Source organism: Brevibacillus sp. IT-7CA2 (genome assembly GCF_949767855.1).
GTDB lineage: Bacteria > Bacillota > Bacilli > Brevibacillales > Brevibacillaceae > Brevibacillus.
Genome location: NZ_CATKQT010000051.1, coordinates 57,672 through 288,357, shown reverse-complemented (window position 1 = coordinate 288,357; position 230,686 = coordinate 57,672). Strand labels below are relative to the sequence as shown.

The 230,686-nt window shown below is 48.9% G+C and carries 208 protein-coding genes, 2 pseudogenes and 2 riboswitches (2 of these 212 only partly in view); of the genes and pseudogenes, 154 read left to right on the top strand and 56 right to left on the bottom strand.

Features of this window, described 5'->3' with window-relative positions; genetic code table 11:
• On the bottom strand, positions 1 to 2,137 hold the 5' portion of the coding sequence (locus tag ACM6JA_RS24880) for a DUF3656 domain-containing U32 family peptidase (protein WP_414854536.1). Its footprint begins 356 nt before the window's first position; 2,137 of the gene's 2,493 nt are visible here — the first part of the coding sequence; the start codon lies at positions 2,135 to 2,137; its stop codon lies off the left edge, out of view.
• A 182-nt stretch (positions 2,138 to 2,319) separates the two neighbouring features.
• On the opposite strand from ACM6JA_RS24880, the gene ACM6JA_RS24875 reads away from it, so the two are divergent.
• From ACM6JA_RS24875 to ACM6JA_RS24865, 3 genes are read left to right on the top strand one after another with little or no spacing between them, the layout of a single operon-like run.
• Positions 2,320 to 3,648 carry an ATP-binding protein gene (locus ACM6JA_RS24875; RefSeq protein WP_414854535.1) on the top strand — a complete coding sequence of 443 codons (1,329 nt, stop codon included), beginning with the start codon at positions 2,320 to 2,322 and terminating at the stop codon, positions 3,646 to 3,648.
• Positions 3,608 to 3,781, top strand: a complete 174-nt coding sequence (locus tag ACM6JA_RS24870) for a hypothetical protein (protein ID WP_414854534.1) — start codon at positions 3,608 to 3,610, stop codon at positions 3,779 to 3,781. The genes ACM6JA_RS24875 and ACM6JA_RS24870 overlap by 41 nt, the downstream gene beginning before the upstream one ends.
• A 3-nt stretch (positions 3,782 to 3,784) precedes the next feature.
• On the top strand, positions 3,785 to 5,461 hold the full coding sequence (locus ACM6JA_RS24865) for a peptide ABC transporter substrate-binding protein (protein ID WP_414854533.1): 1,677 nt from the start codon (positions 3,785 to 3,787) through the stop codon (positions 5,459 to 5,461).
• A 35-nt stretch (positions 5,462 to 5,496) separates the two neighbouring features.
• On the opposite strand, the gene ACM6JA_RS24860 is transcribed toward ACM6JA_RS24865, so the two are convergent.
• Positions 5,497 to 6,090 (bottom strand): TetR/AcrR family transcriptional regulator, encoded by a 594-nt coding sequence (locus ACM6JA_RS24860; RefSeq protein ID WP_173618652.1) that lies wholly within the window; start codon positions 6,088 to 6,090, stop codon positions 5,497 to 5,499.
• Between the two features lie 200 nt (positions 6,091 to 6,290).
• Here ACM6JA_RS24860 and ACM6JA_RS24855 point away from each other — a divergent pair, with 200 nt between their 5' ends.
• The 7 genes from ACM6JA_RS24855 (at position 6,291) to ACM6JA_RS24825 (ending at position 14,602) form a co-directional block, all read left to right on the top strand.
• Positions 6,291 to 6,764, top strand: a complete 474-nt coding sequence (locus ACM6JA_RS24855; RefSeq protein WP_414854532.1) for an N-acetyltransferase — start codon at positions 6,291 to 6,293, stop codon at positions 6,762 to 6,764.
• Positions 6,765 to 6,886: 122 nt separating this feature from the next.
• Positions 6,887 to 8,968: a methyl-accepting chemotaxis protein gene (locus ACM6JA_RS24850; RefSeq protein ID WP_414854531.1), complete on the top strand. Its 2,082-nt coding sequence runs from the start codon at positions 6,887 to 6,889 to the stop codon at positions 8,966 to 8,968.
• A gap of 133 nt (positions 8,969 to 9,101) precedes the next feature.
• The gene (locus ACM6JA_RS24845; RefSeq protein WP_017250656.1) at positions 9,102 to 9,833 is read left to right on the top strand and encodes a GTP pyrophosphokinase family protein; all 732 of its coding nucleotides are present in this window, start codon (positions 9,102 to 9,104) and stop codon (positions 9,831 to 9,833) included.
• Positions 9,820 to 11,256, top strand: a complete 1,437-nt coding sequence (gene pepV / locus ACM6JA_RS24840; protein WP_414854530.1) for a dipeptidase PepV — start codon at positions 9,820 to 9,822, stop codon at positions 11,254 to 11,256. Before ACM6JA_RS24845 ends, pepV begins: the two co-directional genes overlap by 14 nt.
• Positions 11,257 to 11,404: 148 nt before the next feature.
• Positions 11,405 to 12,007: a TetR/AcrR family transcriptional regulator gene (locus ACM6JA_RS24835; RefSeq protein ID WP_414854529.1), complete on the top strand. Its 603-nt coding sequence runs from the start codon at positions 11,405 to 11,407 to the stop codon at positions 12,005 to 12,007.
• Between the two features lie 75 nt (positions 12,008 to 12,082).
• Complete coding sequence (locus tag ACM6JA_RS24830) at positions 12,083 to 13,384, top strand: MFS transporter (protein ID WP_414854528.1); 1,302 nt, start codon at positions 12,083 to 12,085, stop codon at positions 13,382 to 13,384.
• Positions 13,385 to 13,525: 141 nt separating this feature from the next.
• Positions 13,526 to 14,602 carry a M42 family metallopeptidase gene (locus ACM6JA_RS24825; protein ID WP_414854527.1) on the top strand — a complete coding sequence of 359 codons (1,077 nt, stop codon included), beginning with the start codon at positions 13,526 to 13,528 and terminating at the stop codon, positions 14,600 to 14,602.
• 58 nt (positions 14,603 to 14,660) lie between these two features.
• On the opposite strand, the gene ACM6JA_RS24820 is transcribed toward ACM6JA_RS24825, so the two are convergent.
• Complete coding sequence (locus tag ACM6JA_RS24820) at positions 14,661 to 15,770, bottom strand: DUF4179 domain-containing protein (protein WP_414854526.1); 1,110 nt, start codon at positions 15,768 to 15,770, stop codon at positions 14,661 to 14,663.
• Positions 15,757 to 16,290: an RNA polymerase sigma factor gene (locus ACM6JA_RS24815; protein ID WP_414854525.1), complete on the bottom strand. Its 534-nt coding sequence runs from the start codon at positions 16,288 to 16,290 to the stop codon at positions 15,757 to 15,759. Before ACM6JA_RS24815 ends, ACM6JA_RS24820 begins: the two co-directional genes overlap by 14 nt.
• Before the next feature lie 319 nt (positions 16,291 to 16,609).
• Here ACM6JA_RS24815 and ACM6JA_RS24810 point away from each other — a divergent pair, with 319 nt between their 5' ends.
• The 4 genes from ACM6JA_RS24810 (at position 16,610) to ACM6JA_RS24795 (ending at position 19,813) form a co-directional block, all read left to right on the top strand.
• Positions 16,610 to 18,100, top strand: a complete 1,491-nt coding sequence (locus ACM6JA_RS24810; RefSeq protein WP_007722878.1) for a DEAD/DEAH box helicase — start codon at positions 16,610 to 16,612, stop codon at positions 18,098 to 18,100.
• A 236-nt stretch (positions 18,101 to 18,336) separates the two neighbouring features.
• Positions 18,337 to 18,771: an Lrp/AsnC family transcriptional regulator gene (locus ACM6JA_RS24805; protein WP_414854524.1), complete on the top strand. Its 435-nt coding sequence runs from the start codon at positions 18,337 to 18,339 to the stop codon at positions 18,769 to 18,771.
• Between the two features lie 5 nt (positions 18,772 to 18,776).
• The gene (locus tag ACM6JA_RS24800; protein ID WP_414854523.1) at positions 18,777 to 19,415 is read left to right on the top strand and encodes a LysE family translocator; all 639 of its coding nucleotides are present in this window, start codon (positions 18,777 to 18,779) and stop codon (positions 19,413 to 19,415) included.
• Between the two features lie 152 nt (positions 19,416 to 19,567).
• The gene (locus tag ACM6JA_RS24795; protein WP_007722886.1) at positions 19,568 to 19,813 is read left to right on the top strand and encodes a hypothetical protein; all 246 of its coding nucleotides are present in this window, start codon (positions 19,568 to 19,570) and stop codon (positions 19,811 to 19,813) included.
• Between the two features lie 77 nt (positions 19,814 to 19,890).
• On the opposite strand, the gene ACM6JA_RS24790 is transcribed toward ACM6JA_RS24795, so the two are convergent.
• Positions 19,891 to 21,303, bottom strand: coding sequence for an RsmB/NOP family class I SAM-dependent RNA methyltransferase (locus tag ACM6JA_RS24790; protein WP_414854522.1), 1,413 nt, complete (start codon positions 21,301 to 21,303; stop codon positions 19,891 to 19,893).
• 85 nt (positions 21,304 to 21,388) lie between these two features.
• On the opposite strand from ACM6JA_RS24790, the gene ACM6JA_RS24785 reads away from it, so the two are divergent.
• The 4 genes from ACM6JA_RS24785 to ACM6JA_RS24770 all read left to right on the top strand — a co-directional run bounded on the left by ACM6JA_RS24785 (position 21,389) and on the right by ACM6JA_RS24770 (position 25,831).
• On the top strand, positions 21,389 to 22,144 hold the full coding sequence (locus ACM6JA_RS24785) for a hypothetical protein (protein ID WP_017250646.1): 756 nt from the start codon (positions 21,389 to 21,391) through the stop codon (positions 22,142 to 22,144).
• A gap of 24 nt (positions 22,145 to 22,168) precedes the next feature.
• Complete coding sequence (locus tag ACM6JA_RS24780; protein WP_414854521.1) at positions 22,169 to 23,113, top strand: methyl-accepting chemotaxis protein; 945 nt, start codon at positions 22,169 to 22,171, stop codon at positions 23,111 to 23,113.
• Positions 23,114 to 23,290: 177 nt separating this feature from the next.
• Positions 23,291 to 23,376, top strand: a riboswitch (cyclic di-GMP riboswitch).
• Between the two features lie 85 nt (positions 23,377 to 23,461).
• Positions 23,462 to 24,919, top strand: coding sequence for an aldehyde dehydrogenase family protein (locus ACM6JA_RS24775; RefSeq protein WP_414854520.1), 1,458 nt, complete (start codon positions 23,462 to 23,464; stop codon positions 24,917 to 24,919).
• A gap of 30 nt (positions 24,920 to 24,949) precedes the next feature.
• Positions 24,950 to 25,831: a methyl-accepting chemotaxis protein gene (locus ACM6JA_RS24770; protein ID WP_414854519.1), complete on the top strand. Its 882-nt coding sequence runs from the start codon at positions 24,950 to 24,952 to the stop codon at positions 25,829 to 25,831.
• A gap of 62 nt (positions 25,832 to 25,893) precedes the next feature.
• On the opposite strand, the gene ACM6JA_RS24765 is transcribed toward ACM6JA_RS24770, so the two are convergent.
• Complete coding sequence (locus tag ACM6JA_RS24765; RefSeq protein WP_414854518.1) at positions 25,894 to 27,567, bottom strand: M14 family metallocarboxypeptidase; 1,674 nt, start codon at positions 27,565 to 27,567, stop codon at positions 25,894 to 25,896.
• A 134-nt stretch (positions 27,568 to 27,701) separates the two neighbouring features.
• Here ACM6JA_RS24765 and ACM6JA_RS24760 point away from each other — a divergent pair, with 134 nt between their 5' ends.
• Complete coding sequence (locus tag ACM6JA_RS24760) at positions 27,702 to 29,120, top strand: hypothetical protein (RefSeq protein ID WP_414854517.1); 1,419 nt, start codon at positions 27,702 to 27,704, stop codon at positions 29,118 to 29,120.
• Between the two features lie 153 nt (positions 29,121 to 29,273).
• The gene (locus tag ACM6JA_RS24755; RefSeq protein ID WP_414854516.1) at positions 29,274 to 31,298 is read left to right on the top strand and encodes a sigma-70 family RNA polymerase sigma factor; all 2,025 of its coding nucleotides are present in this window, start codon (positions 29,274 to 29,276) and stop codon (positions 31,296 to 31,298) included.
• A 784-nt stretch (positions 31,299 to 32,082) separates the two neighbouring features.
• On the opposite strand, the gene ACM6JA_RS24750 is transcribed toward ACM6JA_RS24755, so the two are convergent.
• Both ACM6JA_RS24750 and ACM6JA_RS24745 read right to left on the bottom strand, forming a co-directional pair.
• Complete coding sequence (locus ACM6JA_RS24750; protein WP_414854515.1) at positions 32,083 to 32,763, bottom strand: class I SAM-dependent methyltransferase; 681 nt, start codon at positions 32,761 to 32,763, stop codon at positions 32,083 to 32,085.
• Between the two features lie 89 nt (positions 32,764 to 32,852).
• Positions 32,853 to 33,257 (bottom strand): RrF2 family transcriptional regulator, encoded by a 405-nt coding sequence (locus ACM6JA_RS24745; protein ID WP_173618637.1) that lies wholly within the window; start codon positions 33,255 to 33,257, stop codon positions 32,853 to 32,855.
• A 289-nt stretch (positions 33,258 to 33,546) separates the two neighbouring features.
• On the opposite strand from ACM6JA_RS24745, the gene trxA reads away from it, so the two are divergent.
• The 6 genes from trxA to ACM6JA_RS24715 all read left to right on the top strand — a co-directional run bounded on the left by trxA (position 33,547) and on the right by ACM6JA_RS24715 (position 39,469).
• Positions 33,547 to 33,864 (top strand): thioredoxin, encoded by a 318-nt coding sequence (gene trxA / locus ACM6JA_RS24740; RefSeq protein WP_414854514.1) that lies wholly within the window; start codon positions 33,547 to 33,549, stop codon positions 33,862 to 33,864.
• Positions 33,865 to 34,089: 225 nt separating this feature from the next.
• On the top strand, positions 34,090 to 35,181 hold the full coding sequence (gene hppD / locus ACM6JA_RS24735) for a 4-hydroxyphenylpyruvate dioxygenase (RefSeq protein ID WP_414854513.1): 1,092 nt from the start codon (positions 34,090 to 34,092) through the stop codon (positions 35,179 to 35,181).
• A 170-nt stretch (positions 35,182 to 35,351) separates the two neighbouring features.
• Positions 35,352 to 35,954: an RNA polymerase sigma factor gene (locus ACM6JA_RS24730; RefSeq protein ID WP_414854512.1), complete on the top strand. Its 603-nt coding sequence runs from the start codon at positions 35,352 to 35,354 to the stop codon at positions 35,952 to 35,954.
• Between the two features lie 42 nt (positions 35,955 to 35,996).
• Positions 35,997 to 36,824, top strand: coding sequence for a GNAT family N-acetyltransferase (locus ACM6JA_RS24725; protein WP_414854511.1), 828 nt, complete (start codon positions 35,997 to 35,999; stop codon positions 36,822 to 36,824).
• A 160-nt stretch (positions 36,825 to 36,984) separates the two neighbouring features.
• The gene (locus ACM6JA_RS24720; protein ID WP_414854510.1) at positions 36,985 to 38,712 is read left to right on the top strand and encodes an ECF transporter S component; all 1,728 of its coding nucleotides are present in this window, start codon (positions 36,985 to 36,987) and stop codon (positions 38,710 to 38,712) included.
• A complete protein-coding gene (locus ACM6JA_RS24715; RefSeq protein ID WP_414854509.1) occupies positions 38,687 to 39,469 on the top strand; it encodes a LytR/AlgR family response regulator transcription factor in 783 nt (260 codons plus the stop codon). Before ACM6JA_RS24720 ends, ACM6JA_RS24715 begins: the two co-directional genes overlap by 26 nt.
• Before the next feature lie 59 nt (positions 39,470 to 39,528).
• Here the strand turns inward: ACM6JA_RS24715 and ACM6JA_RS24710 are convergent, their stop codons facing one another.
• Entirely contained in the window at positions 39,529 to 40,014 is a 486-nt protein-coding gene (locus ACM6JA_RS24710; protein WP_007722938.1) for a hypothetical protein, read from the bottom strand.
• Positions 40,015 to 40,270: 256 nt separating this feature from the next.
• Here ACM6JA_RS24710 and ACM6JA_RS24705 point away from each other — a divergent pair, with 256 nt between their 5' ends.
• From ACM6JA_RS24705 to ACM6JA_RS24690, 4 genes are all read left to right on the top strand, one after another.
• A complete protein-coding gene (locus ACM6JA_RS24705) occupies positions 40,271 to 42,361 on the top strand; it encodes a carbon starvation CstA family protein (RefSeq protein ID WP_414854508.1) in 2,091 nt (696 codons plus the stop codon).
• A complete protein-coding gene (locus tag ACM6JA_RS24700) occupies positions 42,358 to 42,570 on the top strand; it encodes a CstA-like transporter-associated (seleno)protein (protein WP_414854507.1) in 213 nt (70 codons plus the stop codon). The genes ACM6JA_RS24705 and ACM6JA_RS24700 overlap by 4 nt, the downstream gene beginning before the upstream one ends.
• Positions 42,571 to 42,853: 283 nt before the next feature.
• A complete protein-coding gene (locus ACM6JA_RS24695) occupies positions 42,854 to 43,678 on the top strand; it encodes an inositol monophosphatase family protein (protein WP_007722944.1) in 825 nt (274 codons plus the stop codon).
• Between the two features lie 167 nt (positions 43,679 to 43,845).
• Positions 43,846 to 44,922, top strand: coding sequence for a glycoside hydrolase family 15 protein (locus ACM6JA_RS24690; RefSeq protein ID WP_414854506.1), 1,077 nt, complete (start codon positions 43,846 to 43,848; stop codon positions 44,920 to 44,922).
• A 98-nt stretch (positions 44,923 to 45,020) separates the two neighbouring features.
• On the opposite strand, the gene ACM6JA_RS24685 is transcribed toward ACM6JA_RS24690, so the two are convergent.
• On the bottom strand, positions 45,021 to 45,947 hold the full coding sequence (locus ACM6JA_RS24685) for a helix-turn-helix transcriptional regulator (RefSeq protein ID WP_414854505.1): 927 nt from the start codon (positions 45,945 to 45,947) through the stop codon (positions 45,021 to 45,023).
• Between the two features lie 46 nt (positions 45,948 to 45,993).
• Between ACM6JA_RS24685 and ACM6JA_RS24680 the strand changes: the two genes are divergently transcribed.
• Entirely contained in the window at positions 45,994 to 46,857 is an 864-nt protein-coding gene (locus ACM6JA_RS24680) for an alpha/beta fold hydrolase (RefSeq protein WP_414854504.1), read from the top strand.
• Here the strand turns inward: ACM6JA_RS24680 and ACM6JA_RS24675 are convergent.
• Positions 46,822 to 47,724: a DMT family transporter gene (locus ACM6JA_RS24675; RefSeq protein ID WP_414854503.1), complete on the bottom strand. Its 903-nt coding sequence runs from the start codon at positions 47,722 to 47,724 to the stop codon at positions 46,822 to 46,824. The two genes, ACM6JA_RS24680 and ACM6JA_RS24675, sit on opposite strands and share 36 nt — an antisense overlap.
• Positions 47,725 to 47,889: 165 nt before the next feature.
• Here ACM6JA_RS24675 and ACM6JA_RS24670 point away from each other — a divergent pair, with 165 nt between their 5' ends.
• The gene (locus tag ACM6JA_RS24670) at positions 47,890 to 49,317 is read left to right on the top strand and encodes a PLP-dependent aminotransferase family protein (RefSeq protein ID WP_414854502.1); all 1,428 of its coding nucleotides are present in this window, start codon (positions 47,890 to 47,892) and stop codon (positions 49,315 to 49,317) included.
• Between the two features lie 29 nt (positions 49,318 to 49,346).
• A complete protein-coding gene (locus ACM6JA_RS24665; RefSeq protein WP_414854501.1) occupies positions 49,347 to 50,126 on the top strand; it encodes a GNAT family N-acetyltransferase in 780 nt (259 codons plus the stop codon).
• Positions 50,127 to 50,147: 21 nt separating this feature from the next.
• Here ACM6JA_RS24665 and ACM6JA_RS24660 read toward each other — a convergent pair whose 3' ends face one another.
• Entirely contained in the window at positions 50,148 to 51,029 is an 882-nt protein-coding gene (locus ACM6JA_RS24660) for a LysR family transcriptional regulator (RefSeq protein WP_414854500.1), read from the bottom strand.
• Between the two features lie 125 nt (positions 51,030 to 51,154).
• Here ACM6JA_RS24660 and ACM6JA_RS24655 point away from each other — a divergent pair, with 125 nt between their 5' ends.
• The gene (locus ACM6JA_RS24655) at positions 51,155 to 51,937 is read left to right on the top strand and encodes a SagB/ThcOx family dehydrogenase (protein WP_414854499.1); all 783 of its coding nucleotides are present in this window, start codon (positions 51,155 to 51,157) and stop codon (positions 51,935 to 51,937) included.
• A 44-nt stretch (positions 51,938 to 51,981) separates the two neighbouring features.
• Here the strand turns inward: ACM6JA_RS24655 and ACM6JA_RS24650 are convergent, their stop codons facing one another.
• On the bottom strand, positions 51,982 to 52,698 hold the full coding sequence (locus ACM6JA_RS24650; protein ID WP_414854498.1) for a GDSL-type esterase/lipase family protein: 717 nt from the start codon (positions 52,696 to 52,698) through the stop codon (positions 51,982 to 51,984).
• A 157-nt stretch (positions 52,699 to 52,855) separates the two neighbouring features.
• Between ACM6JA_RS24650 and ACM6JA_RS24645 the strand changes: the two genes are divergently transcribed.
• Positions 52,856 to 53,407, top strand: coding sequence for a nitroreductase (locus ACM6JA_RS24645; RefSeq protein ID WP_193375266.1), 552 nt, complete (start codon positions 52,856 to 52,858; stop codon positions 53,405 to 53,407).
• A 42-nt stretch (positions 53,408 to 53,449) separates the two neighbouring features.
• Here the strand turns inward: ACM6JA_RS24645 and ACM6JA_RS24640 are convergent, their stop codons facing one another.
• On the bottom strand, positions 53,450 to 53,932 hold the full coding sequence (locus tag ACM6JA_RS24640; protein WP_414854497.1) for a DinB family protein: 483 nt from the start codon (positions 53,930 to 53,932) through the stop codon (positions 53,450 to 53,452).
• Between the two features lie 143 nt (positions 53,933 to 54,075).
• Here ACM6JA_RS24640 and ACM6JA_RS24635 point away from each other — a divergent pair, with 143 nt between their 5' ends.
• Positions 54,076 to 54,999 carry a LysR family transcriptional regulator gene (locus tag ACM6JA_RS24635; RefSeq protein ID WP_414854496.1) on the top strand — a complete coding sequence of 308 codons (924 nt, stop codon included), beginning with the start codon at positions 54,076 to 54,078 and terminating at the stop codon, positions 54,997 to 54,999.
• A 165-nt stretch (positions 55,000 to 55,164) separates the two neighbouring features.
• Positions 55,165 to 55,935 carry an ANT(4')-I family aminoglycoside nucleotidyltransferase gene (locus tag ACM6JA_RS24630; RefSeq protein ID WP_414854495.1) on the top strand — a complete coding sequence of 257 codons (771 nt, stop codon included), beginning with the start codon at positions 55,165 to 55,167 and terminating at the stop codon, positions 55,933 to 55,935.
• An 89-nt stretch (positions 55,936 to 56,024) separates the two neighbouring features.
• Here ACM6JA_RS24630 and ACM6JA_RS24625 read toward each other — a convergent pair whose 3' ends face one another.
• The 5 genes from ACM6JA_RS24625 to ACM6JA_RS24605 all read right to left on the bottom strand — a co-directional run bounded on the left by ACM6JA_RS24625 (position 56,025) and on the right by ACM6JA_RS24605 (position 60,146).
• Positions 56,025 to 56,399, bottom strand: a complete 375-nt coding sequence (locus tag ACM6JA_RS24625; protein WP_414854494.1) for a YybH family protein — start codon at positions 56,397 to 56,399, stop codon at positions 56,025 to 56,027.
• 529 nt (positions 56,400 to 56,928) lie between these two features.
• Positions 56,929 to 57,663 (bottom strand): amino acid ABC transporter ATP-binding protein, encoded by a 735-nt coding sequence (locus tag ACM6JA_RS24620; RefSeq protein WP_414854492.1) that lies wholly within the window; start codon positions 57,661 to 57,663, stop codon positions 56,929 to 56,931.
• Between the two features lie 17 nt (positions 57,664 to 57,680).
• Positions 57,681 to 58,376: an amino acid ABC transporter permease gene (locus ACM6JA_RS24615; protein ID WP_414854491.1), complete on the bottom strand. Its 696-nt coding sequence runs from the start codon at positions 58,374 to 58,376 to the stop codon at positions 57,681 to 57,683.
• A complete protein-coding gene (locus tag ACM6JA_RS24610; RefSeq protein ID WP_414854490.1) occupies positions 58,363 to 59,196 on the bottom strand; it encodes an amino acid ABC transporter substrate-binding protein in 834 nt (277 codons plus the stop codon). Before ACM6JA_RS24610 ends, ACM6JA_RS24615 begins: the two co-directional genes overlap by 14 nt.
• A gap of 122 nt (positions 59,197 to 59,318) precedes the next feature.
• On the bottom strand, positions 59,319 to 60,146 hold the full coding sequence (locus ACM6JA_RS24605) for an amino acid ABC transporter substrate-binding protein (protein WP_173618614.1): 828 nt from the start codon (positions 60,144 to 60,146) through the stop codon (positions 59,319 to 59,321).
• A gap of 817 nt (positions 60,147 to 60,963) precedes the next feature.
• Between ACM6JA_RS24605 and ACM6JA_RS24600 the strand changes: the two genes are divergently transcribed.
• From ACM6JA_RS24600 to abc-f, 4 genes are all read left to right on the top strand, one after another.
• Positions 60,964 to 61,365 carry a hypothetical protein gene (locus ACM6JA_RS24600; RefSeq protein WP_007721540.1) on the top strand — a complete coding sequence of 134 codons (402 nt, stop codon included), beginning with the start codon at positions 60,964 to 60,966 and terminating at the stop codon, positions 61,363 to 61,365.
• Between the two features lie 13 nt (positions 61,366 to 61,378).
• A complete protein-coding gene (locus ACM6JA_RS24595) occupies positions 61,379 to 62,317 on the top strand; it encodes an AEC family transporter (RefSeq protein WP_414854489.1) in 939 nt (312 codons plus the stop codon).
• Between the two features lie 99 nt (positions 62,318 to 62,416).
• On the top strand, positions 62,417 to 63,211 hold the full coding sequence (locus ACM6JA_RS24590) for a stalk domain-containing protein (protein WP_414854488.1): 795 nt from the start codon (positions 62,417 to 62,419) through the stop codon (positions 63,209 to 63,211).
• A 455-nt stretch (positions 63,212 to 63,666) separates the two neighbouring features.
• Positions 63,667 to 65,592: a ribosomal protection-like ABC-F family protein gene (gene abc-f, locus ACM6JA_RS24585; RefSeq protein ID WP_414854487.1), complete on the top strand. Its 1,926-nt coding sequence runs from the start codon at positions 63,667 to 63,669 to the stop codon at positions 65,590 to 65,592.
• A 64-nt stretch (positions 65,593 to 65,656) separates the two neighbouring features.
• Here abc-f and ACM6JA_RS24580 read toward each other — a convergent pair whose 3' ends face one another.
• Entirely contained in the window at positions 65,657 to 66,832 is a 1,176-nt protein-coding gene (locus ACM6JA_RS24580; protein ID WP_414854486.1) for an MFS transporter, read from the bottom strand.
• A gap of 183 nt (positions 66,833 to 67,015) precedes the next feature.
• On the opposite strand from ACM6JA_RS24580, the gene ACM6JA_RS24575 reads away from it, so the two are divergent.
• The 12 genes and pseudogenes from ACM6JA_RS24575 to ACM6JA_RS24520 all read left to right on the top strand — a co-directional run bounded on the left by ACM6JA_RS24575 (position 67,016) and on the right by ACM6JA_RS24520 (position 79,374).
• The gene (locus tag ACM6JA_RS24575) at positions 67,016 to 67,414 is read left to right on the top strand and encodes a hypothetical protein (protein ID WP_414854485.1); all 399 of its coding nucleotides are present in this window, start codon (positions 67,016 to 67,018) and stop codon (positions 67,412 to 67,414) included.
• Positions 67,411 to 67,617, top strand: a complete 207-nt coding sequence (locus tag ACM6JA_RS24570) for a YqgQ family protein (RefSeq protein ID WP_007721527.1) — start codon at positions 67,411 to 67,413, stop codon at positions 67,615 to 67,617. The genes ACM6JA_RS24575 and ACM6JA_RS24570 overlap by 4 nt, the downstream gene beginning before the upstream one ends.
• A gap of 257 nt (positions 67,618 to 67,874) precedes the next feature.
• Positions 67,875 to 68,276: pseudogene (locus ACM6JA_RS24565) on the top strand (DUF4280 domain-containing protein); the annotation flags it as partial.
• An 865-nt stretch (positions 68,277 to 69,141) separates the two neighbouring features.
• Positions 69,142 to 69,537 carry a hypothetical protein gene (locus ACM6JA_RS24560; protein ID WP_414854484.1) on the top strand — a complete coding sequence of 132 codons (396 nt, stop codon included), beginning with the start codon at positions 69,142 to 69,144 and terminating at the stop codon, positions 69,535 to 69,537.
• Between the two features lie 254 nt (positions 69,538 to 69,791).
• Positions 69,792 to 70,379: a DedA family protein gene (locus ACM6JA_RS24555; RefSeq protein ID WP_414854483.1), complete on the top strand. Its 588-nt coding sequence runs from the start codon at positions 69,792 to 69,794 to the stop codon at positions 70,377 to 70,379.
• A gap of 213 nt (positions 70,380 to 70,592) precedes the next feature.
• Positions 70,593 to 72,635, top strand: coding sequence for a methyl-accepting chemotaxis protein (locus tag ACM6JA_RS24550; protein ID WP_414854482.1), 2,043 nt, complete (start codon positions 70,593 to 70,595; stop codon positions 72,633 to 72,635).
• Between the two features lie 166 nt (positions 72,636 to 72,801).
• Positions 72,802 to 74,217: an NAD(P)/FAD-dependent oxidoreductase gene (locus ACM6JA_RS24545; protein WP_414854481.1), complete on the top strand. Its 1,416-nt coding sequence runs from the start codon at positions 72,802 to 72,804 to the stop codon at positions 74,215 to 74,217.
• Positions 74,214 to 75,053, top strand: a complete 840-nt coding sequence (locus tag ACM6JA_RS24540; protein WP_414854480.1) for an NAD(P)/FAD-dependent oxidoreductase — start codon at positions 74,214 to 74,216, stop codon at positions 75,051 to 75,053. The genes ACM6JA_RS24545 and ACM6JA_RS24540 overlap by 4 nt, the downstream gene beginning before the upstream one ends.
• Positions 75,054 to 75,080: 27 nt before the next feature.
• Complete coding sequence (locus tag ACM6JA_RS24535; protein WP_414854479.1) at positions 75,081 to 75,545, top strand: CoxG family protein; 465 nt, start codon at positions 75,081 to 75,083, stop codon at positions 75,543 to 75,545.
• A gap of 19 nt (positions 75,546 to 75,564) precedes the next feature.
• Positions 75,565 to 76,335: a DeoR/GlpR family DNA-binding transcription regulator gene (locus tag ACM6JA_RS24530; RefSeq protein WP_414854478.1), complete on the top strand. Its 771-nt coding sequence runs from the start codon at positions 75,565 to 75,567 to the stop codon at positions 76,333 to 76,335.
• 24 nt (positions 76,336 to 76,359) lie between these two features.
• Positions 76,360 to 77,829 carry an amino acid permease gene (locus ACM6JA_RS24525; protein ID WP_414854477.1) on the top strand — a complete coding sequence of 490 codons (1,470 nt, stop codon included), beginning with the start codon at positions 76,360 to 76,362 and terminating at the stop codon, positions 77,827 to 77,829.
• A 24-nt stretch (positions 77,830 to 77,853) separates the two neighbouring features.
• Positions 77,854 to 79,374, top strand: coding sequence for an FGGY family carbohydrate kinase (locus tag ACM6JA_RS24520; protein WP_414854476.1), 1,521 nt, complete (start codon positions 77,854 to 77,856; stop codon positions 79,372 to 79,374).
• A gap of 63 nt (positions 79,375 to 79,437) precedes the next feature.
• Here ACM6JA_RS24520 and ACM6JA_RS24515 read toward each other — a convergent pair whose 3' ends face one another.
• Together ACM6JA_RS24515 and ACM6JA_RS24510 are read right to left on the bottom strand one after the other, a co-directional pair.
• A complete protein-coding gene (locus tag ACM6JA_RS24515; protein ID WP_414854475.1) occupies positions 79,438 to 79,896 on the bottom strand; it encodes an NUDIX hydrolase in 459 nt (152 codons plus the stop codon).
• 15 nt (positions 79,897 to 79,911) lie between these two features.
• On the bottom strand, positions 79,912 to 80,067 hold the full coding sequence (locus tag ACM6JA_RS24510; protein ID WP_007721505.1) for a hypothetical protein: 156 nt from the start codon (positions 80,065 to 80,067) through the stop codon (positions 79,912 to 79,914).
• Positions 80,068 to 80,196: 129 nt separating this feature from the next.
• Between ACM6JA_RS24510 and tkt the strand changes: the two genes are divergently transcribed.
• The 4 genes from tkt (at position 80,197) to ACM6JA_RS24490 (ending at position 88,968) form a co-directional block, all read left to right on the top strand.
• On the top strand, positions 80,197 to 82,203 hold the full coding sequence (tkt, locus tag ACM6JA_RS24505; RefSeq protein ID WP_414854474.1) for a transketolase: 2,007 nt from the start codon (positions 80,197 to 80,199) through the stop codon (positions 82,201 to 82,203).
• Positions 82,204 to 82,373: 170 nt separating this feature from the next.
• Positions 82,374 to 84,890 carry a PBP1A family penicillin-binding protein gene (locus ACM6JA_RS24500; protein WP_414854473.1) on the top strand — a complete coding sequence of 839 codons (2,517 nt, stop codon included), beginning with the start codon at positions 82,374 to 82,376 and terminating at the stop codon, positions 84,888 to 84,890.
• A 101-nt stretch (positions 84,891 to 84,991) separates the two neighbouring features.
• Entirely contained in the window at positions 84,992 to 85,342 is a 351-nt protein-coding gene (locus ACM6JA_RS24495) for a hypothetical protein (RefSeq protein WP_007721499.1), read from the top strand.
• Between the two features lie 308 nt (positions 85,343 to 85,650).
• The gene (locus ACM6JA_RS24490) at positions 85,651 to 88,968 is read left to right on the top strand and encodes a collagenase (protein WP_414854472.1); all 3,318 of its coding nucleotides are present in this window, start codon (positions 85,651 to 85,653) and stop codon (positions 88,966 to 88,968) included.
• A 145-nt stretch (positions 88,969 to 89,113) separates the two neighbouring features.
• Here the strand turns inward: ACM6JA_RS24490 and ACM6JA_RS24485 are convergent, their stop codons facing one another.
• The gene (locus ACM6JA_RS24485) at positions 89,114 to 90,538 is read right to left on the bottom strand and encodes a L,D-transpeptidase family protein (protein ID WP_414854471.1); all 1,425 of its coding nucleotides are present in this window, start codon (positions 90,536 to 90,538) and stop codon (positions 89,114 to 89,116) included.
• 96 nt (positions 90,539 to 90,634) lie between these two features.
• Between ACM6JA_RS24485 and ACM6JA_RS24480 the strand changes: the two genes are divergently transcribed.
• The 8 genes from ACM6JA_RS24480 to ACM6JA_RS24445 all read left to right on the top strand — a co-directional run bounded on the left by ACM6JA_RS24480 (position 90,635) and on the right by ACM6JA_RS24445 (position 99,060).
• The gene (locus ACM6JA_RS24480; RefSeq protein WP_414854470.1) at positions 90,635 to 91,345 is read left to right on the top strand and encodes an AAA family ATPase; all 711 of its coding nucleotides are present in this window, start codon (positions 90,635 to 90,637) and stop codon (positions 91,343 to 91,345) included.
• A 101-nt stretch (positions 91,346 to 91,446) separates the two neighbouring features.
• On the top strand, positions 91,447 to 91,995 hold the full coding sequence (locus ACM6JA_RS24475; RefSeq protein WP_414854469.1) for an RNA polymerase sigma factor SigX: 549 nt from the start codon (positions 91,447 to 91,449) through the stop codon (positions 91,993 to 91,995).
• Positions 91,992 to 93,170: an anti-sigma factor family protein gene (locus ACM6JA_RS24470; RefSeq protein ID WP_414854468.1), complete on the top strand. Its 1,179-nt coding sequence runs from the start codon at positions 91,992 to 91,994 to the stop codon at positions 93,168 to 93,170. Before ACM6JA_RS24475 ends, ACM6JA_RS24470 begins: the two co-directional genes overlap by 4 nt.
• Positions 93,171 to 93,259: 89 nt before the next feature.
• A complete protein-coding gene (locus ACM6JA_RS24465; protein WP_414854467.1) occupies positions 93,260 to 94,222 on the top strand; it encodes an ABC transporter ATP-binding protein in 963 nt (320 codons plus the stop codon).
• A complete protein-coding gene (locus ACM6JA_RS24460; protein ID WP_414854466.1) occupies positions 94,194 to 95,060 on the top strand; it encodes an ABC transporter permease subunit in 867 nt (288 codons plus the stop codon). The genes ACM6JA_RS24465 and ACM6JA_RS24460 overlap by 29 nt, the downstream gene beginning before the upstream one ends.
• 282 nt (positions 95,061 to 95,342) lie before the next feature.
• The gene (locus ACM6JA_RS24455) at positions 95,343 to 96,650 is read left to right on the top strand and encodes a CitMHS family transporter (RefSeq protein ID WP_007721485.1); all 1,308 of its coding nucleotides are present in this window, start codon (positions 95,343 to 95,345) and stop codon (positions 96,648 to 96,650) included.
• Between the two features lie 78 nt (positions 96,651 to 96,728).
• Positions 96,729 to 98,384, top strand: coding sequence for an ATP-binding protein (locus tag ACM6JA_RS24450; RefSeq protein WP_414854465.1), 1,656 nt, complete (start codon positions 96,729 to 96,731; stop codon positions 98,382 to 98,384).
• Positions 98,362 to 99,060: a DUF977 family protein gene (locus ACM6JA_RS24445; protein ID WP_414854464.1), complete on the top strand. Its 699-nt coding sequence runs from the start codon at positions 98,362 to 98,364 to the stop codon at positions 99,058 to 99,060. Before ACM6JA_RS24450 ends, ACM6JA_RS24445 begins: the two co-directional genes overlap by 23 nt.
• A 348-nt stretch (positions 99,061 to 99,408) precedes the next feature.
• Here ACM6JA_RS24445 and trmB read toward each other — a convergent pair whose 3' ends face one another.
• Positions 99,409 to 100,053, bottom strand: a complete 645-nt coding sequence (trmB, locus tag ACM6JA_RS24440) for a tRNA (guanosine(46)-N7)-methyltransferase TrmB (protein ID WP_414854462.1) — start codon at positions 100,051 to 100,053, stop codon at positions 99,409 to 99,411.
• Between the two features lie 449 nt (positions 100,054 to 100,502).
• On the opposite strand from trmB, the gene ACM6JA_RS24435 reads away from it, so the two are divergent.
• Entirely contained in the window at positions 100,503 to 101,003 is a 501-nt protein-coding gene (locus ACM6JA_RS24435) for a C40 family peptidase (protein WP_414854461.1), read from the top strand.
• A 139-nt stretch (positions 101,004 to 101,142) separates the two neighbouring features.
• On the opposite strand, the gene ACM6JA_RS24430 is transcribed toward ACM6JA_RS24435, so the two are convergent.
• From ACM6JA_RS24430 to ilvD, 3 genes are all read right to left on the bottom strand, one after another.
• Entirely contained in the window at positions 101,143 to 102,399 is a 1,257-nt protein-coding gene (locus ACM6JA_RS24430) for an MFS transporter (RefSeq protein WP_414854460.1), read from the bottom strand.
• 120 nt (positions 102,400 to 102,519) lie between these two features.
• Positions 102,520 to 103,122 carry an ArsR/SmtB family transcription factor gene (locus ACM6JA_RS24425; protein WP_414854459.1) on the bottom strand — a complete coding sequence of 201 codons (603 nt, stop codon included), beginning with the start codon at positions 103,120 to 103,122 and terminating at the stop codon, positions 102,520 to 102,522.
• Positions 103,123 to 103,258: 136 nt separating this feature from the next.
• Complete coding sequence (gene ilvD, locus ACM6JA_RS24420; protein WP_414854458.1) at positions 103,259 to 104,935, bottom strand: dihydroxy-acid dehydratase; 1,677 nt, start codon at positions 104,933 to 104,935, stop codon at positions 103,259 to 103,261.
• Positions 104,936 to 105,156: 221 nt separating this feature from the next.
• Here ilvD and ACM6JA_RS24415 point away from each other — a divergent pair, with 221 nt between their 5' ends.
• Positions 105,157 to 105,645 (top strand): PaaI family thioesterase, encoded by a 489-nt coding sequence (locus tag ACM6JA_RS24415; RefSeq protein WP_414854656.1) that lies wholly within the window; start codon positions 105,157 to 105,159, stop codon positions 105,643 to 105,645.
• A gap of 47 nt (positions 105,646 to 105,692) precedes the next feature.
• Here ACM6JA_RS24415 and ACM6JA_RS24410 read toward each other — a convergent pair whose 3' ends face one another.
• Positions 105,693 to 106,070 carry a hypothetical protein gene (locus ACM6JA_RS24410; protein WP_414854457.1) on the bottom strand — a complete coding sequence of 126 codons (378 nt, stop codon included), beginning with the start codon at positions 106,068 to 106,070 and terminating at the stop codon, positions 105,693 to 105,695.
• A 107-nt stretch (positions 106,071 to 106,177) separates the two neighbouring features.
• On the opposite strand from ACM6JA_RS24410, the gene ACM6JA_RS24405 reads away from it, so the two are divergent.
• The 13 genes from ACM6JA_RS24405 (at position 106,178) to cysC (ending at position 117,673) form a co-directional block, all read left to right on the top strand.
• A complete protein-coding gene (locus ACM6JA_RS24405; protein WP_007721467.1) occupies positions 106,178 to 106,954 on the top strand; it encodes an inositol monophosphatase family protein in 777 nt (258 codons plus the stop codon).
• Positions 106,955 to 107,099: 145 nt separating this feature from the next.
• Complete coding sequence (locus ACM6JA_RS24400; RefSeq protein ID WP_414854456.1) at positions 107,100 to 107,546, top strand: hypothetical protein; 447 nt, start codon at positions 107,100 to 107,102, stop codon at positions 107,544 to 107,546.
• A gap of 11 nt (positions 107,547 to 107,557) precedes the next feature.
• Positions 107,558 to 107,818 (top strand): hypothetical protein, encoded by a 261-nt coding sequence (locus ACM6JA_RS24395; RefSeq protein ID WP_047071752.1) that lies wholly within the window; start codon positions 107,558 to 107,560, stop codon positions 107,816 to 107,818.
• Between the two features lie 10 nt (positions 107,819 to 107,828).
• Positions 107,829 to 109,070, top strand: a complete 1,242-nt coding sequence (locus ACM6JA_RS24390; RefSeq protein WP_414854455.1) for a glutathionylspermidine synthase family protein — start codon at positions 107,829 to 107,831, stop codon at positions 109,068 to 109,070.
• A 21-nt stretch (positions 109,071 to 109,091) separates the two neighbouring features.
• Positions 109,092 to 109,529, top strand: coding sequence for a DUF350 domain-containing protein (locus ACM6JA_RS24385; protein ID WP_007721459.1), 438 nt, complete (start codon positions 109,092 to 109,094; stop codon positions 109,527 to 109,529).
• A 147-nt stretch (positions 109,530 to 109,676) separates the two neighbouring features.
• Positions 109,677 to 110,444, top strand: coding sequence for a potassium channel family protein (locus ACM6JA_RS24380; RefSeq protein ID WP_414854454.1), 768 nt, complete (start codon positions 109,677 to 109,679; stop codon positions 110,442 to 110,444).
• A gap of 422 nt (positions 110,445 to 110,866) precedes the next feature.
• A complete protein-coding gene (locus ACM6JA_RS24375; RefSeq protein WP_414854453.1) occupies positions 110,867 to 111,679 on the top strand; it encodes a sirohydrochlorin chelatase in 813 nt (270 codons plus the stop codon).
• Positions 111,645 to 113,261, top strand: coding sequence for a nitrite/sulfite reductase (locus ACM6JA_RS24370; protein WP_414854452.1), 1,617 nt, complete (start codon positions 111,645 to 111,647; stop codon positions 113,259 to 113,261). The genes ACM6JA_RS24375 and ACM6JA_RS24370 overlap by 35 nt, the downstream gene beginning before the upstream one ends.
• 37 nt (positions 113,262 to 113,298) lie before the next feature.
• Complete coding sequence (locus ACM6JA_RS24365; RefSeq protein ID WP_414854451.1) at positions 113,299 to 113,538, top strand: DUF3906 family protein; 240 nt, start codon at positions 113,299 to 113,301, stop codon at positions 113,536 to 113,538.
• 56 nt (positions 113,539 to 113,594) lie between these two features.
• The gene (gene cobA, locus ACM6JA_RS24360) at positions 113,595 to 115,115 is read left to right on the top strand and encodes a uroporphyrinogen-III C-methyltransferase (protein WP_414854450.1); all 1,521 of its coding nucleotides are present in this window, start codon (positions 113,595 to 113,597) and stop codon (positions 115,113 to 115,115) included.
• 15 nt (positions 115,116 to 115,130) lie between these two features.
• Positions 115,131 to 115,847, top strand: a complete 717-nt coding sequence (locus ACM6JA_RS24355; RefSeq protein ID WP_414854449.1) for a phosphoadenylyl-sulfate reductase — start codon at positions 115,131 to 115,133, stop codon at positions 115,845 to 115,847.
• 41 nt (positions 115,848 to 115,888) lie between these two features.
• Positions 115,889 to 117,028: a sulfate adenylyltransferase gene (sat, locus tag ACM6JA_RS24350; protein ID WP_414854448.1), complete on the top strand. Its 1,140-nt coding sequence runs from the start codon at positions 115,889 to 115,891 to the stop codon at positions 117,026 to 117,028.
• Between the two features lie 39 nt (positions 117,029 to 117,067).
• Positions 117,068 to 117,673, top strand: coding sequence for an adenylyl-sulfate kinase (gene cysC / locus ACM6JA_RS24345; RefSeq protein ID WP_414854447.1), 606 nt, complete (start codon positions 117,068 to 117,070; stop codon positions 117,671 to 117,673).
• Between the two features lie 64 nt (positions 117,674 to 117,737).
• Here cysC and ACM6JA_RS24340 read toward each other — a convergent pair whose 3' ends face one another.
• Complete coding sequence (locus ACM6JA_RS24340) at positions 117,738 to 119,012, bottom strand: hypothetical protein (RefSeq protein ID WP_414854446.1); 1,275 nt, start codon at positions 119,010 to 119,012, stop codon at positions 117,738 to 117,740.
• 169 nt (positions 119,013 to 119,181) lie between these two features.
• Here ACM6JA_RS24340 and ACM6JA_RS24335 point away from each other — a divergent pair, with 169 nt between their 5' ends.
• Positions 119,182 to 122,160 carry a DNA translocase FtsK gene (locus ACM6JA_RS24335; RefSeq protein ID WP_414854445.1) on the top strand — a complete coding sequence of 993 codons (2,979 nt, stop codon included), beginning with the start codon at positions 119,182 to 119,184 and terminating at the stop codon, positions 122,158 to 122,160.
• A gap of 105 nt (positions 122,161 to 122,265) precedes the next feature.
• Positions 122,266 to 122,667 (top strand): hypothetical protein, encoded by a 402-nt coding sequence (locus ACM6JA_RS24330; protein WP_414854444.1) that lies wholly within the window; start codon positions 122,266 to 122,268, stop codon positions 122,665 to 122,667.
• A gap of 56 nt (positions 122,668 to 122,723) precedes the next feature.
• Here the strand turns inward: ACM6JA_RS24330 and ACM6JA_RS24325 are convergent, their stop codons facing one another.
• Positions 122,724 to 124,262 (bottom strand): glycosyl hydrolase family 28-related protein, encoded by a 1,539-nt coding sequence (locus ACM6JA_RS24325; RefSeq protein WP_414854443.1) that lies wholly within the window; start codon positions 124,260 to 124,262, stop codon positions 122,724 to 122,726.
• Between the two features lie 192 nt (positions 124,263 to 124,454).
• On the opposite strand from ACM6JA_RS24325, the gene ACM6JA_RS24320 reads away from it, so the two are divergent.
• The 23 genes from ACM6JA_RS24320 (at position 124,455) to ACM6JA_RS24210 (ending at position 146,075) form a co-directional block, all read left to right on the top strand.
• Positions 124,455 to 125,438 carry an NAD-dependent epimerase gene (locus tag ACM6JA_RS24320; protein WP_414854442.1) on the top strand — a complete coding sequence of 328 codons (984 nt, stop codon included), beginning with the start codon at positions 124,455 to 124,457 and terminating at the stop codon, positions 125,436 to 125,438.
• Positions 125,431 to 126,711, top strand: coding sequence for a nucleotide sugar dehydrogenase (locus tag ACM6JA_RS24315; RefSeq protein WP_414854441.1), 1,281 nt, complete (start codon positions 125,431 to 125,433; stop codon positions 126,709 to 126,711). Before ACM6JA_RS24320 ends, ACM6JA_RS24315 begins: the two co-directional genes overlap by 8 nt.
• A 40-nt stretch (positions 126,712 to 126,751) precedes the next feature.
• Positions 126,752 to 128,647 carry a polysaccharide biosynthesis protein gene (locus tag ACM6JA_RS24310; RefSeq protein WP_414854655.1) on the top strand — a complete coding sequence of 632 codons (1,896 nt, stop codon included), beginning with the start codon at positions 126,752 to 126,754 and terminating at the stop codon, positions 128,645 to 128,647.
• Positions 128,644 to 129,732: an LCP family protein gene (locus tag ACM6JA_RS24305; RefSeq protein WP_414854440.1), complete on the top strand. Its 1,089-nt coding sequence runs from the start codon at positions 128,644 to 128,646 to the stop codon at positions 129,730 to 129,732. The genes ACM6JA_RS24310 and ACM6JA_RS24305 overlap by 4 nt, the downstream gene beginning before the upstream one ends.
• Complete coding sequence (locus ACM6JA_RS24300) at positions 129,725 to 130,477, top strand: YveK family protein (protein WP_414854439.1); 753 nt, start codon at positions 129,725 to 129,727, stop codon at positions 130,475 to 130,477. Before ACM6JA_RS24305 ends, ACM6JA_RS24300 begins: the two co-directional genes overlap by 8 nt.
• Positions 130,452 to 131,147 (top strand): CpsD/CapB family tyrosine-protein kinase, encoded by a 696-nt coding sequence (locus ACM6JA_RS24295; protein ID WP_414854438.1) that lies wholly within the window; start codon positions 130,452 to 130,454, stop codon positions 131,145 to 131,147. Before ACM6JA_RS24300 ends, ACM6JA_RS24295 begins: the two co-directional genes overlap by 26 nt.
• A gap of 23 nt (positions 131,148 to 131,170) precedes the next feature.
• Positions 131,171 to 132,568: a flippase gene (locus ACM6JA_RS24290; protein ID WP_414854437.1), complete on the top strand. Its 1,398-nt coding sequence runs from the start codon at positions 131,171 to 131,173 to the stop codon at positions 132,566 to 132,568.
• A 15-nt stretch (positions 132,569 to 132,583) separates the two neighbouring features.
• Positions 132,584 to 133,411: a CDP-alcohol phosphatidyltransferase family protein gene (locus tag ACM6JA_RS24285; protein WP_414854436.1), complete on the top strand. Its 828-nt coding sequence runs from the start codon at positions 132,584 to 132,586 to the stop codon at positions 133,409 to 133,411.
• Positions 133,356 to 134,072, top strand: a complete 717-nt coding sequence (locus tag ACM6JA_RS24280; RefSeq protein ID WP_414854435.1) for an NTP transferase domain-containing protein — start codon at positions 133,356 to 133,358, stop codon at positions 134,070 to 134,072. Before ACM6JA_RS24285 ends, ACM6JA_RS24280 begins: the two co-directional genes overlap by 56 nt.
• Before the next feature lie 54 nt (positions 134,073 to 134,126).
• Positions 134,127 to 135,275 carry a ligase gene (locus ACM6JA_RS24275; protein ID WP_414854434.1) on the top strand — a complete coding sequence of 383 codons (1,149 nt, stop codon included), beginning with the start codon at positions 134,127 to 134,129 and terminating at the stop codon, positions 135,273 to 135,275.
• Positions 135,235 to 136,473: a glycosyltransferase family 4 protein gene (locus tag ACM6JA_RS24270; protein ID WP_414854654.1), complete on the top strand. Its 1,239-nt coding sequence runs from the start codon at positions 135,235 to 135,237 to the stop codon at positions 136,471 to 136,473. The genes ACM6JA_RS24275 and ACM6JA_RS24270 overlap by 41 nt, the downstream gene beginning before the upstream one ends.
• Positions 136,440 to 137,450 (top strand): polysaccharide deacetylase family protein, encoded by a 1,011-nt coding sequence (locus ACM6JA_RS24265; protein ID WP_414854433.1) that lies wholly within the window; start codon positions 136,440 to 136,442, stop codon positions 137,448 to 137,450. The genes ACM6JA_RS24270 and ACM6JA_RS24265 overlap by 34 nt, the downstream gene beginning before the upstream one ends.
• Positions 137,434 to 138,081 (top strand): sugar transferase, encoded by a 648-nt coding sequence (locus ACM6JA_RS24260; protein WP_414854432.1) that lies wholly within the window; start codon positions 137,434 to 137,436, stop codon positions 138,079 to 138,081. Before ACM6JA_RS24265 ends, ACM6JA_RS24260 begins: the two co-directional genes overlap by 17 nt.
• A complete protein-coding gene (locus tag ACM6JA_RS24255) occupies positions 138,050 to 139,081 on the top strand; it encodes a GNAT family N-acetyltransferase (RefSeq protein ID WP_414854431.1) in 1,032 nt (343 codons plus the stop codon). Before ACM6JA_RS24260 ends, ACM6JA_RS24255 begins: the two co-directional genes overlap by 32 nt.
• Positions 139,078 to 140,250 carry a DegT/DnrJ/EryC1/StrS family aminotransferase gene (locus ACM6JA_RS24250; protein ID WP_414854430.1) on the top strand — a complete coding sequence of 391 codons (1,173 nt, stop codon included), beginning with the start codon at positions 139,078 to 139,080 and terminating at the stop codon, positions 140,248 to 140,250. Before ACM6JA_RS24255 ends, ACM6JA_RS24250 begins: the two co-directional genes overlap by 4 nt.
• Positions 140,243 to 141,514: a diaminopimelate decarboxylase gene (locus tag ACM6JA_RS24245; RefSeq protein ID WP_414854429.1), complete on the top strand. Its 1,272-nt coding sequence runs from the start codon at positions 140,243 to 140,245 to the stop codon at positions 141,512 to 141,514. Before ACM6JA_RS24250 ends, ACM6JA_RS24245 begins: the two co-directional genes overlap by 8 nt.
• The gene (locus tag ACM6JA_RS24240) at positions 141,515 to 142,474 is read left to right on the top strand and encodes an ATP-grasp domain-containing protein (protein WP_414854428.1); all 960 of its coding nucleotides are present in this window, start codon (positions 141,515 to 141,517) and stop codon (positions 142,472 to 142,474) included.
• Positions 142,475 to 142,800: 326 nt separating this feature from the next.
• Positions 142,801 to 143,658: a putative RNA methyltransferase gene (locus tag ACM6JA_RS24235; protein WP_414854427.1), complete on the top strand. Its 858-nt coding sequence runs from the start codon at positions 142,801 to 142,803 to the stop codon at positions 143,656 to 143,658.
• 135 nt (positions 143,659 to 143,793) lie between these two features.
• Entirely contained in the window at positions 143,794 to 144,546 is a 753-nt protein-coding gene (locus ACM6JA_RS24230; RefSeq protein ID WP_414854426.1) for a sigma-70 family RNA polymerase sigma factor, read from the top strand.
• Positions 144,547 to 144,624: 78 nt separating this feature from the next.
• A complete protein-coding gene (locus ACM6JA_RS24225) occupies positions 144,625 to 145,038 on the top strand; it encodes a VOC family protein (RefSeq protein WP_087346386.1) in 414 nt (137 codons plus the stop codon).
• A 68-nt stretch (positions 145,039 to 145,106) separates the two neighbouring features.
• Positions 145,107 to 145,289, top strand: coding sequence for a hypothetical protein (locus tag ACM6JA_RS24220; RefSeq protein ID WP_414854425.1), 183 nt, complete (start codon positions 145,107 to 145,109; stop codon positions 145,287 to 145,289).
• Positions 145,290 to 145,408: 119 nt separating this feature from the next.
• Entirely contained in the window at positions 145,409 to 145,543 is a 135-nt protein-coding gene (locus ACM6JA_RS24215) for a hypothetical protein (RefSeq protein WP_414854424.1), read from the top strand.
• A 145-nt stretch (positions 145,544 to 145,688) separates the two neighbouring features.
• On the top strand, positions 145,689 to 146,075 hold the full coding sequence (locus ACM6JA_RS24210) for a hypothetical protein (protein WP_414854423.1): 387 nt from the start codon (positions 145,689 to 145,691) through the stop codon (positions 146,073 to 146,075).
• A gap of 209 nt (positions 146,076 to 146,284) precedes the next feature.
• Here ACM6JA_RS24210 and ACM6JA_RS24205 read toward each other — a convergent pair whose 3' ends face one another.
• Positions 146,285 to 147,505, bottom strand: coding sequence for a hypothetical protein (locus ACM6JA_RS24205; RefSeq protein ID WP_414854422.1), 1,221 nt, complete (start codon positions 147,503 to 147,505; stop codon positions 146,285 to 146,287).
• Positions 147,506 to 148,254: 749 nt separating this feature from the next.
• Between ACM6JA_RS24205 and dpaL the strand changes: the two genes are divergently transcribed.
• The 9 genes from dpaL (at position 148,255) to ACM6JA_RS24160 (ending at position 159,987) form a co-directional block, all read left to right on the top strand.
• A complete protein-coding gene (dpaL, locus tag ACM6JA_RS24200) occupies positions 148,255 to 149,499 on the top strand; it encodes a diaminopropionate ammonia-lyase (protein WP_414854421.1) in 1,245 nt (414 codons plus the stop codon).
• Entirely contained in the window at positions 149,496 to 150,686 is a 1,191-nt protein-coding gene (locus tag ACM6JA_RS24195) for an ArgE/DapE family deacylase (protein ID WP_414854420.1), read from the top strand. Before dpaL ends, ACM6JA_RS24195 begins: the two co-directional genes overlap by 4 nt.
• A 43-nt stretch (positions 150,687 to 150,729) precedes the next feature.
• Positions 150,730 to 152,511, top strand: a complete 1,782-nt coding sequence (locus ACM6JA_RS24190) for a sigma-54 interaction domain-containing protein (RefSeq protein WP_414854419.1) — start codon at positions 150,730 to 150,732, stop codon at positions 152,509 to 152,511.
• 100 nt (positions 152,512 to 152,611) lie between these two features.
• A complete protein-coding gene (gene lepB, locus ACM6JA_RS24185; protein ID WP_414854418.1) occupies positions 152,612 to 153,169 on the top strand; it encodes a signal peptidase I in 558 nt (185 codons plus the stop codon).
• Between the two features lie 97 nt (positions 153,170 to 153,266).
• Positions 153,267 to 154,763, top strand: coding sequence for a helix-turn-helix domain-containing protein (locus tag ACM6JA_RS24180; protein ID WP_414854417.1), 1,497 nt, complete (start codon positions 153,267 to 153,269; stop codon positions 154,761 to 154,763).
• A 163-nt stretch (positions 154,764 to 154,926) separates the two neighbouring features.
• Entirely contained in the window at positions 154,927 to 156,597 is a 1,671-nt protein-coding gene (hutU, locus tag ACM6JA_RS24175; RefSeq protein WP_414854416.1) for a urocanate hydratase, read from the top strand.
• A gap of 5 nt (positions 156,598 to 156,602) precedes the next feature.
• On the top strand, positions 156,603 to 157,877 hold the full coding sequence (gene hutI / locus ACM6JA_RS24170) for an imidazolonepropionase (protein WP_414854415.1): 1,275 nt from the start codon (positions 156,603 to 156,605) through the stop codon (positions 157,875 to 157,877).
• Between the two features lie 71 nt (positions 157,878 to 157,948).
• Entirely contained in the window at positions 157,949 to 159,289 is a 1,341-nt protein-coding gene (locus ACM6JA_RS24165; protein ID WP_414854414.1) for a YjiH family protein, read from the top strand.
• A 59-nt stretch (positions 159,290 to 159,348) separates the two neighbouring features.
• Positions 159,349 to 159,987, top strand: coding sequence for a pyridoxamine 5'-phosphate oxidase family protein (locus ACM6JA_RS24160; RefSeq protein ID WP_414854413.1), 639 nt, complete (start codon positions 159,349 to 159,351; stop codon positions 159,985 to 159,987).
• A 61-nt stretch (positions 159,988 to 160,048) separates the two neighbouring features.
• Here the strand turns inward: ACM6JA_RS24160 and ACM6JA_RS24155 are convergent, their stop codons facing one another.
• Genes ACM6JA_RS24155 through ACM6JA_RS24145 form a run of 3 tightly spaced genes read right to left on the bottom strand, consistent with a single transcriptional unit; the run spans position 160,049 to position 163,563 of the window.
• Positions 160,049 to 161,482: a DUF4157 domain-containing protein gene (locus tag ACM6JA_RS24155; protein WP_414854412.1), complete on the bottom strand. Its 1,434-nt coding sequence runs from the start codon at positions 161,480 to 161,482 to the stop codon at positions 160,049 to 160,051.
• A gap of 2 nt (positions 161,483 to 161,484) precedes the next feature.
• The gene (locus ACM6JA_RS24150; protein ID WP_414854411.1) at positions 161,485 to 163,158 is read right to left on the bottom strand and encodes an MORN repeat-containing protein; all 1,674 of its coding nucleotides are present in this window, start codon (positions 163,156 to 163,158) and stop codon (positions 161,485 to 161,487) included.
• An 18-nt stretch (positions 163,159 to 163,176) separates the two neighbouring features.
• The gene (locus tag ACM6JA_RS24145) at positions 163,177 to 163,563 is read right to left on the bottom strand and encodes a DUF4280 domain-containing protein (protein ID WP_007721356.1); all 387 of its coding nucleotides are present in this window, start codon (positions 163,561 to 163,563) and stop codon (positions 163,177 to 163,179) included.
• 170 nt (positions 163,564 to 163,733) lie between these two features.
• Between ACM6JA_RS24145 and ACM6JA_RS24140 the strand changes: the two genes are divergently transcribed.
• The 19 genes from ACM6JA_RS24140 (at position 163,734) to ACM6JA_RS24050 (ending at position 190,677) form a co-directional block, all read left to right on the top strand.
• Positions 163,734 to 166,490 carry an adenylate/guanylate cyclase domain-containing protein gene (locus ACM6JA_RS24140; RefSeq protein WP_414854410.1) on the top strand — a complete coding sequence of 919 codons (2,757 nt, stop codon included), beginning with the start codon at positions 163,734 to 163,736 and terminating at the stop codon, positions 166,488 to 166,490.
• Between the two features lie 18 nt (positions 166,491 to 166,508).
• Entirely contained in the window at positions 166,509 to 168,665 is a 2,157-nt protein-coding gene (locus tag ACM6JA_RS24135) for an ATP-binding protein (RefSeq protein ID WP_414854409.1), read from the top strand.
• 113 nt (positions 168,666 to 168,778) lie between these two features.
• Positions 168,779 to 169,351, top strand: a complete 573-nt coding sequence (locus ACM6JA_RS24130; RefSeq protein ID WP_085972481.1) for a DUF4255 domain-containing protein — start codon at positions 168,779 to 168,781, stop codon at positions 169,349 to 169,351.
• Positions 169,351 to 170,157, top strand: coding sequence for a hypothetical protein (locus ACM6JA_RS24125; RefSeq protein ID WP_414854408.1), 807 nt, complete (start codon positions 169,351 to 169,353; stop codon positions 170,155 to 170,157). The genes ACM6JA_RS24130 and ACM6JA_RS24125 overlap by 1 nt, the downstream gene beginning before the upstream one ends.
• 182 nt (positions 170,158 to 170,339) lie before the next feature.
• A complete protein-coding gene (locus ACM6JA_RS24120) occupies positions 170,340 to 172,100 on the top strand; it encodes a phage tail sheath family protein (protein ID WP_414854407.1) in 1,761 nt (586 codons plus the stop codon).
• Between the two features lie 37 nt (positions 172,101 to 172,137).
• Complete coding sequence (locus ACM6JA_RS24115) at positions 172,138 to 172,569, top strand: phage tail protein (protein WP_007721341.1); 432 nt, start codon at positions 172,138 to 172,140, stop codon at positions 172,567 to 172,569.
• 86 nt (positions 172,570 to 172,655) lie between these two features.
• A complete protein-coding gene (locus tag ACM6JA_RS24110) occupies positions 172,656 to 173,033 on the top strand; it encodes a phage tail assembly protein (RefSeq protein WP_414854406.1) in 378 nt (125 codons plus the stop codon).
• Entirely contained in the window at positions 173,030 to 173,221 is a 192-nt protein-coding gene (locus tag ACM6JA_RS24105; protein WP_007721336.1) for a DUF6760 family protein, read from the top strand. The genes ACM6JA_RS24110 and ACM6JA_RS24105 overlap by 4 nt, the downstream gene beginning before the upstream one ends.
• Before the next feature lie 5 nt (positions 173,222 to 173,226).
• Positions 173,227 to 173,691 carry a phage tail protein gene (locus ACM6JA_RS24100; RefSeq protein ID WP_414854405.1) on the top strand — a complete coding sequence of 155 codons (465 nt, stop codon included), beginning with the start codon at positions 173,227 to 173,229 and terminating at the stop codon, positions 173,689 to 173,691.
• Positions 173,692 to 173,724: 33 nt separating this feature from the next.
• On the top strand, positions 173,725 to 177,627 hold the full coding sequence (locus ACM6JA_RS24095; protein WP_414854404.1) for a hypothetical protein: 3,903 nt from the start codon (positions 173,725 to 173,727) through the stop codon (positions 177,625 to 177,627).
• 60 nt (positions 177,628 to 177,687) lie between these two features.
• On the top strand, positions 177,688 to 178,320 hold the full coding sequence (locus ACM6JA_RS24090; protein ID WP_414854403.1) for a CIS tube protein: 633 nt from the start codon (positions 177,688 to 177,690) through the stop codon (positions 178,318 to 178,320).
• 7 nt (positions 178,321 to 178,327) lie between these two features.
• Complete coding sequence (locus ACM6JA_RS24085; protein ID WP_414854402.1) at positions 178,328 to 179,443, top strand: phage late control D family protein; 1,116 nt, start codon at positions 178,328 to 178,330, stop codon at positions 179,441 to 179,443.
• Positions 179,440 to 180,165 carry a phage baseplate assembly protein V gene (locus ACM6JA_RS24080; protein ID WP_414854401.1) on the top strand — a complete coding sequence of 242 codons (726 nt, stop codon included), beginning with the start codon at positions 179,440 to 179,442 and terminating at the stop codon, positions 180,163 to 180,165. The genes ACM6JA_RS24085 and ACM6JA_RS24080 overlap by 4 nt, the downstream gene beginning before the upstream one ends.
• A 16-nt stretch (positions 180,166 to 180,181) precedes the next feature.
• Entirely contained in the window at positions 180,182 to 180,583 is a 402-nt protein-coding gene (locus ACM6JA_RS24075) for a GPW/gp25 family protein (protein WP_414854400.1), read from the top strand.
• Positions 180,584 to 180,631: 48 nt separating this feature from the next.
• Positions 180,632 to 183,682, top strand: a complete 3,051-nt coding sequence (locus ACM6JA_RS24070; RefSeq protein WP_414854399.1) for a putative baseplate assembly protein — start codon at positions 180,632 to 180,634, stop codon at positions 183,680 to 183,682.
• 41 nt (positions 183,683 to 183,723) lie between these two features.
• A complete protein-coding gene (locus ACM6JA_RS24065) occupies positions 183,724 to 185,967 on the top strand; it encodes a putative baseplate assembly protein (RefSeq protein ID WP_414854398.1) in 2,244 nt (747 codons plus the stop codon).
• Between the two features lie 33 nt (positions 185,968 to 186,000).
• Positions 186,001 to 188,100: a phage tail protein gene (locus ACM6JA_RS24060; RefSeq protein WP_414854653.1), complete on the top strand. Its 2,100-nt coding sequence runs from the start codon at positions 186,001 to 186,003 to the stop codon at positions 188,098 to 188,100.
• Positions 188,101 to 188,136: 36 nt separating this feature from the next.
• Complete coding sequence (locus ACM6JA_RS24055) at positions 188,137 to 189,774, top strand: hypothetical protein (RefSeq protein WP_414854397.1); 1,638 nt, start codon at positions 188,137 to 188,139, stop codon at positions 189,772 to 189,774.
• Positions 189,775 to 189,852: 78 nt separating this feature from the next.
• Positions 189,853 to 190,677 (top strand): aldo/keto reductase, encoded by an 825-nt coding sequence (locus tag ACM6JA_RS24050; RefSeq protein ID WP_414854396.1) that lies wholly within the window; start codon positions 189,853 to 189,855, stop codon positions 190,675 to 190,677.
• 111 nt (positions 190,678 to 190,788) lie between these two features.
• On the opposite strand, the gene ACM6JA_RS24045 is transcribed toward ACM6JA_RS24050, so the two are convergent.
• Positions 190,789 to 191,067, bottom strand: a complete 279-nt coding sequence (locus ACM6JA_RS24045; RefSeq protein WP_414854395.1) for a YheC/YheD family protein — start codon at positions 191,065 to 191,067, stop codon at positions 190,789 to 190,791.
• A gap of 178 nt (positions 191,068 to 191,245) precedes the next feature.
• Here ACM6JA_RS24045 and ACM6JA_RS24040 point away from each other — a divergent pair, with 178 nt between their 5' ends.
• Together ACM6JA_RS24040 and ACM6JA_RS24035 are read left to right on the top strand one after the other, a co-directional pair.
• Complete coding sequence (locus ACM6JA_RS24040) at positions 191,246 to 191,989, top strand: class I SAM-dependent methyltransferase (RefSeq protein ID WP_414854394.1); 744 nt, start codon at positions 191,246 to 191,248, stop codon at positions 191,987 to 191,989.
• A 126-nt stretch (positions 191,990 to 192,115) separates the two neighbouring features.
• Positions 192,116 to 192,586 (top strand): SMI1/KNR4 family protein, encoded by a 471-nt coding sequence (locus ACM6JA_RS24035; RefSeq protein ID WP_414854393.1) that lies wholly within the window; start codon positions 192,116 to 192,118, stop codon positions 192,584 to 192,586.
• Between the two features lie 173 nt (positions 192,587 to 192,759).
• Here the strand turns inward: ACM6JA_RS24035 and ACM6JA_RS24030 are convergent, their stop codons facing one another.
• On the bottom strand, positions 192,760 to 193,029 hold the full coding sequence (locus ACM6JA_RS24030; protein WP_414854392.1) for a YheC/YheD family protein: 270 nt from the start codon (positions 193,027 to 193,029) through the stop codon (positions 192,760 to 192,762).
• Between the two features lie 287 nt (positions 193,030 to 193,316).
• On the opposite strand from ACM6JA_RS24030, the gene ACM6JA_RS24025 reads away from it, so the two are divergent.
• The gene (locus ACM6JA_RS24025; protein WP_007721300.1) at positions 193,317 to 194,063 is read left to right on the top strand and encodes an IclR family transcriptional regulator; all 747 of its coding nucleotides are present in this window, start codon (positions 193,317 to 193,319) and stop codon (positions 194,061 to 194,063) included.
• A gap of 71 nt (positions 194,064 to 194,134) precedes the next feature.
• Here ACM6JA_RS24025 and ACM6JA_RS24020 read toward each other — a convergent pair whose 3' ends face one another.
• On the bottom strand, positions 194,135 to 195,100 hold the full coding sequence (locus ACM6JA_RS24020; protein ID WP_414854391.1) for an NAD(P)-dependent alcohol dehydrogenase: 966 nt from the start codon (positions 195,098 to 195,100) through the stop codon (positions 194,135 to 194,137).
• Between the two features lie 182 nt (positions 195,101 to 195,282).
• Between ACM6JA_RS24020 and ACM6JA_RS24015 the strand changes: the two genes are divergently transcribed.
• The 3 genes from ACM6JA_RS24015 to uvrA all read left to right on the top strand — a co-directional run bounded on the left by ACM6JA_RS24015 (position 195,283) and on the right by uvrA (position 199,168).
• The gene (locus ACM6JA_RS24015; RefSeq protein WP_414854390.1) at positions 195,283 to 195,915 is read left to right on the top strand and encodes a TetR/AcrR family transcriptional regulator; all 633 of its coding nucleotides are present in this window, start codon (positions 195,283 to 195,285) and stop codon (positions 195,913 to 195,915) included.
• A gap of 9 nt (positions 195,916 to 195,924) precedes the next feature.
• Entirely contained in the window at positions 195,925 to 196,428 is a 504-nt protein-coding gene (locus ACM6JA_RS24010) for a DUF4188 domain-containing protein (RefSeq protein WP_414854389.1), read from the top strand.
• Positions 196,429 to 196,726: 298 nt separating this feature from the next.
• Positions 196,727 to 199,168 carry an excinuclease ABC subunit UvrA gene (gene uvrA / locus ACM6JA_RS24005; protein WP_414854388.1) on the top strand — a complete coding sequence of 814 codons (2,442 nt, stop codon included), beginning with the start codon at positions 196,727 to 196,729 and terminating at the stop codon, positions 199,166 to 199,168.
• A 60-nt stretch (positions 199,169 to 199,228) separates the two neighbouring features.
• On the opposite strand, the gene ACM6JA_RS24000 is transcribed toward uvrA, so the two are convergent.
• From ACM6JA_RS24000 to acnA, 5 genes are all read right to left on the bottom strand, one after another.
• A complete protein-coding gene (locus ACM6JA_RS24000; protein ID WP_414854387.1) occupies positions 199,229 to 199,552 on the bottom strand; it encodes a DUF3892 domain-containing protein in 324 nt (107 codons plus the stop codon).
• 72 nt (positions 199,553 to 199,624) lie between these two features.
• Positions 199,625 to 200,431 carry a DUF2785 domain-containing protein gene (locus tag ACM6JA_RS23995; protein WP_414854386.1) on the bottom strand — a complete coding sequence of 269 codons (807 nt, stop codon included), beginning with the start codon at positions 200,429 to 200,431 and terminating at the stop codon, positions 199,625 to 199,627.
• 111 nt (positions 200,432 to 200,542) lie between these two features.
• Positions 200,543 to 202,135, bottom strand: a complete 1,593-nt coding sequence (locus tag ACM6JA_RS23990) for an alkaline phosphatase family protein (protein ID WP_414854385.1) — start codon at positions 202,133 to 202,135, stop codon at positions 200,543 to 200,545.
• A gap of 80 nt (positions 202,136 to 202,215) precedes the next feature.
• Positions 202,216 to 203,397 (bottom strand): alanine racemase, encoded by a 1,182-nt coding sequence (alr, locus tag ACM6JA_RS23985; RefSeq protein ID WP_414854384.1) that lies wholly within the window; start codon positions 203,395 to 203,397, stop codon positions 202,216 to 202,218.
• A 234-nt stretch (positions 203,398 to 203,631) separates the two neighbouring features.
• The gene (acnA, locus tag ACM6JA_RS23980; RefSeq protein ID WP_007721281.1) at positions 203,632 to 206,361 is read right to left on the bottom strand and encodes an aconitate hydratase AcnA; all 2,730 of its coding nucleotides are present in this window, start codon (positions 206,359 to 206,361) and stop codon (positions 203,632 to 203,634) included.
• A gap of 290 nt (positions 206,362 to 206,651) precedes the next feature.
• Between acnA and ACM6JA_RS23975 the strand changes: the two genes are divergently transcribed.
• The 3 genes from ACM6JA_RS23975 to ACM6JA_RS23965 are packed head-to-tail and all read left to right on the top strand — an operon-like array spanning position 206,652 to position 210,142.
• Positions 206,652 to 208,409, top strand: coding sequence for an ABC transporter ATP-binding protein (locus tag ACM6JA_RS23975; protein ID WP_414854383.1), 1,758 nt, complete (start codon positions 206,652 to 206,654; stop codon positions 208,407 to 208,409).
• A 3-nt stretch (positions 208,410 to 208,412) separates the two neighbouring features.
• A complete protein-coding gene (locus ACM6JA_RS23970; RefSeq protein WP_414854382.1) occupies positions 208,413 to 209,087 on the top strand; it encodes a response regulator transcription factor in 675 nt (224 codons plus the stop codon).
• Complete coding sequence (locus ACM6JA_RS23965) at positions 209,084 to 210,142, top strand: sensor histidine kinase (RefSeq protein WP_414854381.1); 1,059 nt, start codon at positions 209,084 to 209,086, stop codon at positions 210,140 to 210,142. The genes ACM6JA_RS23970 and ACM6JA_RS23965 overlap by 4 nt, the downstream gene beginning before the upstream one ends.
• A 62-nt stretch (positions 210,143 to 210,204) precedes the next feature.
• Here ACM6JA_RS23965 and ACM6JA_RS23960 read toward each other — a convergent pair whose 3' ends face one another.
• From ACM6JA_RS23960 to ACM6JA_RS23940, 5 genes are all read right to left on the bottom strand, one after another.
• Positions 210,205 to 211,230: a ThiF family adenylyltransferase gene (locus tag ACM6JA_RS23960; RefSeq protein ID WP_414854380.1), complete on the bottom strand. Its 1,026-nt coding sequence runs from the start codon at positions 211,228 to 211,230 to the stop codon at positions 210,205 to 210,207.
• A 4-nt stretch (positions 211,231 to 211,234) separates the two neighbouring features.
• The gene (locus ACM6JA_RS23955; protein ID WP_414854379.1) at positions 211,235 to 211,942 is read right to left on the bottom strand and encodes a molybdenum cofactor biosynthesis protein; all 708 of its coding nucleotides are present in this window, start codon (positions 211,940 to 211,942) and stop codon (positions 211,235 to 211,237) included.
• 103 nt (positions 211,943 to 212,045) lie between these two features.
• A complete protein-coding gene (locus ACM6JA_RS23950; protein ID WP_414854378.1) occupies positions 212,046 to 212,864 on the bottom strand; it encodes an SPL family radical SAM protein in 819 nt (272 codons plus the stop codon).
• A gap of 12 nt (positions 212,865 to 212,876) precedes the next feature.
• Positions 212,877 to 213,590: a 2OG-Fe(II) oxygenase gene (locus tag ACM6JA_RS23945; RefSeq protein WP_414854377.1), complete on the bottom strand. Its 714-nt coding sequence runs from the start codon at positions 213,588 to 213,590 to the stop codon at positions 212,877 to 212,879.
• Complete coding sequence (locus tag ACM6JA_RS23940; RefSeq protein ID WP_414854376.1) at positions 213,583 to 214,122, bottom strand: methylated-DNA--[protein]-cysteine S-methyltransferase; 540 nt, start codon at positions 214,120 to 214,122, stop codon at positions 213,583 to 213,585. The genes ACM6JA_RS23945 and ACM6JA_RS23940 overlap by 8 nt, the downstream gene beginning before the upstream one ends.
• Before the next feature lie 172 nt (positions 214,123 to 214,294).
• Here ACM6JA_RS23940 and moaC point away from each other — a divergent pair, with 172 nt between their 5' ends.
• From moaC to ACM6JA_RS23915, 5 genes are all read left to right on the top strand, one after another.
• Positions 214,295 to 214,777 carry a cyclic pyranopterin monophosphate synthase MoaC gene (gene moaC, locus ACM6JA_RS23935; RefSeq protein WP_047071888.1) on the top strand — a complete coding sequence of 161 codons (483 nt, stop codon included), beginning with the start codon at positions 214,295 to 214,297 and terminating at the stop codon, positions 214,775 to 214,777.
• Between the two features lie 3 nt (positions 214,778 to 214,780).
• On the top strand, positions 214,781 to 216,037 hold the full coding sequence (locus ACM6JA_RS23930; protein WP_414854375.1) for an MFS transporter: 1,257 nt from the start codon (positions 214,781 to 214,783) through the stop codon (positions 216,035 to 216,037).
• Positions 216,038 to 216,098: 61 nt separating this feature from the next.
• A riboswitch (SAM riboswitch) is annotated at positions 216,099 to 216,213 on the top strand.
• A gap of 83 nt (positions 216,214 to 216,296) precedes the next feature.
• Positions 216,297 to 217,478, top strand: coding sequence for a pyridoxal phosphate-dependent aminotransferase (locus ACM6JA_RS23925; protein ID WP_414854374.1), 1,182 nt, complete (start codon positions 216,297 to 216,299; stop codon positions 217,476 to 217,478).
• A gap of 151 nt (positions 217,479 to 217,629) precedes the next feature.
• Positions 217,630 to 218,100: a hypothetical protein gene (locus tag ACM6JA_RS23920; RefSeq protein ID WP_007721255.1), complete on the top strand. Its 471-nt coding sequence runs from the start codon at positions 217,630 to 217,632 to the stop codon at positions 218,098 to 218,100.
• Between the two features lie 195 nt (positions 218,101 to 218,295).
• The gene (locus ACM6JA_RS23915) at positions 218,296 to 219,504 is read left to right on the top strand and encodes a PLP-dependent aminotransferase family protein (RefSeq protein ID WP_414854373.1); all 1,209 of its coding nucleotides are present in this window, start codon (positions 218,296 to 218,298) and stop codon (positions 219,502 to 219,504) included.
• Between the two features lie 56 nt (positions 219,505 to 219,560).
• Here the strand turns inward: ACM6JA_RS23915 and ACM6JA_RS23910 are convergent, their stop codons facing one another.
• The 3 genes from ACM6JA_RS23910 to ACM6JA_RS23900 form a co-directional block, all read right to left on the bottom strand.
• Complete coding sequence (locus ACM6JA_RS23910) at positions 219,561 to 220,379, bottom strand: alpha/beta fold hydrolase (RefSeq protein ID WP_414854372.1); 819 nt, start codon at positions 220,377 to 220,379, stop codon at positions 219,561 to 219,563.
• Positions 220,380 to 220,522: 143 nt separating this feature from the next.
• Positions 220,523 to 221,371, bottom strand: coding sequence for a family 1 encapsulin nanocompartment shell protein (locus ACM6JA_RS23905; RefSeq protein ID WP_007721249.1), 849 nt, complete (start codon positions 221,369 to 221,371; stop codon positions 220,523 to 220,525).
• A gap of 37 nt (positions 221,372 to 221,408) precedes the next feature.
• Positions 221,409 to 222,008 carry an IMEF encapsulin system ferritin-like cargo protein gene (locus tag ACM6JA_RS23900; RefSeq protein WP_414854371.1) on the bottom strand — a complete coding sequence of 200 codons (600 nt, stop codon included), beginning with the start codon at positions 222,006 to 222,008 and terminating at the stop codon, positions 221,409 to 221,411.
• A gap of 329 nt (positions 222,009 to 222,337) precedes the next feature.
• Between ACM6JA_RS23900 and ACM6JA_RS23895 the strand changes: the two genes are divergently transcribed.
• Together ACM6JA_RS23895 and ACM6JA_RS23890 are read left to right on the top strand one after the other, a co-directional pair.
• Complete coding sequence (locus tag ACM6JA_RS23895; protein ID WP_007721245.1) at positions 222,338 to 222,619, top strand: DUF2325 domain-containing protein; 282 nt, start codon at positions 222,338 to 222,340, stop codon at positions 222,617 to 222,619.
• A 65-nt stretch (positions 222,620 to 222,684) separates the two neighbouring features.
• Complete coding sequence (locus ACM6JA_RS23890; RefSeq protein ID WP_007721244.1) at positions 222,685 to 222,831, top strand: hypothetical protein; 147 nt, start codon at positions 222,685 to 222,687, stop codon at positions 222,829 to 222,831.
• A 30-nt stretch (positions 222,832 to 222,861) separates the two neighbouring features.
• Here the strand turns inward: ACM6JA_RS23890 and ACM6JA_RS23885 are convergent, their stop codons facing one another.
• From ACM6JA_RS23885 to ACM6JA_RS23875, 3 genes are all read right to left on the bottom strand, one after another.
• Positions 222,862 to 223,140 (bottom strand): S1C family serine protease, encoded by a 279-nt coding sequence (locus ACM6JA_RS23885; protein ID WP_007721243.1) that lies wholly within the window; start codon positions 223,138 to 223,140, stop codon positions 222,862 to 222,864.
• 22 nt (positions 223,141 to 223,162) lie between these two features.
• A complete protein-coding gene (locus ACM6JA_RS23880) occupies positions 223,163 to 224,614 on the bottom strand; it encodes a recombinase family protein (protein WP_414854370.1) in 1,452 nt (483 codons plus the stop codon).
• A gap of 112 nt (positions 224,615 to 224,726) precedes the next feature.
• Positions 224,727 to 225,047, bottom strand: coding sequence for a winged helix-turn-helix transcriptional regulator (locus tag ACM6JA_RS23875; RefSeq protein ID WP_173618495.1), 321 nt, complete (start codon positions 225,045 to 225,047; stop codon positions 224,727 to 224,729).
• Positions 225,048 to 225,248: 201 nt separating this feature from the next.
• Here ACM6JA_RS23875 and ACM6JA_RS23870 point away from each other — a divergent pair, with 201 nt between their 5' ends.
• A complete protein-coding gene (locus ACM6JA_RS23870; RefSeq protein ID WP_414854369.1) occupies positions 225,249 to 226,322 on the top strand; it encodes a YheC/YheD family protein in 1,074 nt (357 codons plus the stop codon).
• A gap of 79 nt (positions 226,323 to 226,401) precedes the next feature.
• Here ACM6JA_RS23870 and ACM6JA_RS23865 read toward each other — a convergent pair.
• Positions 226,402 to 226,662 (bottom strand): annotated as a pseudogene (locus tag ACM6JA_RS23865) (trypsin-like peptidase domain-containing protein); the annotation flags it as partial.
• A gap of 399 nt (positions 226,663 to 227,061) precedes the next feature.
• Here ACM6JA_RS23865 and ACM6JA_RS23860 point away from each other — a divergent pair.
• Positions 227,062 to 227,595 carry a PadR family transcriptional regulator gene (locus ACM6JA_RS23860; RefSeq protein ID WP_144613527.1) on the top strand — a complete coding sequence of 178 codons (534 nt, stop codon included), beginning with the start codon at positions 227,062 to 227,064 and terminating at the stop codon, positions 227,593 to 227,595.
• Positions 227,596 to 227,652: 57 nt separating this feature from the next.
• On the opposite strand, the gene ACM6JA_RS23855 is transcribed toward ACM6JA_RS23860, so the two are convergent.
• Both ACM6JA_RS23855 and ACM6JA_RS23850 read right to left on the bottom strand, forming a co-directional pair.
• Positions 227,653 to 228,765, bottom strand: coding sequence for an aminopeptidase (locus ACM6JA_RS23855; protein ID WP_414854368.1), 1,113 nt, complete (start codon positions 228,763 to 228,765; stop codon positions 227,653 to 227,655).
• A 173-nt stretch (positions 228,766 to 228,938) separates the two neighbouring features.
• Positions 228,939 to 229,031: a YjcZ family sporulation protein gene (locus tag ACM6JA_RS23850; protein ID WP_017250455.1), complete on the bottom strand. Its 93-nt coding sequence runs from the start codon at positions 229,029 to 229,031 to the stop codon at positions 228,939 to 228,941.
• A gap of 225 nt (positions 229,032 to 229,256) precedes the next feature.
• On the opposite strand from ACM6JA_RS23850, the gene ACM6JA_RS23845 reads away from it, so the two are divergent.
• From ACM6JA_RS23845 to ytxJ, 3 genes are all read left to right on the top strand, one after another.
• On the top strand, positions 229,257 to 229,490 hold the full coding sequence (locus ACM6JA_RS23845; RefSeq protein WP_414854367.1) for a hypothetical protein: 234 nt from the start codon (positions 229,257 to 229,259) through the stop codon (positions 229,488 to 229,490).
• 494 nt (positions 229,491 to 229,984) lie between these two features.
• Positions 229,985 to 230,383 carry a hypothetical protein gene (locus tag ACM6JA_RS23840; RefSeq protein ID WP_372680501.1) on the top strand — a complete coding sequence of 133 codons (399 nt, stop codon included), beginning with the start codon at positions 229,985 to 229,987 and terminating at the stop codon, positions 230,381 to 230,383.
• A gap of 122 nt (positions 230,384 to 230,505) precedes the next feature.
• Positions 230,506 to 230,686 carry the 5' portion of a bacillithiol system redox-active protein YtxJ gene (gene ytxJ / locus ACM6JA_RS23835; RefSeq protein WP_414854366.1) on the top strand. Its footprint extends 146 nt past the window's final position, so the window shows 181 of its 327 coding nt (coding positions 1-181); its start codon is at positions 230,506 to 230,508; its stop codon lies off the right edge, out of view.

The following is a 230,686-nucleotide window of genomic DNA, read 5'->3' as shown; positions in this document are numbered from 1 at the left end:
AGTATACGCAGTGCTCGGTGTGGAACATCGGCATGTGCTGGTGGATAACCAGCTCCATGTTCGCAGCGTTCGAGCGGCTGAGCAGATCGACCATCTGCTGGATGTTCAGATCGTACGATGGCGTGACGAGCTCAAGACCTGATGCAAGGAACAGCTCAACTGCCTTGTGGTTCGCGACATTCAAGGAGAAATCGCCAATCAGCGGAATATCGATTTCATCACGACGGGACAAGTAGTAATAGAGTGCTCCCGTATTGCGCACCAGAATAGCGTCTGGTTTGCTTTTCGCGATCAGGGCAAGGACACCGTTTTCATCTGGCATATGAATGCGCATCGTAGCAATCCCGATCTTTTTCCCGTACTTATGGGCCAACTTGACACCCTCTGGATACTGTTTGACGAATTCAAAGTCAGCGTAGAGGAAGTCCACATCTGTTTGCGCAGCTGCTTCCAATTGCTCAAGCGAGCGGCACAGTGCTGTCAGGAGCGGCTTTTCCACTGGTTTTCTAGTTGGTACGTCCGCGTATACATTGATATCGTGATGGTGGTAAATCGGCGGCTTGGAACGCAGGAACACGAGCTGCTCTACTGCGTCACGGCGCATCCGGTTCAACTCACTGACAGGTACGATGAGATCCCCTTCGAGATCGACAGTCAGATCGTGAGCTTCTAGGTGGAAAATGGTTCCGCCCAGACGGCTGAGTTGATCGTGCAGCAACTCAGCCGTCAGAGGACGCTTCAAAGCAGTCTCCAGCAGTACCTCGGAAGGAACACTGACAGCGTGATTCGCCTGTTTATCCACCCAAGTGACACTGAGCTTTTCACCCAGCTTGCCGCTTACATGAACGGACAGCGGGAAGGTGCGATAAGGCTTTTCTGTCTCGAACGTTTTACGCAGGCGACGATCCAGCTCAGGATCGCTCGTCTTCCATACACGGTCGCCAACGTGAAGACGTTTCAGATTCACGTCATTGCGTCCCATGACGATTTCGTACAGGCCTTTGGAAACTTCGCCTTCTACTTTTTTACTGCGGATCAAAATGTCGTAGATGCGACCGCCTTCTTCTTTTTGCGTGGGGTCACCCGCGTCGAACACGATTCCGTCTCCACGTTTGACTGGAGCAGTGATTTCCACCAAAACGCCTGAAGGAAGCAGTTTTTTCACGGTTCCCAAAAACACACCGCGGCTTTTCGGGAACGATCCATCTACGAGTTGCTTGTTGTTTGTCCCGGTCAAAAATCCGTGTGTAAACCCGCGAGAGAAGCTTTGTTGCAGCTCACGTACTTCTACCTCGGATGGTCCCGTATCTTGTCCGGCAAAATAACGCTCGATGGCGGCATTGTATTTGCTCACGACGTTTGCAACATATTCAGGTGTTTTCAGGCGGCCTTCAATTTTAAAGGAAGTCACGCCAGCCTCGATCAGCTCAGGAACCAAATCGATAGCAGCCAAGTCCTTCGGGGACAGCACGTAAGCGATATTCCCCATTTCCTTCTGCACACCGTCTACCATCAGGTCATACGGCAAACGACAGGCTTGGGCACACTCCCCGCGGTTTGCCGAGCGTCCACCCCACATTTCCGAGGTCAGACATTGTCCGGAATAAGAAACGCACAAGGCACCGTGGACGAATACTTCCATCGGCAGCTTTGCTTTTTCTCCGATTTTTTTGATCTCTTTTAATGAATTTTCACGTCCGAGTACGACGCGTTCCATATCAAACGGCTTCGTGAACTCCACCGCTTCTGGCGAAGTAATCGTCATTTGTGTAGAGCCGTGAATCGGGAAGTCTGGAGAAATCTCGCGGATCATCTTTACAAGACCGAGGTCTTGAACGATCACAGCGTCTACTCCAGCGTGAATACAGGCGTCAATCAGCTCGCGTGCATCCTCTAGTTCATTTTCAAATACGAGAATATTAAAGGTAAGGAAGCCCTTTACCCCGTACATGTGCAAATAAGCCATAATCTCAGGCAGTTCCGCCATTTGGAAGTTCTCAGCACGAGCACGCGCGTTGAACTTTTCTACCCCAAAAAAGATGGCATTGGCTCCGTTGGCCACGGCTGCCTTCAAACAGTCCCAGTTACCAGCAGGAGCCAACAGCTCGATATCTTCACGCTTTATACCATTTCGCATGTGTATGTCATTACCTCCAAGGTCTTCAAACAAGCTCTTCTTCATCATAGGGAAATGTGCTGGTCACCGCAACAAAAACATCCTTTCTGCCAGATGTTGAAAATGTGCCTTCCAGAAAGACACCTAGTGATGTTATTCTGTAAGAAAAATCGAAATATTCTAAGAGCCAGGGGAACCGATATATGTTAATCATCAAAGACATTTTGCTGCAGTTACTGTTCGTTATCGTCCCTGTTTTGCTGTATAGAAACGTTTGGCTGGGGCGATCAACCTCGAACAAGATGAGCGTCAAGTCATCTATGGTTATCGTTTGTAGCTCGATCAGTGTCATTTTTGCCATGAGCTTTCCAGTACAACTCAGTAATGGTATGGAGTACGATTTACGCTCGATACCAATCATTATTACCATTTTATACGCTGGGTATATCCCGGGCATTTTGACGATTTTGGTGATGTTTGTCGTAAGGATCGTTCTGGGTGGTGATGGCGTTCTCATAACGATTCTTGGAACGATGGTCTACGCGATCATACCGTTTTTGTTGGTCAATCGTTGGTATGGCTACTCTTTACGAAAAAAACTAGGGGTCGTTCTCTTGATCGAATGCTTGAAGCAGCTATCCATCATCGGTGGAGGGATGGTTGTTTTGATCTGGAGAGGGTTCCCGGTGTCCATCATTAACAATTATCTGGAGCCGCTAGTGGAAATCGGCTACCTCGCTTTAATCGTACAAGGTGCAGCCGTTTATTTCATCGAATTTATTCGAGAATCTCATATTATCCGCAAGCAGGTTGAACGCTCGGAAAAGCTGAACCTGATCAGTGAGCTGGCAGCCAGTGTTGCCCATGAAGTGCGCAATCCACTCACAGTGGTACGAGGCTTTGTCCAATTGTTGCGTGAGGAGACGAATCCGAAAAACGTTGAATACATCCGCTTGGTCTTAAATGAACTCGATCGGGCTGAATTTATCATTTCCGACTATTTAAATCTGGCCAAGCCTCATTCTGAGACGCTAGAGCGACTGGAGATTGCGCATACCGTGAACGAAGTGACCGCCATCATGTCCTCTTACAGCGTCATGAACCGAGTGGAAATCGCCTGTGAGACCGAGCCGGGCCTATTCGTTGAGACCAACGCCGTTAAGCTCAAGCAAGCATTGATGAATCTGTTGAAAAACGGTATCGAATCGATGGGACAAGGTGGCGTACTGCACGTCACCGTACAAGCAGCCGGGACCTATCATGTGATTTCCATCAAGGATGAGGGAGAGGGGATGACGCCAGAGCAGATTGAACAGATTGGGCTGCCTTTTTATTCTACAAAGGAAAAAGGGACGGGTCTCGGTTTGATGGTAACCTGCCGGATCATCGAGGCGATGCAAGGGACCATCCACTTTCAGAGTGAACACGGGCACGGAACGCAGGTGACGATTCAACTGCCTGCTGTGTATACGACCGAAAAAGGAGGCGAACATGGACAAAGATCAAGAGGTGTGGGAGCGACTCTTTCATGAGTTGGCAGTAATCAGAAGCGAATTAAAAGCGTTCAAGCTCGAAACACGTGCAGAGCTTTATCAAATCAAAAGCGAGCTGAAAGAATGGCAGCAGCGAGAAGCACAGCGAAGGCTCCCAAACGAAGGGGAATAAACCATGCAACGTTCCGCAAACCGATGGTGGCAAAAAACAGGAAAAGCTGTTTTCGCAGCAGGCTTGGCTTTAGCGCTTGCTGCATGCGGACAACCACAGGAAGCCGCAAAGCCTGCCACACAACCAACGACAGAAGCTACACCAGCTAATGCATCTGAGCAACCCGAACAAATACTCAGATTGAATAACTTTACAGAACCACTTTCTCTTCATCCCGGACTCATTTCGGATGTTTGGTCATCCAATGTTATTTTTCAGACGTTTGAGGGGCTGACACGCATTGACGACAAGGGCGTTCCACAGCCCGCCATGGCCCAGGAAATCAAGGCATCAGATGATTTGTTGACGTACACCTTCACGATTCGCGACAATGCGAAGTGGTCGAACGGTGATCCCGTAACCGCGCACGATTTTGAAAACGCCTGGAAATGGGCACTCGATTCCAAAAATGGTTCCCAGTATGCCTATCAGTTGTTTTATGTAAAAAATGCAGAGGCGGCCTTTGCTGGCAAAGCGAAGCCCGAAGAAATCGGGGTCAAGGCAACAGATGACAAGACACTGGTCGTCCAACTGGAAAACCCGACGCCGTTTTTTCTGGAGCTGACGGCTTTTTACAGCTACTTTCCACTGAATACCAAAGTGGTAAAAGACAATCCGAACTGGGCGAAGGAAGCAGGACCAGCCTACACCTCGAATGGACCGTTCAAACTCGCTACGTGGGAGCATAAAACTAAGCTGACGCTTGCGAAAAACGAGCATTATTGGGATGCAGACGCTGTCAAGCTGACCAAAATCGAAATGAATATGATCAATGACGCGAATACAGAGCTGTCGATGCTGGAGGGCGGCGATCTCGATTGGGCAGGTGCCCCGACTGGCAATCTTCCGCTCGACGCGATGCCGACCTTGAAGGAAAAAGGATTGCTGGTGATCACGCCAAAAGCCGGGACGTATTGGTATGAATTCAACACAGAGCAAAAACCTTTCCACAACAAAAAAATTCGCCAAGCCTTTTCATACGCGATCAACCGGAAAGACATCGTGGAGAACATCACGCAGGGAGGGGAATTGGTTGCGACAGCCGTAGTGCCGCCTACAATGTTTGCTGAGAACGAGCAAGGCTTGTTTACAGACAGCGACATAGAAAAAGCCAAGCAGCTGTTGACGGAAGGCATGAAGGAAGAAGGGTACGCCAGCGTCGACCAGCTCCCACCGATTACACTGTCCTATAATACGGAGGAAGCACAGACCAAAATCGCGCAAGCCGTACAGGATATGTGGCAAAAAAACTTGGGTGTGCACGTCAAGCTGGAGAATCAGGAATGGAATGTCTACTATGAAAACGTGAAAAACGGGAAGTACCAAGTAGCGCGGATGGGATGGACGGGGGATTTCAACGATCCGATCAACTTCCTGGAAATATTCCGAACGAAGGAAGGCAACAACCATACTCGTTGGGAGAATCGTCAATATGCCGATCTATTGGCGGCTTCTGCCAAGGAGAAGGATGCTGCCAAACGAAAAGCGATCTTGCAAGAGGCGGAGAAAATCTTGGTGGACGAAATGCCAGTCATTCCGTTTTACTTTAAGTCTACGGTGTATGCGCAGAACCCCAAGTTGAAAGGCGTAGTCATTTCAGGGTTGGGATACGCGCAGTACAAATGGGCGTATTTCGAATAAATCATAAGTCACATTCGAAGGGCTGGTCAGTCGGATTATTCCACGACCAGCCCTTCGAATACGATAGAGACCTTCTCTTCCATGATTTCTTCGAGTGCCCAGGCGCCTTCGCTGCGTACCCAATCATAAAGAGCGTTATAGTAAATATTCTCCAACATGTTCGCAGCGACAAGAGGGTTGAATTTGCTTTTCAATTGATTCTTTTCTTGCGCTTCTTCAATCAGGTCAGCGAACAGTTGACGCAATTCAAAGTACATGTTCTTTTCATTCTCAAGCACTTTCCGATGTTTCATCGAGGATTCTACGACGACTTTGATGAAATCGAAATTGGTGATGGTGACTTCATTCATGATCTTGTAGATCCGCAGCACCTTCGACTTGCATTCGTCACCATAATCCCACTCTTCCCGGCGCTCCTCGATTTCATGTAGACGCTCATATCCCCAGTTAGCGAGAATAGCTTCCTTTGAAGTGAAATGCAGAAAGATCGTACCGCGTGCAACATCCGCTTCTTCGGAAATCATGTCGATTGTGGTTGCTTCAAAGCCGTGCGTTTTGAAGAGCTTGATGGCAGCATTGAAGATTTTTTCGCGAGTTTCGCGCTTTTTCCGTTCCCGTCTCGTCGTCAAGTATGTAGCACCTCCTTATGAACTCGTACGCTTGATTATAACACAACCGTTACCTAACAAAAGAATAGTTCATGCAATTACGCATAATTTAGGTGAAAAAAGGATAGACTTCTGCGAAGCTCGAATGTATATTTATATACTATAATGAATAAATATTAAATCATACCAGGCTCGAAATGCATGGGGTGGAGGAGAGTAAAATGGGTGTTGCAAAGGCACTGGCAGTACGTCAGGCTACGATGAAAGACGTGGATGCCATGTTGGAGATTGTTAATGAATATGCACAGCAAGGCTTGATGCTGCCACGTACGAAGCTGTCTTTCTTGGAAAACTTGCAATCCTTTATTGTCGCTCATGATGGAGATTCGGTCGTAGGTGTCGCAGGCCTACATATTTTGTGGGAGGATCTGGCTGAGATCCGCTCCTTGGCTATCTCGGAAAAAGCGAAGGGGATGGGCGTTGGGAAACATCTGGTTCTTCATCTGGTTGAGCAATGCCGCCTTTTGGGAATTAAGCGTGTACTGGCGCTGACCTATCAACAAGTGTTTTTTGAAAAGTGCGGGTTTTGGGTGGTTGCCAAGGAAACACTGCCGCAAAAAGCTTGGAAGGATTGCATTAACTGCTCCAAACTGCCGATGTGCGACGAAATTGCTATGATTTTCGAAACAGTCTGATACATTTGGTCTAGCCTTCCTTTTTTCTTTTCTGGTACTATATTCATATAAATAGTAGAAATATAAACAATATTCTACAAGTATACCAGAAAAAGAGATTGTCAAAAATGGGGGGCTTTTCCATGAAGCTGGGCGCTCGTATATTGCTCGTTCTACTACTGGCAGGAAGTGTACCGTTGACGGCAGCGGGAGTGTTTGCTTATCAGGAATCCAAGCAGGAATTGTTGAACGGAAGTGCCGCTACACTGGAAGCGCTGCGTCACAGCAACAAGGAACAGGTGGAAAATTACTTTCGTGAGCGAGCCAGGAACGTGGATACGTTGGCTGCATCGGGAACAGTAATGTCTGCCCTCTCTTCGTTTGAGGACGTGTGGCGGCAAGGACGAGAATCGCCTGCTTATGAAGTAGTGCAAGCGCAGTATACGAACGAACTAAAGATGGAGGTCGCTCGCTACGGCTTCGTGAATGCCTTTCTGTTGAATGCACAAGGGGACATCGTGTACGAGACAAAGCCGCAGGCCGATTTTGGTACGAATCTCCTGACAGGCCCAGACGCTGACTCTGTACTTGGTCAGACTGTGCAGCAAGTCAAGAAAACCCAAAGCGCAGAAATGTCAGATCTAGGCGTTTACGAACCATCTGGAGGGGCGCCAGGGGTATACATTGCAGCGCCGATCTACGAACGAGGCTACATCATCGGGCAAATAGCAGTTGAAGTATCCATGGATTATATTTCTAGAATATTCAATCAACGAGAAGGGCTGGGGGAAACCGGGAAGATTTACTTGGTTGGTGGTCCGGACAAGCTGATGCGCTCGCAACTGGGAAGTGGGTCCAATACGTTGTTACAGCAAAAAGTAGATACGCCCATCGTTGATCAGGTCTTACTCACCCAACAATCTGAAGGAACGGTCGAAAGCAAGGATTACTTAGGACAGCAAGTGCTCGTGTCCTATGATCAGGTCAAAGTGGGGAAGAAGACGTGGGCGATTTTGGCAGAGATGAATATGACCGAAATACTAGAGGGCCCAACCCGAATTCGGGATGCCATGATTGCTTTTAATGGTGCTGTCCTCTTGCTAATCGTCATCATCTCATTATTTACAGCAAATTGGCTTCGCCGCTCGTTTCGCGGCATGCTTGCCGTGGCAGAGCGGATTGGGCATGGGGATTTTTCGCGAGAGATTCCTGACAAGCTATTAAAACGAAAAGATGAACTGGGGGAGCTTGCAGGGTCTCTCGTTACGATGCAGAAGCAACTGCGCAAAATTTTGTTTCAGATTCAGCAGGCAGCTGCTTCCGTTTCCGGTGCGGTGCGAAATATTCAGGGAAACACCAGTGAGATTGCCGCTTCCAGCCAACAAATTGTCCTCGTCGTCGATCAAGTGGCTGCATCTGCTGACAGCCAGGTAGAAAAAATGGGACAAACCTTGAATCTGGCTGTTGATTTGACAAAAGATGTGGCGGTTGTAACGGAAAATGTAGAACGGGTAACTGTCTCTGCGGAAGAAATGAAGCAGCATGCACATGCAGGCAGACGCGCGATCGCAGATGTGATGGACAGCATGGATGAAATTAATCGTTCGGTAGAAGCTGCAACGGATGTCATTCATGTATTGGAAGGGCGCTCGAAGGACATTTCGAGAATTATCTCTGTCATTACAGAAATTGCCCGACAGACCAATCTGCTAGCCTTGAATGCTGCGATTGAAGCGGCCAGAGCAGGAGAGCATGGTAAGGGATTTGCAGTCGTCGCAGGAGAAGTGCGTAAGCTGGCGGAAGATACCAACAGTGCTGCTCAGCAGATCGTAGGCATGATTGGTGACGTACAAAAGGATACGAAGGAAGCTGTCGCGAGGATGGTCGAGGGTGCCCAAACGACCGCCCGCGGCATGAAGACAGCACACCAATCCCAAGAGATGTTCCAGCACATAGAGGAAAACATCCTCGGGGTATCGCAAGAAATTAACGGTGTCAGTGAGGCCTTTAAGCGTATGGCGCCAGATGCCCAACAAGTAGCCGTTGTCGCTGGGGAAGTATCCTCCGCATCGATGCAAGCGGCTGCCGGTGTCCAAAGCATCTCGGCTGCGGTAGAGGAGCAGAGTGCAGCGATGGAGCTCATTGCAGATGCTGCGACTCAGCTGGCCATTCTAGCAGAAGAGCTGAGAAGCTCACTTGCAGCCTTTGTTTCGCGCGAAAATTAAGAAAAAAGGGACGGAGCAAAAGCCGGTGACAACTGCCTTTTCTCCCGTCTCTTTTTGTATTTTGGAAGGATATCTCACACAAAATGTTGAATGATAAGGACGATGGAGAGTTTCAAGCCGGAGGGACGTAAGCGTGCACAAACTAGATTGGGAACTATATCTGCTACCGTTCGAACAAGCTGTAGAAGAAATCAAAGTCAAAATTAAAAATATCCGTAACGAGCTACGCAAACGCAAGGAGCATTCACCGATCGAGTTTGCGGTGGGCAGGGTCAAATCGATCCCGAGTATTTACAACAAAGCAAACCGCTTGCAGTTTCCGATTGATGAGAATATCTGCTGGGAAATTCGCGATATCGCGGGCATCCGCGTCATTTGCCAGTTTATTGATGATATACCTGCAGTCGTTGAGATGATCCGTAACCGCGGAGACATGCGTGTGTATTTGGAGAAGGATTATGTCTCTACCCCAAAAGAAAGCGGATATCGCGGCTATCACCTTGCCGTGGAGTATCCGATCATGATGGCGGGTGGGCAAGTGACCATTCCGGTAGAAATTCAGATTCGCACATTGGGAATGAATTTTTGGGCGACGATTGAGCACTCGCTGAATTATAAATACGAGGGAATTATCCCATCCGATATACGGCAAAGATTGTTCGAGGCTGCCAAGGCGTCCTACAAGCTGGATAGCGAAATGAACAACATCCGGGACGAAATTAAAGACGCCCAAGCAGAATTTACGAAAAAAGAAGTGCCTATGGAGTCATTATTATCGTTGGTGGAGTTGGATCTCGACGTCGATGCGGCAATGGACGAAGGAAGTATGAATGAGAGGACTGGAGAAGAGAATGACAAGCGTTAACTGGCTGGAAGAAACAAATAAACGCAAGGACGAACTGATTGCGACGACACAACAATTTTTGCAGATTAAAAGCGTTTTGGACCCCGAAACAGCACGGGAAGGCGCCCCTTTTGGAGAAGGGATTCGGCAAGCGCTTGACTTTGCGCTAGGCGTGTGTGAAAAAGCAGGAATGACAACCAAAGACGTCCGTGGGTATGCAGGGCACGCTGAATTCGGACAAGGTGAGGAATTGATCGGCATACTGAGCCATGTCGATGTCGTACCAGAAGGCGATGGCTGGAGTACGCCACCGTATGCAGCCGAGATCGTGGATGGACGCATGGTGGCCCGTGGTGCGATTGACGACAAGGGACCGACGATGGCGGCTATTTTCGCAGCGAAGATCGTGATGGAGCTTGGATTGCCGCTGTCGAAGCGCGTGCGCTTTATTTTCGGTACGGATGAAGAATCGAGCTGGCAGTGTGTGAACACGTATTTCGAAACGGAAGAAATGCCGACAATGGGCTTTACACCAGATGCAGACTTTCCTCTGATCTATGCGGAAAAAGGCTTGACCGATCTGTCGTTGCGTCAGACGCTTGCATCCTTCCAAAGCCTCGGAATACCTGCTGCGGAAAATGTGGCGGCAAAGCTCGTTTCCTTACAGGCTGGCTTGCGCATGAACATGGTTCCAGACAAAGCTGTAGCAACGCTTGCGCCAATCAGCTTGAATAGTGAGGCGATTGCACAAGGCTATCGCCAGCACCTGGAAGCGACTGGCTTGAAAGGCAAAGTGGAGGAGCAGGACGGTCTCGTAATGCTGCACATGGAGGGCGTCTCGGTTCACGGAATGGACCCGAGCAAGGGCGTCAACGCGGGTACCGAGCTCATTCACTTTTTGCGGACCATGTCCTTGGATGAACGCGGAGCTGTATTTGTAAGCTTGGCTGATCGTTATTTGCACAAGCAGCATTACGGTGAAGCACTTGGCATCGCGCATGATGATGAAGAAATGGGTGCGCTCACACTGAACACAGGTGTAATCGAGTATGACGAAAAGCAGGATGCGCTTTTCCGTCTGAACATCCGTTACCCACATTCTGTTGCCTTCGAAAAATGGTCGGCTGTTCTTGCTGAACGTTTCAGTGAAGGGGCATTTACGCTCGAAGTGGCTGAGCATCTGACACCGCACCGCGTCGACCCAAATCATCCTTTGGTGACAACACTGCAACGTGTTTATACGGAACAAACAGGCGAGGAAGCTGGCATTATTGCAATTGGCGGCGCTACCTACGGCCGTTCGTTGGATGTTGGGGTAGCATTCGGACCGCTTTTCCCAGGGCGTCCTGATAGTGCCCACCAGCGAGATGAATATATTATCGTGGATGATCTGATCAAAGCGACAGCGATTTACGCGCAAGCGATCTATGAATTGGCGAAGTAGGAATAGGAACGGCTGGACACAAGTGCCAGCCGTTTTTATTTTTGTTGAATTAGGAGAGACAAAAATCTTTGCAAATGCTGGAAGTCAGTACTATAATGCAAGTAACGATTGATCGATTAATCATTCATAAGCAAGGAGCCTGTACAGCATGCCACTTTCAGAAGAACAAGTGCGAAAAATGAAGCAAAAGCGGGAAACGATTCTCCAGCAGGCAGTTCTCTTGTTTGCCGAGCACGGCTATGACGATACCACCATTGCAAAAGTCGCGAAGGCATCAGGAGTGAGCTTTGGCAGTGTTTTCACGTACTTTGAAAACAAGGATCAGCTCTTTCATGCAGCTGTCACGGAGCCATTGCAAGAGCATTCGGTCAAACTGCTTGACTTTGATCCCCAAGCATCTGAGCCATTACTGGAATTAGAGAGAATGGTGACCAATCACATCAAGATCTTCGCTATGTTCGATTCGTACTTGCGTCTGGTCGTACAAGTAGTCGGCTACTACAATCGTTTTGCCCATTCTTTTGCTGAGCTAGATGCGTTTCACAACACCTTTCGTACGAAAATTGCCGAGCTCTTGATCAATGGACAAGAGAAAGGTCTCTTACATGTCCAAGATCCCAAATACGTGGCGACAGCGTACATGAGTCTGTTAATTGGTCTGCGTGTGAATTTGACCGATGAGCCACAAAGCAACATGTGGGAAAAATTCGTTCCGTTTGCCATGCAGCTTTTTGGACCGAAGAATCGCTAGCATTCTCCAACGGTCTTTTTTTTGGAATACAAATGATTGATTAATCAATCGTTATAAAGTAGAGGAGTGGTCACGATGAGTTTTTGGAAGTTCGACAGCAACATCCAGATCAGACTGATGTTACAGTTTTTAACGACGATGGCGAGCATGACTGTGACCCCGTACTTGATTGTTTTTTTCTCCAAGCAATTGGGGACCGTTGTAACGGGTTTTATGTTTTTAGGCGTGATGGCAGCAAGTGTGGCAGGCTCTTTTGCAGGGGGATATTTGGCGGACAGGATCGGGCGAAAAAAAGTGATCGTTGCATGTGAATTGGTCATCTTCCTCAGTTTTCTTGGTGTGGCCTTCGTCAACTCACCTTGGCTTCAGCTGCCTTATGTGACATTTATTTTGTTTCTGTTCAATAACTTTTGTTTGGGGGCGTCGGGTCCTGCTTACCAAGCACTCATCATTGATGTGAGTCAGCCCGAGAATAGGCGAGCGATTTTTACTGCTTCCTATTGGTTGAATAATTTGGCGGTAGCGATAGGAGGATTGGTGGGGGCTTTTTTGTTCGACGAGCATTACTTTGCCCTATTTCTCGGTGTGGCTGTAAGCATCGCGATTTCGCTCGTGATTACGATCCTGTTTATTGAAGAAACGTATGTGCCAGAAAAACGTGCACGCTCGGCGTCTCGCAAGCAAAGACAAAAAGATTCGAGTTTTATGGCAGATGTCATGGGAGCTTATAAAGAAGTGCTCAAGCATCGAATTTTTCTGCTGTTTACCTTAGCGAATTTGCTCATTATAGCGGTAGAGGAGCAATTGACCAATGTCATAGGCCTTCGTTTAGTGCAAGATATCCCGGAGCCTGAGCAGTTATTTTCGTTTCTTGCCATTCAGGTGGATGGGATGAACTTGTTAGGTCTATTAAAAACAGAAAACACGTTGCTGGTTGTTTGCTTGACCGTTTTGGTCTCCTACGTAGTGAAGAGTATGAGAGATAGGGCGGTGCTCCTGTCAGGCTTGGCCCTGTACTTTTGCGGGTATGCATGGATTAGCTTCAGCAACTCTCCCGCTGTCTTGCTCATTGCCATGTTCTTCGCGACATTGGGGGAAGTGATGCACATTCCGGTAAAACAAGCGTTACTCGCCAATATGGTGCCGGATCATGCGCGGAGCACGTATATGGCTGTACATTCTTTGTTTAGCATCGTGGGGGTCAGCAGTGCAGGCGTGTTTATACTTGTCAGTACGTGGGTTCCCAACGTTGCGATCACCGGAATTTTTCTAGGGATGGGACTGATTTGTCTCGTGCTTTTTCATCGGATTACGAAAAAAGTTGGGCAAGAACAAGAAACTGCTACGAAGGCCACCCAATCAAATGCGACAGCATGAAAAAGTACTCGAGCGCATTCGGGACATTGGTTGGGGAAACAATATCAAATACGGTGTAGGCGGTTTGGAAATGAAAGGATTTTGTAAGCGGTTTCTCGAAAACATAAAGGGAATACGTCAGTATCGAAAAGGAGATAAATGATGGACGATCTCACGAAATTGATCAAGGATTTGACGGAAGCGGACGGAGTACCTGGGCACGAGCGCGAAGTCAGGGTGAAAATGGAGGAGTACTTACAGCCTCTCAGCGACGAGTTGGTAAAGGATCGGCTGGGTGGGGTACTCGGGAAGAAGACGGGGGCAGAAAACGGTCCGAAAATTTTACTCGCGGGACATCTGGATGAAGTGGGCTTCATGGTGACGCATATCACGCCAAAAGGGTATTTGCGTTTTATCCAGCTGGGCGGATGGTGGACACACAATATCCTCTCACAGCGCGTGAAAGTCAAGACACGCAAAGGCGAGTATCTCGGACTCATTGGTTCGAAGGCACCGCACGCTCTGGAAAAGGAAGAGCGGGAAAAAGTCATGAAGCTCAAGGATTTGTACATTGACATCGGGGCAAAAGATGAAGCAGATGCAAAGGAAATGGGTGTGCGCCCTGGTGATTGGATTGTCCCTGACAGTGATTTTACGACGATGCGCGACGGAGAGCTGTGGGTCGCAAAGGCGCTCGATAATCGGGCGGGGTGTGCGCTGGCAATCGAGGTGCTAAAACGATTGAAGAAGGAAGAGCATCCTAATGTGGTATACGCGGGTGCAACTGTGCAGGAAGAGGTAGGGACTCGCGGTGCTGGCACGGTAGCGAATCTGGTTGAACCAGATATTGCTTTTGCTGTCGATGTTGGACTCGCATATGACACGCCTGGAAATGAATCGTATCCGATGACCTGCAATGTGGGGGACGGTCCGCTCGTCATGTTATTTGATGCCACGATGATTCCGCATACCGGATTGCGCGATCTCGTATTCGACACAGCAGAGGAGCTCGGCATCAATATCCAGGTGGATGCCCTCGCAGGAGGCGGAACAGACGCAGCGAAATTCCATACAAGCGGCATTGGCTGCCCGTCTATTGTCGTCGGCTTTGCGACACGGTATATTCACAGCCATAATGCGATTATGTCAAAAAGTGATTTCGAGCAGGCTGCCCAACTGCTGACAGCTGTCATCAAGAAGCTCGATAAGGAAACGGTTCAACAACTGCTCGATAGATGAGATAGGCGAAACCCTCTCCATGCATGTATGATTGCGATGGAGAGGGTTTTTCGTTTTGTTACTTGTTCTGCTCTGGGAGGTCTACCTTTATTTCCAGACCCTTAATAAACTGATCGTCTGCGACTGTTTCCGCGGAATTATCTTTTACGATAAAAGGCTTGATTATGAAATACTTCGGCTGTCCTTGTGCAGAAGCATAGCGGGCGTCGAATGTGAGCGTGTTATCCTTACGTTCTCCTTCTCCGTGGAGGGACGTCAGTTGACGACCTTGGTCGTCAAACAGGGCAGCTCTGATGAACTTATTTGATGTCTTGCCATCCAGTTTGACCGAATACAACAAGCGCGTCGTCACTGGCGTCACATTGACCTCGGATACTTCGAAAGAAATCCCATCGTTGGATTGAATAGCATTCGGTTTAAGCCGGATGGTGTCGTTCGTCGCTTTTTGGAAGGGAATGTTCAGCTCGAAGGCTTGATCAATTCCAGCAAGCTTAACAACCACTTCCGCATGGAAAGAGTCTGGAATCATGCCTGTTGAATTATGTTCAGGTGTCTTCAAAATTTCTTCGAAGACAAGAAAGTTTGGGTGCGATTCGCCAGCTGTGGAGAAAAAGCCACCGCCTGTTACCAAACTACTTGGGTCATCTTGGCCTTTTCCATCGATGTTAAAAGTAACATTTTCGATAGCGTCACTAAGTTTGACAACCTCCTTTCCCGTATCAAACATGCCGTCCTTCAAGTTTGGAGCCGTTACACTAAGCAGGTAGACAGCACGTGTTCCGTCGAAGACCGTCTCTGTTACCTCGAGCTTAATGTCCTGGTGAGAAATACTCCTGTTTACCTTGGAAGAAAGACCTTGTTCGCCTGCAGCTCGTAAGCCGAGGTCGGCTTCGATTAAGCTAAAGAGACTGCCAACGAATGGGATCTGCTTAATGGATTGCGCCATGACCGGCGAGATAAATCCGGAGGTGAATACAGTTGCACCTAGAATGACTGCGGCGGCCGCAACATAGGGTGCTTTGCGTAATCGTTGGACTTTTCGTTCACGAGATATTTCTGGGAGAGAAGCGTATGTTTCATCCAGTCGAGCCCGTACCAATGGTGACATCGTTGTATCCTTTGTACGCTTGTACTCTTTTAGTTCGAAATCAAATTTAGATTGATCCATAATGTATCTTCCCTTCCCGAAATGTGCTTAATTTCTCCATCAAGTTGTTCCGTGCCCGACTGAGCCGCATTTTTGCGGCACTGTCCGAAATTTCCAGTATCTCTGCTACTTGTCTTAAAGGGATGTCTTCAAAATAGTGAAGCACAATAACAAGGCGCTGAGGCTCATCCAATCTCTCAACGGCGTCTCGCAGGTCAATATGCTCGTCTTTATGTGAGAGTGACAATTGGATAGGAAAATCATCCATTAGAACGTTGCGGGAGCGATTTGCTAACATCTTATTGCATTCATTGATCAAAATTCGGAACATCCATGTTTTGAAAAAATGGGGCTCACGAAGTGAATGCAGAGATTTATAAGCTTTCAAAATGGTTTCCTGGAGAGCATCCGCAATATCTTCCTCTTTTTTCAGGATGGATTTAGCCGTATTGTACAAGGAGCTCTCAACGTGTTTGACAACAGCGATAAAAGCTTCACGATCTCCTTGTTTTGCCAGGAGAACCTGTTCTCTTAGATCCACCTTTTTCACTCCTTTCTGTGTTGGTTTTTCACATGGACAGTAATTAGATCAGCGAAATCGATACATGGTCACATCATGTAAGCAAAAATTTCAGCTAGGCTTGCTTCGTCGTCGCGAGTCTCGAAGAAAAATACCCGGGAGTTGAACGGTTTAGTTGTTTTTTCGAGAGTACTCCTTTAGTATAGGTAGGATAGGATTTCGCAAGGGCAATAACCTGCCTAGGATGAATTTTGATTGATGAGAGCCGGTTTTATCGCATCCACTGTCCATGCAGTCATGGTGTGGCGAATCGGATCGCTTGTGAAAGGAAGTGGAAGTTATGGCAAAATCGTTTGCGTCTTTTGGTTTCCGTCCGGAGCTGATGCAAGGGATTCAAGACCTGTATTATAAAGAACCGACACAAATTCAAGAGGAAGCCATTCCTCTCATTATGGAAGGCAAAGATATAATTGGACAAGCTCAGACAGGTACGGGAAAAACAGCTGCATTCATGCTGCCGATCCTCAACGCATTGGAAGAGGGAAAACGCGACATTCAAGCGCTCATCCTCACCCCGACACGTGAGCTTTCCATTCAGATTGCAAAAGAAGTAGAAAAGCTGGGCAAACACCTGAATGTGAATGTACTATCCCTGCACGGTGGAACGGATATTGACAAACAACTGAGCAAGCTGAAAGAAACGGTTCATGTTGTTGTAGGAACACCAGGACGTGTACTGGATCATATGAAGCGCGGATCGCTTCACTTCGGACGAATCTCCACACTCGTGCTGGATGAAGCCGATAAAATGATGGAAATGGGCTTCTTGGAGGATGTGGAGCAAGTAATCGTCCACACGCCTTCTCAACGTCAGGTGCTGTTGTTCTCGGCTACGATGCCTGATCTGGTAAAAAGACTGGCGCACCGCTTCATGAAACAGCCACCGCATATCAAAATCGAGGGCAAGCAAAAAACGGTTGAGCGCATTGAGCAATTTTACTATGTAGTCAACCAGAGTGATAAGACAGACGCTCTCGTCGATCTGCTGGAACAAGAGCAGCCGTTCTTGACCATTGTGTTTGCAAATACCCAAGTACGTGTGCAACAGCTTACGGCCCGCCTGCAGGAAAATGGCCTCTCGGCGAAAGCCCTGTACGGTGATTTGTCTCAAAACAAGCGGGAACAATTGATGAAGCAATTCCGTGAGATACGATTCCAATACTTGATCGCAACAGATATCGCTGCTCGTGGACTCGATGTAGAAGGTGTAACACACGTCATCAACTACGATTTGCCGAATGACGTGGACAGCTACATTCACCGCGTCGGCCGTACTGGTCGTGCGGGACAAAAAGGAAAAGCGATCTCCCTTATTTCTCCTCGTCAGAAAAACTTGATGGCTCGTTTTGCCAAAGCGACGAAGGCTTCGATCGAAGAAAGAATTATGCAGGCTGGACGCCATTTGGATGCCGGACGTCGTCAGCGCGCAGAAGAACGGGAAGCTCATTTCGTTGAGCTGCGAGCGCAACAGGTGAAGGAGCAGCAGAAGGAAAAAGACAAAGAGTTCTCTCCTGTACGTGAAGCCTTGAAGAAAAAGACGAAGGTAAAGCCAGGCTACAAAAAGAAGATAGCGCGTGAGCTGGGAGAACTGCAAACGCAGTACGAGAAAAACCGCAAGAAGGCAGAAGCGATTGCGGCACGTAAAGCGGGTAAATCCGTGAAGCCAGGCGATGCCAAAAAAGCGGGAAAAGGTGGAGCAGCACGCTCTGCGAAGGGCGGAAAACCGTTTAATCAATCCTCATCCGCTGGGAAAACACGTGGAAATAAGTAAAGATAATAAGAGAAACTGTCCAGATTCGAAAAGGGTCTGGGCAGTTTTTTTGTTGGGTGGGATACTACTCTTTCCATTACGTATGTGTTAATAGGAAAATGGTCTGAGATAAAACGATGCACAGAAAAAAATTAAGAAATACCGCTCATTAGTTAAAAATATATGGTTTTGATCCTATTCCCCTTTCTCTTTGTAAGGAATTGTTATAATGAACGTAAAACAAGGAGGGAGATCAAATGGATCGGATTGATGAACAAATCCTCCGCTTATTGCGGGAAAATGCCCGAATCACCAGCTCAGACATCAGCAAGCAGGTTCATTTGTCCGTGCCTGCGGTTTCCGAGCGAATACGCAAGCTGGAGGATTCAGGACTCATCAGGCAATTCACAGTAAAGCTGGATCGAGAACAGCTAGGGCTTCACCTGATTGCGTTTGTGATGGTGCAAATCGAGAAAACGGAGCATATTGCTGGCTTCCGCGAAACGGTCTTGCAGGCAGACTGTGTGCTGGAATGCCATCATATTGCGGGAGCTTACGATTATGTATTGAAGATTGCCGTAAAAGGGACGGCCGATCTGGAACGATTCATCTCTGAAACATTGAAGCAAGTAGAAGGTGTAAGCAAGACGAATACGATGATCGTCCTGTCTTCCATGAAAGAGGAGATGTGAACCTCGTGGCGATCTGGAACGGTCTATTATTTGGGATGATGCTCCAGCTATCCGTTGGTCCGGTTTGTCTGGCGGTGTTGCATCGCTCGATGACTCGGCGATTGCGGGATGCATTCATGATGGTACTGGGAGTTGCACTCGCAGATGCGGTTTATATGGTGGGGGCGATCGGGGGACTGTCGCTGCTGTTACAAATCCATTGGGTCAAACAGATGGTTTTGATTATGGGAGCCCTGATTTTGACTTGGTTTGGGATTCAAACCTTGCGTGCCATAAAAGGCAGAGGAGAACATGAACAAGCACCAGTCCAGCATGCACCATCGGGTCGAAGCAGCTTTTGGCACGGCGTGCTTCTGACACTCGCGAATCCTCTGACCGTTCTGTTTTGGGCGGGAGTATTTGGCTCACTATTGGCATCTGGCACTTTTGTTCATTCAACAGAGTTGTTCTTGTTTGCGACAGGCTGTCTGTTATCGACTTTATTGTTCCTGGGGCTGGTAGCTTTGTTGGCCGCGTATTTGGCTCGATTTTTTCGCCCGGGATGGCTCAACATTTTTCATGGGCTCAGTGGTATTTTTCTGATTGGGTTTGCGATTGTCCTTTACGCAAAAAGCGGTTTGATGCCGCCATACTGGCCTTTTTAAAGGAGTTCGGAATGATTGCATCGAATTTTAATAGCATACAGGAATTGCGATAGAAAATAGTGTTTTCCTCCCATGTGATTTGGGTAATAGATAGGAAGATAGAACCCTTTCTTGTAAAAGTACAATAGTACAGGGTGTGAGGAGAACCAGTGATGACGACGGATACGTGCTTGAAATGCGGCAGTCCGATGGGCCGGGGAGAGTACAGTTGCCAGGTTTGCGGAGAAAACGAAATACAAGACTACCAGATGATTCGCAATTACGTGAGAACTTATCCGAATTCGAATGCGATGCAAATTGCCAACGCAACAGGTATATCTGTTTCAAAAATATTGCGTTATATTAGAAATGGCTCTTTGACCGTAGTAGACAATCCGTCCCACAGAGGGCGATCATAAGAAAAAGAGAAAAGCCCACAAGCACTCACGAATGCATTCGTGTAGCTTTGTGAGCTTTTTTTATTTTTGATGTAAATCTACAGCCAGCGTAGACCCTTTGGATAATGATTTTTGAGTTGCCCCTCAGATTGCTTGCCCCAACCGATGGAGAATCCATCTACCGTAACCAGCGTCCAGCCGCTTTCACCGTCACGCGTGAGCGCTTCTCCTTTTAAGTACCGCAACATTTCAGGATCTTCTGCGCCATATGAAGCGACACGGGCTGCCTCCGCAGAGGAGAGGGCGAGTGCCAAGGCGTGTGCAGGTTCAAATCTGTTCTTTTTTACAGTTCCTAGGTGCAGACCGACGCGCGCGACCTTTAGCTTGTCCCAATCGAGCTCAGGAGCAGGTGAGTAGTAGAGCTGCTCGCCAAACAAAAGAAAAGCTGATTCATCATCGAATGGTTTGGAGAGCGTCGGGAGTGCTTCGTCCGCGAACGTACGCCAGGCTGCCAGAGCTTCTTTTCGACCTGCCGGAGCAGATTTTGCCGCACGCTTTTCTTTCCGTTTCCCGGAAGGTTCATGAACTTCTGCGGTCTCACTCTTTTGCAGTTTGGCGAGGTAATGACCTTCTCCCTGTAGACGATGCGGCCACAATCTGGCTGTCTGGGTGAGCTGCTCGTTTTGTGGCGACGCCCATTCTGGTTGACCAGCAGAAAAGCAATCTGCATGCGGCAGCGGGACGATCTCAAATTCCGGGTGACTTCCCAGGAAGTTAACCAGTGACTGCTCATTTTCTAACGGAGCAAATGTGCAGGTGGAGTAGACCAATGTCCCGCCTGGCTTCAGCATCGCAGCGGCCGCCTCGAGAATATCGCCTTGCATGACATGGCACTCGGTTACTTTTGCAGGGCTCCAGTCTTCGATTGCTTCGGGGAGCTTGCGGAACATTCCTTCGCCAGAGCATGGAGCGTCTACTAAAATTCGGTCAAAAAACTGGGGGAATCGCTCCTGTAAGCGTTCAGGCGTTTCATTGGTCACGACGGCATTGGTCACGCCGCAGCGCTCCAGATTTTCTGACAAGGCTTTTGCGCGAACAGGATGGATTTCGTTTGCCACGAGCATTCCTTGTCCACGCAAAAACGCTGCAAGCTGCGTCGATTTCCCCCCTGGCGCTGCACACAAGTCGAGGATTCGCTCACCAGGTTGTGCACCGAGTGCTTCGGCAGCGGACATCGCGCTTGGCTCCTGCAAGTAGTACATGCCAGCGGAGTGAAAAGGATGCTTGCCGGGCCGATCTGGCTCTTTGTAGCGAAAACCGTTTTCGCACCAAGGGACTGTTTCCAGAGCAAACGGCGAGATATTTAAAAAATCGTCACGACCCACCTTCAACGGATTGACCCGCAAGCCGTGTGTCACAGGCTGATTATACGAGGAAACGAAGGCCTCATAGTCGTGTCCGAGCAAGGTTTTCATGCGCTCGGTAAATGATGTTGGTAAATTTTTTGTCATAACAGCCTCCGATGTCAGATTTTGGCCCCATGTGAAAGGAAAAGATAGAATCATGGCGAATCATAGAGAATGAGGTGAGAGCATTATGGAAGGATCCCGTGCAAAACGCTACCGCTCCCGGCGGAGGAATGACTCGGAAGTAAGCCGGTTTTGGATCATGGGGTTGCTGTTCTCACTGCTGGTGCTCGCTTTTGAATTCTTTATCGAAATACCCGCCGACGCAGATTGGCTAATCGATATGGAGATGGCTTTGTTTTCTGCCAGCTTTACGTTACTTGCCTTTTATCTGCTCGGACTTACCTTTGCCTTTTCTCGCCACCAAAAGGCAGGGAAGATCAATCACCAAATCATCATCTATGTATGGTTGGGTGCGATCTTGTTTCACTTGTTCCTGCTCATCAGCAATTTGTCCAATCAGCATGTGTACAAAGCAGGGATCATTCTATTTTTAGGACCATTGTTTTTAACTGTCTACCATTTTATCACGTACTTGGCAGCTTTGCGTGAGGAGCGTGAGGAGCAGGAGGCAGCTACGACAGCTACGCTTGAGCGTACGGCCTACCAGATGATTCTGGAGGGTGGGCGTGTATACAGCGAGCTCAGTCGCCTGAAAACAGAATATCCAGAAGTGGAGCAAATGCTTCGTGCCAACGATTTTCACGATAAACTGGAGCGCTATGCTTTGGAAATGCAGCAGTATTTGCAGGCGAAGCATTTTGAGCGTAAAGACGTGGAGCTCTTGGAGGGTCACTATTATTTCTTGGAAAACTTGCTGAGCTTGGCGAAACAACATCCGGGAATAATCGAGTCCCGCGTATATAGCCGCCGAGGTGACAATTGATGGGTACAAAGGAGAGAGAAGCGGATGTTTTGGAAAAAAGACAAAGGCCTAGCAGAAAAAGAGACAGCAGCGACGACAGTGGCAACTCCCACAACCACAATGGCAGGCCACCAAGACGCTTGGAAACATGAGCTTCGCGGTATTTACGAACAGATGGGTGCGATTCTCACTTCGAACCAAGCGATGAACGCCGAATCAGAGCAAACGGTGCGATTGGTGACGAGGATGAAGCGTGTCGTAGATAATATCCAGGTCATTAACGAGCGGGATGATGAATCTGCGAGCCAACTGTCGGATCGAGGAGAGCGCTTGACGGACATCTGTAAACAATCGGTAGCGCGTGCAGATGAAGGTAAGAAGGCGATGACGGACGTTGTGGAAGTCATGAGCCTGCTCGACAAAGAATCGGTCCATACGTCCAAGTCCATGAGCCGCTTGGAAGAGCGCTCTTCGGAAATTACGAGCATCGTCAAGGTGATCAGTGACATTGCCAATCAGACCAACCTTCTCGCTTTGAATGCAGCGATAGAAGCGGCACGTGCGGGTGAACAGGGCCGAGGCTTTGCTGTAGTAGCAGATGAAGTACGCAAGCTGGCCGAGATGACAGCGAACTCGACCAAGACGATTGCAGAATTGATCGGCAAGATTCAGGAAGAAACAAAAGAAGCGTTGTCCAACAGTGAAAAAAGCAGCAGTGCGATCAAAAACGGACTTTCTACCAGCAAGGATGCTGCGGAGAAGACGGATCAGATCGTGAACGCTTTCCAGGCACTGAACGTCGAAGTGTCAGGTGTGATGGAAATCATCGCGCACCAAAAGCGATTTGCTGACGATGTGTCCCAACAGGTAAGTGATGCGAAGGGCTTGCTGGAAGAGCTGAATGAAGGCTTGACCAAGCATGTGAGGGACGCCAACGCGGTAGAGCAAATGCTCGCGACGAGCGTAAAGGATGTCAAAAAGATATTGTGATCATAAGGAAGAAGAACCAGGAGTCCGTATCCCAAGAGATGCGGATTTTTTGGTATTTGTTCAATTTGGTTCACTAAAATTTTACATATTTCTGTTTGACTATTAGGAATAGAGTACTATAATCAAAGTAAGATTCTCCATAACTTTCCTTTTTTCGACAAAATCATATCAGCATTCGCTATGAATGGGCAAACCCACTGAAAATTGGGGACGCAAAGCCACGGGCCTAATGTACACGTTACGATGGCAGCCGGGTTGCCGACTAGCAGTGTATTTTGCTGTTTTAGTTTTACGGCTCCTTTCATGCGAAGGGGGCCTATTTACTTTACAAAAGGGAGAGGTTAAAGCATGTCAATCCTTCAAACACTGGACAAGCAGTACATCAATGGGGAGTGGCGCGACGGACTTGGCGCGAAGACATTGCAAGATATCAACCCTTACAACGGGGAAGTCATCGCAGAATTCAAAATGGCAAATTTGGAGGATATCGACGCGGCTTACAAAGCGGCAGCCGACGCGAAAAAAGAGTGGGATGAAGTGAATGCCTATACCAAATCCCGAATGTTGGAGCGTGCTGTTCACTATATCGAAGAGAATGAAGAAGAAATCATTCAGATCATCATTCGTGAATTGGGTGGAACCCGACTGAAGGCATTTTTTGAGATCGGGCTTGTGAAGGATATTATTCGCGAGGCGGCTACGTTCCCGGTACGCATGGAAGGAAAAATTCTTCCTTCTCCCGTAGACGGAAAAGAAAATCGATTGTATCGGATTCCCGCAGGAGTTGTTGGTGTCATCAGTCCGTTCAACTTCCCGTTCTATCTGTCGATGAAGTCCGTAGCGCCAGCTCTTGGCGCGGGCAACGGCGTCGTCCTCAAACCGCATGAGCACACGCCAATCACGGGTGGTACTCTCATCGCGAAAATTTTTGAAGAAGTAGGTTTGCCAAAAGGCTTGATCAACGTCGTTGTGACGGATATTGCTGAAATTGGCGATGGTTTTGTCTCCCACCCGATTCCGCGCATCCTTTCGTTTACAGGCTCTAGCCAAGTAGGAAGCCATATTGCGCAAGTGGCAGCGAAGCATTTCAAAAAGGCGATTTTGGAGCTGGGCGGCAATAGTGCACTGATTGTTTTGGAGGATGCGGATCTCCAGTATGCCGTCAATGCAGCGGTATTCAGCCGCTTTACCCACCAAGGTCAGATTTGCATGTCGGCTAACCGGGTTCTGGTTCACCAAGATGTATACGATAAATTCCTCGATCTGTATGTGGAAAAAGTATCTGGACTCAAGGTTGGCGACCCAAATGATCCTGACACAGTAATCGGTCCGTTGATCAATCAACGGCAAGTCACCAACCTGATGGCAACGATCGATGAGGCGATACGCGAAGGGGCCGTTCCTGCACTGAAAGGGGAAGTAAAAGGCAACGTTGTCGAGCCGATCGTTTTGACAGGAGTGACCACAGACATGTCGATTGCATCCAAAGAGCTGTTTGGTCCGGCTGTTTGCATCATGTCGTTTGCTTCCGAGGAAGAAGCGATTCGCATGGCGAACGAGACACCATTTGGATTGTCCGGGGCGATTCATACACGCGATCTGGAGAGAGGTGCCCAGATGGCCAAACGAATTGAGACTGGTATGATTCACATCAACGATGGAACGATCAATGACGAACCAATCGTGGCGTTTGGCGGTGAAAAGCACTCCGGGTTGGGACGTTTGAATGGTCAATGGAGTTTAGAAGAGTTCACTACGCTGAAATGGATTTCGGTTCAACACAAAAAGCGCCAATTTCCGTACTAATGCCAGCAAAATATAGAGGTGAAGAGGGTCATGCACGGTTACGTAGAATGGAACGAAACAGAAGCTTTCGAAAAGGGGAAAAACGCAGAACTGCTCGAGGCGTTCATCAAGGTTGCCCCTTATTTAAATGATTTACTCACCGATGACATTACCATTGGGGTCTACGACACGGAAAAGCTATTGCGTAATGTGCCTGCCCAAACATTTGCGCTGCAAGTCAAGCCAGGTGATCCACTCCAGGAAGGAGATGTGATCACCAACGCGATTCGTAAAAACACCAAGCAGGCGATGATGGTCCCCAAAGAATTATTTGGTTTTCCTCTCGTCGCACGGGCGATCCCCCTGCATGATCACACGGGAAAAGTCATCGGCGGTGTCGGCATTGGATCCAGTATGGAGCGAGCCAATGAGCTATATGAAATTGCCGCAAATCTCTCGAGTGTCGTCGAGCAGGTCAGTGCCACCACACAAGAGATGGCTGTGCAGATCGGGAATTTGAACGAGCAAATGAAGGCGGTCTCAGAGCAAGCCAATGATGTGAGCCAAAGTACGACTGAGATCGAGCAAATTACTCTCGCCGTGAAAAAAATCGCTGATCAAAGTAACATTTTGGGACTGAATGCGAGCATTGAGGCTGCGCGGGTAGGAGATGCAGGGCGTGGATTCGCTGTCGTTGCGAATGAGGTTCGCAATATGGCGACGGATTCACGGGCGAATGCAGACAAAATCAAGCAAACCACAGATTCCATCCGGGATTTGATAACCCTGCTGCAAAATTCGATTGAATTGATCAATCAAACCATGGAGAGTCAGGCAGCTGCTACGGAGGAAATTTCTGCGACAATGGTCGAAGTGAGCGACAATACGCAAAAGCTGGCAGGGCTTTCCCAAGAAGTGTTTGAAATAAAGTAAGCCCATATATGTAACAAAATTCCCCTCTCAGGAGTCTAACTTTAGAGAGGGGAATTTTTCCTTTAGTTCTTTTGTGTGGTGGGTAGCGATTGCTCCAGCATATAGCGATACACCGGGACTTCATCGCCTTTTTCAACGGGCAAGAAGTTAAACGTGACGTAGCTGTCTACTGATTCCGGTTCCAAGGCCAATGCTATGAAGTTGGCGTTTGGCTGGGCCATGCTGAACACGTAGCTACCCGCAGGAAAGGTTTTCGTTGTTTCTGTTACATTTGCAGTCACTTGGTTGGTGAAATGCCCATTCTCGTAAATCGTATTCACCTTGTTTTCCAAAATGGTGTAGCTTTCTACTGCTATGGTCGTTTCTTTTGATAGCTTGCTTACCGAAACACCGAGCAGTTCTAGCTTGGCTGCAACGTCATGGTAGCCAGGAGGCATGAGATAAGCAGTGGGGCGCTCGCGTTCGAGTACGGGATAGGCATCCGTGGAGCTTACCCAGTCTATGGGGGTAGACACTTTTTTTGCCGTGGCTAGATCGACCACTTCGAGAGATTGACCCGGTACTCGCTTATTCTCACTCAGGATGACGAGTTTGTCGTTGTCGTTTGCCTTTTTGCCTTTTTCCGTGATTTCTGCGCGTGCCTGCGTCACGGCGGACATGATTGCTTTGGCGTTGTCCGCTGTTGATTGGATGACAGCAGCGTGAGTCATGGCCTGACTGTATACACGGCGCTCAAAATCGGCGCGTCCAATGCCGATGCCGCGTGTTTCCACCAAAAACGTCAACGTGTTTTTCAATCCCAAGGCATTGCGTCCGATTCTCGTCTCTGTGCTGCCTTCTGTTGCGGTCACTTTTCCGTCCTTGCCTTTTGCCAGCGTATAGTATGCGTGATGAGAAAGTTGCTCCTTGTCGAGTGCTAGTTGAACGTCAGCCAAGAGCTGGTTGTCTGACATTTTGCGCAGGTTGGCGGGAATATTCAAGTTTTTCGCAGAGGAGATCAGAACATCGTAGGAAGAGATTGCGCCTTTTTCCCCAACATCGCGAAGCTGGCTGGAAGAGACGCCGTATTCATGGGCGTCAAGCACGACATCAGGTTGATAGGCATGGATGGCTTGGTGAACGGCTTGCACCTCTGGATATTCTACCTTCATGTAGTCGCGGTTGGCATCCAGCTCTGTCGCAATGTAGCGTTTGAACTGGTAGGAGCCATCCGGGTTGATGCGAGGAACAATCGCAACGTTTACTTTATCCAGGAGATCGGTGCCAAGTTTTCCTTCTGCCAGCCATTTGGCGATTACAAGAGCAGATTCACCAGAGGCGGGTTCATTTCCATGGATTTGTGCCTGTAGCCAGATGAGTGGCTTCTCCTTGTTTTGTTTGAGCTTGCCGTGGTCTTTGCTGAATAGGAGCAGGGGGATATCGCGACCTTCCAATGATGTACCGATGGATAGCAACTTGATTTCCTTGTTGCCTGCAGCCAATTTGCTTATGTAAGCCATCATTTCTTCCTGGGACGTAAAAGCCTCTTTTCCTTCTTGGAAGCCGGGTGTCCCAAACTGGATAGTTGGCTTGGGAAACAAGCTCTCAATCTGTGCAGGCTGTATATAGGTTGGCCCTATTCCGTAATAAGGAATGTGGGGTTGTGGTTCAGCTTGGGTGGCATGGATGATTGAGGGGCTGGTGAACAGAGATATTACGAGTGCTGTAGAAACAACGTAGCGTACTTTCTTGTCCATAAATTCCCTCCTGCGAAATAGAATTAGACACCTATGATTAATTTATCAGATTATTGTAAAAATAATAATCGCTACGAAATATTCATTTTAAAGTAGGACTTTCGGTTCTCTTTTATATAGAATAGGGGGATGACATGGTCAGAAAAATCAGCAGAATGCTCCTTTTGATGACGGCCATCGCCGTAAGTAGTTTCTTTCCGAGCGATATTTCTGCAAACGAATGGAAAAAACCAACAGAAACAGAAACTGTTGACCACCTGAATGGCGCGATTCACCAAAAACAAGAATTTCGTTTCTCAGATGGTGTCACGTATTGGGCGCATAAAATGACAGGTCAGCGCAATATGATGCCCTACGTTTTCACCATCCCGATTCAGGGCAACAGTCAGAACATAATGTTCCGCTATCGAGCTTATGATGAGTCGAAGAAACCGTATTGGAAGGTTGTCACGCTTGATCAAGTCCAGACGCTTCCGCTTTCCTCTGGTTTTGTAGAGACAGAGGGCAGGTATATTTGGTTAGGTAAGCCCATTACCTACGTGGATAATGGTAGAGCTACGATTGAAGAAAAGCCGGCATTGTCGATGCCAGTCGAAGTAAAACAGACGTCATCTGGTGTCGAGCTGGTGATCAAGCTGCCGATGAAAGCAGGTTTTATCAGCGAAATGTGGGCGCTCGATTCGAGAGATCCGCTCGTTCCTTGGGGAGAACAATCGATTGATAGCGTCTGGCTTAACCTGGACGTTACGGAAAAGGCAAAATGGCTGTACGATGGGTATTACTATCAAAGCCCTTCAACGTACGAGCCGACTTCGGAGGCCTCTTTTTGGCGGATTCCAGAAAATTATGTCCTTCGCTCCTTTTTATATACAGGTGGAAGCAAGGCTGCCCGAGATATGGGCTATGTGATGTTGAAAGCGAGCCTGAAGCAGCAGGAGCCTGAGGGGTACTGGAAGACGCAGCCGCGTTCCTTGTGGTTAAGTGGCGATTATGGGATACCAGAGGGCTTTTACGATACGAGATTCAACACAGGAGCGGCTGATCTGATGCTGCGGGGCTGTGATCAGTATCAAGAAAAGGACTTTTGCCAATCTGCGAAAAAATATGCTTCTTACTTTCACAATCACGCAGCTATGAACCGCTTTGTTATCGCTGGTGTACAGCAAGGGTGGCTGGTTGCCGACTACGCGACAGCAACGAATCCAATGATTCGGACACATGTTTCTTTGAATCATCAGTTGGCGGAAATCAATTTTCTCTACAAAAGCTACCTGCAATTCGGGGACCAGACAGACAGAGACTTAGCAGACATCATGCTCTACGGTGTGGTCAACCTCGGAGCGCAGTGGATTCTCGGAAATGGCGATTTGCATTACGCTTATTTTCCGGACGGGACATTCGGCAGGCCGGACTATCCGTTCTTGACTTACAATGACTTGGTCGAAACGCAGCGCTTGTACCGTCAACTGCACGGGATGGATGAGATGACGCTTGCCATGTTGATTGACAGTAAATTAATGTGGATGCAGCTGAATAATATTCAGTACCGTTAACATATGGAATGGTAACCCGTACGAAGGACACTTTATCATAGTGGCTTTCTTGCGGGTTTTTTGTTTTCATCCTACCAGCAGAAAAGAACGGAGAAAAGTGAAACCGTATGGCACACTCGCTGGTCTAACGAATGTACAGGGAGGGGACACAGCATGAATCAATTTGAGCGAGTTCGAGAAGCTCAGGCGGGAAATCGCACGGCTTTTCTTTCGTTGATAGAAGAACAACAGGATCGCTTATATCGGATCGCCTATTATTATGTGCGGCAGGAAATGGATGCAGAAGATGTTGTTCATGAGACGATATATAGGGCACTGGTCGGGCTGCCTAAGCTGAAACAGCCACAATTTTTCACGACGTGGCTGACCCGTATCGTCATGAACTGCGCGATGACAGCGCTGAACAAGCGCCAACGACTTGTGGTAGATGATCGTTACGTCGACTTGCTTCAGCAGGTTTCTGTCACGGAGCATGACGATCGTATCGACCTGCTTGCTGCTGTCGATCAGCTAGAGCCAAGACAAAGACAAGTGATTGCATTCAAGTATTGGCAAGATATGACGATTGAGGAGATTGCAAACTTGCTGCGCATGCCCTCCGGTACAGTCAAAACCATTTTGCATAGGGGGTTGAAAGCATTGCGCAAAAATTACTCGTCCACAGAAGGAGCCATTCGATCCGAATCTGCCATCGTATCTGAACAAGATCGTTTGCAGCAAAGGCTTGTTGCATTAAAACAGCTAGCAGAAGCTAGATTTCATATTCCACAATCACATGAGCTTACCATTGCAGACTACCAGGAGGACAAACGGGAGGCCGGAAGAGCGGTGTTCGTATGGACAAAACAAGGCGCTGATCCTGTATGGGGCGAATCAGGTAAAGATACGGGCATGTCTTTGGTGTTGGGCAGTCAAGAGGAGTTGCTCGAATATACGATTGACGTGGAGGAAGCTGCTCGTGAGTTACCCGTGCTCTCACAAGAGGAATTGCGACTTCGCGGCGAGGAGTTCGTCCTTATCCATTATCCTACTGCATTGAAAGGATTTTCCTTAACGCGTACGAAAGCAACTGAATCCAGGACGATTTTCTTCTATGAGCAGGTTGTGATGGATTTGCCACTACCATCGTCAGGTTTTCGAGTGACGGTACACCAGAGTGGTATGGTCAGCAGCTTCCTTTATTTCGGTCGGCAGAAAAAGCCGAAGGTCCCGGATAATTTGATGGAGAAGGAGCAGATTTTGCAACACATAGAGAAGACCGTAAAGGTGGACCTGCAACTCACTTATGTACCAAAAGACGTTTTGAATAGAGCGGAGTTTGAGCTACGGCTTGTGTATGAGCTGGACAACTGTTTGATGAGCTATCCAGCGGACGAGCATGAGGCTTCCAAGTTGAACGAGGAATCGGTGGAATGGGAAGAGCAAGCTGTATGGCTGCCAGTTCCAATACTTCCAAAGGCTGTGGCAGTTCGTACGTTAGAAGAGATTCAAGCTTTACTCGGGATCGATCCCAAACAGTATCAATTATTGAGAAGTGCCGACATAGATGAGGAGATTTCCGCTTTTGTCTGGCGTCGGCGGGACTGGAAGTCTACTGATTCTGATGATCGTTCGTTTCGTACTTTTTTTCAGACAAGATCCGCGGGTACCGTTAAAGTGATGATTCATAAAAGGACGGGTGCATTGGTTTCGTTTTCCCGTTTCGAAGACTGTCCGCCAGGTGAGAAACGATTATCACGGGACGAATGTCTGGACATTGTACTCCAATTAGTAGCGCGTACGCGACCTGAGTTGGAACCGTATTTATGGCTTCGACAGCAGGAGGAAGCGGGGGAATCTGATCGGGAGCAGTTCGAGTTCCGCATCGGAGTGCAGGGGGTGTGGCTCAAAAGGGAGTCTCTCCGAATTGTCGTCAATAAAACGACGGGGCTACTCGAAGGTATGGACAGTTCGTTCATCGATACGGCTCAGTTGGAGACAGTCCAGACGACTCCGCTTTTAGACGAGAGAAAGGCGCTCCAAATATATAGGGAAGCGCTCGACTTGAAGCTGGAATGGCAGATTGATTATTCCGGTCGGGGCAAAAATCATCGCTACCGTCTCGTGTATCGGCAAGTTCATCGGGACAATCAGAGAGAGATGCAGTGGATAGACGCCCGGACCGGCGAGTTGATTTGATAGAATATGACCAGAACGATCACTTTAAAAGGCCCTTCTTACAGGTCTTTTTTATCTGTACATTTTGCATTTTGTTTGCAGGAAAATCCCAAAAATGCGTAATGATGGTTGAGGTGTATACAGCATGGCATATTCAATATTAATCGCTGAAGATGATCCATCCATATCCGAACTAATCAAAATGACATTAGGCGCCTCGGGCTATGTCTGTAAAAGAATCCAGCTTCTTAACTATAGTTGGTGGATCATTTCGCCATGGCACATGAACCTTGGAATCATGTGTTGCGCTTTTCAAAGGAGAGTAGTATTCTCGTTTTTTTCAAATACGTTGATGCTCCGAATACAACGTCCCATTCTTTAGTACCACAAGCAGTGCATCGATACCGTTGACGCTTTACCGGTATCTCAATGACTTCATTATTGATGAGATCTTTGTATATTTGGTGTTTATTATCCGTTTTGTGAAAGTTCCCATTCCCACAATGAAAGCAAATGATAGGGGCAACAATTGTAAAATTGCATTTTTTGATAATGATTCTCACCTTCCGAGATGTGTGTCGCACAAAGTTGTAGTAGAAGTAATAAAAAAGAATGAAAAATAAATAATTTTTATTAGCACGACTATTTTAACAACGAAATATTGGTTAGTAAACTGCCCAGTTATGGAATAGCAAAGCCTAGACTAGCGGGACACTGTTCGATGTGATTGATCATAAAAAATTGCCGGTTTTCCCTCTCATATGGTGTGACCGGCATACTTAACTAAAGTTGAAAGCATTCTGATCTATTTCCGCAAAGCAAACAGGGTCAAAAAGCTGACGGCCTCCCGTAGCTCTACGCTTAATCGGCCTGCGATATCTGGCGTAATTCCTTCTTTGTATACAGGCTCTTCGCCGAGCAGTGTGAAGCCATTTTCGCACGCCAACTGCTTGGCTTCCCAGGGCATCATCGTATTTTGGATCGTCGTCTCTTCATATAGTCTGCGATAGCTATGTGCGCGTGGGCCAGCTGTAGGACCGAGGATACCCAAGACGAGAATTCCTCCGGGTGCGAGCACGCGGTGAAGTTCCTTGAGTGCCTTGAGCGGAGACGGCGTGAATTCCACTACGTTAATCGAGAGCACACCGGAGAATGAATCATTGGCAAAAGGAAGCTTGCTGATGTCGCCTGTCTGAAAATGAACAGAGCCTGGGGAGGAAATGACCCGGTCATGAGCGAGACGAATCATTTCCCCGGCAATGTCGACGCCTTCCACCTGGTATCCGTGCTCTGCAAGCTTGCAACTGGCATAGCCGTCACCACAGCCTGCATCGAGAACAGGTCCCGTTCTGACAGGTACATGCTTCATAAAAAAGGGGAGGATGGTGCTGCGGCTGCCTTTTTCCCACATGTGCTCACTTCGTTTGCGCCAGTCTTCTGCAAATTGATCCCATTGCTTGGCGGCTTGTTCCGTCCATTGGTTCATCCTTGTTCACGCCTTTCTCTTCGATTGAACCATACCGTTATGAAGAAAAACTCCGGTCGAGGTGGCCGGAGCTTTTCAAGGAAGTTGTTTTACGTCAAACGGTCGGGGATATGTGCGACTAAGTCAGCAATTTTTTTGTTCTTCAGTGTTTGCATCATTTGCTGCTCGGCGTCAGCCACAACCTGTTGAATCAGACAGGCACTATCATGATGGAAGCTGCATTCAAACAAGGAGGTTGTCCCTTCAATGGCCTGGATCACATCCAGAAATGATATATCATCCTGGTTGCGTTTGAGCTTGTATCCGCCATTTGCGCCAGAGACCGAGTGGATCAACCCAGCCTTGACCAGTTTCGTCAGCATTTTGGATAGGTACGTTTGTGAAACGCCTAGCTTCTCTGCCAAAAGCTGAACACTAACGGGTTTATCAGGCGCTTCTGCCACCAGATAGAGCATTGCATGGAGGGCATAGTCTGTTGCCTGTGAATACTTCATAAGACACCTCAATCATGGACTTAATACATCCATCATAAAGTGAATGGGAAGCATGAGCAAGGGGAAGAGTGATTCGTGCTGTCATCTGCACTTTCGATGCCCATTTTAGGAAGGTGCAACTTGACACCAAAAATCATTGAGGGATATTATAGGCACAGTAAGTCTGTGAATGGTTATTTGAAATGATCCAGGTACAGCGGGTTATTTATTTGTCTATATTGAGGATATTAAGAGTCTGTAATGGTCGTTTTGAGTAACTGTTCAACATAAAAAGGAGAGGAAAGTACAAATGAGCATTTGCCACACGACAGATACTACGTTTCAACAGGATGTAAAAAGTGAAGGCTATACCCTCGTCAATTTTTGGGCACCTTGGTGCGGGCCATGCCGCTTTTTTGGGCCGATACTCGAATCGTTTGATGGGGAGCATAGCAGCGAAGTGCGAGTCCTAAAGGTCAATGTCGATGAACAAACGGAGATTGCCAATCAGTATGGCATTATGAGTTTGCCAACGACCATTTTGCTCAAAAACGGGGAATTGATCGACAAAGTCGTAGGAGCAGCCCCTCTAGCGGAACTGAAACAATTTGTTTTCAAACATAGGTAGTAGGAAAACGCAGCGAAAGCCATCGGTCAACTAGATCGGTGGCTTTTTGGTATCCAGTTGTTACTCCCATGCGTACTTTAATAAATGAAAGCGTTTGAGCGTTTTCGCGTTGTTCCGTGTTCTTGCATGAGGAAGCGCTTCCAATGTACTCTCAAGATAACGACAAAATAATCCCAATTCACAAAATAATGTCAATAATTGAACAGGAAAGCGGAGGGGTAGGTAATGAGCAATACCGATTTTTTCCCGATTCAGGACTGGGATTACCTGGAGTTTTATACAGGTAACGCCAAGCAAGCTATGCACTATTTCACAAATGCGTTTGGATTTGAAGCAGTAGCCTATGCGGGCTTGGAGACAGGTTCTCGTGAAAAGGTTTCCTACGTTTTGAAGCAGAAGCATATGACGTTCGTGATCAGTGGGGCGCTTACGCCTGACAGCCCGATCGCGGAATTTGTGAAAAAGCATGGGGACGGAGTCAAAGACGTAGCCCTGCGTGTAGAGGATTGTGAACAGGCTTACCGGGAGGCCGTTTCTCGCGGAGCCATTCCCATCATGGAACCGACTGAGTATACTGATGAATTCGGGACAGTCAAAAAAGCGATTATCGGTACGTACGGCGAAAACATGCACTCCTTTATTGAACGGAAAAATTACAACGGACCATTCTTCCCAGGCTTTAAAGCTTACCAATCTCCAGTCAAAAGTGAGAGTACAGGTATCATCGGCATCGACCACATCGTGGGTAACGTTGAGGTCATGGATGAGTGGGTAGAATACTATCAAAAGGTCATGGGCTTTACAGCCGTACAAAATTTCAGTGAGGACGATATCTCGACGGAGTATTCTGCGCTCATGTCCAAAGTGATGCAAAGTGGAACAGGACGCATCAAGTTCCCGATTAATGAGCCGGCAGAAGGACGCCGCAAGTCGCAGATTCAGGAGTTTTTGGAGTTCTACAAAGGGCCAGGTGTACAGCATATTGCCATCCTGACCAACGATATCATCGATACTGTATCGAAGCTGCGTGATAACGGTGTAGATTTCCTCATGGTGCCAGATACGTACTACGAAGATCTGAAAGAGCGTGTAGGGGAAATTGATGAAGACATCGAGGCGCTGAGAAAGCTGGGCGTCTTGGTCGACAGAGACGACGAAGGCTATCTCTTGCAGCTGTTCAGCAAGCCGATCGTAGACCGTCCGACGCTGTTTATCGAGATTATCCAGCGCAAAGGAGCTCGAGGCTTCGGGAATGGCAACTTCAAGGCACTGTTCGAGGCGCTGGAGCGCGAGCAGGATCGCAGAGGTAACCTGTAATTCATTGATGTAACGAGCATGACAAGACCATCTCAAGCTGAAAAAGCTGAAGGGATGGTCTTTTTCCATTTGCGAAGCAGATAAAATAAAATCTCATGAACTTTTTACCCACCTCTATCATCTATACTAATAGGAACCAAATATTGGAGATAAAAGGAGGCTTATGCAATGTGAGCATCAAGAGGGAAGTTCAGCAGGACATTCAGCTAGCACAGGACGGCAGTGTAGAAGCTTTTGCTAGAGTCATTCAGTTGTACGAGCGTACCTTGTATGGCTTGGCACGAACTTATGTCGGGCGGGACGAGGATTGTGCCGATGTGGTGCAGGATACGATGATGAAAGCATTCAGAGCCATCCGAACGCTGCGAGAGCCTGCTTATTTCAAAACATGGATGATCCAAATTCTCATAAACGAATGCAGACAATGGCAGCGAAAAAAGAGACGAAGTCCAACCGTAGAGCTGTCTCCGCTACAAATCGGAGAGAAGGCGGTACAGGCTCCCTACGAAGCTATTGAATTAACAGAGGCAGTATGGAAGCTGGAGCATGAGCTGCGCAGCGTCGTTTGGCTTCACTATTACGAGGATTTGCCGATCAAGCAAGTCGCCTTGCGAGTAGGTATCCCGGAAGGCACTGTGAAATCCCGGCTGCACCGGGCTCGCATGCTGCTTGCAGAAGAGCTGGAATCCTCCCAGGAAAGGAACGTGGGCTATGACCCGACTCTTGTGCGGAAGCTGAGTCTGACTGACTTTGCTCCGCTATCAGCCGCATAAGTACACAGATGTCCAAAAGAGAGAGAAAGGGCCGAAATTGCGATGATTCATCGACTGGAACCAAATGATTATGCAAAAATCAGGACGTTGCTGTCATCTGATAACGTGAACGATTTGACCATCCATGCGATTGTTAATGGGACAAATCGAGGAGCGATTTACGTAGATGATGTGGAGCAGCCCCGGACAGCATTGGTCGATCAAACCGGCGTGATCAGTATTTTCGTAGGGGACGCTGCCAATGAAGCGTTCACAGCGGACCTGGGTGCCTTTATCGAGGGGGAAATGCGCAGATATACGACCGAATCGTGCGGGGGCACTCATTTTCTGGCAGTTGTCCCAGATGAAGCGTGGGAAGAGGCAGTGACCAAAGCTATCTCGCATCGAGAGATAGAAACGGATTGGGAGTATTACTACCAGTTCAATCCCGAGCAATTCCAAGCGCGAAAGGACAGCTATCGCCCTCTGTCTGAAGGGTACACTTTGAAAAAAATCGACGCAGGTGTCATCGAAAACGACCCTGACAACATCTTGATAGAGGTTGTAGAGGAATTCTATCATTCGGTGGATGATTTTTTGCAGTGGGGCGTAGGGTTCTGTGTATGTAAAGGAAATACGATTGTGAGTGCTTGCCTTTCTTGCTGTGTCCATGAGCATGATCATGAAATTAGCGTGGAAACGTACGAGGAAGCAGACATGAACAAAGGCTTTGCTACGCTTGCTTGCGTGGCGTACCTGGAGCATTGCATGGAACATGGACTGACACCGCACTGGACCACGCTGGAAACCAATGAGGAGTCAGTACGTCTGGGAACAAAGCTAGGATTTGAACCGAAAGAAAAGTGTAAAATACTGGAGTTCGCATACTAAAACGATACGGGTATCCATGGGTTGTCGAAATCACTTCGGCAACCTTTTTTACTAGGAAAGGAAGAGAAGCAAAAGGGAAAAACGAGGTGAAAAGTGAATATTTTGATTAGTTATATAAACGAACAGGAACCATAGGGCAGCGATTGAGAGGGATAAACCAATGAACATGGCATTAATGGTTCCGTTGACGGAGCGGACGGCTGTTTTGATAGTGGCGGCCTTGCTGTTTACGCGTGTACGTGCATTCCGCAGCATATTGAACCAGCAAGCGACGTGGCGAGAAAAAGCACTAATGGTCGTCATTTTTTCTGCTATTTCCATACTGGGTACATACAATGGCATCTGGTATCAGGATGCGATTGCGAATTCACGCGTGATCGGGACTGTCGTGGCAGGCTTGCTTGCTGGTCCATGGGTAGGGCTGATGACAGGGCTGATTGCAGGGATTCAACGCTATTCATTGGGGGGCTTTACGGACTTGGCTTGTGCTATCTCGACGATAAGTGAGGGCTTGTTTGCGGGATTAATCTATCAGTTTCGCCGTAACCGCAGCAAAAAAATCGGGTGGACGACAGCACTCGTCGTTGGTTTCTTGGCGGAGTGGCTTCAAATGGGGATTGTCTTGCTCATCGCACGTCCTTACGCTGACGCATTGGCATTGGTGCAGGCCATTAGTGTACCGATGTCTATCGTCAACTCGGTCGGAATTGCTATTTTGATCATTATTATTGATTTGGCCAAAAAGGAAGAAGATCGGATTGGGGCGCTCCAAGCCCAGCGAACGCTGCAAGTAGCCGACAAAACGCTGTCTTACTTGCGTCAAGGACTGACGTACGACTCTGCTCAAAAGGTAGCAGAGGAAATATTGCGGACGACGCGTGTAGCAGCGGTAGCGATTACCGATACGCGCTCTGTACTTGCGCATGTTGGCGCAGGCTCGTCCCATCACGTGGTGGGAGAAGGCATAACGACCAAGGCGACCCGTGAAGTTTTATCGACCAAAGAAGTGAAGATTGCTCAGACGAAAGAAGAGATTGGATGCAGGGAGACGAATTGTTCCTTACGCTATGCGATCCTTGTCCCCCTGATGCGAAGACGTGAAGTGGCGGGCGTGCTAAAGCTGTATCAGGATCGCTCACGCAAACTGTCAGCAGTGGACTTGGAACTCGTACGCGGATTGGGGAACCTGATATCGAGTCAGCTCGAACTGGCTGAGCTTGAGAAGCAGTCCCGTCTGTTGGCAGATGCAGAAATCAAAGCCTTGCATGCGCAGATCAATCCGCATTTCTTGTTCAATGCGCTCAATACGATCGTTTCGTTTATTCGCTTCCGGCCCGAACAGGCCCGTGAACTGTTGATTCATTTGGGGGAGTACTTCCGGCGTAATTTGCATGACTCTGGCGGATATGTCAGTCTTGCGCGTGAGCTGGAGCATATCGAAGCGTATTTGGCCATCGAACGTGCGAGGTTCGGGGACAAGCTCCATGTAGAGTACGACATCGAGGATGGCGTAGAGCGGTTTACCGTGCCGGGACTGATTTTGCAGCCGCTGGTAGAGAATGCAGTCAAGCACGGGCTGTTGCCCAAGCGCGAAGGGGGAACCGTAGTGATTCGTGCGCGCCGCAAAGAAAAGCAAATCGTCGAACTGACAGTGGCAGATAATGGGGTCGGAATGGAAGTGGATCCAATCGAGCCAGCCCTAGATGAGAAGAGTACAGGGCGGCAATTATCTGGGATCGGTCTTGCCAATGTAAAAAGCCGTCTCCAGTCGATCTACGGAGAACCGTATGGAATCGTGATCGAGAGCAAAAGCGGGAGCGGCACAACATGCACCATACAATTACCGATAGGGGTGAACGTCAGTGCTCAAAGTGTTCATCGTCGATGATGAGAGGCCAGCCAGAGAAGAACTGCGGTATTTGCTGGAGCAGTTTTCGGAAGTGTCCGTAGTAGGAGAGGCTGGCAGTGGGGAAGAGGCGTTGGAAGCGGTGCTTCAGACAGAGCCGGATGCGGTCTTTTTGGACATCCATTTGCAGGACAGGGATGGGGTCGACGTGGGGCAGGAGCTTCTGGAATCCATGGTCAATCCACCTGTCATCATCTTTGCAAGTGCGTATGAATTTCATGCGGTCCGAGCATTTGAGGCGGAAGCCGTCGATTATATCGTCAAGCCGTTCAGTGAAATGCGACTGGAAAAGACGATGAATCGGGTACGAAAAATGAGGCGGAAAAGTGAGCATGCATTGGACGCGTCACCGTTGCTGGAGGAAAGGCTACAGTCCCTTCTGCAAAATGTGCTGGTCGATACTCAGCCGCGTCGTGTCCCGGTGGAGAAAAACGGCAAGATCATGCTGATTGATCCAAACGAAATCGTCTATGCCACTTTGGAAGGAAGGTATGCGAGCATTTATACAGCAGGTGAGCAATATGCGACCACGTTTACGTTGCAGGAGCTGGAGAGCAGGCTGTCACGCCAGCAGTTTTTTCGGACGCATCGCGCTTTTATTGTCAATTTGTCCAAAACAGCAGAGCTCGTTCCTTGGTTCAAAGGCTCGATTCATCTAGTCATGCAGGATCATCGCAAAACAGAAGTGCCTGTCAGCCGCAATGTCGTGAAGGAATTGAAGAAACGATTGGGGTTTTAAAGGAAACAGACCAATCCTGCGTCCCGTTGGGGGGAGGATTGGTCTGTTTTTTTGACTGCTTACATGGGATAGTCATCGTTTTTCTTACGTGTCACCATGATTCCGCCCAATACGATGAGGATCAAGCCGAGGATGCCGCCTACTTGGGTAGACGCCAGATTCGCGATCAAAAATACGATGGCAAGAACGGTGAGGATGCCAATGGGGATCAAGAGAGCGGGTTTGCGATTGCCGAATATGTACAGCTCAGTAAGCCCCACGGCAGGACCAATCAGAAAGAAGGGCCACGTCGTGCTCATATCCCCATGAAAAAATAGCTGGCTGAAAAAGAAGAGTGGAGCATAAACGAGCAAGATCCCGCCTGGCACGAGCAATCCAGCGCGATTCGGCTTTGGGTTCATAAAAAAGAAAATATGAAACCCGATTCCTGGGATGAGAAGGAAGACTGGCCATAGCAAGTCCATTGCGAGCGGTACGTTCAGGTAGGTAGCCAGAACAAAAATCGCTCCGATTCCGATAATGATGTAACCCCCGATTCGTCGCATGTGCGTATTCTCCTTTTTGATTTCGATACCAATTTATGTATAACTTTAACATATTGTGGTGGAGATTGGATCAGACTCTGGGCGGAGACTTTCTACGTCCCAAAATTGAATGCGTTTACACTCAAACGAGGATGGTGCAGCTTGTGCTTGTTTTTGTACGGTTCAGCCATTTTTTATGTTGGCAAGTTGTCCGATGTGATACGTTTTTCTAAGGTTTATTGCCTGAATATTTGATAAATAGGAGGAGGCGACTCGGATGAAGAAATGGTTTCTTTCCCTCTTGATTTGGGGCGGGATAGCCGCATTGGGTGCTGTCGGATTCGGGATGATAGCGCTCTCGCAAGGGGAATCAGTCAACTCGTTCTGGCTACTGACTGCCGCATTTTGCACTTATGCTGTAGCTTATCGTTTTTACAGCAAATTCATAGCCAAAAAACTAATGGCGCTCGATGACAATCGCGCTACTCCGGCAGAAGTGAACAACGACGGCAAAGACTTCGTGCCAACGAACAAATGGGTGTTGTTTGGGCACCATTTCGCAGCGATTGCAGGTGCAGGCCCGCTTGTAGGTCCTACGTTGGCTGCGCAAATGGGATATTTGCCGGGAACGATCTGGATTATCGTCGGGGTCGTGATCGGTGGAGCTGTGCAGGACTTCATTATTCTGTTCGGATCGATGCGTCGCAACGGAAAGAGCCTTGGTCAAATTGCCAAGGAAGAGATCGGTCCTGTTGGCGGAGCACTCGCTTTGATTGGTATTATTGCCATTATGATTATCCTGATTGCTGTTTTGGCCATGGTTGTAGTTAACGCTCTTGCTGAATCACCGTGGGCTACCTTCACGATATTCATGACGCTACCTATCGCGATATTGATGGGATTGTATATGCGGTATATACGACCTGGGCAGGTATTGGAAGGCTCGATTATCGGGCTTGCTCTCTTGTTCTTTTCCCTCTGGCTCGGTCAAATCGTTGCTGCATCGCCAACATGGGGACCAGCTTTCACGTTTTCCAAGGTACAGCTTGCCTGGATGATCATTGTGTACGGCTTTATTGCCTCTGTTTTGCCTGTGTGGCTGCTATTGGCACCGCGCGATTATCTCAGCTCATTCTTGAAAGTAGGGACGATTGCGGTATTGGCGGTGGGAATTGTGCTGACACTGCCGCCATTGCAAATGCCAGCACTGACGAAGTTCATTGATGGAACTGGCCCTGTTTTTGCGGGAAATCTGTTTCCCTTCTTGTTTATTACTATCGCGTGCGGAGCCGTATCAGGATTCCATTCACTCGTATCATCCGGAACGACGCCGAAGATGATCGCGAAGGAATCGCATGCGCCATTGATCGGTTATGGCGGGATGCTGATGGAGTCTGGCGTCGCGGTTATGGCGATGATTGCAGCGTGCGTCCTGACTCCCGGTGTCTATTTTGCGATTAACTCACCTGCCGCAGCAATTGGCGTGGATGCAGTCCAGGTTGCGACGACGATAACGGGCTGGGGCTATACCGTAACCCCTGACCATTTAACAACGCTCGCCAACGACATTCAAGAAAAGACGATCCTTTCCCGGACGGGCGGCGCACCATCACTGGCAATCGGGATGGCGACGATTTTCTCGGGTGTATTGGGTGGCAAGGCATTAATGGCATTCTGGTATCACTTTGCGATCTTGTTTGAGGCTGTCTTTATTTTGACGACGATTGATGCGGGAACGCGTGTCGGACGATTTATGGTACAAGACATGCTCGGCAACGTCATTCCGAAAATGAAAGAAGTCAACTGGCTACCAGGTAATCTGATTGGTTCTGGGATCATTACCATCGGATGGGGATACTTCCTGCTCCAAGGTGTCATGGACCCGTTGGGAGGCATTTACACCCTATGGCCGCTCTTTGGTATCGCCAACCAGATGCTCGCCGCGATTGCGTTTACGGTGGGAACAACGATTATTTTCAAAATGGGCAAAGCCGCTTACTCGTGGATCACACTCGTACCGATGGCTTGGCTGACGACGGCTACGCTGACAGCGGGCTGGCAAAAGCTGTTCCATCCTGATCCAAAAATCGGCTTCCTCTCGCATGCAGAAGCATTCCAAAAGGCTCTGGATGCCGGTACGCTGCCAAAAGGAGTAAAAACGGTGGAAGCTGCACAAAAGATGATCTTCAACGACCAGATCGATGCTGTGGTATGTGCGATCTTCATGGTCATTACGATTGGGATCATTCTCGACGGTGCGCGGGTATGGATCAATATTCTCCGCGGCAAGCACTATCCGTTGCAGGAGTCGCCGTACGTCAAGTCCAAAGGAAATGTATTTGACGGGAAAGGACATCACGTAGCATGAGGCGCAAGCTAAGAGCCATGCGAAAAGGAATGCGTAAAGTGAGCTCTGCTATTAAAACGATTTTCGGAATGCCCGACTATGATCGCTATCTCGCCCATTGGTACGAGACGCATGGGGCACCGGGTATCTTTCCGATGACAGAGCGTGAGTACTACATGTACGCATTGACCGAACGATTTGAAAAAGGTGGCGTAACGCGCTGCTGCTAAAGTGGTCATGTAAAAAAGGGTGTCTCCACGGTCAGAAATGACGAGGAGGTACCCTTTTTCAATTATTCGGGAGCTGGGTGAAGCAACGACATTTCAGGCGCATTCCTCATGGCTAACGTGTGGTGTAACAGCAGGTAAAGTATGGTACACTAAATAATATAGCATGGCCGTTTTTTAGCACGAGCTGTCTTATCATTTTCAAATGAAACGTCGAAGCCTCTCTTTCGAGAAGAAAGGGGAGTGCTTTGCGAAAAAATAAGTCAAGTTTTAGGTGGCGATACGTGTGCAAGCATCAACACTGGCGGCTCTCAAGGAGCTCGCTTTGCAATGCGCCCGTTCAGCGGGTGAGCTGAGTCTGAAGCGAATGAAGGAGCCTTTTACCGTCGAGTATAAAACATCTGCCTCCGATCTTGTTACAGCCGTAGATAAAGAAGTGGAGAATCACGTCATTCAGATGATTCTTGCACGATTCCCTGATCACGGCATTCTTGGAGAAGAGAGTGCACATGCGGAGGATTACAAGCAGTATGACACGCTTTGGGTCATCGACCCGATTGATGGCACGACCAATTTTGTTCATCAGCAAATCAATTTTTCCGTTTCCATTGCCGTTTACCATAAGGGAGAGGGAATGGTTGGAGCGGTTTACGATCCTTCCAGAGACGAGTTATTTTATGCAGTAAAAGGGGAAGGTGCTTTTCTCAATGATCGTCCCTTGCAGGTGAATCGAGCAGTAAGTCTGGAACAAGCTTTGTTATGCACGAGCGTATTTTGGAACAAGCGTGCTGAGCAGATCGGCATCGACTTGATCGTGAAAAAGCTTGCTGGGAAGGTTCGCGGAATGCGCCTGCTAGGAAGCGCCGCTCTGGAGATGGCGTATGTGGCTGCGGGAAGACTGGATGGCTACGTCAGTATGCAGCTCAATGCGTGGGATTTCGGGGCAGCTCGCATCATTGTAGAGGAAGCGGGCGGCCGGGTGACGACCATGACGGGGACACCACTGCCGTACGACCAAAAAAGCAGCGTGATGGCTTGCAACCCGACTTTTTATGAGGAGCTGCAGCATTTCCTGAAATCTGAACATACAGATGTACCTTCACAAAATTAAGTGTCACAAGAACCCGCTGGATATGTGCATCCAGTGGGTTTTCTTTTGCTATGCATATTGGGTTTTCGTTTGGACGTCGGTTGCATATGCTATAAAAGCATAGCCGGAAGACGAGCAGCGACTGTATTTGTTACGAAGTCGGCTTGTCCGAATAAGGGGGGATAACCATGACCCTGATTGAGGAAAGTGTAAAGTTGATTCTTCAGCATCAAGCGAGTACCGGGGCGTATCTCGCTTCACCCGCATTTGCCCACTATCAGTATGCGTGGCTCCGTGATGGAACATTTACGGCATATGCGATGAACCGTACCGGCAACCATGAGAGCGCCCGCAAGTTTTACGAATGGTGCAATGATGTGATCCGAAAGCATGAGGCAAAGGCAAGAGCATCCATTACGGCAGTAAAAAAAGGATTAGACAAAAATGATGCGGGGAACGACCGCTTTTTGCATACGCGCTATACAGCGGACGGAGAAGAAGTAGCAGGCGAATGGGGCAGCTTTCAGCTTGATGGCTACGGGACATGGCTGTGGGGGCTGGCTGAGCATGTGCGGATGAGTGGGGAGCATGACTTGATTCACGAGCTGAGGCAATCTATTGAACTGACGATTGACTATGTAGTGGCGTGCTGGCAGCTCCCTAACTTTGATTGCTGGGAAGAGGGAGGAGACCGAATCCACCCAGTGACGCTAGGAGCCATTTATGCCGGGATCAAGGCGATGGAGCCTTATTTGTCCGACCGAGCTTTCGAACTCGCTCAAGAAGGAGAGACCATTCGCCAATTCATACGCGAGCATGGCACAGCCAACGGGCGATTGATAAAATCCGTCGGGGACCATTCTGTAGATGCAAGTCTGCTCTGGCTGGCACTGCCGTATGGGATCGTCGACGTGGATGATCCGCTTATGATCCGAACTGTGCAGGCCATAGAAGAGGAGCTGCGCGCAGGATACGGCGTGCATCGCTACCCAGCCGATACGTATTATGGCGGAGGGCAGTGGTTGCTGTTATCCGCTTGGTTGGGCTGGTATTACGTGAAAACGGGCAGGCGTGAAGAAGCCGAAAAGATAGCAGCGTGGATTGTTTCCAAGCGGCAAACGAGCGGACTGCCTGAACAAGTGCAGGAGCATTTGCTTTCTTTCGCTCATTATGAGATGTGGGTGGAGAGGGCAGGCCATCCCGCTGTGCCGCTGCTTTGGTCACATGCAATGTTTCTCGTGTTGGCAGCAGAGCTCGGCATTTAGCACTAGCCAGGAAGAGGGTCTTCCTGGTTTTTCTTATTACTGACATCGATTGACACCATTTGTTGCTATGCTCAGTTCAGGACCGAACAGAGGGGCGTTCAACCAGGATAAAAATGACACAGATCATGAAGCTCTTTATGCAGCCAGTCGATTAGCTCAGCAGGCTCCTCTACTGTCGCTTCCCTTCCCAGACTGAGTACAAACCGGGCTACCCAATCTATTTCGGAGGGCGCGACGGTATCGGTAATGAAGCCGGAGCCATCTGCCAGAAGCGTAATCTGATTGCCGAATTGATGGTGGCTTTCGGCTAGTTTGCAGCCTTTTCTCGTCAAGCGAATTCGCAGGGGAAGCTGCTCTGGTTCTTCATTCTGTGAGAAATGCGGATCAAGGACGACAGAAGGGGCATCCACAATCGTCATGGTTTGGATGCGGTCAACGCGCAGCTTGACCGTGCATCCTCTGAGAAAGCAGAAGCATTTGCAGTACCAGTAGCCATCGAAAGCGTACAAATAATCGGGTTGAATGATGCGGGTGCTTCGTCGGTTCAGGGAGTCGTACGTAATTTTCACAGCTTGTTGTGAAAGAGCAGCATCCAAGAGCGGTCGTAAAAAGGGCGCCTCCACACTTCTGCTTGGGTTCGTCACCCGCAGTTTTTTACGTAGCTGCTCTACTCTAATCAAAGCGTCTGTTGGAAGACTCGCAAGCAGCTTGGCGATCACAGACAAGGTTTCTTTTGCAAATGGCTTGTCCGTGTAGGAGAGAAGAGCTTCATACGATAAAATCAGAGCAATGGCTTCCTCTGTCGTGAGGCCAAGAGGCGCTAGCTGATGGGATCGAATCAGCCTGTAACCACCGCCAGGACCGGGGGAAGCTTGCAAGGGCGCACCTGCCTCGCTGAGCAAGTGCAAGTCACGCAGCATCGTTCGTTTGGACACGGATAACGTATTGGCTAAATCACCCACGGTAAAGGTTTTTCCTGTGTGGAAAAGCGCAAGCAGTTCTAGTAAACGACCTGTTCGGTTCATAGGTATTCCTCGCTTTAGCTAAAACGAATGAAAGGGTGAGTCAAAAGTGAAGTCACTGACAGTTTATCAGCAGGGGACAAGGTTGCATGTGTTGGAAGGGGCACGAAATGGTGAAACGATTTTGTTTTTGCACCCCCAAGGCGGTACCTCGTCCATCTGGAACGACATGTTACCTTATTTTTCAGAGGATTTCCACATCAATTGTATGGATCTGCGTGGGCATGGCCAATCAGAGCATGCGGCTACTGGCTACGATATCAGAACGCAATGTGAGGATATACGGGCAGTTCTCGACCATGCTGGGGTAGAAAGAGCGCATCTGATTGGCAATTCTCTCGGCGGAGATTTCGCCACCTTTTTTGCAGCGATGTATCCTGACCGTGTGCGATCACTGATCAATCTGGATTCGGGCATGATTGATTTTGTGGGCCCAAATGGCGAACGGGAAGGATCAAAAGCTGAAATTTTGGAGCAGTATCGCAAGCGTACAGTGCCAGAGTTCCAGCATCGAGAAGAGTTCGCTCCATACGCGAGGGAGCATTGGTATCCGTGGGACCCGTATTACGAAAAATGGTTTCAGCATGTGACGATCTACCGTCTGTCTGATAGTCTGATCACGTATCAGATACCGACTGTGATTAACCTTCAAATCATGGAGACAGTCTGCGATTTGCACTATGAAGATGCCTACGCACAAATGAGATGCCCAGTTCTGTTTCTCCCGGCGGAGACTGAGCCAAAGCTCGATGTGAAGCTCTCTCTCATCCAAAAGGTTACGAGGCATCCGCAAAGCAAAACGGTAGTCATTCCAAACTCCAAGCACTTGATGCCGATCGATGCGCCAAGAGTGACAAGCATGGAAATACTGGCGTTTCTAAGAGGCTTGGTGCTTGACAGTCCTTCTGGATAACCGAGGCTTCATCGTTGCGAGCAGGACACCGACAAGCGTCACAACGCCACCAGCCATCGTCACAAGCGTAGGACCTTCACCCAGCCACACCCAAGCAATCAGAAAAGCAAGCACTGGCGTCATGTAAAGGGAGGTAGTAGCCTCCGAGGTACCAACGACAGAAGTCACATAGGCGAGGGACAAATAAGCAACAACGCTAGGGAAAATGCCCAAATACACAACACTGAGTGTCACATCCCAAGGCGCTTGGGCTATCGCTGTGCCAAGCCCGGGTAGAAAGAAGAGCATACATAAGGTACCTGCCCATAAGGTGTAGGCGGTAAACGCGAAAACGCCGTATTTTTCTATGAATGGCTTCTGAAACGCAAAGTAAATGCTTTCGCTAATGGCTGCCAATAAAATCAAGAATATTCCGTCTGATATAAAAAGAGTCTCCCCTGTGCCAATCGTGCAGATGGAGACGCCGAGAAAACTGATCAGTGCACCTAGCCAGCCTCTCACCCCGAAACGCTCCCTGAAAAATAGGAGAGCGAGGAGAGCGGAAAAGATCGGCGTCGTCGTGACCAAAAGGCTGGCTACACCTGCACTTACAGTCATCTCCCCGTAGTTGAGCGCTGTATGGTAAACGGCGAACCCCAAGCCCCCGAGCATAAGGATAGCTGGGACATCCTTTAACTCTGGCAGACGAATGCGGAAAAAGAGTGCGAATATCCCGAGAAAAAGAGAGCCGATAAGAAAGCGAAGCAGCGAGAGATGCTCCGGCGAGTAAGCTTGCAGTCCTACGCGAATACCGGCAAAGGCCGAGGCCCATAACAAAATGCTGATGGCATGTGCAGCGAAAATACGACTTCTGACATGATGCAACAAGATAACTTCCCTCCTTTGAATGAAAAAACCAGCCAGCTATTCACTGTTTCTTCTTTCTTTTCCATGGTAATCAAGAAGTGGTAAAATATCTGCAACCACTCGGCTGTCAAAAAAACCAACCACTATTACCTAGAAAGTTGAGGAAGACGAAAGGGATCGATCAGGTTGCACAGAGAGAAACGGTTGCCGAAGTATCGGAAAATTGTTGATTTTATCAAAGGAAAAATTTCGACAGGAGAATGGCCGATTGGCAGCAAAATCCCCAGCCAACGCGAATTGGCACAATCGTTCGAAGTCAATCGGAGCACGGTCATTGTAGCATTGGAGGAGTTGACCGCAGACGGGTTGATCGAGGGAAAGCTGGGGATGGGTACTGTCGTAGTCAATAACACCTGGACGCTGCTAGCTACGACACGACCTCCGGATTGGAGTGAGTACGTCAGATCTGGATTGCACAAGCCAAGCATGACGGCGGTTCAAGAAATCAATAAGCGTGAATTCCAGGCAGACCTGATTCAGCTGAGCAAAGGAGAGCTCTCTCCAGACATGTTTCCAGTCGATGCGATGAAGCAAGTCATGGAGCGGGTGACGAGGAACCTAAGCGGATTTGGATATGAAGAGCCGAGAGGGTACCTCCCCCTGCGCCAAGCGGTCAGTGATTATGTCGGACGACAAGGAATTACAGCTTCGCCGTCTTCTGTCTTGATCGTGTCTGGTGCATTGCAGGCGCTCCAATTAATTTCGGTCGGGTTATTGCATCGAGGTTCAACCGTGTTTTTGGAACAGCCTTCGTATCTCAATTCTTTGCATGTGTTCCAATCGGCGGGAATGGAGCTTGCGGGACTGCCGATGGATCGTCAGGGGATGATTGCGCAGGCGATTTTTGCGAGGCGAAAACAGGAGCATGGGGCGATTCTGTACACCAATCCGTGTTTTCATAATCCAACAGGCATCCTGATGACAGAAAAACGCCGGCTGGAGCTGCTGCGGGTATGTGAAGAAGAGCGTCTGCCGGTTATCGAGGATGACATTTACCGCGAGCTGTGGACGAATGAGCCCCCACCGCTGCCGCTCAAGGCAAGAGATAAACACGGACATGTCCTGTACATCGGGAGCCTGTCCAAGACACTGACCCCCGGTTTGCGGATCGGATGGGTAGTGGGGCCTGAGCCAGTTATCGAACGCCTGGCCGATATCAAGATGCAGACGGATTACGGGGTTAGCTCGCTATCGCAACGTGTGGCGGAGGAGTGGCTGGCGAGTGGCTTGTATGAGAGGCATATGGACAAGGTCAGAGAGCAGCTAATTACGAGACGAGCGGCTGCCATCCGGGCACTTACGAAGCACATGAGTGAACTCGCGACGTGGGAAGTGCCTGCGGGAGGATTTTTCATCTGGCTGAAAATGAACGGAAAGCTCTCGATGATGGAGCTCTTTACAGCAGCCAGACGCCAGGGCATTCTGCTGAATCCGGGCAAGATTTACGGGGAGACGCAAGAAGGATATGTGCGGCTGTCGTATGGGTACTCGTCGATCGCCGATTTTGAAGCTGGCATCGAAAGACTGGGTCAAATCGTCCGCGATAGTAGATAAAAGCAGAGGAAAGGTGGAGGTGGAAGAAAATGGGGTATATAGAAATAACGAAAAAGAACATAGAAACGGAGCACATATGCTGTGCATTAGGTGCAAAACAATACGAGAATGCAGTAGCCGAGAAGAAGAAGTGGCTGACAGAGCGAATGGATGAAGGGTTGGTTTTTTATCGCTTGGATGAGCGGGCAAAAGTGTTTATTGAATACTTGCCTGCGGAAATGGCATGGGTTCCAATTGAAGCCCCCAATTATATGTATATTAACTGTTTGTGGGTGTCTGGCAGATATAAAGAGAACGGGTATGCGAAACAATTGTTGCTTCATTGCAAGGAGGATGCCATCAAACGTGGCATGGACGGAATCGTTCATATCGTAGGGAAGAACAAGTACCCGTATTTGAGTGAGAGACGTTTTTTTGAACATATGGGGTTTGAGCTGGCAGACCAGGCAGAACCGTATTTTCAATTAGTGGCATGGAAATGGAATAAACAAGCTGTTATGCCTTCCTTTCATAAAACAGGAACGACTTCTTCAAAGGAGAAAGGCGTCACCATTTATTACACAGCGCAGTGTCCATTTGCTGTTGGTGTTTTGGAAGAGTTGAGAAAAGTAGCGGAAGCGAAAAGTGTCCCCTTTCATTCGTACAAGCTGACAACGAGGGAAGCAGCACAGAACGCGCCTGTCATATGGACAACCTTTGGCTTGTTTTATCAGGATGAATTTATTACCCACGAAATCATGAGTGCCAACAAATTTGAAAAATGGCTAACAGAGCTTCTCGCACACCAAAAGCCCCGCCAATCCCAATAGGCGAGGGCTTTGTTCGTGTGGCTACTTGCTCGTTGGCGTGAAGTCCATGCCTTTTACATATTGCTGGCTGTGAACGGCGAACTCTGCCGTGAGTGGGGAGATCGACTGCCAGTTGCGCACCGCGAGCACCACTTCCCTAGTAATCGGGGGCGACAGAGGGATCGCTACGACTTTGGGGATGACAGGTGGCATGTACAGCTCAGGCATGATGGTGACGCCGATATACTCCTGCACCATGGTCAAAATCGTATACACCTCACGCACTTCAAACGTAACCGTTGGGGTGATGTGATTCTCTTGTAGCATTTTTCGGATGCAGCCATCCTTTGGCATGATAAAACAACGCTCCGCGATTTCGGAAAAACGAAGGGTCTGGCTGTCTTTCAATGGATGGGTATCTGGTAAAATGACCATCATTTCGTCTTGCAAGAGCGGCAACGTTTGCATGTCCTTATCAGGCATAACGGTAAAGGCAATATCGACAACTGAGCTGTGCAGCCAGTTGCTAATTTCATCACTATCGCCTTCCAAAAGCAGGATGTCCACGGCAGGAAACCGCTTGCGAAAGCTACCCAAAAGTCCAGGTAAAAAGCGAGAGGCGACGCTGGGGATCGAGGCAATACGCAGGGTACCGGACGAAATCCCGCGGGCCACGTTTGCTTCCTCCGTCATGCAGGATGTGATGTTCAAAATGTCGCGAGCGTGCGCAAGCATTCGCTCTCCGATGCTCGTGGGAGTGATCCCGCTGCGACTTCGCTGAAAAAGACTGACGCCTAGCTCTTTTTCCAGGGACTGTATCATTTGCGAGACGGCGGATTGCGTAAAGCCGATTTCTTCTGCTGCCCGCGTGAAGCTCCCAGCTTTTGCTGCGGCGACAAACACTTGCAGTTGGGTAAGCGTCATGTCTCCTCGTTCCTTTTCATTAGTTTTATCTTATGAAAAATATTATAAATCATTGTTTTACTAATGGAAAAGAGCTTCGTATAGTAAAAGGCATCACCACCAAGAAAATACGAGGAGGAACATAGATGCATCCCGAATGGCAGAGAATTGCAAATGAATTTATCGAGGCGACCTCTTACCGGGTGGGCGAGCTGGAAAAAGGCTGGGCCTCTCGTTACGATTTTTCGAAAAGACCAGCGACGTATTTGCGCTATGAAGAGGTATTTACCCGCATTGATTTGGGGAAGCCGCAGTTTCCAGCGTCCGTCGATTTGTGGGAGGTCCTCGCCAATCGAAGATCCAAGCGTAATTTCTTGAAGCAGCCAATGACGCTTAACGAATTGAATCTCCTACTGTGGGGTACACAGGGCATCACAGATGATATGGGAGACTATCAATTACGCACGACGCCGTCTGCCGGCGCCCTGTATCCGATTGAGACGTACCTGATGATTAACACCGTGGAGGGACTGGAGAAAGGCTTGTATCACCTGGATGTACAGAATTGGTGCTTGGAGGGACTAAAGAGAGAGGACACGGCCGAGATCGCCTATCTGTTCACAGAAGAACAAGAGGTGACGAGACGGGCTGCTGTCAATTTCGTTTGGACAGCGATGGTGGATCGCACGAAAGACAAATACAAAGAACGTGCGTACCGCTATATTTGGTGGGATTCCGGGCACGTGTCGCAGAACCTGCATTTGGTAGCAAACGGACTGGGGCTTGGGGTAACGACGATTGGTCACTGGATGGATCATGACATGAACGAATATTTAGGCATCGATGGTAAGTCTCATATGTCTGTTTTGATGGCATCAGTGGGAAAAATCGCAGGTGGGCATTGGCTGACGGACCGTCGACCGGAATAAGCAGTAAAAAAGGATGGGCATAAGAAGCCGCATCCTTTTTTCATTCAGGATGGTGTGCCAAGTGCGATGTCATGTGCATAAAGTGTATCGCGCAGAACGGTCGCCATGAGCTGGTAGCCGAGGACATGCGGATGAAGTCCGTCGTCAGCCAATTCCTTGCGCAGTGTGATGCCATCTGCGTCCGTCATGCGGGAGTGATAATCGACATAGAGACAGCCTGCTTGTTCAGCAATAGCCTGAAGCCGTTCATTGATAGTGATGACGAGCTCGTTTCGCTCACGGTTGCGTGCGTATCGGTCCATGCATGTAGGCAAAAGGGAACAAAGAATGGGCTGAATGTCTTGCTCGAGAGCCGCATGCACCATTGCTTCTACATCAGTGGTCACCTGCTGGCAAATTTCTTGGGGTGTCAGTCGGTCGGAAGGCAAGAATGTATCCAACGCCCACGTATTGTTGATCCCGATCATGATCATGACGTAACGTGGCTTCAATTGAAGGACATCCGCGGCAAAACGTCTGCGGGCCTGTTCGGTTGTGTCACCGCCGATTCCACGATTGACGATCGTCTGACCCGACCGCCCAAAAAAGGTAGCGAGATCCCACCAATGCGTGATGGAATCACCGAAAAAAACAAAATCGACTGGCTGCTGATGGAAGAGCAGCGCTTCATTATGAAAGTCAAATTCGTTGCGTCGCCTGTCTGCTGGCGCATCGATACTGAAAAATCCGGGCTTTATGAGAGCTGGGCGCTGTCCGTCCAAGCTACATCCCTCCTCGTCCAAAAGTTTACCATATCCCTGTAAGCGTAGTGTGCAGTTTCGTTTACTTCTTACTTGATTTTGCCGAGTGTACACGATAACATATGTTCTGAATAAGACTGATAACCATTATCAAAGTATGGAAGTCTAAGAGAAGAGGGTGACCGTTGTGTCTATTGCCAAAATCATTCGAGAGCGCCGCTCTATAAAAAAAGACTATAAACCAGATACTGTGTCCGAAGAACTTGTTCTAGAGCTGTTGAATGACGCAGTGTACGCGCCAAACCATGGTATACGTGAGCCATGGAGATTTATGTTTGTATCTTCAGAGAAAAAAGAAGCGTTCGTAGAGAAGTTGATCACCTGCTATCCGCAAGAAGCCTATCAGGCGCGCAGAGACATGTACAACCAACCGGCAGCTTATTTGGTTGTCATCATGAAAGAAGACCCGCGCCAAAAACAATGGGAAGAAGATTTCAGTGCGACCGCTGCTCTCATTCAAAACTTCCAGTTGCTCGCATGGGAGCGTGGATTAGGCGTAGTCTGGAAAACAAACGCACACAACTGGGACCCGAAGGCACACGCTATCTTGGGTGTTGCACCAGGAGAGAAAGTCGTTGGTTTCCTGCACCTCGGTTTTTTCGATCAGGAAAATGTACCAGCAGCACGCACACGCACATCTGCCGAAGAAAAGTTCACTCGGTTCGAATAAACGAAAAAAACGAGACCATTCGAAGGTCTCGTTTTTTTGTAACTACTTGGCTGCTGCTTCCTGTGCTATGACTTTTACCATGCTTGAAATGATCCCCAGATGGATAGACTCGTGCATGACGGCAAAGTTAAAGACTTCTCCTACCGTCGTAAACTGGAAGGGACCCATTGTAATGGGGGCTGGCAAAGCTGCCTCTAGCTCGTCAGGGGTGACGGAGGACAACCGTTCAAGCTGTACGGACAAGTAGTGAATCAGCTCATCTTTCGAGGGTGGTGCAGTCGTCCAGTCAGAAGGCTTCGTTCCCGTCTGAAAAAGAGTAGCAAAAGAAGCGGGCAGGTCAGATTGGTAAGGCAAGCCGATGGACAAGAAATGCTGAAAAAAAAAGGCGATATGCCCGATATTCCAGCGAAGTGTATTTGAAAAAGCGGGGGATTGAACATCCAATAGCTCCTCAGGAATCATGGGAATCTGTTGCAGGCCAATTTGACGAACGGATGTGGCTGTAGTGATCATGCTTTGAGACATGAGACAAAACCTCCCTATCATTTTCCTATGATTGACAGTGCTCTTACCGTCAACTAAAGTGTACGTCGTAGGGGAAATCGCAACAATCATGCCTTTCCGATTAGAATGATTAGTAAAAATGATAAGGCGTAAGAGGTGAAGCAATGGAGCTCAGGCAATTGGAGTATTTTATGGCAATATGTGAGGAAATGCATTTTTCCCGGGCCTCAGAAAAGCTGTGTACCTCGCAGTCCAATCTCAGCCAGCAAATCAAGTTTTTAGAGAATGAGCTGGGTGTCCCGCTGTTTGACCGCTTAGGCAAGCGAATCACGCTGACAGAAGCAGGAAAGGTATTGCTGGAACAGAGTCGGCATGTTTTTTCCCATATCGACTACGCACGTGAAGCGATTGCTGCCATGAAAAACAACGAAGGGGGCACGCTCACGATCGGTGTCCTGCCTGGCGATGCTGACTTGTTGTTTGATGCTCTTCTTGTAGAATTTCACCGCTTGTATCCCAAAACATCCTTATCCGTCATTGAGTCTACAAGAATAGTGGAGCAAATCATATCTGGCGAGATTGATTTGGGCGTGACTGTGTTACCTGAGCCGGATGAGAGAATCACTGTCATTCCGCTTTTTCACGAAGAGTTCGCTTTGGCGGTTCATACCGCACATCCACTTGCCAAGGAAAAGGCAATCAAATTTGATCAGCTTCAAGATGTAAAAATGGTGATGTTTCCACCGGATCATCAAGCGAGACAGCTTATCAATCGCTATTGCTTACAGGAAGGCTTTCGTTTGCAGCCTCATATCGAAACGACCACACTCCTGTCTCTGTTGACTCTTGTAAAAAAGGGGATCGGGGGCTGTATCCTGCCTAGCTTATTGCTGCAAAACGTAAAGGACGACGAGATTGCGATCATCAATCTCTTGCATCCGACACCCAGCCAAGACATCTGTCTAGTTTATCGCAGAGACAAATATATGGGGTTCGCCGCTCGTACCTTCATCGATACGCTACAAGCGTATATTCAATCGGCCATCGACAACGCCCATGCTCCCACTACGAATAAAAATCACTCGTAAGATTTTCCTTTCCTTGGTAAAATGCATATCATTACGAACCTTACGATCTGGTCGATGGGAGGAAGTTCACATGCATCCAAAAAAAGTCCCCCGTTAATCCCGAGGTCCTCCATTCATGTATTTGTGTCAGCTCACCCCACAATATATCAAGGGAGATGTACGTAAATGAACATGAATGGACCTATAAAAATATCTCGAAGTGAACGATTTCAAACCTGCCAAGAAATTGCTGCGAGATTACAGGAAGTGTACAAAGAAAAAGTTCTCGCCATTGGGGTGTATGGTTCCGTTTCTCGAGGGACAGACGGCCCTTACTCGGATATCGAGATGTTTTGTGTACTAGAAGAATCAGGGGAAGCAATAGAATTTAGCTACGAATGGTCAGCGGGACCTTGGAAGGCTGAAGTGAATGTGTGCAGTGCAGATGTTTTGCTGAACTCGGCCGCTACGGTCGAGGATGATTGGCCGCTGACACATGGCCCATTCTTTTCTCCGCTGAGTCTGTACGATCCGAAGGGCTTTTTTGAAACGCTCAAAAAAGCAGCAGAATCACCATCGCAGGAAGAGTTTACAGAGGGAATCAACGGTATTCTCGTAGGGGAAATGTACGAGTTTATTGGCAAGTTGCGAAACGTAAATCTAAACGGCCCACATACCTATCTGCCCTACTTGGCTATGGAGTTTGCCCAATACGGTGCGATGTTGATCGGGCTGCATAACCGACAGCTTTACTCGACAGGGGCCAAGGTTTTGTCGGAAGCGCTGGAATTGCCACATCGTCCAGCTGGATTCGATCAGGTAGCCAGATTGGTGATGGCGGGGGATCTGACTGATTCAGCAAAAATCGTTAGCGCTTGCGAAGCATTTTGGGAGGGTCTCCAAGAGTGGGCTGAACAGCATCAGTATGTGATTCATTCAGAGCGAATCCCTTTTTAATCGATAAAAAACAAACGAGACCCCTTGCATGAGGGGTCTCGACTTACCAAGAAAGCCTTGCTACCTAGCGAGGCTTTTATTTTTGGGGCTTACTCAACTTTGCCGCTCAGATGCTCGTGAATGAGCTTCCATTCATCTGTCTCTGTTCTCGTAAAAATATTCGTGGCTCTACCACGTCCCGTGACGAATTCCCCGTTGTAATAGCCTTGATATTGATACGTATATACACAGCTAGCGGACCTTTGATCGACAGCAATCCATTGGACATCCGTAGCCGCATAGACTTCATCCTTGATCAGATGCCAAGCATTTTCAAAGTAAGTGCGGATCTCACTCATGGATGTACAAGTCTTGTCGGAAAACCAGTAAATGGCATTCGGATGAAGTACGTTTTCTACATTGGCAAAGTCATGTGTATTGGTAGCGTCAATATATTGCGCTAACGCCTGTTTATATCCTTCCACGAAATAACCCCTCTCTCCGCTAAAAATGTCTATTTATCCATATTTTATATGTTAGCGGCAAAGAAAAAAAGCCCGCCCGATGTAGAAGGGGGCTATTCGGGCGGAAATGGAGGACGTAATGTCCATCGTAGGGTCTGACACATTCATGATAGTTGTCTGATGTTAAGGAAGAGTAGAGAGAACATGAAGCATTTGTTAATTTTAGGTTTTGTATAAATGCGGAGGGCAAGCACCCGTTTTTTTCTTTTTAATCACTGGGATAGACAGGCATCCATACAGGAGAGATGCGGCTGTCATAAGCTGACTGTGTACTGATCCTTGCCAGCAGATCGGTGCGTCCATCTGATTTCAATGGGAGGAGAGGAAGATCATGGGTTGCGATCGCGGAGGCTTCGGCTTTTTTGGTGGCGGGTTCATTTGGATTCTCATTATTATTTTCCTAGTAATTTGCTTCATTGATGATTAAGGCACTATTGCAAAGAAAAGACTCTGTGCTCTTATACAAGAGACAGAGTCTTTTTTCTGGTCACTACTTCAAATGCTGCAAAAACTGACGTGTGCGTTCCTCACGCGGTTTTGCGAACAAATTGGAAGGTGTATCTCGCTCCACGATGACGCCTTGGTCCATGAAAATAACCTCGTCGGCAACTTCCCGGGCGAACCCCATCTCGTGAGTGACGACGATCATCGTCATCCCTTCCTGGGCAAGCTCCTTCATCACCTTCAACACTTCGCCAACGAGCTCCGGGTCGAGAGCGGAGGTAGGCTCGTCAAATAGCATGACTTGCGGGTCCATCGCCAGTGCCCGAGCTATGCCTACACGCTGCTGTTGTCCACCAGACAACTGTGCAGGATAATGGTCCAGCTTATCACCGAGACCAACTTTTGTCAGGAGAGCAGCGGCTTTCGCACGTGCTTTTTCTTTGTCTTCTTTTTTTACAGTGACAGGTCCCTCCATCACATTTTCAACGGCTGTCATGTGCGGGAACAGATTGTAGTTTTGAAACACCATCCCGGTTTGCTTTCGCAGTTTCGGAATACTTGTTCTCTCTACTTTTTTGGAAAAGTCCAGCTTGACGTCGCCGATCTGGACGCTGCCGTTGGTCGGAACCTCAAGTGCATTCAGACAGCGAAGCAAGGTTGTTTTCCCGGAGCCAGAAGGACCGATGATAACGACTACCTTTCCTTTTTCCACTGAGAGGGAAATGCCTTTAAGTACATGTAAGGTATTGAATTGTTTATGCACATCCGTGATCGTAATCATGCGTTTTCACCTGCTTTTTAGACATAACGGTCCAGCTTGTTTTCGATGCGATCCTGGATAATAGAGAGTACGAAGCAAATCACCCAGTAAATAAGGGCCGCTTCCGCATAGACCAGCAGCGGCTCATATGTCGCAGCGACGACTTCTTGGGCTTTGCGAAACATCTCTGGTACCAGAACGACCGAAGCCAGGGAAGTATCCTTGACCAGACTAATAAACGAGTTGGACAAAGGAGGAATGGAGACGCGAGATGCCTGTGGGAGCACGACTCTGCGCAGTGCTTGCCAGTAGGTCATCCCCAGGGAGTAGGCTGCTTCCCATTGACCTTTGTGAATGGACAAGATTGCGGCACGTACCACCTCGGAGGAATAGGCACCGACGCTGAGAGAGAAGCCGATGATTGCCGACGGTATCGGATCGATCATCAAGCCGATGCTCGGCAAGCCATAAAAAATGATGAACAATTGGACCAATAAAGGAGTACCGCGAATGATCGATACATAAAAGCGGGCGATGGCAATCAGCGGCTTAATGCCGGATAGTCGTGCCAACGCAGTGAGAACTGCAAGGATCAGACCAATGAAAAAGGCAGCGATGGCGATTGTCAAAGAATAGAGCAAGGCTCCTTTCAACAGAGGAAGAAAGGAGCTTTGCGCGATATCGATCCATCGGTTCAGGCGTTCTGGGTTTTCAAAGAAGCTACTTAGAGACATCTGCACCAAACCATTTCTCTGATATTTTTGCGAGGGTACCATCTTTCGTCATGTCATCCAGTGCTTTGTTGAATGCATCAACCAGCTCTGTGCTGCCCTTGCGGAAGAGGAAGCCGTTTTTCGCTACGTTCGGATCTTTTGCGATAATTTTGATAGGAACATCAGGCTTTTGCTTCATGAAGTCCAACAGGGAGATCCCATCGTTGATCGTAATGTCTACACGCTTGGAAACAAGCAAGTCAATCGCTTGGTTAAAGCCTTCCACACCGACGATTTCCGCTCCGTTCTTCTTCGCGATATCTGTGAGGTTGCTCGTCAATGTTTGCGCTGCTTTCAGACCTTTAATATCCTCGAAGCCTTTTACGGTCGTGTTGTCTTTATGGGTGACAAGGACCGCTGTGGATACGGTATACGGATTGGAGAAGTCGTATTTTTCCTGGCGATCAGGGCGAATGCCTACCTGATTCGCTACGACATCAAAGCGCTTGGAGTCAAGTCCAGCGAACATCGCATCCCATTGTGTTTCTTGAAACACAGGCGCAACACCGATGCGCTTCGCTACCTCTGTCACGACCTCCACATCATAGCCCGTCAGCTTGCCAGACTGATCGTGGAACGTAAACGGCGCGTATGTGCCCTCGGTTCCGATCAGAATTTTACCGTCGGCTTTTATTTTTTCCAACAAGTTTTGTTCTTGTTTCTCTTCTGTTGGGGCAGGAGCGGCACTATTTTGCGGTGGTTGTCCAGTTGAAGACGACCCGCAACCTGCCAATGCGACTAACAGAGTGGAAGCGAGAAGGGAAAATAATAGTTTTTTCATAAATTAACCCCCACTAAACCGATGTGAATTTGAATAGGAACATACTAAAAGGGACAGACAATTTTGTCAACGCCTAAGAATTTATTTATATTCTTATGCCCATGAAAACTTCCTCCTAAGAATTACTTCGTGATATCTTCGCCGAACCATTTGACGGAAATTTTGGAAAGGGTGCCGTCCTGCTGCATCTCATCGAGCACCTTGTTAATCGCGTCAGTTAGTTCTGTGCTTCCTTTACGGAACATGAAAGCGGTTGGTTGGCCATCTGCATTTTTCGCCACGACTTTGATTGGCGTATCTGGCTTTTGTTTCAGGAAATCAAGCACCGACAAATTATCGTTGAGCACGACGTCCACGCGTTTTTGTGCAATCAGGTCAATCGCTTGATTGAAATTGTCTACACCGACGATTTCCGCCTCATTGGCGCGTGCGAGGTCAGCGTAGTTGCTGGTCATGGATTGTCCGGCTTTTAACCCTTTGATATCCTTGAAGTCTTTGACAGTGTTATTGTCCTTGTGCGTGACCAAAACCGCACGGGAAATCGTATATGGCTTGGAGAAATCATACTTTTCCTGACGATCAGGACGGATTCCTACCTGATTGGCAATGACGTCAAAGCGCTTGGAGTCGAGTCCCGCAAACATGGCATCCCACTGGGTTTCCTGGAACACAGGCTCTACACCGAGCCGCTTGGCAACTTCTGTGACAACCTCCACGTCATAGCCGGTCAATTTGCCCGACTGATCATGATACGTAAACGGAGAGTATGTACCTTCCGTACCAATGACGAGTTTCTTCTCGGCTTTCACTTTTTCTAGCAAATTTTGCGAAGCTGCTTGATCAGCAGGCGGAGTCGTATTATTCGGCTGAGAAGGAGAACCGGAAGTGCTGCATCCAACCATTCCCAGTAGCAGACAAGATAGTAAGGTAGACAGAATGACTTTTTTCATGTTGTAATCCCCTTTATGTTAATCGGATTTCATGGATTCATAGTAGTGGTCGTTCATGCCTTTGTCAACGTTTAATTTGTTAAATCCTATTTGATTACTTTGAATTCGTGGGGGCAAGGTTCTATGTGGCTGCGGTGAAGAGAAGAATATTTCCAGTCTAGGCTCCAGGCTCCGTCCTGCTGGGGGTAAAGACTGTCCGCTCCGAAGGGATTCGCGGGGAAACGCAAAAGTGGTAGCCGCTACGTCGCGTGGGCACGGTTGCGTTTCTTTTGCCCGCGAATCCCTTCTCCGCTCGGTAGGACTCCACAAGTCGCTACGTCTGGAAATATTCTTCTCTGTCGTAACAATGACATTTCTTCATTCTTTTAAATCTCTAAAAGTCTGTTTAGACAGGGAAAGCTCGTAGAGGAAACAGGAGAAAACAGCGAAGATCTTTGGTACACCGACCGAGACGGAATGCAAAAAGCGAAACACGCCTTTAAGCGTCCACCTCTGAATTACATCCTGAAACGACTACTTTGGACGCGGTTTCGCTTTTTGCATGGAGGCGGGCAGTCAATCCCACAGCGGGTGGGACAAGAAGCTGAGCGTTTTCTCCTGTTTCCTCCCCACGACTACAGTAACGTTTACACTTGTTATCTCTTTTAAGATTCTCCATTCATACGGTGGCTATGTGCATGAGACGAAAACTTGGCGCAGAAGTAGTGGTTGAGGTTCCTCGTCAAGAAGCGTACAATTAGTACGAATTGAAAGGCCTACAAGCAATTACGTGCTTGTTCTTCATAGGAGAGCGCACCGAAAAAAGGAGTCAATCAACATGTTAAACGACTGGCGTATGTATACAGATGGAAGTGGAATGGAGCAAAAGCATGTAGCTTGGCATGAAGTGCTGAAGGAAATCGCTCAATTGGATGGAGTAACGCGGACGTTGGTTCACGCAGCGTATGGAGATCATGTGGATTTGGTCGTAGCAGGCGGGAACAACGGCAAAGTATTGGTGCAATGGAAAGAACACGAGCCGGTTGAGCAGCACTTTGTCCTTGCGGCAGACAAGCAATCGGCGGTGATGTCCACGCTCGTCATCGAGGGTAGTGAAGTTGCCTTTCCCCTTTCCTGGTGTGTTCCGCTTGAGCGGGTTGTTCCTTTGTGCGGGGATTTGCTAAGAACATGTGAAAAAGGGGAGCCGACCGAACTCGAATGGCTTCCGGTAGAAATGTAGGCAGGAGGGCAGCATGGAACTACAAACGTTGCAGCAGTCCATCCTCATCATGGCCGTCATCATTGGGATCGGTAGCTTAATCGGCTACCGGCAACCCTTGACTGCGGACTCTCGCCAACTCGTCATCACGATTATTGTAAATGTAGCCATGCCGTGCATTATTTTAGACGGGATCTTTCAGACAACCATTGATCAACAAATTTTATACCAAATTTTTGCAATATTCTTCATTTCGATTATCCTAAACTGCCTGGGCATTTTTATCGGCTGGTTAGGTGCGCGTGCACTTCCGCTCCCGGTGAAAAAACGCCGTGAGATTGCGCTCTTGTCCGGCTTGGGGAATACAGGCTTCATCGGTTTACCGCTTTGTGCAGCATTGTTTGGGCCAAAAGGGGCGCTCTTGGCGGCTATTTTCGACGCAGGTGTGGATGTTGTGCTATGGACAGTGGGCGTGATGATGCTCCAGGAAAAAGGAAGCTTTTCCTTGAAAGGGCTCAAGACACTCATCAACATTCCGATGGTTGCGATCGTCTTTGGGCTCGGTTCTGCCATCATCGGGTTTGTGCCACCTGAGCCTGTGAAGCAGCTGTTTGGAACGCTTTCCAAGCTCGCCTCTCCGTTAGCCATGATGTACATTGGTATGCTCTTGCCTATGTTTTTGCGCAACAAACCGCAAGTATCATTGAAGCTTTTGAGTATGCCACTCGCATTTAAATTAGTTGTTTTTCCGCTGATGACGGCGTTTCTTTTGTCCGTTTTTTCAATCGACAGCGATATCGTCAGCGTTTCCCTTGTGCAAGTAGCAATGCCTACCCTGACATTGGCCTCGATCTTGTTCGGGCGCTATGCGGCGGATGAGGAGATGGGAGCCATGACGACGGTTTGTTCTACCTTGCTGGCGCTCTTGTCCATCCCGATTGTTCTGGTCATGGGAAATTGGCTTTTGCACTAATCTCTCGCCAATCTCAGTCATAGTGAAACGAATCAGAGGAAACCTATGTCTAACAAGTAAAGAATGACGAAAATGATGATTAGGGATGGAGGAACAACAATGAAAGGCAAATCGATTTTGGCTGTTGCCCTGACACTGCAAGTGTTGGCGGCTTACCCAATGCAGGCAGGGGCTAGCACAGCGCAAACAGCGACAACTGCGATACTGGTAAACGGAGAGCAATCTTCCTTGGCAAAAGCACCGATTCTCGTCCAGCAGCGCACCTATGTATCTGCCGAGGATGCGAGCCGGATTTTAGGAGGCACTTGGAAACAAGATGCAACGAATGGAGAAATGAAGCTGGCAAAAGGTACGTTGACGTTCCATCTCGTTACCGGAAAAGTAGCGTTGAATGGCAAGTGGCTGCTAGATGGGCAGGGCGCAATCGTGCGTGACAAGCAAGTGTATGTGCCGTTGAGATGGATGGCAGAGCAGGCCGGACATCAAATCACGTGGAATGCCGAGAAAAAGGCGGTGGAAATTGTGATGGCAGGAGAAGAGAGTGCTTTTACGCTTGTCGATACCGATAAGCTGACAGAACAGGAACGTACGTTTATTGACTCGGTAAAAGAACAGCAAGGCATTCACAAGCAGGGAGACCTTTATGTCATCGCACGTGGGTCCTCACCGAATCCTGGCTACGGACTGCAAGTAACAAAAGTCGAGCAGAGCTGGGAGCAGCTTTTTGTGTATGTCAAACAAACGCTGCCTGATCCGGGTAGAATGTACCCGCAAGTGATTTCCTATCCGTATTTGGCGGCAAAAGTGAAGCTGCCACCTTACACGACGATTGTCTTTCTGGATGCAGAGACGAAGAAGCCGCTGTTTGCCACAGAGGGCAACGGAAGTCGATAAGAAAATCGGGTAAAAAACGCACAGGGCCTGCTAGTGAGGAGCACGTAGCAGGCCTCTTGTTTTTGTGTGACTCCTGATGTAAGATATGGTTGTGATTTCCTATCCCTTGAGAAACGGAGGTGTGTGTACGTGTTCGGAACTCTGCAAGCATGGTTTGTGGTAGAAACTTCCAGTATGACGCATGATTTTTCATTCAACGGGACCAGTCTGTCCTTTTTTGCGCATACAACTGAACGGAGTTTCCATAGGCGTACCATGCATCGATCAGGGGCGGTTTGTTCTTGACTATAATGGGTAACTGACGTAAGGTCAGTCCCTTTCACGATGCCGCAGGTAATGGCCTGCGGCTTTTTTGCGTCCACTCGCACGTGCGGTGTGGTCTCAAAAATTGTGCCGGGGCCACCAGGAAGTCCATTATTTTGAACCGTTACCAACTTTTCAAGGAGGAAATAATCATGATTATTGTCGCGACACAGCAATTGCAGAAATCGTACGGAGCAGATCCGGTTTTACAAGATATCACATTGGAAATCAAAGTAGGAGAACGCGTCGGGATCGTCGGACCGAATGGAGCAGGCAAAACCACGTTGTTCAAGCTACTGGCTGGTATCGAAGGCCCCGATTCTGGTGAGCTTTTTCGGGCAAAAGGAACGATATGGGCGTACCTGCCGCAAACGCCGAAGTATCCGACTGAGTGGACGGGGGCGGATGTTGTAGCCAGCGCTTTTGCAGATGTTATCAAGCTGCAGGAGCAGATGCGCGAACTCGAGCAACAGATGGGATTGCTTTACGAAAATGAACAAGAGCTAAACCGCCTCATGCTGCGCTATCAAAAGCTGCAAGATGAATTTGAACAACTGGATGGCTATCACTGGGAGACGAAAATGACCCAGGTGACACAGGGCTTGGGAGTTAGTTCAGAACTGTTAGCAACACCTTTTGCCCAACTCAGCGGTGGGGAAAAGACGAAGGCTGGTCTTGCAAAGCTACTCTGCCAACAAAGCGATGTTCTACTCCTGGATGAGCCGACCAACCATTTGGATGTGGAGTCGATGGAGTGGCTGGAGGAGTTTTTAAAAAATTATCAGGGCACGATCCTGATCATCTCCCATGACCGTTATTTTTTGGATGCGGTCGTCACGTCTGTCTATCATGTGGACGGAGGAGAAGCCGAATTCTATATCGGCAATTACAGTGCGTTCGCTACGGAGCGTGAAGAACGCTTGCTGCGCCAGTTTGCCGCTTATCAGGAACAGCAGAAGCAGATTAAGAAAATGAAAGAGACGATCAAACGGCTCAAGGAGTGGGGTAATCGCTCCAATCCGCCGAACGAGGCTTTTCACCGTAGGGCAAAAAGCATGGAAAAAGCACTAGCGAGGATTGAGCGTATCGAGCGACCGAAAATGGAAGCGGATCGAATGGGCTTGCAGTTTATGAAGACCGACCGAAGCGGGCAGGATGTGCTGAAAGCGACGGGGGTACAGAAAACATTTGGCGGAAAACAGTTGTTTGCGGACGCTAGTTTTTTATTGCGCTTTGGCGAGAGAAAAGCGCTGCTTGGACCAAATGGCTGTGGTAAATCTACGCTGATTCGCATGCTACTGGGAGAGGTTGAGCCAGACGCAGGTACGCTCAAAATTGGCAGCAGCGTTAAGGTAGGCTACTTGTCACAGCAAGCTTTGGAAGGGGATCAAAACCAGCGGCTGATTGACGTTTTCCGTGAAGTAGCCAGAGTAACGGAGCCGGAAGCACGACATTTGCTGGCACGATTTATGTTTTACGGCGAACAAGTTTTCAAGCGGATCGGGCAGTTGAGCGGTGGAGAGCGAATGCGACTGCGCTTGGCGCAAATGATGCATCAGGAAATCAACCTGCTCATTCTGGACGAACCGACCAACCATCTGGATATTGAAGCGCGAGAAACATTGGAGGAAGCGTTGGCCGATTTTCGCGGGTCGTTGTTTATCATCTCTCATGATCGCTATTTCCTGCAAAAGATGGCAGATGGTGTGTTTTGGGTGGAAAATAAGCGGTTGATTCACGATGTGGGTTCCTATGAGGAAGCAAGGGAAAAACAAAAACAGAGGATCGCTGCTCGTGCCAGTAAGCCGGAGGAAATAGAGCGAAAGCAGCCAGTCATCAAGCAAGTTCAGGAGACGGCCGTGACGAATGCGACAGCCAAACGTCCGAATCTATATAAGCTGGCAGAGCTTGAACAAAAAATAGCATCATTAGAAGGAAGAAAAGGTGAACTGACGTCCTTGCTCCAGAGTGAAGGCGCAGATTACGAGCAGTTAGTGGCTTGGCAACAAGCGATCGATCAGGTGCAGCAGGAGATAGAGGTAACTTTTTCGTCTTGGATGGAGTTACAGGAACAGTAGGTTGCAATAAAAATAGCACCGCCAGCAAAGTGTTGAATGCTGGCGGTGCTTCCTTTTGTATCGCTTACGATTGCGCTTGTGTGCTTGGTTCTGGCAAGCGACGATGGCTGCTGACGAACCAAAGGAGGAGCAATACCATCAAGACCCCTCCGAGGAAGAACGGACCGCTGTGGGAGACTTGGTAAACCGCTCCACCAGCTAATGGACCTAAGATGCGTCCAAGGCTGTCCATCGAGCTGATTGCCCCACTCGTCACGCCTTGGCCTTGCGTCGTCCGTTGGGTAATCATTGCTGTAGCTGTCGCTCTGATCATTCCTTGTCCTGCTCCGAATAACGAGAGAATCAGCGCCAGCACCCAAAAGTTACCCGACAGTGGAATGGCAAAAAAGCCAATGCCGTAAAGAATCATCCCAATGACGAGGACACTTGCTTCCCCTAGCTGTTTGACCATTCTTCCGATGAGCCCGCCTTGTACTGCGGCAGCGATCAAGCCCATGACGAGAAACATGTAGCCGAGGTCTTTTGAGGTGAAACCGTACAAATCACTTATGTACAGGGCAAAAGTCGTTTCTAGTCCGGAAAAAGCAAAGGAGACGGTGAACAAAATACCGTACAGCAAGGACATGGAACCGAACAAAGAGACAAGAGGATTTTGCCGCTGTTCTTTTTGTAGATTCGCCCGTTTTTCTTTCGGCAAGCTCTCTGGCAAGGCAAACAGGATCAGGAAAAACGTAAGCAACGCCACGATACCCGAAGCGTAGAAGGGAACGGCAAAGCCGAATTCACTGAGCAGTCCACCAATTACCGGACCGAAGACAAAGCTAAGTCCAATCCCGGCGCCAATGACCCCCATCCCTTTTGCCCGTTCTTCTGAAGGGAAGAGATCCGCCACCATAGCAGTTACGGTTGGTAATGCGGCAGCCGAGACGATTCCACCCAAAATGCGATACAGGAGCATTTCTGTATAACTGTCAGCTAGTCCAAACAGGATAAAGGTGATGGAAAAGCCGAACAGCCCGAATGATATGAGTGGCTTTCGCCCGACTCTGTCCGAAAGTGCTCCCCAAATCGGTGCAAACACCAACTGCATAATATTGTAGCTGGCAAAAAGCAAGCCGATTTGAAACGAAGTCGCACCCAATTTTTCCGCGAAAAAGGGAAGAATGGGGATAATGATGCCAAAACCGAGCATGATGAAAAAAGCAATAAAGAACAAGAGGGCAAGGTGCTTCTTATTCACTACGTCTACCTCTTTTCGCCAAAAATCTATTCAAGCGGATTGTTTGCTTTTTCCACCTTACGTGAAGGAAAAGACGAAGTCAAGCCAGCAACGTGGGCAGTTATGGCAAGACGTGCTATAATAGAAAAGAAATAAGAATGGCTACCTATATTGTCAAGTATATATCCATGAGGTGTTTGTTACATGTCTACTGCGATGCTTTACTACCTGGCCTGGCATGAAGATGATTGGCTAGATGAAGTGCTCGATCGTTTTCCTGAAATCAATGCCATTGTGCCTTCGGTCAAAACGTTTGAGTTGCTGGCTAAACAAAGAGAGTCCGGAGAAGTAGGGCGAGCTGTCCTCGTTCTGAATGCGGCTGTCGAACAGGAGAGATGCAAGGAGTTTTTACGCTTGTGTCAAGAACACCCACAGCTGTCCGCGGACCCTTTGTATATCGTCGGATTGAAACCGGAAGAGGAGGAGACGTGGCAAGAAGCGTATCCACACGCGAAGATCATCGTCATTACCGGCTTTGCTGTCGAGTTTGATTACGATGCCGTCCTCGCAAGGATGGAAATCGATCTGGAGGGAGCTCATTGAAAATAAACCCGAATGAATTCGATTTGAAGGCGTTTCTGCACCGTTTCGGATTATTTATTTATACAGGTGATCCTGAAGGAGATTTGCTGTTGATAGAAGATGAAATTCGGGAGCTATATGAGCTGAATGTCATTGACAAGGAAGAGTTCATTGAAGCCATGTCAGCATTGCGCAGCAAGCGTAAGGCTGACGGAAGAGAATAGAGAGTAAGAACGTGTTTGCCAAGCCGTGTGTATGCGGTAGTTGGTGAACACGTTTTTTTGTGGTTGATACCCTATCGTGAAATGTAATTTTGCAACTTTATACCTGTTTTTTTTGATTAGTCCAGTGTCCGATACCTACCGTATGGGCATTATTTCCTTTTTATATATAGTGTGGATATTGGTCTTCATCTATTAGCACGAGCATCTTCCATCTGTATAGGAACCTTACAGAGAGGAGGAGACTGTATGCCCAATATATCTCCGTCCAAAAATCGAATGCGGAACGCAAGAGCTATGTGGTTGTTGGCGCCATTTTATCTTGTAGTAGCGGAAGTCAGTTAAGTAGGCTGAAAATGCCGTTCAGTCATGGTGTTTTTGTAAAAGGGAAGCCGCAAATGAACATCATGGACTTCGTTCCCAACGTTAATATCATGCCATTTGGAAAGTGCAACAACTTGAAGAATCCCGTTGTCGCTTCTGCCACCGCAGCAAATAATGGTGTACTAACGCTGATGCCGTGCACACCTGTGATGACCATGCCATGGATAGATGGCAAGCCGGACAAAATGGTTGGTGGACACCTCGCATTGCTGAACAAATCCACGAATATGTGTTTCCATTGCGGACTGATCAAGATTGAAGACGATGGGCAGGATTTGGGTGGTGTAACGATAGGGAATCAATCGTCAGCTAACAGTGGGTCTTCAGATGCCAGTTTTGGACAAGGACCAGCTTGCGAGAAGCCGCAGGAAAAGCCAACCATGTGGGACAACTTCGTCAAAGGAATATCAAAGCTGGGAGATGTTCCTGCTGCAATGCAAAAAGCGGCAAGTGAGCTGCCAGGAGCTTTGGAGAAAGCCGCAAATGATTTGCCGAAAGGTTTGCAAAAAGCGGCAGAGGATTTACCTAAGGGTGTAAAACTGTTTGTGCAAGAAAGCTATGTTAAGCCGATCCAGGAAGACTTGGATACGTTGCGGGATGATCAGCTAAACCTCGCCGATGCAGATGCAGTCGGTGGGATTGTTTTTGCGGCACTTACGGTGGGAAGAAGCAAAAATGCTGAGGATTTATGGGATGGGTTAGCGAATGTAAATAAGAGGAAGGGTGATATTAATAAGAATACTAAATTTTCCGAGATGGATGAAGAGCAACAACTGAATATAGCAAAAGAGTATAGGAAGAATGCACCGATCGAAATACCTGAAAATGCAAATATGAAAGCAAAGTCAATGAACGATGGCTATGAACAAATAATTTACAAGTGGAATGACGGGACATATAAGTATGAAGTCCGGTGGCATACAAGAACCTCTGGAGCGCCGGTTGATCAAGGAAACACCTGGGTAATTCAAAGAACTATACCTGGTATTGGAGGACAAAAACCAAAGTCATTTTATAAAACAGGAGAAAATGAATGGGTGGAAGGGTACAAATGGTATGAAGCAATAGCTGCTAGAAAAGCGGGAACCGCTACACCTGAACAAGTAAGAATATTAGATCAAGGTCATTGGAAGGAGTAATATTATGAAATCAGAAGCGATAAATGATTTATATTATGTTGGATTTGAAGGAGAGCCTGAGATAATCTTTATGTATGAAAAATCAAATGAAGTGCAAGTGCTCAAACTTTGGAATGGGTATTTTGAATCATTGCTAGATTGCTTGGTTCAACAGGCTCCCGTTCAAGATGGAATATTACATGAATATTACGTTCATGAAGGATGGTATGAAGAAAGTCCTTGGGAAATCACAAATGTTGAAAAAGCAGTACAATTGTTTAAATCATTTGATGTTAAGAAAGTTACAGAAAATGAATCAAGTAATATTATTCCAGTGCTCCCGGCTATTACAATGGATATTATTAGCTTTTTAGAGCAAGCAATTCAAAGTGGAAATAGAGTGTTTATTGTGTACGAATAAGTGCTTGTGCAGACCAGTTTCCAATTTTAATAGCTAGATCGTACAATACAATCCAAACCAAACAAAAAACTTGACAACCAAGCATGATTCGTTTTCAAAGCTCATTCTACTTTAAATACAAAGGAGGAATGAGCTTTTTTGCGCACTTCGTAAGAAATTCTTCAGAAATACTTATCCTTTTCTTAAGGATTTCTGTCTTCTTTTGAAAGGTTTACCCGTTAGGATAGAGTGCAGAGAGAAAGGAGGCGACACAGGTGGAGTTTACAGGGTATTACGAGCTATTCTGGGAGATGGTTACAGGCATGCTGGGAAAATTCATTCCTGATGAGATTACAGTCATGACTGTGGGGGCGCAGATTGCCAATACAGGAGCGGACTTTTTTACAGCATTTGCCGTCATATACCCCGTTTTTTTCATCGTTTCTTGCGCGGGGTACTTACTGGGAGCAAAGGCATTTGGCTGGATGACCAGGAAGCTGGGCTTGCGTGCTGATTTACTGTCGGTATTGCGTGGGTCAATGGGCTGGCTGCTTGTTTTTGGTATCTTTCTTCCGATTATTCGTCATATCGTGCCTATTCTCGCCGGTGCCAGCCGAATGCCGTTTCGGCAGTTCCTCCTATTCTTTTTACCGAGCAGTATCGTTTGGACCTTGCATTACTTTGTGGCAGGCTATTGGTTCTCCGATCAACTGGAAATAATGGTTGCGGGAGTTTATCAATATAGCAAAATTACGTTGACGATCGTTTGTTTCGCAGGGTTCTCGTTCCTTATGATTCGCCAGTTGCAGCGTCTTGGTGGAATGAAAGAACCTCGAGCGAATAAGCAACCACCTGTTTCGTAATCGATACGAATTTCTAGAGTGCGGTGTCTACTATCCACGAGCTTTTCGGATGGCAGGCGCCTTTTTTTATGCGGATTTATTATCGTTATGTTCTGATATTTTTAAAAGTTTGTAAAGAATAAGTTTACATATGGTAATAATGGGGTAGATTACCAAATGTCGTCGTGAAATGAAGTTCCATTTTTAAAAATTTGTGTGATTGGAGGCTTTTGCATGAGGAGCATAAAAAATGTGCTGGTAACCATTTTGGCTGCCATCACCATCGGTATTTTTATTCTTCAACTAGTGTTTGGTTTTCTCCAGTTTGAGCAAATTATCTCGAATGAAGTCGAAGCAAAGCTACAAATGCAGGTAGCCAAAGAGGCGGCCTATCTGAATGGTATGCTGGACAAGACAGGCAAGCTCTCGGAAACACTCACTTATTCTGTCTCTCATGGCTCCAAGGAAACAATCAAGCATCTCGAAGGGACGCTGGTCGATGTCGTAGCGTCGGAGCCTTTGATTGTGGGCGGTGGATTTTGGATGGAGCCATACAGCTTCGACAGCTCGCAAAAGCTGTACGGCAGGTACGCTATCCGCAATAATGACAAAGTAGAGCTCGATCCGGCTTACAGCGATGGCAGCTATGATTATCTCGCACAGGATTGGTACAAGGCGGGGATGGTTGACAAACCATATGTGTGGACTGAGCCGTATGCCGACCCGATTTCCAAAGTTCCTATGGTTACAGCCATTGCGCCCATTAAATTGGGAGGAAAGATCAGTGGTACGACGACATTGGATATCGGGCTTACGGAGCTTAACAAAAGCATCGAAAATCTGAAGGTTGGCGAAACAGGTTATGGTTTTATCGTTTCCAAGTCGGGTATTTACGTTTCCCATCGCGATGCACAAAAGAACTTGCAGGTGAAAATTACGGACGAGTCTGAAACGGGATTGCGGGACATTGCCAATCAAATAACAGTAGCAACCGCAACGGGTATGACGCAAGCAACCATAGATGGACAAAATCAATATGTCACCTTCGCTCCGATCGGGGAAACAGGCATGACGCTAGCCACTGTCATGCCCGCAGCAGAGATTAACGGACCGATTACCCAATACTTATACATCAGCTTGATTATTTTTGGTGTCTCCATCAGCATTTTCCTCGTGATCTTGTACTGGTTCATCAATCGACAGGTAGCACGTCCACTGTTGCAACTGAAAGCAGGCATCGTCAACTTGGTGGAAAAAAAGGATTTAACCCAGACGATCCCAATCCGGCGCAAGGATGAGATTGGCGACGTGGCGACAGCAGTGAATGCATTCATTGAAGATCTGCACGGAATGATGAAAAATATTAGCGGCTATACCGGTCAAGTAGGAACAGTCTCGGAAACTTCCGCAACGAAGGCTCATGAAGCACGACTTGCCTTTGGTCAGGTGGCCTCGTCGTTCCAAGAGGTAGCAACAGGGACAGAGAATCAACAGCATAGTGCTGAAGAAAGTGCGCGTGCCATGGAAGAGATGGCGATCGGTATTCAACGGATTGCCGAAGCCTCCTCCACGATGGCAGAATCATCGAAACATATGGCAAACGAAGCGGTGGCGGGCAACCAATCCGTAGAAAAGGTGTCAGGACAGATGGATTCGATCAACCGATCCGTAAGCCATTCTGCCGAAGTCGTTCGTTCGCTGGATAGTCGCTCAGCAGAAATCTCACAGATCGTGGAAGTAATCGCAAGCATCGCATCCCAGACGAACCTGTTGGCACTCAATGCGGCGATTGAAGCTGCGCGTGCAGGTGAACAGGGCAGAGGCTTCGCTGTGGTAGCGGATGAAGTGCGCAAGCTGGCAGAGCAGTCCAACGACTCGGCCAACCAAATTGCCAACCTGATTACCGAAATTCAAAGGGAAACGACTTCAGCGGTACAAGCCATGGATGAGGGAACGCGCGAGGTCGAAACTGGAATCCAGATCGCCCATGAGACAGGGGAAGCATTCCGCCGGATCATGGATTCTACCCAGGATGTAGCAGATCAGATTCAGGAGATTTCCTCCGTTGCAGAGCAAATGTCAGCGGCAACGGAACAGGTGACGGCATCCATTTTGCAGTTGTCCTCGATTGCAAAGGAATCTGCTGCAAGTGCATCGAGTGTGGCTGCTTCAACGGAAGAGCAGCGCATCTCGATGAATCAGCTCTCTACATCCGCAGAGCAGCTAAACCAGATGGCAAAAGAATTACAGCAAATGATCAACCGTTTCACACTCTAACCACTTGTTTGTTTGCAAAAAAATGCAAAATGACGAACTGCTGCTGTCATACGATGGGAGCAGTTCGTTTATTGACAGAAAAATACAAGTCAGAATATAATGAATACAAATCAAAGCAAACAAAAGCAATATTTTGCAAACAAAAATCCGAGGCTGGTGGAACAGAATGCAAAACCATAAGTATGACGTTGTGGTGATTGGTGGTGGAGTAGTCGGTACAGCCATATTACGCGCCCTTTCGTTTTATCAACTGAAACTGCTTTTAATCGAAAAGCAGCCTGACGTTTGTGAAGGGACAAGCAAGGCGAACAGTGGGATTGTTCATACTGGGTTTGATGCAAAGCCAGGCACGGTTGAGGCAGAGTGCCTTCGCCGGTCCCGCAGCTTATGGCCGATGTTGGTTGAGAATCTGAGAATCCCCTTCATTCCGTGCGGCGCCGTAATGGTGGCGACCAACGAAGAAGAAAAGCAGATAATCGAAACCACCTATGTTCCCAATGCAAAGGCGAATGACGTAGATGTTCACTGGATGTCTGCTGAGGAGATTCTGGAGATGAATCCCGCTGTGACAGCCAAGGTAACAGGCGGATTGGCAGTACCGGGTGAAGCGATTTGCGATCCATTCTGGGCCACCAGAGCTTTCGGAGAGATAGCAGTACTAAACGGCGCGGAGGTTGTGCTTGGGCAAGGCGTCTCCCACATCGAGACTGTATCGGATGGAGAGGACTTGCGCCTTACTCTGGAAAATGGTGAAACGGTCACGACCCGATATGCGGTGAATGCGGCTGGATTATGGTCCGATGAAATTGCCCGGATGGTGGGAGATAAGACCTTCTCTATTTCACCACGTAAAGGCCAGTTTATCTTGACCGAAGAGGCGATATCTATCTCTTCGATCATCTTGCCTGTTCCTACGAAAACCTCCAAGGGCGTGTTGGTTTCGCCAGTGGTGTTCGGCGGTTTTTTGCTTGGGCCAACGGCGGAGGATCAAGAGGACAAATGGGATCGCTCCACCTCACAGGTCGGCATGGAATCGGTGCTGGCAGGCTGTGAGAAACTGGTCCCCGACTCTCGGAAGTTTTCGACGATTCGTCAGTTTGCTGGGGTCAGGGCAGTTTGCAGCGAAGGAGATTTTGTCATCCGTCCATCCGCTGTACAGCCACGCATGATTCATGCCGCCGGGATTCGTTCCACCGGACTCTCTGCTTCCCCTGGCATAGCAGAGCTGGTAGCGGAAACGCTCCAGAAAGCCGGGCTTGAGCTACAAGCAAACGAACAGGCACAGCATGCTCTGCCGGACCTCTTTTCAGAAGAGCAGGAAACAGGAGAAATCATTTGTCTGTGCCGCTCCATTACCCGGAGTGAGATCGTCAATTCCTTAAAGCGTCCACTCACCCCGCAGACCATTGATGGAGTGAAGCGGCGGACGGGCGCTACCTTAGGAGAATGCCAAGGAAACTGCTGTATTCCCAAAATCATCGATGTTATGGCCGAGACCTATCCTGAACAGACCGGGAAGCAGCCTTTAAAAGGAGTACGAGACTCTTATCTAGCTGTATCACAAGGAGAGAAGCAGGCATGATGTATGAATTGGTGATCATTGGAGCAGGAATCTCGGGGCTGACGGCAGCCCTTTCAGCGTGGGAGAGAGGAGTCAGCTCTGTTCTGATGATCGATTACCAGAAGAGAAGAGGTGGCTTCACCTTACCGTATTGGAGCTCTGACGAGTTTGCTCCAGAACGGGGGCTGCTGGAAAAAGCGTCGTCGCTTCCCTACGAGATTCACGAACAATCAACAGTCGTCGGTTTTTTCCCAGGGGCAAACGGTCAACTGCACCAGTTGTATGTCCAATCGCCGATGGGCACCTATTCTATTGAGGCAAAAAAGGTACTGATCGCGTCAGGCTCACTGGAAAAACCGCGTGAGGCGCACAAAATCCCGGGGACACGTCCGGCAGGTGTCATGACCCCGCTGATGGCGATGCAGCTGATAGAACGAGGACATCAGCCAGGCCGCAAGATTGTGTTGATCGAGAATGGCCGAATCTCTCGTAGTACAGCGACCCTTCTGGAAAAAGAGACGAGCAATCTGGTCAAATATGCTGAGTCAGATTGGGAGCTTACCTCTATCAAGGGATTGTCCCGTGTAGAAGGAATACAGCTGCGGAATCGGATGACGGATGAGATAGACGAAGTGGTGTGCGATACGCTCATTTTTGCAAAAGGTCGGGTGCCATGCACGTTTTTCTTGAAAGGAACGCCAATCGAGCGAGATCATCACGATGCGATTATCGTAGATGCCACAGGGAAAACGAATCTACCAGATATTTATGCCGCAGGGAGCTGTACCTGCCTTGGCGACGATGATCACACCAATTCGATGGAATTGGCAAAAGAAACAGCCAAGCATCTCTTTTAAAGCGATCATCAGAAGGGAGAGTTTACGATGAAGCTATCCGACTCGTTTACGATTCAGGCAAGTAAAGCGGATGTATGGTCCGTCTTTATGGATGTGGAAAAGCTGTCAGGCTGCGTACCAGGCTGCAAAGAATTAAAAATGAGCAGCCCCACCCGTTATGAAGCGAACATGGAAGTGAAAATACAGTTTATGACGATTCAATTTCGCGTCACGGGGGAATTAAAAGAAGCGGTAGAAGGAGAAGCACTGCAAGTGGAGATGACCGGACAACCGGTAGCGTTGGCAGGATTGTTCCGCAATCAATTGCACCTTCAGCTAAAAGAGGAACAGCCGGGAACCACACGGGTGCAATACGAGATGGGTTTGCAAATGACAGGACGACTGGCATCATTAGGAGATATACTAATGAAGGGGACTGTGAAGAAAAAGGCAGAAGAATTTGCGACGAACGTCCAGACCTTGTTCCAGTCTAGTCAGGAGATTTACAATTAAGAGAAGATGGTGATTATCCATGCTACAAGAAGAAAGACAGCAGCTGATCCTGCAAATGCTACAAGAAAATCAATCCGTTCGTATTGCAGAGCTATGCAGCCGATTAACGGTGACGCGCGAAACAATCAGGCGTGATTTGTATGAAATGGAGCAGCAGGGGCTACTCAAGAAGGTGCATGGTGGCGCTATTCTGAATAAAACCAACGTGGAGCCTCCTTATGCCAAGCGGAGTGGATTAAACTTGGCGGAGAAGGAGGCGATTGCGGTCGCCGCCGCCTCCTTGGTGGAGGACGGCGACGCAATCTATATTGATTTGGGCACGACGACACAATTGTTCGCCAAACACCTTTACCATAAAAAGGGAATAACGGTGATAACCAATGCGCTACTGGTGGCATTGGAACTATCTCATCACCCGGATGCAAAGGTGATCATGAGTGGGGGTGAATTGCGCGCAGGGGATCTGGCCATGTCCGGTCCGATCGCCAGGAAAAGCCTCGAGGGGTTGTTTGTGGACAAAGCGTTTATTGGTGTAGGGGGATTGGCAGCAGAAACTGGTTTTACGGATTACCATGTGGGCGAGTCAGACATCAGGCAGCTGATGCTTACAAACGCCAAAGAAACATATGCACTGATTGATCATTCCAAAATAAATGTAACCGCTTTTATGAAGGTGGCAGAGCTATCCGACATCGACGTAGTCATTACAGATGAGGAACTACCCCAATCACTTGCTGGGCGACTCGCTCAGGAAGGATTGCAAGTCATCGTTGCTAAGACATCCGTGTAAAGCAAATGGTGAGGGAGGCAATCAATGGTGAAACAATCGGTACAAGCAAATGATTCGCAAGATATGCAAACGTATCATTATAAGCAAGAATTGAGACGGACATTAAAACTGTTCAGTTCGTTTGCCGTCGCGTTTTCTTTCATTTCCATTACCACAGGCATTTTTAGCAATTATGGATTTGTGCTTAGTACGGCAGGGCCGGCTGGTATCTGGACCTGGCCGATTGTAACCATTGGGCATTTGTTAGTAGCCATTATTTTTGCAGAGCTGGCTGGGCGAATTCCATTGAGCGGTTATTCCTATCAATGGGTGACACGTCTGGCCAACCCGGGACTGGGGTGGTTTGCTGGCTGGATTGCCTTTTGCTTTCTCGTTATCGTGGTTCCAACCGTCGATTATGCGCTGGCGCCCATCATTGCCGAGATGTTTGGCTGGGATACAGGCTCCAAGACGTTGGTCTGGATCGTGATTGGTACACTGGTCGTACAAGCTTTATTAAACATTTATGGTGTGAAGCTGGCTACTCGTATTAATGATATCGCCGTATACACCGAAGTGATCGGTATGGTTGGGATCGTTGTGGTGCTGGGGGCAGTTGTGATGTACAACGGGGCAAATTGGAGCATGCTGACCGATATCGGTACTGCTGCGACTCAATCGGACAGTTCATACCTGGGCGCTTTTATCATGGCTGCGCTGATGGGTTCCTTTACATTGGTAGGTTTCGAGGCTGCTGCGAATCTCTCTGAGGAGACGATCAATGCGAAGAAAACGGTGCCTCGTGCCATGATTTTATCCGTATTACTGAGTGGTGTGATCGGTTTCTTGCTGTTAATCGTGATTTCTGTTGCCATTACGGATCTGCCGACTGTGCTCGGTGCAGCGAATCCGATTCCGTACATTTTGCAAACAAGTCTTGGCTCTGCTGTATCTAGCTTCTTTCTGGTGCTATGCCTCATTTCCATCTTCGCGTGCGGTCTGATCATCATGGCTTCCGCTTCCCGACTCATCTATGCGTTGTCACGCGACAATGTATTCTTCGCTTCCTCCATCTTCAAGAAGGTATCACCTCAGACTTCCGTACCAACAAACGCCGTTTTACTCGTTTTAGTGCTGGGCATTCTCGCTGTGTTATTCGCAGATTCCCTGACCCTTCTGGTAGGGGCCACCTCGGTACTGCCCGCCCTTCTCTATCTGACAACGATTGCTGCTTATGCATGGAAACGCAAGGAACTGCCCAAATCGAAGTATTTTGACCTGGGCAAGTGGCGCACACCGCTCACTTTCCTTGCGATCGCATGGTTGATCTTTGAAATTGGCATCTTGACCATTCCGGAAAATTTCCATAGCGTAGCGATCGTGGCAGCTACCTTGCTGGCTGTTGGCGTCATCTTGTATCATCTGCTATTCCGCAAAGGGATTATGGAGGGCCGGATCGGAATAAAAGACAGAACATTCGGATTTGATGAAGAGAAAGAAGATCATTCAGCCTAGAATAATGAAAAAGGAGTCTGCTGTATGGAGAAGTATTCGCTGTCGATCGATCAGGGAACAACGGGGACCAAGGTGCTGCTGGTAAATCATCATGGACGAGTTACTGCCGAAAGCTATCAGAAGCACACGCAATATTATCCACAATCCGGATGGGTGGAGCATCACCCGGAGGAAATTTGGGAAAAGGTCTTGATGGGAGTCGCTGACGTGCTGCTCAAAGGACAAATCGAACCTGAACAGGTGGAAGCGGTAGGCCTTGCCAATCAGGGGGAAACGGTCCTCTTCTGGGATTCGGTCAGCGGAGAGCCGCTTTATCCGGCTGTCGTCTGGTCGTGCCGCCGCTCCGATCAAATCGCCGAGCGTTGGAAGGTGGATGGCGAGTGGGCACAGAAGGTGGCCGAGAAAACCGGACTTTTGATTGACCCGTATTTTTCTGCGACCAAAATCAGATGGTTGATGGAGGAAGTGCCTCTGGTGCAAGAAAAGATCCGACAGCGGCAGGCTTATTGTAGCACGCTTGACTCTTGGCTGATCTGGCAGATGACAGGAGGCGCCTCGTATGTAACGGATGCTTCCACTGCTGCCCGAACGCTGTTGTTTGCTCATCTGCAGGGGAAATGGGATGAGGAAATATTGCGGTATTTGGAAATAGAGGAAGACTGGCTGCCTCAGGTTTGTCCAACAGTTGGTTCTTTTGGTAGTACGAATCCGAATAAATTTTGCGGCATCCAAGCACCGATTCTCGTCAGCCAGGTGGATCAACCAGCCGCCCTTTACGGTCATCTCTGCATAGAGCCGGGTATGTCCAAATGTACGTATGGCACGGGCTGCTTCGCTTACATGAACGTGGGAAATGAGCCGCCTGCTACGAAAGAGAGCGGACTCTTGACGACGCTTGTCTGGAAACGCGGGGCGCAACATACTTATGCGCTTGATGGCGCGATTTATGCGGCGGGGTCTGCTATCGAATGGGGAAAGGAGCAGCTTGGGCTGTATCAGGATATAGACGAGCTGCAACGATGGTCGGAGCAGTGGTATGAAGAACTGCACAAGGGAGAAGCCCCAACCAATCTTTTATTTATCCCAGCATTGAATGGGATCGGCACGCCATACTGGAACTCGGAGGCGAGAGGAGTGTTTCTCGGACTCTCCCAGCATACTGACCGACCGCTGATGGCAAAAGCGATGCTGGAAGGGATCGCTCACCGTGTAGCGGATGTGTTTGTCACAATGGAACAGGTAGTCGGACAAAAGATTTCCGTCTTGCGTGTAGATGGCGGCTTGACGGACAATCCGTATTTGATGCAGTTTCAGGCAGACCTGCTGGGTGTTCCGGTTGAGGTTCCTGAGATCAATGAAACAACAGCGATGGGGATTGCGTTTCTGCTCGGGGAAGAGTGCGGCTGGTGGTCGACGAAAGATTTGGAAGCGCGAATGAAGGTAGGGCGTCGCTATGAACCGACACTTGATGAAGCGGTGAGGAAAAGTCTGCGAGCGCGTTGGAACAAGGCGGTTCACCTTCTGTTACAGCTAAGCGAAGGGTAACGTAAAAAAAGCAACCAATTGCCAAAGCGAGCACAATGCTTTTGGCGGATTGGTTGCTTTTTATTACTTCTTCAACTCGAACGCAGGCTCCCAGCCAAAGCTGTCAAACCACTGCTTTTGTCTATAGTTCGAGAGAGCTTGTCTCACATAAGGAATGACGTTCGGGGGTAATTTATCCATGTCCACCCATACAAGCTCATCGCATTTATTCGGCTCGGCATTGATAATTTCTCCGCGCCATTTTGTGGCAGCGACAAAAAAATCGATGCGCTCATCATTGGAGCGACGATGCATGACGCCTACCATCTCCAAGCTCGCTGGATCGATGTCAATTCCGCATTCTTCTTTGGCCTCGCGGATTGCGGCTGTCTTTACTTCTTCATTCCCGTCCAGATGTCCAGCGGGAACACTGTAATTGCCGTCTTGGTAGCCGGTATTGTAGCGGCGTAATAACAAGACTTGCGCACCCTTCACCAGGAAAAGGTGAACGGCTACCTGCATCGAGAAGCGCTCTTTCTGCATGCGGATTCTCCTCTATTAATGATATTCTTCCGGACGATGATTCTCGGCAGCTTGTCTACGGCGTTCCATTCTGTTTTTTTTCAAAATAGGAGAGCTGGTCATGGCAAAGAGTAGCATACCAATTCCAGCGACACCTAAAACGATCCCGATAGTAAGATACAGCCAATTCATTGAAAAAGACCTCCTTAATTCATGCAAAGCGAACATGATTATGAATGGGAACTATGCTATAATGGCACAGTGTGTTTTTACCTGATTCTCGGTAGTAATTTCTAGAAAACGCAGGGAGGATTTTGCGAGATGACTCAGCATACGTCTGTTGATCAGCTATCCATTAATACCATCCGCACGTTGGCGATTGATGCCATCGAGAAGGCGAATTCCGGTCACCCGGGAATGCCGATGGGTGCAGCCCCTATGGCACATGTACTGTGGAGCCGCTTTATGAAAGTAAATCCGAGCAATCCAAAATGGATTGACCGTGACCGTTTTGTCCTCTCAGCAGGACATGGCTCTATGCTATTATACTCGATGTTGCATCTGATGAAATACGATGTTTCACTGGAAGACCTACATAACTTCCGTCAATGGGGCAGCAAAACGCCTGGTCACCCTGAGTTCGGACACACGGCAGGTGTTGACGCGACAACGGGTCCTCTGGGACAAGGGATCGCGATGGCTGTCGGTATGGCGATGGCTGAAAAGCACATGTCAGCTGTTTACAACCGCGACAATTTTGACATCGTTGACCATTACACATACGTGATCTGCGGCGACGGTGACCTGATGGAGGGTGTATCCAGCGAGTCTTCTTCTCTGGCTGCTCACCTGAAACTGGGCAAAATGATCGTGCTTTACGATTCGAACGATATCTCTCTGGATGGCGAGCTTTCCCGTTCCTTCTCTGAAAATGTAGCGGGTCGCTACCAAGCGTATGGTTGGCAATACATTCGCGTAGAAGACGGCAATGATCTGGCTGCTATCGACGCGGCTATCGCAGAAGCGAAAAAAGATTTGGATCGTCCTACCTTGATCGAAGTAAAAACCGTCATTGGATACGGAAGCCCGAACAAAGGCGGCTCCAGCTCTTCTCACGGCGCTCCGCTTGGAAAAGACGAAGTGAAGCTGACAAAAGCAAACTACGAGTGGAACCATGATAATGAGTTCCACGTACCACAAGAAGTGACTGATTTCTACGCAGGCTTGGCTGATGCTGGCGAAAAAGCAGAAGCGGCTTGGCGCGACCTGTTTGCTGCTTACGCAAAAGCGTATCCAGAACTGGCGCTGCAATTTACGACTGCAGAAGAAGGTCATCTGCCTGCTGGTTGGGACAACCATATGCCGACGTATGAAGCTGGCGCGAAGCTGGCGACACGCGTTGCTTCCGGTAATGCGATCAATGCATTGGCAAACAGCGTTCCGTTCTTCCTGGGTGGATCTGCTGACTTGGCACATTCCAACAACACGGTGATTAAAGAAGCGGGCAACTTCCTGCCAGGTTCTTATGATGGCCGTAACATTTGGTTTGGTGTTCGCGAATTCGCGATGGGTGCAGCCCTCAACGGTATGGCTCTCCACGGTGGCGTAAAAGTATACGGCGGTACGTTCTTCGTATTCTCCGACTACGTGCGTCCGGCGATTCGCCTCTCTGCACTGATGAAGCAGCCAGTTGTCTACGTATTTACACATGACTCGATCGCAGTTGGTGAAGACGGACCGACGCATGAGCCGATTGAGCAGCTCGCTTCCTTGCGTGCGATGCCAGGCTTGACCATTCTTCGTCCGTCTGATGCAGTAGAAACGAACGAGGCTTGGAAATATGCTGTATCCCGCACAGATGAGCCAATTGTACTGGTGCTGACTCGTCAAAACCTGCCAGTCCTTCCTGAGACTATTGAGAAAGCGGCAGAAGGCGTGAGCAAAGGTGCGTATGTTCTCGCAGACGCGCCAAGCGGCAACCCGCAGCTCATCCTGTTGGCAACTGGTTCTGAGGTATCCCTCGTGATGCAGGCGCGTGAGCAACTGCTCGCGAAAGGTATTGAAACACGCGTTGTTTCTATGCCGAGCTGGAACCTGTTCGAGCGTCAACCGAAAGAGTATCGCGACGCTGTGATTCCACCAGCTGTAAAAGCACGCGTGGCGGTAGAAATGGGCTCTCCAATGGGGTGGGAGCGTTACGCTGGCGATAGCGGTACAGTCATCGCAATCGATCAGTTTGGCGCATCTGCACCAGGTGAGCGCATCATGAAGGAATACGGCTTCACGGTAGAAAACGTTGTGACTGAAGCAGAAAAACTGCTGAAATAAATCGTAAACCTTTAGGAAAAAGCCTATCTTCTGTTTCAGGAGATAGGCTTTTCCAGTGACAAACGGAATTTTGTATGGAATGATAGACTACAACCCAAAACAGAAACTTTTTTGAAATGGGACCGTCTATATAAGATGTGGGGGAGAGAGAGAAGACCAGGAGGTAAATAATGGCAGCAAAGGCCAAGAAGAAAGTCAGGAAGAAAAAGAACAACTTGCTGATGATTGCCGTATCGTTTGCAATATTCCTTTTCCTTAGTGTGATTGGGGGCTACTTCGCCCTGTTGTATGCGGGAGACCGGATGATTGAGCAAAACGTACAAAAGCTACAGGACTTAAAAGCAGAACCAACTGTCATATACGACAAAAACGGGAAAGAAATGACGAGTCTGATTCGTCAGAAGAACCGTATATACAAACCGATTAATGAAATGCCAAAGACTCTGATCGATGCTTTCCTCGCCGTAGAGGATAAGCGCTTTTATGAGCACAAAGGCGTCGATATGGTTCGGATCGGCGGCGCCATCGTCAATGACATCAAAAAAGGATCGTTAGCTGAAGGGGGAAGTACCATTACCCAGCAGCTGGCTAGAAACGTCTTTCTCACCCTAGACCAAACGTTCTGGCGTAAAACAAAAGAAATGAGTATCGCAATTGGCTTGGAGCGAAAGTATTCCAAGGATCAAATTTTAGAGATGTACCTGAACCGCGTTTATTTGGGCGAAGGGGAATTTGGGGTAGAGGATGCTGCCCAGTATTACTTCGGCAAGTCGGTAAGCGATGATAAGTTTACCGTTGCGGAAGCAGCGATGCTGGCGGCCATTCCAAAAGCACCGACTACTTATTCACCTTTTAACAATCCAGAAAAAGCGAAACTGCGTCGAGACACCGTTATTCGTCTGATGCATGAGCAAGGAATCATTACCGATGAGCAAAAAGAGGCAGCTCAAGCAGAGCCGTTGCCGAAAGAACCGCATGAAGTGGCGGGTGCCAGCTTGAAAAAAGGCTATCGCGCGTTTTTTGACAATATGGTAAAAGAATCCGAAGCCACGTTCGGCGTGACAGAAGAAGAACTGTACCGCGGAGGCTGGGACATTTACACGACCTTCGATCCGAAAGTACAGGATGCCATGGTTGAGGAATATGCGAATGCCAAAAATTTCCCGAAAGACGGCGCCAAGCGCGGTGTAGAATCATCGATGATTGTCATCGACGCGAAAACGGGCGGAATTGCCGGGATGGTGGGCGGACGCAACTATGCGGCAAAAGGCTTTAACTATGCGACAGACATGAAGCGTCAACCGGGCTCCAGCTTTAAGCCGATTGCGGTGTTCGCTCCGGCGGTAAATAAAGATATTAACAAATGGAACGCGAATTCGCAGCTGAGCAATAAACGGCAGAGCTTCAATGGCTATGAGCCGCGCAACTACAATAACCGTTACACGGAAACGATGAACATGAACCGGGCGATGATCGACTCTGCGAATATCCCGCCAGTATGGTTATTAAATGAAATCGGCGTATCAGAAAGCTTGGAATACCTCAAGAAAGTCGGCATTGAGCTGACTCCGAACGATCGAAACCTGGCAATTGCCCTCGGGGGCTTGAGTTTAGGTACATCCCCGCTGGAAATGGCTCAGGCGTACACGCCTTTTGTCAATGGAGGGGTAGTGTCTGAGACGCACTCGATTACGAAGGTGGAGAACAAGGACGAGGGTGTTGTCCGTGAATACCAGCCAAAACAATCTGAGGCGCTGAAGCCGGAAGCAGCTTGGGAGATTCACACCATGCTGGAGAAAGCAGTTCAGGAAGGGACAGGGAAGGCAGCGCGTATCTCTGGCCGCCATGTTGCAGGTAAAACCGGTACGACCCAATCCATAGCAGGCGACAGCAGAGCGAACAAGGATGCTTGGTTCGTCGGATATACACCGGAATATGTCGGTGCCGTTTGGATGGGCTTCGATCCGGAGGACAAACAGCATTTGATGCTTCAAGGAAGTAGCATGACGGCGCAAATGTTCTCCAAAGTGTTGGCAACAGCTTTAAAAGGTGTGCCGTCATCGGACTTCGTTCGACCAGAAGGCGCGGTACAACATAAACAAGAGGAAGTTGAACCAGAAATCCAATTGGCTGCAGACATGACATTGGATAATAACCAATTGAAGGTAGTGCTTAGCTGGATTGGCGGAGCTGAAGGTGGTACGTACGATTTGTATCGCATTAGCGAAAACGGCGAAAGACAACTCATCTCTGCGGGTATGAAGGAAACCTCGTTCGTAGATTTGCTGGATAGTCCAAGACAATATCGTTATCAAGTCGTTCCGAGAAATGCGCAAGGCGAGGAAGGCACACCTTCAAAAGAAGTCCCAATCGACTCCAAGAAGCTGGAGAATATAATTAATCAAGATCCAGGTCATAACGAGGAAGGTAACGATCAGGGGCAGAATCCGGGGGGTACCGAAAATGGAAACGGTGAAATTCCACCTGACCAAGGTACCGGAGAAAATGGTGAGCATACAAATAATGGAGATGGTAGCCAACCGCCAAATCAGGGAACAGGTGAGGTTCCACCTGACATCGTGAATCCAGACCCTAGTCAGACAAATGGTTCCTCCAACGAAATCCAATTACCGCCACCTCCACAAGAGGAGGGGCAGAACCAGTTCCCAGATGCATCAAACGGCTAAAGATTAGCCCAGCAAGAACGATTCAAAACCGATTCGACTATTTGCACAGCTTCTTTCGCGTGGTACAATACCAGTAAATCGGGAGACAGGGGGGACAGTCCATGTCTGGCTACGCACAAAGAGATCTACCCACATTTTTCAAAGAACAGTTACGCCAAACCAAGGTGAATTTTGAGCGAGCTCTTGACTGTAAACACACCGATTTCGATGATCTTTACCCATACATGAACGAGCAGCCACAGTTCTTCTGGTACAAACGTTACGTGGCTTGGTCAGAATTGTTGACCGTCGTACGTCTAGCTGAACAATTGGGTATTGAGTGGACAGAGGATTTCAGTGAGCAGCAGGTAGAATTCATTCAAGGTAAGGTTCTGCAAGGAAAAGTGCTCGATTATTGGAACCCGGAAGAAGAACAAGAAGAATCGATGAGAGAATTGGAAGAAGAAAAATAAATGTGATTGTAAAAACATGGCGCGTTCCCACTTGCGGGAACGCGCTTTTTTGCGTGCGCTAAGCGAAGCTCGCCTTTATATTAACAGTGTCCAATATTCCATACATGTTTATGAATTTTTGTAAAAAAATGTATACATTCTTACTCTTCTTTACTGCTATATGTATTGGCACCATAATTGCAATTCTAACAGCGTGTACTTTATTACATTCCAAATGGAGAGAAGGTGAATCTGCACAAAACAAAATACGGCTTCCTCGCAGCAACAAACGAAAATACGGTTACAAATCAAAGGAGGATTGCTCATTCATGAAGAAAAAGAGTCGCACAGTACACAAAGGCCGCTTGATGGCTGGTGTCCTTCTCTCGACATCATTTCTATTGGGGACGGTTGGTACTCCTGTCCAAGCTTTGGCAGTCAAAGATTATACAAGTGCGATCGGTAGGGATGGGAGTCAAAACGTTCCGCCTTCTGGAAAATATGTGGAGAGAAAGCTGGACCCGATCACCTCGTTTCAACATCAATCCAGAGACGAAGCAGGAGAATATCCGCATCCAGTGGAGCCGACCTGGAGTGTAGAGGAGCAAGAGTCTTCTAACGAACAGCAGCGGAGCATGAAGGCAAATGTCGAAAAGTACGCGATGTCCGATTTGAACAAGCTCAACTACGACGAATTAGTCAATGTACTGGTGACGATTAATTGGGAGCAGATTCCTGAATTATTCGATTTTACCCCCGATTCGTATGCCTTTTACAACGATCGTCAGCGCGTTCAGGCCATTATTGACGCATTGCAAGTCAGAGGCACACAATACTCCGGCAGCGATTCTAAAGGAATTGACACCTTGGTTGAGGTGCTTCGCTCTGGGTATTACCTCGGCTACTACCATCAGGAATTATCCTATCTCAATCAGAGAAGCGAGCATCAAAAAGTGTTCCCTGCTCTGCATGCCATTGCAGACAATCCGAATTTCAAATTAGGGACAGATGCTCAAAATGAGGTAGTAGGTGCCTTTGGTGGACTTATCGGAAACACTTTTGTAAGCGCTTCCCTCGTGGGGAAAGCTGCCCCGATCATCCGTCAATACGAAGAACAAATGGATACTTTCATTACGCAGCGGAGTGCGGGTGATGCTGTTTTCCGTATCATGAGCCAGTTTAGCTATATTCTGATGTGGAAAGTGGATGAACCAACCAAGCAACAGGAGTTTTACGGCAAAATAGATACGTATCTGAACGAATTGGGAAATCTCGCCTTGCATGGCGATACAGATGAAGCGAAAGAATGGGTCCTCGATAATGGTTTTTATCACAGTGCTTATTTGGGAGAATACCATTCCAATCCGAATAAGGGCAACGAGGTGCTCACAGAAGCGTTAGAGCTTTATCCGTATGTGGGACTTCAGTATATGCAGGTAGCGAAGCTGATCCAGACAGTCTATGGCGGAAAAGATGCGCAGGGAAGGGACATCCAGTTCAACAAGATTCGTGAGGATGCCATGGAAAAGTATCTGCCCAAAGAATATACGTTTGATGACGGAAGCATCGTCATGAAAACAGGCGGGGATGTCACAGAAGAAAAAGTCAAACGGTTATATTGGGCGGCAAAAGAGGTAAAAGCTCAGTTTCATCGGATGGCAGGACGAGATGAACCGATGGAAGAAGGGAACCCCGACGATATTTTGACCATTGTCCTTTACAATAGTCCTTCAGAGTACAAGATGAACAACCCCCTGTACGGCTATGAAACGGACAACGGGGGCATGTATATCGAGGGGAAAGGAACTTTCTTCACCTACGAGCGCACACCGCAGCAGAGTACGTACACACTGGAAGAGTTGTTCCGCCATGAATTCACGCACTATTTACAAGGGCGTTACGCCATACCTGGCTTGTGGAATGAAGGCCCGATTTACAGAGACGAGAGACTGTCGTGGTTTGAAGAAGGGGGAGCGGAACTCTTTGCAGGCTCCACGCGAACAACAGGTGTTCTGCCTCGAAAGTCCATGGTCAACAATCTGATTCGCTTTGGACAAAATAATTGGTATACGGCGTCTCAAACTTTGCACGCACGCTACGGAACATGGGACTTTTATACGTATTCATACGCCTTGCAGTATCACATGATGAAAGAGGACTGGAACAAGCTCGATGATATCATGGACTACATAGAGGCCAATAACGTGGATGGGTATGACCAGTTTATCCGTACGCTCAGCAATGATTCAGAGCTGAATCGGGATTACCACGGTACAATGGAATCGTTGGTAGACAGCTATCCTGATCTGACCGTGCCGCTGGTGTCGGATGATTATCTGGTAACGCCAGACCCCAAAGCAAGTGCAGAAATCTTCCAGGAAATTGAAGATGTCACCGGATTGCAAAATGTATCTACAAACAGGCACGATTCAGAGTTCTTCCAAACCTTTACGTTATCAGGCACGTACACGGGTACGCAGGCAGAAGGGGAGAAGCAAGACTGGGAAACGATGAGTCGCATCACAGACGAGTTTCTAACCACGCTTACTTCTCATCCATGGAACGGCTACAAAACCGTAACCGCCTACTTTACCAACTACAGAGTAAATGCGTCCAATCAGTTTGAATATGATGTCACGTTCCACGGAGTACTTCCAGAACAGGGAGATGGAGTGAACCAGCCGCCTGTTATTGTCATGAACGGACCGTCAAAAGCAGCCGTAAACGAGGAAGTGACGTTTAGCAGTAACGGAAGCTCTGATCCGGATGGTAGCATCGTATCTTATCTGTGGGAATTTGGAGATGGCACAAGCAGCAGTGATGCCAATCCTATGCATGTCTACGAAAATCATGGAGAATATACCGTGAAGCTACGAGTAACGGATGACAAAGGAGCGGTTACTGCGAAATCGATTACGATCACGATCGAGGAGCAGAGTGGAGAAATCGGGGAAAAGGAACAAGAGCCAAACAACAGCTTTTCAGAGGCAAATTTGTTGAAAAGTAATGTGGAGCTGAGTGGTCAAACAAGCAAACAAGACGACAAGGACATTTTTGCCTTGAAGGTATTGGGCAACGGAACGGTGAAAATCAACGTAACGAGTGAGCATGATACTGGTTTGAACTGGGTCGTTCATCACGAGGATGATCTGAATGAATATCTCGCTTATCCCAAAACCTCAGGAAAAACGCTCTCCGGTGAGTTTGAAGCATCTCCGGGTACCTATTACTTGTCCGTGTACAACTTTAACGGTGAAACCATTCCATACAAAGTAACCGCGGAATTGCCAGAAGTAGAAGCAGAACCAACCGAAACGGAGCCGAACAATTCATTCGATGAGGCGAATGCGCTACAGTTGGGCGAAGAGATAAGTGGTCAAACCGATCGTACAGATGACAAGGACACGTACATCATTCAGGCTGAAGAGGAAGGGACCGTTCAAGTTACGGTAAGTAGCGAGAAGGAAGAAGGCTTAAACTGGGTGGTGTTCCATGAAGATGATCTTGAAACGTATTTCGCCTACCCCAAAAACGCAGGTAAGAAACTGACTGGAGAATTTGAGGCAAAACCAGGGAAATATTACTTGTTAGTCTACAACAATAACAACACGAAGATTCCGTACAAAGTTATCGTGAACGCAGAGTAATCTCTCCATTCAAAGGAAAAAGCCCTTCCTACACCTTTTTTAAAAAGGAGATAGAAGGGCTTTTTTTCGTTTGATAAGCGTCTGGTAAAAATCAGCGCGTAACGGTATGACGTTCCGCACGTCTTTTCTTTGCGTAGCCAAAGAATCAATGGAGCCAATTGTAAATGACTTGTGGCGTCTCTTCCTCAGGGCCAGCCGGGAGAACGAATGGAACAGGATTGCTCCAAGGCTGGGCAGAGGACGGGGCATTGGAGATAATGAATTCTGTCCCCAATGAAACAAAGGTGTACAGCTCCTCGACAGCGGCATTGTACAAGCGAACACATCCGAGCGAAACAGATGAGCCGATGCTCTCGGGATGGTTTGTCCCGTGGATGGCATACCCGTTCTCCTGAAAGACCATGCCCCTCGTTCCATAAATATTGTCATGTCCACGGGGCTGATTGATTTTTTGTTGAATGGTATAGTAGCCTTCGGGTGTAGAACCGTTTTTGCCTATGGCGACGGGATAGCTGCGTACCAAATGGGAACCGCTGATGAGCTTCATCGTATGTGTCGAGGTAGTCAAGTGAAGCTGTAACGGTTCGAAAGGCGCCGCTGGCTCCGGATAGCCGGGAAGCGGCAGCACATTGCGCAAGCTGTCCCATGCGGACTCTGGCAAGAAGGCTTTGGGATGATACGGATAGCTTTTTAACAAAAGTCTCTTCGGCGGTACTGGAATTTGAGGCAAATAATTGCCTGGATAAGCGTCAGCCAGATCAGACAGCTGGGCAGGCAACGTACCTGTTTGCTGATAATAGCGATACAAGGCATTTCGCAAGATCAGTACATGCTGAAGTGTTAGCTGCTCATCCGTGAGTTCTGCCTTACCTGTGGCAAGTGTCGGTTCTCGTTCCAACTGCACCGGTTTATCCCACCATTTTTCACTGAGAACAGTCCGACTCGTCGGATTGTAACGCAAGATGCCTCGGACTTCGCGCGGCTGATAAAACAGCAAGGGACGGAATAGCGGTGAACCAGGTACTTCAGGGACAACCATCACTGTAAAAGGCTGCGTAAGAGCAGGACGCCTGGACTCTACATAGCGCCGGACCTGTTCAGATAGCTCACGGGCACTGAGTGTAGGAGGAACTGCGATGACCTCGACATGTGGCTGCGTTTGAGCTGTTGTCGGTACGGGCTGTTTGGCAGCCTGTGGCGTTGTCTTGGAGGACGCATCTCTCAACGGTCCTGGCGAAAAAGCGAATTGAAAATAGAGAAACAAGAGCGAAGCCAAGAGTAAACGTGTTCGATTGCCCAAGGAATTGCGCTGTCGCTCCCGCAGCAGTCGTTGATAACCGTCACGCGTTTCGTTGTAATACGGGCCTTGCTTGGATACGAGACCACGCCTGTACGCTTCGAGAGCCTGTTCCGAGTTTCCTTGTGCTTCTCGTTCTTGACCAAGGTGAAACCAACCGATCGCCTCGTTTGGATATTGAGTCGTATACCACCGGTAAAAGGCGATGTCGCTCTGATCCGGATATTTCATATGAAATGTACTTTTTTCCTGAAGAAAGGAAACCTTGTCCACGGATACTTCTCCCCCAAATAAATGAGCGTTCAAAAAGGCGCCCTTATAAGGATGTATCGGCGTGAGTCGGGAAAATAATGAGAGTGGAGGTCAAAAATGGTTTATTTACGAACGATCAAGCTGCTGCGAGAAAAATTTCCCAACACGAGAGAATATCCGTTTCACCTGCCCTCCTTGCGCAAGCTGGAAGAGATCGAACTTGCGAGCAGTGTCACTTTTTTTGTAGGAGAGAATGGCTCGGGCAAATCGACATTATTGGAATCAATAGCCTATCAATGCGGTTTTAACACGGCTGGAGGATCGCGTCACAACTTTTATGAGGTGCATCGCTCGGAGGCGATTCTGGGTGACTACATACGTCTTTCCTGGCTGCCCAAAATAACGAATGGCTTTTTCCTGCGAGCGGAGAGCTTCTATCAGTTTGCCAGCCATATCGATGAGATGGGCCCGAAAAGCTATCAACATTACGGCGGACGCTCGCTGCATGAGCAATCACACGGAGAATCTTTTTTCTCACTGTTTGCCAATCGCTTCAACGGCAGGGGAATCTACCTGCTGGATGAGCCCGAGGCTGCTCTTTCACCGAAGCGTCAAATCGCTTTTTTGTACTTGATGCGTGATTTGGTGGAAGAAGGAGCACAATTTATCATTGCATCGCACTCGCCGATTCTATTGGGCTATCCCGGAGCGACTATCCTCAATTTTGACGAATCGCCGGTACAAGAGGTGAATTATCGCGATACGGAGCACTATCAATTGACGCGCCGTTTCCTTGAGAAGCCCGATCGATTTTTGGATGAAAAATAATTTTCATTCTTCCTGTCACAAAAAATGCCTTGGCGGTTTCTATTAGATGAACGAAGCAGTAGAGGCATTCGTCAATGACGCACGCAGGAAGGAGGAATCCAGTGGAGGTGCAAGCAAACCTGGTGATGAATCATGCTCGAGTAGAGGATCAAGTAGATTCCTTTCAAGAATTGTTTACGACCTATTATCCGTTTGTGGTCAGACAGATCATGCGAATTGTGAAAGAGCAACAAACGGCAGAAGATATTGCACAGGATGTATTTCTCTCCTTTTACCATACCGATCGAACGGTGATCGAACATATCCCGGCATGGCTGTCCAAGTCCGCGCTCTACGCAGCGTACAATTATCTTCGTTCAGAAAAACGCAGGTACGCAAGACAAGAGCGAAGTGCATCCGAGCAAGAGCACGTCAGCCCTTCTACAGAAGAGATGTGGCTTGCAAAAGAGTCCCAGAGTATCGTTCGCGATGTGCTAGAGGAGCTAGACGAACGGGAACGAACCTTGCTGGTCATGAAATATTCCGGATTTCCTTATGCGGAGTTGGCTAAAGCGACTGGCACGCAGATCAGCTCGGTGGGAACACTCCTCGCGAGAGCGAAAAGTAAATTTCGTACGATATATGGCCGGATGAGGGGGGAAGAGGAATGAAATGTGCCGATACAGGCTTTATCCAGGCGTTCTTAGACGGTGAATGCAGCTCAAAAGAAAGTGAGCAATTCCTGCTTCATCTGGAGTACTGTGAAACCTGCCGTACACAGCTGGACGAACTGTCCGCTTTGGATAGCTGGACTCGTGAGAAGATGGAGCATGCTTTTTCCGAGACAAACGATGGGAAGGTCAATACAGAAGCAGCATGGCAGCGATTTTCGCAAACGATCGAGAAATCGACTGACACCTATGCACAAGAGCGACAAATGATAACCAATCGAGCAACAACTAGAAGGAGCTGGAATCAGATGAACAAGCAAACAAAAAGATGGGTGACAGGCGCTTCGGCAGCAGCAGTATTGGCTGTATCTCTGTCCTTCCCCCAAGTACAAGCAGCAGCGAACGATTTTCTGTCCATTTTCCGCATGGATAAAGTAGAGTTTGTGAAAGTGACGAAAGAAGATTTGCAAGAACTGGAACAATGGATCGCAAATGGCAATATGGGCGAGATGGAACTGAATGGAATTGGAAAAATATGGATTTATAATGGGATCGATCAAGAGAAGCTCGAACAAAGAGACCATTATTACAACAGCAGAGAAGCCGCTGTAAAGGCTGGAGTGAAGCTGCCTGAGCTGCCGCAGGATGTCACGGTGGATAGCGTAACCATCAATTATCCTTACACCATGCACATGGAAATCGATGCCGATCGTGCAAACAAGCTACTGGAGCAATTGCAGGTAGAGGCGCGCTTTGATGAAAAGCTGAGTGGCAAACGCTTCTCCTTGAAGATCCCAAAGATGCAGCGTGTTTGGATCATTGTCGGAAAAGAAAATATTGGCTACTCTGTCATAGACGCTCCTGAGCTAAGCGCACCAGAGGGAGTCGATCTGGCACAGCTTCGCGAGACATTCTTGGCCCTGCCGTTCATTCCGGATCAAGTGAAAAAGCAGATGATTAGCATCGAAGACTGGCAACATACCCTCCCTGTGCCATACATGGCAGACGGCGAGAGTAAGATGAAGGAAGTAAAAGTGAACGGTCAAAACGGAATGCTGATCACAGGTAAATACAATACACATCTGATGTGGCAGCAGGATGGACAGATTCACATGCTGGAAGGCAGCGAAAAGAACGCTGATGGGCTGTTGGATTTTGCCAATCAACTGAAATAAGGAAACAAATAGTCGGGCATTGGCAGAGTTTTCCTGAAAAAGGGGGGCTCTGCTTTGTCCCGTTTGTCATGGAGAAAGTGAGGTAAGCGATGTCAGATTATGTGATAGAGACCTGGGACTTGACCAAGCAATATAACGGCAAGGCCGGCTGCAAAAATATTACGCTACAAGTACCGCGCGGCTCCGTATTTGGTTTCCTCGGGCAAAATGGAGCGGGTAAAAGTACTTTTGTCAGGACGATGCTCGGGTTATTGCACCCAACGAATGGCAAAGCGGTTATGCTTGGGCAGCCGATTGGCAGTGTAGAATCGCGAAAAAAGGTAGGCTACTTGCCAGAGCTGTTCCGCTATCCTGATTGGTTGACGGGCCAGCAGCTCTTGGAGCATCATGCCGAGTTGTGTGGATTAACATATCACGAGAGCAATTCCGTGATAAAAAATGTCGTTGAGCTGGTCGGAATGGCTGGACGGGAGCGTGAGCGCATCCGGGGCTATTCCAAAGGCATGCAGCAGCGTATCGGGATTGCCTGCGCCCTCTTATCCGATCCAGAGTTGATCTTCCTTGATGAGCCGACCTCCGCACTGGACCCAATCGGGCGAAAAGAAGTACGTGAACTGATCGCAAGGCTGCGTGACCAAGGAAAGACGGTTTTTCTCAACAGTCATCTCCTGAGTGAAATGGAGAGCGTGTGCGACTACGTCGGGATCATTCACCGCAGTGAGCTGGTCGTACACGGCGACTGGCGCAAGCTGAGCAGCGTCCAACCGCAAATTGAATTGACTGTGGACAAGGATAGCGCTGGCTTTCATAACGAGCTTCCTTCCTTCGTCACAGAAAGTCGTCTCGTTAGACAAGAGGAAGACCGTGATACATGGTTAATGACGCTGGATCAGGACAATCGGGTACCCGCTCTGTTGCAACAATTGATTGCATCCGGGGCTGGGGTACACGAAGTCGTGCGCAAGCAGCAATCATTGGAAGATGTATTCCTGTATTGGGTGCAGAGAAAGGAGGAAGAACGACATGTGGCCGATCATCAAAATCACGTATAGAGAAATGATCTCCAAGCGTATTTTCACGATTACGTTGATCATGTCGCTGGCCTTCTTGCTGCTGTTTGGACTTGCCACAGGCTATGCGGTCAAGGAAATGAAGGATATGTTAGGAGACGTGGGCGTGGAGAGATTGTTGGAAAAGCAGGTTCTCTCCACGCAGATGCTGGGCATGGGCTTGTACTTTGGCTCTGTCATTACGGCACTCCTGGCAATTTTGAGCAGTGTAGGAAGCATTGCCTCTGAAATCGAAAGCCATCAAATCGATACGTGGCTGGCACGAGCACTTCCTCGCTACAAATATGTGCTGGGGAAATTTTTCGGGTTGGCGAGTATGCTGGGGTTGTATGCACTCCTGATGTTTACCGGACTATTGGCGATAAACCAATGGGTGGGGGAAGGTATGCTGGCTGTTCAGGTGGATGCTAGCCAAGTCCTGAAAGCAGCTGCTTTCTTCGTTAGCATGCCGATCATTCTTGTCTGTGTAGCTATGCTTTTAAGCAGTATTACCACCACAGTGACGGGTGGTATTATCCTGATCATTCTGTACGGGATCAGCTTCGTTGGCGGCTTTATTGAGCAGCTTGGTGCGGTCTTTAGCAATAGCTCGCTTACCAATATCGGGATTATTTCCAGTCTGCTCTTTCCTGCCGATTCATTGTTCAGGCAAGCGACACTTTCGTTATTTGATTCGGCTGATGATCCGCTGTCCTTTGCTTCACAAGGAATTTTCGGTACGACTTCTCCTCCGAGTACTGCCATGCTCATCTACACTATTATCTATGGCATCGTGGCGTTGGGGTTGTCCATTCGGGTGTTTCAAAAGCGAGATGTATAAGAAAAACAAGAGAGCGGCTGATTCGTGCCGTTCTTTTTCTTAAATGGAAAGAGGCCCTTTCACGAAAGGCCTCTTTTTTATGTACTTGCATGACCGATCACCATATGCGCATTTCATGATTTTTATGATGTTAATAGAGGAAATGCGGTTAAAACAGTTTATGCGCATATTCTATTCGGATTTTTACGAACATTGTTATAATGACAGCACAATATGAAAGCGCATTCGTCATGGTTGCTACAACATCATTGTAAGCGCATTCTTGCAAGGGGGAACTAGCGTATGCTGGCATTACTTGGATTTCTCATGGTAGCCGTTTTCATGTACTTGATTATGTCGAGACGGCTTTCGGCATTAGTTGCTTTAATTGTTGTTCCTGTTGTTTTTGCGTTGATTAGCGGATTTGGTACAGAAATTGGCGACATGATGCTTGCAGGCATCAAGAAAATTGCGCCTACGGGAATTATGCTGTTGTTCGCCATTCTATACTTTGGAGTCATGATGGATGCAGGTCTGTTTGACCCATTAATTAAGAAAATCGTGAAAATTGTGAAGGGTGACCCACTGAAGGTGATTGTAGGTACAGCGATTCTCGCTACCTTGGTCGCACTGGATGGAGATGGAACCACGACTTATATGATTACCGTTACCGCGATGCTGCCTTTGTATCGCAAGCTGGGAATCAGACCGATGATTTTGGCAGCTATGGCGATGCTCTCACTCGGTGTTATGAACATGACGCCTTGGGGTGGACCGACAGCACGTGTTATGAGTGTACTCCATATGGATGTTTCCGAGATTTTCGTCCCTGTTATTCCTTTGATGATTGGCGGAATTGCGTGGGTGATGATCGTAGCCTGTATTCTGGGCAAACAAGAGCGTAAGCGTCTAGGGATTATTGAGATACCAGATGAAGATTTGCAATCGCTTGCAGGACAAGAAGTGGCGGCGACGGATGAGACTGCTGCACTGAAACGTCCGCACCTGATCTGGTTCAATCTGTTGTTGACAGCAGCCCTGATGGTCGGTCTGATTACGAGCTTCTTGCCACTGCCGACGATGTTCATGCTCGCTTTTGCCATTGCCCTGTTTATTAACTACCCGAAAATGCAAGATCAGAAAGAGCGAATTGCAGCCCACGCAGCTAACGCACTGGCTACAGTGTCCATGGTTTTCGCTGCGGGAATCTTTACAGGCATCCTGACTGAAACGAAAATGATCGATGCGATGGCGAGCACACTCGTTTCCTGGATTCCAGATTCACTTGGTTCCCATATGCCTCTACTCGTAGCGCTGACAAGCATGCCATTCACGTATTTCATGTCGAACGATGCGTATTACTTCGGAATCGTTCCAATCTTGGCGAATGCAGCAGCCGCTTACGGAATCGATCCGGCGGAAATTGGTCGCGCTTCGATCCTGGGTCAACCGCTGCATGTACTTAGCCCGTTGTTTGCAGCACAGTACCTGTTGATCGGAATGGTTGGGGTCGATTATGCGGAAACCCAAAAGTTCATCCTGAAATGGGCGTTTGGAACATCGATCGTGATGATTGTGCTTGCTCTTCTTACCGGAGTCATCTCATTCTAGTCGACTATAAGAAGGAAGAAATAAAAAAAGAGGCCTGCTCATGGCCTCTTTTTTCGTCATCGAGCGAAATGAGATACAATGAGAAGAAGAGGAGGGAACGATGTGCGTTTTCACAGCAAGCTGATGTTGATTATTTGCTCGCTCCTTTTTGGTGTGACTGTCATACTTGGTACGATGTTTGAACAGATGCTGGCCGGTGTATTGGAGCATGAGATCGGAACACGCGCACTGCATACCGCCAAGACCGTCGCGCAGATGTCCGAGATCAAACAGGCGTTTGATGCAGAAGATCCTGCTAAGATAATCAATCCAATCGTGGAAAAAATACGCGTGGATACGAATGCGGCATTTATAACCGTAGGAAATTTGCAAAGCATCCGCTATTCACATCCTGATCCAGAGCAGATTGGCAAAAAGATGGTGGGAGGCGACAATGAGGCAGTTTTTGAGGGGCAATCCATCATCTCTGAAACAGTCGGTTCGCTTGGCCCCGGACTGAGAGGAAAGACTCCAATCTATGATGAGGAAGGAAAGGTGATGGGGGTCGTTTCTGTCGGCTTTTTGTTTGAGGATATAAATGAAACGATCGAATCGTATCGCAATCGAATCTTCGTCATCGGCATCGTCACCTTGCTCTTGGGTGTGGTGGCTACGCTCATTCTTTCGCAGAATGTAAAGAAAGCCATATTTGGTTTGGAGCCAGAACAAATCGGACGATTGTATCAGGAAAATCAAGCCGTGCTGGAATCGATTCGCGAAGGCATTGTGGCAGTCAATAAGGAAGGGGCGATCACGCTCGCAAATCAGACCGCTCTCCATATGCTGGGGCAAGCGAAGGATAAAGACAGTATCATGGACAAACAGGACGAGCTGGTTCGTTCGCTGGGCCTTCATGAGGTGATTGAGACAGGGAAAGCCGAATTTGACCGCGAAACGAATGTGGACGAGCACGTATTAGTCGTGAACCGGGTCCCGATTATGGATAAGGAGCGCCATGTTATGGGTGCGGTAGCGAGCTTTCGCAATCGGTCCGAGCTGTTCGAGGTCACACAGGAGCTGTCACGAGTGAAGGAGTATGCGGAAGTCCTCCGTTCCCAGACGCATGAGTATTCCAACAAACTGCATCTCATATCAGGACTCATCCAGCTTGAATCGTATCAGGAAGCCATTGAAACGATCTCTTCTGAGTTGAATGTGCATGTTCACAATACGACGTTTATTATGCAAGAAGTCCCCGACCCACTGATAGGTGGCTTGTTGCTCGGGAAGCTGAATCAAGCCAACGAACGCAAAGTGGAATTGAAAATTGATCCAGAAAGCAACTTCCGTGACATTCCTGCCTCGATTGATCGCTCACAGCTGATTGTCATTCTCGGTAATTTGATAGATAATGCGATGGACGCTGTAAAAGCTCCAGGTGCATTTGCACCCGAAATCACGATCTTTTTGCTCAATATGGAAGAGGTCTTGCTCATAGAGGTAGAGGACCTGGGGCCAGGCATCTCCGAAGAAAATGCGGAACGAATCTTCGAGCTGGGCTTCTCTACCAAACAACAGCCGAATCATGGCTACGGACTGCACTTAGTCAAACAAGCTGCTTTACATGTACACGGCAATATTACACATACGGGAAATCCGGTAGGCGGAACGATTTTTACTGTGACGATACCAAAGGATGCACGCACGGCAGAACGGAAGGAGGCCGTTATAGATGGTACGGGTACTCATTATTGAAGACGACCTGAGAATCGCAGAGGTAAACCGACGCTTCGTGGAAAAAGTGGAGGGGTACGAGGTGATTGGCATTGCCACGAATGGGCAAGAGGCCAAGGACCAAATGGAAATTTTGCAGCCTGATCTCGTGTTGCTCGACATTTATTTTCCGGATATGGACGGCCTCGATTTTTTGTCGATCATAAAGGAGCAGTTCCCTACAACGGATGTCATCATGCTGACAGCAGCCAAAGAAGTGGATGCGGTTGTAGAGGCGATCCGCTATGGCGTTTTCGATTTTATTACCAAGCCACTTATCTTTGCACGCCTGCAACAAACGTTACGGAATTATCAGGAGTTCAGGCAAAAGGTGAGTGATTGGAAAAAAGACACCGATCAGATCAGTCAAGCCCAAATCGATGAGCTCATTGCCCGGACAGGCCAAAAGAAGACAACCGAGACCAGGGCAGTCAAAGGGATCGACCAAATTACGTTGGACAAGATTTCAGGCTTTCTCATGCAGACACAGGAGGCCACGACGGATTTGGTCAGCAAAGAAACAGGCATTAGCCGTTCAACAGCAAGGCGATACCTAGAATATTTGGTAGCCAAAGGAGACGCCATCGCAGACCTTTCGTACGGTGTCGTCGGACGTCCAGAGCGCGTATACAAGAGCGTCGGCCGGCAAAAAGAATAAAAAATAACCCTTCGCGCCCGCAAAAGTAAGGTTCAAAGCCTACTTGAGAGAGTGTGAAGGGTCTTTTTTTATGATACGCATTTAAAAGGTTCCGATAAACCAACAAAGCTGGCGAGAAGAAAAAGCGCAGGGCTCGCAGACCTTGACAACGCCTACCCAGTCGGAACTTCAAAAAGGGGACCACGCTTGTCGAACACTTCTTCTTAGAAAAACTTCCGCCCGTAGGGTGGCTCTGGCTCGACGGTCCCCTTTTTGAAATGGAGACGGCCAGTGAATCCCCTTTGCGGGCGTGTCAGAGTCGAAGAGAACTGTGCTTTTTCTTCTCCTGCACTATGTTGACTCAAACGCTTACTTAATCACACAGCTCGCTTCCACCCGATAAATGCGCTGCCCACGAGAAGAAAAGCGCTCCTCGTACTCCGTCATCACATTATCTGCCGCCAGCTTGGACTGGTGCAGGTCAAAGGTGATATTGCGCATCTGGAAGCGCTCCGCAGCGAATTCGTTGAGTGAAAACTCAAAAAGCTTCTCGTTATCTGTCTTCATATGAAGCTCACCGTCTGCCACAAGCACCTGACGATAGGTGTTCAAGAAGCTTTTGTAAGTGAGACGGCGTTTCGCATGACGGGTTTTTGGCCACGGATCACTAAAGTTCAGATAGATGCGAGAAATTTCGTGATCGGCAAACAACTCGGTCAACTTGGAAGCGTCGAACTGGACAAAGGCCAGATTCGGAACAGCTTTGTACTCTGTACGCTGGACAGCGCGCAGAACGACCTCCGCCTTCAGTTCAACCGCAATGAAATTGATGTCAGGGTGACGCTCGGCCAGTGTATTAATGAAACGTCCTTTTCCACAGCCGATCTCCACATGAATCGGGTTGTTATTCCCGAAGCGTTCCTTCCAATTTCCTTTATAGGAAAGGGGATTGTCTACGAACGTCGGATATTCTCTCAGGGCCGCTTCGGCACCTGGAATGTTACGCAGTCGCATATGTGCCTCCTTCAAAACGAACTCCTATCTACTTTACGATGACATTCTGCTAGTTGCAAGTAGAGAGAGAAGAAAGGAAAGCAAGATTCCAGAGGCAGATTACGTGAAAAAGGAGGGAAAAGGGGTTTTTTGTAAATGGAACCAGGACGAAAGTCGCATGAGACGCGGATTTTAACAATTGGGGGCTGGATAAATTTTGCCAATTTGAGAGGGACATTATGGAAATGAAATAGACTGAAAATTTGAGGAATGCCTGTTAAATCAAGCACGAAGGCGTCAAGCGGTAATCGTATCCAGTTGAAAAAATAGTTTTTGGTAAGTTTTTGGTAATTTCATAGAGTGTGAGCTTTGGTAAAGTAGAGAACAAGTGAGAGGTCAGCCAAACTTTGCATAAAATGGTCCCTTGTTGAGCGGGGATCTTTTTCAAAAGAAAAGGGAGGATGAACAGCATGAAATTACATAAAGCCCTCATAGGAATCGTAATGGGAGTAGCATTGGGAGTCACAGCGATTGTCGCTCCACTGCCAGCAGAGCAAAATGTAGCCGAGGCTGCATGGTCGCAATCCAGGGCGGACAAGGTCATTGCCACGGGAAGAAAGTATATGGGTACGCCGTATAAATTCGGTGCGAGCAGTAATACCACAGCCGTATTTGATTGCTCTTCCTATACACAGCGCGTATTTAAAGTCGCAGTGGCCAAGAGCATACCACGCACTTCTCGCGATCAAGCCAAGGTAGGAACGAGTGTGTCCAAGTCGAACCTGAAAAAAGGAGACCTGGTGTTCTTCAAGGCGAGTACAACGACGACGTCCAAACGGATTACACACGTGGCGATTTATGCAGGCAACAACAAACTCTTACATACATATGGAAAACCAGGAGTGACGTATTCGACCTTTAAGGGCACGTCCTGGGAGAAGCGCTTCGTTTCGGCACGGCGAGTCTTGTAATCTACTCGTTTGGCTCTCTACTTACTAATACGTCTCGCACTCGGTAAAGTTGCGATGAATGAATAGGCAAGTTTTGTAAATACGATAGGGAAAAGGGATGATCCATTGCAGATCATCCCTTTTTGCTTTCGCGCGAAACTCAATCGGAGCTCTTTGCAGGCCGAGCATACTTTTGCCGCCAATAAAAGAAACAGGAAGCAAGAAAGAGGGGGATGGAGGCAAGCAGCATCACTTCCTTGGCCGTAAGTCCGCATGCGATCAATAAACTCGTCATCGCCTGTGAAATCGGCTGCAAGCCTAAAGAGGAGAGCGAGACCAAACTCATGACCTTCCCTAACGAGGCGTGTGGCACCTTTTCCTGAACAAAAGAGAGAATCGGAATATTAATGAGAGAAAACGTGACGCCGAGGGTAAACAGAATAAGCAAGCTGAGCCAGAACTGCTGAGTGAGACTAAAAGCAAAGAAGACAAGCGCTTGCATCATCATGAAAAGAAAGGCGATCTGCAACCTGTTTTGACCCAGTCTCGTGAATGCGAGCACGATTGCCCCGGCAAGCATGCCAAAAGCGAGAGCCCCTTCCAAAAAGCTGTACTGCAGGGTAGAGCCAGACAACACCTGATCTACAAAAATCGGCAAGCCGATGTATAAGGGGCCCATCAAAAATACGTTCAGGCAGATGATGGAGGTCAATAGCAAGGGAAGGAAATCCGATTTTCTGACATAACAGAAGCTTTCCTTGATAGATTCCTTGAGCTTTTGCTGTGGTTTGGAAAGCACGGCTGGTTCTTGTTTCGGCATGCACCATGCAGATACACTTGCAACGAGAAGAAGCAAGCCAACAAAGCCGTATAAAAGGGGGTAATTTCCCCACTCAATCACAAAACCGGCAAGAACAGGACCGAGGAGCTGTGAGGTTTGGATTGTCGTTTGCAGCACAGAATTCGCTCGCAAAAGAGAAGAAGAGGGTACGATTGACGGTATGAACGAATTTTGAGCTGGCCAATAAAAGGCATCAATGGTACCGAAGAAGAGAGCGAACCAAACAAACAGCGCAAGCGAGGAATACCCCCACCAGATGATTCCTCCCAGCAGAAGCATCAAAAATGCTTTCAACATGCTTGTGATCGACAGGATTCTCTTTTTGCTCATCCGATCAGCGAGCGTTCCGCCTATCAGCATGAAGACGATTCTGGGAATCGTTGCCGCCATAAATACGAGGCCTAATGAGGCCTCCTGAGATAAAACCTGGATGATATACCAGGTTTGCGAGAAAAGAAAGAGTGAGATACTGAGTCCGGAACAAAGGGCGGACAACCACAGAAGGGTAAAAGGTTTCGTAAACAAGCGGGATGTATCCGCTGAGGGAAGGCTAGATTGCTTGGGGACAGCTTCCATGGAAATTCACTCTCCTTATTATTAACCGGTTAAAAATTATTAACTGCATCTCCGAAAGAAAAACCTACTCGAATAGGCTTTTCATACACATGTGGACTTATCGTCTTACATTTTCCTTTGTTACTTCTGTCCATCCTTTTTAAATAACGGTTCATCAATTTGAAATCCCGTAATCATCAGGTAGTAATCCTGCTTCGAAGATGGGTCATCTAGGGAGCTTTGCTGCAATTCGTGGAGCAGGTTCCGGTATTTTTGCAAAAAGGACACAAACGCCTGCTCGCTGACTCTGACTTCAGACTGCAGGGATATGCGCGGCCAATTCTCGACTTCCGATGACGTCAGCGCAAAGGCTTCTTCAGGAGCACTGAGTGCTCTTGTTTTCGCCCGTTGCAACACTTCGACATAGGATTGCCTAGTTGCCTCCTTCGACTCCGTATACGTGAGCAGATGATCAGCGGGTATGAAGCCTCTTGCCACCGCCTGATAATATTTGAGAATGTTGCCGCCCTTTTCTTCTTTTTTAACCAATTGGATGATGCCATGCTTCTCCAGCTCACGCAGGTGATAGAGAATCTTCGCGCGGGACAGACCAAAAAGTTGGGAGAGCTGTTGTCCCGTGTGTGGCTTTTCCACCAGATGCATCAGCATTTTCGTGCGTAACGGGTCACTGATCACTTTTAGCTGATCGTAGTTTTCGATGATAAAAATCGACTTTTGCTCCAATATCCATCACGATCCTTTTAACCAGTTAAAATTTATTAACTCGATTGTAAAAGGGGATAGCTGGAAAAGTCAATACAAAAACCCTTCCTGAGTGAAGGTGATTCACAGAGGAAGGGTTTTACCTTTACTTGTAACACTAGATTTTCAAAATACCACCCATGCTCGCATTCGTTACCATCTTGGAGTAACGAGCCAGATAGCCTGTTTTTACTTTTGGCTCGAATTCTTTCCAGCCTTCTTTGCGGCGAGCCAGCTCGGCTTCATCCACCTGCAGCTGGATCGTGCGCTCCTCGAGGTCAATCGTGATGATATCTCCGTCCTGTACGAAGGCAATTGGACCGCCTTCTGCGGCTTCTGGAGAGACATGGCCGATACTGATCCCGCGGGAAGCACCGGAGAAGCGTCCGTCAGTAACGAGAGCGACTTCTTTACCGAGGCCCATACCCACGATTTGTGAGGTAGGTGCCAGCATTTCTGGCATACCTGGGCCACCTTTAGGTCCTTCGTAACGGATGACGACAACATGACCGGATTTGATTTTGCCAGCTGCGATTCCTGCCAAAGCATCTTCTTGGGAGTCGAAGCAGATTGCTGGACCTTCGTGCTTTTTAATAGAAGGATCGACACCGCCTGTTTTGATGATCGAGCCTTGCTCCGCCAGGTTGCCGAACAGAACAGCGAGACCGCCGGAAGCGCTGTACGGGTTGTCCAGGCGACGAATGACTTGATCATTTTTGATTTCAGCGTCAGCGATGTTTTCGCCAAGGGTTTTGCCCGTTACAGTGATACGGTCTGGATGGATAGCGCCTGCTTTTTTCGCGATTTCTTTCAGAACAGCTGATACGCCGCCTGCCTCGTGGCAATCCTCGATATGATAGTCGGAGGAAGGAGCCAGCTTGCAAATATGCGGAATGCGCTTCGCTACTTCGTTGATGCGCTCGATTGGGTATTCGATGCCTGCTTCTTGTGCGATAGCCAGTGTATGGAGAACCGTATTGGTTGACCCACCCATCGCCATATCGAGTGCGAATGCATCGTCGATTGCCTCGAGTGTCACGATGTCGCGTGGCTTAATGTCGCGTTCAATCAGATTTTTCAGTTTTTCAGCAGATGATTGTACCAGCTCGCGACGTTCAGGAGAGACAGCGAGTACGGTACCGTTGCCAGGCAGAGCCAAACCGATGGCTTCGAGCAGACAGTTCATCGAGTTCGCTGTAAACATACCGGAACAGGAACCGCAAGTCGGGCATCCATATTGCTCCAGCTCTTCGAGTTGCTGGTCGTTGATCAAGCCTGCTTGGTGAGCTCCGACACCCTCGAATACGGAGGAAAGTGAGATGGAGCGGCCATCACTCGTTTTTCCGGCTTTCATAGGGCCACCGGTTACAAAGACGGTTGGAATGTTGACACGAAGCGCACCCATGATCATCCCTGGTGTGATCTTGTCACAGTTCGGAATACAGATCATGCCGTCAAACCAGTGAGCAGCGACAACGGTTTCCAGGCTGTCTGCGATGATCTCGCGGCTCGGGAGGGAGTAGCGCATCCCGATATGCCCCATAGCGATTCCGTCGTCAACTCCAATCGTATTGAATTCGAATGGAACCATGCCAGCAGCACGAACGGCTTCTTTGACCAGTTTTCCAAACTCCTGTAAGTGCACGTGACCTGGGATAATGTCGATGTACGAGTTGCAAATGGCGATAAACGGTTTATCGAAATCCTCATCCTTTACACCTGCTGCACGAAGCAAGCTGCGGTGCGGTGCGCGGTCGAATCCTTTTTTGATCATATCACTACGTTGTCTGGTCAATTTGAAAAACTCCCTTCCAATACGGATAATGCCTGTCTTATATTTTGAACTATCTTATCAATTTTTAATAACAGAAACAACTGTAAAAGTCTGAACATTTGCTCAGTCTCGAATGGTTCAGACAACTGCTCTCGATTGCCATAAGCTTAGGAATCATAGCGAAATCAGCTTGTTTGGGATAAAATAGAAGAATCGATTCTATTTCGGTTGGAGTGAACAAAATGTTAGATGAGTTAAAAAACATCTGGTCGGACGGGAATGACGAGGAGCGCCGCATTCTCGAGCTGGCTGTTGCTGCAATTCACCAGAAGCGGGAACGGAATAGCGCGTTTATCTCTGGGTTTCTTGGATTAAAGGGAGACTTCATAGACGGAGAAAGACAGTCGTATCGCTTCGAATTGCCTCTGACCCCTTTTATGCACAATTCAGGGCGAGTTGTTCATGGAGGAATTCTTGCGACCTTGATCGATTCAGCGATGGGCTCCTTGATCAATCGGTCCTTGCCACCAAATCAGTATGCAGTGACGACAGAGCTGAAGGTCAATTATTTGCTTCCGGGAATAGGGGATCGGCTGCGCGCAGAAGCCAGCTTTTTGCATCGCGGACACACGTTGGTCGTCATGGAGGGCAGTGTCTATGATGATCGGGACAGACGGATCGCCCATGGTACAGGAACGTTCATTGTGCTATCCAGAAATGATCGGAAATAAAAAGCCCTCGCTCCCCACCAAAAAGGTGAGAGCGAGGGGTGACGGTGCTATTTGATGACAACGAGACCGCTGTATTCCGAAATATAAGTGAGCATTTTGGTGGAAAGCGGCACGATAAACTCCATGTTTTCTTTTTCAACGATACCGGATCGCGAAACAATCCGCGCCCATTTGGCGGTCAGCTTATAGTAATCGGAACCAAATGAGGCATGAACTGTCTCACTCTGATGCCGAAACGTGACAGGGCTAGCGCCCTGCTTCATCGGAACCATGCTGATGATATCCTGCAAAAACAAATGGTAGGTCATGTGTGGCTTGAAAAAAATGAGCTCCTTTGTGGTGACAGAGAAGCCGTAGCTATTGTTCATTTGGGTGAATTTGAGTTCACCTTCCATATTTTTCAGCCGAATGAAGTCGGTGTTCATCTTTATCCCCCTCCTTCGGGTGTCTTTCTATGATAGTAATCTTTCCTATACAAGTGCAAGTGGAAGGTTGTTCAAAAAGGTTGAAAGAGAAAAAGGAGCGAAATATCATGATCGAAATTGCAAAAGAAGCAGCAAGTGTCGCGGGTGCGTTTTTGAAGGAACGTTTTCTCGAACAGCTCGTGCCCGATGAGGAATTGCATAACGATGTGAAGCTGCCAGAGGATAAAGGAAGTGAAAAGCGCATCATTGAGGTCCTGCATCGACACTTCCCGACACATACCATTTTTTCTGAAGAAGTCGGAATGGTTTCCCGCGAGGAAGAGTATCTGTGGATTATCGATCCTTTAGATGGAACGAATAACTATTTTATCGGCTATCCGTATTTCTCGATCTCGATTGCGTTGCAGCACAAGGGTGAGCTGGTGCTGGGCGTCGTCTACAATCCGGTAGCGGGTCAAATGTTTTGGGCGGAAAAAGGAAAAGGTGCCTATTTGAACGGAAAACGATTGAACGTCAATAACCGCCAAGACCTCACACGTGCAGTCGGTACGTACATCCGTGGACGCGACACGGTGACGAAGGAAGAAGAGATGGCGTTTACGGAACCGTTTGTATTCCAGACCAAGCGTCTCATGCGAAATATTGCGCCTGCACTGGACTGGTGCTTGCTGGCAAACGGCTGGCTCGATTATATCGTGATGCAACGATCCAATATTATGGATGTGGCCGCCGGAATTGTTATCGCCCAGGAGGCGGGTGCAACGATTACAGACTGGTCTGGAAAACCGTATCAGCATGAGCCATTCCAACAAGATCACACTCCTTCATTAGTGGCGAGTAACGGACATTTGCATGAAACGATTCGCAGTATGATTCGACAGTAACGGGTACAAAAGAAGCAGGACTTATGTATCGGTTTATGGTTCTGCTGGATTTCTTTTCATTTATTGGCAACCAAATGTTTCGATGCACGTATAAAATTGTTGCGAATGATTTGTTATTCTGTGATAGGTAAAAGAGGTGAGAAAAATGGCACGAATGGAATATCGACTGCTAGATGAAGCGAAGGGATTCCCTGTTCAGTTCTACTACGACAACGTGAACAAAGATGAGGTCTCCTTGCGTTTCGCTTGCGATTATTTGGTGAAGGGGCATGTCGTTTATGAAAAGACGTCCTGTGCAATCGAAAACGGCACGTATGTCATTTACGTCAAGCGCTCAACAGATGAGCAAGCTGTCGATTACGCGGAGGCTGTGACTGCACGCTGGGGCAGCATCCAGATCGAAATGCGTGAATATCACGAAAATGCACGCGTTTATCCGCTCGTACACGCGTTTTATTTCAAGGACGATGACGATGCTCTCTTGCATTTGCAAAGCGACTATTTGTACGTGAATGGACGCGAATGGGAGAAGACATCGGCCGAGGTGGATGAGGATCGGCAGGTTTATGTTTACTACGCGAAGCCAGTGTAGGAGGAAGAAAAATGGCACAAACGAAATCGAAGAAAGTAGTCGGTCTGTTCGTCGCAGCTGCACTTGCGATCAGCGGTTGTTCTTCCGGGGACGACTATGATGATGATTGCTACGACAACGACAATGACGGCTATTGTGACGATAGCAGTAGCAGTGGGGGTTCGAGCTCTACTTACAGGTCTTACAAGAGCAAATCTGGAGTATCGAGTGGGATAAGCACGAGCAGCTCCAAGGGCGGTATCGGCAGCTCGGGCTATTCCAGCTCCGGGTGAGGTGAGGGAAGTGGAAGACCATAACCGACGAGAACGAGAAGCGCTGTACGGCCCGATGCGGGAAGAGGGTGTATTTACCTGGGATTGGATGTATGGCGAGGAATATGCGCTTTATGATATCCACCTGATCACTCCCGCCTTTCGCGAGGAAATCGCGAAGGCAACCGAGCGACTTGGGCAAATCTTTACCAAAGTCGTTCCAGTATTGCAACGTGCAGAAGACTCCCTGTTGTTGGAACTAGGAGTGCCAAAGCAGGCTTTGCAGGCAGTCAGGATCGTCGTTTCCCAAACAGTGCCAACTGTGATTGGACGCTTTGATTTTGCCCAGACGACAGAAGGATTGAAGATGCTTGAGTGCAACAGCGATACCCCTACAGGAATCGTCGAGGCTTTTTATGTGAACGGTCGTGCTTGTCGCCATTTCCTGCGGGAGGACCCGAATGAAGGGATGGAGCGGCAGTTGCGTTCAGCGTTCAGCAAGGTGGTCGACGCGTATCGGGCGCAAGGCTATGATACTGATTGGGTCTGGTTTAGCTCGCTCGACTGGCATGAGGAAGACAAGGGAACGACAGTGTACTTACTGAACCAATCGGGACTGTCTGCTCGGTTTGCCGCTTTGGAGGATTTGCGTGTTTGGCAAGATCGTCTCTATGTAAAGGAGAATGAGGAGCTACTGCCAGTCGATGTGCTGTACCGTCTGCATGCTTTGGAAAAGCTAGCGGTAGAACAGGATGAAGATGACTATCCGACTGGTGAGCATGTGCTTTCGTTGATTGCACAAAAAAAGCTGGCCATTATTAATCCTCCTTCAGCGTTTCTCATTCAGACGAAGGCTTTGCAGGCGCTCATCTGGAACTTGCATGAGGCGAATGAGTTTTTTACCGAAGAGGAGCACGCGATCATCGAAGCTTACATGCTGCCGACTTATTTTGAAAATCGGTTTGCAGGCAGGGAGGACTACGTCACGAAGCCGATTTTTGGGCGGGAAGGTGGCGGTGTCACGCTGTTTGCATCAGATGGTACGCTGCAAGAGAAGGATCAGGAAGAGTTTTACTGGGAGCAGCCGATGATTTATCAGAAACGGGTAGAGCTTCCACAGATAACGGTTCAGACGATGAAGGGAGCGTATGCTGGACGGCTACTCTGGGGGTCCTTTTGGATCGGCACAGAGGCATCAGCAATTGTAGCTCGTGTCGGGGGACCGATTACAAACAACCTATCCTATTATTTGCCGATCGGCATAGACAAGTAGCGAAAGGAGAGGACAACTTACATGTTGGGACAATTGGATTACGTATTAAACTTTTTAGCGTATTTGGCAGTGACCATTCCGATATTGGCTGTGGGTATTTTTGTGTTTACGATTACGACTCCTTACAAGGAGTTTGATCTGATCAAGCAGGGAGCACAGACTGATGATCCGAAGAAAATGGCAGCGGCAAAAGCAGCCGCGCACGATTTGGGAGGGAAAATTATCGGTTTGGCAATCGTCCTCGCTTCGGCTGTATACCACTCTGTTAACTTGTGGGATTTGGTCATCTGGGGTATTGTAGGAATGGTATTTCAAGTCATCATTTTTTATTTGTTCGAATGGGTCACACCATTTAAAGTCGTGTCTGAAATTCCGAACGGGAACGTATCCGTCGGTATTTTCGCTTCGCGGTTGAGTATTGCAGCGGGTTTGCTGATGGCTGCGCTGATCAGCTACTAAGCATGGAAAGAGGCGTTCACCTTCGAAGTCTGGTGCTCATGTAGGTTCTCTACATTTGGCTCCTCCCGCTTCAGGTTCTCGCCTCTTTTTCGATGCGAAACAGATCATATTTTGAACAGGCACTTATGAGCACAGGGAGGAGTCTTTTTGTTCTGGCGCGTCATGTATGAGATTTTTATCATTATGCTAGTGATTACGTATGCGATCCTGTTGTTCGCAGACTTCTCTAATCACCCTCTGCTGACTGAGGAACTGATGGACAAGGTAGACAATGGGCTGATCATCATGCTGATTGCCGAGTATTTGTTCCGGCTATGGAGGGCGAAAGACAAGCGAAAATTCGTTTTTGCCAACTGGTTCGATCTGATCGCAATGATTCCATTGGACTCTTATTTGTATTTAGCCAGAATCATGCGTGTGCTTCGGCTGGTGCGCATCGTGCGTGCTTCGCCGTTTTTGCTGGGAATCATTCGATCAGGCCCGATGCGTCAAGTATTTGGTGTCGTCACGATCATCATGCTGTGGAGCTCGACTGCTATTTATTTGCTCGAATACGGTGTAAACGAGAACATCAAAAGCTTCTCGGATGCGTTGTGGTGGTCGATTGTAACAACCACGACAGTCGGCTACGGTGATATTTCGCCTGTGACGTCAGGTGGAAGGATCATGGCGACGATCTTGATGATAACGGGTATCGGAATGCTGGGAGCTTTGACGGCGAATTTTGCTACGCATTGGACAGAGACACATGAAAGCAAAAGCCAGGATGAGAAAGATCGCTTAACCGAAGAGATCAAAAAGCAGACGATCACAAATATACAGCAGATTGAAAACTTGACCGAGCGCGAGTATGAGACGCTTAAAGAAAGTATGGATTTGCTGTATCGTCGAACGAGGAAAAAGAGTGAGGAATAGGGAAGACTACTAGCTGTCAGGTCATCAGACTTGGCAGTTTTTTTCTCCTTTTGAATCACTTTCATAATGTTTACCAAGCTGCGTAGGAAGAAGTTCATTTCCAGTCCAAGCGCCTCTGGAGCCCACCCTAGCGAAGAAATGAATGGCGGGGAATTTCAGCTTCACCTATGGTATACTTCTCCGAAACTTTTACGTTTGAAGCGCTCCCGCCATTCATTTCGAAGCGGACAGTCAATCCCCCATGCTGGGCGTAGGCCGAAGCGCAGACTGGAAATGAACTTCTTCCCCCACCTATAGCAACGTCCCGAACACTATGTTCAAGTGAAATATGATTTTGTTATTGACGAGGCAATCCATCCCAATTATAATTCCGAGTAAACATATATGAATTGCAAAATAAGTTTGGATAAGGGGATTATCCGATGGCGAAAACAGCGGCTCTGGTAATTGCTCACGGTTCACCCGATCCTGATTGGTTGGCGTTGGTGGAATCAGCCGTTTGGCAGTGCCGCACTGATTTGCCAATTCGGGTAGCTTACTTGGGGGGAGTGGAAGGACGAAGCATCAGCGATGAAGTGAAACGACTGGAAGCATCAGGAGCGACAACAATTGTCGTCGTTCCGCTATTCGCTACGGCAGGAAGCAATCACGTAGGGGAAATCCGCGCGATGCTTGGACTAGACCCATGGCCGACAGGAGAGACAGACCTGATTCGTGTTCCGGTTCAGGCAAGAATTCTCTGGTGTCCGCCATTGGAGGATCACGGAAACGTCGAGCAGATTGTGGCAGAGCGAATCGCAAGTCTATCACGCTTGCCTAGTCAGGAGGCTTTGTTGCTCGTCGGGCACGGCAGTGACTTGCCTGGATGTCATGAGCGCTGGGAAAAGCTGCTCTTGCGTCTGACATTCCGCTTGCAAAACCGCTATGCATTTGCCGCTGCCGGATATGCGACACTGAGGCCCGATACACTGTACGATCAAGCTTGTTCACTGGCACAAAAAGGGGATGTCCTCGTGCTTCCTCTGTTCGTCAGCCAGGGCTACTTCACGCGACAAGCAATCCCGAAACGGCTTGCGGGCTTGGCTTATCGCTATGAGGGCAGTGCGTACTTACCCCACCCACTGATTGCGGACTGGATGAGCCAATCGATTCGAATGGCATTGGTAACGGACATCTTCACACAAAGGAGCATGTACGAGCATGGCAGAGAGAAAGCAGTGGAAGTGGGCTGCTGATCCTTCCCTCAACAAAATGGAGTTTACGAAGCTGGAAAAAGACGGACTGGACGTCATCGAAACGATCGTAAACACCTATTCCAAAGAAGGGTTCGCATCGATTGAATCTTCTGATATGGATCGATTTAAATGGGCAGGCGTTTATCAGCAGCGACCAAAGGATGGTCATTTCATGATGCGTGTGCGCATACCTGGAGGCATTTTAAACAGTGAACAAGCTCGGGTGCTCGCCAACATCGCGGAAGATTATGGGCGTGATCTGGTGGATGTGACCACACGTCAGGCCGTGCAATTTCACTGGCTCACGGTAGAATCCCTCGCTGACATTTTTGATCGACTCGCATCGGTAGGACTTTCCTCTTTTGAAGCATGTGGAGACTGCCCGCGGCAAATCATGGGGAACCCACTGGCAGGCATTGATCCTCATGAAGTGCTGGATACGCGTCCCATCGTAGAGGAGTTAGAAAATTTTTTCTTGCTCAATCGCGACTTCTCCAATCTGTCACGCAAGTATAAAATATCGGTTTCTGCCAACATCCACAACGCTGCGCATGCGCAAATCAACGACCTGGCTTTCACTCCGGCCAAAAAAGTTATGGCTGGCGAGGAAGTAATCGGCTTTCATGTATGGATAGGTGGCGGCTTGTCAGCGAAGCCATACTTGGCGAAGCAACTGGATGTGTTCGTGCGACCAGAAGAGGTCATCAAAGTAGCGGCAGGAGTTACGACTTTGTTCCGTGATTTCGGCTACCGTCAAAAACGTACGCATGCACGTCTTAAGTTCTTGGTCGCTGACTGGGGACCGGAAAAGTTCAAGGAGCAATTACTGGAGCTGGTGGGCGAGCTTGAGCCGGGTGGTATCGATTTAACCACGGGCTGGAATGGCGGATATTTTTACGGCATTCATGAGCAGCGCCAAGCAGGACTATACTACGCAGGCTTGTCTGTTCCCGTTGGGCGGATGAATGCAGGGGAGCTAAATGAACTTGCCCGTCTGGCGAACGAATATGGCGATGGGACGATTGGTACCTGTAACACTCAAAATGTCCTGATTCGCAACATTCCCGAAGCAAAGGTCGCAGCTTTTCGCAATGAGCCGATGATTGTGAACCGCTTCAAATTGCAGCCCAATACGTTTGTCGGGTATGCCGTATCGTGCACAGGTACGGAATATTGCAATCTGGCTATCGTGGAGACCAAGGAGCGGATGCGTTCGCTGGCTCAATATTTGGATGATACGGTCGTTCTCGAAACGCCGCTGCGCATTCATATGATTGGTTGCCCGAATTCTTGCGGTCAGCGACAAATTGCGGATATCGGCCTGCAAGGCGCATTGGTCAAGACATCAAACGGGATGGTAGAGGCGTTTGACATCCACGTAGGCGGGACACTGGAGGAGCCGCAATTCAACCGCAAGCTCAACGCGCGGATTACTGTGGATAGACTCGGTCCGTTCCTTGCCCAATTGATCACACTGTACAAGGCAGATCGTCAGGAAGGCGAACCATACTGGCGCTACGTGGAGCGGGTAGGACTTTCCCATATCCAAGCACAGGTTGACTCTATTCTGCAACCAGCGTAATGCTTGTTCGGGTATAGCCAGGTTAGGGGGACATGTCATGGCAGAGGAACAAACAGAGAGCTACCTTTACAAGCTGGAAGCTGTGCTAGAGGAAGGGCGGTTACTGACGGTTGTGGTGATCGCCCAAACGGATGAGCGAGCCTTCTCTTCAGCCGAGAACAATCTCTTGCGACATACGATAGCGTCTCCCCGTATCAAAGAGCTGAGCCTGGTGGAAAAGAAGCCGCTCGGACGCCAAGGAGTCGGGTACGTAGTGGAAACCTCAACGTTTGCTTAAAAACGGCCAAGACTCTTCCTGTGAAGGAACAAAGCAGCAAGGAGGACGGATTCGTAATGAACACAGGCAGAGTCGTTTTTGTCGGAGCAGGGCCTGGTGACCCAAAGCTGCTGACGATTCGCGGCATGGAGTCGCTTCGTCTAGCGGATGTGATTGTGTACGATCGTCTAGCAAGCCCGCAGCTTCTCTTGTACGCAAAAAAGGGAGCCACACTCATCTATTGCGGGAAAGAGGCCGATCATCATACATTGCCGCAAGAAGAGATCAACCTCCTGCTCATCCGGGAAGCTCAAAAAGGGAAATACGTCGTTCGACTGAAAGGCGGGGATCCGAGCATGTTCGGGCGGGTAGGAGAGGAAGCACAGATGTGTGGCGACCATTCTATTCCGTTTGAGATCGTCCCAGGGATTACTTCTGGGATGGCGGCTCCGCTCTATGCGGGTATTCCGCTAACGCATCGTGACTACAACTCTTCCGTCGCTTTTGTCACCGGTCACTTGTGTGAAAAAAATGCGGGAAAGGAGCCGGACTGGGCTGCCCTCGCCTCGATGGAAACGTTGGTCATCTACATGGGTGTGAAAAATCTGCCTCGCATCAGGGAGCGCCTTCTTGCGCATGGAAAAGACGTCCTTACGCCCGTTGCTCTCGTGCGCTGGGGGACGGTGCGTGAGCAGGAGACGTTGATCGGCAAGCTTGGGACGATAGATAAGGAAGTAGAACAGGCCCGTTTTGCCGCACCCGCCATCATTATCGTAGGTGAGGTCGTCCGTCTGCGGGAATCGTTGAACTGGTACGAATCACGCCCCTTGTTCGGACAGCGAGTAGCCGTTGCAAGAAGAGCAAGCGATGAAGGAAATACCGAGCTTGTGATTGCCTTGGAGCAGTTGGGCGCCGAAATCATGCCGATTCCTTTGATCGAACGCTGCACGTTTGACACATCATTGGCAGAGCTTGCCACTTATCGTTGGCTCGTCTTCGAGAATGAGCAGCAAGTATCCTTTTTTACTTCTGCCTTGCGACAACAGCGTTATGATGTACGACGCTTGACGAGCAAGCTGGCTGTTTCTGGACAACGGGCATTTGAGGCTTTCGAGAAATGGGGGATATATCCGGACTTGGTGCTGGATGAAGACACATCACTGCTGGCATTCCCCGACCTGCTTGCCTTGGAAAAAGAAGAGCAGGTGCTATACGTAGGGGCAAGGAAGCCACAAAGAATCACGCTGGACCACGGCAAGGTGATTCAAGTGATCCAAGCGGGCACGGTGGAATGGGATGAGAAGCACCTCGGTGCGAAAGAGGTAGGATTGTCATTTGACTGGCTAGCGACGGATGACGCCCATACGTTGTCAGCTCTGGCGCAATTCGCTGGCGATGCTTGGTCAAAGACACCGATCGTATGTGTAGGAAAGGAAACAGCAGATGCAGCGAGAGAAATGGGCTGGCAATCCGTGAGCAGCCATACAGATAACGCGATGCGTATAAATGAGCTCATGGCGTGGCGTGACCATGCCAAGCATGGGCAGAGGCTTGTCTTGTCGACGACTGGTTCGCAGGAAGGATCGTACGCTGAATGATCAAGGAGGGGGCACATGAGCCAGCTGAATTATGCGTCAGCTACAGAGGAACAACTCGCTTCCATCAATAATAGTCTTGCAAAGGGCGACACCATAGATGTAATCAAATGGGCCTACAAAACGTTTTCAGATGATTTGATTTATTCTTGTAGCTTTGGGGCCGAGGCCATGGTGCTGCTCGATATGATCAGCGATGTGAAAAAGGATGCCAAGGTTACTTTTTTGGATACCAATCTCCACTTTTCCGAGACGTACAGCTTGATTGAGCAGGTGAGAGCGAGGTATCCCGCATTGCGGATAACGGTTAAGCAGCCGGACATCACGCTGGCACAGCAGGCAGACCTCCATGGCGAAGAATTGTGGAGCAGGCAACCGGATATGTGCTGCCATATCCGCAAAGTACAGCCGATGGAAAGTGTGCTGACCGGAGCAGTTGCATGGTTGTCAGGACTACGCAGAGAGCAGTCTGCCACAAGAGCGGATGTCGAGTTTATCAATCGCGATGAAAAATTCCAATCGCTAAAAATTTGCCCGCTCATTCATTGGAAGTCGGAGGAAGTATGGCAGTACATTCGGGCATTTGAATTGCCGTACAACCCCCTCCACGACAAGAGCTATCCGAGCATCGGCTGTGCTCCTTGTACTCGTCCTGTAAAAGAGGGCGAGGATTCGAGAGCAGGGCGCTGGGCGCAAGCAGGGAAAACGGAATGTGGCCTGCATCTCGCAAGGTAACGAGAAAGAGAAGAACAAACCAAGGATAGGAGGGCTTTTGTATGAGAGGGAAACCTCACGGGGGAGAGCTAGTAAACCGTTTTGAGCCACAGGCAGACCTGTCGGTGACTACGCATGAGGTAGAGATAGATGCATTTGCACTCGCAGATCTGGAGTTAATCGGGATAGGGGGCTACAGTCCGCTTGAGGGGTTTTTGAATCGGGCGGATTATATTTCTGTCGTAGAGCAGATGCGACTGGCAGATGGTACCGTTTGGAGCATTCCGATCACTCTTCCGGTCTCGACCACTGTCGCAGGAGCCTTGCAAATCGGAGACAAGGTGCGGTTGAGCCATAAAGGTTCGGTCTACGGCATTCTTGCGATCACCGATATTTATTCACCTGACAAGGAGCGAGAAGCTCGGCTCGTCTATGGCACCGATGATACGAATCATCCCGGGGTGAAAAAGCTGCTGGAGCGTCCCTCCGTTTATTTGGCTGGCCCAATTACGTTGGTAAAGCGCACCGAAAAAGGTCGCTTTGCCCGCTATCACTTCGATCCGGCACAAACGAGAGAAAGATTTGCCGAGAAGGGCTGGAAAACGATTGTCGGCTTTCAGACACGTAACCCAGTCCACCGCGCGCATGAATATATCCAGAAATCAGCTCTCGAAATCGTCGACGGTCTCTTTTTGAATCCTCTCGTGGGCGAAACGAAGGCAGATGACATCCCTGCTGATGTGCGGATGAACAGTTATCAGGTATTGCTGGAAAAATACTATCCGGCTACCCGGGTAGAGTTGGCCGTGTTCCCGGCTGCCATGCGTTACGCGGGACCGAGGGAAGCGATTTTTCACGCATTGGTGAGGAAGAATTACGGCTGCACTCATTTTATTGTAGGCCGGGACCACGCGGGTGTTGGCAACTATTACGGGACGTACGATGCCCAGCATATTTTCCGCCAGTTCCAGCCAGAGGAGCTAGGGATTACGCCGTTATTTTTCGAGAACAGCTTTTATTGCAAGAGCTGCGAAAACATGGCCTCTACCAAAACGTGCCCGCATGATAGTGAGCATCATGTTGGGCTGTCCGGGACAAAGGTGAGGGAAATGCTGTCGCGTGGGGAGGCTCCGCCACCTCAATTTAGCCGTCCTGAGGTCGCGCAGGTATTGATCGAAGGGCTGCGACCGGTGTCCGTATAATAGGCTAGAAGAAAGCAGTTGTAAGAGAGGGGAGAGACGATGAGTAGAGAGGGCACCGTGAATATCGTATGGCATCCGACGACGGTAACCAAACAAGACCGTCAGAAGCGTGCAGGCCACAAAAGCTGTGTCTTATGGTTTACGGGGCTGTCTGGTGCTGGCAAATCGACGTTGGCCAATGCAGTCGAGCATGAATTGCATCAAAGAGGGCTAGCCAGTTACGTACTGGATGGTGACAATATACGTCACGGCTTAAACCGCGGATTGGGGTTTGGGACAGAGGACAGACAGGAAAATATTCGCCGAATTGGCGAGGTCGCGAAGCTGTTCGTAGATGCAGGTGTGATTGCCTTGACGGCATTTATCTCTCCCTATCGGGAAGACCGGGAGCTTGCGCGTAATCTGGTAGAGGCGGGAGAATTCATCGAGGTATATGTAAAATGTTCATTGGATGAGTGTGAGCGACGGGATGTGAAGGGGCTATACCAAAAAGCGAGAAACGGAGAAATTGGTCAGTTTACGGGGATTTCAGCACCGTATGAAGCGCCTCTTCAAGCGGAACTGGTCATTGAAAGCGACAAGCAGACGATTGAAGAATCTGTCCAGATTGTCCTTACATACCTGGAAGAGCACAAGATTCTCTAGTTTTATGGATAGGTAAAAAAGCACGACGCGAGGAGCGCCGTGCTTTTCTTCGTGAGGAAAAATATTACTTCGTAGTGGTCGCTGCTTCTTCAGCTTCCAGATCCTCAACCATTTCTTCCATCCATTTTTGTTGATCAACCATGCTTTCAGCGATTGGACGAACAAAGCCTTTGTCGCTAAAGCTGTTGATTGCTTTTTCATCTTTCACCAGCTGTTCTACAGTCAGACCAGCATCTTTTGCTGGCGCACTGAACTTGGTTGCTTTTCCGAAGTTGTATGCATATTGATCAGCAGCCAGACCGATTGTTACAGCTTGCTTCATTTCTGGAGCTTGGAAAGTTACGCTCAAATCGCTTGTTTGTTTTACAGGCATTTTGTTGCTGTCGATGTAGAAGTCGAGGTTCCAAGCGAGCTTGTGGAAGCCTTCTTTTTTCATTTCTTCTACGATTTTTTCAGGTGTGTATGTTTTACCTGTTTCATCCAGCCATTTTTTCGCTTCAGCCATGCTTTCGTTGATCATTGCTTCTGCATTTGCGCGCTTCTCAGCTTCTGTAGTTTTCGCGCCCATTTCCGGATACAGATCTTCTGTCATGGAAGTAGTCAGTACCATCATGTCGATCGCAAAATCTTTTACTTCTTTGCTAGCTACTGCATCGTTAGCTGTGAAGAAGAACATTTTTACCAATTCTTTTGCGTCGATTTTTACAGTTACGTGAGTCGCTTCTACTTTTTCACCGTTCGGCAATGTAACGGATTGTTTACCATGGTTTTTCGCGTCTGCCAATGTATAGCCGTATTTACTTACATACTTTTTCACAAAGTTGAAAGTAAGGTCGTTCATTTTGTCTTGGTATTCTTTCAGCTTCGCAGCGTTAGCAGCATCGGAGCCGCCAAGCTCAGCCATGAAAGGATTGGATGCGTTCGAATCGATTACCAAGTATTTGCTGTCCAGCGGAGACTTCACGTATACTTTATCTTCGTCAACGATTGTTTCAACGGATGCTTTTTTGTCACCTGTCCAGAGCTTGTTGTCGCGCAGGAGCTTGTCGTCTTTTACTTCTACTTCAAACTTCACCGTGTCCAGATCCAGCTGGGAGCCTTTTACTGTTACGCCTGCCTTCAAAGCGGACAACAACGCCTGGCCTTCTTTGTCAACCGGTTCTCCGAATGCTTCAGGCAATTTCTCAACGTCGCCTGTGAGCTTCAAGGAGCCTTCAAAATCATAGTTTGGCTTGTCAATTGTCGCTACGATAGAATCACGCACCAGTGATGCCTCGCCAGCACAACCGGTTAGCAGTACCGTACCTGCTACCAGAAGGGCGCTACCTTTTTTCCACATGATGTGTTCCTCCCCTATGTATATTATTTTTTTATTCCCCTTTGTTCTACGCACAAATAGAGAAAAGGTTTCGCAAAAACGGAAAAAAATCACAATCCAGCTAATTCTGCCCCATTTTCGTGGTAAGATGAAGGGGAAAAGATGGTTAGTGAAGAAAGGGCGTTGCAACATGTGGTCGTGGCTTCAAAAGCTGATGAACTTTTTTCAGGGAGAAAGAGAAGAAGAAATAGTAGAAGAAGGCCGTCCAGCAGGTACCGGTAACCCAATAGGTAATCCCGCTCCCCGTCAGCCTCAGGCGAAAACAAAAAGCATATACCCAAAAGAACGGGTAGACAATCGAGATATAGAAGACAATGTGCGTCAAAGAAGAGAGCGTCAATTTCGTTTTCCAGTTGTCCCGGATAACTATTTGGACAAGAAGCGTAATCATAGCGTAAATACTGCCGAATCGAATGAACGCAGTCGCCAGCAGGCACCTCGGGAGCGATTCGAGTCCAAGCGTGAAACGGTGCGGCCAGCAAATGAACGCGTGCTGGAAACAAAGGCAGATCCTGTTTTCGAGAAAAAGAAACCTGAACTTGTCAAGAACAACATCGAGATACCGCAGCGTCCAAACCGTACGCCACAAAAAGAAGCGGAAAAAGTAACGAGACCCGTTTATTCTACTGAGGAAAAGCGTGCCTACCAGCCGTCTGAAATCGTTTCCCCTGTTTATGGGAAGATAACCTCGGCGACGCGCGAGGCAGAGCATCGAATCCATACGACTGCGGGAATCATTTATCCGCGTCTGGAGCAAGAAGAGCATTTGCAGCAGATGAAGCAGTGGGAACAAGAGATGAGCGAGCAGTATTTTCCAGAGGAGCAAGAGACTGCTTCTTTTGAGCAAAATGAACCGCAGCATGTTGCTGTTGGAGATGAATCTGTACATAACGAAAGAGAAGAGACTGCTTCGGAGTTTGCTGTGGCAGAAGCTCTTGATTCAGAACGAGAAGTTGCTGCTTCCGTACAAATGGAAGAGACGGTAGCAGAAGAAATAGAAGGAAAAATGATGGATACGGAATCGCAAGCTACGGATCTGCAAGATTCTGATTCTGATGCTTTTGAGCCAAAAGTCGAAGAGACTGTAGCTGAAGAGAATGAAGAAGAAGAGGAATCGGAGTCTATTGGGCAACCAGAACCGATAGACTACTCTCAAACGATGGAAGAGCAGCTAGACCATGAGGAAGCAGAGCATAGACTGATCACTACACGCAGTGCGGTTGTGCAGGTAGAGAGCGAGAATGATGGCGATAACGTGGAGTCTCCTTCTGTTGGGGAGGAGAATCAAGAAGTCGAAACGGAGCTAGAGAGCGATGGTGTCGAAGAGCCTGCCTATGCATCTGCAATTAGCCGTTTGCTAGAAAGAACAGAAGTAGATTCACCCCAGGAGCTCAGTTCAGCAGGAGCGGGTTCGGTTTCCGAAGATACGCCAGAGCAAACAGAACCAACAGAACCAACAGAACCAACAGAACCAACTGAGCATGAATCCATTGCTCAACCAATTGTGGAACCGATTGTAGAACCAGTTGAAGAATCGGTTGCAGAAACCGTACCAGAAACCGTGCCAATCCCTGTTCCTGCTTCATCTGCTGCACAGCCCGTGAACATGTCTCAGGCATCCATGGCGATACAGCCTGCGTCAGCTCCGGTAAAAGACTCGTCCAATGAAGCTGACCTAGGAGCAGAGTCAGCACAGCCGCCATACGCCTTGCCGGATTTAGGACTGTTGAATCCGAGCCCACCGGTCAGTGATGACGACGATGAGCATACTCAAATTCAAAAGCTGTTATTGGAAGAGACGCTCGCGAATTTCAATGTCAGCGCTCAAGTAGTAGGGATTGTCAAAGGCCCATCCGTGACACGCTTTGAGTTGCAACCGGCTCCCGGCGTAAAAGTGAACAAGATTACGGGATTGGTTGATGATATCAAGTTGAATTTAGCTGCCAAAGATATTCGTATCGAGGCGCCGATTCCAGGACGCAATGCCATCGGAATCGAAGTCCCGAATATGTCCAGCCAGCCTGTATTAATCGAGAAGATTATCAGCTCAGACAAGTTTCAGGAGCATTCATCTCCTCTGGCGGTCGCACTCGGTATGGACATTGGCGGAGAGCCGATTATTGCAGATATTAAAAAGATGCCACACGGTTTGATTGCCGGCTCGACAGGCTCGGGTAAAAGTGTCTGCATCAACTCTATCATCGTCAGTCTGCTGTACAAGGCGACTCCTGAGCAGGTGCGATTGCTCTTGATCGATCCGAAAATGGTAGAGCTCGCCCCTTACAATCATTTGCCCCATCTGGTTACGCCTGTCGTGACGGAGGCCAAGCAGGCAACGGCTTCTCTCAAATGGGCCGTGGAAGAAATGGAGAAGCGCTATGCGCTATTCGTAGATGCGGGTGTTCGCGATATTGACCGCTACAATCAGACGACAGATGATCAGCTGCCTTATATCGTGATCGTCATTGATGAGTTGGCTGACCTGATGATGGTCTCGCCGCAAGATGTGGAGGATTGCATTATCCGGATCGCTCAGAAGGCACGTGCTTGCGGTATTCATTTGCTCTTGGCGACACAGCGCCCATCCGTGGATGTCATTACCGGAAACATCAAGGCAAACGTACCGACTCGTCTTGCTTTTGCTGTGTTCTCCCAAGTCGACTCGCGTACGATTCTCGATCAATCTGGGGCAGAACGACTGTTGGGTAGAGGGGACATGCTGTTCCTTGAGAGCGGCACGACTCCGGTTCGTCTGCAAGGGAACTTCGTTTCGGATGACGAGATCGAGCGAATCACGCACATGATCAAAAAGCAAAGAAAGCCTGCGTACATTTTCAGCAAAGAAGATTTGGATCAGCAGGTTGCATCGTTTGACAGCGGAGATGACCCGTTGTATCTGGAAGCGCTCGTGTTCGTGGCCGAGCAGGGACAAGCTTCTGCCTCTGGATTGCAACGCCGTTTCCGCGTCGGATATAACCGTGCTGCCCGTCTCATCGAAATGATGGAGGGAGATGGGTACGTCGCAGGACAAAGCGGCGGTAAGGCTCGCGCCGTCCTTATTTCCAAGGAGGACGCACAAGCCGTAGTGGAGGGATCGACACTCCTGTAAAAAACGAGGGTCTTGCATGGAGCAAGGCCCTTTCTACACAGACGAGTTGCCTAAATATTCAGTAAGGTAGTATGCTATAGGATAGATGTGAGATGGAAAGGATCGATGACGATGAATCCGCTGGCGAAAAAGTATCAGGAAATTGACGACAAAATTGTCTTGTTCAATGAAGAGTATTATTTGAGCGTGGAAAAAATCGACATTGCCGCAATGACGCTGGAAAAAAGAGAGTCGCTCTTTAACCAGCTGTACGATTTCGACAGTTCGGACATGGAACTGGAGATCGATGTCTCCGAGGAAGAAAAGGGCGTTTGGTACCTGCAATTGCTCGTACCGCATGTATTGACATTGCCTGAGGCTGCCAAAAGACGCATCGAAAATGGAACCAATCAACTCACCCAGCATTTGACGGAACAAGCAGATGAGCTAGTGAGAACGCAATTGCTTGGGGAAGAAATTTATACCTATGTGAAACGGTACAATCCGGATTTGGAGCGTATTGCCTAATAACAAACATCCATCTATCCCACAACGAGGGGCAAGATGGATGTTTTTCATTTCCCTTAGCTTTTGGCCGTTTCGGTCGCTAGCCAGGTGCAGGCAGTCTTATTTGTCGTAGTCGCAATCCATTCGCACGGTTGATTGTTTACAGGAGTGATCAAGCGTAGTGTATCGCCTTTGATACCGCCGTATTTGACGGAGGCACTGGGGGCTGCTGCGACATACACCACACGTTCGTTGATGGAAACAGTTGGGATAAAGGAAGAGTTTTCGGATTTGTAGCCGCTAGTGAGGGAAACAGGAACAGGGAGGTTTTTCATGGAGAGGGTTATTTTATCCGAAGACTTGTGATAAAACATTTTTCCAGTAACCTGGCTGAAGTCGCCTCCATCCACGGTGACTACCAATGGGTACGTTCCGGTGCCGAAGAGCATGATGGCGTGATCAGAACCGGAATAACGGTTGTTTATGAGGGAAACATTTCCGCAGCGGTTTAACGAAATGTTTTGGGTCAGCCGAGGGTCAAACGAACAGTTTCTCACGGTAACTTGTCTCTCGGCGAGCACATCCCATGGCTCCAAGCTCAAGGCGTAGCCGCCGATGGAAGTCGCCGTATCATTGGCCTCGAAGCTACAGCCATCAAATACAAGTCCTACATCCGAATAATCCACGGTCAGACCGGTACCAACCGTCTTTGTACTTCCTTGTGCGGTCGTATGCAATACCCAGCGACAATTGCTGAACGTCATGTTTTTCATAAAGTTCACTCGATTTTTCTGATCAGGTGCCGTATAAAAAACCGAGGAGCTGATACAGCCTGTCATGCCAGTGAGACTGAAGCTGGCGAGCGAAACAAGGTTACTACCTTGCACGACCATCGGGGAGGACAGATCTCCCTCCAGGTCGAGCTGTTGACGGCAAGAGATATTGCTCAGGTTTACGAACATGGGTGTGGATCCGTCGTACCCTTGATTAAGCTCGACCTCAAAACGATCACAGGCTACATTCGCTGCATTCAGACGTTCCAGTCCACCTGTCACTGTAATATCTGAGCGTGTTCTCTTGCGGTTGTCGCTGTAAAAATCGGTAACTTGCACAGTGCGGACATAGCAGTTCGTTTCCCCGGCAAAGTAAAAATGGTCGGCGACTCCATCCGTACACCATACTTGTTGTAGCGCTACGTAGTTGATATAGCTGCTAGGACCGGCACCACGAATGTAGAAATCGGCGCTATGCTCGTAATCGTAAGGATCGGGAGGCAGCGGGTTTGCTCTTGCATTGGAATCAATCTTTAGGTTGGTGACCACAAAGGAATCCGCATCACCACCCGTGGATGTAATCGAGAACAGCCAGCGCCAATCTGCTGCACTTGAATTGGCTTTCCTTTTTAATACGGAAAAAGGACCGATTCCCTGCATCACTAGGCTTTTTCCTGCTCCTAGGACGGCCTCCAGGCTGTTTGGTTCAATTATATAGGTGCCAGCAGGGAAAAATAATGGAATTTGCAGGTTCAGAGCAGCAGTCAAGGCAACCTGGATTGCTTGGGTATCGTCGGTCACTCCATCCCCCTTTGCTCCGTACGTTTTTACATCAATCCACATTAAAACATTCTCCTCCAGAAAATGGGTAGACAAGATTGTCTTCTTTTCATTTCATTCAACCATTTCTCAAATGTTGACAACCATTTAGTAAAAAGGGCATGGACTACATAAAAATGTGTTCCATAAACTTTGGGCAACCACTGGCATATTTGTCCTAGAACCTCCGTATGAATAAGCAAAGAGGTGGATAGTATGTCGATTTTGGTGACAGGCGCAGCTGGATTTATCGGTTTTCATGTAGCCCGACGGCTTTTGGAACAAGGACAGACGGTGTGGGGGGTAGATAATTGCAATGAGTATTACGACCCGGTCTTGAAGAGCAAACGACTGGAAATCCTCCAAGCGCATCCATCATTTCGTTTTTTCAAAGCGGATATTGCAGATCAGAGCAAAATGGACGAGTTGTTCCGAGAAATGGAGCCGGAGATTGTCATTCACTTGGCCGCTCAAGCGGGCGTCAGGTACAGTCTGGAAAATCCTCATGCCTATACGACTTCCAATATCACCGGGTTTCTGCACATTTTGGAAGGATGCCGACGGTCGAGAGTCAAGCATTTGCTCTACGCATCCTCAAGCTCCGTCTACGGAGGGAATACAAAGCTACCATTTGCGGAGTACGATCCCGTAGATGAGCCGGTCAGCTTGTACGCAGCAACGAAAAAAGCCAATGAACTGATGGCCTATACCTATAGTCATTTATACGGCTTGCCTGCGACGGGACTTCGCTTCTTTACGGTATATGGGCCTTGGGGCCGACCCGATATGGCGCTCTATACGTTTACTAAGGCGATTTTGTCGGGAGAGCCTGTCCGCATTTTCAACTACGGCAACATGACAAGGGACTTTACGTATGTGGACGATATCGTCGAAGGGATGCTGAGACTGATGAATCGAATTCCCCGAAGGGAGGGGGATAAGGCGCCGCATGAGGTGTTCAACATCGGGAATCACCAGCCGATCGATTTGCTTACGTTTCTCTCGATTTTGGAAGAGAAGCTGGGTAAAAAGGCTGTTCGCGACTATTTGCCCATCCAGCCGGGGGATGTTCCTGCCACCTATGCGTCAGTGGAAGCTCTGTATGAGGCGACAGGTTTTCGACCGAAAACACCAGTCGATGTGGGTATATCTCGCTTTGTAGACTGGTACGTCAGCTATTATGGTGTCGCCCATGCGTAAAAAAGTGGGAGTAGTAGGTCTTGGATATGTAGGACTGCCTGTCGCGATTGCTTTTGGCCAAGTGCTTCCAGTGGTGGGTTTTGACATAGACGAAAGACGCATACGCAGTCTGGAGAGCGGAATGGACGAAACCGGAGAGATGTCGACAGATGAGCTGATGCGAGCCAACATCACGTATACAGATGATCCCGCAAGTCTAGCGGCGTGTGATTTTATCATCATAACGGTGCCCACTCCTGTCGATTCTGCGAAACGGCCCGATATGCGGGCACTCATTTTCGCGTCTGAAAGCGTTGGGCAACATCTGACTCCAGGGACCATCGTCGTCTATGAATCGACAGTCTATCCAGGGGCAACAGAAGAAATTTGTATTCCTGTATTGGAACAAGCGTCTGGAAAGCTGGCGGGGATTGATTTTTTTGTCGGCTACTCACCTGAACGAATTAATCCGGGGGATCGGGAACGGAGATTGTCCCAGATCGTCAAGGTCGTCTCAGGGCAAGATCGCCAGACGTGTGAAACGATTGCCGAGATGTATGGGGTGATTGTAGAGGCGGGTATTCACAAAGCTCCCTCGATTCAGGTGGCTGAGGCAGCCAAGGTGATTGAGAACACGCAACGCGACATCAATATCGCCTTGATCAATGAGCTCTCGATTATTTTTGACCGCTTGGGCATTTCTACGGCAGATGTGCTCCAGGCCGCTCAAACAAAATGGAACTTCCTTCCCTTCTCTCCAGGACTCGTCGGTGGTCATTGCATTGGCGTCGATCCGTACTATTTGACATACAAGGCGGAGAGTGTTGGTTATCATCCGCAGGTCATACTGGCAGGCCGACGGATCAATGACGGTATGGGCAAGTTCGTCGCGACCTCACTCGTGAAGCAAATGATCTGGCAAAATATTGCGATTCAAGGCTCGCGAATTACGATCATGGGCATCACCTTTAAAGAAAACGTGTCGGACATTCGCAATAGTCGGGTCATCGACATTATTCAGGAACTAAAGGAGTTCGGAGTAGAGGTCCAAGTGACAGATGAATTGGCTTGTCCAGAACGGACGAGAGAGGAATACGGCATTCAATTGCGAGAGTGGGAAGACCTGCAGCCTGCCCACGGAATCGTATTGGCCGTACCCCATGAGCGATATCTGCACCTGGGATGGGAGGAGCTTGCCGGACTCTTGTATCAGGGGCAAGGTGTCATCGCAGATGTGAAAAGCGTGCTAAATCGCGAAACATGCCCGGCAGAAATTAGCCTGTGGCGTTTATGATGACCATTGTTTGAATAACGATCACCTGGAGCGGATGAATATGAGCTACCGGAAGAGAAGATTCTGGTTAAGCTTATCGGACGCAGGAATTATCAGCTTGGCTGTCTGGTTGGCCTGCCTGGTTCGATTTGATTTTTCTTTCACAGCGATAAGCGAATATCAACCTATGTATTTGATGATTGGCCACGTACTGTTCGTCGTGACAGGCATGCACTTCGCTCAACTCTATCGACCTGTTTTCCGCTATGTCAGTGTTCGCGAACTGGTCTCGATCATTTTAGCCACTAGCTTTTCCGTTTTCGCTCTCTACCTGGTACTGAAAATGACGTACCTGCTTGGTTGGTTCATCCGATTTCCCACCTCACTCTTTCTCATGACGCTGGCCTTTGTTTTGCTCGGGATGACAGGCTCTCGGTTTGTATGGAAGTGGTGGTATGAAGAGCGGGAGAAAAGAACGCAGGATCGCAGGCGCACATTAATTATCGGGGCAGGTAGCGCAGGTGTGCTCGTAGCCAGAGAGATGAAGATCTCGCCTTTGTCGGAGCTGCGTCCAGTTGCTTTTATCGATGATGAGCCCAGCAAACAAAATCTGCGCGTGTATGGCCTACCCGTTGTAGGGAATCGGGCTGATATCGCCCGCGTCGTGCAACGACTTTCCATATCAGACATCGTGATTGCCATGCCATCAGCTTCCCGGCAGACGATTAAGGAGATTTTCGACATTTGCAAAACGACGAGAGCGAGTGTCAAAATTTTGCCGCACGTAGCAGACATCATCAGCGGAAAAATCACGATGAACATGATTCGGGATGTAGCGTTGGAGGATTTATTGGGAAGGGAGCCTGTTCAAGTCAATCTGGAAGAGATTACAGGGTACTTGCGACAGCAGGTCGTACTCGTGACAGGAGCGGGCGGCTCGATTGGGTCCGAGCTTTGCAGACAAATAGCTAGATTTGGCCCAAGGAAACTTCTTCTCTTGGGGAATGAAGAGAACGGCATTTTTGAAATGAGCTTGGAGCTCTCGCGTTTGTTTCCTGAGCAGGAGACGGTCAGCCTGATTGCAGATATTCGTGACAGACAAAGAATTGCTTCGATTATGCATGAGTATCGTCCCGCCGTTGTTTTTCATGCGGCTGCCCACAAACATGTACCGTTAATGGAGAACAACCCGTGTGAGGCATTGAAGAATAACATTCTGGGTACGAAAAATGTTGCGGAATGCGCGCTGGAAACCAGCGTCTCTCATTTCATCCTGATCTCGACGGACAAGGCAGTGAATCCAACCAGTGTGATGGGTGCCACGAAAAGGATCGCTGAGCTTCTGATCCAGGGTTATAACCATTTCGGGCTTACCCGGTTTGCGGCTGTTCGTTTTGGAAATGTCCTGGGGAGCAGGGGAAGTGTCGTTCCCGTTTTTCTCAATCAAATCCGGGCAGGTGGACCGATTACTATTACGCATCCTGATATGGAGAGATTCTTTATGACCATTCCTGAGGCTGCCCAGCTCGTCATCCAGGCGGGAGCACTCGCTCAGGGAGGGGAGATATTCATTCTCGATATGGGGAAGCCGGTCAAGATTGTCGATATGGCCCTCGACCTGATTCGCTTGGCAGGCTTGGAGCCAGGGAAGGATATTCCGATCGTATTCACGGGAATTCGTTCGGGTGAGAAGCTGTACGAAGAAATTTTGACGGCGGAAGAAGGCTTGTCTTCTACTTGCCATAATCGCATCTTCATAGGGAAGCCGCTCGATTTTTCCTGGAATGAGCTCTTGGCAGGGATCGCCCGGTTGGAGCAAATTGCAGACAAGGGAGCGACGATGGAGGATAAACAATCCATCATCGAGATTTTGCAAGGGATCGTGCCAGGCTATCAATCCACTTCTTACGTGAAGGAAGAGTCTACGCCAGTCCCTTATCCAGTGGCGATCGGATGAGCGTCAGCAAATGGAAGGAAAAGATCGCCACGATCAAGTGGAAGCGGCTGCTAGCATGGGGAGGATTGATTTGTCTCATCAGCTTGAGTGGTTATGGTGTGTACGTCTATCTGTCGTTAAAAGAAACGGCCAGCAAAATGTACCTCCCTGTCCGCACGCAGAAATCTGTCGAGAAACCTGTAACGACTGAACCAGCATCTGTGAGGCAATCACCGACCATGAATTCCCAAGAAGTAACGACACCGCCTGCGGCTGAAGTGGAGAACTCCGCTATCTTGCCCAAAGAACCGATCACCCTGCTGCTTCTTGGCGTTGATGAACGAGAGAATGACAAGGGGCGCTCCGATGTCATTCTTGTACTTTCCGTCAACCCGAAAACGAAATCTGCGTTGCTCATCAGCATACCGCGTGATACACGAACCGTTATCGCTCACAAAGGTACCCAGGATAAGATCAATCACGCCTATGCATTCGGCGGCGTGCAGCAGGCAGTAGACACCGTCGAGCAGTTTCTCCAATTCCCCGTTGATTACGTGGTGACCGCGAATATGGAAGGATTCGCAGGTGTGATCGATGCGCTGGGAGGAGTGGAAGTCAACAACAAGCTTGCCTTTACTTATGCGGATTACACCTTTCCGATGGGTCCCATCCAGCTAGACGGGAAGCAAGCCTTGGTCTACGCTCGCATGCGCTACGAAGATCCGAGAGGCGACCTCGGGCGCAACGAAAGACAGCAAGAAATCATCAAGGCATTGCTGGACAAAGGTGTAACTCTTGCATCGCCTACCCGATTGAATGACGTCCTTACGACGATGGGGAAATACGTGAAAACGAACATGACCTTTGATGTGATGAAACAGCTTGCCCTAAGCTACAGCACGGCAGTTACCTCCGTCGAGACGATTCGTTTGGAAGGAAAGGGTCAAATGATCAATGGAATCTACTACTATATCGTCAGCCCGCAAGAGCGTGAGAGGTTGACTGAGAGTCTTTCAACTTTTCAAAAACAAATCGAACCTCCCGTACAACTGCCGAAAGAAGGAAGTGACAGCATAGCGGGGCAAAGGGGGAAGCAGGATGAATGAGGAGCTTAATCTTCGTGAAATACTCCTGATGTTGTTGAAGCGATGGAAGCTGATCCTTTTGATTACGTCTTTATGCACCATCGGAACAGCGCTCGTGAGCTTCTATTTACTGACACCGATTTATCAGGCTAAGACGGAAATATTAGTGAATCGCTCGCTGGATTCAACCGTAGAGAGCATGCTATCCGTCGCAGAAATTGATTCCAATCTGAAATTGATTGAGACCTATCGGGTGATTATTGAAAGTCCGCGGGTGATGGAGCGCGTGCTCGAAGTGATCGGGGCGGGCGCTACGATGGAGGATCTGCTGCTTCAAACAAAGGTAGAGCCAGTCAAGGATTCGCAGGTCATTTCCATTACGGTAGAAGACCCGGATCAGGGCAGAGCTGTACTCATCGCCAATACAATCGCGACGACCTTTCAGGGAGAAGTCGTCAAAATGCTTAGCATGAACAACGTGCATATATTGGCGGAAGCCCGAAACAATCCGGCGGCCATTCCAGTGAGCCCAAAACCGTTCCTCAATTCGGTGATCGCCTTTGTCCTCGGGTTGGCAACGTCTATGGTTGTCGTCTTCTTGCTTGTGCAGATGGATACCCGACTTCAATCGGAAAAAGAAGTGGAGGAGTATTTAGGCTTACCTGTACTGGCAACGATTGCGGTGATTGACAAAAAAACGCGGAAGGCATTTCGCCAGCCCAAGGTGGAGGAAGTGAGGAATGAGTATGAGAAGGCAGAAGCCTGATGATCGTTACCAAAAGCTGATCGCCCATTGGGAGCCGCTGTCTCCGCTGGTAGAGGGCTACCGTACCCTTCGCTTAAACATTCAGTTTTCCATGGGCGACAAGCTGATGCAAACGATTTTAGTCACCAGTCCAGGGGCTTCTGAGGGAAAAACGATCACCGCTGCCAACCTGTCCTTGATGATGGCAAAGGATCACAAAAAAACGGTGCTGCTTGATTTTGACTTACGCAATCCGCGGGTACATTTCACCTTTGATATGCCGAATCTGTACGGAATCAGTTCTTACTTTTCGGATATGTGCCAGATTGAAGATATTATTCAACCGTCAGGGGTGTCAGAGCTGTCGATCATTACGGCAGGGCCAATCCCGCATAATCCGGCGGAAATGCTCGGAACGACACGGCTCTTGGAATTGATGGACTATCTGCGCCACAACTATGATTTTGTGATTGTCGACAGCCCGCCATTAATCGTAAGCGACGCAATGGTGCTGGCGCGGGAAATGGACGGCTGTGTCATGGTGGTGGATGCAAGCAAGACGAAGCGGGATTCTGCTGTCAAAGCAGTAGAGCAGTTAAAAGCGGCGGGAGCCAATCTGCTCGGTGTTGTTCTCAACAACAAGAAGGTAGGGAAGAGAGAAGGCTACTACGGATATGGGTACAACGCATAGCAGAAAGCGGGGCGTTTGTAAGCATGCATGCCCTCAAATTAGCTTGGCAACGACAATGGAACCGTCTGCATAAAGATCGCGATGTTCACGAAGTGATTCGCGGCTCGGCCTTCACGTTTTTGTTTCGGCTCCTCGGCTTCGTGCTGCTCTATCTCTTGCAGTTCTACATTGCCAGAGAGTATGGAGCCGAGAGCCTGGGCATCTATTCGCTGACGATCACCCTCATGAACATCGGAATGGTGCTGGCCGTTTTGGGGACGGATACAGCCATAATCCGCTTTCTCTCAGAGTTTCGCGCGAAAGGCTCGCTTTATCAGATTTCCGAAGTATTCAACAAAGTAGTGCTGTGGGCGACGCTGATTTCGATTGTGCTTGGGATACTGTTGCATGTGTTCTCAGAGCAGGTGTCCGCCTACGTGTTTGCAGGGGAGCTACCAGCAGAGGCACTGCGAGTCGTCGCGTGGATGCTTCCGTTTGTGTCACTCGCAAGGCTGTATGCATCTGCGTTTCGGGCACTGCATCGGGTTGTCATCTCGATCACTGTCGATATCGTCGGTATGCGTTTTCTGCACTTAGCGTTTCTTTTCATCGTTATTCCTTTTTTCGAACCCAGTACGATGCTCTTGATTCAACTGCTCGCAGCTGCTGTTATCTTGAATGCCGTCTATGGGATGGGGCAGTGGTATGCGACGAGCCGAGGTTTCCGTATCGGTGTACAGCCGATTGCGGGAGAGCCTGGTGTTGGGTTGAGGGAAATTATTGCAGTCGCACTACCCATGTATCTCAGTGCGTCGATGGAATTGATTATGACGTGGACAGATATGATCATGTTGGGCATTTTTACGGATGCTAAAACCGTCGGAGTATACAGTGTGGTCATTCGTCTGGCAATGGTGACGGGCTTTGCGCTGATTTCCATCAATACGATCCTCTCTCCCAAGTTCTCTGAGCTGTATGCACGTAATGATATGGACGGCTTGAAAAAGATGATTGCGTTTGCCAATCGGCTCATTTTCTTCACCTCTGCTCCTCTCAATCTGCTAGTGGCGATATTTGCTGTTCCGTTGCTCACTTTTTTTGGCGAAGAGTTTGCGAGTGAGAGCCTCGTCCTTGTGATTCTGTGCATGGGGCAGTTTGTCAATTTTTGCACAGGTAGTGTTATCCCCTTATTGACGATGACCGGGCATCAAAAAACGGCCCGCAATATTCTTGTCTGTTCAGCTGCACTAAACATAATCGGAAACGCTTGTCTCATTCCGCTGTATGGAATTATCGGGGCCGCCATTGCTACTTCAATCAGCCTGATCTGTCGAGATCTTTGTGCTTCGTATTGGGCATCCAAATATTTTGGTTTTCGCACGTGGTATATCCCGTTTTTATCCGAAAAATATTCCGTCTCGCTCTCAGAGACGAGGTCATGAAGAAGGTGGCTTACCGTGAAGGATGAGCTGTATCCGTCTATGTTTTGGGATAGTGAAGAGACACGCCATTGCCGTGTGCAGGTGCAGAAGCCGTGGAGCAGGGAGGAATTTTGGTCGTACTACTTCACACGTCGCATCTCCATCTACGTGAGCTTATTGCTGACCCGAAAAACACAAGTATCCCCCAACGCGATTACAATCGGGGGCATTGTCGCCGGACTCCTTAGCGCTGCAGCATTTATGTACGGAACGGCGGCATCCTTTCTGCTCGGCTGCTTCTTCTGTCAGGTGTGCTACTTGGCGGATTGCGTCGACGGGGAAGTAGCCCGCATGCGCAACCAGAAGAGCAAGGGAGGAGAATGGCTGGACATCGGGCTCAACTATGCACTCTACCTGGTGTCATTCGGTGTGATATACGGCATCATGAATCATCACGCGATGTTGGGTCCGTGGCTGCTCTATTTGATTCTGCTTACGATTTTTGCAGAGATTTTGGCGACCAATGGTTCTGATCTCGTCTTTAGTCAAGGGAAAATCTCTCACGAAACAGTCTCTATGAGAAAGCGCAGCAAATGGATCGATGCTTTTGTCTTCCTTTTTCTTACCCAAACGGGCTATCAGTTGGGTGTGCTGGTTACTGCATTTCTGTGGGCAATCAGCGGTCAGATGCTATTTTTGCTCCTATGGACCTTCTACCACCTGTTCGTCGGACTGGCCAGATCGATGTACAAGCTGAAGCTGAACATCAAATACGTCATGCCATCTCTGAAAGAAGGAGGGGAGTCGGATGAAGGCACTGCTCATGGCAGCAGGTCTCGGGTCACGAATCAACGAGCAAATTGACGGAATTCCCAAGTGTACAGTGGACATCGGAAACCAATCGCTCATTGAAAATACGATAGCGGAGCTAAGGCGCCACGGAATTGAAGAGATCGCGATGGTGGTGGGTTATCAAGCTAACGTAATTATCAATCTGCTCCAAGATGAACCTATTCGTTTTTATCACAATCCTTTTTATGATCGGACGAATAGTATGGTGTCCCTCTGGTTCGCCCGCGAGTTTTTGCAAGGAAGCGACTGCTTGCTGTTGAACGCCGACGTTTACTTTGAATCGAAGGTACTGGAAGTCGTGTTGCAAGAGACCGCGTGTCCCGTCATGTTTGCTGATCCAGTCCGTCGCTCTGAGGGAGATTATAAATTTGGCTATGAAAACGGACTGCTGCTCCGCCATGGAAAGGAGCTCTCGCTGGAAGAGACAACTGGCGAATACGTTGGAATTGCCAAACTTCAAGAGAGTTTTCTGCCGATATTTTTGCGTCGATTACAAAGGTTGATTCAGGAGAAGCAGTATGATTTGTGGTGGGAAAATGTCCTCTATTCTTTTTTGGGCGAAAGGAATGTGTATGTCACACAAATACCACCGGGATTGTTTTGGGCAGAGGTTGATACGTGGGAGGATTATCGGCGAATCCTGCAATTCACCAACCATCTGGCGCACAGGTAAATGATGTTCAAGGAGAAGCTCTCACCGGACAAGGTCCTACTTTTACTATATGTGGTGCTTAAGCCCTTCTACTTCTTCCCAAGTGGCAATCCGCAAATCGCCGATTTTATTATGCTTATCCTGATCGCCTACAGCTTCTTGTTTCGCCTCGGTCGGGTCAACCGCAGACTCGGATTTTTTCTCTTCCTTACCCTTCTATTTTTGTACGACATTATGATGGTGAATGGCATATGGTCGATTGCACTCGGCGGGGAAATGGATGTATTCAGCTCGACCAAGTGGTATTTGTACAACGGAGCCGTGATGCTTGCCCTGATTATTTTGTTCAGGCGAAACCCTCAAGAGTACGTCATATGGGTCTTCCTGGCTACGTCCACTTCCTTGCTCGTTCAGGCATTCATTCTCGTGACAGGACTGTCACCGGATAGCGGAGAGTTCAGGCAATCGTTGTTCTTCAACAATCCGAACCAGCTCGGCTATTTTGGGCTTTTGTGCATGGGGATATGCCTGCTGTGTGCTCGCTTCGTATCTGTGAAGACCATTCCTCTCTTTATTGCGATCGGCACGGCGTTTAGCATCATTGCAGCGTCCTTGTCGAAAGCAGCGATCATTAGTGCCGTAGGGATGTACCTCGTTTTTTTGCTCCTCTCCATCAAAGAACGAACGGGCTTGTTTTGGTTGAATTTGCTTTGTGTGCTCGTCTCGTCCTTCACTGTCTTCTTCATCTATTTGTACACCAACGAAAACGTGCTGAGCGATGCATCTATTTACACACAAATCGAAGAACGAATGGTATCACTCGGGGAAGATTCGGATGACAATTTGGCGGCGCGGGGCTATGACAGGATTGCCAACCATCCGGAGTACATTTTGTTCGGAGCAGGGGAAGGGATGTACGAGCGATTTAACAGCAGCATTTCGTTAGAACTCCATTCTACCTTAGCCAATCTGTTCTTCTCCTACGGCGTAATGGGCACGGTGTTGTTCATTCTCGTGATTTATGGGGCGGCCCGTGGGCATCGATTGGTTGCTTGGTACCCACTTGTCTTCCAAATTTTGTACGGACTCACTCATAACGGAATTCGCGAAACGTTTTTCTGGATCATGCTCGCGCTGTATTTCGTGACAGCCGAAATCAATACGCGTCAGACCAAAAATGGCGGTGATCTGCTTGAAAAAAATCTTGCAAGTATGCGCAATTGACCGCTCTGTAGAAAGCTTATTGTTTCCCCTGATTGAAAAGCTGATGGGTGAAGGCTACGAGGTGCATACCGCGTGTTCGGATACGGGGCGCTTTGATGTCCTAACAGCAAAGGGATTGACGCTCAGAAGAATTCCGATTAAGAGAAAGATCGACCCGATTTCCAATTTGGTGACAATTGGGGCATTGTATCGGCTGATGAAAAGGGAGAAGTATGATGTCGTGCATGTCCATACGCCGATTGCCGCTGTTCTCGGGCGCGTGGCAGCAAGGCTGGCAGGAGTTCCGCATGTCATTTACACAGCGCATGGCTACTTCTTTCATGAGGGCATGAGCAAAAGTACGTATCAGATGTACTATACGCTGGAAAAATGGTTTGCCCGGCGTATGACCGACTATCTTTTGCTTCAGAGTCGAGAGGATTACGAGTTGAGCGTGAAGGATAGCTTCTCCTCCCAGACGGAGCGGATTCTGCACATTGGCAACGGCGTTGATCTCACAGAACGCTTTCACCCGCGACACGTAACGAGAGAAAAGGTCCAGGCTATCAAGTCCTCACTGGAGCTGCGGGATGAGAATGTGGTGATCACCTATGTAGGACGCATGGTTTCGGAGAAAGGAATTTTTGAGCTGTTGGAAGCCTTTCGCAAGCTGGCGGGTGAATTTCCGCGTCTGCGCCTCTTGTTGGTGGGGGACGTGTCCTCCAGTGAACGCGATCAGCGAGGTCAGGACTTCGTAGGGCTTTGCCGACAGCATCCGCAAATCATTTTGGCTGGATTCCGCACAGACATCCCGGAGCTGATGGCCACAAGCGATATATTTGTTCTTCCCTCTCATCGCGAAGGGCTGCCTCGTTCCATCATTGAGGCGATGGCAATGGCAAAACCGATCGTCGCCACGAATATCCGTGGATGTCGGGAAGAAGTCAGGGACGGTGTCAACGGATTTTTAGTAGAACCGAAACAGGTATGCTCCTTGTATGCAGCCTTAAAAAAGCTCGTAATCGATTCCAGACTCAGAGAAGCATTCGGGCAGAACAGCCGCTGCATCGCGCTTGAGCACTTCGATGAGCGAACGGTCCTTGCGAAGCAGGCGGCCTTGTTTGCCCAACTAACTGGTCAGCTACGAGAAGAAAGAGGGCAGGAGAAAGGAGGCAGCGGAGAAGATTGGACAAGACGGGAGCATTCGTCATTTCCCTAGACTTTGAACTTTACTGGGGCGTCCGAGACAAGAGAACCATTCAGTCATATGAGCAAAATTTGCTAGGCGTTCGTCAAGTGATCCCCGCACTTTTGGAGCTGTTTGCCAAGTATGAAATGCACGTCACCTGGGCTACTGTCGGTTTTTTGTTTTGCGAGTCGCGCAAGGAGCTAGCAGGCGTCGTCCCACGGCATCTCCCGGCGTATTCCGATGAAAAGCTGTCACCCTATCCCTATTTGGACACAGATGCGATCGGAGAGCATGAGCAGGTCGATCCGTATCATTTTGCTCCTTCCTTAATCAAGCTGATATCCACTTACCCGCATCAATTCATCGGAAGCCACACTCTTTCCCACTATTATTGTCTAGAGCCGGGACAGACTCCCGAAGCTTTTGCTGCCGATCTTGATTCTTTTCATAGAGTGACTCGCAAAAAAGGATACTCACCTTCCAGCATCGTTTTTCCACGAAATCAGGTGAAGTCTGCCTATTTATCTTTGTGCAAGAAAAAGGGGTTCCGTTCCTATCGCGGCAACGAGCAGTCTTGGATGTATCACACAAAAGGGGCTGCCGAAGAGACATTGTTCAAACGAGCCATGCGACTGATGGATGCGTATGTGAATCTTTCCGGTCATAACAACTATGAATCATTGCAGCGTAGTCATGAGGGAATGGTCGATGTTCCATCCAGCCGGTTTTTGCGTCCTTATTCTCCTCGATTACAGCGGTTGGAAAAATGGCGCATGAATAGAATCAAATGCGACCTGACTCATACGGCGGAGCACAATCGCTTGTATCATCTTTGGTGGCATCCGGAGAATTTTGGGGATCACATTGAAGAGAATCTGTCCTTTTTGGAGGAAATACTCCAGCATTACGCCATGTTACGCGAAAGGTACGGCATGCAGAGCCTCAGCATGGAGGAAGCGGCAGCGAAGTGGAATCAACAGGAGGTGCGGCATGAAGGCCTTGTTTGATCGTTGCGTTTCCTTCCTGATGCTCGTCATTCTGTCCCCACTGATTTTGCTAGTGAGTCTGCTCATTCGCTGGAAGCTGGGGTCTCCGGTTTTGTTTGTACAAGAGCGACCAGGTTTGCACGGAAAACCATTTTTCATCTATAAATTTCGCACGATGACCAATGAACGCGATGAGAGTGGAGAGCTTCTCTCTGACGAGCAGCGACTGGGATCATTCGGAACACTTTTGCGCAAGTATAGCCTGGATGAACTGCCGCAATTATGGAATGTGCTTCGTGGTGAAATGAGCCTCGTAGGACCGAGACCGCTACTGATGGAGTACCTGCCGCTGTACACGCCGCGGCAGTTGAAGCGACATGACGTAAAGCCGGGGATTACAGGCTGGGCGCAGGTCAATGGGAGAAATGCGATTGACTGGGAGCAAAAGTTCGAGCTGGACGTCTGGTATGTAGAAAATGGCAGCTTTTTTCTGGATATGCGGATTATCGGTCTGACGATCAAGCGCGTTTTTCAATCGACAGGCATAAATCAGCAGGGCAGCGTCACGGTAGAAGACTTCAGAGGGAATGAAAACACAGAGCGCGCTGGGAGGGAAGCATGTGAGCCTGATCGTACTTTCGGAACAGGATGATTGGACCGAATATTTGCAACGGTTTTTAAAGTTAGACGTGTCCTATACGAAAGAATACGTACAGCTGTATGCCAAAATGGAGCAGGGCACGCCAGAAGCTGTTTTTTTCAAGAGTGGGGAGAACGAGGTTTTCTACCCGTATTTGGTCAGACGTCTAGATGAGTGGATTCCCGGCTATGCCGATTTGGTTTCGATAGGATACGGAGGGCCATTTGTCGTAGGGGGACAGACGGCTGCTCGATTATTCCAGGAGCAATTCCACGTCTATTGTCGGTACAAAAACTATCTGACGGAAACGGTTCGCTTTCATCCGTTGCTGGGGAATGCAGAGCTATTCGCGGGTCAGATGCGACTGGATCTGGTGAGGGTGGTAACGGCGGTCGATTTGCGCCCCACACTTGCCTACATTCGTGCCCACTATACGCAAAATGTGGGACGAAATATGAGGAAGGCAGCGGCAAACGACGTCCGGATTACATTGGGCGGAACCGATTGGCTGCATTCTTTTATCCAGCTACATCGGGAGACGATGGATCGCAATCAAGCCGCGGCGATCTACTACTATGCACCGGAATTTTTTGTGGGACTCATGAAAAAAACAGTGTTGTGCAAGCCGCGGCTTCTACTTGCCACCCATGAGGATCGACCGGTGGCGGGAGTGCTTTTGCACAGTGGAAATCAATTCGCCCATTATCAGCTAGGGGCATCCCATACGGAAGACATGGCGCTTGGCGTCAACCACCTCCTCTTCGACGCCATGATTCAGCAGGCAAAGCTGGATGGAGCACAGCTGCTTCTCCTCGGAGGAGGAAATATGGATGGAGATGGTTTGTTCCGTTTCAAGTCCTCGTTTGCAAATGGCAATCATTTTCCTTACTGGATGGGCAAGAAAGTTCACAATGAGGAAGTGTATTTGGCTTTGTGCCAAAAACTACAAGTCGATCAGGCTGGCGAGCAAGATTTTTTTCCTGCCTATCGCAATGGGGGGACGTCGAAATGAGTGCGAAGCAGCGGATCTTTTTATCACCGCCACATATGGGGGAGGATGAGCGGGACTTGGTGGCGGACGCCTTTGCCTCCAATTGGATCGCACCGTTGGGGGAACATGTCGATGCTTTTGAGCGAGAGATTGCCCAGTATGTGGGCGTAAAAGCTGCACTGGCTGTGTCCTCTGGTACGGCTGCTATCCATCTTGGGCTGAGGCTAGCAGGCGTCGCTCCGGGTGATACGGTGTTTTGCTCCAGCCTCACCTTTGTCGCGAGTGCCAATCCGATTCTGTACCAGGGAGCGACTCCAGTATTCATTGATTCAGAAGAAGGGTCTTGGAATATGTCTCCGCTTGCATTAGAGCGAGCCCTGCGGGAAGCAGCAGCAGCGGACAAGTTGCCCAAGGCGGTTGTCATCGTCAATTTATATGGGCAGAGCGCAGATATGGGACCGTTGATTGCACTAAGTGAGCAGTATGGGGTGTACGTGGTGGAAGACGCAGCAGAATCGTTAGGGGCTGTATACAAAGGGAGAATGAGCGGTGTCTTTGGGCATGTTGGGACCTTTTCGTTTAATGGCAATAAAATCATGACGACATCAGGTGGTGGAATGCTCGTCTCTGATGACGTTGAGGCGATCGAAAAGGCGCGCTTCTGGTCTACGCAGGCGAAGGAGCCAGCCAGGCATTACCAGCATGAAGAGATGGGCTACAACTATCGGTTGAGCAACATACTGGCCGCAATTGGCCGGGGGCAACTGCGTGTTTTGGAGGAGCGAATCGAGGCAAGACGAGGGATTTTCAAGCGTTATGAACAAGCCCTCGGGCATTTGCCAGGTATCTCGTTCATGCCAGAGCCTGCGACAGGGCGATCCACACGATGGCTAACGGTGATGACACTGAATCCAGCAGACACAACCCTTTCAGCTGCACAACTAATCGATGAACTGGGCAAAGAAAATATCGAAGCCCGTCCCGTGTGGAAGCCGATGCATCTGCAACCGTTGTTCGCGCAGAGCCAATACTATTCGCACCAGCCTGATGAGAGTATATCAGATCGTCTTTTTGCCCAAGGTGTTTGCTTGCCGTCTGGTTCCAGCTTAACCGCCGAACAGCAGGAGCGAGTCATCGGTGTTATCACGAACTGCCTCTTGAAAAAGGAACAGGGGGTGCGCCATGTATAGTTATGAGCAGATAGAAAAATGGCGTAGTCTCTGCTCGTCTTCCTTTTACGTACTGGACACAGGGAAGCTCTCCGAGAACTATCGTCGTTTCCAACGGGCTTTTACTCGACGCTATGAACATGTGGTCGTGGCGTATTCCTATAAGACCAATTACTTGCCGTTTTTATGCCAAAAGCTGCATCAGTTAGGGGCGCATGCGGAAGTCGTCTCTCGATTGGAGTACGAATTGGCACGGAAGCTCGGAGTCGATCCTGCGTCCATCATTTTTAACGGCCCGCTCAAAACGGAAGACGACATTCACTTTGCCTTAGAGCAGGGGAGTCTGATCAATCTGGATTCTTTTTCAGAAATCCCGTGGGTGGTGGCCTACGCCATGCAGTATCCCGAGCAGACGTTTCGGATTGGGCTACGGATCAATGTGGATTTGACCAGAGGTGGAGTGAGTCCTCTGCAAAATGGGTACGAGGTCAGCCGATTTGGTTTTTGCGTCGAAAACGGTAATTTGGAAAAAGCCCTGAGCCAGTTGGCTGTCGCCCCGAATGTGCATGTAGTCGGATTGCATGGACACTTTTCCACCAATCGCAGTGTCGGTGTGTATCGCCAAATTACGCGCCATCTATGCCGTTTGGGGAAGCAGCATTTGGGCGAGCGCCTTGCTTTTATCGATATGGGAGGTGGATTTTTTGGCGAGCTCCCGACCTCATTCGGGATGACGGCTGCTCCTACCTTTGAGGAGTACGCCGAAGCGATTACGTCAGTTGTGAAGGAGGAGCTGGCAGAGCTGGATCAAGCGCCATTGCTGATTCTCGAGCCGGGTATTTCCCTTGTGGCAGATGCCGTTGATTTCGTTTGCCGAGTCATCGATGTAAAAGAAAACAGAGGCGAGCGATTTGTTCTCGTGGATGGAAGTATTCACAATGTCAAGCCGACGATGCATTCGTACCTCTTGCCAGCCCGACTTGTGTGCAACCGCAAGCCAGTTCCCGAAGCGACCTATCATGTTGTTGGGTATACGTGCATGGAAAAAGATTATTTGCTTCAAGGCTACACGGGGCCTCTGCCTGATATCGGGGATTATTTTGTCTTCGGGCACGTGGGAGCTTATACGCTCGTCTTTAATCCACCATTTATTCGGGAGAGGCCGCCGGTTCTTGCCATCGATGGAAATGAAGCGTTCATTGTTAGGGGAAAAGAGACTCTTCAACAATTCATTCCCGAATCGGTTTATCGCTTTCACGTTGACAAGCAGGAGGTAGTGAACTGAATGAACATACTTGTGACTAGTGTAGGCAGACGAGTTAAGCTGCTCCACTATTTTGTACGCGAATGGGGGGACACTGGCAAAATCATAGCAGTCGACTGCGATCCGACGGCCCCGGCCTTGTACGCTGCCCATCATCACGAGCAGGTGCCGCGTATCGATGATCCTGGTTATCTCGATGCCCTGCTGCAAATTTGCCAACGGTACGAGATTAAGGCAATCCTCTCTTTAATAGACCCGGAGCTGACACTGTTGGCTGCGCATGCAGATCGTTTCTACATGCAGGGCATCGAGGTGATTGTGTCCAGCCTGGATGTAATCCAGATGTGCTTGGATAAGAGGGCAACGTATGATTTTTTGTCCGCGCATCAGATTCCTGCTATTCCCACCTTTACAAAAATGGACGAGGTACAAGCAGCTCTTTCAGCAGGACAGATTACGTATCCATTGATCGTCAAGCCGCGGTATGGAAGTGCCAGTTTGGGCATCACACGTGTGGAGAATGACCAAGAATGGTCCGTGCTCATGGAAAAAACGGAGGATGTCGTCGTTCAACCGTTCTTGCAGGCAGAGGAGTACGGAGTCGATGGCTATGTGGATCTGATCTCGGGGGAGCTGGTGACACTTTTCACCCGCAAAAAGCTGCGAATGCGAGCAGGCGAGACGGATCGCTCCCTCGCGGTAAAAGATCCTCGTTTGCTATCACTAGCGAAGGAACTCATTCGTGTCCTGGAGCCACGTGGGCCCATTGACATCGATTGTTTTTTGGTGGGAGATCAGTACGTTGTGTCGGAGATCAATCCCCGTTTTGGCGGCGGGTATCCGCATGCTCACGAAAGCGGAGCGAACAGCGTGCGTGCGCTTCTCCAAAACATAAAGGGTTTGGTGAATGTGGCAAAAATCGGGGAGTACAAGGAAGGAAGCATCATGATGAAATACGATGAGGTCATACTGTTGGAGTGAACGCAAAAATATTTTTCAGGAGCGGGGCATGGGCAGGAAACAAAAACAAGACATAGACTGCGTACCTGCCCCCTGAGACTCCCGTTCCCGTAATGTATAGTGCCTATATATTGCTGAAATGTGCTACAATCGTACTTGGGCGTCCATCGCGATGCTTACTTTATCAAAAAGCAGGAGTGTTATAGAACATGATCATCCAGTTCATTCGTTATCGGTAATGTGAGGTACAGATCAACGTAATCCCGCATTTTTTGAAAGTGCTTGGGGTTTATTTGACTGTGCCTTTTTTCATTCACCGAAATACGAATGAATGGGGTGCTTTTTTGATGTCTACAGCTATCTCCCAGTATGTGGGGATTTTTCGTTGTCCAATTTGCCAAGCAGCTATGCGCAACGTACCTGCAACCAGCTTGGTATGCAACAATCATCATTGCTTTGATTTATCCAAGCACGGCTACGTTCACTTGGCTACGCGAACCTACAAAACAAAGTATGACAAGCAATTGTTTTCAGCAAGAAGGGCGATCATGGAGCAAGGTTTTTTTGATCCATTGTATGACGTGTTGAGTGAAGTCATCCTGCAAACGACAGAACCTGAAGAAAGCCAGATGTACGTGCTGGATGCAGGATGCGGTGAAGGCTATCATTTGACGCAGGTTCGGCAGAGAGTGATGCAAGCAAGCCAAGTCCCAATTATCGGAGTGGGTGTCGATCTCGCTAAAGAGGGGGTTATGCTTGCGGCGAAGAACGATTCAGAAGTAGTTTGGTGCGTCGGTGATTTGACGAATGCACCGTTTGTGGATAGACAGTTTCCTTACATTCTCAATCTGTTATCTCCATCCAATTCGGATGAGTTTCATAGACTTCTGGCTGATGAAGGACAGATGATCAAAGTCATTCCAGAGGCGAACTACTTGCGAGAGCTACGGGAAGTCTTGTATCAAGAGACACCCAAAACACAATACGAAAATCATCGTACGATCGACCACTTCAAAACCAGCTTTCAACTAATCGGTAAGGAACGGGTTCAGTATCAGTTCCGACTGGATGAAGAGGGGCTTGCTTCCCTGCTTCAGATGACGCCGTTGGTATGGGGGGCGACACCTGAGCAGTTGGAACGGGTGTCAAGCTTGGCAGGGGTGGACATGACGATAGACTTGGTTGTGTTGATTGGCAGGAAATAAAGTAACGACTGTCCTGAGCGGGAAAAATCCGTTCTGGACGGTCGCTTTTTTATTTTTACTTGGTGATTGTTTGACAGTGTTACTTATTTTCTTGAAAATAAGAATGAATAGTCGGAATAGTTTCGGAGGGATAGTATGGGGGCAGATCAGGATGAGGCTTCCTTTTGGCGCGTAAAACCTTTTCTTGCGGATATCCAAAAGCATTGCTTGTCCCTCACGAAAAACGAGTGGGATGCGCAGGACCTCCTGCAAGAAACATTGACGAAGGTGTATCGTTCCCTGCAGAAGACTCCAGACAGAGAACTGACCAAGGCATTTTTGAGGCAAATTGCCACGAATGCGTGGATCGATCATTGCCGGAAAGTAAAGTCGAATGAGCATCCCGCCATGTTTGATGAAGCGATCTATCTGCATCAGTCCACTGTATCCGATGCGTTGGTTCAGAGAGAGGTGTTCGAGCAGCTGGCAGATCGTCTAAATGCCAGACAGATGGTGCTGATTCTCATGATGGACATTTTTTCGTTTACAGCGCAGGAAACAGCCACATTGCTGCATGCGACAGTAGGGGCAGTGAAGGAAGGGGTGAAGAGGGCACGCCAGCGCTTGTTCGTCTTGGCTGAGCAATCCAGACAGGATGAAAACTCGTCCAGCAAAAAGAAAATTGACAAAGCTGAACGTCGTGATTCGTCCGGATTTGTATCAAAAGAAGGGTTCGAGCAATTTTTGGCTGCCTTTCGTGCGGGGGATGCCTATGCGATTTGTCAAACGTACCTGCGCCTCGCCGAACAGGGCGTGAGCGTGGAAAAGGTTTCGGTAGCAGGCGATCGCCTTTTCTTCGCTGTTCGTGACCCGGATGGACATTTGCTGCATTTTTTTCAGAAATGGTAGAAGTACCCGTTTCTTTTTGTTCTTTTCTTTCGTTTATGAGGGTGAAAGTACATATTTGAAATAAAGGAGCGAACACAAATGAGTATCCATGTGCGTAATTTTGCGGTTGTACAGCTGCCTGTCAAAAACTTGGAGGTATCCATAAAGTGGTATCGCGATGTGCTCGGCATTCCGTTTACCTTCGAATTTTCACCTGGAGACAATGAGGCGTGGTTAAACGTAGGTGGAGTAGGTCTCGGGCTCATTCGTTGTCCGGAAGTTCCACGTTTGGACTTTACCGATATGGCAGGACAAGCCCAGCCGATCATCTCCTTGCAGGTAGACCAAATCCATGAGGTTTATGAGGAGCTGAAAAGTAAAGGAATCGAAGTAAGTGAAATGACGTACAAGCGAGGCGGAGGCTACAGCTTTAGATTTCGTGATCCGGATGGGCATTTGAACCACCTATGGGGTGGCTGGCCTTCTGCTGAGGATGAAGAGAGAAACGCATAGAGATACCCAATTCTATAAATGCCACCTGTGAAAGTTATGCAGGTGGTAATTTAATATACGGGGCAGCGGTGGAGAGAAGAATATTTCCAGTCTACGCTCCGGGCTACGTCCTGCTAGGGTGTGGGAACTGTCCGCTCCGCAGCGACTTGCGGGGAAATGCAAAAGTGGTAGCCGCTCCGCCGTTTGGGCATGTTGCATTTCTTTTGCCCGCCAATCACTGCGAAGCTGGGTTGGACTTCGAAAGTCGCTAGGGCTAGAAATATTCTTCTCTGACGCGGCTATGACCAGCCCACCGAGGCTCCATGGAAAAAGCGAAACACACCTCTGAGAAGCATGAAAAAAGGTTTTACAAACCAGTTATGTCATTTCTATGGATGGGTCCGGCGATCCGATTCTCATTAATCCGGCAGGAAAGGTTTTCATCTGCTATCACGATACCGGGGAGATCAAGTTATTAGCGGATTCATTCGAGGTGCTGATCGAGGAAAATTTTTATGAATGGTGAGTAGTCCAATTCGGTAATAAGCCAAAAAGGCTGGCGGTAAAGTGTAGCGGCAGATTTTTCGCCGATAGTCCCGTTTGATCTATATGAAATGCGAATCACGAACTATGGGTATCTCTAAAGTCTTACTTTAAAGGAGTGTTTACTGGTGATCACCATTTATGAGGAACGGCGGACAGGAGCCATGGCGGAGACAGTTAAGCATGATCATGCATCACTTGAGAAGTGTTTGGAGGTCATCCGGAAGATGGACGGCTTCCTATGCAGTCAGATCAGTATTCAACATATGGATAAGCTGATCATGATCGGCGGCGGGAGTCACCAGTTCATCGTTACTGTTGAGACAAACACGGCGATTCATAGCCTTCTTAGTTTACAGGAGGAAGAAGAGGATTTGGTTGAGCTTACCGTAGGGGGCCAAGCCTGTGAATTTCCTCAGCATTACATCGTAAGCATTGAGCAAGTTGAATCTGCACTCCTGCAATTATTGACAGATACAATCACAGAACTGCACTGGGAAATTATCGAAAAATAATGACCATAAGCTAAGCTAAGTTGAGACATATCTAGATGGCGGCAATCGGATTTAAAGAAACTTGCTAGGACCATGCTGTGAAACCAAACAATAAAAAATGGAAGCCAGTATTATGCTTGCTGAAAAGTCAACATATACAGTGAGCTCAAAAAGTGGCCATCCCGCAAAGGATGGCCTTAAAACTTGTTATCAACATTGCTTCACTTTATTCAGTAATCGCGCGCCGCGTCGAACCAGCGGTGAGCCGTCTCCTCCGTAATAGGCTGGCCGATTAGGTGGTCAGACTGGCTTAGTTGCCATACAGCTTCACCTAGGTCTTCTCGTTCACTGGTTTCGATACCTTTGAGGGTGTTGAAACGCACGGTGAAGGCGGTAATGGCTGCCTCGGCATCAGCAAGGCTGCGGGCTTGGGCCAAGGTCGCTTGTGCAACGTCATAGGCTTCATTAGCCAGCTTGGCCAGACGTTTCGGCCAGGACGAAAATGGGCGGCCAAACTCGGTCGTCCACCACTCAGGCTTCCGTAATTGGCTCACGGAAGCGTAGCCCGTCCATGGGCGGGTGTTAGCTCGCGCTTTCATTTGCTGCCTCAGTCGCTTGCCCGTAATCTCCTCCACGTTATAGGCGATAAATCTGTCAAGCAACGGCCACGCATTTAATGGCGGCAAGTCACCCAGATCAGGCATGAAGCGCAGCTCCAAATTCGTTAACTGGGTCTGACGAGCTAAGAGCTCCAAATCGCAGAAATTCCCCCACAAACTCAGTGATGAAAGATTCTGGAATCGACTTAGGCACTCCAGTGAGATAGGCTGCGCCAGCGGTTCGTTTCGAAGCGTCAGGCTCGTGACCTGGTGCAGCTCGCCCAGATCGGGTAGCAAGAAGGGATCATGATTCTTGCGGCGGCTGGTGCGCGGCTTCAGTGTCAGAGAGTATGGCATGTCGCCAGCGACAGAGAAACGCGATAGATCGCCAGCTACACTCAGACGGAAATATTCAGAGATATGGCGTTTCGGGAGCTTCAGATGCAAACGGCTATCAAACTGGTCCAGTTCGATATGCAAGCCGTGCAATTTGGACTGGCTCGCGTCGACGTCTATGTCTTTAGGCAGGAACGGAACCCATGCCATTTCTTCAATGGGCCGTTCTTTGGCCCAGTCGAAGAAGCCCGCGTCGCTACCTGTGTAGTACAGAACTCGCGGCCAAGGCGAGCCAGCTGGCGTGGCAAAGGAATCGAATACGTTCCAATTGATGGGCGTATAGGGATCGACGTGCAGGTCTGTTTTATTGCCCAATTGTGACGGTCCAATGGAGAGACTACCTACGCCGGGCTTGAGAACAAGTGTGTGGCTGTGAGGGCCGGTCAGGTCGATAGGATAACGACCATCTTCTCTTATAGAACCAGCAGAAGAACGAACTTGCTTATGAATTGGCATTTCCCTCATCCTTCCTTCTTAACTTCTGACTTATCCGCTATGTATCAACCATATCAATACCTTGGGGCTTACCAAAAATATAGCATAGAAAATAGCAGTTGCTGAGGTGGAGAGAAGAATATTTCCAGTCTACGCTCCGGGCTACGTCCTACTAGGATGTATAGACTGTCCGCTCCGCAGCGATTTGCGGGGAAACGTAAAAGTGGTAGCCGCTTCGTCGCGTGGGCACGCTTCATTTCTTTTGCCCGTAAATCACTGCGGAGCTGGGGTGGACTTCGAAAGTCGCTAGGACTGGAAATATTCTTCTCTGACGTTGCTGTTCAAAGATTTTCAATCCTTAAAACCCACTTGAAAACTCATTCGCTCGCAAGGAAACAGGAGAAATAAGCGAAGATCTTTGGGGCACCCACGGAGGCGCAATGGAAAAGGCGAAACACGCCTTTAAGCGTCCACCTCTGAGAAGCACCCCTGAACCTCTACTTTGGACGCGGTTTCGCTTTTTCCATGGAGCCGTGCAGTGAATCCCCCTAGCAGGTGACCCAAGAAGCTGGAGCGTTTTCTCCTGTTTCCTCCCACCACAGCGGCTAGAATGACGAGTATCAAATCAAGACTAAAAGTATCAAATCGATACAATTAAATCTCATTTTGATACGATTGCCACCAAAACACAAAGCCATCCACGCCTCATACCGTTGGCACGATCCTTGCTTTATCAATAGGATGAAACGAACCGAGGAGGTACACATCAAATGGATAAACGTAATCAACCACCAATCCACGTCGTAAAAAATAAGAGAAAAAATAGCGAAAGTGCTCGCATTCCTGCTTATTTGACCACAATAGAATCCCGTTTTGCCAAAGCCTTTCACCAATCTCTCGCAAACTACGAGCCAACTCCCCTCGTTACATTGCCTGCGTTAGCGCGTGAGCTGGGAGTAGGACAAGTCCTTGTAAAAGATGAGTCCAAACGATTTGGTCTCAATGCCTTCAAGGTTTTGGGAGCTTCTTACGCGATGGCCCGTTTCTTGTGCGAAAAGCTGGGGAAATCGACAGAAGAGATGACCTTTAAAGCACTGTGCTCCCAAGACATGAGAGAGCGAATCGGAGAAGTCACTTTCATCACTGCGACAGATGGCAATCACGGAAGGGCCGTTGCATGGGCTGCCAAGGCACTCGGACAGCATGCCGTTGTTTATTTGCCCAAAGGCTCCGCCCAGCAACGGGTAGATGCGATACGCGAGGCGGGCGCACAAGCTCACGTCATCAATGGAAACTACGATGAAGCCGTGCGTCTCTCAGAACAAATGGCGAAGGAACGTGGTTGGCAAGTGATTCAAGATACGGCATGGGAAGGCTACACGACCATTCCCACATGGATCATGCAAGGCTATACAACGATGGCGGCAGAGGTAATGGAACAACTCTCAGCCCTCACCGATTCCAAACAGCCGACGCATCTATTCTTGCAGGCAGGTGTCGGTTCCATGGCTGCCGCAGTCTTGGGACATTTCGTAGCAGCGTCATCAAACAAAGACGTAACGACCGTGATCATCGAGCCACATAGCGCCAATTGCATGGTCCTTTCAGCAGAAGAGAACGACGGACAACCACATGCAGCTACGGGCGAACTCGAAACCATCATGGCAGGTCTAGCATGTGGAGAACCGAATCCGATGGCATGGGAGATCTTGCGGGAGCATGCAGACTTCTTCGTCAGCTGTGCCGATTACGTGGCGGCAAACGGCATGCGTATACTTGCGACACCGACTGGAGACGACTCTTCCATTGTGAGTGGGGAAAGTGGAGCAGTCGGCGTAGGGCTACTCGCTGCCTTGATGACCAAGCCAATGTATCATCAACAGCGTGAGCAGCTTGGCTTGAACGAAAAATCCATTGTCTTGTGCTTTAGTACGGAAGGTGACACGGATCGGGATATCTACAAACGCATCATCTGGGAAGGCGCATGCCGAGAAGAGGAGGATATGGAAAAATGAACGTGACGATCAATCGAGACGAACTGATTTCATTGGTGCAGGATTTGATTCGGATTGATTCGGTGAACCCGTACCTTGATGAGGATGGGCCGGGCGAGAAAGCGATCGCCACTTTTATTCGAGAGCGTTTGGTGGCGGCTGGACTGGAGGTCCATGTCACGCTTATTAACGACACAGCGGTCAATGTCGTCGGGATCCTACGGGGAACAGGCGGCGGCAAATCCTTGATGCTAAATGGGCATATGGATACGGTAAGCGCCAAACGCATGGAAATTCTGCCGTTTGAGCCAACCCTTGTGGACAACAAAATTTACGGCAGAGGCAGTCAGGACATGAAGGGAAGTCTGGGGGCCATGATCGCCGCAGTAGAGGCAATCGCACAAGCAAAAGTTCCGCTGGCAGGAGATGTCATTTTGACTTTTGTCGCTGACGAGGAATATAAAAGCATCGGGACGGAGGAGCTGGTAAAGGCGTACAAAGCAGATGCGGCGATATGCTGTGAGCCTTCTGATCTGGCGATTGGTGTCGTTCACAGAGGATTTGCCTGGGTCAAATGCGAAGTGCTGGGCAAGGCAGCTCACGGCAGTCGTCCAGCAGAAGGGATTGATGCAATCGTTCGGGCGGGCAGGGTCCTGCAAGAGCTGGAGCATCTCTCGGACAGATTGGCTAAAGGCACGGTTCATCCGATTCTCGGTGCGGCTTCTGTCCATGCATCACTCATTCAGGGTGGAACGGAGCTGTCCACCTATCCAGATTATTGCCGTATCGACTGGGAGAGAAGGACGTTGCCGGGCGAGACAGAGGCAGACGTGGCCAATGAAATGGAAGCATTACTGCAAAAGCTGCGCGCTGAAGATGAGACGTTTCAAGCAAGCGCCGAGCTGTCATTTTTGCGAGAGCCGTTTGAAGTCGGGCTGGATGAACCTGTTTATGTAGCCCTTCAGGCTGCATGTAAGAGCGTGATGGGAAAAACGCCAGAGGTATGCGGGTTTTCGGGATGGACGGATGCGGCATTATTGCAGGAAGCGGGAATCCCTACTGTCTTGTTTGGACCAGTGGGAGCGGGGCTGCATGCGGCAGTCGAATATGTAGAGGTGGATAGCTTGGTAGACATGAGTGCCATCTTGGTAGAGACGATTTGCGATTTTGCCAGTAAAAAACGGTATAAGGGCAGGCTTCTCCTGTGATGCGCTATAATGTAGGCAAGAGATTGACGGGAGGGGAAGCCAGATGCCCTTGCGAGATATTCAAGAAAGTGTGCAACAGATTGCTTCGGCTGTTGCATCCGTTCTGCGCGTAGAGGTAGAGATTGCAGACAGTCAGTTTTTACGGATCGCAGGGACGGGGAAGAATGAGGCTGGCGTTTTGCGGACGATGGCAGGAGAGGACCATATATACCGGGAGTCGTTGCTCGCCGGGCATCCTGTTGTGATTATGCACCCGGGGCAGGATGAGCGGTGCCGTCCCTGTATGCATTATGGAAATTGCACGGAGACGGGAGAGATTTGTTGCCCGATTCAATTAGACAATGAAAATATAGGTGTGATCGGCCTGCTCGCTTTCGATGAGGAGCAGCGTGAGCGGTTGTTTGCGGATGTGGATGCGATATTAACATATTTGCAAAAAATGGCCGAGCTGATCGCCATTAAGCTAAAAGAGCATTACTTGTACGTCGAGCAGTTGCATACGGTAGAAAAACTGCGTGTCGTCATGGATGAAATGGACAAGGCCGTGTTTCTCGTCGATCAAGACAATCGGATCATTCAGGCGAACCAGCGTGCCCGTCAGTATTTGCAGCTCGATCACGACGACAGTCAAACGGCAGAATGGATAGATGCCATTCGCCGCGCAGATGCTGCGCAGTCTGCGCCAAAGCAGGTCGTTTTGTCCATCGGGCAGGAAGACAAGGCATTTTTGTTTGCCATCAAACCCATTCTACTAGCAGGAACGGTCAAAGAATGGGTGATTACGCTTGATGATGTACAAGAAGTCGTGCAAATTGCAAGGCAAGTGAGTGGATACTCGGAGCCCGACCCTTTTCGGATGATCGGTGGAAACAGTCCTGCGATCGTACAGGCAAAGGAAGTGGCAAGACGTGTGGCAGCCAGTGATTCGACTGTCTTGCTTCAAGGTGAAAGTGGTACTGGTAAGGAGCTCTTTGCCAAAGCCATTCATCAGGCAAGCCCGCGCCGTGACGCGCCGTTCCTCTCGATTAATTGCGCCGCAATCCCTGAGCATTTGATGGAGAGCGAGTTGTTCGGCTACGAGGAAGGCTCATTCACAGGAGCGCGAAAAGGTGGAAAGCCAGGCTTGTTTGAGGTCGCAGGAAAAGGCACATTGTTTCTCGATGAAATTGGGGATATGCCTATGCATTTACAGAGCAAGCTGCTGCGCGTGTTGCAAGAAAAGGAACTGTACCGAATCGGAGGTAACGGCAAGCCCATACGCTTAGCGGCAAGGATCATTGCAGCGACCCATCTGGATTTGCAGGAGCGGGTAGACGCGGGGTTGTTTCGGTTGGACCTGTACTATCGATTGCATGTGATTCCCATCCACTTGCCCTCGCTGCGAGAACGTAGAGAGGATATACTGCCTTTGGCGAACGATATCCTTTTGGCGCATGCAAATCGGGTGGGAAAGAAGTTGCACGGCTTTTCCCAAGAGACGCAAAACGTCCTGTTTCATCACGACTGGAGAGGAAATGTCCGAGAGCTGGAAAATGTAATCGAGTACGCGGTCAATATGGAAGCAGCCTCTTGGGTTCAGCCTGCGAGCTTGCCCATTCGAACGGGAATGCTGCGAGAATCTTCCCCACATTCCGTAAAAGAAAGTCAGGGGCCATTCGACTGGCAAAAGCAAGGACTTATGCTGAAAGAACTGGAACGAGCAGCTATCGATACCGTGATGCAACAAATACGGGATAGAAACGGACGAAAAGAAGAAGCAGCTGCGCTATTAGGCATAAGCCGGGCAACGCTGTTTCGGAAACTGCGCGAGTACGGAATCACCTGATCCGACTTCTGGCTGATTTTTTGGGATTGAGCGGATAATGTGGTATGATGGTTTCGATACAGGAAGAGAGAATGGTAAAAGGAAGGAGTGCCAAAAGAAAATGAGAGAAGTATTGGGATGGATTCGATCGATAACCTTTGCTGTCGTTTTCGCTCTTGTCCTCGGAATCTTTGTATTTCAACCGTTCAAGGTTGATGGGCATTCCATGGACCCTACCTTACAAGACGAACAGCGCATATATGTATCTAAACTATCACACACGTTTTCTTATTTGCCAGATTACGGCGATATTGTCGTGATCGACAGTCGGGTAGAGCGTGACCGTACTTTGATGGACGATATTGTGGGGCATCCTTTGGTGTCTCTGGTCACAGGTCAAGGCGATGATCACACGATGTATGTGAAGCGGGTCATTGGAAGACCAGGTGACGTACTAGAGTTCAAAGCCAACAAGGTGTATCGAAACGGCGAGGCATTGAACGAACCATACATCAAAGAAACGATGGAATATGTAGCGGACGGAAAGATCGCGGTTCCAGCCGATCATGTTTTTGTCATGGGAGATAACCGGAATCACAGCACAGATTCTCGCGATATTGGCTTTATTCCGCTGGATCATGTGATGGGAACCATGATCGAAAATCCTCTCAAGAAGTAAGAATGTGAGTGAGAAAAGGTTGTCCATTTATGGGCAACCTTTGTTTCATAGAGAAAGATGTCCCACTTTTCTGATTGCTCTAAAAGGAGGACGGCTTATGCCCAGTATTTTGATAGCGGATCGGGACCAGAACGAACGAATCGGAATCGGATGGCTCGTCAATAGCTATGCCATTCCGTATGACAAGGTGCATAGTGCTAGGACCATGGAAGACGTTTTCGAAATGATGGAAGCGCATACACCGGAAGTGATCTGTATTGAACTGGACATGATCGGGCGCGGGCAGTGGGACCGGCTGAAGCTTCTGGTGGATCAGTATCGTCCGACCGTTGTGGTGACCACCTCAGAGGCGACGTTTGAGCGGGCGATGCAGGGGATTGGACTTTATGCACGCGATCTATGGTTGAAGCCACAGACACCTGAGTACATCAGGAGAATCCTGACGAGATGCTGTCAGGAGCGCTTGGATCGGAAGCGAATGAGCGAAGAGAAGGGAACGGGATCGGACAATGCTAGGGATGTCTCATATCTTGACCTGTTTTTCCCCGGGCTTGCACAAGCCAAGTCTTATTCGCTCATGCTGGCTCAACTGGAGGATCCGAAGCGGCATCCCGAGCTGCTGCGCTTTTTTGAAGAATATCCGTTTCGCGACAAACCGGACCTTTTGCCGCTAGGGGAGGCCATTGTGGGGGTATTTCCAATGGATGCGGTGCTCTCGCCTTCTACGCTCCACCAAATGGGCAAGCGTTTGCTGATGGACTGGGAAGCAAACAATGATGCGCCGCTCTTTTTGGTCATGTATGACGCAAGCAACCATGAGCAGAGCTTGAACGAAACGTATGCGGAAGCGAGCCAATCCCTGCAAGTCCGCTTTTTCAAAGGATATCGGCAAGTGACGGTCGTGGATAATCGTGTGAATTGGACCATGATTGACCCATTTTTGACGCCCGCCGAACAGCGCACGTGGGTTGAAATGCTGGATGAAGGCAATCGGGAAGAGTTGAAGCAGTGGCTGTATACACACTTCTTTTACAAGGAAGAGCCTTTTCCGGAGCCGGGACTGTTGCGTATTCGGCTGACGAGTATTTTGGCACAAATCAGGCGATACATGATATCACGTGGTCTTGACTCCGCACCTTTGGAAGAGGAGTATCATCGGGTTTTCGAAACGATTCTTTACTCGCCGATCTTGTATCGGATCGTCGTGGAGCTGCTGCTGTTCATTAATCAGCTTCTTGATGCCGCCCATCATTCCGTCGACGAGTCCCGTGCAGATGTCGTGGAACAGGCGATTCGCTATATAGAAGGACGTTACACCGATCCTGCACTGCGTCTGGAGGAGGTTGCACGCTATATCGACCGCAGCCCTTCCTATTTCAGTACACTGCTTGCGCAAAAGCAAGGAAGCTCTTTTCGCCAGATACTCACATCGTTGCGGGTAAAAGAAGCACGCCGATTGCTTCTTGAGACATCCTTGTCTGTCCAAGAGGTAGCAGAGCGATGTGGATTCATTAACGCCAATTATTTCAGTAAAATTTTTAAGGAAAAGACAGGGACAACTCCACGTTTGTTACGAAATCAGAAAAAAAGATAGAAATCGAAAGAAAAGACAGATTTTTTCGTCAAACCATAAATGCGGTTGCAAATGAATCGAAAATAGAGGCACCAAATCGAAAGCGCGGTGCCTTTTTTGTCTTTCCTTGCTTTTTTACAATGGAGCTAAGAAATACATCCTTTTAGAAAAGCAGGTGGAAATGATGACGACGACACAATCCGTTGAGCAATTGATCCAAGCTTTTTCAGGTACCCAATTACATACAAAGGGATGGGTGCAGGAAGCGGCGTTGCGCATGCTCTTGAACAACCTCAATCCTGATGTAGCGGAGCGTACAGAGGATCTGGTCGTATACGGCGGAATTGGCAAGGCGGCACGGAACTGGGAATGCTTCGATGCGATTGTCAAAACATTGCAAACGTTAGAGAGCGATGAAACACTCCTCATCCAGTCAGGGAAGCCGGTTGCTGTATTCAAATCGCATACAGATGCGCCGCGTGTGCTGCTGGCAAACTCGAATCTGGTGCCTGCCTGGGCGAATTGGGAGCATTTCCACGAGCTGGACAAAAAGGGTTTGATGATGTACGGACAAATGACAGCGGGAAGCTGGATTTACATAGGCAGCCAGGGCATCGTGCAAGGAACATATGAGACGTTTGCAGAACTGGCACGCCAGCATTTTGAAGGCACGCTGGCCGGAACGATTACCGTAACAGCAGGCTTGGGCGGTATGGGTGGTGCGCAACCGTTGGCCGTATCGCTCAATGGTGGCGTTAGCATCAATATCGAGGTGGACCCGACCCGTATCCAACGCAGACTGGACACGAAATACTTGGACGTGATGACAGAGAGTCTGGACGAAGCGATCCGTTTGGCGGAAGAAGCGAAGCGCGACAAAAAAGGCATTTCCATCGGGCTGTTAGGCAATGCACCCGAAGTGCTGAATGCCATGCTGGCTCGCGACTTTATCCCGGACGTGCTGACGGACCAGACCTCCTCGCATGATCCACTAAACGGTTACATTCCCATCGGCATGTCACTGGAGGAAGCAGCCGAACTCCGGACCCGCGATCCGAAAGCGTACGAATCTCGCGCAAAAGCAAGCATCGCTGAACACGTTCGTGCCATGCTCGCCATGCAGGAAAAAGGTGCAGTCACTTTCGACTATGGCAATAACATCAGGCAGGTGGCAAAAAACGAAGGTGTGGAGGATGCATTCCGTTTCCCTGGCTTTGTGCCAGCCTACATCCGTCCGCAATTTTGCGAGGGCAAGGGGCCGTTCCGGTGGGTAGCACTGTCTGGTGACCCTGAGGATATTTACAAGACAGACGAAGTCATTCTTCGCGAGTTTTCCTACAACACGCATCTGTGCAACTGGATTCGCATGGCGCAGGAGCGCATTCAGTTCCAGGGACTGCCTTCCCGAATTTGCTGGTTAGGCTATGGCGAGCGTGCGCGTTTTGGTCAAATCATTAATGAGATGGTGGCGCGCGGTGAGCTATCGGCCCCTATCGTCATTGGACGTGACCATCTGGACTCCGGTTCTGTCGCTTCACCAAACCGTGAGACAGAAGCGATGAAGGATGGCAGCGATGCGGTTGCAGACTGGCCGATTCTCAATGCCATGATCAATGCGGTAGGCGGAGCGAGCTGGGTATCTGTGCACCACGGAGGCGGTGTTGGCATGGGCTACTCTCTCCACGCCGGAATGGTCATCGTGGCTGACGGAACACCAGAAGCAGCACGTCGTCTGGAGCGCGTCCTCACGACAGATCCAGGCATGGGCATCGTCCGACATGTCGATGCAGGGTACGATCTCGCGATTCAAACAGCCAAGGAAAAAGGCGTCCACATTCCGATGATGAAGGAGTAAAAGCCATGACTAAACCTGTATGGATTCGCCACGCCAGTCAGCTTGCCACGCTGGCTGGCGGCTCCTCTTCCCCTGTAGTAGGAGCGCAAATGAACGAGTTGTCGATCATCGAGGACGGAAGCATCTGGCTGGAAGGCGGCGTTATCCAGCGAGTGGGAACAGATGAAGAGCTGTCGCTTCACTATCGAGACCGTGCGCATGAGGCGCAAATCATCGATGCTTCGGGCAAACTGGTCGCACCAGGGCTGATCGATCCGCATACCCATCTGGTGCACGCGGGCAGTCGTCAAAACGAGTTTAACATGCGGCTAAACGGTGCGACCTATATGGAGATTATGAATAATGGTGGCGGAATTCACTCGACCACCGCAGCGACGCGTGCAGCGACCCATGAAGAGCTATTTGCCCAGAGCAAGCAGCGTCTCGACCAGTTTCTGCTGCACGGGGTCACAACCGTCGAGGCGAAAAGCGGCTACGGCCTGACATTGGAAGATGAGCTGAAGCAGCTAGAGGTAGCCAAGCGGTTGCACGAGGAACATCCCATCGATATCGTCAGTACCTTCATGGGTGCACATGCGGTGCCACGTGAATACAAGGAAAATCCGGATGCGTTTGTAGACGTGGTCATCGAGGAAATGATCCCGGAGGTGGCTCGTCGCAAGCTCGCCGTCTTTAACGATGTGTTTTGTGAAAGAGGTGTGTTCACCCCGGAGCAGTCCCGACGCATTCTCGAGGCAGGGGTCCGTCATGGGTTGCTGCCGAAGATTCATGCGGACGAAATCGAACCGTATGAAGGGGCAGAGCTGGCAGCTTCGGTTGGAGCGGTATCAGCGGATCATTTGCTGCGCGCCTCTGACAAGGGGATTGAACAGATGGCAGAAGCGGGTGTCATCGCTGTGTTACTGCCTGGTACGGCGTTTTTCCTGATGGCAGAGTCAGCAAATGGTAGGAAAATGATTGATCGTGGCGTGGCTGTCGCGATTTCAACGGATTGCAATCCGGGCTCGTCTCCAACAGTTTCGCTCCCACTCATCATGAATCTGGGTTGCCTGAAAATGGGGATGACACCAGCCGAGGTGCTGACGGCAGCTACCATCAACGCTGCTCACGCAATCCGCTGCGCGCATGAAGTCGGCAGCCTTGAGGTCGGGAAAAAAGCAGATGTCACGATTTTTGACGTTCCTGATTTCATGACCTTGCAATATCGTTATGGGATCAACCACGTAAACACGGTAATCAAAAACGGAACGATTGTCGTTGCTGAGGGCAGACTGGCGTAATACGAAAGAGAGCAAAAGAAAACGGATAGAAGTGGGGGAGACCGGCTTGTCTTTGAAATGGGGGGACATGTATGGGCAACATTTCGAACAGCAATCTTGCACCGCATCCTAGTCAGCAAGCCGTATCCACCACACATGCTTGGAAGTTTTTTGTTTTTAGCCTCATTGGCATTTTCGTCTTTTTTATCCCTGTTACGATTACTAACACGAGCTCGATTATGCTGGATCATATCGTGACATGGGTTCGGCAAATCATGCCGAGTGCGATACCGATGTATGCCTTGCTTGTGATTGTGCTTGGGGCCATTTATCCGTTTGTAACGGGCAGTTGGAAGCAGAGCAAAGTAAACCTCGTCTTTTCTGCGCTAAAAGTACTGGGTGTGCCTATCGCTCTGTTGATCTATTTTCAGGCGGGTCCTGCATGGCTGCTGGACAAGAATATGGGGCCATTTCTCTTCGAAAAGCTGGTGATTCCCGTAGGCATGGTGGTTCCGATTGGCTCCGTGTTCTTGGCTCTGCTGGTTGGCTACGGCCTTTTGGAATTTATAGGTGTACTGGTACAACCGATTATGCGCCCGATTTGGAAAACACCTGGCCGCTCTGCAGTAGATGCGGTGGCTTCCTTTGTGGGAAGCTATTCTATCGGTCTTTTGATCACGAACCGGGTATTCAAAGAAGGCAAATATACGATTAAAGAAGCAGCCATCATTGCAACGGGCTTTTCCACCGTTTCTGCGACATTTATGATCGTCATCGCGAAAACATTGGATTTGATGAATTACTGGAATCTTTACTTCTGGGTGTCGCTCGTGGTGACGTTTCTCGTAACTGCAGTGACGGTGCGTATTTGGCCGTTGTCCAACATGAGCGATGCGTATTACCAGGACAACGGTGATCCTGAGAAAGTAATCAAGGAAAAGCGATTGCGCCAGGCGTGGACGGAAGCAATGGAAGCGGCGGGAAAAGCACTGCCGCTAACACGGAACATTTGGGAGAACTTGCGGGATGGCTTTATCATGACCATGAGTATTCTTCCGTCCATCATGTCGGTCGGTTTACTCGGGTTGGTGCTGGCCGAATTTACCCCTTTGTTTGACTGGCTTGGCTACTTGTTTTATCCGATTACATGGCTCTTGCAAATTCCAGAGCCGATGCTGGCTGCAAAAGCGTCAGCGATCGAAATTGCCGAAATGTTTTTGCCAGCTCTGCTTGTAGTGAAAGCACCGCTAGTCACCAAGTTTGTGATTGCGGTCGTTTCGGTTTCTTCCATTCTGTTCTTTTCAGCGACGATTCCTTGCATTTTGTCCACGGAGATTCCGATTAGTATTCCAAAGCTTCTGGTGATTTGGGTAGAGCGTACAATTCTAACCCTGCTGCTTGTGACCCCTCTAGCATTCCTGCTTCTGCCATGAGCAAGAAAAGTGGTATGATGGTGGCAGGTTCGAACAAGCAGAGGAAAGAGGGGGTAGTCATGTCAGGATTCGGAATATTCCGTGACGTGGTCACGTCAGGGCAGCAACTGCGCGAAATGGTCGGAGAGCCAAGTCGTCTCGTACAGAACAAGGCGATAACCCAGTTGGATGACCATAGCCGCAATTATATTGCCCAAGCGCCATTTCTCATCATTGCCACAGCAGACAAAGATGGCCATTGCGATGCTTCGCCACGTGGAGATGCGCCTGGCTTTGTGCATGTCATCGACGATCACCATCTCGTCATCCCTGAGCGCCCAGGAAACAAGCGGATGGACTCCATTACGAACATTTTGGTCAACCCGCATATTGGGCTTATCTTTTTGATTCCTACGCTGGAAGAGACATTCCGCGTGAACGGCAAGGCTTGCATTATTCGCGATGAAGAAATACTGGCGAAGATGGCGGTAAACGGGAAGGTGCCTACGCTTGGGATCGGTGTGAAGGTAGAGGAGTGCTTCGTCCACTGTGCGAAGGCATTTATGCGCTCTGGTTTATGGAAGCCGGAGTCATGGCCGGCAGAGGGGACGACTCCTAATGTCGCACAAATGCTGGCGGACCATGTGAAGCTTCCCGGTGTGACGGCAAAAGAGGTGGCAGAGGGCTTGCAAGACAGCTATACGAAACGATTGTACTAAACTAATAACGTCGAAAGAGAAACGGTAGCCATCCATTCAGCGTGGCTGTCGTTTCGTCATGTTATTCGCGAACAGGATCATCTACCAGCCACCCTGCACCGACTTCACCCCAGTAGTAACACTCCAACGAATACGATTGCATATTCGAATAGCGGATGTGTTCCGGGATAATGAATGCGGGATTTACGCCACCTGTTCCACCTGTGGGCGTTCCTTTCGTGATCCCGCGGAAAATGACCTTGATATTATAGGTGGGCAGATTGGTCATGCTCCTCAGTCTATTAATAACTCGTTCCTTGAGATCGCCTAGTTCGGCAGCCGCATTGTTTTCCGCTTTTGTGTAAGGCCAAGGATTTTCCGAATGATACTTTTGAATGACGATGACGTATTCATCATATTGACCAGTGTCGCGCCGTTTGTCCAATTGGCCGATCGCTTCATGAATGCGGGCGTTAATTTGTAAATCATCATGGGAGCTGATCGTCTTGATCTCCATCGCAACGCGTTTATTTACTTCTAAAATGTTGGAATGTTCCTCGTCGTCGTCCATCATGTGGACTTTCTCATCGTTGTCGTTTTCCTGCTTCTCCAAATAGTTGTAATCGATGTCAGGATCGTTGTCCTTATCTTGACCGAAATATGGCGTGATCTCCGTTCCAAAAAGACGCTGTGCCTCTTCTAATTCTGTATAGTTCCCACCTGTAACCGAGAAAATGTCCGAAATTTTGGAGTGCAGACTGTAGCTGTACTTCACTTTGTTAAAGTAAGACAAGTAGTTTGTCTCGTCAAAAAGTTCATTGATTGTTCCTTCATGTAAATCATTGGTTTTCGCCACATGCTTATTCCACATTCTGCGTGCATCTAACAAGGCTTCATCCCACGTTCCTTGTATGATTGGGCATGATACAGAACTTGTTGCGTTATAGTCTGTGCTGTCCAGCTTGGTACCAGCAGCCGCAACAGATCCGTAGCGATCAGCTTCCGCTTCGAGAGCAGGATCATCATTGATCGGCAGGCTGGCATCCGGAACGTTCGCTTTTACCCGTCCTTGTCTTTGCTGAACCACATGTGTCAGCTCATGACCGAGTAGCTGTTGACCGCTTTGCGTCTCCGGCTGATAGGTGCCGGGAGCAAAGTGAATGTCATTCCCTTGGGCGAAGGCAACAGCCCCGATTTGGGAGGCGACAGACGATTCTGGATGAATCTGTACATCTGAAAAATTAGTGTGAAAAGCCTTCTCCATTTTTGCTTGGACGGAATCAGGGAGTGAGCGGCCGCTGCCTGCCGATAGATTCTCCGATTTTTGCAAGGGAGTCCTCGATAACATGCGCTGCACAGCTTGATTGCCGAGAGTCTTTTGCAGAGAAAGGATGTGGGAAGAGTGACTCGCCTTTCTTTGGACCTGGCTCGGCTGGAGCATGGGCCTGGAAACAGATGCTTTCGTTTTTTCATGAGTCGCATCGATAGACGGCTTGCTAGATTCATAGCGTCGCATTTTTACACCCCCTCAGCTTTTGTCACGTCCAATTGAACGGGTTCCTTTTGCTGTGCCTGATAGAAATAGAGATACAGATACGGGTCGACCAGATAGCTCGTGATAGCTCCAGTACGGTTAGAGTAGGTGGAGGACGTCTTGGGCAAAATGGCAGATTTGCTGTCGAGCTCGTTCCGATCTTCTTTGACGATAGAGATGACCTGTGGGTGATATACGTGGACGGCAGTGACAATCTGCTTGCTAGGGTGTCCTGGTGCTGGTTCAAGCGTAAAAGCCATATTCATTTCGCGATAGGAAACCTTCTCTGGTGATAAAGATGCCTCTACTGTTGGCGAAGCCTCCGATGCTTTTTGATCGGCAGGAGGAGGGACAGCACCTTCGGCAATCTTCGGCGCGTCATCGTCGGGCTTGCCCATAATCTCTTCCAGCTTGGTCCTAGAGATGCCGATGAATCCAGGCAAATAAATACGCCCTTCGCGGAAATACCCTTTGTACAACGGCAAGCCTTCCTTGTCGTAGAGCACCCCGATGCCGTCGTAGGCACCTGCCCGAAATTGCCCTTGATACAACAGAGCGTCTTCGGCAGAACGAAGCTCTCCCGTTCCATGATAATGCCCTTCGGCAAAGCTGCCTTTATACAGCGTTACGCCACTTGCATCACGAAGCTCGCCTTGCCCGTGATACACGCCCAGAAAAAAGTCACCTTGATAGACGATACTGCCGTTCGAAGAGAATTTGGTTCCGGCTCCATTGAAGTGCCCATTTCGAAAATGACCTTCATACACGAGCTTGCCATCCCGATCAAAAAAACTTCCGGTTCCATTGTATCTGCCGTCCACAAATTGCCCTTTGTACTGCACGAGCCCGTTTTCGTAGTAATCGGTACCTTCACCGCCGTAGAAGCCATTGTCAAACAGTCCGTCGTAGAGCAGCTTTCCATCCTTCGTAAAAAGCCTGCCAGCTCCGTTGTACACGCCGTTTTTAAAAGCACCCTCGTATTTGATTGCACCGTTTGTGTACAATTCCTGACCGGCTCCATCCAGCTTTCCATTTTTGAATTCTCCCTGAAAAACGACTTGTTGGTTGTCGTTGTATAACGCTCCCTGACCAGCATAAACGCCATTTTCAAACCCACCTTGATAGACGAGAACGCCTTTCCGGTATCCTTTGCCTAAGCCTTGCGGAGTGCCACTTTTGAACTCGCCGCTGTATAGAAGCTTCCCTTTGTCGTCATAGAGCTCGCCTTTTCCGTCATACAGACCATCCACGAGCTGACCAGAATAGATCATCGTGCCTTCCGGGTTGTAGATGATCGCCAGACCCGTGTCGGAAATCTGTTGATTTGGAGTTTTTAGATGAATGACGATGGGACGTTGCAAAAAGCGGTTAAGCGCATCGGGAGGATTGATGAACAGGAAGTAGACCAGGACAAGGAGGAACAGTCCTGTCAAAATGAGAAAGCGTCTGGCGATGTAAAAACGGCCGATATGCACGTAATCGTTGAGTGAAGTTTCTTTTTTGGTGAACAGTCCGGCAATGCCGTTCTTGATCCAATCGAGGACTTGCTTGGGGAGGGCGGCTCCTTTTTTTATCCAATCCTGCATCCATTTTTTGAGCGGATTGGTGAGCGGGTCGACAATCGTTTGTTCTGTTAGCTTTTGGAGTTGTTTGTCCATATGTTTCCTCCCTATCTGTCAGGGAACCTGAATCGTCGCTTGACCGGGGTTCGTTATCTGGATGACGCCACCCCAACTGCACATGAGCTTGGAGGTTTGATTGAGGGCAGGCATGTTGGCGACGAGAACAGTAGGGGAGCCAGGAACCCAAGGGGCGGCGGTGACAGGAACGCAGGGGACTGGAGTGAAAACGCCCAGCTTCGCCGCTGTGGCTGCTGCGACCTGAGGGTTGGACATCGTATTGCACATTCCGAATGGAAGGACGTTTACCATCGGTTTATTGTCCATGATGTTTGCGATCGGCATACTGGTAGTGACGCGATTCACAGGGAGCACCATAAGTGAACTGGGAGCTGCGCCGAAGCTACACTGCAGCATGGCTCCTCCGCAGACGAGTTGTCCCATGAAGCCAACTCCTTTACATAAGTCATCTGGTAAGATATTGAAAATCAATCTGTATAGTAGTATAAATGTCAAATAGAGAAGATGTATAGCGAAATTTGTAATTTTTAGTATAATGTTGCTTGGTATCATTTTCGAAAATACGTTTTCGAGAGATGGGAGAACCGCAAACGATGGGAAATAACAAGAAGTATTCCTGGTTGACCGGACTGCTGATTGTATTTGTTGGGATCGGCTTGCTGCTCGTTTGGAACGTGGATAGAAGCGGGAAGCAGGACGTACCGTTTCAAGGGATCGACAGCATCGCGGTCAATAGTCAAAAGGATGTCGTCCTCATAACGGATGGATACCAAAAACTGACTAGCCTGTACCCCGATCGGTCGCTAAGGTATCAGCAAGTACTGGAGCAAAATCCAGAAGAAGGCTTGGAAAATTTCACAGAGGTAGCCATCGACGAAGAAGGATATGCGTACGTGCTGATCACAAAGCTCGATAGCTTTGGCTTGCGGACCGTATCCGAGAGAATCGTGCGAATGTCGCCAGATGGAGAAATGGTACAAGTCGTGTATGAAGATTCATACGGAGCGAACAGCTCGTACAAGCGAATTGGCAAGGTACGCTCCCTGCAAGTTGCGAAAGATCGTCTTTATTTCTATGTTTATCAACACCCTGAAGTGATTGCCTATCAATTTGTACCCTCTGATTCACCCCCCACACAACTCTATCAAATCCAATTGCCTAATGAAGTATACGTAAATGAAATCACAGGAGTAGACCCGCGGCATACCTATATCACTACCAAGCGCGGAGAGGTTTTCCAGATCGATGTTCCCCAAGGAAGCGGGGAGGCTCAAGTGAAAGGTCCGCTCTACATTCACTCCAAACGGTCCGAAAAGAATCATACCATCCCCAATCATGTCAAAGCGGGGCCAGCAGGTCGTCTCCTTTTCTACAATTCTGATCAAAATGTCATTGAACGGTTCGATCCCGCACATCCAGATGAAATCGCCTTGATGGTGCCTTCCAAAACATTCGAGCAGATCAACTCGAGCGATAGCAGTGCCTTAACGGCGTTTGCTGTAACTCCCAATTATGAGTTCGTAGTGGCCACTGATAGTCAGCTCGCCTTCTTGGATCAACAAGGAAATGTGATGACCAAGCACACTTCCCCGTCTGTATCCGAAATAGATCTCTTGAAGGAATGGACCTGGTGGACAGGATTGGGTGTGGAAATTCTCCTGTTTTGTGTCATTCAGTTTCTGTTGTTTCGCCTTTTCCGGATTCCGTTGATTATCAAGCAAACGATTGTGATAGCTCCACTCGTTGTTGTCCCCGTATTCCTTCAACTGGAGGGAACGAAGCTGACCTTCTCGTTTATGGAGCAGGAAAATCAAACCGATCTTCGTCTTCAAGCCTATGTTATTTCTACGCTGATCGAAGGGGACAAGCTGGATGGAATCAATGGAGCGATTGATTACATGAATGCGGACTATCAAGCCGTACAGGCCAACCTGAAAAAACTGGAGGTCCCAGATGATGTGCATGTGAACAGGGGGCTGTACAAAACGATTTACAAATACAAAGATGGCGAATTGTTTCTCATGATGGATGACAATGACAGCGCAGAAGTGTTTGAGAATGTGTCCATTGATGACGAGTTCCGCAGTGTGGTCATGAAACGGGAGATCGTCTCGGGTAAAGCACAGGATCGGACAGGCTACTGGATGTACGCGATGGCCCCGATATACAACTCCTCCGGCAAGCTATCGGGTGTTTTGGAGTTGGGCAGAGAAATGAACGGGGTCCGCATACAGCACAACGAAATGTCCCGAGAGCTCGGCCGCGGCGCTGCGCTGGTCTGGTCGATTTGTGCGAGTCTATTTTTCCTTTTCTCGTGGCTGACATACCGAAACATCCGAAATCTGCAAACGAACGTCTCCGATATGGGAAAAGGCGACTACAGTGTCGTGGCCAGGGTTCGCTCCATGGATGAAATTCAAAAGCTGGCAGAAAGCTTCAACCAAATGGCTAAGCGCATTCGTCAGTACATTTCGAATATCACGAGGATGAGCGAGGCGAACAATCGCTTTGTGCCACAGCAGTTTATCCATTTTCTCGGGAAGGAAAGCATACTCGACGTGGAGCTGGGTGATCAGGTGGAGCGGGAAATGGCGATTATGCGGATGAGTCTGCAATCGTTTCATGCCATCTCTCATCGTCTGCGACCAGAGACGACCTTCCGCGTCATCAATGCGTTTCTCAAGCGGTTTGCTCCAATTGTGAACGAGAATCAAGGGATGATAACCGAATATCTCGATCCCGGCGTGCTTGCCGTTTATCCAAAAGAGGCGAAAGACGCGTTGGATGCGGCGGTACAGATGCGCCGTACGTTAGCGGACTATAACGAGCAACGGGCGGAAAAAGGATACGATCCGATTGAATTGCGGGTGGCTCTGCATCACGGTCCGCTGATGCTCGGGATTATTGGCGAGGCGACGCGGTTAGAGGCTGCGATTATATCGGATCACGTCCGCGTAGTCGAGAAAATGGAAAAGATGGCGGAAACGCTCGGAGCCTGCATCCTGATGTCCGATTCGCTATTTGCCGAGATGGGAGAGAGCACGACGTACCGATATCGTGATTTAGGCTGGGTGCATATTGAGGGAGAGGCTCAGCCGATGCATTTGTACGACGTATACGAGGGAGACACTGCCCAGATTCGCGCGCACAAGGATGAGACGAAGGAATTGTTTGAGCAAGCGATTGCGATGTATCAAAATGGGAGGTTTCACGATGCACGCTCCGCTTTTCTGTCCGTCATCAAGCAAAACCGCTGGGATCAGGCGGCGCGACAGTATTTCTACTTATGTGACGAATACGCGCAAAAAGGGGCCGAACGTGATTGGTCTGGCGAGTTGAAAATATCGTAGGAGCGGTGAAAAAGCGAAATGACTAGTCCCGAACCGAATCACAACCAGTGGAACTATTACGAAGAAATGCTTCGATGGCTGGATATTCATCTGATGCGCTTGCTGGCCGTCCGAGCACAGCAGGGAGATGATTATCCGCTTGATCAAATGAGGGGGGTGATTGTCACAGAGGAAGAAGTCGTGCAATTGCTCGAGGCAGCCCCGCCAGCAACGCAGCTATGGGAAGCTTTCACAGAGCGGGTGGTAGCATGTGAGGAACGACTTCATGCCCTGCACATGCAAGAAGCAGGTAGCATACCGATTCTGGCAGTAGCAGGTACTTTTTCACTCAATCGCTTCGAGTTGGGATGTTTATTTCTTTGCCTGGCAGTCGAGCTGGATCGGAAATACGAAAAGCTGTTTGGCTACCTCCTCGATGATATTACGTGCAAGTCGCCTACTCCCGAATTGGCGATGCAGCTATTTTGCCGGACAGCGACCGAGAGATTAGAGGCATGGACAGCGTTTACGCAAAAAAGCAAGCTAGGCCGACTGCTGCTTTTTACCGAGGGGGATGTGGGCGGAAGTGGCTCTTGGCTCTCTCGGCCGTTAAAGCTGGATGAACGCATGCTGCACTTTTTGACGACAAGGGATGGAGGTGATGCCAGTCTGCCGCCTTGGCTATCTTGGAGTTTGCCAAATCAAGAGTTGGAACCATTGGTAGGGGAGAGCGCGATTCATTTGCAGGAGCGCTTTGAAACATTGTGGGAAGCAACAGGAGCAGATTCAGAGCGGCTTCTCCTGCATTTGCATGGTCCGACTGGCGTTGGCAAAAGGCATCGAGTCAAGCATCTGTTTCATCGCGTCAGGCGACCAGTGCTGTTCGTCGATGCAGAGCGCTTGATCCGCGAGGAAGCTTTTTCACGAAGATTACAGCAGATCATGCGGGAGGTGCAGATGCGTCAGGGTGTGCTGTGCTTGCATCAGTTCGAGGTTTTTCTGACAGAAGAGGTACAAACAGCTGGGCGCAAGCAGCTGGTGATGGATGAACTCGAAAGCTTTTCAGGCCCCATTGCGATTGTGGCGAAAAGTCAATGGAAGCCGGAAAACACTCTGGGGAAGCGGATTTGGCTGGAAATGGAGGTGCCTGGTCCAGATGAAACGGAAAGGAGGCGATTATGGGAGACGGGCAGTGCAGGCATGAGCTTTTCTCAAGAGATTGACGTAGGCATTTTAGCAGGGAAATTCAAGCTGAATGCCGGGCAAATCAACCAGGCGCTTCACAGAGCAAATGAAATGGCGATGCAGACGAAAGACAGGATCATTACGAAAACGCACCTCCATGAAGCTTGCTTCCTACAAATGAGACATGCGCTAGAAAAGCACGCCACACGATTGAGCCCCAAATACAGCTGGGAAGATCTGATTTTACCTGAGGAGCAACTGACTTTGTTGCGAAATGCCTGCAATCAGGTGACCTATCGAAATGTCGTTTTGGGAGAGTGGGGCTTTGGGAGAAAACTCTCTTATGGCAAGGGCGTCAGCATGTTGTTTGCAGGTCCTCCGGGTACGGGCAAGACGATGTCGGCGGAAGTAGTGGCAAACGAACTGGGTCTGGAGCTCTTTAAAATTGACCTTTCGCAGGTAATCAGCAAGTACATTGGGGAGACGGAAAAAAACCTCCACCACATCTTCTCAGAAGCGAAAATCGGCAATGCCATCCTTTTCTTCGATGAAGCCGATGCCCTTTTTGGCAAGCGCTCAGAAGTCAAAGATTCGCATGACAAATACGCCAATGTGGAAACGGCCTACTTGCTGCAAAAGATGGAGGAGTACGAGGGGGTCTCCATTTTGGCGACGAATCTCCTGCAAAATTTTGACGAGGCCTTCATGCGCAGAATCAACTACGTGGTGAAGTTTCCTTTTCCCGAACCGTTCTATCGCGAAGAAATATGGCGCAGTATGTTCCCGGCAGATACGCCGCGAGCTGCTGACATCGATTTTGAGTTTCTCGCGTCCAAGCTGCACATTGCTGGGGGTGGGATAAAAAATGTGGTTCTCGCTGCCTCTTTCTTGGCTGCATCAGAAGGTACACCTGTTTCCATGAGTCATTTGATTGCGGCTGCAAAACAGGAGTTAAAAAAGACGGGTAAGCTGTTATTGAAAGAGGATTTGGGGGAGTATGTCAACAGGTAGTGCGTGTCGAAAGAATGTGTGATTTTACAAAATTAGATAAAAATTCATGTAAAACCATTAATTTCAATGTTATGATAGGGATATTCTGTCAAATAATGTCGAGGTGAACGGGTATCAGCCAGTACACCGCCATTGCTGAAGTAGGAGAGTCGCTGCTCGCTCTTTTGCGAAAAGAGATGACGCCGGAGCCGATTAGCCAACCCGAGTTGATTGGTCTAAGCTCGCCCGCTCAGCCAGGAGATTTGGCGTTAGCCTTGTTTTTATACGAAATCCGGGAAAGTCAGGAGAGGCAGCACATGATGATCAGTGAAGGTACTGATCAGTTGCGATATCCCCCAATGACGGTCAATCTATCCTACATATTGACCGCCCATTCCCCAGCAGAACAGCATACCCGCATGCTGGACGAGCACCGCATCCTCGGGCGTGCCATGCAGGTTCTCTACGACAACGCCATATTGCGTGGAGATCAGCTTCAAGGCTCCCTTGCCAACATGGATACAGAGCTTCGTGTCGTCGTGGAGCAGCCTCCCGTTGATAAACTCATCCAACTCTTTCCACATGTTCCGTACAAGCTATCCATCGGCTACTCGGTAGGGCCGGTTCATATCGATTCAACCCGAGTTCGTTCAACGAAGCGCGTACTGGAAAGGGATATTCGCATACGAGGGGAAGGTCATGCTTAATGGATCAGCATTTCCAGGTGCGCATTCGTTCCGTCTTCTCGTATGCCGTCCGTCTGGTGGACATGTATACAAGAGGAGCCCCTTTTCGCTCGAGCTTGTCTGTTCGCTTGGCGAATCATCCACAAGTGCCCGTATGCAAAGGGGACGGATGGTATATCTTTACTGACTTGCCTGATGGGATTTACACGCTCACCATATGTAGCCGAGAGTATATGGATCGCTCCGTGTCCTTCTCCGTGATCACTGGGAGCACATCTTACACTGAGTCAATCATTTACTTGCATCCGAGTCCAGCCTATCCATTCCGGTCAGGAGACTCCCTTGTTCGAGGGAGAGCTTGCGTGGAGGATGGTTCCCCAGCTGGCGGAGCCTATGTGCAGGCTGTCATCTCGTATGAGCGAGATGCCCCGGTGAGATTGGCCGAGGACGCTGACAAAGGGGCCACGGAGCTAATCGTAGCCAGTAAAAAGGGTCAAGTCGATTTGGCTGACGCTTTTCTTCTCGAAACACCCACATGTAAAGGGACGTTCATTCGTTTTGCAAGTCCCCAAAAAGGTCGGGTTTATCCCTTGACCGAACCTCTTTCTTTTGCCTACCCAAGAGGCACTGTCTTACTCCCACTGCTCGAAACGTATTGCGATGACAGAGGAGAATTCGTAGTTGCCCTTCCGTTGTTTCTAGAAAAAACTCATGCGCGTATGAAAATTGAAGTGTGGCGGGAAGAAGCCGCTGGTTTTGCTGAGCTTTCTATTCAAGCCGGTACGACCCAATCCTTAGGTATCATTCAAATGAACAGACCCAAATAGGGTGATCCGGCAGTTGTTTGGCGTCAGTCCATGACATCCTGCTGCCTGATTATAGAGCAAGACTCACGTATCAAAACGGCTTTATTTGTAAGTGGTAAAGCAAGTGATGAAATTATTCGGAGGGAGGGACTGATTGTAGGTTTCTGCTGCTGATATATGCGGAACTCTCCAATCAGGTTACGATGCCAGAGTACTTATCACCAGGGGTGTATGTCGAGGAGTTTGATAGTGGCCCCGTTCCCATGGAGGGAGCGAGTACGAGCACGGCCGGCTTTATCGGGTTGGCCCAAAAAGGACCCGTTGCGGGGTTGCCTGAGTTAATTACAGGTGTCAATGATTTCCGCAAGTTGTTCGGTTCCTATTTGTCTGAGAATGCGTTTGGCGAATACCGCTATCTCGCTTATGCAGTGGATCACTTCTTTCTGAATGGAGGCTCCCGTTGCTATGTGATGCGGGTAGCGCCAGCAGACGCGAAGCCGGCTTCCAATGAAGGCAACAGCGAAGGGACTGTTCTTCAGATTACTGCGAAAAACCCAGGGGCATGGGGAAATCAGATCCGCGTAAATTTGATTCCGTCGAGCAAGGCAAAAACGCAGATTTACGAGCAGCTAGGTGAAGCTCCTAAGTACCGTGTGAAAAACAGTGCAGGTTTTCAACCAGGTGATGTCGTTTCTTTCTATGACGGTGAAACCAAACAGTACAGTGAAGTAGTTTCATCCCAAGACAATGTGATCGAGCTGACAGCTGTGCTTACAGGAGACGTCATCGATAACAATCTGCTGCCGGTAAAAATTTTGTCCACATGCGAATTCACGGTGCAAGTCTTCTACAACGATGAGGCAGAAGAGTTCGATAAATGCTCGCTCAATGTCTCTGCTGCCAATCATGTCAGCAAGCTGTTGTCCAAGAGCAATATTGTAGAGGTCGAAGCGGGTGCTGCCCCAGCGAGTTCAGAAGTCATTCCGCCTTTTAGCGTCATTTCAGGGATGGCGGAAGAAACCCAATCCGAGGGCGGAAAGACGGAATTCGGTCTGTATCAAATCTCTTTGGCGCAAGGCAGCGACGGTTCTGTCGCCAATCTGTCAGCGGGTGAATACATGGGGGAAGACCATGGACCGGGAAAACGTACTGGAATCCAAGCCTTCATTGATAATGACGAAGTGAGCATTATGGCCATTCCTGGCGTGACAGACCCGAATGTGCAGCTCGCGCTTGTGGCCCATTGTGAAAACTTGAAAAGCCGCTTCGCCATCCTCGATATTCCACGTGACAAGAAAAAAGTAAGCGATGTGTTGACGCATCGCAATATTTTCGATACGCAATACGCTGCCATCTACAATCCTTGGTTGCAAGTGTTCGATCCGCTGGACAAGCGCAATATTTACATTCCGCCATCAGGCTCCATGGCTGGTATTTACGCGCGCTCGGACAACACCCGCGGTGTGCACAAGGCCCCGGCAAACGAGGTCGTACGCGGCTGCACAGGACTGGATTGCCAGTACAATACGGGCGAACAGGATATTTTGAATCCGAAGGGAGTCAACTTGATTCGCGCATTTACGGGTCAAGGAATTCGCGTCTGGGGTGCACGGACGATGTCATCCAATGGGCTATGGAAGTACATAAACGTACGCCGCCTGTTCATTTTCCTCGAGCAATCGATCAAAAACGGGACAAACTGGGTGGTATTTGAGCCAAATGACGAGAGGCTGTGGGCCCGTGTCCAACGCACGATCGATTCTTTCCTGACGCGTGTCTGGCGAGATGGCGCGCTGATGGGCTCAAGCCCGCAGGAAGCCTTTTACATTCAAATCGGCAGAAGCACGATGACGCAGGATGATATCGACAATGGCAGGTTGATCTGCGTGATTGGTATAGCTCCTGTCAAACCAGCAGAGTTCGTCATCTTCCGTATTACGCAAAAAACATCTGATCAGCAATAATTCACGGCGAAAAACGGTGTGAAGAAAGGGGTACAGTATGGCAGATCGCAAGGATCCATACCGCAAGTTTCGGTATCGGGTAGAGATGGACGGCATTCAGCAGGCAGGCTTCAGTGAAGTGTCGGGCTTTGATGCGTCTGTGGACGTAGTCGAGTATCGCGAAGGCAATGAGGTAATTACACCGCGCAAGCTCCCAGGCTTGGCGAAGTACGGGAACATCACGCTGAAATGGGGCGTGACGGATTCGATGGATTTGTACAACTGGATGCAGGACACCATCCAGGGTAAGGTCGCACGCAAAACGGTTACGATCATTGCCATCAATGAGGCCGGGGATGATGTCGCTACATGGAAGGTCATCGAAGCATGGCCGACCAAATACACGGCGCCTGATTTTAACGGTACGTCCTCAGAGGTAGCGATTGAGCAGTTGGAAATTGCCCACGAAGGAATGACACGCACGAAATAATAGAAGATCCCGACGCCTAAGAGTGGCAAGGAAAAGGTTTTTCTTTGTCACTCTTGTTGGCCGAGGGTAATGAGGAGGATGACACCATGGCATTTAAAACGGAATACGAATTTGAGCTCCCGCGCGGCTATGTTGATGAAGAAGGAAACCTGCACAAGCGGGGCGTCATGCGCTTGGCGACGGCTGCCGACGAAATTTTGCCGATGCGTGATCCGCGTGTCCAGCAAAATCCCGGCTACTTGACGATTATTTTGCTGACGAGAGTGATTACCAAGCTGGGAGATGTACGGGGAATTGACACCAGAGTGGTGGAACGGCTGTTTACGGCGGATCTCTCGTACCTGCAAAACTTGTACAGACAGATCAATGAATTGGACAGCTCGATGTTCAAGACATCTTGTCCGAAATGCGAGCATGAATTTCAGGTAGACATGGCTTTTTCAGGGGCGCTGGAGGGAGTATGAGTGGATACCCCGTCGACAAGATCTATGAAGAAGCCGCCTTCATCGCCTACTATTTTCACTGGCCTCACGACGAGATCATGTCGATGGAACACAAGGAACGGCGTCGCTGGTGCGAGGAGATATCCGCGATTAACCGCAAGCAAAATGACGAACCCGAAAATGTTTTTGATGTGTTCAAGCGGAGGTGATTCTGGTGTTCGCCAATGAGAATCCATATTACACCAACCTCCGATTTCGTGTGGACTTTCTTCCGTTTGGATTGGAGATGGATGGCATCTGGGTCGCTGGATTTAGTGAAGTGTCTGGACTGGCTGTCGAAACAGAGCTGGAAGAGTACCAAGAGGGCGGCGTGAATCATTTCGTCCACAAGCTGCCGAAACGCAGCAAGTTTCCCAATCTGGTCTTCAAACGAGGGTTTGTGAGATCAAACGAGCTGTGGAGATGGTATGAGGACTTCCACTTTGGCCCGCCAGAAAAGCGCAAGCGCAAGCAGGGAGCGATCATTCTTATGGACCCAAACGGAAATGATGTGGGGGCTTGGGCATTTGAAGGGGCTTATCCGGTCAAGTGGGTTGGACCGGAGTTCCGGGCCACGAATGGAGAAGTGGCCATCGAGACATTGGAAATCGTGCACCACGGCTTAAAAGCGTATTTTTAAGCCTTATCCCGTCTGCAAGGAGCAAAAGAAACGATGATAACGATCAAGGCGCTCCCACCTTCGCGTCGTCCAACACTGCTGCCAAGGGCGTCCAGCCAAGGCTTTGCACAAAGCATCATGCAGAAGTATCGGCACGAGGAAGGTCGCGATCCCGGCTATCTTGCTTTGATCCATCGTGATTTTTCGCCGAGTATCGGAGGGCAGGAAAACCACTTTCATCAAACCTTCATTCATGTGCGCATGCAAGTACAAGTGGACTCCTACCTCGGATTGAATCGAGAAATGTTACCAAACGGACAGGCTGGTTTCCCATTGCCAAAAGAGCGCGTGGTGATAACGCAAGCATCGGGATCAGGACGAAAAGTACAACCAGCTACTTTGATACATGAGCTTTTTCGGAAGTGGGAGTCATCCAAATTAATTGAGAAGGTTTACCTGCCTCGGATCACCGTTGTTTCAAATGAAAGAGATAGATATCGCTCGTCCGGTTATGTTCAGTCTTCGGTTCAGCGAGCAAGCTCACTTGAAAAATCGCTGCCGCTGGGACGGTTCATAGAGCAGAAAAACACGGTCGATTTTCCTTCGCCTCTTTTGAAAGCAATTATTTCAGACAGCAAGGAAACCGTACGTGAAAGATTCCAGACGCCTGAGACTCCCTATGTTTTGCCGGAATTATTGGTACTCACGGCACGAATGGGTGATCCTGGTGGACATAGGAGCATGCAAAATGCACGTGAGCGGATACGGCTCGAATCAGCGACAAGAGTAGATGCGATTTCGATTTCACGTGTCAAAGCTACGCGTTCTGAAGCAGGCCGATTCGAACAGTCTGGAGTGCGCTACTTTTTGCAGTTGATCCGCAGAGGGATGGAGCCAACGGGTGGGATTTGGTCTTTTCCTGTTTTGCTAAAAAGAGCAGAAGGACGGGCTGCGAGCTTATCTTTGGATCGCTCGGTGTGGACAGAGAGAGCCGGAATTGATGGCAAAGATATCACTAGACTAATCGTTCATGAAAGTGAAAGGACACGTTGGTCTGTAGCTTCCCAGCAGACTGAGCTTTGGGGGCGTTGGTGGAAAAACCTGAATCTGTACAGGCAGCAAAGTCGAGCAACATGGCTGCCTAGGACGATGATCACGCATCCACGTCTACGTGTTTTACAGCCAATTGTTTTCGCAAGAAGCCTTCAATATCTGCAAGCAAAAAGCGAGTGGATGCTAGAAACGCTGCCTCAAGTATCTTCTAGCCCAATGGAACGGAAGATACTTCAGAACAATGAGCTTTCGAAGATGTTCTCGTCCGTATTGCCTAGCATGCTTCATCGAGCGGATGCTAGTCGGACCAAACAGCAGGCTGTAAGGGAACGGTTTAAACAACTGTTTCTTTTGGTTCAACAGTTTCCGAAGGCAGAAATCAATTCTGTGCATGTCGTACATGGTTCTCGACAGGGCTTGAAGCAGATAGAAAGAGGGCGGGAACAACAGCCGAGTAGCATTACATTTCACCCGTTGCAACTGCGTCCTTTCGAATCCATCGAAACAAGGAATCAGCGGACATACGCGTTGCTTCAACAACTGATATTACAGGAAGCCAGGTTGAACGAGAGTGTCAGGGAGCAGTCCATTCGCTTGAGATCAAGCCATGAGCAAACTCATTTTGGCAGAACGAGCATGATCTCCGCTGTGTCCCGTGCTTCGTATCAGCAACCTGACATGCTACAGCATGAGTGGTGGACGGGTTTGTCGTTAAACGTTTTACACCCCATGCAGGGGCTACCGTTCCCATTGAATATCACACGTGTCACAGATAGCTCCCAAACAGTTCCGCCTCTCTCGCAGTCAGTTGTCAGGAAGTCGTTCGCTACTTATTCGAGACAGAGCTTGCAGCCCGCCAACGCTCCTGTTTTCTTTGGAAAACGAGGATTGTCCAATCAGCCTTTGCTCAAGGAATATCTTGAAACTCTTAACGAAATCGAGCGTGAGCCAGCTGGTATAGCTAGTACTGCACGGTTTGTATGGAATCGCTTCGTGCCGGTCTTCCATATGAATCACCAACGCTGGCAGACGCTACAAAAACGTATCGTAAGTTCTACCCATCACGAGACGAACGGGAAGTCCGTGATGGCGTGGGTGCATCTTCAACAGATGGCGGAAAAACAGCTCAGAGCAAGGGAGCTCCTTGTTGCTAGAACTCATGCGCCAAGGAACCTTCCGTATGAGCTGGAGAATCAATCTCTGCATCCTGCGGCAAGTACGCCTAGTAGATGGTTGATTGAAGGTATCTCCCAACCATTTTTTCAGTCAACTATTCATTTTCTGCACAATAAGCACGTTTATCAGCTTTCATACGAAACGGTACGTCAGCTACTGTCGTTTCAGAGTGGGAGGGACAAGCAGACAGATGTCGCTTTCTCTTTCTCCAAGAATCAAGAAAAGTTCAGCCTATTGGGAACAAAAGCGACTATCTCGATGGTACACGAGCGCGAGCATAGACCAATAGGGCACTCCATCTTCCTAAAAAATGAACGGAGTACAAGTCGAGCATTCGTGCATACTCATCGTCATGATCGGGAGGCCGTTTTCCTCAGGTTGAACCGCTTTGGTTTTGCAACGCTTCGTGCCACAGAGTGGATTGGACTAGGAGGAACAGATTATCAGCAATTGCACAGTACGTCTGCGAAGCCGTTTTCTATCAGAGAGGACGTCTCTGACAGGGACTCATTGCGACAGCTAGCTGCTGGATGGAGTGCGGAATTAGGACTCGCGATCCTCTTGCAAAAAAGCGCGAAGCTGGCAGCGATGAGCGAGTTTGCAAAGCTAGCATCAACAAGTGAGTTTGCAAAGGTAGGCTCAACAAGCACAAGTAGGAAAGCTCCCCCGAGAAGTGAAAAGCAATCGAATGATCAGTCAAGGTCTCGCAAGGGCGAAAGCAATCCATTACGAGAAAGCCGCCAATCCCGTGAAAGTCGTCGCTCCCACTTCTTGCAGCAGACAGCCAGCTTGTGGACAAACTCCGTTGCCCTACGTGCGCGCCTCTATCTTCAAGTCATGGAGCAAATCAGAAAAGCTATCCAAACTGATTTCCGGACGGAAACATATGTCCAGAACCATCACCCACTCTCGACTGTTCTGAATCGTCACGATGCACAAATGGTTGTTCAGAAACAATGGGGACCGTTCCATAGGCTTGTGCATGGTCAAAGCGTGGGGATGCCCGACAATATCATGCATGAGAGTGGAAGCAGACGTGTAATAGAGCCACTAAAAAGACAAGATCGTGCCAACAGCTTGGAGCCATTTTCTCGCCACCATCCAATCAGCTCCGTTCCATTCGTGAGAGAAAAATCCATTGATTTTGTCTTGGACAGATTGCATTCCGGACAGTTCAGTCGCCGTAGCCGTTTTCAACAAAGCAACCATGAGCAGATTCTGCCGGTCAACCAGAAGACGCAGACGATCAAACGGCTAACTAGTGATGGGGCACAGGAGGTCGAGATTCGAGACGCTCGTCTCACCCCTCTGCAAAAACCAAGGCTATTCAACCTAGGGTCAACAACAATGACAATGCTGCCTCCACTCCTGCAACGACTGCAACAAGCTCAAAGAGCGCCCGGAGAACCGGAGCAGTGCTCCCTGTCCGATAACGCAACCCATATTCATCGACGAGGGTTACGCACAGCAGACAGCCACGGAAGCACTGGTGCTACCGTTCAGTCGCCGCCGTCCATGGAGTATTTGCGAAAAAGCATTCAGCCTCAAGAAACCGAAGTGCAGCAGACGACAACACTTCCACTCCAACGCCAAGTCGATCTACACGTGCAAGAGAGGGCTGGCAATCAGACATCGTTATCCCCACAAGAGGTGGATCGATTGATGGATAAAATGATGAAGGAGCTGGACAAGCGCCTCACTCAAGAGCGGCAGCGACGAGGTCTATAAGCAGGAACCGCCGCATTCACAGATGACTATTTCTTCGGTAAAGAGAGGCAAAAGCCAATGATGGGTCAGGAGAAAAAGGCCAAAATTTTAGTGGATCGCAACGGGCAAGGTGACTTCAAGGAGAGTATCTCCGTTCTCTTTAATCCTTCGGAATACAAGGTAGATGCCTCCAATAACTACTCTTGGCAAAAGATATTGGGGCAATCGGTACCAGTCGGGATGTTCACGAGCGGTGATATCGAGACATTATCGGTCGACTTGTTTTTTGATACATACGAGGCTGGAGTGGATGTGCGTGCATTCACGAATCAGGTGCTGGGACTGATGGCGGTAGAAAAGAAAATCAGTACGCCACCCCTATGCAAATTCGTCTGGGACAGCTTTCAATTCACAGGTGTTGTCGAGAAGGTTTCGCAGCGGTTTACGATGTTTCTCGATCAAGGGACACCGGTACGAGCCACGTTAGGCGTCACATTTAAAGGCACGAGCGTGAAAAAGTCAGCGGACGATATCGGGGCTGCAAAAGAAAAGGTCGCACAACAAACGGTCAACCAAGGAGACCAGCTGTACTTGATGGCGTATCGCTCGTACAGTGATGCGTCGAAATGGCGAAACATTGCGAACGCCAATCAGATCGACAATCCCAGACTTCTAAAACCGGCTACTACCCTGCATGTGCCACTTGTGAGGTGACGAAGGAATGAGCGAATTAAAATTGACGACAGACCGCCATTCCTTCGATGACCTGCGCCAAACATACAACAACTTTCATTCCCCAGCCTTGGAAATACTCGTTGGAGGGAAAAAACTGATCAGCCAGGTAGGTGTCGCCATTACCAAAGCGACGATCAACGCCAGCTTGGAAGGCAAAGCAGATACGTTCTCGTTTTCGGTAACCAATTCTTTCGATACGGCAGCGTGGGAATTTCGCTGGGTAGATGACTATTTGGTTCCTGGCAACGAAATCGAGATCCAGATGGGCTACGGAACCGAGCTGTCCAGTCTCTTTTACGGGCATATTACAGCCGTTTCGTTTGCATGCGAGGAGACGCCTACCATTACGGTAAAAGGGATGGACAAATCGTTCCTGCTTATGGTCGATAACAAGTCTACCTCCTGGAATAAAAAGAAATACAGCGATGTCGTGAAAGAGCTGGGACAAAAATACGGCTTGTCGACGCATGTGGATGATACGGTTCAGACAATCGAGACCATTACAAAGACGGTCTCCGAGACGGACTTTCAATTTTTAAATCGTCTCGCAAAAATTTGCAACTACGATTTTTTTATCGTCGGGAAGAACTTGTATTTCCGTAAGCCACTGAGCAACATGACGCCAGTCCTTACTTTGATCTGGGGAGTTTCCTTGCGCAGCTTTTCCGTTGATGTCAACATTGCTTCCCAAGCTTCCTCCTATACGGTGCGATGGGTAGACAAGGACAAATCAACGGTGCTCCAGGAAGCAAAAGCAACAAGCACAGATATCGGGAAGCTCGGGACCAATTCGAAGACAAGCGCTGATCTGCTGAAAGCAATCGGTGATTATTTTGATAAATACGAGTCTACAAAAAAGCTGGACTCACCTGAGGAGATAAGAGCGGTTGCCAAAGCACGCTTGAATCAACTCGCCATGAACCTTCTTGACGGCAACTGTGAGGCAGTCGGTCTGCCAGAAATTCGTGCTGGCCGTTATATCATGCTAGAGGGTATGGGGAAAAAGCTGAGTCAGCCTTATTACATCACATCTGTCACACACACCATCGATGTGGCATCTGGCTATGTCACGACGTTTCATGTGAAGGGAAATACGATATGAGCTTTGATCATTGGTTCTACCAGGATGAATTAACAGAAGAAGAACGGGCAAAAATCCACGGTGTCATTGTCGGCATTGTAACCAACAACGAAGACCCGGAAAAGCTCTCGCGTGTGAAGCTGAAGCTGCCTCTGGTTGACAACGAGCGGGAGACGGACTGGGTGCGAATTGCCACTCTTTTTGCAGGAAAAGATCGCGGCAGCTTATTCATTCCGGAGGTAGGCGACGAGGTGCTGGTTGCGTTTCACTGGGGAGATGTACGCGAGCCATTTGTGATCGGGATGCTTTGGAATCAGGAAAACAAAGGCCCGGAAATGGCGGAGAAAAACAACATCCGAAAAATCACGACCCGTGCAGGCCACGAAGTGATTTTTGGTGATGATCCGAATGACGGGAAGATCACGATTGCCACGAAAAAAGGACAACAGGTGGAGCTGTCGGACAAGGATGAGAGTATTGTGCTTACGGAGAGCAGTGGAAACCACCAAATCGCCATCAAAGGTGGCAGCACCAACGAAGTTACGGTGAAGAGCGGCTCAAGTACAATCACGTTGAATGCAAAAGGACAAGTGACCATTCTGTCAGACACATCGCTGACAATCAAGTCCACCCAGCTAAATCTGGAGGCGCAGGGAGCCATGTCGATCAAAGCAGGAGCGTCCCTGAACATCAAATCTGACGGAATAGTTGCCGTCAACGGTTCGGTGATCAAATTGAATTAATTCATGGGGGGATTCCATGCAGCAGCCATTCGGTGAAAAAGGATGGAAGTTCCCTATTCAGGTGGATCAGGCTACAGGCCGTATTCGTTTGTCCGACTACGAGAATGACATCGCTGAAGCGATTCGCATCATTCTTTCCACAGCAAAGGGAGAGCGTGTGATGCGACCGAAATTCGGGAGCGGATTGCAAGGCTTCATGTTTGATGGCACGGACGGAACGAGCCTGGCTTTGCTCCAGTCGGACATCGCAGAAGCGATCATGATCTGGGAACCGCGTGTACGAGATGTGCAAGTGGAGGCCAAGGTCGACAAGACTCATTCAGAAACGGTCAACGTTACGATCAGCTATACCGTACGTGCGACAAACAAAGGCTATCAGCTGTTGTATCCTGTCCATCGTCTCGGTCCACGTGGATAGCGCAAGAGTCACAGTCGTGTGAAGAAAAAAGGAAGGGAGGTGGGTAACGTGAAATCACCTTTGGTCGATCCGCGGGACATGCAGGCAGTCATCAGAAAAATGCGCGAAATGGTGCCATTCTACACCCCGGAGTGGCGATTCACTCCAGAAGATCCTGATGCGGGTACGGCTTTATTTCTCCTTTTCGCAGACATGCTGATGAATAATCGTGAACGATTGAATCAAGTGCCCGAGCGAAATTTTATCGCTTTTCTCAATATGCTCGGTGTCGGAATGGCTCAGGCAAGACCGGCAGAAACCTTTTTGGCATTTGAATTGAGTACGGGCGTGCAAAAGCCAGTGTGGATTCCGGCGGGCACAAAAGTTTCGGGTAAGTCTGCCCTTGGCGATGAAGTGGTTTTTGAAACAGATCAGCCTATGCTGGCTACCCCCTCTCTCCCGACAGATCTGTTGTTTTCCAATGGCAGTCGAGACTTTTTAACAGATGTAACGAGTTGGCTTGGAACAAATGCGCCGCTCTCTCTTTTGGACTGCAAGGCTTTGCCAAATCACCAAGAGCATTGCTGGTATTTGGGGCATGAGGACTTGTTTTGTTTAGGAGATCGTGCTTCCATCCAGCTCACGATGGTTTCCAATCAGGAACGCTATCTGGAATCCTTGCTGACAGAGAAGCTGGCGAATCCAGAGCTGGTCGAGTGGACGTATCTGTCAGAGGGCGAATGGGTTTTGTTCGACAAGATCGAGGCTGATCAAAATCGGCTGCGCTTGGAAAAAAAGCAGCGGAAAAAATGGGAGTCTAGTGAAGTGCAAGGAATCGAAAATCGTTGGCTCCGCTGTAGAGTAAAGCCAGACATGATTCATGAATGGATGAAAAATGGCGGGAGCACCTCTCTGACCCAAATCCAGATGAAGACGGATTATTTGCCAACAGATGATCCCGATGGCCTTGCACCCGACATGCTTTTCTCCAATGATGTACAGGTATCTGGGAGTGGCTGCCTTGCGTTCGGCGAGCAGCTCGCACCTTATGGCATGTTTTTTTTGTCCTGTGAAGAGGCGCTGACAAAGCCGGGAAGTACGGTTGCCCTTCGTTTTCGGATGAAGACGGTGGCTTATCCCGCTACACATCTGTCACAACCAGAACCGAAATGGAAATGGATCATGAAGGAGTCTTCTTTTGACCCTCCTGCGACGACAGCCGTCACGGTCAGCAAGGTGGTATGGGAATACTGGAATGGCAGCGGATGGATGGTGCTCCTGTCAGGAGAGGATCGGGAGAAGCTGTTTGCTGGCACCGAGTCGGATGAGGAGATTGTGGTTGCCTTTACGTGTCCAGATGATTTGCAGCCGACGACCGTGCAATCCCAGCCCGGGTATTGGATTCGTGTGAGAATTCTTCAGGTGGAAGGCTTATATGGCCCGAATCCTGTTTACATGGCCCCGTGGCTGGAAGACATGCGCCTGACCTACTCGTACCGAGAGTCGCTGCATGAGCCGGAAGCGATTCTCACGCAGAACGACTTGGATTGGCAGCAACCCGTCCGTACAGGCAATCATCAGGTTAGCTTCCAGCCGTTTTTGCCATCCGAATGTCGGCATCCTGCTGTCTACTTTGGCTTTGAGCAGCCGCCTTTACAAGGACCGCTCTCTTTCTACTTTTCTTTTTTACCGATGGAAGAATCCTCAGGGGCTGCTCCGGTTGTGCAATGGGAATACAAGCGCAAAGAAACAGGAACAACGACTTGGGCAAAGCTGCAGACGATTGATCAGACCGCTGGTTTTACGGAAAGTGGTACCGTCCGTTTCGCTGGTCCTTTTGATATGGAAAAAAGCAAAATGTTTGAGCGGGAGCGTTATTGGATTCGCGCTGTCAACGTAGACAATCGGCTTGGAGGAGGCGCTTTGGATGCACGACATCCCGTGCTAAGCGGCTTTTATCCGAATACGATTCGAGCCATTCAACAGGAGACGATTCGCAATGAAATGGCAGAGCGGATAGCAGAGGGGCCACAAGCCGAGTACAGACTCATCCGACATCCCGTTATGGGCGAAGAGGTATGGGTAGATGAAACAGGCTCCTTTTTGCCGAGTGAACGAAAGAGCTGGCTGGAACATCCAGAAAATCGGGTGGAACTACTCTATGATTCTGAAGGGAACGAGCAAAAATGCTGGGTTCTGTGGAAGCGAGTAGAGCATCTGCACGATTCTGGCCCGGATGATCGCCATTACTGCTTGGAGAGCGCTACCGGAAAAATTTTGTTTGGCGATGGCCGACACGGTAGGGAGCTACCTCAAACCGGACTCGGTTCCGTGAGGGTGACGTATAAGGTCGGAGGGGGAACAGCAGGGAATCTTCCTGCTGGGCAGTTGAATCAACTGGAACAATCGATTCCGTTTGTACAAGCCGTCAGCAATCCGGTGCCTGCGGTTGGGGGAAGTGATCAGGAAATGCTCACGGAAGCCTCGCAGCGCGGTCCTCAAACAATTAAGCATCGCTATCGAGCGGTGACGGCTGAAGATTTCGAATGGCTCGTCCGTGAAGCGCATCCGGAGATACCCAAAGTGAAGTGTTTGCCGAATCGGAACAGCCGCCTGCAAAGAGAAGCAGGGCATGTCACTGTGATCGTATTGCCTTCATCGGGATGCTTCGGCACACAATTTTTGGAGCTTCGGCGTTCTGTCACGAACTACTTGCTTACACATGCGGCGGCGACGGTAGCCTCCCCCGAGCGGATTCATGTTAGGGAGCCTGTCTACTTGGAAATTGCGGTGACGGCAGAGCTGGCAGTGGGGGCTTTGGAGGAAATCGTTGAGGTGGAGCTGGAGACACTCGGCAAGCTCGCGCGATTCCTTGACCCGATATCGGGAAATCTGCACGGTGGGGGTTGGGAAATAGGACAACGTGTGCACCCGTCGCTCTTGTTTGCCTTGTTGAAATCCGTAAAGGGCGTCCGCTTTGTGGATCATCTGACCTTGGCTGTATATCGAACGGAAAATGGGCAACGAAAGGAACTACTAGCTACTGAATACGAAACGATCGTACATGGGATCGTCACAGAGGGTGCGCACCGAATCAGCGTCCGCGTTCACGAAAGCTAGGCTTTCTTCCCACCCAAACATTGAAAAAGGAAGTGTGCGCTATGCTTCCATCCAAAAATCTGGATGATCGCCACTTTGAAGAGATCGTAGAACAAGCAAAAAACGCGATCCCCAAGCTGCAGCCAGAGTGGGGTGATCACCGTCATCACGATCCGGGCATTACGCTTTTGGAGATGTTCGCGTGGTTAACGGAAATGCAGCAATATTATCTCAACCGGATAACGGAAAAGAACGAACGCAAATTTTTACAGCTCATGGGTGTACACCCAAAGAACCAGTCATGTGCGACGACGGATGTAACGTTTTTTGACGTGTCAGAAGAAGCGATTCTTCCGGAGAAGACGAGATTGTTCGCGGGGAATCTTCCTTTCGAGACGGAACATTCGCTTGTTCTGGTACCGGCCAGCCTGGAGCGTGTTCTGGTTCATACAGAAAGCGGAACGGCGGATGTGAGTTCATCCAATGCGCATAACGGTGTTTCCTACTTCGCATTTGGCCAGGAACCAAAGATAGGGAATAAGATTTACTTAGGCTTTGATCGACCGCTGCCAGTGGGGAAGGCAGTCTCCATCGGATTGCGCCTGTTTGAGGACTATCCTGTTCCAATTGTGCCGCTTACACCCACATCGCATTTCGTTCCATCGGCCAGTCTCGAGTGGGAGTACTATGGACAGAACGACCGCACGCAAGAAATGGGATGGAGTCCGTTGCCACGAGTCTCGGATGAAACGATGAATCTTTCCTTTTCGGGACGAGTCCTGATCGAGCTTGAAGGGGCAATGAAGCCAATCATGCTTTACCCCGCCAATGATCGGCCTCGGTTTTGGCTCTGTGCGACATTGCGTACAGGTCGATTCGAATTGGCTCCTCGCATGGAAAAAATCGAGCTGAATACCGTGAGCGTCATCCAACGCGAAACCCTCAGTCACGTATGGGAGTTTGACGGGACCGATCAAGTGGATCAGACGATCGTCCTTGCAAGCTCGCTGTCGTATGAAGGCACTGTGGAGGTTCAATGCCAAAAGGGGCGTTATTGGCAAAATGGATGGGATCAAGATGAACCAGACCAAGCCGATACAGGTGCATTTTCGTATCGCGTTTCGCGCGACCCAGAACAGGGCACAACGATGATTCGGTTTGGAAGTGCAATGCCTGAAGGCCGCAGAAATATTCGGGTCATCGCCTATCGGAGTGACTTTGCAGGGCAGCGTTTCATTGGAGAAAGCAGTGGATTGCCACATCAAGTGTTTCGGCTGAATGTCCAATCGATCTTGCCAGAAACGTTTGTCATTCAGGTGGCGTGTCAAGTCAAAGACAGTCCGTTTCCCGTCTGGGAAGATTGGTCGCTGGTCACTGATTTTGACCGATCGGGACCACCGGACCGCCATTTTATGCTGAATGATTCGGACGGGGCAGAAATTGCGTTTGGCAACAATGAACACGGAGCTATTCCTGAAAGGCTGGAAGGCATGGCGGGCATTCAGATCATCTCTTGTCAGACAGGCCAAGGTGCGAAGGGGAATGTACAGGGTGGCCAAATTACCCGTTTCCTACCGTTCGCCCGGCAGCGAACCACCGCGCAGGTGACAAATCCCCGTCCAGCCAGTGGGGGAAGTGAGCGCGAAACAATTGATCAAGCCAAACGCAGGATGAGAATGGAATGGAAAAAACCGCAGCGGGCCGTTACAGCAGAAGATTATGAGGCCATCGCGCTCTCGACACCCGGATTGCGTGTGGCCCGCGCGAAGGCAATCCCTCTGTATAAAGTGGGGGAAATGGGGGCTTCCGAGCAAAACGCAGCCGCTCAAATGACTGTCGTCATCGTCCCGTTCAGCGACCAGTCGACACCACTGCCAAGTGAAGGCTTCCTGCGGACCGTTCGCCACCAATTGGAACAGCGCAGGCTGCTAACGACAGTAGTTCATGTGGCTGCCCCAGCCTATATTAAAGTGACCGTTTTCGCGACAATCGTGGTAGAGCCTGCGTTTGCAGACAAAAAGCAGATCGTGCTACAGACACTGAAGCAGTATTTGACGCCATTGAATGTCCAAGATTCTTCGACTCATCAAGGAAAAGGATGGGAATTTGGTCGGCCTGTTTATAAAAGCGATCTCTACGAGGTGTTAAACCAGATCGAGGGTGTGCTGTACGTGACGGATTTGTGGGTTTCTGCGGAGGGCACAGGCATCATCAGGGATGAAGGGGGAGATATTCAGATTCCGCTCCATGCGCTGGTGTACTCAGGAGAGCATGTTCTGGAGCTCGTTGTGGATAGAGAAAGATAGACGGGAACAAACGGAGGAGTGGGCGTGGATACAATGAATCGTTTCTTTTCCCTGAACAATCCATCCGATTGGCAGCGGGGGGCCTGGTATAACCTTCACGTCTCCAACGAGGGGATCGCGCTGAATAAATCGCCCGAATATGTGATCGATCATGTGCATCTGGCTGGGACGACACATCACTCTCGACTCTTGGATTTTGCGATTGCACGAGTTGGCTCGTTGCTTTGGCTGGATGAAAGCGGGCATATCACGCATTACGATGACAGCAACAACTTCAAGGAGACTGTGTTTCGCGCTGGACGGGGGTTATTTTCCAAAGACTCGTTTCTCGTCGCTGACGATGAATACGTGTACATCATCGACCCCGAAGCGAGGCGAAAAGTCGGAGCGTATTCCATAGCCAACGGCCAGTGTGTTTGGAGCTGGGAAGATGGGGAAGGACAGCGGCTTTTTCCTTTGGATGCAGGGCTGGATGAAGAAGGACATCTTTACATCACGACACCCGTGGTTGTAGATCGAGCCAACGAACGGAAGGAAATTGCAACGGGAACACAAGTCGTCGTCCTTCGGCTGAATCGGGCAGGTAAGATAGACACTACATACACACATGCGGAATTGAAAGTAACAGAGACAGCTACACTCCGTGAGATCAGGCGAAGAAGGCTGTTTCGCCTGTCCGTTGCCGAAGCGGGCAAGGCCTATCTATTTTTGGCACAGACGAATCAAGTGTTTCGATTCTCTTCGGAAGGTGCCGATGTGTGCACCCTGGCGATCCCATCAGGAACCAAGCCCGCGGGATTTGCCGTGGGTCCAGGTCCCATTCTCTACGTGGGTGATAGTCGTTCCATCGATTCCGCTCATGATCATACCCGATTCATTTTGCGTTTTCAGCCAACGGGAGAAGCACTTGCGCCATTGACCAACTACCACGGACGTGCAGACAAGCTCGTTTTTGACAAGCAGCAACGTTTGTATGTTTGGGACGCGCAGAAAAATGTTCTGACCATGTTGAGGCTCGTCTCGCGGACGTCCAACCTGGATGAGACAGGAATACCGATGGGCATCTACTTCTCTCGTGCATTGGATAGCGCGGAATTTGAAACGGTGTGGCATAAATTCACGCTGGATGCAGACATACCGGAAGAAACGCAATTACTCATCTCGACATTTTCTTCTGATCGAAAAGAGCATGTGATTCATGGAGCCGTACACAATCTGGATGATTTTTTGCTGAGACCCGACATGGACTGGAAAACCAAGCTGCAACGGACGGCCAATCTATGGTCGGAGCCGGTAATCAACGCCTCAGATGCGTTGTTTCATTCAGCAAAAGGCCGCTATTTATGGCTCAAAATCGAATGGCTTGGTACGGACCGTCACTCCCCGTTGCTCAGGCAAATGCGGATTTACTCGCCGCGCGACACATTTTTGCGGTATCTGCCAGCGACTTATCAAAGTGAACCTGCCAGTGCTGATTTTTTGGATCGCTTCCTCTCCCTTTTCGGGACGTTTTACTTGGAGCTGGAGGAACAGATTGATACCATCTCGCGGTTGTTCGATCCTGATACAACACCTGGCGAATTTGTCCCCTGGCTCGCTTCCTGGTTGGGGATGGGCAGGGAAGAGCATTGGACAGAAGCACAGCGCCGAGAGCTGATTCGTCGCGCACCGGAGCTGTACGCAGAGCGGGGCACTCGTGCGGGCTTGGAAAAGATGGTAGAGCTGTATACCGGGGAGCACCCGATGATCGTTGAGTATTTTCAAATTAGGGACATGAAGGCGATCCCTGAGCTGCACGAGCTGATCTCTTCCTTGTACATGGATCATCCGTATCAATTTTGCCTGATCGTTTCGCAGGAATGCGCGAAAACAGAGCGGGAGCAGTCGGTTCTGCAAAAGATTTTGGAAGATCAAAAGCCTGCTTTTACAGAGGCAAAGCTCATCGTTCTGCGACCGGGCATCTACGCCGACCTCCATAGCTACGTGGGGATTAATTCTTATTTGACGGAGCCGTCGTTCCTTACGCTTGATCAAAATTTATCCATGCCATACAACACGGTACTAAGTGGGAGGGACCGCAGCAGACGAATCGATTATGACACGAGGATTGGCCTGGATGCAGAGCTGGAGTAAGAAGCCGAGATTTATACGTGAAGTGAGGTGTTCGAGATGAAGAATCTGCGTTATTTTCCACATGAACGGAATGTGTATTTCAAAGGGAAGCTGTTGACCGTCAGAGATTTCGAATCAGAACAGCGCTATTTCAATGACAAACGTCGACTCACCAATCGGTTGCTTCACGGGGGTGGAGTGGTATGCGGTTTGCAAGTGATAGCTGTGGACGAAAAGCAGATTTCGGTTGAGGCTGGAGTCGCTCTAGATTATCTCGGGAGGGAAATCGTACTTCCTGAGCCAGTGAAGCTGAAGCTGTCCATGATGGAAGGCTTTAGCAACAACGATTACGCGAAAAATGTGTACGTCTGCTTGGCCTATGATGAAAAAGGCAAGGAACAGGTCTTCTCCGTCTCTGAAACCGTCGAGCAGGAAATGGCTGAATACAACCGGGTGGCAGAAGGATATCGGCTTTTTATCAAAGAGGAGGCACCACATCCTGCTTCCATCGAAGGGGTGCAACTGGTAGAGCAAAGAGTGCTGCTCTATGCAGATCCACAGGTGCGCATCTGGCAGGCGACCCCACGATACGTCAATCCGGGTGAAGTATTTTCATTGCAGTTGCACATCGAGAAGACGGTCCAAACGTCACGCGTGGAATTCCAATACAAGCTGGATGCGCCAGGGCTGACAGTCATGGAAAGCAGTGACGGTAGTGTATCCTTCTTAGAGCCTGTTGACGCGAAAGAGACGGATTACGTCATCTCCATTCCAATCAAAGCTGGCTGGGATCGTGGAACGGCGGAGCTGGCAGTGCTGGGTGGCAAGGCAGAGGTTCGACTCGGTGATCGCTTGGTGCATACCGATCTCGTTTCTGTGGGGAAAATCGAAATCACGACAGACGATCTGGTAGAGCGTCTCGTGTCCGATTACTACAGTCGCAAGCTGGATCAGGTGACACAAGCGAACGAACAGCCTTTTCTTTATTTGGCAAAAGTATGCTTGCTGCAAATGAATGCGACTTATGTGATTGAGAAGGTTGTTCCTGTTCCGTTTGGTGAGTACGTGTATACACCAGCGCTTTTGCAAAAGCTTGCGTTGCGTGTACAGAAGGGTAAGCAAGTCGAGCAAGGCTCCCATGCGGATTCCTTTCGGGTGACCACGCGTGTGAAAGAAATCGCGGCAGGCGATAAGCCGCAGTTCGATGTGAGCTACGATAATCTGGCGTCTGTCTACCAATTTGAGCTTGGACTGCCCCGAGCAGGAAAGGCAAATGAACAAGTAGCAACTGGCGTGGTGGAAATACCGATTGAGCCCTATTCGTCCAACTGGCCGTTTGGGGTCAAGATCGGCAATCGTTATTTTTCTGAGGAGCTCAAGCACTCCCTCGGGAAAGGCAACGTGTATGTCAGTGCAGGTATCGAGGATTTTCATGCAGATGTGATCGATGAGTTGCTTTCCCAACATGAGCAAGTGATGTACGGGCATAGCGGTGTTTTTGATGATTCGGAGTATGCGACAGATGCAGCGCATTTTGCAGTAGGGGTCATCGTTTATCCGCAGAAAGGAACGTTTCGGATCGGCGTTCAGGTGAAGGGACCTGTTCAGACAGATCGGGTAAGGATCAGGTGGTGGGCGATCAAACCGCTGGCAGCAGGGACAGAGGGCGAGGCGTATCAAGATTCGCAAGAGTAGCAAGGTTTGCTTCATTTTGTATTTATGCTACACTTTCGTAATGTAAGTACATATCAGCGTTAGACGGGAGGAGATCCAATGGCAACACATATCACAGATCATTCCGTTTTGAACAACGGGGTGAAAATGCCCTGGCTGGGTCTGGGTGTCTGGAAGGCAAAAGACGGAAATGAAACGTTGGCCGTCCGTTCCGCGATTGAGGCGGGTTATCGCAGTATAGACACGGCAGCCATATACGGCAACGAAGCGGGCGTAGGCGAAGGAATCCGTCAAGCCGGGATTGATCGTGATCAATTGTTCATCACGACCAAGGTGTGGAATGCGGATCAAGGCTACGAGACAACGCTGAAGGCTTTTGATGAAAGTATGAAAAAATTGGGTACTGATACGCTGGATTTGTACCTGATTCACTGGCCCGTAAAAGGCAAGTATGTCGATACATGGAGGGCCTTGGAAAAGCTGTACCGCGATGGATATGTACGTGCGATTGGCGTCAGTAATTTTCATAGCCATCACCTCGAGGATTTACGCCAACATAGCGAAATCATTCCGGTTGTCAACCAAGTCGAGTATCATCCATTGCTTACCCAAAAAGAATTGCATGCGTATTGCAAAGAGCATCACATTCAACTAGAAGCATGGAGCCCGTTGATGCAAGGAAACCTCGATCACCCTCTCTTGGTAGAATTGGGACAAAAATATGGCAAGTCTCCTGCACAAATTGTGCTTCGCTGGGATTTGGAAAACCAAGTGGTCACGATTCCGAAGTCGATCACACCAAAGCGGATTCGCCAGAACGCAGATGTTTTTGACTTCTCCCTCAGTGCAGAGGATGTAGAAAAAATCACTGCCTTGAATGACGACAAGCGTTTTGGGCCAGACCCAGATCATTTTGATTTTTAAAGGTACCATCATCTCAGATCAAAGGGGAGCCGCGACAGAACGGCTCCCCTTTTTCTTATACGTGCCTTCGATAGGCACATATATTGTTGTACATCGATTTGTCGGCAAGCTTCAGAAGGTAATGTCTGGTCGTAGATTGGCTTCAATAATCCACACCCGGCCACTTGCGTCAATGCCCATATCCAGTCCAAAGACCTTCTGGTGCGTGTAATAGCGTGCCAATCGATTTGCAGCGAGTATGGCGATTCTTCGCAGGCGAGCAATTACCGTGGAGGCAGAAGCGCTGCGAATCGAAGAGCGTTGAATGGCTGAGCGGATCGGCAGCACCCGTCCCTTGCTTCTTTTGACATTGGTGATGATGTAGCCTCTGCCTGCTACTTTTGCAAGCATTCCGGTGACGACCCAGGGAGAGCCTGGTCTTCGTTGGACCATCACTCGTACTAGACTGAGAAATAAAGTGTTAGACTGGCGCCAGTTATTCAACTAACGGACAGTTATCCTCAAATGCTTATGTTAAAATATGGTTATAAGTGGTCAAGCCATCGAACAATATTTGGGGAGGGCCGGCATGGATAAGAATTCTGTTTATAAAATAAACAGTTTCTATTGGGATACAAAAGGAAATGACTTCTTAGGAGCAATCGTGCTTCCGTTTTATGGAGCATTTGTCTCAGAAGAAAAATGCCAGCTTTTTGGCGACGTCTCGGGGAAAAAGATGCTGGAGATCGGCTGTGGAAACGGTCAATCCTTGCAATATCATGGAGAACGCAAAGCATCTGAACTATGGGCTATGGATATATCAGAAAAACAAATCGAAAAGGCAGCGCAACATTTGAAGTCATGCGGTCTTTCAGCAAAATTGATCTGTTCTCCCATGGAAGAAGAATGTGGCGTACCAGTGGATTATTTTGACTTTGTTTATTCGATTTATGCCATAGGCTGGACTAGCGACCTTGAGGGTACTTTTTGCCGGATCGCATCTTACCTTAAAAAAGACGGTGTATTCATTTTCAGTTGGTCTCACCCTATACATAAATGTGTTGTTGCAGAAGAAAATAATAGGCTTGCTTTTAATAAATGTTATTTCGATGAATCTTGGTATTCGGTATCTCTTGATGAAAGCACTCTTACATTATCGGACCGCAAACTATCAACCTATGTGAATGCGTTGGCAAAAGCAGGATTTGTAATTGAGCAAATGATTGAGCAATCTGATGATGAAATTATGCAATCGCGGGACGATAACAGCGATTTTGCAAAAAAAGCAAAGATGCTTCCTGTAACTTTTGTAGTCAAAGCAAGAAAACCATAGTATCCGATAGCTTAATAAACCAAGCCAGTCTAACACTTTATTTTCGTGTTTTGACTGGCCTATTTGTATGGAAAGATTGAAAAGTCAAATACCTATTTGGACAAGATGCAGTAAAGGGGTACGAAAATGAAAAATAATAAAATCAATGAAGTGCCTTCTCTTGGAGTTTCTGAAGAGATGATAAAGGCGGCCGCGGAAGAATTGGGAGTGGAATTTCCTGAACAATTAAAAGAGATTTGGAAAGTATCTAACGGACTAGAACTACCAGGTGGTTGGCTTTTTCACCCCGTTTTTGATATATCGAATCCTCGGAAAACATCAAACCATATCGTTTACGAAAACACAAAGGCACGTTGGGAATACATGCACGATGATCTAATTTCAATCGCTGCTGGTGATACAGGAAATCAACTGGTTCTTCAAATAACGAGTTCGGGGTTATTAAACCCTGACGTCTACTTATGGAATCATGAAACAAATAAGATAAAAAAATGGAATAGGTCGTTAGATTTTATCAAAGAAAAAGCACAAAAGAGAATTGAAAATATAAAGTTACAAATACGAAGAGCTGCTAAACGGAAAGCTAAGGAATCCTGACTGGTTTAATTCATTGAACTAACGGAGAACGATAGCTCAATAAACCAGGCCAGTCTAACACTTTATTTTTGTGTTTTGACTGGCCTTTTTGTATGGAAGGATTGAATAGTCTAATACCTATTTTTCTAAGGTAAAGAGCTTTCTTAGACAGTAATAGCACCAAATCAACAACATCAGTCTAATACTTTATTTTCTCTGAACACCAATGTGATACCGCGCTGAATCAGATAAGGGGTCGTTATTTTTCTGCGCAAATATCTGAAAGTCTCCAACTTGTCACGCAACGTGTGCTGTGAAGGTCCACGCTGGACGCGGTAACGGCTCTTGGCTTTCCGTGTGACGAGCATGACGCCAGCACCACCACTTCCTGTTGCTGGTTTGACGATCACCTTTTTGTATTGATCTAGAAAAGCATACAAAGACTGCTTAGAAAAACGAGTCAAGCGTAGAACTTGCTCGGAGCACGCTATGCTTGGTCAGTTTTGATTTGCTCTTTTTGCTCAAGGAGGTCATTCCCCCAATCGAAAATGGAAACGTTGCTATTTTGCTGTCAGTGTATGTCCTATCTGGTTTCAGCGTTTGTGGGAATGTCTCGTGAACAGAAAATAGGTAGGGGAGCCTTCGGATTCGCTCTTTACTATGCTTTATTTTTTCGTATACTGAAAAGTAGCATATTCGTTTCATCAGATGAAACGATCGGAACAAAGTAGGAAGCAGGTGTCAAACACTTATGGAAGAAGAACAAAAAGCAAACGTTCGAGCAGTCGATCGGGCTTTGGATATCCTGCTCTGTTTTACGGACGCTACGGATCTAGGCCTGAGCGAGATAGCGAGTCGACTCTCCCTGCATAAAAGTACCGTGCATCGTTTGCTGGCAACGTTGGAGAACAAAGGGTTTCTGATACGAGATGTTCAGACGGAGAAGTATCGACTTGGGTTTCGGGTTTGGGAGTTATCCGCCAATTTGTCGCAAAACGATGATCCAGCGATATTGCTGCTGCCGGAGATGGAGCGATTGCGGGATTTGGTGGAGGAAACGGTTAGTCTGTACGTGCGGGATGGAAACGAGCGGATTCGCGTACAGGCAGTCCAAAGCAAGCAGCCGATTCGCAGGGTGGCGCCAATCGGGGCGCGTATGCCACTCACGGTGGGGGCATCAAGCAAAGTACTTGTTGCATATGCAGAGCCTTTCATTTTGCAGGAAGTCATCAGCGACCCGAATTGGCCTGACTATGTGAACAAGGAGTCTTTTATTGAGCAATTGGATCAAATCAGGAAGCAAGGCTTCGCGACTAGCGTGGAGGAACGGGAGCTGGGGACAGCAGCCGTAGCCGTCCCGATATTCAACCGCAACGGACAATTGGTAGCGTCTATTGCGGCGTCGGGTCCTTCCAACCGCCTGACTCCTGAAAAAATGAGCCAATATGCGCCTTACATCATGGAAGCAGCCTATCGGATGGGAAAAATGATGAAATAACGAATAAGCCAATCCAAACACACTCAGAAAATGTTTGGATTGGCTTTATTTTTTGAACGATCACAACGTATTCATTGTCGCACGGTTAACACCACGTTACCTTTCTTATGCCCCAACTCCACATAGGAGTGGGCCTCCGCTGCTTGCTCTAGCGGATAAATACGATCGATGATGGGACGCAGTTTGCCAGCCTCGATCAGCTCCTTTAAAAACCTCAAGTCTTCCGCATTTTCCTTCGTAGCTCCGCCAATCACTTTCTTACGGCTCGTCATGTTCGTCCATAACCCGCGAACGATTGGCAGAGGACTAAAATGAACTGCACGCAGGTAGAAGCCGTTCGGTGTCAGTCGCTCGACGCATGACTGAAACGGACTCTTTCCGACGGTATCGAAAATGATATCGTAGACCGTACCGTCGTCCTCGAAGTTCTCTTTTGTATAATCGATGATTCGGTCGGCCCCCAACGATCTTACCAGCTCGACATTCGATGTGCTGCATACTCCGGTCACTTCCGCACCGAAATGCTTGGCGAGCTGCACCGCATACGTCCCGACGCTGCCAGAAGCGCCGTATACGAGCACGCGCCTGCCGCGCTGGATAGTGCCCTTCCGGAGAAATTGCAAGGCCGTATAGGCACCGACCGGAACGGCAGCTGCTTCCTCAAACGACATGTTCGAAGGCTTCAGCGCGATACAACCGTTCTCAGGTAAGCATTTGTATTCGGCATACGCGCCGAAGCCGTTTCCGCACGCAGCATAGATGGCATCCCCCGGCTTAAACTTAGAAACACCACTGCCTGTTGATTCGACCACCCCGGCTAATTCGAAGCCGAGAATCTTGATTTTCCTCGGTTTCCACAGACCATTGAACAGACGTGCCAAGAAAGGATCTGCCTTGCGTAAACGCCAATCCCCCGCTGCGGCAGTGGCAGCATAGACTTTGATTAATACCTCGTCGTCCTTTGGTACAGGCTTGGTGACCTCTCGAAGCTGCAGGACATTTGGCGGCCCGTATTGCTCGTATACGATCGCTTTCATCTCTTCGCCCTCCAATTATCCTTGGCTGTTTTCCTATTTTATTCGGAGTGATTTGATTAAAGTTCTATTTGTATTTTTTGAAAGAGAGTGCTGATTTTTAGTTACTTGAATAAAAAACTTTACTCAAGTTAATTTATGTACTAAGATAAATACAAGTAGAAATATGAAAAAAGGAGTATGAGATGGCAGAAGCATTATCATTACGCGAGAAAAAGAAAGCAAAAACCAAATTCGCCCTTCTGGACGCTGCCTTGGAGCTGATGGGCGACGGGAGCTTCCGAAATGTACTGGTGGATGACATTTGCGAACGAGCAGAGGTGTCGAAGGTCACATTCTTTAAATTTTTCCCGCAAAAGGAAGAGCTCTTGATTTATTACATGAGCGTATGGCAAGCAGAGTGCTTTGTTGAGTTGCGAAGTACTGGCAAGCGGGGATGGGAAGCCGTTCGGCATATTTTTGCCAAGGTTACGCGCGATAGCGAGAAGCAGCCTGGGATCATGCTTAGCCTTATCAGCTTTTTAGCCGAGCAAAAAATGCACCCGTGTGTACCGCTTTTATCTGATGCTGAATTGTATTTACGTTTCCCTGAGGAAGAGGAGCGAGAAGCCATTAGAGCTACTGATCTGCATCAAATATTGCAAAAGTGCGTGCAAGAAGCAGCCGAAGATGGTCAGCTTGCCCTTCACCTGTCGGAGGAGGAGGCCGTAATTCTGTTATTCTCGATATTTTACGGAGCCTATCTGACTGCACATTTGTTTCATGTGTCTGATTATATGGCGTGTTACGAGCTGCACCTCAAATCTTTGATAAGGTAGGGGAGTCGGATGGCAAAAGTAGTTCCGGGGCGTTTTACAGCACAAATGGAAGGATCATTCGTCGTATTTATCATCGGGATGCGAATCAACCGAATGCTTGCGGTTCACAAGTGGATGCCAGTAGCCAACGCCATGGGAGGCATGATGCGAGAATTGTATCAGCACCCGGAGCTCGGACTGTTGGGTCACACTTCGCATTTTAATCTGCGTGAAATCACCCAAATCCAGTACTGGCGATCCTATGAGCATCTGGAAAATTACGCGAGAAAAAGCCACAATCACCTGAGCGCGTGGAGGAAGTTCAACCAAGCGGTAGGAGCGGATGGAACGGTTGGGATTTTTCACGAGACGTACTTGGTCGATGCGGGAAAATACGAATGCCTTTACGGAAATATGCCTGTCTGGGGATTGGCCAAGGCAGGTGAGCATCTACCGGCAGTGGGAAAAAGGGAGACGGCACGCCGCCGATTGGGCGGTGAGAATGAGCCTGCGGTTCCTACTCCTACACAATAAGAGAAGATTCCTCGAAAGCTATACATCCTGTCGCAAACAAGCGGCCCTTTCTTCTTTTTAGAGCGATACAGCATTGGATTGTCTGTCCAACTGCTGCAAGGTCTAAGGAAGAGAGGGCCGTTTTGTTCGAGAAAAACGTTAAAGCTCCATGACGGGATGTTTTTTATATCTAACGGTAGTCAAAGGGGCATTTTTGCAATAACCTTGGCACTTGCATGAATGTTGTATATTTGATCAAGCAGGTCAGTCTTCGTAAGCGAAAGGGACTGACATTTCAATTATGAAGGAGGTTTTTTGCATGAAAGACTTGATTCGCATTCGGGGAGCAAGAGAAAACAACTTGAAGAACATTTCTCTCGAGATTCCCAAGCATCGTCTCGTGGTGGTAACCGGACCATCTGGATCGGGTAAATCGACGCTTGCACTTGATATTCTGCAACGAGAATGCCAACGACAGTATATGGAGTCCAGTGGAATGTCATCTGAATCACTAGCGAAGCCTCGTGTGGATTCGATCGAAGGACTGTCTCCCTCCATTGCGATCAGTCAACATGTGACCAACCGTAATCCCAGATCGACAGTTGGAACCGTCACAGACATGTATACCTATCTACGGACCGTCTATGAAAAGAAGGGGGAGAGACGCTGCCAGAAGTGTCGCGCATCAATAGCACCTGCTGCCAATGGCGGAGAAACAGAAGCCGTCACGTGCCCGGTATGTGCCCATGTCCATCTCCCTCTGACCAAAGCAGATTTTTCGTTTAATACGCCCCAAGGTGCTTGCCCGACTTGCAGTGGATTGGGAACGGTCGTCGATATTGATGTGGAAGCCGTGTTTGATGAAACAAAGAGCATTCGGGAAGGAGCGGTTACCTTTTGGTACGAGGCGATTAATGAATATCAGGCTAGCGTGCTTGCGGCGGCAGGAAAACATTACGGCTTGCCGATGAATCTGCCATTGAACGAGTACAACGAAGCGCAGTGGGATCTGCTCAAATATGGCGTGGAGAGCGAGGAGTTTTCTCGACACTTCCCTTCTGTTCAGCCCCCGAAAACCGTAGGAAAGGGAAGGTTTAAAGGGGTCATCACAGGCATGTGGCAACGCTATATGGAAAAAGATGGACAATCGGGTGAAGCTGCTTACTTTCTTACCCAACCTTGTCACGACTGCCATGGTGAGAGGTTAAAGGAGGAGAGTCGCCTCGTTACAGTAGAGGGCAGGACGCTGCCGAGCCTATCGAAGAGCTCATTGGAGGAGCTAGGGGATTGGGTGGAGAGTGTGCATGTACGAGCTGCCCGTGAAGAAGATACGATTTTGGAGGCCGTCCTCCATGATTTGCTCATCAAGATCAAGCGCGTCATCCATGTGGGGCTGGGCTATTTGACCCTAGATCGACAGGCTATCTCTCTTTCTGGCGGTGAAGCACAGCGATTGCGGCTCGCTTCCATTCTCGGCTCTGGCTTGACTGGTGTTCTTTATTTGCTGGATGAACCAACATCGGGTTTGCATCCAAAGGACACGGATGGACTCGTGAAGGTCATGAAGGAGCTGCGTGATTTGGGCAACACGGTGCTGCTCATCGAGCATGACCAACGAGTGATTCAAGAAGCGGATCACGTGATTGATGTGGGGCCAGGAGCAGGACGTTTTGGCGGCGAAATTGTCGGGCAAGGTTCGTTGAAAGAATTGCTAAACCAGCCGCATTCTGTCACAGGCCGCTACTTGAAAGAACAGAGAGTGCTGTCGTCCAAAGAGCGCAAGGGAACAGGAGAGTGGATCACGATTGAAGGGGCCACGTTGCACAATTTGCGCGATGTGACCGTATCGTTCCCACTGGGAAGACTGGTAGCAGTCTCAGGTGTCTCTGGCTCGGGTAAATCGACACTCGTCTACGATTTGCTGGCAGCGGCTGCCGAGAAGCGAACCGGAAAAGCAACAGGGTGCCGCGCGATTACAGGACTTGAAGCCATTCAAAGTGTCATTACAGTGGATCAGTCGGCGCTATCACGCATGCAGCGCTCCAATGTCTCCACGTACGTCGACTTGTATACGCTGTTGCGGAAAATATACGCTGCCTTGCCAGCAGCCAAAAAGCGTGGTTTGGATGCCAAGCACTTTTCATTCAATACGCCGGGCGGAAGATGTGAGCGCTGCGAGGGACTGGGGAGAGTGGAAGTGGACATGCATTTTCTATCCAACTTGCAGGTCGTCTGCCCGGATTGCCGCGGAAAAAGATTTCGTTCAGAGGTCTTGGAGGTAATGTACCAAGGCTATACCATTTCCGATATCTTGATGCTTAGTATTGAGGAGAGCCTCTCCTTGTTCAGCGAGCAAAAGAAGATGACGCAATTGCTGACCCTGCTGTGTGAGGTAGGACTCGGCTACTTGCAATGGGGACAGTCCGTGACGACCTTGTCCGGTGGTGAAGGACAACGGCTGAAGCTGGCTAGGGAGCTGAGTTCATCTTCGACAGGGCATACGCTGTATCTACTGGATGAGCCATCGACAGGATTGCATCCGATTGACGTCGAGAAGCTCCATGTACTCTTGAGCAAATTGGTCGATGCGGGAAATACCGTGATTATGGTCGAGCACAACACTGAACTAATCGCTTCGTCAGACTGGGTGATTGATATGGGACCTGGAGGAGGTAGTTCTGGAGGGACCGTGGTTGCGAGCGGAACACCAAAAGATGTGGCAGCCACGAAAGAGTCGATTACCGGGAAGTTTATCCACTAATCCAATACGCGTCGATACAAAAAGGTCGCCCCGATTCTGCTGTGGGCGACCTTTTTGCCGTCAAAAGTCAGGCAGACGATCCAAATTGTTTTCCTTGATTCCGTCTGGCTCACTCCGCAGTATGTCTCTCCCATACTTGTGAAACACGTCTACATGGGCCAGCTTGCCTGCCTTTGCGTCGTTGAGTGCGGTGATATAGTCGAGCTCACGACCAGAGTCTGTTTTAAAAGCGATCAAGTCTCCATCGTCGTTTTTTCTGACGGCCACGATTTGCTCTTTTCCTGTATTCGTCAGTGGACTGTTATCATCATTTTCCTGGATCGCCTGTTGTTCTCCAGCATTTTTGTAGGCCTCATAAATTTGTTCAAAGCTCCGTTGATCCATGCATCATCCCTCCTCCTCTAATAGGTTGTCTAAAAAGGGAGAGAACATGCATTCGTTTTTTGCTTCCGGGAACTATGCTCGCTGTGCACTTAGAGGAAGTAAGGTCGCTGCTATCCGCTTATACTTTTCCTGGTCATTGATGCGATAGTACAGGCTCCGCAAAAAGTTTTTCACATTAATTCGCCCCGTATACGCTTCGATCGAATAGCCACTATCCAAACGATTCGCAAAACTCCGAACCCATCCATCGATCTCATCCAAGGAGAGTTCATCTCGATTCCAGACTGAAAGGACAGCAGTCACCAAGCGCTCATCTTCTTCGTACGCATAAACTGATTTTGCCCCTGCGACTGTTTCACGGATGACTCCGAGAATTTGCTTCAGGTCAGTCTGATCCAGTTCACTGCATTGGGCCAGGTCATCGAGAGCGTCTGCAGCATGAGCGGTAGCATGCGCCCAGCCTTTTTCTTCCACGTAGCCTCGCAGGTCTGTTTCTTGCCGTATGTAAGAGAAAAGTTTGTCTTTTACGTAAAGGATCGCTTCTTTGGCAAGAAAAGGATGATTCCGATGCAGGATCAGGATAAGGGGAAGCAATAAAACGGAAAAGGAGCGCGTGAATACCGAGTCAGTCCCACTTTCACCTATGCGATAAAATAAATGCTGGTCGTCGAGTGCAATCGCTAGCAGCTCTTGCAGCTGTTCAGGGGAGAGCACACCTTCCTCTATCCAATGAGAGAACGTAGAATAGATGAGCTCATCACGCAGTTGGGGATCGGGTGAACCGATGTGCGTAACCATTTCGAGCGCCAAATCAAAAGCATGTGGTGGCGCCAGAAAGCTATTCGCCCGAATCGCGAGCAAGGTTTCTTTTAATGACATCTTCTCAGCTCCTTTATTTTCCTAATTTTACTACAATGATGGTAACGAAGGAATAAAAAGAGAAGAGGGCAGGTTTGCCGATACCTGCCCATTCTCTAAAAGCTGCTTCACTCATTCGGTTGTCAGGCGCAGCAGCCAGTCTTTCAAGTCAACGATACGCAAAGTTTGGGGCCCCGTGGCGGTCCCGGTTACCAGCAGGGGAACGAGTGAGTCCACCTCGTGCAAGGAACCGTGTGCCGCTCCGCCGATATGGGTTGGAGAACTTTCGGTAATGAGCTCATGCCCAGGCTGAACAGTAACGACCACATATCTGCCTTCATGCGAATTCATCGCGCCGTAGAGCCTCGCCAAAACGTCCGGATATTTCCCATACGTGATCCGGTCCTTGTTAATGGTGATATCGAGCAGACGCGGATCACCACTGAAGGTCCATTTTTGACCATACGGATCGGTAAAGGGACCGCTTGGTTGATAGATAAACTCTCGGTTGATCTTGCCTGCTGTAACGACAATCTTATTGTCTTCCTTCCTTGCAATGATGTCCAGCTTTGGTTCACGCTGCAAACGTTTTACGATATCGGATAACGAAATACGTGAATCCATGGCATAAATATAGGCCATCCGTTCGTTGGTCGAAATCACGATTTGGTCAGTAGGGTTGACAGGCTGACTGATTTTGGCTATTTGATAGTCGGTCAATAAGCTGCGCACGTCAATGGTTGCGGTCTTGCGATCATCCAGAATAGCGCTCTGGGCACTGTCTCCCATGACGATCCACCGTGCTTCTTTGATTGCCTTATCCCAAGATCCAAATGCATCGAGTACGGATTGAAGCGCTTTATCCGCTTTTTCAATCCCTTCGATCGTAGCGGGTCCCTTCCTATGTACTTCCATATCATTTTCCGGCAAGTAGGTGATGGTAAGAGGGGGGAGCTTCTTGTTTGCGATGAGATAGGCAGCCTCCTGCGCGGAAAACTCATCATTCATCCCGTATTTTCGCCACATGCGCTTTTCACTCTTTTGATTCGGATCAAGCTGGGCAAATGCTGCATACGACATCAGTTTTGGTCCAGTCACATTCAGTTCGCCAGGCAAACGCGTGCCGAAATCAATGAAACGGGGGATTTGTAAGGAGTGCGGCGTTTTGCCGCGCCATAGAATAGCATTGATGGAAGCGGTATCCTTGCCTTTTTCTGCCAATTCTTCATGGACGGTTTTCGTATGCGGATTGAGCTGGACCAGGTTCAATTGATGAAGGATATCTAGCAGCACTTGTGGCTGATCGATCTTCAGACCTTCTTTGGGACCATACCCGTAATAAATCATCCGCTTTTCCTTGTTGCTGAACCACGATAATCCCGGTACATGATGCTCATTGGCATACGTCCCTGTAAGGAGGGTGCTGTCGATGGTTACCGACATGGTGGGAAATGAGCTCACAACTTGCGGGTAATAACGCCCGTTTGCAAGCAAATAACCCAAAGCAGGAGCGCGGCCTTGCCGGATCGCTTCTTGTAGTGGTTTGTCCATTAACGAATCAATGAGAATGAGCAGGACAGGCTTTTGCGATACATTTCTCTCAGCTGAGGGTTGAGCCTTGAGGCTATGCTGACGGATTTGGGAAGCTGAGTCTGGCTTGCAGCTGATTACAGTCAGACTCAGCGTCAACAGGAGAAGGATGGCGTATGTGAATCGCGACTTCATGTTTCCATTCCTTTTTTGCGAATTTGGTTTTCCCTATTTTTTGTTTTCGCAAAAAAAATTATTCTCCAAGCCTGCCTCATTTAACCTCCCGGCACCAGATGAGAGATCTCTACAACCACCCCATTTTCCAAAAACAAACGAGGGATGCGATTACTGAGTGTGGCAACGACTTCATAGTTGATCGTCCCGAGCATTTCGGCAATCTCATCGACAGGAATCTCGCGGTTTCCTTGCTTGCCGTAAATCACGACCTCATCGCCTTGGTTTCCACTGCCTTCTCCCAAGCTAACCATCATCTGATCCATTGTCACTCGCCCTGCGATTGGCAACCGTCTGCCTTGATACAGAACAAATCCCCGGTTAGAGAGTGCGCGCGAATAACCGTCAGCATAACCGATTGGAATCGTCCCGATGACCTCTCCGCGCTTTGCTGTGTATGTAGCACCATAACTGATGGTAAACGGTGGCGTCAGCATTGTCTTTACATAGGAGAAGCGCGATTTCAAGCTGAGTGCCGGAACGAGCTTGACGCGATTGAGCTGTCGGATATAAGCGGATGGATACAGCCCGTACATACCGATTCCGAGGCGGATCATATCGGCGCTGTATTCGGGAAACGCAATAGAAGCGGCGGTGTTGCACATGTGTACGGTCGGAAGCTCGAATCCTTTTTCCTTCAGATAACGAAGATACTGAACAAATAACTCATGCTGCGCTTTGGTCAATGTGTGATCAGGTTCATCTGCAGTGGAAAAATGAGTGAAGATTCCGGTCCATGCAAGGGAAGAGCTTGACGTTAACGCCTTCACGGTTGAAAGCAACCCAGATTTTGTCCGTACGCCCAATCGTCCCATACCTGTATCTATGTTGATATGGATGTTCAGACGATTGGAGAAAGCCGTTGTTTTGATAATTTTATCGGCTTTTTTGATCCAATCGGTCTGGAAAGCAGACAGATCGATATTCCAAGCAACCGCCTCTTTGACACGTGAAAGAGGAGTGAAGCCCAGCACGAGAATAGGGGCTACAATTCCCGCCTTTCGTAAGACGATGCCTTCTTCCAGAATGGCGACAGCGAGGGAAGTAGCCCCGTACTCGAGGGCATGGCGGGCTACTCCAACAGAACCATGGCCATAGGCATTCGCTTTTACAACCGCCATGATTTTCGTCCGTTTAGGAATATGTCGGCGTATCGCCCGAATGTTTTTCTTGATGGCATCGAGATTTACCTCAATCCAGGTTTCGCGAAAAAACTGTTTCATCACGAATCCCCCCCTTTTTCTGGAAAATGACTTCCCTCTTCCATGCGTATTCACCGGATCTTCCACTTAAGCGTGGCCCATCAGGAAGAGATAACAAAAAGCTGAACATTGGTGGCCTACAAACGACAACCATAGGTCTGGCTGGAAACGTAAAAAGAGCAGACTGCCGAATACTCGGAGTCTGCCCTTTTCGTTGGGTGGGTGCTGATACGAACTTATTTTTTATTCGTTTGCTTACGCAGTTACTGGTTTACCTTCATCCAGCAATTGACGCAGAACCGTTTGCAGGATACCACCATTGCGGTAGTAGTCTACGTCTACCATGGAATCGAGGCGCACGATTACTTCGAATTCGAAAGTGCTGCCGTCTTTTTTCGTTGCTTCTACTTTTACGCGTTGGCCAGGCTGAACATCATCGGAGAGGCCCACAATGTTGAAGGACTCAGTACCGTCGATGCCAAGGGACTTCCAGCTTTGGTCACCAGCGAATTGCAGAGGCAGAACGCCCATTCCAACCAGGTTAGCACGGTGGATACGCTCGAAGCTCTCAGCGACAACCGCTTTGATACCCAAGAGGAATGTACCTTTTGCTGCCCAGTCACGGGAAGAACCAGTACCGTACTCTTTACCAGCCAGTACAACGAGTGGAGTACCGTCTGCTTGATACTTCATGGAAGCATCGTAGATGGACATTACTTCGTCAGTTGGCAAGTATTTGGTTACGCCGCCCTCAGTTCCAGGAGCTACTTGGTTGCGGATACGGATGTTTGCAAATGTACCGCGCATCATTACATCGTGGCTACCACGACGAGCACCGTAGGAGTTGAAGTCTTTGCGCTCTACGCCGTTTGCTTGCAGATACAGACCTGCTGGGCTAGTTGGCGAGATGTTACCAGCTGGGGAGATATGGTCAGTCGTCACAGAATCACCGAAGAGTGCGATGGTGTTCGCTGCTTTGATGTCTGCGATTTTGGCGATTTCTCCAGCCAGGTTTTGGAAGAATGGCGGCTCTTGGATGTACGTGGATTTTTCATCCCACTCGTACAGGTCGCCAGTTGGAACGTCGATTTTGTTCCAAGCTTCGTTTTGCGTGAACACTTGGCCGTACTCAGCGCGGAACAGAGCAGGATTCATAGCTTTGTCCATTGCAGCTGCGATCTCTTGTGGAGATGGCCAGATGTCTTTCAAGAATACAGGTTGACCGTCATTGCCAGTACCGATTGGCTCTGTAGTCAGGTCGATATCTACAGTACCTGCCAGTGCATAGGCGATAACCAATGGAGGAGAAGCGAGGTAGTTCGCTTTTACCTGTGCATGGATACGACCTTCGAAGTTACGGTTACCGGAGAGTACCGCTGCAACTGTCAGATCTTCGTCTGCGATAGCTTTGCTGGTTTCCTCTGGCAATGGACCGGAGTTACCGATGCAAGTGGTGCAACCATAACCTACTACGTTGAATCCGATAGCATCCAAGGAGTCGATCAGACCAGCGTCAGTTAGGTATTGCGTAACTACGCGGGAACCTGGAGCCAGGGAGCTTTTTACGAAAGGAGGCTTTTTCAGGCCTTTTTCCACAGCTTTTTTCGCCAGGATACCTGCACCCAGCATTACGCTAGGATTTGATGTATTGGTACAGGAAGTGATCGCTGCGATTACAACCGAACCAGTTTTCAGCGTAGCTTTTTCACCGTTTGCATAAGCAACTGGTGCGCTAGCTGCGATTTTCTCTTCAGAGAGACCAAAACCGCCTTTGTCGATCGGCGTCACGAGGCTGTTATTGAAGGATTCCTTCATAGCAGTCAGTTCTACGCGGTCTTGAGGACGTTTTGGACCAGCCAAGCTAGGTACGACAGTGGACAGATCCAGTTCCAATGTTTCGGAGAATACTGGGTCAACAGTTTCGTCTGTACGGAAGAGGCCTTGTGCTTTGGTGTAAGTTTCAACCAAGGAGATGAGGTCTTCTTCACGACCAGTTTGACGCATGTAGTTGATTGTCTCAGCATCTACTGGGAAGAAGCCCATTGTAGCGCCGTACTCAGGTGCCATGTTTGCTACGGTAGCGCGGTCAGCCAGCGAGATGTTGGACAGGCCTGGTCCGTAGAACTCCACGAATTTACCTACAACGCCTTTTTTACGCAGCATTTGCGTAACAGTCAGAGCGAGGTCGGTTGCAGTTGCACCAGCATTCAGTGTGCCAGTCAGTTTGAAACCAACTACTTCTGGCGTTACGAAATACAGAGGTTGGCCGAGCATTCCTGCTTCTGCCTCGATACCACCAACACCCCATCCAAGAACACCAAGACCGTTGATCATAGTGGTGTGGGAGTCAGTACCTACGAGAGAGTCAGGGAAAGCAACCAATTCGCCATCTACTTCACGAGTAGCGATTACAGTTGCGAGGTACTCCAAGTTTACTTGGTGAACGATACCAGTAGCTGGAGGAACCGCACGGAAGTTGTCAAACGCAGTTTGTGCCCAACGCAGGAAGCGGTAGCGCTCTTGGTTGCGTTCGAATTCCAATTTCATGTTGTTGTCCAGAGCGGACGCGTTACCGAAATCGTCAACCATGACGGAGTGGTCGATAACGAGGTCAACTGGAACCAATGGGTTGATTCGTTTTGGATCTCCACCAGCGCGCTTCATAGCGATGCGCATCGCTGCCAAGTCAACTACAGCCGGTACACCGGTGAAGTCTTGCAGAACAATACGAGCTGGCATGAGAGGTACTTCTTGGTTTACGTCGCGGCCTTTTGTCCAGGTCGCCAATTGTTGTACGTGTTCTTTAGTAATCGCGCGGCCGTCGAACTGACGGACAGCAGCCTCGAGCAGAACTTTAATGGAGAACGGCAGTTTGGAAACATCGCCCAATCCTTGTTCTTCCAACCCTTGCAGGCGATAGTAAGCAAAAGACTTGTCGCCTACTTGCAGGGAAGACTTTACTTTGTAAGCATCTTTGTTAGCCAATGTATACAACCTCCCTAGTAATAACTTGGAGTTTCATCTAGTGAAACCTTGTTTCGTTTCTTCATTACGAACCTATTATATACGATTTGTTTCCCGGCTTCTACCCCAAATTCATCATTTATATACAAAAATCATAGGTAAAGAAAATTGGATCACGAACGTCTTCTTATTATAAAGAAGAAAATTGCACGCACTTCAATTATTATCCCGTTTATATTTCGTTTACATTCATGGAGTATCTTATCTCTTGCAAGTGAAAATGAGTGGAGGAAAAAGGGGAGAAATGACGAATGGAACAGACCAATAGCGTAGCGAAATGGGGAAACTGGCGACCTTTCTTTCGATTAATAAGGGAAACAAAGCCATCCAAACTAAAAATCGGTGTCGCGTTGTTCATGAGCATCGCCACCACACTGGTTAGCTTAGTAATTCCGTTGTTTACGAAGGATTTGGTGGACAGCTTTTCCCTATCTACGATCACGACACCACAAATCATTTTATTGATCGTTGCCTTTATCGCACAAGCCATTGTGGGAGGGCTGTCCATCTACTTATTAAATCATGTCGGCGAGAGTGTGGTGGCCGCACTCCGTGAACGACTCTGGAAAAAACTGCTCGTCCTGCCGATCTCTTATTACGATAACAACCGGACGGGTGAGACGATCAGTCGAATGACCAACGATACAGGCGTCGTGAAAAGCCTGATTAGTGATCAACTGTCCAGCTTTTTCACAGGATTGATCACGATCGTTGGTTCTGTGGTGACTTTGCTATACCTCGATTGGCAAATGACGTTAACAATGCTCGTTGCTGTGCCGCTGTGCGTCGGGATTCTCATTCCGCTTGGCAGTCAGATGTACAAAATTTCTAAAGGACTGCAAGATGAGACCGCCAGCTTTACGACGATTATGAATCAAGTGCTCCAAGAGATGCGGCTCGTCAAATCTTCCAATGCCGAAACACACGAACTGGGGATGGGAACAAAGGCAATCGGGAATTTGTTCCGATTCGGGCTAAAAGAAGGAAGAGTCCAAGCCGTCATTGGACCGTTAATGTCCTTTATCCTGATGGTGCTGCTCGTGGTTGTGATCGGCTATGGTGGCATGCGGGTGTCCACGGGAGCATTGACAGCTGGTGAGCTGGTCGCGTTTATTTTGTATCTGGTGCAAATTGTCATACCGTTGGGGCAATTCACACAGTTTTTCACTTCCTTGCAAAAAGCCATGGGGGCAACAGAAAGAATCATTACGACTCTGGACGCCGAAGAAGAAGATCTTTTGACAGGACGAACGCTTGAAAACGCTGGCCTGCCCATTCATTTGAATCATGTGAGCTTTGCGTATGAGAACGGGGAAACGATTCTCGATGATGTCAGCTTTACGATTGGGGCCGGAAAAGTAAATGCGATTGTCGGACCGAGCGGTAGCGGCAAGACGACGTTGTTTTCCCTGGTTGAAAGGTATTACCAGCCACTGAGTGGAGAAATCAGGCTGGGCAATGATCCCATCACGGATTTTTCGTTGAAGTCATGGAGAAGTCAAATCGGCTACGTGTCCCAGGAAAGTCCATTGATCGCCGGAACCATCCGAGAAAATATTTGCTATGGGGTTTCACGGACGATTAGCGACGAGGAGCTGAAGGAAGCGGCAAAGATGGCCTATGCGGATCAATTTATTGAGGAGTTGCCGAATGGCTATGAGACAGAAGTAGGAGAGCGAGGCATGAAGCTATCGGGTGGACAGCGCCAACGAATCGGGATTGCCCGTGCGCTGCTTCGGGACCCGCAAATCTTGATGTTGGATGAAGCTACCTCTAGTTTGGACAGCAATTCCGAGATGATCGTCCAGAAGGCGTTGCAAAATTTGATGAAGGGACGTACCACCCTCGTGATTGCCCATCGCTTATCGACTGTAGTGGAAGCAGATCAAATCATCTTTTTGGAAAAGGGAAAAATCACAGGTATGGGTACACATGAAGAGCTTTTTCAAACCCATGAGATGTACCGCGAATTGGCTAGTCAGCAATTACTCGTAAAAGAGAGGGTGTAGAATGTGACCACGATTATGGTAGTCGACGACGATCCGCATATTCGCGAGCTCGTCAGCGTCTTCTTGCGCAATGAAGGCTTTACGATAGTGGAAGCGGCAGACGGACAGGAGGCACTGGATAAACTGGAATCGGTTCAGGCACAACTGGTGATTCTTGACATCATGATGCCGAACATGGATGGCTGGGAGCTGTGTCGAAAGCTTCGCAAGCATTATGATTTTCCCTTGCTCATGCTGACTGCGAAGGGAGAGACATCGCAAAAAATCAAAGGCTTCGAGCTAGGGACAGACGATTATTTGGTGAAGCCATTTGATCCGCAGGAGCTGGTCGTCCGGGTAAAAGCGCTGCTCAAGCGTTACCGGATTGCCGCTTCGCATCAGGTTCTAGCAGGGAAACTGTTGCTTGATCGTAAAACGTTTGCAGTCGCCAGTGGCACGAAAACATGGACCATTCCACTAAAGGAGTTCGAGCTGCTATTCAAACTGGCCAGCTATCCCGGACAGACCATTTCCCGTGAGCAGCTGATCGAACAAATATGGGGCTATGATTTTGAAGGAAATGAGCGTACGGTAGACGTGCACATCAACCGCTTGCGGGAGCGTTTTCCAGAGGCGATGTACGGCTTTTTGATCCGGACGGTCCGGGGACTTGGTTATCGTTTGGAGATCGTCGTATGAAAAAGAGGCGGCCAGAACATTCCCGTGTTTTGCTGAAAATCGCAGGAGTGGTGGGCTTATGTGCTGTTTTTGCCTTGTGCGGGCTAGGTGCATACGGGAGTACCACTCTCTTTTATGGCTATATGGGCTATCATCCCAATGATCTTGTAAAAGCGCTGGTCAATTCAGTTGTGAGCTTCATTTTGTTTATTGGGGTAGGCATGATCATTTCTTTTTTCACCATGCCAAGGCATCGGGGCAGGTTTCAACCATTGATTGATGCGCTCAGACGGATTGCCATGGGGGATTTTCGGGTTAATCTCGATATCAAGCTGGCGCACGAATGGGGAGAGCTGGTGGATGGCATCAACCACGTGGCGGAGCAATTAAATGAGATGGAGAAGCTGCGGCAGGAGTTCATCTCCAATGTTTCCCACGAAATTCAATCGCCTTTGACGTCCATCAGCGGGTTTGCTCGCGCCCTGCATAATGAAAGACTTAGCCCAGAAGAGCGTCATCGTTACTTGGAGATTATCGAGTCGGAAAGCAAGCGACTATCCAAGATCAGTGACAACCTGCTTAAGCTCACTGCGCTAGAGGGCATCCAGCATGATTTAGAGCGGAAGCGGTATCGGTTGGACACGCAGCTACGCGCAATCATCCTCGCATGCGAGCCGCAATGGATGGGGAAAGAGATTGAAATGGACATAGACTTGGAAAAAGTCGAAATCGTCGCTGACGAAGATATGCTGAGTCAAGTCTGGACCAACTTGCTTGGCAACAGCATCAAATTCACGGAGGCAGGCGGGAAAATCAGCGTAAAACTGGAGACAGTAAATGGAGAAGTGCTCGTGAAAGTGACCGACTCGGGTATCGGGATATCCAAGGAAAATCAGGAACGCATTTTCGAAAGGTTTTTCAAGGCGGACCCATCGCGGAACCGAGCCAATTCGGGCAGTGGCCTGGGACTGGCAATCGTGAAAAAAATAATCGATTTGCATCATGCCACAATCGCCGTTGAGAGTGAAGTAGGGAAAGGTACCACGTTTACGATTACATTTGTTCAAACAGCATAAAAAAGCTGCCCCTTCGTCCGGGTGACGGTCTGGGACAGCTTTTTTCATGGCGAGTAAACCAGTTACGCGCCGATATACTTGGCATGGAGCGAACGTGCCAGGCTGATGTCATCTGTGCCTTGCACGAGGACGCGACCATCCGGGAAAATGACGAGCGTGTATGTATCGACACGGAAACGCAGCAAAAACTTGTTTTGCTCGATTTGTCCCAAAGGGGAAAGTCTATCAGCCAATGCATTCAGATCAAGTGTCATTGCAGCGGCGGGCGAGATTTGTACGGTGTCTCGACCGCAAAGGGAAACGGCTTGTCCATCCTGGGTATCCGGCTGCAAAAACGAAAATTGCTTGTGCCCACATGTTGGACAGTCGTCTCGGCGGGCATTGACCACCTTGATTTGCTGATGGCGGTTATGCCAAATCTCAAAGTGCTCCAAATTCGGATTGAGCTCATCGGTTGCGTCCACTAACAGCTTGAATGCTTCTGTTGCCTGATAGGAGGCGACGATGTGAATGATCGGTCCGATGACGCCAGCCGTGTCACAGGTAGGCATCTCACCCGGGTTTGGCGCTTCAGGGAAAAGACAGCGCAAGCAAGGCGTGATTCCCGGACGAATCGCGGTAAATGTTCCGGTTGCACTCACTGCGCCACCGTACACCCACGGGATACTATGCTTTACGCAAACGTCGTTCACGAGGTATCTCACCTGAAAATTATCCGTCGCATCCAGAACGAGATCGACATCTGTCAGCAATTCCTCTGCATTGTAAGCGGTGAGGTCTGCGACAATCGGTTCGATGGTGACGGCTGAGTTGATCTTTGTCAGCTTGGTGTGAGCGGCGATGGCTTTTGGCAAATGCTCGGCTGCATCGGATTCGTCGTAGAGCATTTGACGCTGCAGGTTGCTCGGCTCGACGAAGTCGCGGTCAATGATGCGGACAAAACCTACTCCAGCACGGACCATATGATTGGAGAGAACAGTTCCGAGGGCTCCCATGCCGACGATCGCTACACGGCTTTGCCCGAGCTTTTCTTGTCCACTGCGACCGATTGGATGAAACAATATCTGACGGGAATAGCGAGTATCCAAGGCGTTACTCCACCTTTCCTTCTGGCATCGCAAGCGGATTCCACGGTCCTTGCTGATGCCCCTTCCATTCGCTTCCATCTTCCCACATTTCTTTTTTCCAAATGGGAACGATCTGCTTGAGTCGCTCGATGGCATAACGGCCTGCTTCAAACGATTCATTGCGATGCGCTGTTGCAACGGCACAAACAACCGCAATCTCTTCCACAGCCAAATTACCGATACGATGGTGCATCGCGACTTGCGCTCCCGGCCAGCGTTCCTCGATCTCTGCTGCGACCTGCTTCATTTTTTCAACAGCCATAGGGGCATAAGCTTCATAGGACAAATACACCGTGCGCTGACCATGGGTAAATTCCCGAACAGTTCCGACAAAAGTAAGGACCGCGCCTGCATGCGGGTTGCTCACCAGGCGAACCAGCTTGTCCGCAGAAATGGGCTCCTCGGTAATGGCGAAGCGCGGGTCTTCTTCTCCGCCGCTTACAGGAGGTAAGAGGGCAATCTCGTCGTCGGCTGAAATGACCTGATTTTTCGCAGCATATTCATGATTGATGGATACAAAGCAACTGCCCAAAAGCGCAGAGAGCGCAGGATATTCTTTTTCCACTGCTTGCAGAAGATCGCTAACGGTCGCGCCTTCAGATAGGGTCAACTGTACTTCCCGGGCATTCGCACGTTCAGCGAGTCCGGCAAATAACAAGATCGTAATGGTCAAGACAATTCCTCATTTCCCTGGATGATACTACTCTCTAGGCTAGACGATATCATAAACCGAACAAAGTTGCCAATGAATGGGGTGTTTCAATCAGCGGTTGCTTCTAAGGCGCGAAGCCTTCCTGACTCAAATGAATCTGGTCCGGGGGAAAAACACGTAATAGCCGTTCATAGACGATCCGATAGGCGGAAGGATCATACCATTGTTCCAGTCCAAGCTGTTCATAGAGAGCGGGAATGCCGTTTCTTTTCGTTCGTTTACCACCGCTACCATCTCCCATATAAAAATCGTCGACACAGACACGTGTGACCAAGGGGCGCAAAATCTCCGGGAATAACTCACTGCTAGGCAAAACAGGGGCAATGGTTGCTTGTGTCGGGATGCCTGCTTCCGCCAAGCGCTGGAGTGTTTTGAGCCGCGCTTGAATGGGGGGAGCTTGCGGGCTAAAGTGCCTGCGAATCTCCTCCAAATCTGTCTCAACGGTCATGCTGACGCGGACGCGATCACCCAGCAGGAGCAACAAATCGGCATCCCTCCAAACCAAGGGGCTTCTCGTCTGCACCAACAAAAAATCGGGTTGATTCTCTACCATGACTTCGAGTAAAGACCTCGTTACCTTTTCCGTTTGTTCGATGGGCTGGTACGGGTCTGTACTCGAAGACATGAAGATGGTCACCTTTCCTTTTTTCTTTGCCCGCATTAGCTCCTTGCGCAATAAATCGGCAGCTTGCTGCTTTATGTCAATCCATGTGCCCCATTGCTCGTTGCGAAACAAAGAGACAGGCATTTGCCGAACATAGCAATAGGAGCAGGCGAAAGAACAGCCTGTATACGGATTGAGCGAGTGGGTGTAATCCGCAAGAAATCCGCTTCCTTTATTGAGGAGGGTTTTCGGCATTTTATAGGAAAGGATGCATTTCATATTGGGCGTTCCTCACTTTGCATCATGAAAAATAATCCCGAGGCTATAGCGGGTGCCTGAGGTAATCGTGCTGACACCGTGGCGCAGCGTGTTTTTATAGTAGCCTCGCGTTCCCTGCACAGGACGATAGGATGTCGGGAAAATCAGGCCAGCGCCCTGGTCCAAGGTTATCACATGTCCTCGGCTCTGCGCGCGCGGCCGTTGCTCCATCAGCAGAAATTCTCCGCCCCTGTAGTCCTTCTCCTTTTGATTCAAGGCAAAAACAACTTGAAACGGGAAGAACACCTCGCCGTACATATCCTGATGTAAACAATTGTAGCCGCCCATTTCGTATTTCAAAATTAATGGAGTAGAGCGCAGCTGACCCTGATCGTGACATTGCGCCAAAAATTCAGGGAGGGTAGCAGGATAGATAGCTTCGCGTCCAAGCATTTCCAGCCACCGATTCGCAGTCTGCGCAAGCATCGGATAAAAGCCTTCGCGCAGCTCCTGCAAAAGCGAGGGAAGGGGAGCCTGATAATAACGATACTCACCTTCGCCGAAACGGTACCGTGCCATCTGGATCGTATTGCGAAAAAGGTCATTTTGTCCATACGTAGCGATTAATTCGTCGCAGGCATCCGCGCTTATTAAGGAAGGAAAAGCAGCATACCCTTGTTCGTCCAGCTCCTGTTGCAGGGAATGCCAGTCAAGCGCAGCGATCCTTTCTGTCAGTGAACTAGCCATGCTTCACACCCCGATTTGTCTTTTTCTCCAGATCAAGCAGAGTTGTCTTCATGGGCAGTCCTCCACGATAGCCAGTCAGTGAACCGTTTTTACCGACAACGCGGTGGCAGGGGACTGTAATGAGAACCGGATTGGCACCGATTGCGGCACCGACGGCACGAACAGCAGCAGGCTTTTTAATGATGTTCGCAATGTCGGTGTACGATGCCGTTTGACCGTATGGGATTTGGCGCAGTGCTTCCCAGACGGCGAGCTGAAAAGGCGTTCCAGACAGGTCGCAATCCATGGAAAAATGTTCGCGCGTTCCCTGCAAATACTCCATCAGTTCTGCTGCAAAAGGCTTTAGCCATGGATCGTCTTGCACCAGTGCACTTTGTGGGCGATGCTTTTCAACCCACGCTTCCAATTCAGCAAAAGGCTGGTTGACCGAGCCAACATAACAAAGCCCGGCAGCCGTTGCAGCCAAGTAAATGGTCCAATCACCATGCTTCAGCATTGACCAACGTACCGTCTGATTCTTACTCGTTTCCATTTCTATACGCCTCCTTTGAGCTGTGTACGCACAGTATACCTCCAGCACCTGTTCTTCGTACGTTTTTAGGAGTGGATGAGCAAGATAACGAAACAATGTCATCTACATTCCCATTGCTTTTATCCAGCGGCGGGAGTAAGGTAGGAGGAGATAGAGGAGGAACGATACTAGTATGACTGATCAATTAACACATTTTAATGAACAAAATCGAGCTCGGATGGTGGACGTGTCTGAGAAGGACGTCACAAAACGGGTGGCTGTAGCCGAGAGCCAAATCAGCATGAAACCCGAAACACTCGCCCGAATCCGCGAAGGTCGAATCGAAAAGGGCGATGTACTCGCAGTTGCACAGGTAGCAGGTGTCATGGCTGCCAAAAAGACGTGGGAAATCATCCCGATGTGTCATCCGCTGCCATTGACTGGCATCGACATACAATTTGCTTTTGTAGATGAAACGACGCTTGCGATTACAGGAACCGTGAAGACGACAGGGAAAACAGGCGTCGAGATGGAGGCGTTGACCGCTGTCAGCGTAGCGGCTTTGACGGTGTATGACATGTGCAAAGCCATGGATAAAGAAATGATAATCGGTCCAACTAGTCTGCAATCCAAAACAGGCGGAAAAAGCGGCGATTTCCATCGGGGAGAGAAGTAAGCCATGAGGCAAAAGTGGGAATCCTATCCGAGCAGCATTCGTTTATTGGCGATTGCTGCCGTCATTTTTTCTACAGGAATGGCGTGTATTTGGCCGCTAGTCACGATCTATATTCACAACCATCTCGGAAAGCCGCTGACTGTAGCCGGCTTCTTGTTGCTTTTAAATCAAGGCGCATTCTTGATCGGGAGTATTGTCGGCGGGATGATGTTTGACCGCTGGGGAAAAATGCGCACCATCATTGTCGGATCCATCGGTGTTATTCTGATATCGATCGGCTTAGGTGTTACGCAAGATTTTACGATTTATGTTGTCTTGCTTCTGCTGAATGGACTGTTTTACGGAACACTTTCTCCTGTGATGAATGCACTGGCAGTAGTGTTATGGCCGGACGGAGGACGGAAAGGAATCAATCTGATATATGTCTCTCTCAATGTGGGGGTAGCTGCCGGTTCTGCGCTGGGCGGCTTCCTGGCAAGTGTTTCGTTTGCCTGGACGTTTTTCGGTAATGCGATTTCGCAAGTGATTGTGCTCGCCATGTTCATGCTCATTTTGCCGCGTCAGTTAAAAATGCTAGAACAACAACGTGAAAACTCGACGACTGGACAAAGTATGTCTGAGCAAGCAACTGGTGATGCGCTGCAACTACCACGTCAAGAGCCAAAGGTTGTTTGGGGAGCATTGCTGCTATTATGCGGGGGGCTATTAATTAGCTGGATTGTCTATGTACAATGGACGACGGTGCTGTCGACCTACATGCAATCCCTGGGCATTTCACTCCGTCAATACAGTCTGTTGTGGACGCTGAACGGAGGTTTGATCCTGTTTGGTCAACCATTGATTGCGTGGGTCATTCGACGCTTTGCCCGTACGCTAAAAGCACAAATGCTCTTGGGCGCTTATATTTTTGCCTTGTCGATGCTGATTCTGTCGCAATCAACGGTTTATGCAGGCTTTGTGGCAGGCATGTTCGTCATGACGCTAGGAGAAATGCTCGTGTGGCCAGCGGTACCGGCAGTAGCTGCACAGTTTACGCCAGAGGGACGAGAAGGCTTCATTCAAGGTCTGATTGCAGGAACTGGATCAGCAGGGCGGATGCTCGGACCACTGCTCGGCGCCATCATTTTCCAATCGATTCATGCGCAGGGACTATTGTTCGTGATGGCAGGCTTGTGTCTGTTGTCTGTCGCATTCTTTGCCTTCCACACCTCTTTTCAGGAAAGAAGGCATCAAGTGCCGGTACAGAATCAAGCATCTTGACACGATTTGCGTGCTCAAGTTAGTATGATATAGACGAAAAAACAGTATATTCCGTGTGTTTGACTTATTCAGAGAGGTGGAGGGACTGGCCCTATGAAGCCCGGCAGCGGATCTGTTCCATGTGATGGACAGATGCTGTGCCAATTCCAGCAGGATTTTTTCCTGACAGATAAGGACGTGACCAAGCTGATCTCCCCCTTTTTCTGTATGGAAAAAGGGGGTTTTATTGTATTGGGCCCAAGAAAGGAATGGAAGAAAGATGCGTATTCAACCCTCCGACATGATTGATCGACTCCCTACCCAGTTTTTTGCGACCCTGGTGGCAAAAGTAAACAAGGTCATTGCGCAAGGCCATGACGTCATTAACCTGGGGCAGGGCAATCCCGATCTGCCGACACCGCCGCACATTATTGAAGAATTACAGGCGCAAGCAGCACAACCACTCCATCACAAATATCCGCCTTTTCAGGGACGCGTGGAACTGAAGCAGGCAGTGGCTCATTGGTATAAGCAAGAATTTGATGTAGACCTCGATCCGGAGGAAGAAGTAGCGATATTGTTCGGCAGCAAAACCGGACTCGTAGAGATTTGCCAAGTACTCATGAACGCAGGCGATGTTGCACTGGTTCCAGACCCAGGCTATCCGGATTATTGGTCGGGGGTTGCAGTCGTAGGCGGACGGATGGTCATGATGCCGTTGAAGGCGGAAAATGATTTCTTGCCAGACTACAGCCAGCTCTCCCAAGCTGATTTGGATCGAGCGAAACTGATGTTTCTCAACTATCCGAACAATCCGACAGCAGTCAACGCACCACTCGAGTTTTATAAGGAAACGATTCGTTTTGCCCGAAAACATGAAATCGTCGTCTGCCATGACTTCGCCTACGGGGCGATCAGCTATGACGGGAAAAAGCCGGTCAGCTTCATGCAGGTTCCGGGAGCAAAAGAAGTGGGCGTAGAATTTTATACCTTGTCCAAAACATACAACATGGCAGGCTGGCGTGTTGGTGCCATGGTAGGAAATCGCGAGCTGGTTCGTCTGATCAATCTCATTCAGGACCATTACTTCGTCAGTCTGTTCGGAGCGGTACAGATGGCGGCAGCCAAAGCGATGACGGAGTCGCAGCAGTGCGTTCGCGATCTCGTCGCTGTTTACGAAAGCCGCCGCAATGCCTTGTACTCCAATCTGCATCGGATTGGCTGGCAGGCACCACCATCTCAAGGTTCGTTTTTTGCTTGGCTTCCTGTTCCAAGTGGCTTCACTTCCGTGGAGTTCTCTGACCTGCTTTTGGAAAAAGCCCATGTCGTCGTAGCGCCGGGAAATGGCTTTGGCCCGACAGGTGAGGGTTATGTGCGAGCGGCTTTGTTATCCAATGAAGATCGTCTCGCAGAAGCGGTCCAACGGATTGAGCGGTTGGGGTTGTTTACGAAAACAAAATAAAAGCGAGGCAATTTGGCCACACTACCATACAAATGGAGTGTGGCTATTTTCTTCTAGAATAAAAATCATTCTCATTATTGACAGATAATGATTTTCATTATACGATGGCATTGTTAATGATAATTAGTCTCAGCAAGAGCGGGAGGGTACCATGCGCTATCAGATTAACGGTTACACGGATATGTATACGGTGATCGCCAACGAGCGAAAAATCGGCGGAGCCATTGAAGCAGGCCAGATTCGCTTGCGGACGGGAGAAATTTACGCCAATGCTGTTCTCACTCGTTTGGAAATGTCAGGTGCGCATTTTTGCTCGATCGGATTTGTTACAGAAGAAGGCAAAAGACTGATTGTCCATGTGAATGATATCAGCATGATCGCTGATGCACGTCACGTCAACGTTTGTGAGCTAACGAACGAATGCATGAGAGTGGAGAAATCCGCTGAGAGATTGAAGCGGTTGAAGCGTCTCTGTGAACTAAATGAAGGAAGCTGTACGCCGACCTTCCAAGAAGAGGCATTGCTGTTGGCAAGCGATATTGGCATGGAAGAAGCGTCCACGCATGTAGACCTCTCTTTTCTTCCACACACAGAGAAACCACGTGTGTTCCGCATCGCCTAGGAAGATATAGCCCATACATATGGACCCCTTTTCGTTTGATACGAAGAGGGGTTTTTTGCATGCAGTGTGCGAAGACTAACGATTGAACAACCGCTCGACATAGTCAAAACCTATCCGCTCATAGCTACCAAGGATTGGACTTACGAGAGGGAGAGTGATAAAACAAGGATAAGCAAAATCAAGGGGGAACGGAACATGGAGTACTCATTTTCAAAATCTGTTGAAGCACTATCCTCCTCGGCTGTCCGGGAAATCTTGAAGCTGACCCAAGGCAATCAAGTGCTCTCGCTCGCAGGTGGACTGCCAGCAGAGGATTCTTTTCCAATCGCAGAGATGCGCGAAGCGTTCAACCGCGCATTCGAACAAGGAGCAAAAGCTCTTCAGTACGGATTGACTGATGGATACTTGCCGCTTCGTGAGTGGATTGCATCCCGCATGAAGCAAAAGCATATGAACGTCGGTGTAGATAATATGATCATCACTACGGGCTCTCAGCAAGCAGTAGACTTGTTGTGCCGTGTATATTTAGACGAAGGCGATGTCGTTCTCGTAGAAAACCCTACTTATTTGGCAGCGGTTCAGTTGTTCCAATTCCGGGGAATCAAAGCGATTCCCGTAGACGGTGATGCTGATGGGATGGATATGGACGATCTGGCGAAAAAAATAGCCCAGTATCGCCCGAAAATGGTGTATGTCATTCCTACCTTTGCCAATCCGACAGGAAAGGTATGGAGCCTCGAACGCCGTCTTGGCTTGCTTCGTCAATGTAAGGCGCAAAACATTCTCATCCTGGAAGACGATCCATATGGAGAGATCCAATTTGATGGGGAAGCTCCGTATCGCTCGATCTTCTCACTGGATGAGCATCCGACCGATTCCTGTGTGGTGTACACCAGTACCTTTTCCAAAATTGTCGCGCCAGGCTTGCGTACCGGATGGGCCATTGGAGATACACGCGTGATTCAAATGATGGTGAAGGCGAAGCAAGCAATTGATTTGCAGTCGAGCACAATCGACCAGTACGCGCTGTATGAGCTTTTGTCCCGCTTTGATCTGGAGCGCCACATTGAGAAAATCCGCGAGTCCTACAAGGCGCGCATGGAATGGATGCATGAGCTCTTGGTAGCGCAAAACTGGGAGGGCGTACAGTGGGAAAAACCAAGAGGCGGGATGTTCCTCTGGGTGAATCTTCCTGAGCACGTCGATGCTGAGAAGCTGCTGGCCCGTTCCGTACAGGAAGGCGTGGCATTCGTACCAGGGAAGCCGTTTTATGCAGCTGAGCCGCAAGTGAATACGATGCGCTTGAACTATACACTCTTGAACCGAGAAGACACGGAGCTTGCGATTTCACGACTGGGCAAAGCATTCCACGCCTACAGCCAATCTCTGGTGACAAATGTTTAATAGAAGCAAAAAGACAACCATTACCATTGAGCTGGTTGTCTTTTTTGATTTATGTCTTACAGGGAATGCTCTCTTTGTGCCCGATCCAGCCATTCATTCACAAGCTCTGTAAACAGAAGCGGCTGCTCAATCTGCAAGTTGTGTCCGGCACAATCGAGTGCGGCAAATGAAGAGCGGGGATAGCCTTCGATAATATCCCAAATATCGCGATAGCCGACAGAATGATCTTGTTTGCCCACAACAAAAAGACTCGGGTGGGGGAAGGGGGCCGTATCCAATGGGAAGGACACGCCGTATGACTGTCTGATTTTACTGAGGAAAGAAGGGTCAGACAGCATGTAGCCGTCGACAATCTCTTTTTTATAGCGGTTCCACGTATAATCGGTAGCTACTACCGCCATCGACTCAAACTCCGCTCGTTCCGTCTCACTCAACTGCTCCCAGAGAGAAGGCTCCTTTACTAAGATGGGTTTATCCGGCAGTGTGCGCTTATCTTTATCAGGAATGACGTTCGGGCAGATGAAAAGGGCGCCCTTCACTTGATCCCGGCGCTTCTCGATAACTGCTCGTGTAAGATATCCGCCGTATGATTCACCTGCAATGAAAAAGGGCTCATCTGGAATGAGCTGATCGATGAACGCGAGGACAACCTCCAGAATATCGTCCGTGGTGTGGATATGTTCGTAGTTTTCCGTTTGTCCCATTCCAGGCAGGTCTATGTAAAGTCGTCGATATCCTGAGCGTTTCTCAAAAATTGGTTCCAGACAACCAGTCATGCAGCGGTGATCAAGTGAAAAACCGTGAATCATCACGACAGGAAAACCGCTTCCAATCTCCTCATAATAAAGGTTGACGCCATTGACCTCGCATCTCATAAAAAGCCCCCCAACGACATTTGTGTCAGATTGTTTTGAAAGTTCGGAACGCACGTTCTTATTATAAGTCATATGTTAAATATTACAAGGATGAAAAAACACACCCACAACGAGACTCGTCAATGGGTGTGGCAAAGGGCTTCCTATTCTTCTGTTTCTTCCAAGGTGCAAATTGCGCTTGGACGCTTGATCCGCAATACAACGCACTCATATACACGGAACAGACTGTTCATTTGCTCGTCTCCGAGGAACGCGGAGTCGAAGTCTTCTGCAATCGCCAGGTCGAGATTGTGGCGGCCAGTCGCTACCAATACGCCGGAGCGGCCTTTAATGGTAGGAGATTGGAAGACACCATCTGTAACGAGATTGCGAACATGCTCGATCTCAAGCACATTGGTGCCTTTGTGCACACGATGCAAGAGAGAGTAGAGTTCAGGAGAAACAACCAGTGCATACGGACCGCTGTGGCCCATTTTCAACAGCTTGTTGCGTGCTTCCACGATATCGGCAAATGCATTGCCAGATTCCATCCAATCGCTCTTCAGATGAGTGAGGCGGCCTTTTACGTTCATCAGACCTGGGAGGTCGAATTCCGCAGCACCGTTGAAGATCAGATCGTCTTCCATCAGTGCACCACCAGCAGCTGCATTGGCAGCCGCGCTCATGTCCAAAGGCATGCCCAGTGTGCGTGCTTGGGCAACATCGCGCCAGTAGAGCATGAAATCCTTGTACAGGATCGGAATCGTCATGCTGACACGGCGGCTAGGCTGTGTCATTTCCAGTGATTCTCCACGCAGGGAGAGACCGCCAAAACGAGATTCCTCATATACATCGTTGGTAATGGTTTGGATGCCTTCACCCAATGGTCCATAAATATCGATAAAACGACGTCCTACCAGCTGGCGGCGAGCCATGTCAACGACAGTTGCGTCCAGCTGGTTCCATTCTTCAGTCGTCAAGGGAGAGTCTGGGTATTTACGAAGCTTGTCCATAGTGTAACCTCCATGTCATTTCAGGATATCCGGTTCTTTACATTCCTTTCAAGCTACCAACTGTCAGTCCTTTTTTGCCAGAAGCTGCAGGGGCGGAATGCTTGATCACGGAAGCAACACCGTGAGGAGCGGAAGCCGAAGCTTTCAAATGATCTACCTGGTGAATGTCGTGCCCCTCATCGTGATCAGTGAGATCAGGATGAGCCGCATCAGAGAATCGCTGACTCATGTTCGCCATGATCTCTTTGACAGTCAAGTAGTCTGTATGCGTCTTTTCACGCATGCCATCCAGGAGCTGACGTGTTTCGTCATCCTTGAACTCATACAGAGAGAGCTCCAGATGCTCGCGGAAATTGTGCAATCCAAAACGTTCCAGATTCACATCGGACAACATTTGCGAGAGGTCGCGATCACTTAGCTGATCCAGGCTTTTTCCTGAGGATAGCTTCTCCAGGTAGGGAACCAATTCCTGCAAGCGACCCATGCGCTGTTCTTCTTCTTCCAAAATGTGATGGTAGTAAAGACGAGTATGCTCGTCCGTTGCCGCGTCGATAATCGGCTGGATAACGCCCATGAAGCTGTTGATATAACCTTTGGTGCGATCAAAAATGGCGTGCAGCTGTGTAATTTCTTGCACCTACGCCACCTCCTCATTCACAATCTATTTTTTCATTATACCGTTGGAAAAAACACCCGGGCAACACCTATGTACAATTTCCTATGATTACGAAGAATATGGTGCGGTGTAATTTGGAAAAGAGGGCGGGAACGCTAGAGCGTCGTGGCTTTGCCTATCGGCTTCGTTTCTAGTTTTGTTTTTTGACAAAAAAGTTATCATGGAGAGTATTGTCAAAGGCTATTGGGAATGATAATATTTATCAATAAGAGTGATATTCATTATCAATTAGCGTTCTGAGAAGAAAACATAAATTCTACAATCACCTAAATTTAAGGAGGTAACAAGTTATGTCATCCATTTTAGTAATTGGCGGAGATCGCCTGGGCAATATTATCGAATTTCTGCAAGGGCAAGGCTTCAAGGATATTCACCACGTAACTGGACGGAAAAGCTCGCAAACCGGGGTGAAAATTCCAGCTGGTATCCACATGATTCTGGTGTTGACTGATTTCGTCAATCACAACTTGGCCAAAACCGTGAAAAACCAAGCTAAAGATCGCGAGCTACCCATCGTTTTCTGCAAGCGTTCGTGTTCTGCGATTGCCAAAGCTTTTGATCTCACTGCGTAAATACATACTCTCCCGGTAGGGCAGACTACGATCGTGAGTCTGACACCAACGGAGGAATGACGCGTATGGAACAGAATCGTTTGAGTGAAATGCCTATCGCACAGCTTACGGCCGCTCAGCTGCAACAATTAAAACAGGCAGAAGAACAAATCAACACAGAAGGTCCAAATGTATATCTTATTGCATTAGAGAAGCAATCCCCGTCCTCCTAGACGGGGTTTTTTTGTTGAAACGTGTGCTTCTCACTTGAATACGTATTGCTCCAATTGCATTTTGAGGGCGTCAATTCCGATGGCGAAGCCCAAGCATTGGCTGGATTGAATGATGAATGCATTGAGACCAACGACTTCCCCATTCAAATTAATGAGTGGACCTCCGCTATTTCCTGGGTTAATGGCAGCATCCGTCTGAAAAATTTCTTCGTACATTCGCTTCGCGACCTGTAAGCGGCGGTTTTTGGCACTGATGATCCCCGCTGTCACAGAATTTTCCAAACCAAGTGGGGAACCACCTGTCGCCATACAGGCAAAATTAGGGGCGATTTCAGTGAAAAGACAACAGATGCAGGCAGACCTCTCGATTTTTCTGACCAGAGGCAGCGTCAGTTGCTTCCGCGTCAACACGTTGGATGAGTGTGCACACGAGTACTCGCCGTTCTTTTTCATTTGCATGCGTCCAAATGAGATGCCAATTGGAAAGCAGATCTAGATCAAGCGGTTGTCCTTTTGAAAAAGCAGAGTAAGTCCGTTCCCGTTCTTTTGCAGCCAGCTCCAACGCACTGATTTTCTCTCGTAAGGCAGGGAGAGTAAGGAATCCCTCTTCATAAGCTTGTTCCCAGCGCTGCCTTCGAATTTGCAGCTGTTGCTCGGTTTCTTTCGTGGGAGCGCGGGAATTCGTCTGCAACACAGTCTGATACACTTCCTTCAACGCAGCGATTGACTCTGGCGAATGCTGCATCAGCTCGTGCACAATGGCTTTTTCCAAGCGATCCTCACGTATGGCAGGAGCCTCACACGTACCAGCCAGCTTGTTTTTACATAAGTAATAGCGGTGCGTGTAACGTTTTTCCCCTTTTCCCGTGATTGTGGTTGTTTTCCCGCGCATAGAGGAGCCGCAACGCGAGCAGTACAGCAATCCGGAAAAGAGGTAGCGGGAGCTGAGAACGCGGGGATGGCTTGTGCCGCGAGTACTCATCCGCTCCTGCACCCGCGAGAAACATGGCTGATCGATGATGGCTGGGTGAGTCGCCTCTTCGATAATCCATTCCTCCGGCTCATTGCGTTGTTGATCGGCGTCGGTGTAATTCCAACGCAGCGCACCGTGATAGACCGGATTTTTTAACAAGCGAAGCACGGCACTTGCTTTCCATGCAGCGCCATTTTTGCCGCGCAATCCAGAATGATTCGCCCATTCAGCGATTTGGCGCGGAGATTCGCCTCGATCATAGCGCTCGAACATGCTGCGTACGCCATCTGCTTCCCTTTGATTCACGACCAGCGTTCCTCGCTCCAGATTGTATCCAAATGGTGCAGGTCCTCCTGGTCGTTTTCGTTCTCTTGCCATCTGGCTCATACCCAGCTTGACCCGTTCCGCCAAGTTTTCCCGTTCCCATTGTGCGAGGGCAGCCACTAATGTAATAAACAGTCGTCCGATTGCCGTAGTCGTATCGTATACCTCGGTACAGCTTTTAAAGTGTACCGCATGTCGATCGAACTCCTGCAGGAGCTGATACAGATCGAGGACAGAGCGAGTGAGCCGATCGAGTCGATAGACGAGGACGACATCGATTTCCCCCGTTCGAATATCCTGCAGGAGCTGACCGAGTGCGGGGCGATTGGTATCTTTGGCACTTACGCCTTCATCTGCGTAAACTGCATGGACTTCCCAACCTTGGGAGTGAACATACGAGAGCAGTTTTTCCCTTTGAGCGGGGATCGAAAATCCTTCACGTGCCTGATCCTCCGTACTGACACGAATGTAGACGGCCGTTCGCATCGCCCGTCCTCCCTTCATCTCGGGTTGCTAGAGTCTACAGCAAAAGGGAGGAGCTTATGCCTGACCGCAAATAAAAAACCCCGCTTATCCGTCTTGGACAAGTGGGGTTATGCTACATCCAATTTTGGCCCCATTCGTGAATGGAATCAATAACAGGACGTAGGGCTTTTCCTTTTTTCGTCAATTCGTATTCAATGCGAACCGGAATCTCCGGGTACACTTTGCGCTCCAAAATCTCGAGCTCCTCCAGCTCCTTTAGCCTTTCAGAGAGCATTTTGTCGCTCATATGTGGAACCATTTCGCGGATATCTTTGAATCGTACAGTCCCACGTAGCAACACATGAATAATCAGGCCGGTCCAGCGTTTTCCAAGGACGTTCATTGCACATTCATATTTTGGACACATGTGTTCGCCAGAAAAATCTTGACTCATATCGGCGTCACCTCTATCTAGCAGCATTATTGTTGCCCTTTATTCTAACAGATAAGCTTGAAAAAAGTAAGTAACGAAAAGTTGGAATGACACTTTGTCAATGGCCGAGAAATCAAGCCCGTTTTCATGGACAAATGTTTCCCTATAAGGTGTCCACACATACACTAATCGCGAAAGAAAAGAAGCGAAGAGGGTGTTACGATGCTTCCAAAACGGGTAATCGGCATTTTAACCTGGCGGGAGGGTGTACGCTTTGAGGAACCAGATTATTTGCGAAAGCTGGTTCAAACAGGGCGAAAGCTAGGCGCAGAAATCTACCTGTTTTCGCATCAGGACGTCAATGTTCCTGCCAGAAAGATCAAGGGCTACATCCCTAAACAGAATGGGGGCTGGATAAGTAAATCATTCCCTTGGCCAGAAGTTGTAATCGATCGGTACCGCCGCAGGGTAAAGGAGTATATCCGGCTGCGAAATAGTGATCTGTTTTTCTTTGCTAATAGTCCGTTCAGTAAGAAATGGAGAGTAACGAATCTGCTCGCCTCCGATGAACGAGTCAAATGCTGGATTCCGGAGACGCATGTCTACGACAAAGGTTTGGTCCGAAACATGCTCGCACGCCATCGGCTCGTCTATATCAAGCCAGGCAATGGCACAGGGGGAAGAAGCATCCTCAGAGTGAAGAACAGCGGCAAGGAGTATAGCCTCTCTGGACGTGACAAAAAGCATAAGCATCATGTGGCCCGGATTGCTACGGTGGAAGGCGTGGAAAAATGGGTCAAAACGTGGGTGGAGGAACAGCGTATTCGCGATGGTAATTTCCTGGTGCAGCAAGGATTGGACCTGGGACTGCTACGCAAGCATGTCGTCGATGTACGGCTATTGATTCAAAAAGACGAGCGTGGGCAGTGGGCGGTGACAGGCTGTGCAGTACGCATGGGAGAGAACGGCAGTGCTACTTCCAATTTGCATGGGGGAGGCAAAGCGATTCCCTTTGAATGGTTTATGTCCAGGCGATTTGGAGGGGAGCGGGGAGAGCTGATCAAACAGGAATGTTATCGGCTTGCTTTTGATGTAGCAAACACGCTCGAGGACTATTTCGGCCGTATGATGGAATTCGGACTGGACATTGGGGTGGATGTGGACGGACGTGCGTGGTTAATCGAAGTGAACCCCAAGCCGGGGAGAGAGGTTTTTCGCCAGATGGGTGACATGGCGCTATACAAAAAGGCGATAGCTCGTCCCGTTCAATTTGCGCTGTATTTGGCTCGGAACTAGGCTCGTTTTTTGTCTCTTTGAACACAGGTGGAGAACCGACGCTAATGACCCATTCTCCTACTTTTGTATGAGAGGAGTTGCCTAGTGGCAGCGGATATAGCTTGCAGTCTGCATCAATTTTGATGACGGCGTAATCCCGGACTCGATCAGCTATAATGCGTTTGGCTTCAAACACTCTACCGTTATATAGCTTCACGAAAATGTTTTTGGATTTGCCGATGACATGCTCGCTCGTCAAGATATACCCTTTCGGATGAAAAAGAAATCCGGAGCCAAAGCTTCGTTCCGTGGGTGGAGAATTATCTTCATGATCAATGAGGCTGCGAATTAACGAATCCACGTCTTTGGAATGGGGAGCATCTTCGGTCACGATGGAGACTACTCCCTCTTGAACTCGCTCGACAATGGGAACGAAGAAATTAAATGGGTGCAGACTGCTGCTGCTCACAGGGTACTTTACCCGCGTATATTGGGACCATTTTTTACTTTTCACCGATCTCTCCCCCTACAGCAGATAGGTATGTATCATCTTATGGGGAGCGGAGGGGGAAGGGACGCCCAATTTCTAGTCGAGTGTATGGATATATCATTAATTTTGATTGATATAATAAAGAAATAGCATTGGTATAATTATTTGAATGCCTTTATAATAACATGTAGTTAAAGAATATTTTGAACATAAAGGCTAAGTCCTAGCCGATAGAGAGAGAAAAAGAACGGTAACGGAGGATGCGAAGAGATGGATGTTAAAACGATCATACTGGGTTTCTTGAGCTATGGGGAAATGAGTGGCTACGATATTAAGCAAGCGTTTACAAACAGCATTGGATTCTTTTATGACGCTAGCTTTGGTGCTATTTATCCAGCATTGCGCAAACTGGAGGAAGAAGGCTTCGTAACGAAGCAAGAAATCATTCAGTCTGGCAAGCCTAACAAGATTTTGTACCGTATTACAGAAGCCGGAAAACAATCTTTCCGTCAAGAAATCCAGACGCCTATCTTGCCGCCAGTATTGCGTTCAGACATGCTGGTTAAGATTTTCTTCGGCAAGAGCCGCACGATCGACGAACAAAAGGATTTGTTAGAGGGCTGTTTGGATACACAACGTCAATTGCTCCAACAAAGTAAGGCCTCTTATAAAAAGCTGGAAATGAATTTTGACGAATATCAACGTTTTTGCTGGGAGTATACCATTCATCATCTGGAGTCAACGATTTCCTTTATGGAACAAAAAATGACTTCCTTGTTGAAACAACCAGCTTATTCCGTTTAGCCACATAAAGCGAAGGGCTCATGTCTTGTAAACAATGAGCCCTTCGCTTATTTTCATTTATTTGAGGTTTTCTGGATTGAGGCATTCGAGCTCAGGTACAACGAAACGTCCGTCTTTGCGGATCAGGCGATCGTCGAACCAAATTTCTCCACCGCCCCACTCAGGGCGTTGAATCATAACCAGGTCCCAGTGCACGGAGGATTTGTTTCCGTTAAATGCTTCATCGTAAGCCTGTCCTGGTGTAAAGTGGAAGCTTCCATCGATTTTTTCGTCGAAGAGGATGTCTTTCATCGGGTTTTGGATGTACGGATTCACACCAATCGCAAATTCCCCAACGAATCTGGCACCTTCATCCGTATCAAAGATTTCATTGATCTTCTCTGTATCGTTTGCAGTTGCCTCGACGATTTTACCATCCTTGAAGGTCAGCTTGATATTGTCGTATGTAAAGCCTTGGTAAGGAGATGGCGTGTTGTAAGCGATCGTACCATTGACGGAATCACGGACAGGAGCAGTAAATACTTCTCCGTCAGGGATGTTGGCTTCACCTGCACATTTGATTGCCGGAATATCTTTGATGGAGAAGGTCAGATCGGTGCCTGGCCCTACGATACGTACCTTGTCGGTTTTCTCCATCAGCTCGACCAAGCTGTCCATGGCTTTATCCATTTTGCCGTAATCAAGCGTGCACACTTTGAAATAGAAATCTTCGAAAGCGGCGGTGCTCATGTTAGCCAACTGAGCCATAGATGCATTTGGATAGCGAAGCACGACCCATTTGGTATGCGGTACACGAATATCCAGTACAGGACGCGCTAGCAGCTTGGAGTGCAGTTGCATTTTGTCTCCAGGCACATCAGAGAGCTCACTGATGTTGTCTCCGCCGCGGATGCCAATGTAGCAATCCATTTGCTTCATGAAAGCCACATCTGCTTCACGCATGATACCCAACTGTGTTTCGTTGGCACCCATCAAGAGTTCGCGCTGAACGGATTGGTCGATCAGTTGGACAAACGGATTTCCCCCAGCTTCGTATACCTTGGCAATGACAGCTTTTGTCAGATCGGTAACGTTGCCAATGGAGTAAATTAAAACGTTTTCACCTGGCTTGACAGTCACCGAATAATTGACGAGGACGTCAGCCAGTTTTTCAATTCGTGGATCTTTCATAGGAAGGGGATCCCTCGCTTTCCATATCATTCTTTTCCATTGTACACAACTCAAACAGAAAAAAGCTACCCACTGGCGAGGGTAGCTTGCGGAGGAAACGCGCTTGAAGGATTCGGTACTTCATGTATATGCAACGGCCTGCTAAATATGGCTATATCTTCGGGGAAGAAAGATTAGTCGCAGCTGCACCCGATAATAACCAGCAGGATGAAAAGAATCAAAACCAGAGTGAATCCGTCGAATTCTCCATTAAAGATGCCGCTCATCGAATAAACATCCTCCTCATATGTGTGTTAAGCCTCTTGTGCTTACATCTACAACATATGGGTGATGGCATAGGACCGAACCGGGCATCCGCCCATTTTTAAGAAAATTGTTTGGGAAATCTCTCTTTTTCATACTCTTGCAGTTCTCGATGTTTATTATTCTGAAAAGCAGGAAAAGCTAGAGGATACCAAAAGACTTTGCAAGTATGAAAGGATGTTTATGTGATGCAAAGATCATTATCGAGACTGCAGCATGATCTGGTCCAAATTACGATTAATGTTGGAGAAGAATTTAAATCCATTGTGTGGAAAGCGCAGTACGATATGGACTTCAATACAGAGTGTCTGTTTTGTTTTTCCGAGCAAATTACCGGCTACCGTGTAGAAGATGAAGACGGAAAAGCGGGGAAAGTAGCAGTTTGTCCGCATTGTGAAAAAGTAAACGCCATCTACGCGTGAAATTGAAGTTTGATCGCAGAGGAAAGACGATGCTGCTTGTTAGCATCGTCTTTTTTCTTTCAAGTTTTCGAACAAGTTTTAGAAGATACCGATGAACGCCCACAACTCGTGAGAAGAAAAAGCACAGGGCTCGCAGACCTTGACAATGCCTACCCAGTCGGAACTTAAAAAAGGGGACCACGCTTGTCGAACACTTCTTCCTTGAGAAACTTCCGCCCATAGGGTGGCTTTGGCTCGACGGTCCCCTTTTTTAAGTGGAGACGGCCAGTGAATCCCCCTTGCTGGCGTGTCAGAGTCGAAGAGAACTGTGCTTTTTCTTCTCCTCCACTATGTTGACTCAAACCAAAAGGACTTTCAGTCCTTCTCAGATGGTCTTTCAAGTCTATATCTGCCTCTATATCCACCAAGTACCACGTGCTCTTTAGCAGGATTGAAAGGAGGCTTCTCGAATAGTATGGGAGACATACATAAGTAGATAGGTAGGGGTGAACACCGTGCAAAAGAGATGCACCCGCTGCGGGAATGAAATGGAGATCGAGCTGCGCAACGTCGTGTACCGGAAACGAGTTAAAATCATGAATGTACCTGTACAGGTCTGCGTGGACGAAGACTGTGACCATTCCCAAGTGGTAGATGTGATTAAGGATGATTTGAAGTCACTCATGGAGGAACTGGGCCAACATCCGCAGCGCCAGGCAATCGAATTCGAAGAAATGTCAGAGTTATCCAACTTATTGGTATTGATTGCTAATGAGAAGGTGAATTCGACCGTAAGAGAATTACTTGGTGAAAAAGTCAACGAGCTATTGGATCTGTTTTTGTTGGCGCAGTCCCTTGGCGATGAAAAATGGATGCTGGAGCTACGCGAACGTCTAACGAAAATTATGGTGTAAGGATAAAGAGATGCCTAGCAGAAAGGTATCTCTTTTTTCATTTCTCCACTGCACCGCAAATGTAGACTTTGCTGCTTGGACTTATGTATACTGATAGGCACATGAGATAAGGAGAGATGGACATGTCACAAAAACAGCTTCATTCCATAGAAGAACTGGATGAGTTCGTAGCGAAAAATGGGAAAAAGCTTTTGTTTAAGCATAGCACGATCTGCCCAATCAGTACGTCCGCTTATGAAGAGTTTCAGGCGTATTTGCTGGACAATCAAGTGGAATCTGCGGTCATTCTGGTAAGGGAGGATC

Coding starts and splice junctions, on each gene's coding strand:
- ACM6JA_RS24180 (WP_414854417.1), top strand. CDS start 153,267: ATGCCCAGTATTTTGATAGCGGATCGGGACCAGAACGAACGAATCGGA.
- ACM6JA_RS24155 (WP_414854412.1), bottom strand. CDS start 161,482: ATGCGACGCTATGAATCTAGCAAGCCGTCTATCGATGCGACTCATGAA.
- ACM6JA_RS24665 (WP_414854501.1), top strand. CDS start 49,347: ATGGGGTATATAGAAATAACGAAAAAGAACATAGAAACGGAGCACATA.
- ACM6JA_RS23880 (WP_414854370.1), bottom strand. CDS start 224,614: ATGCGAACGGCCGTCTACATTCGTGTCAGTACGGAGGATCAGGCACGT.
- ACM6JA_RS23860 (WP_144613527.1), top strand. CDS start 227,062: ATGGATGTTAAAACGATCATACTGGGTTTCTTGAGCTATGGGGAAATG.
- ACM6JA_RS23870 (WP_414854369.1), top strand. CDS start 225,249: ATGCTTCCAAAACGGGTAATCGGCATTTTAACCTGGCGGGAGGGTGTA.
- ACM6JA_RS24465 (WP_414854467.1), top strand. CDS start 93,260: ATGTCAGATTATGTGATAGAGACCTGGGACTTGACCAAGCAATATAAC.
- ACM6JA_RS24340 (WP_414854446.1), bottom strand. CDS start 119,012: ATGTGGAAAAAAGGTAGCGCCCTTCTGGTAGCAGGTACGGTACTGCTA.
- moaC (WP_047071888.1), top strand. CDS start 214,295: ATGACTGATCAATTAACACATTTTAATGAACAAAATCGAGCTCGGATG.
- ACM6JA_RS24525 (WP_414854477.1), top strand. CDS start 76,360: ATGGTGAAACAATCGGTACAAGCAAATGATTCGCAAGATATGCAAACG.
- ACM6JA_RS24850 (WP_414854531.1), top strand. CDS start 6,887: ATGAAGCTGGGCGCTCGTATATTGCTCGTTCTACTACTGGCAGGAAGT.
- ACM6JA_RS24165 (WP_414854414.1), top strand. CDS start 157,949: ATGGGCAACATTTCGAACAGCAATCTTGCACCGCATCCTAGTCAGCAA.
- ACM6JA_RS23920 (WP_007721255.1), top strand. CDS start 217,630: ATGCGCTATCAGATTAACGGTTACACGGATATGTATACGGTGATCGCC.
- ACM6JA_RS24410 (WP_414854457.1), bottom strand. CDS start 106,070: ATGAACACCGACTTCATTCGGCTGAAAAATATGGAAGGTGAACTCAAA.
- ACM6JA_RS24595 (WP_414854489.1), top strand. CDS start 61,379: ATGGAACTACAAACGTTGCAGCAGTCCATCCTCATCATGGCCGTCATC.
- hppD (WP_414854513.1), top strand. CDS start 34,090: ATGAGCAATACCGATTTTTTCCCGATTCAGGACTGGGATTACCTGGAG.
- ACM6JA_RS23995 (WP_414854386.1), bottom strand. CDS start 200,431: ATGTCATTAAAAGAAACCTTGCTCGCGATTCGGGCGAATAGCTTTCTG.
- ACM6JA_RS24295 (WP_414854438.1), top strand. CDS start 130,452: ATGAGTATGAGAAGGCAGAAGCCTGATGATCGTTACCAAAAGCTGATC.
- ACM6JA_RS23895 (WP_007721245.1), top strand. CDS start 222,338: ATGTCATCCATTTTAGTAATTGGCGGAGATCGCCTGGGCAATATTATC.
- ACM6JA_RS24435 (WP_414854461.1), top strand. CDS start 100,503: ATGAAATTACATAAAGCCCTCATAGGAATCGTAATGGGAGTAGCATTG.
- ACM6JA_RS24775 (WP_414854520.1), top strand. CDS start 23,462: ATGTCAATCCTTCAAACACTGGACAAGCAGTACATCAATGGGGAGTGG.
- ACM6JA_RS24305 (WP_414854440.1), top strand. CDS start 128,644: ATGAGCGTCAGCAAATGGAAGGAAAAGATCGCCACGATCAAGTGGAAG.
- ACM6JA_RS23975 (WP_414854383.1), top strand. CDS start 206,652: ATGGAACAGACCAATAGCGTAGCGAAATGGGGAAACTGGCGACCTTTC.
- ACM6JA_RS24085 (WP_414854402.1), top strand. CDS start 178,328: ATGAGCGAATTAAAATTGACGACAGACCGCCATTCCTTCGATGACCTG.
- ACM6JA_RS24325 (WP_414854443.1), bottom strand. CDS start 124,262: ATGTGGATTGATGTAAAAACGTACGGAGCAAAGGGGGATGGAGTGACC.
- ACM6JA_RS24080 (WP_414854401.1), top strand. CDS start 179,440: ATGAGCTTTGATCATTGGTTCTACCAGGATGAATTAACAGAAGAAGAA.
- ACM6JA_RS24745 (WP_173618637.1), bottom strand. CDS start 33,257: ATGAAGTATTCACAGGCAACAGACTATGCCCTCCATGCAATGCTCTAT.
- ACM6JA_RS24450 (WP_414854465.1), top strand. CDS start 96,729: ATGAGAAGAAGAGGAGGGAACGATGTGCGTTTTCACAGCAAGCTGATG.
- ACM6JA_RS24120 (WP_414854407.1), top strand. CDS start 170,340: ATGCCAGAGTACTTATCACCAGGGGTGTATGTCGAGGAGTTTGATAGT.
- ACM6JA_RS24315 (WP_414854441.1), top strand. CDS start 125,431: ATGCGTAAAAAAGTGGGAGTAGTAGGTCTTGGATATGTAGGACTGCCT.
- ACM6JA_RS24515 (WP_414854475.1), bottom strand. CDS start 79,896: ATGCAGAAAGAGCGCTTCTCGATGCAGGTAGCCGTTCACCTTTTCCTG.
- ACM6JA_RS24195 (WP_414854420.1), top strand. CDS start 149,496: ATGAACGTGACGATCAATCGAGACGAACTGATTTCATTGGTGCAGGAT.
- ACM6JA_RS24780 (WP_414854521.1), top strand. CDS start 22,169: ATGTTTTGGAAAAAAGACAAAGGCCTAGCAGAAAAAGAGACAGCAGCG.
- ACM6JA_RS24035 (WP_414854393.1), top strand. CDS start 192,116: ATGAAAAATAATAAAATCAATGAAGTGCCTTCTCTTGGAGTTTCTGAA.
- ACM6JA_RS24700 (WP_414854507.1), top strand. CDS start 42,358: ATGAGGCGCAAGCTAAGAGCCATGCGAAAAGGAATGCGTAAAGTGAGC.
- ACM6JA_RS23930 (WP_414854375.1), top strand. CDS start 214,781: ATGAGGCAAAAGTGGGAATCCTATCCGAGCAGCATTCGTTTATTGGCG.
- ACM6JA_RS23850 (WP_017250455.1), bottom strand. CDS start 229,031: ATGAGCGGCATCTTTAATGGAGAATTCGACGGATTCACTCTGGTTTTG.
- ACM6JA_RS24545 (WP_414854481.1), top strand. CDS start 72,802: ATGCAAAACCATAAGTATGACGTTGTGGTGATTGGTGGTGGAGTAGTC.
- ACM6JA_RS24395 (WP_047071752.1), top strand. CDS start 107,558: ATGGCACAAACGAAATCGAAGAAAGTAGTCGGTCTGTTCGTCGCAGCT.
- ACM6JA_RS24875 (WP_414854535.1), top strand. CDS start 2,320: ATGTTAATCATCAAAGACATTTTGCTGCAGTTACTGTTCGTTATCGTC.
- ACM6JA_RS24245 (WP_414854429.1), top strand. CDS start 140,243: ATGTATAGTTATGAGCAGATAGAAAAATGGCGTAGTCTCTGCTCGTCT.
- ACM6JA_RS24145 (WP_007721356.1), bottom strand. CDS start 163,563: ATGGGACAACTCGTCTGCGGAGGAGCCATGCTGCAGTGTAGCTTCGGC.
- ACM6JA_RS24140 (WP_414854410.1), top strand. CDS start 163,734: ATGGGAAATAACAAGAAGTATTCCTGGTTGACCGGACTGCTGATTGTA.
- ACM6JA_RS24230 (WP_414854426.1), top strand. CDS start 143,794: ATGGGGGCAGATCAGGATGAGGCTTCCTTTTGGCGCGTAAAACCTTTT.
- ACM6JA_RS24500 (WP_414854473.1), top strand. CDS start 82,374: ATGGCAGCAAAGGCCAAGAAGAAAGTCAGGAAGAAAAAGAACAACTTG.
- ACM6JA_RS24385 (WP_007721459.1), top strand. CDS start 109,092: ATGTTGGGACAATTGGATTACGTATTAAACTTTTTAGCGTATTTGGCA.
- ACM6JA_RS24040 (WP_414854394.1), top strand. CDS start 191,246: ATGGATAAGAATTCTGTTTATAAAATAAACAGTTTCTATTGGGATACA.
- ACM6JA_RS24640 (WP_414854497.1), bottom strand. CDS start 53,932: ATGTCTCAAAGCATGATCACTACAGCCACATCCGTTCGTCAAATTGGC.
- ACM6JA_RS24365 (WP_414854451.1), top strand. CDS start 113,299: ATGGCAGAGGAACAAACAGAGAGCTACCTTTACAAGCTGGAAGCTGTG.
- trmB (WP_414854462.1), bottom strand. CDS start 100,053: ATGCGACTGCGTAACATTCCAGGTGCCGAAGCGGCCCTGAGAGAATAT.
- ACM6JA_RS24495 (WP_007721499.1), top strand. CDS start 84,992: ATGTCTGGCTACGCACAAAGAGATCTACCCACATTTTTCAAAGAACAG.
- ACM6JA_RS24655 (WP_414854499.1), top strand. CDS start 51,155: ATGCATCCCGAATGGCAGAGAATTGCAAATGAATTTATCGAGGCGACC.
- ACM6JA_RS24605 (WP_173618614.1), bottom strand. CDS start 60,146: ATGAAAAAAGTCATTCTGTCTACCTTACTATCTTGTCTGCTACTGGGA.
- cobA (WP_414854450.1), top strand. CDS start 113,595: ATGAACACAGGCAGAGTCGTTTTTGTCGGAGCAGGGCCTGGTGACCCA.
- ACM6JA_RS24375 (WP_414854453.1), top strand. CDS start 110,867: ATGGCGAAAACAGCGGCTCTGGTAATTGCTCACGGTTCACCCGATCCT.
- ACM6JA_RS24725 (WP_414854511.1), top strand. CDS start 35,997: ATGATTCATCGACTGGAACCAAATGATTATGCAAAAATCAGGACGTTG.
- dpaL (WP_414854421.1), top strand. CDS start 148,255: ATGGATAAACGTAATCAACCACCAATCCACGTCGTAAAAAATAAGAGA.
- ACM6JA_RS23990 (WP_414854385.1), bottom strand. CDS start 202,135: ATGAAGTCGCGATTCACATACGCCATCCTTCTCCTGTTGACGCTGAGT.
- ACM6JA_RS24320 (WP_414854442.1), top strand. CDS start 124,455: ATGTCGATTTTGGTGACAGGCGCAGCTGGATTTATCGGTTTTCATGTA.
- ACM6JA_RS24805 (WP_414854524.1), top strand. CDS start 18,337: ATGGATCGGATTGATGAACAAATCCTCCGCTTATTGCGGGAAAATGCC.
- ACM6JA_RS24610 (WP_414854490.1), bottom strand. CDS start 59,196: ATGAAAAAACTATTATTTTCCCTTCTCGCTTCCACTCTGTTAGTCGCA.
- ACM6JA_RS24330 (WP_414854444.1), top strand. CDS start 122,266: ATGACGATGAATCCGCTGGCGAAAAAGTATCAGGAAATTGACGACAAA.
- ACM6JA_RS24575 (WP_414854485.1), top strand. CDS start 67,016: ATGTCTACTGCGATGCTTTACTACCTGGCCTGGCATGAAGATGATTGG.
- ACM6JA_RS24785 (WP_017250646.1), top strand. CDS start 21,389: ATGGAAGGATCCCGTGCAAAACGCTACCGCTCCCGGCGGAGGAATGAC.
- ACM6JA_RS23890 (WP_007721244.1), top strand. CDS start 222,685: ATGGAACAGAATCGTTTGAGTGAAATGCCTATCGCACAGCTTACGGCC.
- ACM6JA_RS24015 (WP_414854390.1), top strand. CDS start 195,283: ATGGCAGAAGCATTATCATTACGCGAGAAAAAGAAAGCAAAAACCAAA.
- ACM6JA_RS24710 (WP_007722938.1), bottom strand. CDS start 40,014: ATGCGACGAATCGGGGGTTACATCATTATCGGAATCGGAGCGATTTTT.
- ACM6JA_RS23885 (WP_007721243.1), bottom strand. CDS start 223,140: ATGGCGACAGGTGGTTCCCCACTTGGTTTGGAAAATTCTGTGACAGCG.
- ACM6JA_RS24535 (WP_414854479.1), top strand. CDS start 75,081: ATGAAGCTATCCGACTCGTTTACGATTCAGGCAAGTAAAGCGGATGTA.
- ACM6JA_RS24125 (WP_414854408.1), top strand. CDS start 169,351: ATGGATCAGCATTTCCAGGTGCGCATTCGTTCCGTCTTCTCGTATGCC.
- ACM6JA_RS23925 (WP_414854374.1), top strand. CDS start 216,297: ATGCGTATTCAACCCTCCGACATGATTGATCGACTCCCTACCCAGTTT.
- ACM6JA_RS24760 (WP_414854517.1), top strand. CDS start 27,702: ATGGTCAGAAAAATCAGCAGAATGCTCCTTTTGATGACGGCCATCGCC.
- ACM6JA_RS24530 (WP_414854478.1), top strand. CDS start 75,565: ATGCTACAAGAAGAAAGACAGCAGCTGATCCTGCAAATGCTACAAGAA.
- ACM6JA_RS24620 (WP_414854492.1), bottom strand. CDS start 57,663: ATGATTACGATCACGGATGTGCATAAACAATTCAATACCTTACATGTA.
- ACM6JA_RS24095 (WP_414854404.1), top strand. CDS start 173,725: ATGATAACGATCAAGGCGCTCCCACCTTCGCGTCGTCCAACACTGCTG.
- ACM6JA_RS24600 (WP_007721540.1), top strand. CDS start 60,964: ATGTTAAACGACTGGCGTATGTATACAGATGGAAGTGGAATGGAGCAA.
- ACM6JA_RS24110 (WP_414854406.1), top strand. CDS start 172,656: ATGGCATTTAAAACGGAATACGAATTTGAGCTCCCGCGCGGCTATGTT.
- ACM6JA_RS24550 (WP_414854482.1), top strand. CDS start 70,593: ATGAGGAGCATAAAAAATGTGCTGGTAACCATTTTGGCTGCCATCACC.
- ACM6JA_RS24160 (WP_414854413.1), top strand. CDS start 159,349: ATGTCAGGATTCGGAATATTCCGTGACGTGGTCACGTCAGGGCAGCAA.
- ACM6JA_RS24250 (WP_414854430.1), top strand. CDS start 139,078: ATGAGTGCGAAGCAGCGGATCTTTTTATCACCGCCACATATGGGGGAG.
- ACM6JA_RS24060 (WP_414854653.1), top strand. CDS start 186,001: ATGAATCGTTTCTTTTCCCTGAACAATCCATCCGATTGGCAGCGGGGG.
- ACM6JA_RS24240 (WP_414854428.1), top strand. CDS start 141,515: ATGAACATACTTGTGACTAGTGTAGGCAGACGAGTTAAGCTGCTCCAC.
- ACM6JA_RS24830 (WP_414854528.1), top strand. CDS start 12,083: ATGAGTTTTTGGAAGTTCGACAGCAACATCCAGATCAGACTGATGTTA.
- sat (WP_414854448.1), top strand. CDS start 115,889: ATGAGAGGGAAACCTCACGGGGGAGAGCTAGTAAACCGTTTTGAGCCA.
- ACM6JA_RS24025 (WP_007721300.1), top strand. CDS start 193,317: ATGGAAGAAGAACAAAAAGCAAACGTTCGAGCAGTCGATCGGGCTTTG.
- ACM6JA_RS24020 (WP_414854391.1), bottom strand. CDS start 195,100: ATGAAAGCGATCGTATACGAGCAATACGGGCCGCCAAATGTCCTGCAG.
- ACM6JA_RS24480 (WP_414854470.1), top strand. CDS start 90,635: ATGGTTTATTTACGAACGATCAAGCTGCTGCGAGAAAAATTTCCCAAC.
- ACM6JA_RS23875 (WP_173618495.1), bottom strand. CDS start 225,047: ATGAGTCAAGATTTTTCTGGCGAACACATGTGTCCAAAATATGAATGT.
- ACM6JA_RS24215 (WP_414854424.1), top strand. CDS start 145,409: ATGGATGGGTCCGGCGATCCGATTCTCATTAATCCGGCAGGAAAGGTT.
- ACM6JA_RS24835 (WP_414854529.1), top strand. CDS start 11,405: ATGCCACTTTCAGAAGAACAAGTGCGAAAAATGAAGCAAAAGCGGGAA.
- ACM6JA_RS24690 (WP_414854506.1), top strand. CDS start 43,846: ATGACCCTGATTGAGGAAAGTGTAAAGTTGATTCTTCAGCATCAAGCG.
- ACM6JA_RS24190 (WP_414854419.1), top strand. CDS start 150,730: ATGCCCTTGCGAGATATTCAAGAAAGTGTGCAACAGATTGCTTCGGCT.
- ACM6JA_RS24635 (WP_414854496.1), top strand. CDS start 54,076: ATGGAGCTCAGGCAATTGGAGTATTTTATGGCAATATGTGAGGAAATG.
- ACM6JA_RS24135 (WP_414854409.1), top strand. CDS start 166,509: ATGACTAGTCCCGAACCGAATCACAACCAGTGGAACTATTACGAAGAA.
- ACM6JA_RS24150 (WP_414854411.1), bottom strand. CDS start 163,158: ATGGACAAACAACTCCAAAAGCTAACAGAACAAACGATTGTCGACCCG.
- ACM6JA_RS24490 (WP_414854472.1), top strand. CDS start 85,651: ATGAAGAAAAAGAGTCGCACAGTACACAAAGGCCGCTTGATGGCTGGT.
- ACM6JA_RS24000 (WP_414854387.1), bottom strand. CDS start 199,552: ATGGATCAACGGAGCTTTGAACAAATTTATGAGGCCTACAAAAATGCT.
- uvrA (WP_414854388.1), top strand. CDS start 196,727: ATGAAAGACTTGATTCGCATTCGGGGAGCAAGAGAAAACAACTTGAAG.
- ACM6JA_RS24055 (WP_414854397.1), top strand. CDS start 188,137: ATGAAGAATCTGCGTTATTTTCCACATGAACGGAATGTGTATTTCAAA.
- ACM6JA_RS23910 (WP_414854372.1), bottom strand. CDS start 220,379: ATGAGATGCGAGGTCAATGGCGTCAACCTTTATTATGAGGAGATTGGA.
- ACM6JA_RS24460 (WP_414854466.1), top strand. CDS start 94,194: ATGTGGCCGATCATCAAAATCACGTATAGAGAAATGATCTCCAAGCGT.
- ACM6JA_RS23940 (WP_414854376.1), bottom strand. CDS start 214,122: ATGGAAACGAGTAAGAATCAGACGGTACGTTGGTCAATGCTGAAGCAT.
- ACM6JA_RS24770 (WP_414854519.1), top strand. CDS start 24,950: ATGCACGGTTACGTAGAATGGAACGAAACAGAAGCTTTCGAAAAGGGG.
- ACM6JA_RS24470 (WP_414854468.1), top strand. CDS start 91,992: ATGAAATGTGCCGATACAGGCTTTATCCAGGCGTTCTTAGACGGTGAA.
- ACM6JA_RS24045 (WP_414854395.1), bottom strand. CDS start 191,067: ATGCTTGCAAAAGTAGCAGGCAGAGGCTACATCATCACCAATGTCAAA.
- cysC (WP_414854447.1), top strand. CDS start 117,068: ATGAGTAGAGAGGGCACCGTGAATATCGTATGGCATCCGACGACGGTA.
- ACM6JA_RS24560 (WP_414854484.1), top strand. CDS start 69,142: ATGAAATCAGAAGCGATAAATGATTTATATTATGTTGGATTTGAAGGA.
- ACM6JA_RS24115 (WP_007721341.1), top strand. CDS start 172,138: ATGGCAGATCGCAAGGATCCATACCGCAAGTTTCGGTATCGGGTAGAG.
- ACM6JA_RS24260 (WP_414854432.1), top strand. CDS start 137,434: ATGAAGGCCTTGTTTGATCGTTGCGTTTCCTTCCTGATGCTCGTCATT.
- abc-f (WP_414854487.1), top strand. CDS start 63,667: ATGATTATTGTCGCGACACAGCAATTGCAGAAATCGTACGGAGCAGAT.
- ACM6JA_RS24370 (WP_414854452.1), top strand. CDS start 111,645: ATGGCAGAGAGAAAGCAGTGGAAGTGGGCTGCTGATCCTTCCCTCAAC.
- ACM6JA_RS24790 (WP_414854522.1), bottom strand. CDS start 21,303: ATGACAAAAAATTTACCAACATCATTTACCGAGCGCATGAAAACCTTG.
- ACM6JA_RS24075 (WP_414854400.1), top strand. CDS start 180,182: ATGCAGCAGCCATTCGGTGAAAAAGGATGGAAGTTCCCTATTCAGGTG.
- ACM6JA_RS24310 (WP_414854655.1), top strand. CDS start 126,752: ATGAGCTACCGGAAGAGAAGATTCTGGTTAAGCTTATCGGACGCAGGA.
- ACM6JA_RS24290 (WP_414854437.1), top strand. CDS start 131,171: ATGCATGCCCTCAAATTAGCTTGGCAACGACAATGGAACCGTCTGCAT.
- ACM6JA_RS24685 (WP_414854505.1), bottom strand. CDS start 45,947: ATGAACCGAACAGGTCGTTTACTAGAACTGCTTGCGCTTTTCCACACA.
- ACM6JA_RS24225 (WP_087346386.1), top strand. CDS start 144,625: ATGAGTATCCATGTGCGTAATTTTGCGGTTGTACAGCTGCCTGTCAAA.
- pepV (WP_414854530.1), top strand. CDS start 9,820: ATGACAAGCGTTAACTGGCTGGAAGAAACAAATAAACGCAAGGACGAA.
- hutU (WP_414854416.1), top strand. CDS start 154,927: ATGACGACGACACAATCCGTTGAGCAATTGATCCAAGCTTTTTCAGGT.
- ACM6JA_RS24810 (WP_007722878.1), top strand. CDS start 16,610: ATGGCAAAATCGTTTGCGTCTTTTGGTTTCCGTCCGGAGCTGATGCAA.
- ACM6JA_RS24510 (WP_007721505.1), bottom strand. CDS start 80,067: ATGAATTGGCTGTATCTTACTATCGGGATCGTTTTAGGTGTCGCTGGA.
- ACM6JA_RS24820 (WP_414854526.1), bottom strand. CDS start 15,770: ATGGATCAATCTAAATTTGATTTCGAACTAAAAGAGTACAAGCGTACA.
- tkt (WP_414854474.1), top strand. CDS start 80,197: ATGACTCAGCATACGTCTGTTGATCAGCTATCCATTAATACCATCCGC.
- ACM6JA_RS24405 (WP_007721467.1), top strand. CDS start 106,178: ATGATCGAAATTGCAAAAGAAGCAGCAAGTGTCGCGGGTGCGTTTTTG.
- ACM6JA_RS24400 (WP_414854456.1), top strand. CDS start 107,100: ATGGCACGAATGGAATATCGACTGCTAGATGAAGCGAAGGGATTCCCT.
- hutI (WP_414854415.1), top strand. CDS start 156,603: ATGACTAAACCTGTATGGATTCGCCACGCCAGTCAGCTTGCCACGCTG.
- ACM6JA_RS24540 (WP_414854480.1), top strand. CDS start 74,214: ATGATGTATGAATTGGTGATCATTGGAGCAGGAATCTCGGGGCTGACG.
- ACM6JA_RS24235 (WP_414854427.1), top strand. CDS start 142,801: ATGTCTACAGCTATCTCCCAGTATGTGGGGATTTTTCGTTGTCCAATT.
- ACM6JA_RS24825 (WP_414854527.1), top strand. CDS start 13,526: ATGGACGATCTCACGAAATTGATCAAGGATTTGACGGAAGCGGACGGA.
- trxA (WP_414854514.1), top strand. CDS start 33,547: ATGAGCATTTGCCACACGACAGATACTACGTTTCAACAGGATGTAAAA.
- ACM6JA_RS24705 (WP_414854508.1), top strand. CDS start 40,271: ATGAAGAAATGGTTTCTTTCCCTCTTGATTTGGGGCGGGATAGCCGCA.
- ACM6JA_RS24795 (WP_007722886.1), top strand. CDS start 19,568: ATGACGACGGATACGTGCTTGAAATGCGGCAGTCCGATGGGCCGGGGA.
- ACM6JA_RS24300 (WP_414854439.1), top strand. CDS start 129,725: ATGAATGAGGAGCTTAATCTTCGTGAAATACTCCTGATGTTGTTGAAG.
- ACM6JA_RS24750 (WP_414854515.1), bottom strand. CDS start 32,763: ATGAACCAATGGACGGAACAAGCCGCCAAGCAATGGGATCAATTTGCA.
- ACM6JA_RS24855 (WP_414854532.1), top strand. CDS start 6,291: ATGGGTGTTGCAAAGGCACTGGCAGTACGTCAGGCTACGATGAAAGAC.
- ACM6JA_RS24430 (WP_414854460.1), bottom strand. CDS start 102,399: ATGGAAGCTGTCCCCAAGCAATCTAGCCTTCCCTCAGCGGATACATCC.
- ACM6JA_RS23915 (WP_414854373.1), top strand. CDS start 218,296: ATGGAGTACTCATTTTCAAAATCTGTTGAAGCACTATCCTCCTCGGCT.
- ACM6JA_RS24590 (WP_414854488.1), top strand. CDS start 62,417: ATGAAAGGCAAATCGATTTTGGCTGTTGCCCTGACACTGCAAGTGTTG.
- alr (WP_414854384.1), bottom strand. CDS start 203,397: ATGAAACAGTTTTTTCGCGAAACCTGGATTGAGGTAAATCTCGATGCC.
- ACM6JA_RS24280 (WP_414854435.1), top strand. CDS start 133,356: ATGAAGGCACTGCTCATGGCAGCAGGTCTCGGGTCACGAATCAACGAG.
- ACM6JA_RS24090 (WP_414854403.1), top strand. CDS start 177,688: ATGGGTCAGGAGAAAAAGGCCAAAATTTTAGTGGATCGCAACGGGCAA.
- ACM6JA_RS24615 (WP_414854491.1), bottom strand. CDS start 58,376: ATGTCTCTAAGTAGCTTCTTTGAAAACCCAGAACGCCTGAACCGATGG.
- ACM6JA_RS23905 (WP_007721249.1), bottom strand. CDS start 221,371: ATGGACAAGCTTCGTAAATACCCAGACTCTCCCTTGACGACTGAAGAA.
- ACM6JA_RS24415 (WP_414854656.1), top strand. CDS start 105,157: ATGTTAGATGAGTTAAAAAACATCTGGTCGGACGGGAATGACGAGGAG.
- ACM6JA_RS24355 (WP_414854449.1), top strand. CDS start 115,131: ATGAGCCAGCTGAATTATGCGTCAGCTACAGAGGAACAACTCGCTTCC.
- ACM6JA_RS23950 (WP_414854378.1), bottom strand. CDS start 212,864: ATGAAATGCATCCTTTCCTATAAAATGCCGAAAACCCTCCTCAATAAA.
- ACM6JA_RS24630 (WP_414854495.1), top strand. CDS start 55,165: ATGAACATGAATGGACCTATAAAAATATCTCGAAGTGAACGATTTCAA.
- ACM6JA_RS24205 (WP_414854422.1), bottom strand. CDS start 147,505: ATGCCAATTCATAAGCAAGTTCGTTCTTCTGCTGGTTCTATAAGAGAA.
- ACM6JA_RS23945 (WP_414854377.1), bottom strand. CDS start 213,590: ATGGCTAGTTCACTGACAGAAAGGATCGCTGCGCTTGACTGGCATTCC.
- ACM6JA_RS24765 (WP_414854518.1), bottom strand. CDS start 27,567: ATGGACAAGAAAGTACGCTACGTTGTTTCTACAGCACTCGTAATATCT.
- ACM6JA_RS24870 (WP_414854534.1), top strand. CDS start 3,608: ATGGACAAAGATCAAGAGGTGTGGGAGCGACTCTTTCATGAGTTGGCA.
- ACM6JA_RS23855 (WP_414854368.1), bottom strand. CDS start 228,765: ATGAAAGATCCACGAATTGAAAAACTGGCTGACGTCCTCGTCAATTAT.
- ACM6JA_RS24660 (WP_414854500.1), bottom strand. CDS start 51,029: ATGACGCTTACCCAACTGCAAGTGTTTGTCGCCGCAGCAAAAGCTGGG.
- ACM6JA_RS24720 (WP_414854510.1), top strand. CDS start 36,985: ATGAACATGGCATTAATGGTTCCGTTGACGGAGCGGACGGCTGTTTTG.
- lepB (WP_414854418.1), top strand. CDS start 152,612: ATGAGAGAAGTATTGGGATGGATTCGATCGATAACCTTTGCTGTCGTT.
- ACM6JA_RS24445 (WP_414854464.1), top strand. CDS start 98,362: ATGGTACGGGTACTCATTATTGAAGACGACCTGAGAATCGCAGAGGTA.
- ACM6JA_RS24050 (WP_414854396.1), top strand. CDS start 189,853: ATGGCAACACATATCACAGATCATTCCGTTTTGAACAACGGGGTGAAA.
- ACM6JA_RS24755 (WP_414854516.1), top strand. CDS start 29,274: ATGAATCAATTTGAGCGAGTTCGAGAAGCTCAGGCGGGAAATCGCACG.
- ACM6JA_RS23845 (WP_414854367.1), top strand. CDS start 229,257: ATGCAAAGATCATTATCGAGACTGCAGCATGATCTGGTCCAAATTACG.
- ACM6JA_RS24455 (WP_007721485.1), top strand. CDS start 95,343: ATGCTGGCATTACTTGGATTTCTCATGGTAGCCGTTTTCATGTACTTG.
- ACM6JA_RS24335 (WP_414854445.1), top strand. CDS start 119,182: ATGTGGTCGTGGCTTCAAAAGCTGATGAACTTTTTTCAGGGAGAAAGA.
- ACM6JA_RS23965 (WP_414854381.1), top strand. CDS start 209,084: ATGAAAAAGAGGCGGCCAGAACATTCCCGTGTTTTGCTGAAAATCGCA.
- ACM6JA_RS24065 (WP_414854398.1), top strand. CDS start 183,724: ATGCTTCCATCCAAAAATCTGGATGATCGCCACTTTGAAGAGATCGTA.
- ACM6JA_RS24105 (WP_007721336.1), top strand. CDS start 173,030: ATGAGTGGATACCCCGTCGACAAGATCTATGAAGAAGCCGCCTTCATC.
- ACM6JA_RS24520 (WP_414854476.1), top strand. CDS start 77,854: ATGGAGAAGTATTCGCTGTCGATCGATCAGGGAACAACGGGGACCAAG.
- ACM6JA_RS24010 (WP_414854389.1), top strand. CDS start 195,925: ATGGCAAAAGTAGTTCCGGGGCGTTTTACAGCACAAATGGAAGGATCA.
- ACM6JA_RS24865 (WP_414854533.1), top strand. CDS start 3,785: ATGCAACGTTCCGCAAACCGATGGTGGCAAAAAACAGGAAAAGCTGTT.